This is a genomic window from Bifidobacterium sp. W8103 (assembly GCF_016100775.1).
GTDB classification, from domain to species: domain Bacteria; phylum Actinomycetota; class Actinomycetes; order Actinomycetales; family Bifidobacteriaceae; genus Bombiscardovia; species Bombiscardovia choladohabitans.
Genome location: NZ_JACFRV010000001.1, coordinates 679,020 through 909,705 on the forward strand (window position 1 = coordinate 679,020; position 230,686 = coordinate 909,705).

Below are 230,686 nucleotides of genomic sequence, written 5' to 3' on the forward strand. Positions count from 1 at the left end.
CTCCACCTGGCGACGGGTCAGCCCCACCCCGGTGTGGTTGCGGGCGAACTGAGCCACCGACTCGTCCACCCCGGCATCCAGCAGCAGACGATAACCCTCCAGGCCGTGCTCGATGTACCGCTCGCCCTGGAAGGTCAGCGGCCGGCCCTGGGAGCCGTCATCCTTGAGGATCCGGTAGGTGCCGATGTCGTGCAGCAGGGCACCTGTGCGTACCAGGTCACGATTCAGGGGCCGCTCGGGCAGGATCCCGTCAGGGTCGTCACCACGCAGCAGGCGTTCGTTGACCTGGTCGGCCATACGCACCGCAAGGGCGGCGATGATCTGGCAGTGGGTGTGTATCAGTTCATAGGCGGCTCGGGAGGGCGCGTACTGACGATGCAGGGCCTCGGCCATGGGAACATTGGGAATCATACCGACCATTCTAGGGATCCCTGCCGCAAATGTGACCTTTGCGACGCTATGCACACTTCAGCGGACAACGAACCCCTCCCCTCTGCTGCCGACAGTAGACTGGGAGCCACAGTATTTCACGAGGAGCACTATGGACACTTCACCACTTGTGCGCTCCGCCGACCAAACCGCTCCCCCCGACAAGGACGGCGGTCGACAGGCGCCTTGGCACAACCCCCTGCTGGACCCGCGCGATCTGCGCATGCCGCGCATCGCGGGCCCCAGCTCATTGGTCATCTTCGGCGTCACCGGCGATCTGGCCAAGAAAAAGCTCTTGCCGGCCGTCTATGACCTGGCCAACCGGGGACTGCTGCCAGCCAGCTTCGGGCTGATTGGTTTCGGGCGGCGCGACTGGAGCGACCAACAGTTCGTCGCCTTTGCAGAGGAGAACGTCCGCGCCCACTGCCGCACCCCCTTCAACGAGTCCACCTGGCGACATCTGAGCCAGGGCATGCGCTTCGTCACGGGCAGCTTCGACGATGCCGAGGCCTTCCGCCGCCTGTCGGCCACCGTCTCGGAGCTGGACCGGGTCCGGGGCACCCGTGGCAACCATGCCTTCTACATGTCGGTGCCGCCCAAGGCCTTCCCCCAGGTTGCCCGTCAGCTGGCCGAGTCGGGACTTTCCCACTCCACTGAAGGGGCCTGGCGCCGCGTCATCATCGAGAAGCCCTTCGGTCACGACCTGGCCTCTGCCAAGGAACTTGACCGGGTGGTCTCCGAGGTCTTCGAACCGGATTCGGTCTTCCGCATCGACCACTACCTGGGCAAGGAGACCGTGCAGAACATCCTGGCCCTGCGCTTCGCCAACATGATGTTCGAGCCGGTCTGGAACTCCAACTACGTCTCCCACGTGCAGATCACCATGGCCGAGGACATGGGCATCGGCGGCAGGGCCGGCTACTACGACGGAATCGGAGCAGCCCGGGATGTCATCCAGAACCACCTGCTGCAGCTGATGGCCCTGACGGCCATGGAAGAGCCTGTCTCCTTCTCGGCATCAGATTTGACTGCTGAGAAGACCAAGATCCTCTCCGCCGTCCGTCTTCCCAAGGATCTGGCGGCCCACACCGCCCGGGGCCAGTACACGGCAGGCTGGCAAGGCTCCCAGCATGTGGTCGGTTACCTGGATGAAGACGGGATCGACCCCTCCTCCACCACCGAGACCTATGCGGCCATCAGGCTGGATGTGGACACCCGCCGCTGGGCCGGCGTCCCCTTCTACCTGCGCACGGGCAAGCGCCTGGGCAAGCGGGTCAGCGAGATCGCCATCGTCTTCAAGCGTGCCCCCCACCTGCCCTTCGAGGCCACGGCCACCCGGGAACTGGGCGCCAATGCAGTGGTCATCCGCGTGCAGCCCGACGAGGGTGTGACCCTGCGTTTCGGGGCCAAGACCCCTGGATCGGCCATGGAGGTGCGTGACGTCAACATGGACTTCTCCTACGGGCGTTCTTTCACCGAGGCCTCCCCCGAGGCCTATGAGCGGCTGATCCTGGACGTACTCCTGGGAGACCCGCCCCTCTTCCCCACCACCGAGGAAGTCAATCTCTCCTGGAAGATCCTGGACCCCATCGAGGAGTTCTGGGCCGGACAGGGCCAGCCCCAGCCCTACCGCGCCGGCACCTGGGGTCCGCGGGAGGCTGATCTGATGCTGGCCCGCGACGGATACCACTGGAGGATGCCATGATCGTCAGACTGAACAACACCACCACCTCCGCCATCGCCCGGGAGATCGACGAGCTCCACGTTGAACGCGGAGAGGCCGCCCAGGGAAGGGTGCTGACCCTGGTCATCGTCACCGAACAAGCCCATCTGGAGACGGCCCTGGAGACCGTAAACGCCGCAAGTCGTGAACACCCCTGCCGGGTCATCGTCATAGTGACCAATGCCGAAGACCATCAGGCCGGGCAGGAGACGGACCAGCGGACCGCTACGGCACAGTCCTCTGAAGACTGCGTCTCCTACAAGGACACCAACCATGACGGTGACCGCACACTGGATGCCGAAATCCGCTTCGGCTCGGATGCCGGTGCCGGTGAGGTGGTGGTCCTGCGACCAGTGGCGGCTCTGCTGGACCATTCCGATGCTCTGGTCATCCCCCTCCTGGTGCCGGATGCCCCCCTGGTGGTCTGGTGGCCCACCAATCCGCCCCTGTATCCCTCGCAGGATCCCATCGGGACCATGGCCGCCAGCAGAATCACCGATGCCATGGAGGCCGACGATCGCCAGGCCACCTTCGCCGGGCTGCTGGCCCATTCGCGCGATCAGGACGTGGACCTGTCCTGGACCAGGGTCACCATCTGGCGAGCGCTGCTGACCTCCATGGTGCAGCAGCCGCCCCACCTGCCCATCCGTTCAGTCAAGGTGACCGGCCAGGCCCACTACCTGCCATTGGAGCTGCTGGCCTCATGGCTGGCCTTGAAATTGAAGGTGCCGGTCACTGTCGAACGTGACCCGAAGGCCCAGGCCGTCACCGGTGTCTACTTCGAACGCCCGGACGGGATCATGAGCATGGAGCGCCACCATGACGACCAGGCCCGGATCAACCAACCCGACCAAGCCCCACAGACCATCTCCATGCCCCTGCGCACTGCTGTGGACTGCATGAGCGAGGAACTGGGTCGGTTGGATCCTGACGAGGTCTATCAGGAGGTCATCCACACCGGCTGGGGAATGGTCGACCATCAGTAAGCGCCCCGCAGCGACTCAATTCATATGCAAACGCCCGGGTGTAGGCTGAGGCCAGCATCACCTGCATGCAAGGAGGATCAGATGACCGATCGTCGTACCGTGACCTATGCCACAACCAAGTTGCTCAACCAGGCTACAGCAGCCCGCATCCTGCTGGAGCTGGGAGACCTCCTGGCCCGTCAGGATCGGGCCGACCTGGCGCTGACGGGCGGGCGGGACGCGGCGGATGTCTATGCCCTGATGGGCGCTGATCCCCTGAGCCAGAGCGTGGACTGGAGTCGGGTCCACCTCTGGTGGAGCGATGAGCGGTTCGTGGGCCTAGAAGACCCGGACCGCAACGACGAGCAGGCACGACGGGCCTGGTTCGGCGGGCTGATCGACCAAGGGCTGTTGCCGCAGGCCAACGTGCATTCCATGCCCGTGGACACCCGCAGCCCAGCCCAGGTTGAGGCCGCTGACCAGGAGGAGAACGAACGGGCTCTGACCCAGGCGGCAGCCGCCTATCAGCAGGAGATCATCGACCAGCTGGGCCCTGAGGGTCGGATGGATCTGGCTGTCTTTGGCGTGGGGCCCGACGGCCACTATGCCTCCCTCTTCCCCGACCGACCCGAGGTCAGATTGCAGGACGACGATCCGCTGGTGACGGGTGTCAGCAACTCCCCAAAGCTGCCCCCGCTCAGGGTCACCATGACCACGCCGTTCATCCGCCGGACCCCCAAGGTCTGGCTCTTCACCTCAACCGCTGAGAAAGCCTCAGCCGTGGCTGCTGCCCTGGGAACTACAGACGATCCCCATGTCCCCTCCTCCTATGCCAGGGGCACCCTGGAGACCCTCTGGCTCCTGGACGCTGATGCCGCCTCGAAACTGCACTGAGCCTTCCGCAACACGAGCCTCTACGGATCTCAGGACTCCGAAGATTCCTTACCCACAGCAGGGTCGGAATCTTCGGAGTCCTTTCTTGTCATTTGCTCGACAGCCCGATCGGATTCGTCGACGATCCACTCCATGGCGTGCCGTGCCCCCTCCGCATCGCCCCGGCGTATCAGCGCCGCCACGTCGCCGTGCAGCCGCAGAGCCTTCTCATCGGCCTTCCTGGGCATAAGCTCATGCCGGGTCCGCCCAGACAGCACTGAGGCAATCACATCGCCTAGCGCCGCGAACATGGCGTTGCCCGATGCCTCAAGCAGGGTTCGATGGAAGGTTTCGTCAGCCCGAAGATAGTCCGGCCCGTCGGCGCGGTCAGCGTTGGCCACCATGTCTATAGCGGCCCGCGTCAGCTTCGCCCATTGATCATGATCAGCGTGGCTGGCCGCCAGCTGGGCAGCCATGGGCTCCACGCATGCCCTGAGCTCGGACAGCTCATGCAGGGTCCGCCCCCGGTCAGGTCCGCGCAGCCTCCACTCGATCACCCGCGGGTCATAGATATTCCAGAGCTGGCAGGGGTTGACCGTGGCACCGACCTTGCGTTTGACAGTGACCAGACCCATGGCCTCAAGAACCCTGGTGACCTCCCGGGTCACTGTGCGCGAAGGCCTCTGGCTATCCAGGTCCGGGGCAGGCAGCCTGTCACCCGGTGCGATGGTGCCGTCGACGATGGCCGCCCCCCACTGGTCCAGCAGCCGGTCATGCAGGGTGCCTTCTGTAGCCGTTTCGTCATCAGGCTTGCTCGCGCTTTCCACGAATTCCACTCTAGCAACCGGACTCGCGCCCAGAGCGATCAGACGATTCTGCAGACAAGCAGAGGCTCAATCCTGCCCTCAGCATGCCATCTTCCAATCCGTCCCAGGTTCGTGTAAGATATTGTCTGTTAAGGCATACTTAATATCACGCTGTCGATATTAAGTAATGCAAAAATAAGAGCCGGAAAGCTGATCAGGCCGGACGGTTCACATCCTCAGAGAAGAGGCAGCCATGCTTTTAGCGTCGCAGCCGACAGCCGACGGGTATCTGACCCTGGCGGCGAGTCAGGCCGTTTCCCTGAACACCACCCAACTGGGCATCAGTCTGGTGCTCAGCCTGGCGGTGCTCATTTTCCTGGTCACTGTCGTCAAGCTTCATCCCTTTGTCTCCCTGCTGGGTGCCGCCCTGGTGGTGGGCATCGGTTCCGGCTACGGTCCCGTGGCCACCCTGACCAGCTTTACCGGTGAGTTCGGCTCCACCATGGGCTCCGTAGGCATTCTGATCGGCCTGGGAGCCATGATCGGCAAGGTTCTCATGGACACCGGAGCCACCGACCAGGTGGTCAACACCCTGGTGGCCAAGTCCAAGCCCGCCACCATCCCCTGGATCATGGCCCTGATCGGCGCCCTGATCGGCCTGCCCATGTTCTTCGAGGTCGGCCTGGTCATTCTGGTCCCGGTCATCATTCTGGTGGCCCGCCGCACCAAGCTCCCCCTGATGCGGGTGGCCATCCCCACCCTGGCAGGACTGTCCATCATGCACGCCTGTGTGCCTCCCCACCCCGGTCCCCTGGCCGCCCTGAGCCAGTTCAAGCAGACCGGCAATGTGGGACTGACCATGATGTTCGGCATCCCCTTCGCCCTGATCACCCTGGTCGTCGTGGGCCCGGCCTTCTCCCGGCTGGCTTCCCGCTGGGTGCCCATCCAGGCACCGGCCGATTTCGTGGCCAAGAGCGAGCAGGCGGGCAAGGAGGAGACCCGGCTGCCCTCCTTCGGCCTCTCGGTCTGCTGCATCCTGCTGCCGGCAGTCCTCATGCTGCTGACCTCCATCTTCGAAATCGCTGTTCCGGGGTTCAAGGATCGCACGGACGGCCTGGCACAGACCATCAACTTCATCGGCAACCCGGTCATGGCCCTGGCCATAGCGCTGATCGTCTCCATGCTGGTCCTCAAGGCCGCCTCGGGCATCTCCTGGAAGACCGTCAATGACTCCCTGGGAGCCTCGCTGCCCGCTGTGGCAGGCATCCTGCTGATTGTGGGCGCGGGCGGTGGCTTCAAGGGCGTTCTGGTCTCCACCGGCATCGGCAAGATCATCGGCACCTTTGTGGAGCACTCCAACATCTCCATCTTCCTGCTGGGCTGGGTCATCGCCGTCTTCGTGCGCATCGCCACAGGCTCGGCCACCGTCTCCATCCTGACCACGGCCGGCATCCTCAGCAACGCCATGACCATGATGCATGCAGGCTCCACGGCCACCACCCTCCTGGTCATCGCCATCGGCGCCGGGTCCATATTCCTCTCCCACCTCAACGACGCTGGCTTCTGGCTGATCAAGGAGTACTTCGGTCTGAGTGTCGGCGAGACCCTGAAGACCTGGTCGGTTCTGGAATGCCTGCTGTCGGTAGTGGTCCTGGTCCTGGTCATGATCGCCAGCATCTTTGTGCCCATCACCGCCTGAGCATCATTGCCGGATTACTTTTCAGAAAGGTTGCACATGGTCGACACATCGTTGAAGAATTCCGACGCGCTGAGCGCAGAAGACCACCCGGAACCCCAGGTGCCCTCAGCAGTGGACAACACGGTTCCCCCGGACTACTTCCAAGGCCGCACCCCTGTTCTGGTCATCATGGGGGTCGCCGGCTGCGGCAAGACCACCATGAACGAGCACCTGGGCAACAAGCTGGGTTGGGACATGGCCGAGGCCGACGACTTCCACCCCCAGGCCAACATCGACAAGATGGCCCGCGGCATCCCCCTGAACGACCAGGACCGTTGGCCCTGGCTGGACAGCATCCACGATTGGATCGAGGACCACATGCGCCGTGGAGTGCCCGGAACCGTCACCTGCTCGGCCCTGAAGCGGATCTATCGTGACCGGCTGCGGATGCCGGGCGTGGTCTTCATTCACCTGAGCGGGGACTACGACTCCATCATGGAACGGCTCTCCAAGCGGAAGGGCCACTTCATGAAGCCGCAGATGCTGCGCTCCCAGTTCGATGACCTGGAGCCCCTGGGACCGGACGAGGTTCACCTGACCATCGACGTGGGTCTGCGCATGTCTCCTGAGATCGAGGCCGAAGAGGTCATCGACACCCTGGGCCTGCAGTGCGACGTCAAGGCGCACACCGCCCAGGTCCAGGCCGAGCGCGCCCGGCAGGTAGCCCGCCAGTAGCACCGACAAATCGGCCCGACCGCGGCCGACCACCAACCATCGCGGTCAACTTCACACTGTTGCAGTCAATGGAGAGGAACTGACACTATGAAGATTGGCATGATCGGCCTGGGACGCATGGGCAAGAACATGGCGGACCGCCTGCGCACCGGCGGCCACCAGGTGGTCGGCTACGACATCGCACCGGACTCGGGCAGGGATGTGGACAGCCTTGGGGCCCTGGTCCAGGCCCTGGAGGCCCCCAGGGTGATCTGGGTCATGGTCCCGGCCGGCAAGCCCATAGAGTCCACTCTTGATCAGTTGGGCGAGCTGATGGAGCGCGGCGACCTGGTTGTGGATGGAGGCAACACCCGCTTCACCCAGGACCAGGAGCACGCCCAAGCCCTGGCCGCCAAGGGCATAGGCCTGGTGGACGTGGGCACCTCCAACGGCATCTGGGGCAAGGAGAAGGGCTATGCCCTGATGGTCGGCGGATCGGACCAGGACGTGGCCCGGATCCAGCCCGTTCTGGACACCCTGAAGCCCGAGGGCGACTATGGTCTGGTCCACGCAGGAGGCACCGGTGCAGGCCACTATGCCAAGATGGTCCACAACGGCATCGAGTACGGAATGATGCAGGCCTTGGCCGAGGGGTATGCGGTCCTGGAGGCCTCCGACCTGATCAAGGAGCCGGGCGAAGTGGTGGAGTCCTGGCGCAAGGGCTCGGTCATCCAGTCCTGGCTGCTGGACCTGCTGGCCCAGGCTCTGAAGGAGGACCCGCACCTGAGCGGAATCGCCGGCAAAGCCGATGAGACCGGCGAGACCAAGTGGATGATTGCGGATGCCCTGGAACTGGGAGTACCCACACCGGCCATCACCTCGGCCCTCTACGCCCGCCAGTCCTCCAAGATCGAGGATCCCATGACCATGAAGGTGGTCTCCGCCCTGCGCAGCGCCTTCGGCGGCCACCCCATCGTCAGGGAGTGACCGTATTCCGGGCCGGATACCAGTAGGATCCCACCTGCGGACGGACCTGGACCAGGGCGCCGTCATCAGTGAAGTCCAGGGGGGCAAAGACGATTTCGCGATGGCAACCGTCACCCTGGCCGTTCCTGGCGAATCTGTGGTAGGCCACAATCCAGTCGTCCCGGCCCGGCACACGGGTGATGCAGTGGTGCCCAGTAGCCAGAATCCCCTTGGCACGATCGGCCTTTATCAGAATCTGAGGCGCGGTCCAGGGCCCATCCAGCGATGGCGCACTGGACCAGCGGATCCGGTAGCCCGGATCCCTGGTGTCGTTCTCCGACCAGGAGGCATAGTAGGTGTCCCCACGTCGGCAGATGGTGACGGCCTCGCGGAAGTTGTCAGGCACGGCGGAGCGCACTGAGCCATCTTCCAGACGCAGGCCGTCCGGGCTCAGCCGCGCCATGTAGGCACGGCCATTGCCCCAGAGCAGATAGGGCACATCGCCGTCATCCACAAAGACCGATGGATCGATGGGCAGGCAGTCGTAGTCCCCCCGGGCGATGAATGGCTCCTGGGCCGCCCGGAAGGGACCGGTTGGCGCAGGAGCGACGGCCTGGCCTATCTGCCCGTCGGCCACAAAATACAGGATGCAGCGTCCCCGGCGCACCAACAGGCAGGGAGCCCAGGCACCCTGTCCCCCATGCCACCAGGGAACCTGGTCCAGGTCCAGGATTTTTCTGCGGGTCCAGTGGCACAGGTCCCCTGATTCATAGACGTAGAAGGCATGCGAGGACCATTCAGGCAGACCATCCTCGGTGCAATAGAGGTACCAGCGGTCCCCGATCATGACCAGATCCGGGTCCGCGCAGTAGCGATGCAGGGGGTTGCTCGCCAATCCCGTCCCCTCCGACCCTTGATGTGTGCTTGCGAATTCCTCCATGGATTTTGACTCCGATCCTTCATGAATGCGGCGGCCGGAACCTCCGACCGCCGCCATTGACTACGACCTTCCGATGGGCCGCCTTACCCCTTGACCGCACCGGCAACCAGTCCGGAGACGATCCACTTCTGGCAGAAGATGAAGAAGACGAAGACCGGAATCAGGGCCAGGACCGTAATGGTCATGAAGCTAGGCCAATCTGTGGTGAACTGGCCGACTGCGTTATAGACCTGCAGAACGATGGTGCGCAGGTTGGAGCTGCTGATGAAGACGTTGGCCGTCATGAAGTCGTTCCAGGTCGACATGGTCTGGAAGACCACCACCGTGGTCAGGATGGGCCTGATCAGGGGCAGCACGATGCTCCAGAAGATCCTTAGGGGGCCGGCCCCGTCGATCCTGGCGGCCTCGATGACCTCGAAGGGCAGGGACTGCATGTAGCCCACGATCAGGAAGTAGCAGAAGACCGCCCCGCCCAGGTACATGATGATCAAACCCAGGAGCGTGTTGACCAGCCCCACGCTGGACTCCATCCGGTAGAGGGGAATCAGGGTGGACTGGGTGGGAATGACGAAGGCGATCATGAGGATCACCCCGATGACCGAGGTGAAGATCGACTTGCGCAGAATCATCCCGTAGGCAGCCAGAGCTCCGATCAGCACCTGGAAGAGAACGCCGAAGAAGGTGACGATCAGGGTGTTGACCAGGCTGCGGACGATGGGCACCGTGGCGAAGGCCCGCGTGTAGTTGCGCAGCGTCCACTGCTTGGGCAGACCCAGTGGATTCGTGGCCATATCGGGCACGGTCTTGAAGGTGTTGATCAGGATGTACCAGAGGGGCACGGCGCAGATCAGGGCAATGATCAGGACCACCACGCTCCTGATCACCGAACGCCGCCGTTCCCGCTGGCTCAGAGTCAGGGTCGAGCTCTTGCTGCTGCTCATTGGAACCTCCTGGAAATCAGGCTGGCGGCGCCCATCTGAGCAAAGACCACCAGGGCCGTGGCCACGGTGAACAGGACCGCCAGGGCCGAGCCCAGCCCGTACTGGGACTGGCCGATGCCCTGCTGAATGATGGACTGGGTCACCGTATAGGTGGAGTACCCGGGGCCGCCCTTGGTCATGGTGTAGGGCAGGTCGTAGACCTTGAGGCCTCCTGACATAAGCAGGAAGCTGGAGGTGACGATGCCTGGGATCAGCTGGGGCAGGGTGATGTGGACGAACTGCTGGCGGCTGCTTGCCCCGTCCACCGTGGCCTGCTCATAGAGGTCTCCGGGAATGGACTGCAGGAAGGCCAGGTAGAGTGTGGCATGCCAGCCGATCTGCGCCCAGACTGCGATGAAGATGACGCAGCACCGGGCCAGGGTCGAATTGGACAGCCAGGGCACCGGTCCCAGGCCGAAGACGCCCAGGATGGTGTTGAAGACACCTGACTTCATGGGCGAGAAGATGTACTTCCAGACCATGCCCATGATGGCCAGCGAAGGCACACTGAAGAAGAAGAACAGGGAACGGGCGAAGTTGCGGCCCCAGAACTTCCGGTTCAGGGTGACGGCCAGGGGGATGGCGAAGATGGTCACCAGGACCGTCTGGGCCACGGCATACAGGATGGTGAACACCAGACCCTGCATGGTCGAGGAATCGGTGAACACGCTGTGATAGTTCTTCCAGCCCACATAGTGCATGTTCAGGCTGTAGCCGTTGAAGTCGGTCACCGAGTAGATGATGGTCTGCACCAGCGGCACCGCGAAGAGGATGACGAAGACGGCCAGGATGGGCAGGAGGAACCAGAAAGAGGTCAGATCCTGCCGCAGGCCGACCATGCGCCGCCGATGGGCATTGGCCTGCTCTGCCGCAGATTGGGAAGCCATGTTCCAGCCCTTCCTACTTGACCGAGGACATCTTGTCGTCGATGGCCTTGGCCCACTGATCCAGATTGATGGACCCCTGCACCAGCTGCTGGGTCTCGGACTGGCGGACCGTGGTCAGCACATCAGGCTTGGCATAGAAGTTCATCAACAGAAAGTAATGGCCCGGCTGCACGTTGGCCCGATAGACCTGCTCGTACTCGGGCTTGACCTTGGCCTTGAACCCCTGGACGGTGATGGCATCCCCGTTGTCGGCCGAACGCTGCAGGGCCCAGTGGCTGTCCATGAAGGTCAGGAACTTCCGGGCGGCCTTGAGCTTGTCGCCCTTGAGATGGGAGTAGATGGCGTAGGCGGGCGATGGCGATCCCTGGGCATAGTTGACCATGCCCTTCTCCATGAGCGGCATGGGGGCCATGCCATACTTGAGCCCGGCCTGGCCGATGGATGGCAGGTCCCAGGGGCCGGTGCAGATCATGGCCACCTGGCCATTGATGAACTGGGTCTTCATGTCGTCGCCGCTGATGCCGACCGTGTCCCGGGTGACCAGGCCCTGGTCATAGAGCTTCATCCAGGCCGCAGCCGCCTCGCGTTGGTCACTGCCGGGCTTTTGAGGGCGGCGGTCGATCAGACCGGTCACATCGACCTTGTCCCTGTCGAACTGCGAGCCCATGAAGGCATCGGGAATCCTGCTGGGGCCATCGGCGATGGTCTCCAGGAAGGGCGTGACCCCGGCGGCCTTGAGCTTCTTGCACAGCTGCAGGAACCCGTCCCAGGTCTCCGGAACCTCCTTGGCGCCAGCCTTGGCCAGCAGGTCCTTGTTGTAGACGATGCCGGAGGCCCAAGAGGACACGGACATACCGTAGACCTTGCCCTCATGACTGACGAAGTCCTTGTTGGCCTGGGAGATGTTGCGCATGAAGGGCTCGTTGGTCAGGTCCCGCACGTAGCCGTTCTTGATCAGGTCAGCCTTGTTCTCGGAGGTGATGATGAACACATCCGGGGCCTGGTTGCCGACCAGTCGGGTCTGCAGGGTCTGGATGTACTCGGGGGTCGGCGGCGAGTAGCTGAAGTCCACCTTGATCCCCGGGTTCTGTTGCTCGAATTGGTCGATGTATGGCCTCATGACCTGTTCGTTGTTCCATGACAGGAAGGTCAGCGTGGTCTTGGACCCGTCAGCGCCACCAGCCCCGCAGGCACCCATGGCCGACACCAACACGCCGACCCCCAACGCCGCAGCTATGCCCTTCCATGCTCGCTTCAGCTTCATGACTCCTCCTTGCAATCAATCCTCTGAACATCCGTCCGGGCTGTTCAACGTCGAGACCCGGGAATTGACACGATTCAACTGCTGTCACAATATGGTATAGCACGTTGGTTGAATCGTGTCAATTATATGCCGACAAGGCCCCTGAGTGCCTAAGATGATGGCTGAACCCCGTGAAAGGTGCGAGATGGTGACGATGAGCGATGTGGCCAAGGAGGCGCAGGTCTCTCGGGCCACTGCCTCCTATGCCCTTCGAGGCGATAGACGCATAGCGGATGACACCAGGCGCAGGGTCCTGCTTGCCGCCCACAAGCTCCGCTACTCGGCCAACCTGTCGGCCAGAAGCCTGCGCTCAGGCAAGAGCGGCATCATCGGCGTGGCCATCTTCGAGCTGGACAAGCCTTACCCTTCGCAGATGAGCGCGGCCATCTCCCGGCAGATCAATGCCCACGGCATGCAGGCCATCATCCAGCAGACCTCCAACTCCAAACAGGACGAGGTCTCCATCCTCCGGCATGTGACCAGCCAACTCTGCGACGGCACCATCTTCAGCCCAGGCAGCATCACCAATGAGGAGATGCAGGAGCTGGCCGATGGCAAGCCTCTGGTCCTGCTGGACGACCCCTCAGCCGAGCCGGTCTTCGATTCGGTCATGACGGCCGGATTCGAGGGAGCCGCCATGGCCGTGCGGCACCTGTTGGACTGCGGATGCCGACGGATAGGCGTGGTGGGTGCCGACATGGCGGACAGCACCGATCCGGTCCAACGGCACTCGGTCCGTGGCCGCAGGGTGGCCGGCTGCCTGAAGACCCTGAAAGCCGCCGGAATCAAGGCCCAATCTAAGGATTTTCTGTCCCTGGACCGCTGGGACGGGGAAATGGCCCGCGACCTGGGCCATCATCTGACGGACACGTCCGACCTGCCCTTTGACGGCATCTTCTGCATGACCGACTCCCTGGCCCTGGGCCTGATCCGAGGACTGCACGAATGCGGCGTGGAGGTTCCCCGGGACTTGGCCGTTGTGGGATTCGACGGCATCCAGGAGGGAGAGTCCTATATCCCTTCGCTGACCACCATCAGCACCGACAAGGAGGACCTGGCCCGCAAGGCTGTGGATGCCCTCCTGGCCCGTCTGCAGGGCGAGGATGATGATCGTCCTCCCACTCGGACGACTGCCGCATGCCGGCTGGTGGTCCGGGAATCCACAGCCAGGATCCGCTGACAGGATGGCAAAAGGGTCCGCACTGCCGTTTCAGCGGCTGTACGGACCCTTGCGATTCCGGCGAGAAGCTCAGTCCTGCTTGATCTCGGACTTGTCCTCGGCCCAGAGGGTGTGGAAGGCGCCTGGCTGATCCACGCGCCCATAGGTGTGGGCGCCGAAGAGGTCGCGCTGCCCCTGGATCAGGGCGGCGGGGAGCCTATCGGAACGCAGCCCGTCGTAGTAGGACAGCGAGCTGGCGAAGACGGGGATGGGGATGCCGGCCTGGGTGGCGCGGGCCACGACACGCCGCCAGGAATCCTGGGCCTGCTCAACCGCCTGTTTGAAGAAGGGGTCGAAGAGCAGTGAGCCCGGCTCACGGCCAGAGGCGTAAGCGTCGGAAATCCGGTTCAGGAACTTGGCCCGGATGATGCAGCCGCCACGCCAGATGCGGGCGATGGCCCCCATGTCCAGCTTCCAGCCATAGACCTGGGCGCCCTCCTGCATCTCGTTGAATCCCTGGGCATAGGCCACGATCTTGGATGCGTAGAGAGCCTGGCGGATGTCCTCGATGAAGGACTTGCGGGCCTCGGAATCGGCGGCCAGGTCGGCCATGACGGCCTTGGGCTGCGGACCCTTCAGGCCCTCCTGGGCAGCCTGGCTGCGCAGCTCGGGCGAGGAGGACAGCCCCCGTGCGAAGACGGCCTCGCCGATGCCGGTCACGGGCACGGCCAAATCCAGCGCGGTCTGCACGGTCCAGGTGCCGGTGCCCTTCATGCCGGCCTGGTCGGTGACGATGTCGATGAAGGGCTTGCCGGTGGCGGCATCGGTGTGGTGGAGCACCTCGGCGGTGATCTGCACCAGGTAGGAGTTCAAATCCCCCTGGTTCCACTCCTCGAAGACCTGGGCGATGGCCTCGGGCTCCATGCCCAGGCCCCTACGCATCAGGTCATAGGACTCGGCGATAACCTGCATATCGGCGTATTCGATGCCATTGTGGACCATCTTGACGAAGTGGCCCGCCCCATCGGTGCCGATGTGGGTGACGCAGGGTTCGCCATCGACCTTGGCGGCGATGGATTCCAGGATGGGTCCCAGGGTCTTCCAGGACTCATCGGTCCCGCCGGGCATCATGGAGGGCCCCAGGAGGGCGCCCTGCTCGCCTCCGGAGACTCCGCAGCCCACGAAGTGCAGCCCACGGGCCCTGATGGCCTTCTCACGGCGGATGGTGTCCTTGAAGTAGGCATTGCCGGCATCGACGATGATGTCTCCCGGCTCCATCAGGTCGGCCAGGTCGTTGATCATCTGGTCGGTGGGGTCCCCGGCCTTGACCATGATGATGGCCGTACGGGGCTTGGTCAGCGAGGCCACGAACTCCTGCAGGGTCTTGGCCGGGACGAAACGGCCTTCCTGGCCATGATCGTGGATCAGGGTCTCGGTACGCGAATAGTGGCGGTTGTAGACCGCTACGGTATTGCCGTGCCGTGCCAGGTTCCTGGACAGGCTGGCACCCATGGCGGCCAGACCCACGACTCCGATATTGGCTTGAGCTTGTGTCATCACATCACCTTTCGACGGTAGCCCGGAAAGGCCGGGCACCAGGTTCCATGCCGTCAATTCTATGGCCCGGACCCGATTTGGGCCAGGCTGGATAGGGTGAGATTCCACTCACTCAGCCCTTGTGATGCTTGCCGCCTTTGATCTTGCGGGATGGCAGGACCACGCGCGTCAGCTTGGGAACCGCCCGCGTGGAGACGAACAGTGGCTGCACCTCCACGATGGGGTTGTAGGGAGCCAGGCCGAACCACTTGATCGGCGAGCCAGCCACCTTGCGGATGGCGTACTTGACCTTCAGTGAGAATGCGCCGCGGGAGTCGATCTTGGACTCGGGCATCAGGGCCTTGTGGACCAGCACATAGGTGACTGTGCCGATCTGTGGGTCCTCGTCCACCTTGGGGTAGATGGAGGGCTGCTTGGGCAGTTCGCCGCTGTCGATCAGCTCGTGCATGATCTGGTGCAGGTAGGTGGCCACATTCTGGTCCACCTTGAAGCCCAGCCTCATGCGCACGCGGAAGAGGTAATTGGTGCCGAAGTTCTCCACCGAGTACTTGCGGGTGTAGGGGGCGTCCGTGGTCTGGACCGAGACCGCCCACCAGGCCCGGGCCCGCTTGGGTCGGTTGGCGAAGATGGAGAAGAAGATGTCGGTGTCCAGCCGCCGCATCTCCGCGTCCGAGGTCAGATAGACCAGGTTGTCCGCATAGTAGGGGACGCGGAAGTCGTTGTGGAGCATCTCCAGGGCGGGCAGGCACTCCTTGGCCGTCATATGCCGCCGCTGCGAGCGCTCCACCTTGGTGCCCACGTCCCAGGTGTACATGATGTAGAGGATGGCCGCGGTCAGCAGCATGGTGAACCAGCCACCGTGCATGAACTTGGCCATGGAGGCCATGAAGAAGAGAATCTGGATGGCCAGGAAGACCAGGGCGAAGAGCAGGGAGAGCGCCCTCTTGCCGTCGTGCCAGATGTAGTCGGCCAGCAGGACGGTTGTGGTGATCATGGTCACCGTCAGGGCCAGTCCGTAGGCGGCCGAGATATGTTCGGAATCCTTGAAGATGGCCAGCACAGTCAGCGTGGCCACGCACAGGACCCAGTTGATGGTGGGGATGTAGAGCTGGCCGCGGGTACGCGCCGGGTAGCGCACCTGCAGGTGGGGCATCCAGTTGAGTCCGGTGGCCTCCGAGACCATGGTGAAGGCGCCCGTGATGAGGGCCTGCGAGGCGATGACACCGGCCGTCACCGACAGGAGGACCGCCACGTAACGCACGGTGGTGGGCATCATCTGGAAGAAGGGGTTGAGCCCGTCCACACCCTGCAGGGCCTTATTGTCGCTGTTGCGCAGGATCCAGGCCCCCTGGCCGAAGTAATTGAAGACCAGGGCGACGTTGATGAAGGGCCAGGTGGCGTAGATGTTGCCGCGGCCTACGTGGCCCATATCGGAATAGAGAGCCTCGGCTCCCGTGGTCGACAGGAAGACCGTGCCCATGATGGTCAGGCCCACCGGGTTCTGCGGACTGAAGAGGAAGCGGATTCCATAGACCGGATTCAGGGCCTCGAAGATGGACCAGTCGTTGCCGATGCAGTAGATGCCGATCAGGGCCAGGAAGGCGAACCAGACCATGACCACGCTGCCGAAGACCTTGCCGATCCGCTCGGTTCCACGCGACTGGACCGCAAACAGGATCAGGATGATCACGAAGGTGATGACCATGGTCAGATTTCCGTTTTCACGGAAGATCGGAGTCAGCACGGGGATGGTCTTGAGGCCCTCCACTGCCGAGGATATGGAGACCGCGGGGGTCAGCACCGAGTCAGCCAGGAAGGCTGCGCCGCCGACCATGGCAGGGATGGCCAGCCATTTGCCATAGTGCCGGACCAGGGTGTACAGGGCAAAGATGCCGCCCTCGCCCTTGTTGTCGATGCGCATGGCCACCAGAACGTATTTGACCGTGGTGATCAGCGTGATGGACCAGAAGACCAGGGAGAGCATGCCAAGCACTGCGGCCCTGTCCACACGGGCCATGCCGCCCTGCCCGGCCACGAAGGCCTGCATGGTGTACAGGGGCGAGGTGCCGATGTCGCCGTAGACCACGCCCAGGGCCACGATGCACATGCCCAGGCTGATCCTGTCCGGCGAGGACTGCACCCGCCGCCACCAGCGGCCCAGAGGGCCCTTCGGCGGGGTACGGCGACGCTGGGCCGCCCTCTGGGCTTCGCGCCGGACCCGCTTGAGCTCGTTCTCCTCCTCGCGCGTGCGGGACTTGGCTGAGATCTTGGGAGCCTTGGTAAAGCTCTCCGGGGGAAGTATCGATTCTTTCGTCAGCCGACCCTTACGAGAGGCCGCCGTCGGCTTCGCCGCTTTTTCACCGGATAACCGGGGTGGTTCGTCAGCGCCCCTGCCATCATCCTGAGCCGCCAACTCATGCCGCTCATCCGCCATAGAGCCCTCCATCGGCCAATGCCTTCACTCATCTACTTCCGGGTGCCGTATGTTGCTGTTTGCGCACACGTGCGACGACAACCGTAGCACTCTCCCCCCACACTTGGCAGGGGCGATTCAGACCGCGACACACCATTAGCTTAATCCCGGTCCGGCACCGTCCGTCCAGCATCCCTCACAGGCCGTAAACCCGGCGCGTGGTGGCTGCCGTCGCTTTGGCCACCTGTTCCAGGGGGCAGTCCAAGGCATCGGCCATGGCACGCAGGGTGTAGGGAATCATGTAGGGGGAGTTGGTGCGTCCCCGGTAGGGCATGGGACTCAGGTAAGGTGCATCGGTCTCCACCATGATGTGGTCCATGCCGACCACGGACAGGGCCTGCCGGATTCCCTCGTTGCCCTTATAGGAGACCGTCCCCGAGAAACTCAGATACCAGCCATGCTCGGCAGCCACCTGGGCCATCCGTGCATCCCCCGAATAGGAGTGGAAGATTGTGCGCCCGGGAGCGCCGTCCTCCAGCAGGGTCTCAATGACCTGGCGGTGGGCGTCGCGGTCGTGGATCTGCATGGGCAGGTCCAGCTCCTTGGCCAGGGCGATGTGATCGCGGAAGGCCTGCCGTTGGATCTCTTCGGCCCCCTGACCGGTTCGGAAGAGGTCCATGCCCGTCTCCCCGATGGCCACCACCTGATCGGGATATGCGCGAGCCAGGCGGGCGACCTCCTCAAGCGCCTGCTCGAAGGTGACCTCATGCCAGGGCTGATATTTCAGTGGCAGACCGTCCGGTCCCGGCACCCCCCGATGGCCTTGAAGAACGGCCTCATTGGGGTGGATGGCCAGGGCCGCGTGGACCACTCCGGGATGGGCCAGGGCCAGGTCCACAGCCGTCTGCAGGTGGGGCAGCTCGCAGCCCACGTCGATGGCCCCTATCACGCCCACAGCCCGGGCCCTTTCCAACTGCTGGTCGACCGTGCGGACGGGGACCGGATCCTGCCCGCGCTCCCTGGCCTGCCGATCCATCTCCTGGGCGAAGGGGACCACGGAGGCCATGTGGGTGTGATCGTCAATGACTCCAATGCCTTCGGGCAGCGGCTCGGGGTCGGGAGCCCAGCTGCGGTCGCGATGATGCCTGCTCATGGTCCACAGTCTAGGAACCCGTGCGGCCCAAACCACGACCCGCCCGGACGGCCGCTCCGCCAAAGGGAGGGTCGGCAGCTAGAATCGCCCATGACGGCCCCGGAACGGCCGGAACGGAAGAGCGAAGAAGCGCCCGTCGTCCGTCCCGCCAGTCCCCCGCCGCCTCGGTACCGTTGCCGTAAGCAGGAAAGGTGAAACATGTCTACGGATTGGCAACCCTCGTTGGAGGCGACAAGCGCCTACCTCTTCGTCCACTTCACCGGCCACGAACAGGCTGAGACGGACGAGCAGCTCTACTTCGCCCTCAGCCGCGATGGCCTGCATTGGCATGACCTGCGGGCCCTGGGAGACCCGGTGCTGACCTGGAGCGAGGGCGAGGGCGGCGTGCGCGACCCCTATGTCGTCCGGGGACCAGACGGCCTCTTCCACATCATCGCCACCGATCTGTCCGTCTACCACAGGGGCGGCTGGCAGGAGGGCCGGGCCACAGTGAACGGATCCACCGGCCTGGTCATCTGGGATTCGCCTGACCTGGCCCACTGGGGCAGGCCCCGCCTGGTGGATGTGGCCTCGGCCATTCCCAGGGCCGGCATGGCCTGGGCACCGGAGGCCTGCTGGGATGCCGACAGGGAGCAATGGATAGTCTTCTGGGCCACGGCGGCGGCCGACAGCGCCGAAGGTCCGGCTGCAGCCGATCTGGCCAACGAGCTGGGCGACGGCATCAACATGTACTACGCCACCAGCACCGATCTGATCACCTTCTCCCGCCCGGTCAAGTGGATCGACCGCAGCGACGGGATCATCGACACGACCATGCTCAAGGCGCCCGACGGCTGGTGGTACCGGGCCTCCAAGGATGACCAGATCACCCTGGAACGCACGCACAACCCCTATGCGGTCACCCATGAACTGGTGCGCACGGACGACGATCAGGCCTGGTCATATCTGTCCAACCTGACCGACATCTTCGGCCAGGGACGCTACTCCTCACGCTATCTGGAGGGCCCCGAGCTCTTCCTCTACAACGATGCCGATGCCGCTGGACCTGACGGACAGGCCATGCCCTTCGGCCTGATCTGCGACCAGTTCGCGGAGGGCCGGGGCTACCTGCCCTTCCGCTCGGCGGATTTGTCATCCAGGCGGCGACAGGACTGGGCCTTGGTCACGGACATGGACTTCGGTCGGTTGACCAAGCGCCACGGCTCCATCATGCCCATCACTCAGAGCGAGTATCGGGTTTTGAAGCGGACCCTGACCCGCTGAACGGCTTCTCGGCAGGTTCGGGCACGCGTGAGTCCGTGCCTGTCAGTCGTGCCCACATGGGCGTGACGGCAATCCCCTCTCCATCCCATGCAGGTATATGAATAAATACTCGCCGACTCAGCCGAAGTCCATGTAGTCGACGAAGGCCCGGATGTAGGATACGGTGTCGGCTACGTTGCTCAGCCCCAGGATGGCATGATCGGGTAGCCCGGGCACCTGCCTCCAGCGTGATGATCGGGAGAGATCCAGACCCATGGCATGGGACGGATTCGATACCTGCCGGCCCTTGGAATCCACCAGAACGCCCTGGCCAGCCAATCGCCGCAGGTCGCCGTCCTTCAATCCTTGCGAGAGCTTAGCCACCAGCCCGCGCTCACACAGGGTCGGAAAGAGGTCCGTGGGGGCGATCACCATGTTGATCTGACCCGCAGTGACCTGGGTCAGGGCCTTGGCCGAATCGTCGTAGCCCTGGCCATTCAGGGTCAGGGTCGCCTCCATGTCGACCAGCCGACCATCCTTGATTCCCCGGTCGCGCATGAATCCCTGTTTGAGCCGGTCGAACCCCTCCTCCTGGGTGCTCATGTTGAAGCCCTGGACTGAAATAAGCGGGTCCGGCGGCCTGGTCAGTCTGGTGACGACCAGGCTGACCAGAAGGGCCAGTACCAGACCAGCGGTCAGAATACCCGGAAGGAAGTGCTGGGCGAAGTAGGGCCAACGCTTGGCCGGCGGCAATTGCCTGAAGATGGTCCACTTGGACTGACCGGCGTGGGGATCCGCCGATGCCAGAACCCCCAGGGCATCCTCCTGGTCGGAGCTCAGCCCATACTGATCATTCTGACGCTCATCCATGCCTGACCTCCCCGTCCACGACGCTCACCAGCCCAGTTTAGATTCGGAACAAACAAGGGGCCGACGGAGGGTGGTCATCCCCCGTCGGCCCCTTAGGCATCAAGCACAGCGACCCATCCCTCAACGGGCCCTGTACCTGGTGCCGATGATGTCTGCCTCGTCGCTCACTTGATGCCCGTCATGGCGATGCCCTGCACGAAGCTCTTCTGAATGAAGAAGAAGACGATCAGCAGAGGCAGCGCCGAGATCAGGGCGCCTGCCATGACCACGCCGTAAGGCGTGACCGATGAGCCATGACCGGTCAGCATGGCCAGACCGGCGGTGATGGTCCTGGTCTCCGGGCGGCTGGTCATGATCAATGGCCAGAGCAGGTCGTTCCAGTTGCCCATGAAGTTGAACATGGTCACCACCAGCACCGCGGACTTGGCGTTGGGCAGGATAATCTGCCAGAAGATGCGGAACTCACCGGCACCGTCGATGCGGGCCGCGTTGTCCAGATCCTTGGGCAGGGAGATGAAGAACTGCCGCAGCAGGAAGATGCCGCCCACATCAGCCAGCCTGGGGATGATGATGCCCCAGTAGGAGTTGACCAGACCCATGCTTGCCAGCAGCTTGTAGACCGGGATCAGCAGGGCCATGCCAGGAATCATCATGGTGGCGATCAGGATTCCCAGCAGGAAGCCGCGCCCCTTGAAGTCGATCCTGGAGAGCCCGTAGGCGGCCAGGGAGTCGAAGAAGACCGAGAAGACCGTCACTGCCCCGGCGAAGATCACTGTGTTCATCAGCTGCTTGCCAATGGGCATCCGCTGGAAGAGCGAGGTGTAGTTGTCCAGGGTGAACGAGGAGGGAATCACCTTGGGCGGCCAGGTCTGGGTCAGCTTGTTGGGCGTGAAGGAGGTGATCAGCACAATCAACAAGGGGAAGATGATGATCACCGTCATCAGGATCAGCAGGAAGTAGGTCAGGACCCTGGCCACCATGTGCCTGGCATGGGCCCTCCTGAGCAGCTTATCGTGCTCGATTGCGGTAGGAGTCGACTGGCTCATCCGATTTCCTCCTTCTCATGCTTGTTGTTCCAGACCAGCTGGATGACGCCGATGATCAGCGTCATGATCAGCAGGACATAGGACAGGGCCGATGCATAGCCCATCTTGCCGTTGCCGAAGGCCTCGGTGTAGATACGGTAGACGATGGTCTCCGTGGCGCGGTCGGGGCCTCCGGAGGTCAGGATGAAGACCTGGTCGAAGACCTGGAAGGATCCGATCAGTCCGAAGATGACCACGTAGTTGAAGGTGGGCAGCAGACCGGGCAGGGTGATGTGCAGGAAGCGCTGCCAGGCGTTGGCCCCATCCAGGGAGGCCGCCTCGTACAGGTCCGGGTTGATCCCCTGCAGACCGGCCAGGAAGATGACCATGAAATAGCCGAAGTTCTTCCAGACGGTGATGAAGATGATGGTGGCCAAGGCCGTGGACTTGGTTCCCAGCAGATCCATATGCTGGATGCCGAAGAGCACCTTGCCCCAGTAAGGTATAAGACCCAGGGAGGGCGAGAGGATGAAGCTCCAGGCTATGGAGGCCACAGTCAGCGAGATGATGTAGGGCATGAACAGGCAGGTGCGGAAGAAGCCGACCCCCTTGATGTCCTTGCGGTTGAGCAACAGGGCGAAAGCCAGGGCCACGATGACCACCAGCGGTGCGTAGGCGACCGCGTAGATGACCGTGTTGCGGAAGTCGGTCCAGAAGTCCGCGTTCGTGAAAAGCTCGGCATAGTTGTGCAGACCGACGAAGATGCCCTTGCGGTTGATGCGGTCTGTAGTCAGCGAGGTGAAGAAGGTCTTGATGGTCGGGTAAAAGACGAAGACCGACAGGACGATCAGGGCCGGGGCTATAAAGCTCAACCCGATCCGGATATTGCGCCTTGAAAGGGTTTTCTTGTTGTCCTTGATGACCGCGTCGGCGCCCTGCGCGGGTGGGATCCCAGTGGTAGTGGACATAAGTACTCCAAAGTGCCGCCCGGACGCCGGGCCCGGGCGACGGTCAGCCATGAGGGGACCGGCCGGCGGCACTACTGGCCGCCAGACCGGCTCCTCAGGGGTGGATGGTCAATCAGTCCTCAGCCTTGTACTCGTCCAGATACTTCTGGATCTTGTTGGAGGCTTTGGACAGCGAGGCGGAAATGTCATCGTCGGTACGGGCGGTGTTCTGGGTCACCGAATCCAGGGTGGCCGAGATATCCCCGAAGCCGCCCTTGAGGCCGGCGATGCCGATGTAGGAGTTGTCCGTGTTCTCGGAGACCTTGGCGATCAGAGGGCGCTTGGAGAGCTCTTCGGTGGTCACGGTCTTGTTGTTCGGCGGATAGGCGGAGCCCAGGGACCACATGACCTGATTGTCATGGTTGTTGTAGTACTTGAAGAAGGCGTAGATGCCCTTCTTCTTGGCCTCGTCCTTGACCTGCGAGGTGACCCACCAATACAGGCCGGTTGAACCGGTGTTGGAGCCCTTCCTGCCGTCAGGGTAGACATAGGTGCCGTCTCCGTTGGGCACGGGGAACAGATCGTGATTGATGCCCTTGTCGGTGGCTGCCTGGTCCTCCCAGGGGCCGACGATGACCATGGCGGACTGGCCGGACTCGAAGGACTCGCGTGCAGCGGTGTCATCCATGCCGGTCTTGGAGTAACCGCCCTTGTAGAACTCGCGCATCTTCTGCAGGAAGGCCTTGTTCTGCTCGGAGTTGATGGTGACCTTGCCCTTGGTGTCGTAAAGACCGGTGCCGTTGCCCTTCATGAAGGCCGCCCATCCGGAGTCGGACAGGGCCATGCCGTACTGGGAACCGTCACCCTTGGTCAGCTTCTTGGCCACATCCAGGAGCTGGTCCCATGTCTTGGGATAGTCCTGATCGGTCAGACCGGCAGCCTTCCACATATCGGTGTTGTACCAGACGGTGGTGGGCGCGTAACCCATGGGGACCGCGCACTGCTGCTTCTTGCCATCAATGGTGAACTCGGTCTGCTTGGTCACGTTGGGCAAGTAGTTCTTGGTCTCGTTGGAGGGATCGTCATAGAAGTCCTGCACGCACTGGAAGGTGCCGTCGATGGACCAACCCTGGCCGTTGTCGGCGCCGGTGGTGACGAAGTCGGGGCCGTCGCCCGAGGTGACCTTGGTGACCATGGTCTCGCCGATGGTGCTCCAGGGCTGCAGCTGGGCGTCGATGTGGTACTTCTTCTGCGACTTGTTGAAGTTCTCGACGATCTTCTTCAGAGTCTTGCCATCGGCCTCGGAGAATCCGTGCCACATGACGATGTTGGTGACGCCGTCCTTGCCCTTGGCATCCTTGCCACCACTGCCGGAACCGCAGGCCGAGAGCCCCACGGTGCTGAGCGTGGCGAGCGCGATTGCGGCTACCGCAGCCTTTCTGATTGCCTTCATTGTCTCTGTCCTTTCGACATCAAGCAACGGTTACAAAGGAACCGATGACGACCGGAACAACCATGTCCTGCCCATCTGGTCCAATGGCTTGCATCGCCTGGTCACGCTCCCAGATACGTGAACGTAGCCCACGCCTTTGTAAACCGACATCTTTCTAACGTTGCAAATTATATAATACTCACTTCTCCAACGATGTACAAGCGTGTCGGGCATGGCCCGGCAATGCCCTCAATGACTGCCATCGGGAGGCAGGATCTGGCGGCTCGTCGGGGTCCACCGATCGTCAGGCAGAGGCCGTCCGAAGTCCGGGCCATGGTCGGTCCAGGTGACCAGTCCCACCCTGGCATGGCGGTTGGGATCGAAGAGTGGGTCCCCTTCGATATGCGTGTAGTTGCGGGCATGGTAGATCATCAGGTCCTGGCTGCCGTCCTCGCTGACCGTGAAGCAATTGTGGCCGGGCCCATACTGGTGGTTCTCCTCAGCCGTTTTGAAGACGGGATGATCGCTCTTGGTCCAGGAGGCCGGATCCAGCAGGTCGGCATCCTCACGGGCGGTCAGCATGCCCACTGCGTAGGGGACCCCGGTGCCCGAGGCTGAGTAGGTCAGGTAGATCATGCCCTGGTGAAGCAGAACGGCCGGCCCCTCGTTGACCTTGAAATCGATGCATTCCCAGTCATATTCGGGTTTGGAGAGCAGGACAGGATCGGTGGCCAGCGTCCAGGGATCGGCCATGCGGGCGATGTAGAGATTGGAATTGCCTTCGATGGCCGGATCCTTCTGGGCCCAGATCAGGTACTGACTGCCCCCGATCACCGTTGTGGTGGCATCCAGGGAGAAGGAATCGATCGGGGTATGGATCTGCCCCTTCTCGGTCCACTCGCCATCCATGGGGTCTTCGCCGGTATTCTCCAGTACGTACATGCGGTGGGTGGGCAGATCGGCAGAGCCGAAGTCCTCCTCTGCAGCCGCAAAGTAGATGTACCAGGCCCCATTGATCCGGTGGAGTTCGGGCGCCCAGATGTACCTGCTCATGGGACCGGACTCGTGCTTGCGCCAGATGGTGCGCTCAGGGGCGGCCTGCAGGTCGTCCAGCCTGGCGGCGGCGCGCAGGATGATCCTGTCGTAGGCCGGGTAGGAGGCGGTGAAATAGTAGAGGTCCCTGTGCTTGATGACCCAGGGATCGGCCCGCTGGAGTACCAGGGGATTGTGGTATGCGCTCATCATGTGTTCCTATCACGAAGACAGAGGTACTGGTCTGTATGACCAATATACAACGTTGAATATTAACGGGCCGCCACCCTCCGCCGGGCGAACGAAGTTGAAGGCGGAGGGTGGCTTGTGCAGCGGGCCCGTTCGGGTTCAGCCCCGGGCTCGGCGAATGGCGGTGAACACCAGTGCGCCCAGCCCCAGGACAAGGGCCGCAGATGCGGCAGCGACGGGAGCCGACAGGGCCGATCCGGTCAAGGGCAGGCGACCGGCCTTGCCTTCCTTGCCGGACCGACCTGCGGGTGCAGGAGTGGGGTCCGCGGCGGGAACAGTCGCATGATTGGCATCGCCATCGGCCTCCTCTTGAACCTTGGCATCGGTCAGGGGACGCGAACCCCAGATTGCCGCGGCACCTGCTGCCCTGGAGACATCGGCACCGGCATCGGTGAAGACATCGCCGCCCAGCCCTGAGAAGAAGACGACCGGATGGCCCTGCTCGTCAAGCTGTCGGCCCAGCCTGGCCCGATAGACGCCGTGCAACAGGGTGCCCGGATCCGCCGAGTCCACCTTGATGGTCAGATTGCCGGCGGTCGCCTTCCAGGAGCCCTGCACCTGGCCGCCCAGCCGACCGCCGGCCAGCAGGCTCACTGACACCGACCGGTAGATGGCCGGGCTGGACAGACCGGACCCCGCATAGTAACGGACCGGATCATGGACCACCACCTGGTAGTCGCCGACCACCTGGCTGGCGGAGACCCTGCCCACCGAATCCCGGTATTCGAAGGGCGTCATGACCAGCCATCCGTCAGGGGTCTGCACCATCTGCTTGACCCGGACCTGATGTTCTTCCAGGTTGCCCTCGGCACGCACGAAGCGTGTGTGGTAAACGTTAAAGACACGATCGTCGTCAAACAACAACGCGTTGCCCCCCTGGGAGGTCAGCACCTGGTCCTGTCCGGGCTGGGCGAAGGAGGAGTCGATCCGCAGGCCCCGGTTGGCATCCAGATCATTCATTGCACGCCCATAGACGGCCGGCTTGCCGTTCTGGTCCAGGTAGGGGCCGGTGATGGAACGGGAACGGAATTCACGCATCTGGTAACCCCCGGTCTGCCCGAGTCCGCCATAAGAAAGCATCAGATACCACCAGTCGCCCTGATGGACCAAGGCGGTGCCTTCGCCTGAGTTGCCGAAGCCTCCGGCGAGTTTGTGCCCGTAGTAGGCGTCGGACTGGTTGGCCTGGGTGGGGTAGGTGGTGGAGTAGTCGCGCAGCCCGGTCCTGGGGTCCAGGCGGATCATCCAGATACCGCCGAACCAGGAGCCGAAGCTCATCCACAGGCCCCCCTGCCCGTCATCCTTGACACAGGCATCAATCGCATTGATACCCGTATCCGTGAGGCTGGCATAGCGCGACAGATCGGCATGGGGCCCCAGCACCTTGGGCACGTCGGTGGCCGCCACGTTGGACTTCTGGAAGCCGGAGTAGACCACCGGTCCCACCAGGCTCCAGTCCCCCTCGATGTCGTCGGCGGTCAGCAGGACGATGACCGACTTCTGGAAGGGGAATCCTCCCCCGTTCAGGCTCAGGTACATGCACCACTTCTTCATGGTGGCGTTGTAGTAGACCTCGGGCGCCCACATGTTGCCTGTCACGTCCGGATTGGAGGACTGCTTGGGCCAGTCCTTCCAGATGGGATCCAGAATGCGCTGGTAATCCCGGCTCAGATTGTTGGTGAACGGCTCCCAATGCTTGAGGTCGGTGCTGCGGGCCCAGGCCCGGTGGGAGCCGAAGACGTAGTAGCGCCCTCCGGCCTTGACCACGGAGGGGTCATGTACGGAGACGCGCGAGTAGGCGTTCTGACCGTCCTTGGAGGTGCCCCTGACAACAAGCCGGTAGTCCTGCTGGATGGCTTTGGCCTTCAGGGAGGACCTCGAGGCCCTGTTCGCCTGCAGCCGGGCCGTCAGCGTAACGGGGACATCACGCTTGCCGGGGACCACATGCGCCCTGCCCGTGGCCGCATTGACGCTGACCGTTCCGGGAGCCGAAGAGTTCCACCTTACCGATGCGACACTAGTTGAGACCGGCAGGTTGAAATCACCGTCCACAGCTGCAGGGACCGCCAGTGATGTGGCCTGCTGGTCGATCAGATCCCCCAGGTCCTCCGAGGGCAGGGTGGCGACGATCTGGTCGGCATCCAGGGCCTGCGGATAGACGGCGAATGACTGCACTGCGCCATGGAAGAGCGCGTCGTCTATGCCGGGGTATCGGGACTGGCCGATTACGTTGTGGCGGTGGTCGCCGAAGGCGGCGGGATTGACCGTGGCCTTGCCCTCAGCCACCTGCAGGCCGTTGATGTAGAGCCGGACCATGTTGTTCCTGCCATCGATGGTGGCAGTCAAGGTGGAGAAGCGGTCATCGGGCAGGTTCTTGGATGCCGGCAGATAGGTCTCGCCCTGGCCGTTGGCCTTGGAAGTGATGGAGGTGTACAGGGAGGTGTGGGTGGAGACGGTCCAGGAGCCGACGGCCTGCTGGCCTGTCCCCCCCAGCGACCAGAGGTAGGTCCAGGGGCCTGAGGCGTTGAAACGGTCGTTGCGCACGCGGATGGACACCGTGGCGTTGGCGCGTCCGCTCAGTATGTCATCAGGAAGTTTGACATAGGTGGTTCCATCGAACAGGAGCGCATCGTCGGTCTTGACTGCCCCTGTCGGCCGACCATCGGCGTCCAGGATGCGGGCCGGGCCGAAGGATGAGCCTGAGACGGTATTTTCTGCCTCCTTGGCTCCTGGAGCGAGGGCCGAAAAATCGTAGCCGAGCAGGGGCTGGGGCTGACTGGCCGACATCCTGGTTGTGGCGCTGCCGTCGGCTTGGGACTGATCCGCCCAGGCTGGGGATGCGACTGTGCCGCCCGCCAGTATCATGCCCATGAGGGCCGCCGCTGCAACCCCTCCTCGACCTCGTCGTCCTGCGTCTGATGACGATTGATGACGCATGTTCACACCTTTCCATATAGGCATCGGAGCGACTGCGCTCCGACCGGCAGGCCTCCATGGTCAGCCGATGCCGCCTCAAATCATTCGAGAACGTCTTCAGTATATTACAACGTTAGAAATCAAGAAACCAGGAACACTCGAGAAAGAACATCAGCAATCAGACGGCGATTTCGTTTCCGGGCAGGGCACGGGTTGAATTGCGGACCACCAGCGAGGAGGATACCTTGCGGAAAACGTGCTCGCCTTCCTTGGTAGTCAGCGGCTGCACCCCGTTGATCCTGTCCTTGAGAACACGGACCGAGAGCCTGGCCACGGCCTTGAGCCCGGGCGAGATGCTGGTCAACGAGGGCGACAGATACTGGGAATCGTCCGAATTGTCGAAGCCGATGACCGAGATGTCGTCCGGCACCGACATACCGTGCATTTGTATGGAATGCAGGACCCCTGCCGCCAGCATGTCGTTCAGGGCCACCACACCGTCGGGGACGATGCCCTGGTCCAGTAGGGAGTTCATGGCATTGACCCCGTCGATGCGGTGCCACATGCGCGATGGGGCCACCAGCCGGGGATCGTAGTCCAGGCCGGCCTCCTCCAGACCCTGTCTGTACCCCTCCAGGCGAAGGGCGGCCGAACCCAGCTTCTCGCCGGGGTGGGTGCCGATGACCGCCACCCGACGGCAGCCTGTGCTGATCAGATAGGCGGTGGCGTGCTTGGCTCCCTCCACGTTCTCCGTGGCCACATGATCAAACTGATCACTGAAGATGCGCTCACCCACGACCACCAGGGGGTAATCCACCCGCAGCTGGTCCAGGTCGTCCATGCCCAGCTCCAGGGGGCTGTAGATGAGGCCGTCGATCATGGATCGCTGGGAACCGTGCAGGGCCTCGATTTCACCCTCGCGCGAGTAGAGGGTGGGCTCCACCAGCACCCTCATGCCCAGTTTCTTGGCCTCCTCGATGACCAGGGAGGAGAGCTGAGCAAAGTAGGGCATGGCCAGATCCGGTATGGCCAGGGAGATCATTCCCGTGTAGCCCAACCGCAGGTTTCTGGCCGGCACGTTGACCCGGTAGCCCAACTCCTCTATGGCCTTGTTGACCTTGCCTCTGGTGGCCTCGGAGACGAATTCGTAGTCATTGACCACGTTGGAGACGGTCTTGACCGACACTCCTGCAGCCTGGGCCACATCCTTCATGGTCGGGGTGGAACCACGTCCTGTGCCGGGGGAAGCGGCTAAACTCATAAGACCCTGACCTCCAAGGTTACCGTGGCGCGGGTGGGGTCGAGCTCCTCATCCGTCTGCATATCCAATACGGGCATCCCCTCAGCAGACCAATGTACCCGCCTTACCTGACTGTCGCGGCCAAGGTAGCGGTCCTGGTCATGCTCGGCATTATGGAAGACGTAGATCATGGTGCCGTCCTCGTCCTGGGACCACATACCGTGGCCGGTGCCCAGCTGCCAATGGCCATTGTACTTCCCGGACTTCTGCAATGGGTAGTCCAGCTTCTTCCACACGCCGGGATCGCATAGATCGGCCCCGACTCCGGCCGGTGCGGTCACCAGTCCGGTGGTGTAGTCGATGCCCACCAGGGAGCCGGAATAGATCAGGAAGATCCGGCCATCGTGGACCACGGCGTTGGGCCCTTCGGCAATCATGTTGTCCCAGGCGAACTCGGGGACGATGATCTGCCGTGGCGTGCTGGTCAGACGGTCGGGGCGGGCCGGGTCGAAGGCGGCGATCCAGACCGATCCCAACTGCTGCCAGGCGTAATACCAGCGGCCGGTATCGTGCAGGACCGTCATGTCCAGGCTGATGCGCTGGATGGGATTGAGAGGGGTGCCGTCAGCCCGCAGGATGGGTCGGGGGCTGTCCCAGTTCTCAGGCCGGCGAGGGTCCAGATCCCGGCCCTGGTCGTCGCGGCGCAGCTGCATGATGTGGCAGCAGCCCGTCCACATGTCCGGCTTTCCGGCCCGATCATTGGCGGTCCCGTCCGGGTTGGTCCGCGGACCATCGAAGCAAGGCATGAAGAGGATGGAGAGCCTGCCGCCTATCAGGTGGATCTCCGGGGCCCAGAAGCAGCCGGTCATGACCCGGCCCTCGCTGTTGCGATCGCCCCTGCGCAGCAGGTCCACCTCTTTTTCATGGCCGCCGGCCTGATCGCTCAGGCCCTCGATGGTGTCGGCCACCCGCAGGGGCATGTGCGTGTGCCCGTTCAAGGGGTCGACGCAGTTGCCATCCGCATCCTCGGTGGCGATGAACATGAACAGGCGCCGGCCCCTCCAGGACCAGCGGAAAATGGAGGGATCGGCACGCTGCCGGGCGAAGGGGACCGGGTAAGCCGTCTGCCGGATCCGTCCGCCGATCAGCCTGGTATCTCCAGGATTCAGGCGACCCTGGGCCAGGTCGCTGGTCAGACGGTCCAACTGGCTCTGGTCCCAATCCACCCCGCGCAGGGCGGTGGACCCGTCGCTGTAGAGGAGCCGTGCCTGGGCCTGACGGACCGACTCCAGACCGTCGCCCCGGGACACCTGAACCGGGTCCACCTTCACGCCGGTGTTATAGATGCGGCCAAACCGTTCCAGCAGGCCACGCTCGCAGTCGGCGCTGACCAGCACGACATTGCCGGCCAGGATGCCCTTCATACCGCAGTCCTCCTCCAGGGCCCGCCGCCGATCCAGGGGCAGGGGGTCGCCCTGGGCCAGGGAATCATCATCCTCCAGGACCTTCATGCCGGTCACCATGCCCATCCGTGCCGGATCGTCCACCGTTGCCGTGCACAGCCGCCCGCGGTCGTCGTCCCAGTAGAGCCGGCAGCCCTGGCCATCGTCCAGAAGCCGCGCCCTGGGCCGGTGGACCCCATGAGCTCCCAGGATGTGGACCTGCGGCAGCCGTCGGTAGGTCAGCAGGTCCGGTGAAAGAGCCGTCAGGATGGAGTCGGCCTGGGATCCATCAGACCGGCCGCCCCTGGCCGTCCTGGTGGCCAGGATGACGAAGGTGCCGTCCCTCAGGGGCAGCAGGAAGGGGTCGATCAGACTCTTCAGAATCAGATCCTGCCCTGGGACCACCGCCAGTTCCTGGGCCGCCTGCGATGCCTGGTGAGCGTCCAGTCCAGGGTTGTGCCCGCCCTCTTGCGGCGCCGCCTCGCCAGGTAGGGCGGCCCCTGCCGTGCAGGCGCCACGGGCGCTATCCGGCACAGCCTTGGTGGGCACAGCCGCAGCGAAGAAGATGCCGTAGTCGCCGTTCAGGGGCTCCCAACGGCCGGTCGCCCGCGATCGCAGCGCCAGGTGCATGCTCAGGGCGACATCCTCATTGTTGGCCTCCTGCCGATCAGTGGGATGCCGGGTGTAGCACATGAGTGCAACCCCATCCCCAGATTCTCGTCCACCGTCCAGAGCATCCTCACCCATGACGATTCCTTCCATCCGGCTTGCCGGCTTCAACGCCGGCGACTATCGTTTCTAACGATAGAAATTATACATGGAGGCCAGTCCCCCAACGCCCGATGCCCGCATGGATGAGGCCGGGTTGTTCGCTCATCCGAACCGACTCGGCAAGGTCGGCCATGCGCCACGGGTCGTCATCGATGTCGATCGGGCTGCCTTCACGGAAAGCGAGGAACCATGAGAAGACCCAAACGCACCGGACGGGCCATGAAGGCCCTGACTGCCCTGACGGCGGGTCTGGCGATGCTGTTGTCGGGGGCCTTGGCCGCCTGCTCGAACCAGCAGCCATCAGCCAGCGGCACAAAAACCTCCACCACCCAGGAACCCAAGCGCGTCTCGGTCCACGACCCCTCCGTGGTTCGCTCCGGCAAGAGCTACTACGTCTTCGGCTCGCACCGGGCCTATGCCCGCAGCACGGATCTGGTCAACTGGACCCCCTTCACCAATAACCTGAGCCGCGATTACAAGAAGATTTTTGCGCAGATCTGGAAGGCATGGCCCAAGCAGTCCTCCAATCCGGACGTGACAGGCAATATGTGGGCGCCTGACGTCTACTACAACGCCACCATGAAGAAGTGGTGCATGTACCTGAGCCTGAACGGGGCCGAGCATCGTTCGGTCATCGTCCTGCTGACCGCCGACCGGGTGGACGGCGACTGGACTTATGTGGGACCGGTGGTCTACTCCGGCTTCACCCGGGCCAACTACGTGAGCACCGACGTTCCCAAGGTGCTGGGCTCGGACCCGGAGCTGGACCGCTATCAGTCCTACACGGATACGGGTATCAATGCGATTGACGCCTGTGTCAAGGATGACGGGCAGGGGGGCCTGTGGATGAGCTTCGGCTCCTGGTTCGGCGGTATCTGGATGATCCGCCTGGACCCCAAGACCGGGCTGCGCGACTACTCCACCACCTACCCCACCCAGGCCAACCAGTCCGACGCCTACTACGGGCACAAACTCGCCGGAGGCTTCGGCAACTCAGGCGAAGGATCGGCGCTGCTGCACACCAACGGCCACTGGTACCTCTTCCTCTCCTACGGCAAGCTGGTGCAGACCGGGGGCTACCAGATGCGGATGTTCCGCTCGGACTCCATCACCGGCCCTTACCTGGACCAGCGGGGCAACCCGGCCATCGCCACCAGCGGCGAGGCCGACAACTGGACCAGCGAGACAGGCATCCGCCTGATGGGCTCCTACCAGTGGAGCGGGGACAAGAAAGGCGACATCGAGGTCTCGCAGGGTGGGAACACGGCCCTGCACGACAAGGACGGCCGGGACTACGTGGTCTATCACACCAGGTTCTCCGACCGCAAGGAGGAGCATCAGATCCGTGTCCGGCAGCTGATGCCCACGGCAGACGGGTGGCTGGTGGCTGCCCCCTATGAGTATCTGGGCACCAAGGCCGGCGGCCCTTACAACGCCAAGGACGAGGCCGGCACCTATGAGCTGGTGGAGCATGATCCGACCATCTTCTTCAAGGGACCGCGCAAGGTGACCGACACTCACAGCACCCGATACCGGGGCGTGGTCAAGGCCGTGGACATCCGTCTGGAGCCCGGCGGCCAGGTGACCGGAGCGCGCCAGGGCCACTGGCAGGTCGACGACCGGGGACGGTTGTCCATGGACCTCCAGGAAGAGGACGGGACCGTGACCTACCAGGGCGTCTTCGCCCGGTTGCCCAGGGACAAGGACCACCGCAAGGTCATGACCTTCAGCGCCCTGGGCAACAACGTCTGCATCTGGGGCTCCAAGCGCTGATCGCCTCAGCGGGGATCCAGAGCCACCCAGACCACGCCGTGTGCAGGCACCAGGGCCACCAGATCCCGGTCGGCACCCTGTCCTTCCAGGCTGACCTGGGCGGACTCAGTGGCCCGGCCCCGCCACAGGTCGACCGGGGTCCAGGCCCTATCCGCCCTATCCAGACCCACCAGGGAGGATAGGGCCGTCCTGACCCGCCGGGGGCGATCCCCGGTCCAGAAGACAGCCGCATAGACCCCGCCGGCATGGGCCGAGGGGGTTCCGTCGGCCCAGTCGCTGGCCAGGGCCCTCCAGACGATCTCCTCGCCTAAGGTCTTCGTGCCTTGTTCATCCCCGCCCTCGACCGGCTCCCGGATGATCTCACCGTTGTCGGCCGAACCGGCGGTGACCTCCTCCAGGGCCGGGTTGTCCAGCAGCGACAGGGTGTCCTCATCGCTGCTGGGAAGGTCGCCACCCACCATCAACGGCGAGCGCCCCATGGCCCAAAGGGTCAGCATGGTGCGCTGCTCGTCGGCTGTCAGGAGGCTGGACCGGTCCCCGCCCCGCTCGGCCCGCAGCCCGATATGCCCCAGTGGCAGCATGTCCGCATCAGCCCAGTGGCCTGTGCTCTGCAGAGGAGCCCAGCGGGCCAGACGGGCGAACTGGGCGTAAAGGTCCTGCCAGCGATCCCAGAGGTCGTCCGAAATACGCCAGAGCTGGGCGTGATCCCGCAGGAAACCAAGGTGGGTGGTGGGCACCCGGGTGCCCGGGGACAGGGAGAGGGTCATGGAATGCCCATGGGCCTGCTCGGCCTTGTGGATGGCCCGGGCGTAGGCGTCGATCTCCCGGTCCATGAAGGGGGCCTGCATATCGTCCACCTTCAGGTAGTCCACCCCCCAACGGGCGAACTGGTCAACCTGGGCGTCGTACCAGGCCTGGGCTCCCGGATGGGACTGGTCCAGACCGTAATTGTCGGGATTCCACGCACAGACATGGGTGGTGTCGGCAACCTGGGCGGCTGTATAGGAGGTGCCGAGGACGGGCAGGTCCCGCTCGACCGCCAGCCTGGGGATGCCCCGCATGACGTGGATGCCGAAGCGCAATCCCAGATCGTGGATCCGCGCGGCCAGCGGGGCGAACCCCTGGCCGTCGGCCGCCGACGGGAACCGGACCGGGTCGGGCAGCTGCCGACCATAGTCATCCAGGACCAGAGGCGCCTTGGCGTTGTAGCCATGGGCCCTGGCGGTCGGGTCATACCAGGCGATGTCTATGACGACCGTGTCCCAGCCCACCGGGAGCAGCCTGTCGCGCATGACCTGCGCATTGTCAAGCACCTCCTGCTCGGTGACGGTGGTCCCGTAGCTGTCCCAGCTGTTCCACCCCATTGGTGGTCTCCAGGCCTTGTCCATGTCGTGCTCCTTTCTCAGTGCTTTGTTTCAGTCCTGCTGCGCCAGAGGACGCAGACGTACGTATTCCTGCCGGGTCAGGGACAGGACCCCTCCGTGCTTGGTATGGGGGCGCAGGTGGAAGTCCTGCTCCCGGGCGTAGTCGAACCCGGCGTCCGGATCATCGCTGACCATGGGCCTATAGCCCACCGAAGGAATCACATCCACCAGCAGGTACCAACGGTTACGGGCATGGTCGGCGTAGAGGGCCGGCCCCTCCACGCCCGAGGGGTTGCCGTCGGCGCACCAGTTGGCGCCGATCCGCTCCTGGATGGTGGACCACCGGGCCTGTGGCAGCCACCATCGGGGATCGTCGGTGCTGTCCAGCCAGATGCCCCGGCCAAAGCCGTTGTCCTTGGTGGCCCGGTAGGTGCGCAGGCCGCCCCCAGGCAGAGGACGCTGGACCATGGTGGTGTCGATGGCATTGCGACCGGTATCGATAAGGACTCCGCCATAGCGGAAGTGCTCCTGGGTGAAGTCGGTGGTCGACCCCCAGAGCACCCGGTCGTAGGCGGACGGATCGGCATGGTCAGGATCATCCTGGTCAAAGAGCCTGGATGACCAGTAGAGGACGAAGGCCCCCTGTCCCGGCCCCTCATAGTCGGGCACCCATAGGCACTCCGGCGCCCAGGCCATGCCCAACGGGCCCCTGCTGCCGTCCTGGTGCAAGGACACATCCAGTGGCCAGGGGCCCGACCAATGAACCAGGTCGTCGGTGGACCAGATCATCAGCTTGGTGCTGCCATGGCGGGACCAGTGATCCCAGCCGCTGCCCTGCGACTGATCGCCGCCGAACACCCGTAGATCGGTGGCCATGACATAGACCCGGCCGTTGCGCGGGTCACGTACCATGTAGGGATCCCGCAGACCGGTGGTGCCCAGGTGCGAGGTCAGCAGCGGCCTGCCCCCGTACAGCGGATCCCAGCTCAGAGGGTCATCGCCTCGCGACAGGTCGAAGTAGAGGCGCTCGGCATACCCCTGGGGGTCTTCGATGAAGTGCACCATCAGATACCCGTAAGGGTCGGTTCCCTCGACGTCCTTGTGAACCTTGTCGCTCAACATCTGCTCCTTTGCCCTAGTTGCCGATCCTGTCGGCCTTGACTTGTCACTCGCTATTTTACAACGATGTAATACTGCTGGTCGGGACCATCGGTGACGCATGGGTCAGTCTGCTATCGCGCAGAGGCGGCCGGATCCTGCCGAACCTGGCTGCCCTGTTCCGCATCATCGCCGGGCTGTGTCGATTGGGCCTGGTCGCCGTTGGCCGTGCGGATCATGGCGTACTGGGACTCGTGCAGCCGGTAGTAGGCGCCTCGCTTGGCCAGGAGCTCCTGGTGGGTGCCGTGCTCCACGATCTGCCCATGATCTATATAGAAGATCTGGTCCGCATTCTCGATAGTGGACAACCGGTGGGCGATGACGAAGGAGGTCCGCCCCTTGAGCAGGTGGGCCAGTCCGGCCTGGAGGGCCTCCTCGGTGCGGGTGTCGATGCTGCTGGTCGCCTCGTCCAGGATCAGGATGCGGGGGTCGGCCAGCAGAACCCTGGCAAAGGCGATCAGCTGCCGTTGACCTGCGGAGAGGGTGGATCCGCGCTCCTCGACCTTGGTGTCGTAGCCGTCGGGCAGCTCCATGATGAACTCATGGGCGTGGACGGCCTTGGCGGCCTCCTCGATCTGCTGGTCGGTGGCGTCCAGGCGGCCGTAGCGGATGTTCTCGCGCACGTTGCCGGTGAAGATGAAGGTGTCCTGAAGCATGACCCCCATCTGCCGGCGCAGGGAGGCCAGGGTCACGTCGCGCACGTCATGCCCGTCCACGCAGACGCTGCCCTCGGTCACGTCGTAGAAGCGCGAGAGAAGGTTGACGATGGTGGTCTTGCCGGCACCCGTGGGACCGACCAAGGCGACCGTGCTGCCTGCCGGCACATGGAAGTCCACCAGGTTGAGGATGTTGCGGCCTCCGGGCTCGTACTTGAATACCACGTCGTTGAAGTCCACCCTGCCCTCGACCGGCGGCAGCTCCATGGCCCCCGGGCGGTCCTCGATCTCCGGGTGGACGTCCAGGGTCTCGAAGATGCGCTCCAGGTAGGCCGAGCAGGTGATCAGCTGGTTGTAGAAGTTGCCGATGTTGATGATGGGGTTCCAGAAGTTGTTGGCATAGCCGACGAAGGCGATCAGCATACCCGTGGTCACCTGCACGCCGCCCAGGCCGGTGATCCCCAGATAGTAGATCAGTGCGATGGTGATGGTGGAGATGTTCTGCACTCCCGGCCACATCAGGTACTGGATGTGCACGGCCCGCATCCAGGAGCTGCGAACCTGCCCCTGCTGCTCCTGGAAGGTGTGGAACTGCTCGCGCTCCCTGACGAAGGTCTGCGTGGTCTTGACCCCTGCGATGGACTCATGGATGTAGGCGTTCAGATTGCTCTGCTTGTTGGACAGGCGCTGGTAGGCCCGCCGCTGGAAGCGCTGGAGCACCAGCACATAGAGCACCAGCAGGGGCATGAGGACCAGGGACCAGAGGGTCAGCCTCCAGTCGATGACGAACATGACCACCAGGGTCAGCAGGAAGGTGAAGATGTCCGCGATCACGTTGATCAGACCCGAGCTCAGGGTATCCGAGAGGGTGTTGACATAGTTGACCACCCTGATCAGGATCTTGCCGTGGGGTCTGGAATCGAAGTAGGAGAAGGGCAGGGTCTGGATGTGGGTGAAGAGGTCCCGGCGCATGTCCTTGAGCATGAGCTGGCCCACCTGGGTGATGGCCACGGTCCGGTACCGCAGGAGGAGCTCGTAGACCACGATGGCCAGCAGGAAGACCGCGCCCAGGGTGAAGAGCCGGACCGGGTCCTTGGAGGGGATGACCGTATCGATCATGGTCTTGGTCATGTAGGGAATGGCCACGGCGATGGCGCTCATGGACAGGACCGCCGCAAGGATGATCACCCCCTGGCGCAGATAGGGCTTCAGATAGGCCCCTATACGCTTGATGTCACCGAAGTCGATCTGCTCCTCCAGGTCCTCGTCCTCGCGGAAGGTGTTCCTGCGCGCGGTGCCCGCCGAACGTTGCTTTTGCTGCTTCATCGTCTCACCTTGCCATGCCTGCCGTTGTGTCAGAATCCCGCCGACTGCCCGGATTGCAGCCCAAGCTGCTTGCGGTAGATCCGGTAGTAGCGGCCGTGGGCGTGAACCAGATCATCATGGGACCCGCGTTCTACGATCCTGCCGTGATCCAGGACCAGAATCAGGTCGGAATCCTTGATGGAGGAGATCCTGTGAGCGATGGTGACCATGGTCCTGGTGCCCTCCATCTCCTGCAGATGCCGCTGGATGGTGGCCTCGGTCTCCATGTCGACGGCCGATGTGGTGTCGTCCATGATTAGGATGGCCGGGTCGTCAGCCAGGGCCCGGGCCAGGCTGAGCCGCTGCTTCTGGCCGCCCGACAGGCCCACGCCACGTTCGCCCACCACGGTGTCGTAGCCCTCGGGCATCCGGTTGATGAAGGAGTCGGCTCCGGCCATGGAGGCCATGGTCCTGACGTACTGCTCGTCGTCGCGCTGGGCTCCGAAGGCGATGTTGTCGCCGATGGTGTCCGAGAAGAGGAAGGTGTCCTGGGCCACGATGTTGACCTGCCGCCGCAGCAGGTCCAGGGGCCACTGCCTGGCGTCGATCCCGTCGATGAGCACATGGCCCACGGTTGGGTCGTAGAAGCGGGCCACCAGGCTGACCAGGGTGGACTTGCCCGAGCCGGTCTCCCCCAATATGCCCAGCCGGGTGCCGGCCGCCACGTGGAAGTCGATGTCCTTGAGGATGGGGGTCTCCGGATCGTCGGGGAAGGCGAAACTGACGTGGTCGAAGCGGATGTCTCCGCGGATCCTGACCGGGTCCTCGGTCTGCTCGCCGTTGACCTTGGCACGGACCGTGGCCGCCTGGACCACGCCGGCCTGGGCGTTCTTGCGCTCGACGATCCTGGGTTCGGCCGTCAGCAGCCGACGGATCTTGACGCAGGAGGCGTTGAAGCGCTCCACGTCGTTGATCAGCCAGCCGGACTGGCGCACCGGGCCGTCGATCATCCACAGGAAGCTGTTGAAGGAGACCAGGGCTCCCAGTGTCATCTGCTGGCGGATGACCAGCCAACCGCCCAGGATCAGGGTGATCAGCTGGAGCATGTAGGAGCAGCCGTCCAGCCAGGGCATGTAGGTGCGGCTGTTGCGGGCGGAGTCCATGTTGCGCTGCATGTAGTCATCGTTGTGCCGATCGAACTTCTCGGTCTCATAAGGCTCGCGGACGAAGGCCTTGACCACCCGGTTGCCCTCGATGTTCTCCTCGACCATGGAGTTGAGGGATGCCAGTGAGTTGCGGATGGCGTAGAAGAGCGGGTGGGCGTGCTTGGAAAGCTGCCAGGTGAAGTAGAAGAGGAATGGGGTCACCGCCAGCAGGGCCAGGGCCAGCCGCCATTCGATGGTGAACATGACGGCCAAGGACCCGGCGAAGAGGCAGACGGCATCCAGGATGTTGTAGGAGACCCAGGAGACGAAGTGGCGAATGGCATCGGTGTCCGAGGTCATCCGGCTCATGATGTCGCCGTTACGGGTGTGGTTGAAGTAGGTGAAGTCCATGTCGTGGAGCTTCTCGTACTCGTCGCTGACCAGCCGATAGATGGTGTTCTGGCCGAATCGCTCCATGAACATCTGGTAGCCATAGCGGCAGACGCTGCGCCCAAGGGTGACGGCTATCATGGCGAAACAGAGCCTGGGCAACCGATCCTCATGCCCCTGGCCAATGACCTGGTCCACGATCATGCCCGCCAAAATGGGCATAAGCATGACCAGGACCTTGTCCGCCGCAAAGAGCAGGAGAGCGGCGGCGATTCTACCGGCGTCCGGCCTGCAGTAGGGGAGGATCCATCGAAGGTTGCTGCTGTGCTGATTCTTTGCAGAATCGACGTACATTGGAGGACACCCTCACGTTCCCTGTTGAACTTCTCTGATCTGGTCTCTTCTCATTGCCATGACCGTCCGGGAGAGTGACTGACCTATGGTGACGCCCGGCTATGTTCCTCGCCTCTGCAACGCCGCGCGTGTCCGCCCTGGATTCGTCAAGCGTTGCCTATTCTATTGGAGCCTCAACCAGATGCAACCCCGGATCCCGGCGTGTCTAGGCCCGGAATCCAGAGGTCATATGTGGCGTGGATGCCCCTGGACCAGAAGGTCCAGCTCGGGTCCTGACAAGCGCTTCAGATCGACACCGTCTGTTGTTACGGCAACCCGGAACCTGGTACCCCGCACCTCCAGCTCGTAGGTCAGCGAGCGCCAGGCTGAAGGCAGATGGGGGTCGATGCTCAGCCCGGTTCCGCCGGTGTCACGCAGGCCCCCGAAGCCGCAGACCAGGCTGGACCAGACGCCTCCGCAGGCGGCCAGGTGGATGCCGTCGGTCGTATTGGCATGCAGGTCGTCCACGTCCGTAAACAAGGACCGACGGAAGTACTGCATGGCCAGCTGGTCATGCCCCACCTCGGCGGCGAGGATGGACTGGGAGGCTGCAGACAGGGTCGAATCCCCGGTGGTCAGCGGATCGTAATAGTCGAAGTCAGCCAGCTTCTGCTCCGGAGTGAACCAGGAGCTGAGCAGGTAGAGGGCCATGACCACGTCGGTCTGCTTGAGCACCTTGTGCCGGTAAATGACCAGCGGGTGGTAGTGCAGCAGCAGGGGCCTGGCCGTGAACTGGTCGAAGTGCCAGCGGGGGCGTTGCATGAACTGGGCATCCTGGGCATGGACCCCCTCCTGATCGTCGAAGGGGACGAACATGGCCTCGGCCGCACGAGACCACTTGGCGGCCTCCTCATCGTCGAAGTGCAGCCTTTGACGGATGGCGCCGATCAGATCCGGGTGCTTCTCACACAGGTGTTGGTAGGCCTTGTAAGCGGCCAGGAGGTTGAACCGGGCCATCTGGTTGGTGTAGAGGTTGTCGTCAACCAGGACCGTGTACTCGTCAGGGCCGGTCACGCAGTGGATGTGGAAGCGGCCGTCCTCCTTGTAGCGCCCCAGGCCCATCCAGAGACGGGCCGTCTCCACCAGGATGTCCACACCCTCAGCCTGCAGGAAGTCTTCATCGCCGGTGACCTGCACATACTGGGCCACCGCGTAGGCGATGTCGGCATCGATGTGGTATTGGGCCGTACCCGTGGGGAAGTAGGCGGAGGCCTCCTCGCCGTCAATGGTCCTCCAGGGGAAGAGGGCGCCGTTCAGGTTGAGTGCGCAGGCCCTGCGCCTGGCGGCAGGCAGCATCAGGTAGCGGTAGTGAAGGACGGCTCTTGCCCGGGCAGGTGCCGAATAGATCAGGAAGGGGAGAATGTAGATTTCAGTGTCCCAGAAGTAGTGGCCGCTGTAGCCGGATCCGCTCAGGCCCTTGGCACCCACGCCGTTCTCAATCTGGGCCGTGGACTGGGCCAGCTGGAAGAGTTCCCAACGCACCATCTGCTGGGTGCGACCGCCATCCTCGGCCTGGATGCGGATATCCTGCCGCTCCCAGAACCGGTCCAACCATTCGCGCTGATGTCGCTCCAGCTCATCCAGGGAAAGGGTGCTGACCTCCTCCAGCCGATCGCGGCAGTCCTCGACCAGATTCCTGGTACCCTCGCCCCGGGTCTGCACGACCAGACCGTTGCCGCTGGTGCCGGCCGGAAGAATGGGGTGGCTGCGGTAGACGGCGTAACGAACCAGTCTGGTGGAACCGCCCTTGGGCACATCCATGCGCCAGCCGGAGCCTTCAACAGGGCGTCCGTCCCTGAACTGCCTGACGCCCAAGGCCAGGCTGAGCCGTGAATTATTGCAGCGGAAGACCCTGCAATCCGCACTCAGCTCGCCATAGACCGCATTGTCCAATACCTCGTGGATTCCGCAGCCGTCCACAAAGGTCGACTTGCGGGGGTCGCTGGAGTTGACATGGCGGGGGTTGTCGGCGTTGACCGGCCCCTCGACCACCACAGCCATGTCCCGGTCAGGCGACTCGACAGTCAGCGTGCAGACGCTCAGGCTGCGGTCATACAGGCAGACCATGCGGGTGAGCACGGTCTTCAGGTGGATGCCGTGGCCCAGATCGTACAGATTGGTGGTGGTCGCGATTCCTGTTCGGAAGTCCAGACGCTGCGTGGTCTTCTCCGGCCGACCCAGGGGCAGCCCCTCCACCTTGAGGGTGAAGTCCGAGGCATCAGGCACCCCCTGGATCAGCTGGCCCACCTTGGCATATCCGTAGGCACTTTCGGGATGGGCTATCCGGAAGGTGTCATGGAAGCCGCTTAAGAAAGTACCGTTGCCCAGGCAACGTTCCCCGCCGCCTTCACCTCTGACACCGACAGAACCGTTGGTGACCGAAAAGACCGTGGCGCTGACCGCGTCGGGCCGACCGACCTCGCTGAGCCCCCAGTCCTCCACAGGGAAGCGATCCTCATCCAGACCGGGGTCCTCCCCCTGCCCGCGCTCGCTGGCATCGTCGTCGATCAGCTCAATCAGCTGGTCCACCACCAGGTCCGCACCCGCCTTGAGCAGCTGCTCGCGACCGGCGCCCCTGTCCACGCCCACAACCAGGCCGAACCTGCCCGCGTGACCGGCGGCTACACCAGAGATGGCATCCTCGACCACAACAGCATCCTCATTGCGCAGTCCGAGCACCTTGGCCGCATAGGCGTAGGTATCCGGGGCAGGTTTGCCCTGCAGACCCATCTCGTCCTTGAGATTGCCGTCCACCACAGTGTCGAAGTATCCGGCGATCCCGGCAGCCTGGAGGACCTGGGCCGTGTTGCGCGAACTGGACACCACAGCCAGACGCTTCTTGTCGGTGCGCAGGTGCCTGAGCAGATCCACCGTGTCCGGGTAGGGATCGATGCCCTTCTGCTTCAGCATGCGCTCAAAGGTCATGTTCTTGCGATTGCCGTATCCGCAGACGGTGTCCAGCTGTGGATCGTCATCAGGGTTGCCCCAGTCCAGCTCAATGCCCCTGCTGCGCAGCAGGGCGTCGACACCGTCATAACGGGGCCGGCCATCCACATAGGCGTAATAGTCCTGCTCCGTGTAGGCCGGGACGTTCGCGGGCAGGACCTGATCGAACAACGCCTTCCAGGCGGCCTTGTGCAGGATGGTCGTGGGCACCAGCACCCCGTCCAGATCGAAGAGCACACAGGCGAATTGGGCAACCTTCATGGTTACACATCCTATGAGTCTTCCATGACGAAAGAACCCGGCGGTTCGAAGAACCGCCGGGCGAGAAGAGAGAGAAGAAGGGGTTCAGTTATCGGGGCCGCATGACCCCCATCGGCCAGTACTTCAACCGACAGAACAAATATAACCAGCGCTACCTTGGAGGAAGTGCCCGAAAACCTCAAAGTTCTCTGTGAATCATGAACTGGGGCCCGAGCTCACATTCGGGCGCGTCGGCCGCTACTTGCCCTGGTCGCCCAGCTTGGCCTGCTCAGCCTCGAACCTGGCGCGCTCCCTGGCCTTGCGACGGTCAAGCTGCTCCTGGAAGCGGTCCAGCTCCTCCTGCACGGCTTCCTTGGGGATGCGCGGGAAGATGGGTGTGGGCCGATCAATCGGCGTACCGTCCCTGAGGGGCTCGCGCGCCCAAGGATGGACCGTCTCCCCCAGCCGGTAGTCGCCGGTGATGATGGGATAGTGGAAATCGGACCGATCCAGGTCGTCAACCTCCTCGACACGGGGCAGGGGCGAGAAGATGCCCTTGCCACCCATGGTCTCCCAGACCCGCTGAGAGGCATGAGGCAGGAAGGGGGCCAGCATGGTATTGGCATCCAGCACGGCCTGGGCTGCGGTATGCAGGACGGCAGCCAGTCGGTTCTGGTCATCCTTGATTTTCCAGGGCTCCTGGGCAGAGATGTACTTGTTGATGTCTCCCACCAGAGCCATGGCCTCGACCAGGGCGGCCTTCTGGCGATGATTCTCGATCAGGGAGCCCACAGTATCGAAGGCCTGCAGGCTGCGGTCCAGCAGGGCATTGTCCTCCTCGGTCAGCCAGTCCTCCTCGATGCGGGGGATGCTGCCGAAGTCCTTGTTGAGCAGGTTGGCCACGCGGTTGACCAGGTTGCCCCAGGAGGCGGCCAGCTCCTCGTTGTTGTGCCGGACGAACTCAGCCCAAGTGAAGTCCGAGTCCGAAGTCTCCGGCCCGGCGATGGAAATGTAGTAGCGGACTGCATCGACCGGATAACGTGCCAGGATGTCCTTGACGTAGATGACGATGCCCCTGGAGGAGCTGAACTTCTTGCCCTCCATGGTCATGAACTCACTGGCCACCACCTGCTCGGGCAGGTTGAGTTCGCCGTAGGATCCCGGCTGCCCGCCCTTGGACCCCTGGCCGTTGTAGGCCAGAATCTCCGAGGGCCAGATCTGCGAGTGGAAGGTGATGTTGTCCTTGCCCATGAAGTAGTAGCCCAGGGCCTTGGGGTCATTCCACCACTTGCGCCAGGCCTCGGGGTCCCCCTGACGGCGGGCCCATTCGATGGATGCCGACAGGTAGCCGATGACGGCATCGAACCAGACATAGAGCTTCTTGTTGGGGTCGTCGACCCAGCCGTCCACAGGCACGGGAATCCCCCAGTCGATGTCGCGCGTGATGGCCCGCGGCTTGACCTCCTTGAACAGCCCCAAGGAGAAGTTGAGCACGTTGCTGCGCCAGCCCTTCCGGGTCTTCAGCCAGGCCAGGTTGGCCTCGGCCAGAGCGGGCAGATCCAGGAAGAAGTGCCTGGACTCCTCGAAGCGGGGGGTCTCCCCATTGATCTTGGACACAGGGTTGATCAGCTCATCCGGATCCAGCTCGTTGCCGCAGTTGTCGCACTGGTCGCCGCGAGCGCCATCAGCGCCACAGATAGGGCAGGTCCCCTCAATATAGCGGTCCGGCAGGGTCCGGCCGGTGGAAGGAGAGATGGCCACCTTCTGCTGTCCCTCATAGATGTAGCCATTGGCCCGGCACTGGCGGAAAAGCTCCTGCACCACCTTCTCATGATTGCCGGTCGTGGTCCTGGTGAAGAGGTCATAGCTGAGCCCCAGATCGCACAGATCCTTGACGATGACCCGATTATAACGGTCGGCGATCTCCTGAGGTCCCACACCTTCGGCGTCGGCCTCCACCAGGATGGGAGTGCCGTGCTCGTCAGTCCCCGAAACCATAAGGACATCATTGCCCTTCATGCGTTCGTAGCGTGCATAGACGTCCGAGGGGACGCCGAACCCAGCGACGTGGCCGATGTGACGGGGCCCATTCGCGTAGGGCCAGGCGACGGAAACAAGGATATGACTCATACCAGCAAGATTATCGGCTCAGCCCTACAATCCCCCTGCTCGTCCACAGGACTGCCACCAAGCAAGCGAATTATCCACAAATGCACAAATTCGGCCCTCTCCCAGGCAAATCCGGGCAGGACCATTTACAGTCGAACCATGAATCGAGAACACGCGCTCGGGGGAGCGCCGTGGACGCCTACCACTGCCGTTGGCGCCAGCCACCCCCCTAGAGCTACCACCAAGCCGCCAAGTCGACCGCTACAAGCCGGTGGAGCGCCGACGCATACCCGCAGCCGTCCTTCCACGGCCGAATTTGGGGTCCCGATCCCCGAACCCGAACCGCTGCCCAGTCTGATTCGAACCGAGGATCTGCCCGGTCCACTCAGCCTCAGTCTGCTGGTCAAGGAGGGAATCGTGACTTGTCTGGACCAATCCTGCTGCTACCTGAACGAACAGGCTGAGGGACTCTACGGTCGCGCATCCATCGTCACGCCCATGGTTCCTTACGGCGCAGCGGCATGCGGCGGTCTGGCGGTCTGGATATGGATCAACGGCCAATTCCCCGATGCGCTGGACATCATCTCCAACTCCCATTTCCGCACGCCGGTTCACGGCAGGCCCCTACGGCCCCACCAGCGACAGCTGGATGCCCGCTACCTGATGAAGCTCGGGAAGCTCTGGGTGACTTCGCCGCTCTGGACGGCCTGTGATCTGGCCTGCGATTCCTCGGGCCAATGCAACGGAGAGGAGATTACGGCGGTCTTGCATGAACTCATGGAACGGTACCAGGTCAGTTGCGGATCCTGCGAGGAGCTCCTGTCCTCCAACCCGCGCTGGCCTGGCCACGCTCAAGGATTGGAGACCATAAGACGACTCAAGGCGATCCTATGAATCTGCCGATGAGAAGTAGCCGACGCAGGCATGGCCATCATCGGAATCGGGATCAGGGCCGTCGTGGATTCTCCGCCGCTGAACGCATGGCCCGGCTCATGACTGCCGTCAGCAGCCGGTCGCACCCCTGGGCGGAAGACGATTCGAACCGAGACGATTGCGATGGCTTGGAACCAATGGCCGAGGTGCGCGCCCCACCGCCAGAGCCTCCCCTGGTACCAACGGCCCTGATGGCCACAGACCCCGAGACCGACCCGAGCATCCTCTGGGCCATCGCACGGGAAGAGCCACAGCTGCGTCGATGGTTGGTAGCCAATCCCGCCGCTTCGCCAGCCCTGCTGGAGGCCGTTTCCCAGCTGGGTGGGCCCGGTGTGCGCAGGGCGCTGGAGGTGCTGCTGGACGAAGGGAACGGGAATCAGTCCTCCTCATCCTCTTCAACAGCCAAGGTATAGATCCTTTTCCGATTGGGCAGGCTGCCATCGGCCAGGGGATGCTCGGCAGCCACCCGGGCGATGGCCTCCTTGAGGCGCAGGCCCTCGGATCGGGCCAGATCCCGTGCCAGAGCGGCCAGCTGCCGGTCATCCATGGCCTCAGGATCGTTGCGCCTGGCCTCCAGGGCGGAGGCACCTGCCACGACCAGGACCATCTCTCCCCGGGGAGGGTCCTCCTGAAGGGAGCGCACAACGTCCCCGATGGTGCCCCGCCGGATCTGCTCATGCTCCTTGGTCAGCTCCCGACAGAGGGCCATGAGCCTGTCGGGGCCGAAGACCTCCTGAAGGTCTTGCATAGCCTGATCAATGCGGTGGGGGGTCTCGTAGAAGACCATGGTCCGCTCCTCGCTGCGCAGGGTGCGCAGATGTCGCAGCCGTTCCTGGTGCCGGCGGGGAAGAAATCCCTCGTAGCAGAAGCGGTCGGTCGGCAGGCCGGAGAGGGCCAGGGCATCCAGCACCGCGCTTGGACCGGGAGCGCAGGTGACCGGTATGCCTCGCTCGATGGCCCGCCTGACGATGGCCATACCCGGATCGTTGATGGTGGGCATGCCCGCATCCGAGACCACCAATGCGCAAGCTCCGTCACGAACCTGATCCAGGATGGGATCGGCCATCCGCCGTTCATTGTGATCGTGATAAGCCATAACCCTGCCGCCTACGCGCACTCCCAGGCGGTTGGCCAAGTCGTAGAGCCTCCGCGTGTCCTCCGCCGCCACCAGGTCCGCCGACTGCAGGAGCTTCACCAATCGCGTCGAGGCATCGGCGACATTGCCGATAGGCGTGGCCGCCAGCACCAACGTTCCACGTGAAACACTGGATGAAATCGGCTCCTCATGACTTTCTCCGCCCTGTGTATGTCCATCGCTCCGGCCATTCATGCTGCTCATGCCTTTAGTATGGCCTAATCTAGGGGTGATGACATCTTTGGCAGGGCTTTCTTCGCAGCATCGCTCCTCCAGACACGGCAGGCACGCAGCCCACCGGTCCGGTCGCCCTGTCATGCTGTCCATCTTCAGCAAGCCAAAGGGTCAGCATACCAAGCGAGGAATCAACCGGATTCCCCGGCTCTCCCATCGGCAGAGTGGCTGGCTGGCCTGCATACTCATGGCTCTTCTGGGAGGGCTCCTGCGGTTTGCGCGGCTGGGCAGCCCCCGGGCCATCGTCTTCGACGAGACATATTACGTCAAAGACGCCTGGACCATGCTGATGACCGGCGAGCCACGCAACTGGCCGAAAACAGCCGGTCCGCTGGACCTTCCCATCGACCAGATCTTCGCCCAGGGGCACACCAGCGGCTGGCTGCCCCAGGCCGAGTACGTAGTCCACCCTCCGGTGGGCAAGTGGTGCATCGCCCTGGGTCTCAAGCTCTTCGGAGGAGCCGGCAACCCCTTCGCCTGGCGAGCGGCCACTGCCCTGGCCGGCACCATCGCCATCCTGCTGCTTTGCCGTGTAGCTCTGCGCCTTTTCCACAACCTGCCTATCGCCCTGACGGCAGGCTTCCTCATGGCCATAGACGGTCTGGGCATCGTCATGAGCCGTACCGGCCTGCTGGACAACTTCGTCATGGTCTTCGTCCTGGGAGCCTGGCTGTGTCTGATGGGCCATCGGGACTGGGCTCGGGCAAGGCTGCGACAATCCTGGGCCAAGGACCAGGCTGACTTCCGTCTGCATTACCGGGTGAAGGTCATTCAGTCACAGGGAGATCAAGGGCAGAACAACCGTATCGAACTGCCCGTGGCCACCACCGGCCCCTTCATCGCCTGGTCCTGGTGGCGGACCGGAGCCGCCCTGTTACTGGGCCTGGCCACCGGCACCAAGTGGTCTGGTGCATATTTCTTTGCCGTCTTCGCGCTGATCTCGGTGCTCTGGGACGGCTGGGAGCGCCATCAGGCAGGGTATGGATCCTGGTTGCAGAGCGCCGTGTTCAGGGACGGGCTCCCGGCGGCCTTGCTTATGATTCCCGTCTGGGCGGGCACCTATCTGGCCTCCTGGACGGGATGGTTCCTGCACGGCGATTCATTCATGCACAATTGGGCGGCCCAGCACCCTGGCCAGGGGCTGACCTGGCTGCCGGAGGGGCTGCGGTCCCTGGCTGAATACCACCGGCAGATGTGGCACTTCCACACCACCCTGCATACCCGTCACCCATACATGGCCAACCCCCTGACCTGGCCCCTTCAGGTCAGACCCACCAGCTTTTACTGGCAGAAGCTCACGGGCTTCCCCGGTCTGTGCGGACTGGCCAAGGACTCACCCTGCGTGGCCGCCGTTACCTCCCTGGGCAATCCCCTGACCTGGTGGCTGGGCAGCATCTGCGTGATTCTGGCCATCGTCATCGCCGTCGTGGTCAAGCACGGAGATTGGCGGATCTGGGGGGTACTGGCAGGCATGCTGGCCGGCTGGCTGCCCTGGATTCAATACATGAATCGGACCACCTTCACCTTCTACTCCATCGTCATCCTGCCCTGGATGATCCTGGCAATCTGTTACGTGGCCAACTGGCTCCGGCAGAACTCGGACAGCGTCCTCTACCGGCAGACCATGATCATGGGCCTGACCCTGCTGGGCCTGACCTCGGTCTTCTTCTATCCGCTGTGGACCGCCATGCCCATCCCCTACGATTTCTGGCGCATGCACATGTGGCTGTCCAGTTGGATCTAAGACAGGGAGACGGTCGGACAGCGATGCCCGACCGTCTCACGGACGCGTTTATAAGCCGTCGTGCTCAGACTGCCCGACTGCGGATGATCTGCGCGTACCGCAGACCGGAATCCTTCCAGATCCGCTTCTGGGTGTCATAGTCGACCCTGATCAGCCCAAAGTTCGATGGACGCCGGTCCTGATCCTGATGAAAAGGTCATGGCTGAGCCCCAAATCACACAAAACGCCGGCATTCGACCGGTTATAACGGTCACCTTCCGAACTTTGGCGGTTTGAGGACCCTCCTATGATCTGGCCCAAGGCTGCGGCGACCCGGCAGGCTCATTCCAAGTGAGGGCACCGGTGTCCAACAAAACACCCTGGGAGGGGCCGAAACCGGTCATGCTCACCCCGGCAGGAAACGGAGGCAGCCGACCACAATGGTGCAAGAGGGCAACCCACCGGGAGAAGGCAAGAGCCCGGCAGGTAGCCCTCCCGTTCCGTGAATCCGACAGCACTCTGGGGGGGGGGGGGAAGAGAGGGATGCCATGCCCTCAGGCTGACTCGGACGGGGAAGTGTCCACCCGGAGGGGAACCGGAGAACTCTGTCGAAAGACCGTGCCGAGCATCCCCCTCCACCCTCCGAACCCGGACCATTGACGACCTTGGACCCGCCCACAGAAACGGCCGAGCTCTGATGGAGCCAGTCGCCAACCCGGCCGCCTCATCGGCCTTCCCAGACAACGTCTCGTGGGGTGGGCGAGCCCGAGGCCCGACGGACCCTGGATGCCCTCCGTGAATCACTGGAGGGCCCCAGGGCACATCTGCATCCCTCAGTTCTTGGAGTAGTACTGGTCGTAGGCCTTCTGCACCAGCTTGATGTTCTGATCCAAATTGGCCTTTTTCAGGGTCTGCACATAGTTGTCCCAATCCTGGTCCACACCACCCTTGGTCACCCACTGGGCGAACTTGGTCATAGCGGTGTTCATCAGGGTTGTGTTGTTGTTCTGCATGGTGGTCTGGTCCTCGGAGGAATACTTGAGGGCACCCGGAATGACATCCAACTTGGGATCCACATGGGCCAGAGCCGGCTCAAGAGGCTGCTCCTGGCCCTTGACCTCCTCGAGATCCGCCGGCAGCTCGATCTTGAGATTCGGACGTATCCAGTAGGGAGAGTCATCAGCCAGGGTCTCCGTCCACTTCCAGGTGGAGGGGTCCTTGGTGGAGTCAGCAGGCGGCAGGACCTTATAGGAGTCCGGCCCTGTCTTCTGCACATCCGTGCCCAGATCACCCCAGAGCATCTGCAGGGACATGTCCTGCCCGTAGAAGGCATTAGCCACCTTGATGGCGGTCTCCTTGTTCTTGCTCTTGGCCGAGACCACCAGTGCGAACTCGCTGTAGTCCAACCGGTCCCCCTGGGTGTCGTAGACCAGCTCATCCGGGTTCTGATCGGCCTTGGCCTTCAGCTGGGGCATGGCCACATACTGACTGGCCAACTTGTCACCAAAGCGGTCGGAGGCCGTCCACCCCCAGGTGAAACCGATCTTGGCCTTGTCGCCCTGTCCTCGCGCGGTGGACTGGGACTTGGAGTAGTCGTGGGTGAAAGCGTCCTTGGCGATCAACCCCTCCCCCCAGAGCCTGTTGAGGTACTGGATCAGCTCCTTGTAACGGTCATCGGTCAGGAAGGACTTGACCTTGCCCTTGTCGGCATAGAAGCCCTGGCCGCCACCTACCGACGTCACGATGCCCAGGCTCCCCAGCAGGAGGGTGGGCTGATAGTCACCGAAGCCGCCAGTACCGGGAGACTGGAAGTCAAAGGGGATTTCGTCGGCCTGTCCGTTCCCATTGGGGTCCTTGGTCTTGAAGGCCTTGAGCACCTCCTCAAGCTCATCCCAGGTGGTCGGCACCTTCAGGCCCAGCGTGTCCAGCCACTGCTTGTTGATGTACATGTGGCTGACGGCCTTGGGCCAGATACCCTTCTTGACGGCGGGCAGGATGTAGATCTTCCCGTCAGGCATGGAGACCACCTGCTTGGCCGTGGGGTCGGTCTTGAACATCTTCTTGACATTCGGCATCTTGTCCAGGTCCTGGCTCAGATCCTCGAAGAGGGTGCTATAAGTGGCTATGTCCGCCAGGTTGATCCCCTTGAGAATGAGGTCGGGCACATCGCCGGCCGCCAGCATGGCCTGCTTCTTCTGGTCCCAGTCCGAGCTCGCCTCCTGCCAATGGATTTCGCAGCCACACTCCTTCTCCAGCTGCTTGGGCCACTTCATCTTGGATATCTTCTTGGTCAGAGGGTGCTTGGCTACGGCTATCGTGATGATCGGCTGGCCCTGGGCATTGGTGGTGGGCTCCTTGGAACCGCCGCAACCGGCCAGCATCATCGACATGGCCATCGTCATGGCCCCTATGGCCACCAGACGGTTCCTGAACCTGTGTTTCCCGAACGAACTCATGATTCGCTCCTCCTGTTCGACAGTGAACTTCTCTGCTTACCCCGGGCCCATGCGCCGATCGCACCGGTCCAGGCGGTGTACTTAATGACGGATCCGTCACTCTCCTTTCGTTGCCATCTCGCCCTGCGCGCCCCGGCGCATCCGGACGGAAAAACCGTCGAGCCTGCCGTAGAACCAGACCGCCGACGACGACAGGAGGCAGGGCAGGGCAGGCCCGAAGACTACGGCCAGGCCGGGCCAGGACCAGCAGGCAAAGGCCATAAGGGCCAGACCGAAAGCCAGGACCACACTCATCCAGGGACGCGCCAGAACCATCTGGACCGACCTGACCAGAATCCAACCGACCCCCTGGTCGTAGAGGGCGAATAGGACCCAGGACAGGGCAGTGGCCAGAATCATGAAGACCATGAGGCAGAAGAGGATGCCGGAGACGAAAACCCCGACCCTACCGGTCCGATGAAAGTTGACGATCCAATAATCCCCCAGCAGGAGGGCCCAGATGGCCGCCTGTGCCCAGCCGAAAATGTTGGCCCCCCTGAGCTCCTTCTTCCACAGACGATGGAAGGTCCGCCAGGTCTGAGCGATCCCCCACTCCCTGTCCTCATCTGTCAGCCATCTTCTGAAAACCCCGCAGGTCGCTGCCAGGGAGGGGAAGAAGCCTACCAGGACAAGCCCCATGATGGTGTGTGCCAGCAGGGCCAGGTTGGCGATGAAGGCCACCAGGACCAAGCGGGCCGCCTGCTCGTATCCGAGGGCGAATCTTTGCATGCTTCCTCCTTTCCCGGGTACAGCCATGGCTGTCCGGCCCATACGTCTTGTCTTTGTTCCCCGTCAGTAGGACGGTCCGGTGCAATCAGCCCTTGATTGCCCCGATCATGACACCTTTGTTGAAGTACTTCTGTATGAAGGGGTAGATGACCAGGAGAGGGAGGGTGGAGACGATGATCACCCCGTATTTGATCTGGTCAGCGAACTCCTGCCCGTATCCGGCACCGGCCGTCGAGCCCGACCCCCCCTGGAAAGCCTGGTTGGACAGGAGGATGTCACGCAGGACGATCTGCAGGGGTTGCTTGTCGTAGGTGCGTATGTAGACCAAGCCGGTGAAGAAGTCATTCCAGTGCTGCACCAGGTAATACAGGCCGATGACGGCGATGATGGCGGAACTCAGGGGGATGACGATCCGCGTAAAGTAGCGGAAGTACCCCACCCCGTCGATCTGAGCGGCATCGTGGAGGTCCTCGGGGATGGAGCTCTCGAAGAAGGACCGGGCGATGATCAGGTTGTAGACATTCAGGGCCTGGGGAATGACGAAGACCGCCCAGGAGTCCAGGAGACCAAGCTGTTTGTAGAGGAGGTAGGTCGGGATCAGACCGCCGTTGACGAACATGGTAATCGTGAAGAAGAGCATGATCAGGCGGCGCCATTTGAACTCGGGCCGGGAGAGGGCGAAGGCCGCCGGCATGGTGACCACCAGGTTCAAGACGGTGCCTGCCACAGTGTAGATCAACGTATTCCGGTAGCCGTTCCAGATCCTGTCATCCCCGAGAATCTGCTGGAAGCCGTAGGCCGAAATGCCCTTGGGAATCCAGGTGACCTGGCCTGTGTTGACCAGGGTCTGATCAGAGACCGAAGCGATGATGATGAACCAGATTGGGTAGAGGATGGAGGCCACTATCAGCAGCAGGATGAGGACGATGATCAGGTCAGCCAGCCAGTCTCCCAGCGTCTTCCCCCCGATAAGCCGTCTGACCCTGCGGGCCCCGGCGCGTGCCATGTCTTGCGTGTTTTCCATTTTGTTGTCTTCCTCCCCCTCAGAAGATGCCGGTGTGAGACACCCTCCTGGAGATCTGATTGGCGATGACCAGGAAGACGAAGTTGATGAGCATGTTGAACAGGCCGATGGCTGTGGAATACGAGAATTGATTCTGCAGGATGCCGATCTTGTAGGTGTAGGTCGATATGACCTCGGAGGCTGGCAGGTTCAGGGTGTTCTGCATGAGGAAGACCTTTTCGAAACCTACGTTGAGCACACCGCCCATGTTCAGGATCAGGAGGACGCCGGCCGTGGGCATGATGGCGGGTATATCGATGTAACGAATAAGCTGAAAACGGCCTGCCCCGTCCATCTTGGCTGCCTCGTAGAGGGCCACGTCGACCGAACTGAGGGCGGCCAGGTAGATAATCGAGTTCCAGCCCATATGCTGCCAGACCTCGCTGATCCAGTAGATGGGCGTAAAGGTGCTGGGATTGCCCATGAAGTTGGCGTTGTCGACGTGGAGGAAGGAGAGGAAACGGGTGAGCAGACCTGTGGAGGGGGTCAGGAAGAGGTTGATCATGGCCACAATCACCACCGTAGATATGAAGTGCGGCATGTAGGTGATGGTCTGTACGAAGCTCTTGACCTTGGTGGAATGGATCTGGTTGATCAGGAGAGCCAGGATGATGGGGGCGATGAAGCCCATGACCAGAGTCCACAGACTGATCCTGATCGTGTTGACCATGAGGGGCTTGAACATAGGTGAGGCGAAGAACTGCTTGAAATACTGGAAGCCCACCCAGTCGCCTCCGGTGAGGCCCTTGGTAAAATCATACTTCCTGAACGCCAGTTGAATGCCGTACATAGGGCCGTAGTTGAATACGGCCACGAACAGCATGGCTGGAAGCACCATGACCCATAAGGGCCAACAGCGCTTTAGGGAAGATTTATACCCCCCCCCCCCGCGACGAAAGGACCTTATGTGCCTTGGCGGGTTTGGAGGAGGCGAGGCGCGCGGTTTTACCGGAAGTCTTGACCTGACGGTCGACTTCTGCATCGGTTCCGTTCATGCTCAGCCCTTCTATGACTAGTTTCGCTCCCATCCGGCTCAATCCTTGAACCTGGGGGAATCCACAGCCGGCAACTATGCCGTCATGACAACACAAGTTTATCTATCGTTGTAAAAAATGTCAATGCAGTCCAACCCGCCCGTCGACGCTGGTGCACGATCATCCTGGGGCTCATCGTCCCGGTCTCCCTCTCTTGTCTTCCTCTGTGGACAGCCCTTCCGATTCATTGCGGGCTCCGATGAATTCACATGTGGCAACCAAGCTGGATATGAGGGGTTCGGAAATCAGGAAACTTCAATCATGCCGGCGGGGAGAGTCACCCCCTCCCCTGCCTGCATGATCAACCTGATTAAATGTTCAGGATCGGTTGTGCGGCCCACAGATCGCATGCGGAGCCGTTGCCGACCGCAGACCAATCGGTATCAGAGCCCTCTCAGATGGCATTGGCCTGAACAATCCGGGAGTAGCGCCTTCCTGAATCTTTCCAGATCCGCTCCTGGGTGTCATAATCGACCCTGATCAGCCCAAAGCGCTTGGTGTAGCCCAGGGCCCATTCAAAGTTGTCCAACAGGGACCAGGCGAAGTAGCCGGTCACCCGGGACCCGGCCTGGATGGCCCTGGCCACGGCTTTGACATGCTCTTCCAGATAGGCCACCCGCTTGGGGTCGTGAACGATCTTCCCGCCGGGTGCGTCCGGATCCTGACTGACCTGGTCATCCCAGGCGGAGCCGTTCTCGGTCACCATGAGTTCCATGTCAGGGAAACGTCGGCCCAGCTCGACCAGCACATCGGTCAAGCCCTGGGGCTCCTGGTTCCAGCCCATTCCCGTCAGCTCTCCCTGCGGGGCCTGCCCTTCCACGCCCTCCTGGGCCGGCATGGCGTTGGCATGGCGATCGACCAGCTTGCCCTCAGGGCCGACCGAGGCATCGGCGGATTCGTCATCAGCCCTCCTGGCCTTTACATAGGTGGTGGCGTAGTAGTTCAATCCCAGGACGTCAAGGGGCTGATGGATGGTCTCCAGGTCACCGTCCCGCACGAAACGCCAGTCGGTATCCTCCCCCGCCGCCTGACTGACACCTTCCGGATAAGCACCCTCCAGCATGGGGGCCAGGAAGACCTCGTTGGCGAAGAGGTCGGCCCTCTTCTTGGCGGCACGGTCCTCCTGGCTGTCCGAGGCCGCCCGGGTAACCTGAAGGTTGAGGGTGACCGAAAGCCGGGCATACTGCCCGACCTGGGCCCTGATGGCCTGGCAGGCCAGTCCATGGGCCAGGTTCAGATGGTGGACGGCGGCCAGGGCCTGGTCGTAGTCCTTGATCCCGGGGGCGTGGGCACCGTTCCCATAACCCAAATAGGCCGCGCACCAGGGCTCATTCAAGGTGGTCCAGGTATCCACCCGGTCGCCGAAGGAAGCGGCCAAGGCGGAGGCGTAGTCGCCGAAGCGGAGGGCTGTGTCCCTGCTGGGCCAGCCACCTGCATCCTGTAGGTACTGGGGAAGGTCCCAGTGGTATAGGGTGACGATGGGCCTGATCTCATTGTCGCGCAGCATATCAAGGACCCTCAGGTAGTGGTCCAGCCCGGCCTGGTTCACCGGACCACCGGCCATGGGGAAAATGCGGGACCAGGATATGGACATGCGGTAGGCGCCAACACCCATCTGCTTCATCAGGGCTATGTCCTCCGGATAGCGGTGATACTGATCGCAGGCCACATCACCGTTGGACCCGTCGACGACCACGCCCGGTTGGGCACAATATGTGTCCCAGATGGAATCCGTCCTGCCGTCCTCATGTGCCGCCCCTTCCACCTGGAAGGCAGCCGTGGCAGTCCCCCAGGTGAAATCGGAGGGGAAGATGAACTTACTCTCTTGGCCCATGCCAATCCTCTCTTTCGTTGCTTCCATGTCCATGGCGCTTTACGCGCTTGCGGTCATTTGCTGTCTTCCGGCCGGTGGACGCCCCCGGTAGCCGTTGTCCCATCACAGGGGTCGTCTGACCGAGGCTGCCGGTCCTGAACCGCCTGCTCCCCACCCGTGATAAGGCCGTAGGAAGCCAGGCAGACTTCGGAATCCGGATCGATGTCACTAGGGTCCATGAACCCATGCCACTTCTCCTGGGGGAAAAGCTCGTCGGAGAAGGCGAGCCACTCGGCCACCAGGTCGGCTGACCCGTCAGCCAGCCAGCGGTATTGCAGGCCATCCATGGCGGACATGCACAGCATCCACATGTGGTGGAAGCGGTCCAGGTCGTACCCTCTGGGCAGGCACCAGTTCAGCGACTTGATGGTCTGCCAGAACTTCTGGTTGCGGCCTATGAAATAGCGGTGGGCCGGGTGCGAGGGGCTCAGGGCCTCCCCGTTCAGGATGGAGAAGAGCTTGACCATCTCCGGCCTGCGGGCATTGAAAATGACGTTGTTGGCGCAGAATCGAGGGAAGAAGAGGAGGTTGTGTCCATCCGCATCCGTCCCGGTACAGGTCTTGTAGATGAATTCGTCGGCCTCAGGGGAGTCATAGGCCTGCTCCATGACCATGCTGAACAGGTCGTTCTTGGAGTCGATGTAATGGTAGAGGGCGGCCTCGGTGATGCCCACCTGATCGGCCACGTCCTGCAGGGACATCCCCCAAAAGCCCTTGGCGGCAATCACCTTGACGGCTGCCTTGACAATCTGGTCCCTGCGTTCATTGGCGGTCATCCGCTTACGCCGGGTGAAGCCCTTGCCGGTAAAGACCTGACGGGCACGCGGGTTCTCAGAGAAAGTGGACCCGCCCATCGGACCGGATCCGGTGACCTTCCTGCCGGCCCGGTACTGGTTCCAATCATCTACGCCAGTCATGAACCCCCTTTACTCAGGCACCTGGCGGGCGATGGGACCCTGTCCCTGGAGTTGCCACCCGCCCTTGCGGGTCCCCATCATGACTGCAGGCGGCTCCGACGTGCCCAATCTTCGGAGTTCGGGCCTGTTGGTCGCCGCATGAATTCAACCATTATAGGAAATCCGCACACGCTTATCTATAGGTTTATCAATGAATGCTATCATCTTAGTCAAACGATAATACAAACGCGGGTCGCAAGCCTTGGCTGTCCTTCCCGGAGCGGGGTACGATTCCGGCAGCTATTCCGGCAGGACACTGCTGCTTTCAAGGGGTTGTGACGCCCCTGGACAGTCCTGAAGGGTCGCCTACGGCCTGCCCACCTGGCCCCAACCCGACGAGGCTGGGCCAAGGTCGCATTGAGGATAGGGAGAACATGCAATACGGTCATTTTGACGACGCAGCCAGAGAGTATGTCATCGACACACCCGCCACCCCGTTGCCCTGGATCAACTATCTGGGCAACCAGGACTTCTTCTCCCTCATCTCCAACACAGGCGGCGGTTATTCCTTCTATAAGGACGCCAAGCTCCAGAGGATAACCCGCTACCGCTACAACGGGGTACCAGCCGACAACGGCAGCCGCAACTACTACCTGAGCCTTATGGATCGGGACAACCCAGAGTCCGCCCCCCTGGCCACCTGGTCGCCCACCTTCCTGCCCTCAAGGACTCCCCTGGACCGGTACAGCTGCCGCCAGGGGACCGGATACACCATCTTCGAATCCTCCTACAAGGGGATCGATACGGTCATGACCGCCTTCGTTCCCGTGGATGCCGATGCCGAAATCAACCGTCTAAAAATCAGGAACACCACCGACTCCCCCATCCTCCTGGATGTGACCGGCTGCGTGGAGTGGTGCCTGTGGAACGCCGTGGACGACTCCAGCAACTTCCAGCGCAATCTGTCTACAGGCGAAGTGGAGGTAGAGCAGGGCCCGGAAGCCACCATTGTCTATCACAAGACCGAGTACAAGGAACGCCGGGACCATTACGCCTTCTTCGGGGTCAACCGGCCCACCTGCGGGTTCGACACCAGCAGGGACGAGTTCCTGGGTAAGTTCAACGGCTGGGACACCCCAGAAGCCATCACCGAGGGCAGGGCCCGCAACTCCGTGGCACACGGTTGGTTCCCTATAGCCGCCAACAGGGTCAGGCTGTCCCTGGATCCCGGCCAGGAGGAGAGCCTGGTATTCATCCTGGGCTATGTCCAGCTGCCCAAGGAAGACAAGTGGGAGGACCCCGATGACCCTTCCAAGGTGGGAATCATCAACAAGAGGCCAGCGCACGCCCTCTTCGACCGCTTCAGGAGGGACGACCAGGTCGACCAGGCCTTCGCCGACCTCAAGGCCTACTGGACCGCCATCCTGGGCCGGTTCACCCTGGACAGTGGCGACCCTCGCCTGGATCGAATGGTCAACATCTGGCACCAGTACCAGTGCATGGTCACCTTCAACCTCTCGCGCTCGGCCTCCTATTTCGAGTCAGGCACGGGGAGGGGAATGGGCTTCCGCGACTCCAACCAGGACCTCCTGGGCTTTGTCCACCTGATCCCCGACCGCGCCCGTCAGCGCATCATCGACATCGCCTCAACCCAGCTGGAGGATGGGTCGGCCTGGCACCAGTACCAGCCCCTGACCAAGAGGGGGAACGCCGACATCGGCGGCGGCTTCAACGACGACCCCCTCTGGCTGGTGGCCGGCACCTACGCCTACCTGGCCGAGACCGGGGATTCCTCCATCCTGGAGGAGCCCGTCCCCTTCAACAATGTGGAGGGGACCGAGAAACCCCTCCTGGAGCACCTGCGCCGGTCGATCGGGTTCACGATGAACCACCTGGGCCCGCATGACCTCCCCCTGATCGGACGGGCCGACTGGAACGACTGCCTTGACCTCAACTGCTTCTCCGATACACCGGGAGAGAGTTTCCAGACCGTAGAAAACAATGACACAGGTGTGGCCGAGTCGGTCCTAATCGGAGGCATGTTCGTCCTATACGCCGGCCACTATGCCGACATCCTGGACCATTACGGGACGGATTGCGGGATGGACAGGGATGCTGTGGACCAGGAAACCGCCTCGGTCCGCCAGGCCATCGAAAAGATGATCCATGCCGTGGAGGAGGCCGGCTGGGACGGCCAGTGGTTCCTCAGGGCCTACGACGCTTACTCCCGTCCTGTCGGTTCCCACGCCGACACCGAGGGACAGATCTACATCGAACCCCAGGGGATGTGTGTGATGGCCGGTATCGGTCTCGATGACGGCAAGGCCCGACGGGCCCTGACCTCGGTCAAGGAGAGGCTGACCTCCTCCTGGGGTACGGCCATCCTGGCCCCCGCCTATTCCACCTACCGGATCGAACTGGGCGAGATCTCCTCCTATCCCAGGGGATACAAGGAGAACGGCGGCATCTTCTGCCACGTCAACCCCTGGATCTCCATAGCCAACGCCATGGTCGGCGATGACGAAGAGGCCTTCGCGGTCTACAGGCGTACCTGCCCGGCCTACCTGGAGGAGAAGTCCGACATCCGCAAGGTGGAGCCCTACGTCTACTGCCAGATGATGGCCGGTCCTGAGTCCCCCACCCCCGGCGAAGGAAAGAACTCCTGGCTGACAGGCACGGCCGCCTGGTCTTTCGTGGATGTCTCCCAGTACCTGCTGGGGGTCAGGCCCACCTTGGACGGACTGGTCATCGAACCCCACCTGCCCGCCGAATTCAATGACCTGACCGTCGGCAGGACCTGGAGGGGGGTCACCTATCGGATCTCCATGAAACGGACCGGAAGGCGTTCGGTCAGCCTGGACGGCCACGAACTGAGTGGCGGGATGGTACCACCCCAGACCAGCGAAAATCCGGTGGACGTGACCGTGACCTTCTGAGGTGACACTGGGTCATCCGGTGATTTACAATGAGCCACGGCCTGCGGGCCCCAACTATCGAAGAGGATGAGAGCAGATGCAGTATTTTGAACAGGAGATTGAGGGGATTGACGGAAGCCGGGCCAAGTTCGTCGGCTACAGCCTGGACAACAGCCAGGAGGTAGTGCCGGACCGGGTCCGCCCATCGGTCCTGATCATTCCCGGAGGCGGCTATGAGATGACCTCCGACAGGGAGGCCGAGCCCATCGCCACACAGTTCCTGGCGGCTGGCTGCAATGCCTTCATCCTGCGCTATTCCTGCTGGCCCTCCGTGTACCCGACGGCCCTGGTCGAGGCGGCCGAAGCCATGAAGCGCATCCGTGAGCACGCCGACCAGTGGCACGTGGACCCCAAAGCCATCAGCATCATGGGCTTCTCAGCCGGTGGCCACCTGGCGGCCAACCTGGCCACGACCGCCGGAGACCAGGACCTCCGGGCCCATGGCTATGACCCCGACGCCGTCCGCCCCGACGGCCTCATGCTGGGTTATCCGGTCATCACCTCCGGCCCCCTCGCACACCGGGGGAGCATCGACCACCTCCTGGGCGACAAGAAGGAGGACCCTGCAGCCCTGGAAGCGGTTTCCATCGAGAAGCACATAGACAGCAAGACCCCGCCCGTATTCGTCTGGCACACCATGGAGGATGGCCTGGTCCCTCCGGAGAACACCCTCATGCTGGTAGAAGCATGCAAGCAGGCTGGGGTCAGCGTGGAAGCCCACCTCTTCCCCCACGGAGGCCACGGTCTGGGCCTGGGGACTGAAGAGACCGCCTGGCAGGGCACCAATGGAATCGAACCCTGCGTGCAGATCTGGCCCCGTCTCGCGGCCGCCTGGATCAAGCGGACCTTCAGGGACCAGGAAGGTCCGACCGCCTGACTCCCGCCCACACCCCTAGCTCCATCCTGGCCCGGATCTCCTTGATGCCGGCCATGACAGGACCCGGATACTCAGGTTCACCGTTGGCCGGTCAGGCCAGTGCGACCAGAGCCACCCCGTAGGGCGGCATATCCAGTGGGCCAGACACCCGGCCGCCGGCCAGGAGGTCCTCACCGCCCTTCAGGAGGGGGAGGTCGGCGGTAATTGGTGAACGGGCCGAGTTGATCACGATGGCATACCGGGTCCCATCATCCGATTGGCGGAGGGAAAGGCTGACGTCCTTGGGAGTGTCGACCGCAGGGAGCCCCAGGCTGTCAATGATGGGATCCATGAAGGCATCCATGCCGGCCTCGTCCAAGGGAGTGCCAACGAAGTAGGCCCTTCCCCCGCCGAAACCGTTCACCGTCAGGGCCGGGCTGCCGGCGTAGAAGTCGCCGCCCCCGTAGGAGGCAAGGGGCTTGGCTCCCTCGCAATGAATCAGGCAGGCCACGATCTGACCGGCAGGATGGCCGTCGACAGCTGCCAGACCTTCCACCGGCATGGTTTCATCAGGCGCCAGGGCATCGATCTCCTCGACCCAGACACCGGTCAGCTTCCTTAGAGCACCCGGATACCCGCCTGGAACCACCAGGTCGCGTTCGTCGTGGATACCGGCCATATAGCCGGTGACGAAAGTGCCCCCATCGGATACATAGGACTCCAGGTGGTCTGCCACACCAGGCAATAGGGAGATCAGGGCCGGGGCCAGGATCAGGTCGTACTTCTTCAGGGTCTCGACCGGGGCCGTGCTCGGGATGAAGTCCACGGCCAGGTTGCGGCGGTAGAGGGGCCGGTAGAAGCGATGGACCTCCTTGGGGTAGGAGAATCCTGCCGTGGGGCCCACACAACCTTCCAGGGACCAGTAGCTCTGCCAGTCGAACATGATGGCCGCCCTGGCCACCACTCGGCTACCCATGAGGCGGGCCCCCACCCGGTCCAGTTCGGCCCCCAGGGCGGCGGTCTCTTTGAAGACTCGGGATTCCTCACTCCCGCTGTGGTCTATGACAGCCCCGTGGAAGCGCTCGCAGCCACCCAGGGACTGTTTCATCTGGAAGAACTGCACCGTGTCGGCCCCATGGGCCACGGCCTGCCAACTGAGCTTGCGGACCTCGCCGGGCCGCTTGACCTTGCAGAAGGGGAACCAGTTCTGCTGATTGGGTGTCTGCTCCATCAGCATGAAGGGACGGCCTCCGCCGACCCCCCGCATGAGGTCGTGGGACATTGCCGTGAAGCTGGATGGGGTGTCCATGCCCGGATAGTTGTCCCAGCTGACCAGGTCCATCTGCTGGGCCCACTCGAAGTAGTCCAGGTCCTTGAAAGTCCCCATCAGGTTGGTGGTGATTGGCGTGGACCCGTCGTGGCGGCGGATGGCGTCACGCTCATTGGTAAAGCAGGCCAGCTGTGCCTGCTCCTGGAAGCGGCGGTAATCCATCTGCAGGCCGGAGATCACGCACTTGTTCTCACCGATCCCATCCCCGTAGGTTACAGGTGGAACCACGTCATCCCAGTCGTAGATGGTGTGGCTCCAGAAATTGGCGTACCAGGCCTGGTTGAGGGCCTGGACCGTGCCGTACTTTTCCTTCAGCCAGACCCGGAAGGCCCGGGCACAGCCCTCGCAGTAACACAGGCCACCGCCACCGCCGTACTCGTTGCCCACATGCCAGGCCACCAGACCCGGGGTGTCGGCGTAGCGCTCGGCCAGATGGCCTGCCAGAGCCCCGGAGGCCTGTCGGAAGTATTCACTGGTGGGGCAGAAGTTGTGCCGCCCACCGGAAACGCGATGCCTGCCCTCCTGGTCGGTCCGGATCACCTCTGGGTGGGTTCTGACCATCCAGGCGGGCAGGGCCGCCGTCCCCGTAGCCATGACGATGTTGAACCGGTGCTTGACCAGGAGGGCCACAATCTTATCCAGCATGGAGAAGTCATATCTTTCTTCCGAAGGCTGCAGAAGGGCCCAGGAGAAGACGTTGATGGTGGCCTCGTTGATGTGGGCGTCCTCGAGCTTCTCGATGTCCTGTTCCCAGGTGTCCTCCGGCCACTGTTCCGGATTCCAATCGCCCCCGAACAGGAAGCTGCTGAATGTCGGTTTCATGATCGATCTCCTTCAAGTCGTCCGACGGGCACTAGATGGCACCATAGCGGGCGACTTCTCTTGTTGTTTTTTGCGAACGAACAGATTGCTCAGACCCGGTAGGTCACCGGATCGAAGGTAACTCGTCCGGAACCGTGGGCGTAGACCCCCAGAAGGATTCCGGTGAAGCCACCGGCATTGGTGAAGCTGAGGACCTTGCCCGGGGCATGACCCAGGTCGTGATCCCCGTCCCGACCCACAGCACGGAAGGCGTAACCCATCTCGTCCCCCCTGATCTCAAGGCCTATGGGTGCCCCGGCAGGCAGGTCCGCGGACCCCACCAGGCTGACCAGGCCGGCGTTGTGTACCTGGACCCGGACGTGCACCAGACCATTCCGCGCAGGTTCCACCGCCAGATCCATGTAATGGCCGGCATTGGCATAGACGGCCAATCCGGCCTGACCATAAGTCAACTGGGCCGGATCGGGGAGGGTGGCCTTGAGGGTGCAACGAAAGTCGGTCTGCCGGGTCCCGATCATAGGCGCCCCGTCGTCCAGGCCGAAGTCATGACCGGCGGCCTCCACGCGTATGCGGGCCGCCGTCGGGTCACCCGAACCGGTCACGCTGAAACGACCTGCCCTGTCCAGGGAGGGGGTGATCCAGTCAATCCGATCCTCAAGGGCCTCCCCCTCGCCCAGAAGAGGGACATCGTAGGACTGGTCGGCCAGGGTGGGCCATCCATCCTTCCAATCGAACCAGACCTCATAGGACTCCCTGCCCAGCCAACCCTGGGCGGGATACTCATGGTTGTTCCGGGTTCCATGGAAGACCATCAGGGTACGGTCCTCATCGAATCCGGCACAGTCGCAGTGGCCGATGGCCTGAAGGGTCAGATGGGTGCTCCGGTTGGTGATCAGGGGGTTGCCCGGGCACATCTCGTAAGGGCCTGTAGGCGAGGCGGAACGGGCCATGTTCTCCATGTGGCCAGCCTCGGTGCCTCCCTCGGCCCACATCAGATAGTAGAGCCCATCCCTCTTGTACATGTGGGGCCCCTCAGGATTTGCACCGGTGGTCCCCCCGCAGATCCTCTCCCTCTGAGACAGGACTGTCCCAGTGCCCACATCCAGACGGGACAGATAGATACCGGGGACCTCCCTATTGCCTTCCTGGTCAACCTGGTCGCTTTCATTGCCGCAGATGTAGACGGTTCCATCATCATCGAAGAGGAGGGTGGGGTCGATACCGGGCCACCCCTTGACCCACAGAGGATCGGACCATCCTTGATGGGGGTCCGGCGTGGTCATGATCATGGTCCCCTTGTTGACGTTGGTGACGATCAGGTAGAACAGGCCGTCATGCCAGCGCAGGGTGGGAGCATAGATGCCCCCGCTGTTGCCCATACCCTCGCAGGGGAACTGGGAAGGTCGGTCCATGGCGTTCCCTATCAAGGCCCAATGCTTCCCGTCGCCACTCTCGTATACGGGAAGGCCCGGGAAATACTCGAAAGAGCTGTTGACCAGGAAGTAGCGGCCCGAAGGGGCACGGCAGATGGTCGGGTCCGGGTGGAATCCTGAGGCGATCCGGCGGGCGGGTTTGCAGTTGAACAGGGTCATCGCGGCACCTCCCTACTGGCGGTCCGCCCTGGCCTGGGCGAATAAGGAGGCCATGTCGGGGTCGAAGAAGCGGCCGGTGGTCCGGTCCAGGAAACACATCTCCTTGGTGGAGGTATCCCAGAGGACCGGGCAGGATCCGTTCTCGCGGCAGCAGTTCAGAACGGTCGATATCCACTTGAGGTTACTGGCATGGTCCTTCCCATCCACGGCCTCGGTCAACAGACCGTATTCTCCGATGATTACGGGGATACCGGCATCGACAAAGCGGCGGCGCTGGGCGGCGAAATCCGCCTCCACTGCCTTGATGTCCGCCTCACTGCCCCACTCCTGCCTGGGTTTGCACCATGTGGTGTCGTGTGTGGCCAGGGCGAAATCGGCCGGTGAGTAATAGTGGATGGATACGATCAGCCGGTCCGCCGTGCTGTCTTTGGGCAGGTGGTAACGGGAGTCACAGGTCATGGCCGTGTCGGTGTTGTAACCGGGAATCAGCAGGAAGCGGTCGGCGTTGTGCGATCCACTCGCCCTGACCGTGTCGACGAAGATCTGGTTGAGCCTCTCCAGGAGGACATAGGCCTGGTCCCGGTCCATGTCATCGAAACCGATCTCGTTGCCACCCTCCAGGATGAGGTCCTGCCCGTAATCCTTGAACGTGTCGGCGATCTCACGCCAGAGACCGGCGAATCGCCTGCAGACCCCATCCGGGTCCTTGTCCGCCTTGCGGATCCAGGGGAGGTCGCCCTCACCACCATCATGATGGACGTTGACGATCACCTTGAGCCCTGCATCCAGACTCCAGTCGACGGCCCGGCGGACCGCGTTCATCCAGATGGAGTCCACGTGGCCCTCCCCGTCAATCCACTCCACCCAGGTGACCGGGATGCGGATGGTGTCGAACCCGGCCTGCCTGACCAGGCGGGCGCACCCAGGGGTGAAAGGCTGGTTGAACCAGAGCTTCTCCTGATCCTCCGGGGTCCAGGTCCGACCCTCTTTCACAGCCCTCGCATGCTCTCCTTGGAGGGGAAAAGCATCGAAGGTATTGCCCAGGTTCCAGCCCAGGCCCAACTGTCTGACGAATTCAAGGGCGGTCGTCATGAACCATCCACTTCCTTCTGCCGATAAGGCTGTATCGATAGGGGATGCACCACCTGACGGCAGGGTCTCCAATCGGTGGGAAGCCTACGGGCACATGCATCCATTGGCGTTTTCATTTATGCAATCCAGGTCCTCCCCGACCTGCCGGTCCGGGGAGGACCGCACGTGGCAGCAGATTCCGGCTCACACGTGGAGGGGGTCTGTGCCTGGTCTGACCAGGACCGGCAGGGTGTGGTAGTCGTAGGTCTCCTGGTACCAGCGTCCGGGCTCATAGGTCTTTCCTGTCAGCATGTTGGCCCAGGGTCGGCCCGTGCCCTCATCAGGCACGTAGAAGCGGGCGGTCCCGTCCTCGTTGAAGATTGGGGCCACCAGGATGTCGTCACCCAACATGTACTGAGTGTCGATGTCCTCGCAGGTCGGGTCGCTGGGGAATTCCAGGACCATGGCCCTCATCATGGGCAGGCCCGTCTCATGGGTCTCATGCGACATCTTGATCAGATAGGGCACAAGACGCTGCTTGAGCTTGGCGAACTCACGGGTGACCTCGACGGCCTCATCCCCGTATAGCCAAGGAACCTTATACGCGGTGGACCCGTGGTAGCGGGAGTGCGAGGAAAGGAGGCCGAACTGGGTCCAGCGCTTGTAGATGTCGGGGGTGGGCTGATCCTCGAAGCCGGCGATGTCATGGCTCCAGTAACCGAATCCGCTCATACCGAAGGAGAGGCCGGCCCTCAGACTTTCAGCCATGGAGGGGTAGTTGGAGGTGCAGTCCCCGCCCCAGTGGACCGGATAGCACTGTCCGCCCACCGTCGCCGAGCGGGCGAAGAGGATGGCCTGGTCGGCCCCCTTCACCTCGACCAGGAGGTCATAGACGGCCTTGTTGTACAGGAGGGTGTAATAGTTGTGCATCTTGACCGGATCGGAACCGTCGTAATAGACGACGCCCTCGGTGGGGATGCGCTCGCCGAAGTCGGTCTTGAAGCAGTCCACGCCCTGGTCCAGCAGGTGCCTGAGCTTACTCTGGTACCAGGCCGTCGCCTCGGGGTTGGTGAAGTCGACGATGGCCATGCCTGCCTGCCACTTGTCCCACTGCCAGACCTGGCCGTCGGTGCGCTTGATGAAGTACCCCTTCTCGGCCCCTTCCTTGAAGAGTTTGGATTTTTGGGCAATGTAGGGGTTGATCCAGGCACAGACCTTGAGGCCCTTCTGGTGGAGGCGGGCCAGCATCCCTTCGGGGTCCGGGAAGGCGGAGTGTTTCCACTCGAAGTTGCACCATTCCAGGTCGTCCATCCAGCGACAGTCGAAGTGGAAGACCGACAGGGGGATGTCCCGCTCCGCCATGCCGTCGACGAACTCGTTGACGGTCTTCTCGTCATAGTCGGTGGTAAAGGAGGTCGACAGCCACAAACCGAAGCTCCAGTCGGGGACCAGTGGGGGTTTGCCTGTCAGATCGGTATAGGTGTTGAGCACCCCTTTGAGGTCCTGGCCGCCAATCACCGAATATGTCAGCTCCTGGCCGGGGACGGAGAACTGGACCTTGGAGACCTCGTCGGAACCGATCTCGAACTCCACCTTGTCAGTGGAATCCACGAAGACCCCATACCCCCGATTGCTCATATAGAAGGGGACGTTCTTGTAGGCCTGGGCCGTGCCTGTGCCACCATCCTGATTCCAGATGGTGACCGTCTGCCCATTCTTGACGAAGTTGGTGAAGCGCTCGCCCAGGCCGTAGATCTTCTCTCCTACGCCCAGGTTGAGGGACTCGACCACGTGTGGCTTGCCATCGTCATCGGTCACAAGGGCCTTGCCCCTCCACGCCGACTTGGTCAGCGGACGGCCCTCATACTCATACTCGAAGTCGATGGCGTCACCCTTGGCGATCTTCAGGGCCAGCCTGCCACTGGTGAAGGTCCATCCCCTCTCATCCTCCTCGATCCTCACCGGGGGATCAGTCCGGTTCAGCGTGAATTGGGGGTCATGGCTGTGGTCCTGCCTGTAGTTGATGATCCGGGTGGTGATGATGTCGGGACGGGGGGAGGTGACTTCGATGGTGAGCAGTCCTCCGTCCAGGGTCATGCCGGGATTCCTGATCACCTGGAAGGGGGCGTAGAGGGTCAGTCTCTTCTCTTCGACGTCCGCGCTGTAGATATTGGCCGCATATTTGACGTCGAAACCGTCGCGCACAAGCCATTCTCCGTTGAGGAACTTCATATCTTCCTATCTTTCCTTGTTGTTGTCGGTCACTAAGTCCTCGGGCCGCTGACAGAAATCCCGCAGGGGCCGAATCTCACTCCACGTCGATCCGGATGCCCAGTGGCAGGCCGCTGGCCGTGGTTCCAACGGGGTCCTTGAGGCCCTGAACCGCCAGTCCCCGGTCCGTCAGCTCGTAGCTGACCGGTCCTGCACCCAACTGGCTGACCTGGCGGACAATCCCCTGAAAGACAGACCCTTCCTTGCCAAGTGGGGCAAAGGCCTTGATAAGGGCCCGTCCATCTGCGGCCGGCTTGAGCTGGTAGGCGTAGATGGCGCCTGATGCCGAGGTGAACCGGAAATCCTCGGGGGTGAAGACGGCCTCGGTCTGGTCCGCGAAGGACCCCGCTGCCGGGTGGGTGGGACCCTCCTGGGCGACCCACCAGGGGCGGGATCCATAGATCCCCTCCCCATTCACATCCATCCACCGACCGATGGATTCCAACATCCCCTCCTCCTCGGGGTCGATGGACCCGTCGGCGCAAGGGCCCACGTTGAGCATGAGATTGCCGTTCTTGCTGACCGCGTCAAGGAGGGCGGCCAGGATTTCAGCCACCGACTTGTGGTCCAGGGTGGTCGTGTGGCACCAGGAGTTGCGGGCGATGGCAGTGTCCGTCTGCCAGACGAAGGGTGTGGGGTTGGCGAAGCCGCCGCGCTCCACGTCCACGATGCCCGAGCCCCAGGCCATGCCGTCCATCTTGTAACAGATGGCGGTCGGAATCCCCCACTCGACTGACCGGTCGTAGTAGTAAGCAGCCAGGCGCTGTAAATAAGGCTTGAAGGCCTCGTGCTGGACCCACCAGTCGAAGTAGAGGAGTTCGGGCCGGTAGGCGTCGATCACCTCGCAGACCCGCAGGAGCCAGTCATCCAGGTACTCCTTGGTGGGATAGGGCTTGCTGAAGAGGTCCTGGTTGTCGGGCTCGGGCATGGCGGGCCAGTAGAAGTCACCCCTCTTCATGGGCTGATGCACGTCGCTGTCGAACTCCTGCCCGTGGCCCATGAACCACCAGTGCTCAGCCCGGTGGTCGGACAGAGCGAAGTGAAGCCCCTCATCCAGAGTGGCCCGCCGCAGCTCACCGATCAGGTCGCGATGGGGCCCCTTGTCGAAGGCGTTCCATTCCGACAGGTCGCTGCGGTACATCTGGAATCCATCGTGGTGCTCGGCCACGGGCATGTAGTAGCGGGCACCGGCCCGGCGGAAGAGGTCCAGCCACTGGTCGGGGTTGAAACGCTCCGCCTTGAACATGGGGATGAAGTCCTTGTAACCGAACTCCTTCTGGGGTCCGTAGGTCTTCACGTGGTGGTCGAACTCCGGGTATCCCTTGATGTACATGTTGCGCGAGTACCACTCGTTACGGTAAGCAGGCACGCTGTACAGGCCCCAGTGGGTGAAAATGCCAAACTTGGCATCGGCGAACCAGGTGGGGGGCTCCATGGCGCACAGGGAGGCCCAATCGGCCTTGAAGGCACCCCGGCTGATCTCGGCATCCACCCGCGAAAGGTCGTCGGCCCCGACCACGTCTTCACGCAGGGGACGGGGTTCCTGTTCACTTTTCGTCATCGAATGTGGTCCTTCCCCAGTCGAAGCCGACGGCTTGGAGCCAGGTCCTGGCCACCAGCATATGCCCCTCGATCCCGGGGTGACAACGGTCCATGCTGAGTATGTAGCTGCTCTGTTTCTCGAGGAAGTGATCCATGGCAGCCTGGACGTCCACGTAGATGGCCTTATGTCGGTCCGCCACCTTCCTGGCCACTTCGGCATAACGGTCGACCATGGCCCTCATCGGGTCCTCCCTGTTGGGCTCCATCATGAAGGGGCTCATGACAATCAGACCTTTGACACGGGGCTCGGTCCTGCCCATCAGATCCTCGTAGGTGTGTTCGAATTCATCCAGGGAGACCAGGTCCGCCTGGCGGAAGGGACCGTCAAAGTGACGCCAGACGTCGTTGATCCCTATCATGACGGAGACATAGTCGGGCTTCATGTCGAGCACGTCCCTGTCCCACCGGGCTGCCATCAACTTGATGTCGTCCCCGCTGACTCCCTCATTCATGATCATGAGTTCCCGGTCGGGGTAGACGGCGGTAAGAAGGGCGTGGACCAAGTTGACATAGCCATCGCCGAAGGAGCCCCAGCCGGCAGGAATGGCCTTGTAATCACGGTTGACATCGGTGACCGAGTCCCCACAAAAGACGATCCTTGAGTTCTTTTCAAATGGGAGCATGTAGCTCTCGCACCTCGTTTTCCTTTTCTGTCTTTTCTGTCATTAGCGGCACGGCCCCCTGATTGGAGGAAAGGCCGCATTCGTAGCCGGTGGCCGGAAACGCATCAACCGTGCCACCGGCATGGCAAGGGGAGCGCAACGGAGGAGGGTGGTTGACCACCCTCCCGGCTAACGCTCCCCACCGGTGCATGCCTGACGGCAGGCAGGGTCACCAGAGCTCCCCCGCCTTACCGTCCGGTGCGGAATCAGTTGCCTTCCGCCTTCTCGCGGTTGGCGAACTGCTTCTTGATGTTGACGCGGGCCGTGTTCTGGTCCTTGGCGTTCTTCATGTCCACATCCAGAACCTGCTTGAAGCCCAGTCCGTCGACCTTGGAACGCATCTCGTCCATCAGGCTGTTGAACTCGTTGTCGTCCTTGGCGAAGACCGCCTTCCAAGAGGTGTTGACGATCTCGGTCTTCACCTGACCGCGCAGGGTGGAGATCTGGGAGGACTCATCGGGCTGGATGAAGCTGGAACCGGGGGCGATCATGAGCTTGTTCGCCTTCTCCAGGTACTGCATGGAGGTCTTGGCCCCGTCCATATGCTCGGACCAATCCTTGTCCAGGGCGGAGTTGCTGAACTGGTCGATGGTGGATTGCCACATGCTGGAGTCATAGGGCTCCTTGGTGTCGGGATCGATGTCGGTGGCCAGCTCGGTGGCAAAGTTCAGGGCGGATACACCGTCGGAGTAAGAGCCGCCACCGAACTGGGCGGAGACCTTGGAGGACTTGTTGCTCTGGAGCTTCTTGCCGAAGTCGGTCAGCTCGGGCTTGCCGTCCTTGATGTCGAAGTTCATGCCCTTGACGTTGCCGGCCATGGCATAGACGCCCTCCCTGGAGTAGAGCCAGTCGATGAAGTTGACCAGGCGCTGCTTGTTCTTGGCCTTGGACCCGACGGCAATGATGGAGGCGCCGCCATTGGGGGTGGCTCCGTAGGAGAAGATCTTCATGTCACCCATGGGGGCCAGCATATAGCCCTTGCCCTGGGCCTTGTTTTCCGTGGTGTTGTAAGCGGCAGGCCCCAGATAGCTCCAGAAGGAGAAGAGAATCTTGCCCTGCTGGTACTTGGCCGACATGGTGTCGTAGTTCTGGGTGGAGGACTCGGGGTCGACCAGGCCCATCTGGTTGGCCTTGTTGAAGAACTGGAGGGCCTTCTCGTACATCCCGCCCTTCTGGGTGACCGACTGGTAGTCGGAGCCGTCGGCCTTGGCCAGGACGAAGCCCATCTCGTCATAACCGAAGTAGGTCGTGGGCTGCTTGGCATTGTTCATCATGTTGCCGTCCCAGTCCTTGAACAGGGAGAAGGCGTAGACGTTCTTGTCGCCGGTCTCGGCCCGAGCCTTGTCCTGCATCTGCTTGAGCACCTGCAGGAAGTCATCCAGGTTGTTGAACTTCGGGTAGCCAATCTCACGGTAGTAGTCCCAGCGGATGTAGGGGCCGAAGACGGGCTCGTTGCCCTCGGAAGGGTCGGTCGGGCTCTTGGTGGAGACACTCTGCGGCACCCCCCAGACCCCGCTGCTCTGGCCCGACAACTTGTTGAGGGCGTCGGTGGCGGTCTTGTACTTCTTGATGTTCTTGGCATTCTTCAGGTACGGCGTCATATCCTCGATCAGGTGTGCCTTGATCAACTTGGTCAGTCTGCCGTTGCCGGCCCCGGTGATGACCAAATCACCCAGGTTCCCGGCCGCCGAACGGGTATCGAAGAGGGTGCTGCCACCACCGGCCACATTGGGCGAGATCATGTTCAACTGAATGTTGAACTTGTCCTTGACCATCTTGGCGAACCAGCCCTTCTGGATGCCTTGATAGTTGGCCAGGTCGTCATAGACATCCACCTTCATCAGGGAGCCGTCGTCCTTCTCGTTGGCGGAGTTGCCTCCGCCGCCGCCACAGCCGGCCAGGGCCAGCGAGGCTGACAGCACCGCTGCCGTCACCACTGCGAGTTTGCTCTTCTTCATGGTTTCCTTGTTACCTTTCTCTGTCATAGTCTGGTTTTCAGACTCCCCGGTCGGCCCGTGCGGTCGCCCGACACGGGCCGACCGGAGTGTGCAAATCTTGATGTGAGGTCCGGGTCCCCCGGGGACTCCGACGAGGGCCGGACGCTCATCCTCCGGTTTACTTCCTGTTTTCGAACTGCTTCTTGATGTCCACCCGGGCCGTGTTCTGATCCTTGGCGTCCTTCATGTCCACATCGAGAACCTGCTTGTAGCCCATCCCGTCAACCTTGGAGCGCATCTCATCAAGGAGGGCATTGAACTCGTTGTCGTCCTTGGCGAAGGAGGCCTTCCAGGAGGCGTTGACGATCTCGGTCTTCACCTGGCCGCGGAGGGTCTTTATCTGGGAGGACTCGTCCGGGGTCACGTAGCTGGAACCGGGGGCCACCATGATCTTGTCGTTCTTCTTCAGATATTCCATGGTGGTCTTGGCCCCGCCCATGTGGGCGGACCAATCGGTGCTCAGCGGGTCCGTGTTCTTGGCCAGCTGCGAGGGCCACATGCTGGCGTTGTAGGGGTAGCCTGTGGAGGGATCCTTGTCCTGGACGATCACAGTCGGGTAGTTCAAGGCCGAGACCCCGTCCTTGTAGGTGCCGCCGCCCCAATCGGCCGGTACATTGGCACCGTTGCCGAAGAGGACCTTCTCGCCGAAATCGGTCAGCTCGGGCTTGCCGTCCTTGACCGTCCAGTTCAGGTTCTTGGGGCCAGCGGACCCGCCGGTCTGGGCACCGGAGGCGTAGACTCCCTCAGGCGAGTAGAGCCAGTCGATGAAGTTGACCAGGCGTTGCTTGTTCTTGGCCTTGGAACCCAAGGCGATGAAGGTGCTCCCCCCGTCAGGTGTGGCGCCGTAGGAGAAGATCTTCATGTCCTCCAGAGGCGCAATCATGAAGCCTTTGCCCTGGGCCTTGTTGTCCGTGGTGTTGTAGGCTGCCTGCCCCAGCCAGGGCCAGAAGGAAAAGAGAATCTTGCCCTGCTGGTACTTGGCGTACATGGTGTCGTAGTTCTGGGTGGTCGACTCGGGATCGACCAGGCCGGCCTGTGATGCCTTGTTGAAGAACTGGAGGGCCTTCTCGTACATCCCGCCCTTCTGGGTAACCGACTGGTAGTCGGAGCCGTCGGCCTTGGCCAGGACGAAGCCCATCTCGTCGTAACCGTAGTAACAGGTGGGCTGTTTGGCGTTGTTCATCATGTTGCCGTCCCAGTCCTTGAAGAGGGACATGGCGTAGATGTTCTTGTCGCCGGTCTCGGCCCGGGCCTTGTCCTGCATCTGCTTGAGAACGGTGATCAGGTCATCCAGGTTGGCGATCCTGGGGTATCCGACCTCCTTGTAGATGTCCCACCGCACGTAAGGGCCGAAGGTGGGCTCCAGCCCCTCGGAGGGTTCCGTAGGCGGCAGGGACGTGACCGAACCGGGCAGGCCCCAGACCCCGCTGGTCTGCCCAGCCACCTTGTTGAAGGCTTCAGTGGCGGACTTGTACTTCTTGATGTTCTTGGCATTCTTCAGGTAGGGCGTCATGTCGTCAATCAGATGGGCCTTGACCAACTTGGCCGCCTGTCCGGAGCCGGAACCGGTGATGACGATGTCGCCCAGATTCCCGGCTGCCGAACGGGTATCGAAGAGGGTGTTGCCCCCGCCCGCCACATTGGGGGCCACGATGTTCAACTTAAGGTTGAACTTATCCTTGACCATCTTGGCGAACCAGCCCTTCTGGATGCCTTGGTAGTTGGCCAGGCCATCGAAGACATCCACCTGCATGAGCGACCCGTCGTCCTTCTCGTTGGCGGAGTTGCCGCCGCCACAGCCCGCCAAGGCCATGGACACAGTTATGACAGCGGCAGCCACCGCCGTCAGCTTCTTGGCTTGCATGTTTCCCCTTTCCAGACACCGTCCGGCTCCTGGGCCCGTCCTGTCACCTTCGGCAGGTCGGCGGACCGCAGGTCATCGGGAGGGTTCTGACTTCCGCTTACATCCTTGTGGCTCATAAGACTGTCTCAACGGCCTGCGGGGCCTTCCTCGGTCGATACGCCCGGCTTCAGACCCCTGCCAACCGCCGACGACTCCGTGAGCGGTGATGGTCAACCCGGTGGTTGATCTCCTTCGGACCGGCGGGGCCACTGCCGGCCTTGCATCTCTCATCGATTTGTCCTCCTTGATGAATCGACATGGACGCTTCCTGGCCGCCGCGCAGGACAGGCCCACACAGCGGCGAGGTTGCATCTCCTCCCGATCAGCCCTTGACGGCGCCGAGCATCATGCCCTTGACGAAGTAACGCTGGAAGAGCGGGTAAATAAATAGGATGGGCAGGACCACGATGACCGAGACGGTCATCCTGATCGACGACGGGGTCTGCTGGGTGGCCAGGGCCGCCATGTTCAAGGCGCCGCCCGCGCTGGCCTTGACTGCACTGGCCAGGGAGCTTGCCTGGTTGATGTACTGATAGAGCAGGTACTGCAGGGAGTAGAGCTTGGAATCAGTCATGTAGATCAAGGTGTCCTGGAAGGAGTTCCACTGGCCGACGGCCGAGAAGATGGCCACCGTGGCCAGAATCGGCGTGCACATGGGCAGGACGATTTTGAAGAAGACCGTCAGGGTGCCGGCACCGTCCACCTCGGCCGCCTCCTGGAGGGACTTGGGAATGGACTCGATGTAGGTCTTCACCAGGATGATGTTGAAGGGCTGCACGATGGCCGGCAGGATGTACACCCAGAAGTTGTTGGTCAGCCCCAGGTTCTTCATCGTGATGAACATGGGAATCAAGCCAGCATTGAAGTACATGGTCACGATGATGAAGCGGTACCAGAACTTGCGGTGCCACATGCCCTGCTGGGTGAAGAGAAAGCCCAGGAAGGCACTGGCCAGTACGGTCAGGGTCGCGCCGATCACGGTACGTCCCAGGGAGACCATGGCGGCTGTGCCCAGACCCTCCAGCTTGAAGACCTCCACATAGTTGCTCCAGTGGACCCCCTTGGGCAGGACGGTGATCTTGCCGGCGGCACTCAAGGTGTTGTCGGAGATGCTGTTGATGATCAGATAATAGAACGGGTAGACGCAGATGAAGGCGAAGAGGATGAAGAAGGCGATGTTGAAGACATTGAACACCTTCTCGCCCTTGGTCCGCTGCAGGAGGGGGGAGACACCCTTCGATTCGATTGCCATGCTGTCACTCATGATTGTTTTCCCCTCACGCTCAGATAATTGACTCGCCACGGGTCCGCTTCGAGGCCCAATTGACCAGGAACAGGAGGACCACACTGACCAGGGATTTCAGCATCGATATGGCCGTAGCCAGAGAGAGGCTGTTCTGGCCCATGCCCACGTTGTAGACGTACAGGTCAAGCACCTGGATGTGCTTGAGATTGAAGGCGTTCTGGAAGACGAAGTACTGATCCATCCCGTTGTTCAGGAAGTTGGAGACGCTCAGCATCAGCATGACCAGGTAGGTGGGCATGAGCTGCGGGACCGTGACATGGATGATCTGCTGGAAGCGGTTTGCCCCATCCACCTGTGCGGCCTCATAGAGTTCGGGATCGATGCCGGATATGCCGGCCAGATAGAGGATGGACCCCCAGCCCAGCCCCTTCCACAGGCTCCACAGGAGCATCTTGAAATAGGTCCCGCTGTCGGAATCCAGGAAGTGGATGGGCTGTGAGATCAGGTGGATGTTCTGCAGGAGCTCATTGACCATGCCGGTGGAGGAGAACATGGCGAATGCCACGGCGTAGACCAGGACCCAGCTGATGAAGTTGGGCAGGGTGGTCAGGGTCTGAATGACGTTCTTGAAGTGCTTGTTGCGAATCTCATTGAGGCCGATGGCGAAGAACAGCGGGAAGAACGAGGTAAGAATGCCCAAGCCACTCATAACGAAGGTGTTGATCAGGACCTGGCCGACCGTGTGCAGCTGGGCCGGGTTCTGGACAATCATCTTGAACCACTGGAAGCCGACGAACTCGCTCTCCGACAGGGGGATGGGGGGCTGGTAGTCATAGAAGGCATATACCCAGCCGAGCAGGGGATAGTAACTGAAAAGGACAACCAGTATCAGAAAGGGGACGGTCAAAAGGAAGAGGTTGATACTGTGCTTCTTCTTGCCGCTTATGCCCCCTTGGCGTTTAGGCTTACCCCGCCGGGTGGCCTTTAAAGGAATGTCGCCAGTTGACATCCTGCCCTCCTGTCTTTCCCTATAAGCCCGCTCCCTTGCGTTGCCAGCCATGCGCCGTATGCTTCCACTACTTTTCGGCGCCGTGTAGACCGTAGTAGGCTTATTTATATGTTTGTAAATAGATTAGTACACCGATTTAACTTAGCTGTCAAGCCACGGTATGCTGCAAGGCATGTCACCACGTAAGACAGGACCGAACCGTCGCCCGTCAATCCAACAGATTGTCCAGGTTGGGCAGGTCCGGGCACCCTCCTGACAGGCCGGTCCGGCAAATGGCCCTGCAGCCGCGGTGCAGCAGACAGACACAACGTCACGGAATGCCGGCCCCACTCTCCTGCCTGCGTGCCACCGCCCCTGCCGGGAAGATCGGCGGGTAGAGTCGAAGAGAGGAAAGGCGGATCATGCACTTCAACCTCGAAAGCCCCTTCTGGCAGTTCGTGAACACCCTGCTCAGATTCACAGCCCTGAACCTGCTCTTCGTCGTCACCTGCATACCCCTGGTCACGATAGGACCCGCCCGCAGCGCCCTGTATGGAACGGTCTTCGCCTATGACGACCACGAGGACATACCCCTCTGCCGACAGTACCTGCAACGCTTCATCCGGGAGTTCAAGCAGTCCATCATCGCCTTCATCATCCACGTGGCGCTGGGTGCCATCGTCATTTACTCACTGGCCTTCTGGCTGAATATGAAGGGGGCGATGACCTATCTCGCCCTCATTATCCTTATCATCGGAACCGTCCTGCTGGTCCTCTCATATGAGTTCTTCTACCCCCTGCAATCCCGCTACACCAATACAGTCTGGGGTTTCTTCAAACTCTCCGTCGGTGTTCCCATGGGGATCCCCCTCTACGCCGTCTGCCTCCTGGCCATCGACGTGGCCTTCGCCTTCCTCGTCTACTATGTGCCCTTCCTGCGGGTCCTGGTCATCATCTTCGGTTTCTCCTGGCTGGCATACGCCAAGTCACTGATCTATCTGCGGGCCTTCGACCGTTTCGAACGCGGAACCAAGGGCGACACCAAGACTACCTACAAGAACGGTTCACTGTGAGGCCGTGAAGAAGTAGGCTTCTGGCTGACACCCCTTCGAGACGGAATACGCACAGGGCACGGTCGGGACGGTGCCATCACACCGCCACCCGACCCTCCAAACGGCGGGGCACACTTCATATGGATTGTCCGCGCATAGGCCGAGATGCGCAACGGTTGTGTCTTCCTCGCAAGGGTCTGGCGAAGACCAACCTGCTGTGGTCCAGGCTTGCTACAGTTTGGAACGGTTCGTGCTCCAACATAACAGGACGGTCTTTGGCATATGGGATTCATACACTGGCTCATCAACCTACTCAAGGATCCGCGCAGCGCCATCGCAGGGTGGATTGCCATGGGACTGGTGCCCACATATGCATTCATCTTCCTGATCATCTTCATCGAGACGGGCGTGGTCTTCATGCCCTTTCTGCCCGGCGACTCCCTCCTGTTCGCAGCCGGCGTCTTCGCACACGACCCCACCAGCGGGATGACATTGGACATCCTCCTGCCGGTCGTCTGCCTGGCTCCGATCCTTGGTGACCAGAGCAACTACTTCATAGGGCACTTTTTCGGACGGGCCATCATCAGGTCAGGCAGGGTGAAGGCCTTGACCCCGGAGCGGCTGGCCAAAACCGAGGGAATGATAGACAAGTGGGGGCCCTTGGCGGTATTCCTGGGCCGTTTCTTCCCCTTCATCAGGACCTTCATGCCCTTCATCTCGGGAATCTCGGGGATGAAGTGGAGCCGGTTCACCCCCTTCAGTGTTCTGGGGGGCCTGGTCTGGTCCACCCTCTTCACCCTCCTGGGTTACTTCTTCGGCGGCATTCCGGCCGTCCAGGAGCATTTCGAGCTGGTCATCATCCTTATTCTGCTCATATCCGTCATGCCGACCGTCATCGGACTGATCAAGGCCAGGGCAGGCAAGGGCAAAAAGGCCCAATCCGCGCAGACTGCCGCTGACCGGGACGATCTCGGGGAAAGCAAGCAGGGCGGGAACCCCAGCGACTGAATACGACAACCCATCCGGCAGCCGCGGAAACCGAGCCATGGGTTTGTAACACGGAGCCATGGCACAGACCGTCCAGATTGCGTTTGTGCCCACCCTGCGATACAGTACAGTCTGTTGTTCGGCTACGGTCGGGCAACGAATGGGGCTGTAGCTCAGTTGGTAGAGCGCTTCGTTCGCATCGAAGAGGTCGGGGTTTCGACTACCCTCAGCTCCACTTTTCACCATTAATTCCGGGCATGCATGCCTGGCCCGTCAGTCGGCTCGGCCTCCGCTATTTATTCTAATGATTGAACTATAATATCTGTATGAGATTCTGCCACAGTTGGCGGGCTCACTAAGGCGACATAATACGGATTGTGCCGCGCAGCTGCATACTCAGCGCACCACACAGGCAACATCCGGCAGGTCCTGTCCTGCAGGCAGAGCCTGCCCAGTCATGGAACAGGGGATTGAATTGACGATGAAGCGATTCAGATCATTTATCACGAAGACATGCAAGACGGGAACGACAGGGTGGGGTCCGGCCCTGACCGCGGCCACAACGGCCCTGACCGCCATGGGGCTGGTCCTGGCACCTGCGGCGAGCGCGGACACACAAACCCGCACCGAATCAGACCCAGAGAACATCACGGCCTCGACTACCATCCTGCCGAAGACCGGGCTGACGCCTTCTCTCCAGTTCGCCAAGGAGATGGGCAGGGGATGGAACCTGGGCAATTCCTTCGATGCGGTGGACACCAACTGGTCCTCCCCCGATCAGGGCGAACAGGCCTGGGGGAATCCCAAGGTGACCCCCGACCTGCTCAAGGCCGTCAAGGACAAGGGCTACACCAGCATCCGGATTCCCATGACCGTCTACCGGCGATACCAGGACCTGGGCTCGGCCAACAAGGACGGCTACCGTTACCTGATCAATAAGGATTGGCTCAATCGGTATCGCCAGGTGGTCGACCAGGCGACCGGACTGGGAATGCACGTCCTGGTCAACATCCACCATGACTCCTGGATCTGGCTGAAGCAGTGGAATGGGCAGGTCGGGGCCAAGGAGGAGGTCATGTTCTCGGATTTCTGGAAACAGCTGGCCAGAACCTTCGCCGACGAGTCGGACAAGGTGGCCTTCGAGACCATCAACGAACCCCAGTTCAACACCTGGGACTACCCGTCCGCCCAGGAGAAGTTGGACAGATTGAACACGGAGGCGCGCTCCATCATCCGCTCCGTGCCCGGCAACGAGCACCGCATGATCGTCATGCCCACCCCTTCCACCACCCCTTCCGACGAGTACACCAGGCATCTGGCCTCCCTGATCAAGGGCTTCAACGATCCATACCTCGCTGCCACGGTTCACTACTACAGTGAGTGGCTCTACAGCGCCAACCTGGGGATCACCGGCTTCGACGAGAGGATCGGCACCGACAACCAGGGCCGCCCGACCACGGCCAGGACCTCGGCCGCCGCCACCTTCAGGACCATCCAGGACAACCTGACCAGCCAAGGCATCGGCACGGTGATTGGCGAGTACGGCCTCCTGGGCTATGACACGGGCAGCGACGTGCTCCAGGAAGGGGAGGAACTCAAGTACTACGACTACATGAACCAGATGGCCCGCCAGGGCGGAATTGGGCTCATGCTCTGGGACAACGGCTCCATGATTTCACGTCAGGCCCCATATGGGTGGAAGAGCGCTCGGATCGGCTCCGAACTCCAGGCGGCCATGGGCGCCATCTCTTCCTATGCCACGGGTCCCGACACTGTTTATCTTGCCTCCAAGGCTCAATCGGGACTGACCATTCCCCTGACCCTGAACGGGAACTCCTTCAACTCGATCAAGGGCCTCAAGGCCGGTTCCGACTACACCTACGACGCTTTCTCCCAGACGGTGACCCTGACCGCCTCCTACCTGAACCGGATCCTGTCTGCCCCTAAGGCACCGTCCTACGGTCAGCTGGCCGATCTGACCCTCACATTCACCGCCGGCGCCGACTGGCATGAGTATCTGGTTCGAGCAGGGCAGGCCACCTCCTCGCCCGCCGTGGGCCAGCGCAGCGGAATCACACTCCCCATGGACTATGAGGGAAACGCCGTCCGCAGGGTCTCCGCCAAGGAATACGGGCGGGCCGTCGGCCCCAACTCCTCCTGGTGGTCCTATCTCCAAGCCGGTTCAGCCTTCTCCAGTGACAGGAGGGCCGGCACCTTCACCCTGAATGGGAACTTCTTCTCCGACCCCAGCGTGACTGATGGAACCGTAGAAGTGACCATCGAGTTCTTCAACGGCTCCTCGATCATCATCCCGATGACCATTTCATCCGGCTCCGTACAGGCAGGGGCATCGCGCCCGGCAGACCAGTAGGCACAAGAGCGGTATGTGGTAGCGTCCGGCCCCGGACCGATACGAAGTCGGTTCGGGGCCGAACGTTGGCGCTCATGCCTGTATTAGCCTCGGGGATGGGCGAGGATGCCGGAACGGGCCACCTGACCCAGCCAAGCCAGGGAGAGCTTGGGATGACGCTCGAAGGTCTCGTGGTCCACGGATACCAGGCCGAAGGTGGGTTTGTAGGACCCCCACTCGTAGTTGTCCAGGAGTGACCAGTGTAGGTAACCCTCCACGCGCACACCCTCATCCATGACCTGATGAAGGCCGGCCAGGGCGTCAAAGGTATAGTCGATCCTCCGAGTGTCATCGGCTGTGGCGATTCCATTCTCGGTGACCACGATGGGGATGTGCCCGGCGGTCCGCCAAGTGTGGCGCACGGCCTCCCCCAGGGCGGCAGGGTAATACTCCCAGCCGGTCAGGGTCTTCTCCGCATCCTCCGGGACCGGTCGGGGGCCGTCGTGGCCGATGAAAGTACGCAGGTAAGCCTGCACCCCTATGAAGTCGTCGCCTCGTGCGGCCTGGGTGAAAAAGTCCTCACGAGGGTAGCGGTACTCCTCCATGTCCTGCTCACAGCCCGGCAGGGCCTGGAAATCCTGACAGGCAATGGTCCAACCGGACTTGATTCCCGGTCGGCGGGAAAGGACTGCCCGAGCCCTCCTGTGGGCCTTGACCAGGGATTCGGAGATGCCCGGATCGGGGGTGGGTAGGGAGGCGGCAGCCATGTCGCTGCCCTCCTGCCCCCCTTGGGTCAGAGCCACCATATTGGGCTCGTTGATCGTGCAGACCCAGGTGACACCTTCCAGAATAGGAATGAGGTGCTCCACGTACCGGCCGAAGAGGTCTGCGGAGGCAGGATTACGCCAGCCCCCCCGCCTGGCCAGCCAGCGGGGCAGGGTCATGTGGTTCAGGGTGACCATGGGGGTCACCCCGGCCTGGAGGCAGGCTTCGATCATGGCCCGGTAGTGTAGGAGCTGGGCCTGGGAGAAGAACCCCTCCTCAGGCTCCACCCTGGCCCACTCCACTGAGAAGCGGTAGGTGTTCAATCCGCTGTCGGCCAGGAGGGATATGTCTTCCGCGTAACGGTTGTAGCTGTCGTCAGCATCCCCCGAAGGCTCGCTGAGGTCGCTGTCCGGCCGGTGCTCACGCTCCCACCAGTCGGCATTGATATTGTTGCCCTCTATCTGGTGGGCAGCCGTGGCCGCCCCCCAGAGGAAGTCCTGTGGAAACGTGTATGTAGGCCTTGGCATGTTATGTACCTTCCTTGTTGGATTTGGCGGGCTGACCCTGCCTGCACCTTCCAGATAGCTGGATTCCCTTACGCGATTCGATTGCCGGTAGGTGCACGACGCCGCGAAGATAGCGACACCGACTTCCCCGCAAATCGCAGACTGTCGCTCTGCGTACACAGACACCCTGCCCACTTGGCCGAGAAAGGCAGGCGGACGACCTGCTGCCGAACAGCTGACCGCCCAGCCACCTCCCTTGTAGACATGGGTGTCGGCACTTACTTTACGGTCTGTCCGTCGACTGTGAGGTAGATGTCGATATGGTCAGCTCCGGCCAACTGGCCCTGCGTCACAACCAATCCGCCCTTGCGGTAAGGCAGATCCAGGATCCGGCCCTCAAGCCTGTGTCCATCGGCCTCAACCCTCAAGCGGTCCGAACCTGTACCCTCTGAGCCGGTGTCCCCTGGTCCAGCGATCGGCCCACCAGCCACATGGTAGCGGATGGTACGCGGCTGGCCGAATAGGGTCATGGTCACCTCCAGTCCGTCATCTTCCTGGGACAGGACCGGGTCGAAGACAACCAGCCCATCGTGCAGCTGGAGGCCGAAGAGGTGCTGGACCACTTGTCGGCAGTAGATGCCGGGGCCGGAGGAATAAATCCTCCATCCTCCCCTCACACCTACGGGGTCCTTGGCCCCCTCCTTGAGCCTCGACCATTGGGAGGCGGCCGTGTATCGGTCGGGGAAGTCGGCATCCGACGAAGCGAAATAGCAGTTGCGTTGCCTGGGCTCGCTTGTAGGCAGGCGGCGGAATTGGCCCACCGGGCTGATTCTTAGGAGTTCCCGACCCAGGCGTGTCCTGCCCAGTAGGCCCAGGGCCTCCGTGTAACGCACATGGGCGTGCGTATACATCAGGCCGATCTCCCGGCCCACGTTGGCGGCCTGTTCGGCCCTCTTGAAAACCCTGGTCACTCCGTCATGGAAGGAGGCCGGGCAATCCATGAGCCTGACTCCGTCCGGATAATGAAGATTGCCTTCGATGATTCTCTCATGGTCCGCCTCCTGGTCAGGTGTGAGCAGGCCAGCGATGATGGAGCGAGTCATAGGAATCAACCTGTACCGTATCTTGGTCCTGGTATCCGAGGGGTGTATGACCGGGCGGGGTTGCCCATCGACGAAATTGACGTATCCGGCCAGGACCCCTTGGAATATAAAGTTATCGGCGAAGTCGTCCTTGATTCTGCCGGCCTCCCCGGCAAAGCGGGAGGCCAGGTCGGTCCGGCCGGCGGCCTCAAGGAGCGGTTGCAGTCCGCAGCAGGCCTGGTAGAGGAGGGCGATGGTCCATGTGGAGGCCATCTGTCTTTTCATGGACTCCTGGGCCGGTTGCAGGGTATCGTCCCAATCCCCCTCGCCATAACAGAAGAGGTCGGTGTCCGGGACCCTATGCGACTGGATATAGTCCAGCGTCCGGGCAAGATGGTCGGCCACCGTGGGCAGGCCGGAAGAGGGGCTACCTTGACTGACCGGGCTTGCATCTCCAACTGGTCCCACTGATGCGCAGGGGTGGGTGGCATCATCCCGCCAGAAAGCCACGGGCTCATCCAGGATGTCCAACCTACCGCCTGCTTCGACGTACTCAGCCAGCGCCAGCAGGGGCCAGACGGGGATGTCCCCGTGGGAATCGTGCTGGTAGAAGTCCGCATACTGGTCGAACATGAACCACTGCGGCAGGGAGCCGTCGGGGTTCTGGTGGGCGAAGACCTTGAGGAGGATGGTCCGGGCCAGATCGGTATGACCGAAGGTCAGGGCCAGTTCAAGAGGCCCCTGGCAGACATCCCGTGTACCCCAGGCGGCGCCCCCATACTGTTCTAGCCCGTGGGGTGACAGAAAATGAACCAGGGCGTTCTGCACCAGCCAGGGCAGGAGGTCGTTGAATTCGGCGAATCTTCCCTCCCCTGCCACATGCAGTCCCTGCATGAAAGAGGTCATGGCCAGGTAATGGGCATGGAGGAGCTCCCGTTCGGAGGGGGCGGGGGCCGTATCGGGTGTGCTCTCCTCGCTTGCGCCACCATTCATGGATCCGGCGATGGTGACGGACAGGGCCTGGCCCCCGTCCGACAGGAAGGTGACCATGGCCGGATCGGTGGCGTGGACCCCTGCGCCCGGCTCGAAGAGGGGACCGTCATCCCCGGCCCTTGCATCGGGCGATGAGATGACATAGCTCAGTCCCGGACAACGTTCAGCCGCCAGGCTGCCCGGTGCAGGGGTAAGGGAAATGGACCCCACCATCCCCCGGGCGACATCGGCAGGAGAGAACCTCCGGATCCAGGTGGATGGATCGTCCAGGCTGACGGTCAACAGAGCCCGGATCGGACCGTCGGCCTCCAAATGGATGTCGATGGCGGCCCTGTCCAGGTGGGCGATGGTGGACACCGTCAGGGTCCTGCCTTCCAGACGGTAGACCCAGCGGGATCCGCCCAAATCCATGATGTAGGCCGAAGGAACACCCAGGAGGCGCCAGGTCCCATCCACCTGGACCAGGATGCGGACCCCCCGGGAGCGAAGGAGGCCCAGACCGGTCTTCTGGACGGAAACCAGCAGGTTCATGTTGGTGTTGCCCAGGACCACCTGGGAAGCGAAGACACCCCCGGCGTAGGTGGTGGCGGCCATGGTGGGCCGTGACGGGTCGGTATCCGGGTTGCCGGACAGGAGAATCTGCCCGTGGGAGCGGTCCACCTCCAGTTCCTTGCGTGCACTTACCACATGGCAGACATCATCTCCGAAGTAAGAGAGCAGATGACCTGTCTGGTCCGCCTCCGGCTGGCGGACGGGCCCTCCGCCCAGTTGGCTGAACTCATCCTCAGGCAGAGAGTCGCCATTCAGCAGTGCGGAAGAGACCAGGAATGAGGTTGCCGACTCAGCCTGCGGGGCAACGGGAGAGGCAGGTAAGGTGTCGTGGGAGCCGGTGGACGGACCGTCATCGGCCTCGGTCTTGTCTGCACGACTCCGACTTTGCTCAAAGGCCTCTGCACAGACGGCGCAGGCCTTGCCCAGGTCACCCCTGTAATCGGACAGTGCCGTGTTCCACACCTGCCAGGTGAGGCCTCCCCGGGTCAACGGCGCCCTGGGAGAGAGGAGGCAGGCCATGGCGAACTCATACTGGTCTACGCCCCCCCGGTCCCAGTCGGCATCGCCGAGGGCCGCGGGCTGACCGTCCAGACGCGCACCAAGCCCGTAGAAGTCGTAACCGTCAGTCATGAATGCCCTGCACCCCTGTGAGATTCCCGTGACGTACAGGGGGAGCCGAGGGGCGCAACCCATCGTCTGCCGGGCTGACAGGACGTTGCCAGAATCGGGGACGTCCTGCACATGGTAGGCGATGTACTGGGAGATGTAGGACTCGGCGCCGGCAGCCATGGACGGCTCCACCAAGGCCAGGTCCTGGGCGGAAACCAGGTCCCACAGATCGTCAGGCAAGACGGCGTCATCACATTCCTGCCTCTCAATACCGGAAGTCGAGTCACCCTGGTCGATCGTGACCGACACCTCCCAGGCCCAGGACGCCCCCCTGCCAGTCCCGCCGCCTTCGCCACCTGATGGAAGAGCCAGGGAAAGCGCAGGCGATATGGCGCTTGGAACAAGTCGAACCCGCCAACGGACGCCCATGTCCCTCCCCTCCCAGACTGGGCTGCCGGCTGCTGGATCGAAGGAGGCCCGGGAACTTGATCCGGTCAGTTGGATGGAATCGATCCGCCCCTCCCGATGGCGGCGGAGCCAGAGACCGGCAAGGGGACGGTCATGGATGCCTGGCCTGAACTGGGTGACCTGGATGCCCCCCGCATTGATCAGTGTCAGGTCCCCGTTGAAGTTGAACGAAGCCGAGAAGTCCCCTCTCTCGACGGTCATGCCTTGGGGCCGCCGCATCCGGTCCCCGTCTCCCTCGCCGTCACCTGCGCCCCGATCGGGAGACTTGCCGCGTGGAGTCTCTGTGTTCATCTTCCCCGCTTTCATTGCTGATGGGCTTGTTCCTGCTGAAATTCACCGTTCGCTCTGTGCAGAAGTCCAGAAGTCGTCCAGGAGGGCCGCCGTCTCCTCAGGCCTGTCGATGTTGGGACAGTGGCCGGCACCCGCAACCACCTCGTAGCGCGCGCCCAGCAGGCGGGCCATCCTGGCCTGCCAGTCCTGGGGCCAGGAGAAGTCGTCGTGCTCGCCATGGAAAACCATCATGGGCAGGCCGGTGGCAGCCAGCTGTTCGGTTCTGTCATGCAGATCGGCCAGCTGGTCTATGGTCCCGATGAGCTGGTCCCGGCTGGTCCGCTCTGCCCGAAGACGCTGGAATCTGTCTTGCGGATTCAGCTCCTCGTCCGGCAGGCTGGCCCTGTCCGGGTTATCCAGCCTCCACAGATCCCCACCAGGGTGGTCCAGGAGTCGCTGGCGCAGGTCCGCCTTCCGGCCCGGCCAACCGTGGGGGCCGGACGACATGAGGGTAAAGCTGGCAAAGAGGTCAGGGTCGGCCAGGAGGGCCGCCTGGGCCACCACCCCGCCGAAGCTGTGTCCCAGGAGGTGGACCCGTTTGGCCCCGGTGTGCTCGATCAGGATACGGGCTACATCCAAGGCATCACCGGCCGTGGCCCCCCTGTCATAGGCCTTCCTCCCTTCAGGGGCCACCGAGTCTGCCTGCCCCCTCTGCGAGTAGGACCAGACATCCCAACCATCCTCTCCCAGGATGGAACTGATCTGGTAGAAGTCCTCCTTGGAACCTGTGAAGCCGGGAATCATCATGGCCACTCCCCGCACCCCCCTTACCCCCTTGGGGGCATGGAGGGCAGTCAGGTCGCCCACGGGGGCATGTATGACCATGGGCTCGATGTTCTCCGGCAGGGGTAGGTCGCCAAAGGGCACACCCCTGTCCACGACATGGTGGGATATCATTGTTTCTCCTGTGGCTTTCTGCCCTCAGGCCTGCGTGCGCAGGCTGGGGATGGCATCGAGCAGTTTGATCGTGTAGTCGTTTTCAGGATGCTGAAGAACCTGGGCCGTCCGTCCCCGCTCCACCACCGTGCCCTTGTTGAGGACCATGATCGAATCGGTGATCAGTCGGGCCGACAGGAGGTCGTGGGTGATGTAGAGCATGCTCACGTTCAACCGGACCCTCAGGTCGTCAAGGAGGGCCAGGATTCCGGCCCTCAGGGTCATGTCCAGCATGGAGACCGGTTCATCGGCCACCAGGACGTGGGGGTTGCTGGCCAGCGCCCGGGCTATGACCACCCTTTGGCGTTGCCCTCCCGACAGCTGGTGGGGGAGTTTGGCGGCATACTGTTCCACAGGGGTCAAGCCCACCGTGTCCAGCAGTTCCAACATCCGCCTGCGCGCATCGTCCCCCCTCAGGTCCGTGTAATTGAGGATGGGCCTGGTCAGCGTGTACTCCACCGTGTGGAGGGGGTTGAGGGCCGAATAGGGATCCTGGAAGATCATCTGAATGTCGGAACGCAGGGACCTCAGATCCTTGCGCCGCTTCATCTGATCAACCCGCCTGCCGCCCAGGGTGATGTTGCCTGAGGTCGGCCTTTCCACCCCGGTGAGCATTTTGGCTATGGTGGACTTGCCGGATCCGGATGCCCCGACCAGGGCCAAGGACTGACCCGGGGAGAGGGTGAAGGAGACATTGTCGACGGCGGTCACCGAATCCTCACCCCGCTTGCGGGAGGGGTAGATTTTGGAGACGCCGGTCACCGTGACCGTCATATCTTCCTCATCGTCGGTCTGCGAAGTGGTTCCACCAACCGAGCCTGAGGCCTCGGCCTCATCGCGAGGCTTCAAGCCGGGCACTGAAACGTGTTCGGCTCTGGGATCACCATAATGGCTGAGGAGCATCTTGGTGTAGTCGTCCTGGGGATCGGTCAGGATCCGCTCGCTGGGGGCATCCTCCACAATCCGTCCGTTGTGCATGACCAGGACCCTTTGGGTGGACTCAAGGACCACACCGAGGTCGTGGCTGATCAGGATGGCGGTGAAGCCCTCCTGTTTCTGCAGCTCCCGGATGGTCCCCATCACCTCGTGCTGGACCAGGACGTCCAGGGCGGTGGTCGGCTCGTCGAAGACCATGAGCTTGGGCTCCAAGGCCAGGGCCAGGGATATGGAGACCCTCTGCCTCATGCCGCCCGACAGTTCACCCGGGTAGGCGTCAAGCACGGAGTCCTGCAGACCTACCTTCTCTACGAGCTGCCTGGAATGCGCCTCGTAATCCTTCTTCTCCACGTTCCCGTGGGCCTTGTAGATGTCCACGAAGTGCTTGCGTACGGTCCGCACCGGGTTCAAGGCGTTCATGCCCGACTGGAGGACCATGGCGAATCCGCCGCACCGCTGTCTGCGGAGCTCCTCCTGGCTGAGAGTGGTGATGTCCTTGCCCCCGAAGAGCACACGCCCCTTGCTAATCCGGGCCGGCGGCTTTGAGAGTCGTGTGACGGCGAAGCCCAGGGTGGACTTGCCCGACCCCGACTCACCGACCAGGCCCACGAATTCACCCTGGTCCAGCGAAAAACTCACGTCCTCGACCGCCTTGACCGGTTCCTGGTCGGGGCTGTCATATTCGACGGACAGGTTCTCGACACGTAGCAGTTCCATCATGCCTTCCCTTCACGCAGACGGGGGTTGCTCAGGCGGTCCACACCGAAGTTGATGAAGGTCATGGAGACCGCCAGGAGGGCGACCATGAGACCTGGCGCCAGCAGGAGCGCCCACTGGCCGGTCAGGATCACATTGTTGTTCTGGGCCCAGTAGAGCATGGTGCCCCAGCTGACCGTGGTCGAGTCGCCCAGGCCCAGGAATTCCAGGCCTGCTTCCGACAGAGCGCCGGAGGTGGCCGCACCGAAGAAGTTGTTGATGATCAGGGAGAGCATGTTGGGGAAGATCTCATGGAAGATGATCCGCCAAGAGCTGTCCCCGCTGAAGGCCGCTGCAGTGACGAAGTCCCTGGAACGCAGGGACTGGGTCTGCGAGCGCAGGACCCGGGACCCCCAGGCCCAACCGGTCAGGACGATGACCAGTATGATCACGCTCATGCCTCCGTTCTGGAGGTAGGCGGCGATGATGATCATCAGTGGGAGGGAGGGGATGACCAGGAATAGGTTGACGATGAAACCGACGAATTCCCCGGCGAAGGAGCGGATGTAGCCCCAGCTCAGGCCCACCAACACGGCGATGCAGGTGGATAGGAGACCGGAGACCATGGCCACCATGACAGAGACCCTCCCGCCCCACAGGAGCTGGGAGAGGACGTCCTGCCCGTTGCTGGTGGTACCCAGCCAGTGCTGGGCGCTGGGTCCGATGCTGGCCTCGAAATCGCCGGCCTTTGGGTCATAGGGGCTGAGCCAAGGGGCGAACAGGGCCGAAAGGACGATCAGGGCCAACAGGACCAGGCCGAACCTGGCCTTGGGCACCTCCCAGACCGTCCCGAACCCCTTGCCTATCACCTCCAGGGCCCGGAGGACGGGATTCCGGTCCCTGGCGGTACGGGCCTGCGGCCCTTGGGGGTCATTCCCATCCCCTTGTGCGGAAGTCTGCATCCCTGTGCTGACGATGCTGTTCGTCATCGCCCTCACCTCCTCGTCCTCGGGTCAAGGACCCCGTAAAGAATGTCCACGATGAAGTTGGCCACAAGCACGCTGATGGTGATCATCAGGAAGATGGCCTGCATCAGGGGGTAGTCCTGGTTGGTCACGGCCTGATAGAGCAGGAGGCCGACCCCCGGATAGTTGAAGACCTGCTCGACCAGGAGGGAACCGCCGACCACGCCGCCCAGGACCAGACCAAAGGAGGTCAGGTTGGGAAGGAGGGCGTTCCTGGCCGCGTACTTGAGCATGACCGTCCGCTGGCGCAGGCCGTTGGCTTCGGCAAAGGTGACGTAATCATCACCCAATGTGTTGATCATGGTGTTGCGCATGCCCATCACATAGCTGCCCAGGGAGGTCAGCAGGATGGTCAGTGCCGGCAGTATGGAGTGCTCCACGGCGTCAGATATGAAGTCCATCGAGAAGTTGGGTATCGCGGTGGACGAGTAGGCGCCGGAGGTCGGGAAGATGCCGGCCCTGTAACCGAGGAAGAAGAGGAGCATGAGGGCCAGCCAGAAGGAGGGGAAGGCCGAGAGGAAGGAGCTGGAAATCGTACCGGTCACATCCACGGCGGTCCCCCGCTTCCAGGCCATGAGGGCCCCGAGTGCAGTCCCGATGATGAAGGAGACGATCGTGACCAGCCCCACCAGTGTCAGGGTCCAAGGAAGGGCAGCCCCCACCAGGTCCGATACATTCTGCGGGAAGTTGCTGTATGAGACGCCGAAGTTCAGGTGGACCACATCCCCCAGATACTGCCAGTACTGGCTGAGCAGGTTGCCCTTGGGCATGCCCAGCTGGGCTTCTATGGAAGCCCTGACCTCAGGGGTGACCGGCCCGTTCTGGGACAACTTGGCTATGGCCGCGTCGGCAGGTGATCCAGGCATCATCCTGGGCAGTAGGAAGTTGACGGTTATGGCCGCCCAGAGGGTAACGAAGAATAGACCAATTTTCCCGAAAAAATATCGCACGTGACGACCTTTCATCCGTCAGGGGCGGGGGGCGGCCCAGTAGGCAGACAAGGAGGGACCGGCCGTCCCGACGGCCCGGCAGGACCGCCACCGAACCAGCCCGCTCCTCTTCTGCCCTGATGGGCCCGGCCTCTCAGGCCTTCTTGATATGGGTTACCACCATGAGAACCGACTGGGTCCAGGTGCTGGGTGAGGTGTAGGGGTCGTCCTCACTGGGCCAACCCGTGTAGTTCCGTGTACTGAACAGGCCCCAGAGACCGCCGTAGAAGAGACCGATCACCGGCACATCGTCGTAGACGATCTGCTGGAGCTGGTCGACTATGGCCTTCTGGGACTTCTCATCGGCCGCCTGCTTGAGCTGGGCCAGGAGTTCATCGGCCTTGGGGTTCTTGTAACGCTCGAAGTTGGCGTTGGCTGACTGACCCACGGGAACCGCGAACTCACTGTTGAGCAGGCCGTTGTAGTCCTGGAAGACGCTGCCGGTGCCTCCGAAGGAGGAGATCAGGAGATCATAGTCGCCGTTGTTCTGCGCCTGCGTGTATGCGGCCGGCTGGGGCTGGGTGAGCTTGACGGCTATACCCAGCTTGGTCAACTGGCCCTGCATGGTCTGCACCCCGCGCAGCCAGTCGGTGTAGCCGCTGGGCACGGTGATGTTGACCTCGAGCTGCTTGCCGTTGGAGTCCACCAACTGGTCGCCCTGCTTCTTGTAGCCGGCCTTGGCGAAGTACTCGAGGGACTGGGCCTCGTCCTGGGAGACCTTTCCCTTGTTGGGAATGGAATCGTTGACCCACTTGTCATGGTTGGGCAGGATGAGGCCGGTCTGGGTGGCACCATCCACATAGCCTTCCTCAGCGTCCTTGGCGATCTTGTCGCGATCAAGGGCATAGCTGAGGCCCTTGCGGAAGTTCACGTCGCTGAAGGGGGCTTTGGTCAGGTTCGGGTAAAGGGAGACCGTGCCCCCCGGGGGGAACCAGTAGTGGTTGTGCTGCTTGTCGGCGCCCACCCAGGTCTTGTCCACGTTGTTGATGAAGGAGTAGGCCCAGTCATACTTCTTGTTGACCAGGTCCAACTGCTTGTTGGAGGCGGGAAGGACGATGGTGTCGGCCGCAACCTTTCCGGCCTGCCAGTAGTCCTTGTTCTTCGCCAGGGTGTACTGATTGGGCTTGAAGGTGCCCAACTTATACGGGCCAGTCCCGACGGGGTTCTCATTGGTCCACTTGAGGGGATCCTTCACATCCTTCCAGATGTGCTCCGGGACGATGTTCTGCTGGCTGACAATCGACACCGCAGGCACATCGTTGTCCTTGAACTGGAAGGTCACTTTGGACCCTGAGGCCTCAAGGGAGGAGATATGCTGCCAGACCCCCAGGGAGTCCATGGCCGCATCCTTCTTGACCAGATTGAAGGTGAAGACCACATCCTGCGCCGAGAAGGGCTTGCCGTCGCTCCACTTGACCCCGTCACGAATCTGGAACTCCACCGTCTTGGGGTCCACGATCTTGTGCCCGCTGGCCAGGAAGGGGGTTGAGGTCCCGTCGAGGCTGTTGACTACTTCGAGGGGTTCGTAGATGAAGTTGATGCCTATCCTCTTGCTGGTCGAGAATGGGTTGAAATTACGGGTGAAAGTTGGACTGCCACTGTCACCGCCGAAGAGGATCTGATTGCCTGCGGCAGCCTCCTGCGTTGCTTCGGACTTACTTCCGCATGCCCCCAGTCCCAGGAGGGTGGCCCCTGCAACCAATGTTGCGAGGATCCTCACCGCCACTGTTTTCCGTCTCATATGTCTCCTTTGTCTGCATTGACATTCACGGGCCAAATCCGTCCTCTGCTATCGGGGTGTAGTCGGCACGCGCATGCACGGGTGGGTTCCCGGACCTGCACGGCATCCTCTGACCGGACCGGATCAACCATCGTGCTCTCTACTGTATGCGCTTACATTTAAATGTGCAAATCATTCCAATCGGAAGTTTTTAAGCGTGGGGATTCCTTCATTTACTTATATAGTTACCTATATTCCCAGATAAGGAGCATTAATGTTAGCGCTATCAAATCTTGCAATCAACTGCACGTTTCGATGATATGCTGTATGGGATGTATGAAAGAAAGGAAAGAGGATGGCAAGGAAACCGACCGTGTACGATGTCGCCCGCGAGGCCGGCGTATCCATAGCCACCGTCTCCAGGGTCCTGCGCACACCGGAGATGGTGAGGCCCGAGACCAGACAGACTGTGCTCAAAGCCATAAACCTCCTGGGCTACCTCCCCAGCGGCAGCGCACGGAGCCTGGCCGCCCGGCGGACCAACACCATAGGCCTTTTTCTGCCGAACATCGATCAATTGGACCAGATCAGCGACTTCGAACTGGTCAGCGAGGATGCCGCCGACATCGTCGTCGATCCACCCCACGATCAGAAAGACAATACGGATTCCCTCTACTTCGACGAGGTGTTAAGGGGGTGCGAACTGGAGTCCTGGCGGCAGGGCCTCAGCCTCATGGTCAGCATCGGCCTCAGGGGGAAGGGTGACGACATCCCCCAGCTGATCAGCACCATGTCGGAAAAGGTGGATGGTCTGATTGTCCTGGCAAGGTCCGTGCCTGACAGCGTCCTGGCCTTCCTGCGCAAACGCCTGCCCGTTGTCATGATCGCCAATGCTCCATTCAACCAGGAAAGCGAATTCGATCTGGTCCGCGTGAGCAACCGCAAGGGCATGTACACCCTGGTCAGGCACCTGTTCGAGAAACACCGGGTACAGCGGATGGCTTACATGGCGGGCATGGATGATTCCCCAGACAATGGCAAACGCTACGAAGGGTTCTGTGAGGGTCTGAGGTCAGAGGGGTTGGAACCCTCGGCCGCGCCGATCTACAGAGGGCAATTCTCGCAGTCCGTCGCCTATCAGATCGCTGCCAGCCTGGTCAGGCAGGGCACCCTCCCCCAGGCCCTGGTGTGCGCCAACGACCAGATGGGGCTTGGGGTACTGAGGGCCCTGTCTGATGCGGGCGTAAGCGTTCCCGACCAGGTCATCGTCACCGGGTTCGACGGAATCAAGGAGGCCTCCGTCTCCCAGCCCCGCCTGACCACGGTCCGACAGCCCATGGTCGAACTGGGCCGGGCCGCCGTCTCCACACTGGTCAGGCGTCTGAACTCACCGGAGGAACCGCCCATTTCCACCGAACTCCCCGTGAAGGTCCAACTCCGGGAGAGCTGCGAGGGAACCATGGCCTGACCCATGCAGACGGTCTTTGGCATATGGGATTCATACACTGGCTCATCAACCTACTCAAGGATCCGCGCAGCGCCATCGCAGGGTGGATTGCCATGGGACTGGTGCCCACATATGCATTCATCTTCCTGATCATCTTCATCGAGACGGGCGTGGTCTTCATGCCCTTTCTGCCCGGCGACTCCCTCCTGTTCGCAGCCGGCGTCTTCGCACACGACCCCACCAGCGGGATGGCATTGGACATCCTCCTGCCGGTCGTCATCGGGCTGATCAAGGCCAGGGCAGGCAAGGGCAAAAAGGCCCAATCCGCGCAGACTGCCGCTGACCGGGACAATCTCGGGGAAAGCAAGCAGGACGGGAACCCCAGCGACTGAATACGACAACCCATCCGGCAGCCGCGGAAACCGAGCCATGGGTTTGTAACACGGAGCCATGGCACAGACCGTCCAGATTGCGTTTGTGCCCACCCTGCGATACAGTACAGTCTGTTGTTCGGCTACGGTCGGGCAACGAATGGGGCTGTAGCTCAGTTGGTAGAGCGCTTCGTTCGCATCGAAGAGGTCGGGGTTTCGACTACCCTCAGCTCAACCCTTGAGGTAAATCCGCAGCAGTCAATCTGCAATCTGCATTCCGAATGCATTAGCATATGTCCCGTGTAACTTCTGTGACGGAAGCAGATGCTTGCCTAGTTCACATCAACCGAATCCCGGATAGAAAGACATACTTCTTCTCCTCTGCTAGGCATACAGACAAGTCATATAAACCGATTCGTTCTTCAATTTAGGGAAACAAGCCCGCTCTCTATCTGCGTGGATCCGATAGGCTTATCAATGCCTAGTTTCCGGCTTTATTACGCGCAACCCCCCCTCCCCCAAGATTAACAATAACCAGATGACTCACGACTAGACTCAGGCGATCTGCCTTTGGCAGTTATCCGAAGTAACCTTTACCCTATCAACCGTTGTTTGAACTAGGGGTAAATCCCTACTGAAATAGGGGGGGGGTATACTATCATTCCTGCGTCTGATAGAGCGGATGTTGAAGACTAAATCTAGTTTGGCCCCATAAAAGCACTGACAAAATTACAAAACTTGCCAAATAAGAAGTCACCACCACAGGGATATTAATTCCTACTATCCCTGCGTCGTATCCTTTTGAAGCAGCCAATATTTGAGTAAAACCTATAGTTAATCCCATCGGTATCAGCGAAAGGACAACGATGATGACTTCAAGTACAAGTGTTTCGCAAAAAGTAATTTTATAAGAGTCAGATGGTATCAGACCTGCTAATTGGTCTGCACTAGTATCGTGTCTTTGCTCTTGATTTGTCAAAACTACAATGGCGAGAATACCAACTAATACCACCACTGCTGTGGGTAGGAAAACGATCAAAAACTGACCTATCGAGTCAGGCTTATGAGGGCATTCATAAATGGTGCAAACATTTTTCTGTGTAGAATTGCTCATCAACAACAAGAAGAGCAGCGTAAATCCAATAGCCAAGGGCATAGCAGCTGCCGAAGAGGTCGACAGTCTTCGCTCCGCCTGCCTGGTGGCAACCATCCACCACCTGGAAGCAGGGTGTTCAAATGAAGACGCCAAATGCAACAGCCGGATGATCCATGTATTCCAAATTGGCCCACCAGCGACAAGCAAAATAATAAACGGCAAGGTCAGCAGCGCAGGTACAAAAGTAAAGGCAGACCATATATCAGCCATCATGTCACCACTGCGGCTGGTCAAGCTAGCAAACAAGGGGACGGCATCATGAACCATTTTATAGGCCGACCAAGCAGCGCCGAGCAAAAGGGCAAAACTCAGCACTGTTATAATCTTCCGAAGAGGCCCTGTTGTTTTCCCCTCAGCTTGAGCTTGTGCCAAAAATTCAATTGGCAGAGTGCCGGCGAATTTTCGCGTAGTTATCCAGGCACTCATAAATGTTTGTATAAGAATAAGGACCGCGGATAGCAATAGTTCCATAGCACCGAAGTGATATTGTATACGCCCGCCGCCGAGGTATAGGGATGTCTTGGACATAACAAAAGGCGAACACACTGCCCAAACGAGTAAGCTTGCAATATAACCGGCGATCGCAACGATGACGATTTGCCAACGGAAAACTGAACCCATCTGCTTAGGCGTCGCCCCGGTCAAAAAGATAGCAGCTTGTCGAGGGCGCAAACGCGCTATCACAGCCTTATTCACAATAACAGTGATGGCTATTGCCGGTATCATATAGATAATTAAGGAAACTTCCCCAAGTCCCGAGAATTTTTCGAGTGTCGACAGCGAAACCGCATTGGTGTTTTTCGCACGTGCTTGACTGGGGAAAAATATGAACGACAAGGAAGACAAGATCAAAAGACCTGATACAAAAGACAGGCACAAAGAGGCGAGCCAGGTGTGAGAGGTTGCTTTTGCCTCTTGCAAAGCCAAATGAGCAATAAAACGTTTCATCGCTTATTCCTCCCTACCAAGGCAAAGAGCTCTTCCTCTGTCGGTTTCACAATCTGATGAGTCAAACGGCCATCATGGATCACCAATGAAAAATCGGAAGCACTTGCATCCTCCAGACTGTGTGTCACCATTACTACAGCAGAACCCCGATCGGCCAGAAATCGCAGTTGCTGAATGACAAATGAAGCATTAGCCGAATCAAGAGCTCCAGTCGGTTCATCAGCAAAGACAATTTTTGGCTGGAGGTAGAGCACACGCGCTACAGCAATCCTCTGCTGTTGCCCTCCAGACAAATTGAGAACATAGTCATGAATATAATTAGCCAGTCCCATCGCTTGCAGAATAGATTCAGCTCGCTTCACGTCTATTTCCAAACCGGCAAACTGAGCAGAAATGAGAACGTTCTCGAGTACAGTCAGTGACGATACAAGATTTAAGGCCTGAAAAATAAAACCAACATTGCCTTGGCGAAGTTTGGCATTCTGAGAAGGCGTTCCATTTACAATGTCATGTCCGAATAATTCTATCTGTCCCTTATCAACCGGCATCAACCCTGAAAGACAGTAGAGCAACGTTGATTTTCCTGAACCTGAGGGTCCGACTATCGAAGTCATAGTCCCATCATTGAATTCGAGTGAAACATCATCGACTGCGACCGTAGGCTGGCCATGCTCACTGTCGAATTCTTTCCAGAGATGCTCGGCTTTTAACACAATCATCTTTGACTCCTTATAAATGCAACTGCGAACTCCCCCCGCATACGAGTTATTGCACTTAATTAACTCTTATACTATGATTCTCCAAAATGATGGTCTTATCAAATAACGCGGCGGTTCTGTCGCGATGGGTGACCATCAGGATCGTGCTTTTAGGACAAATCGTCTCGATAGCCCGTAGAACAGCTCTTTATATATGGGTCCCAGACACGACTTAGCAGAATACAGATTACTGTAGTTAGTGAACCCTTAGCAGTTCCAAGACCATCCAGAGATCCAGGTGCAGTGAACGCTTACAACACTAACCCACCGAGGCGTTACTTCCTCATTATCAAGAGACTGCATTCCCAATACATCATTGTTCATGATTCGACCTTTCAGTCTTTACATCAACTACTTCGTTGTATGAACTCTGACAGGTTTTAGAATAAGGGCAAATCTTCAAAAGTCAACCCAGCCATCCAAAAGCAAATTGAATAAGGCATTAACTACAAATACCCGATATTCTAACTCTTAATAAGTAATACTATAATTATCCACATTTTAGCTCAACTTATATATTTTAAGCATACTAATATAACTCATGCCCATTTAAGTCCAAGTGTTTAGTCAACTTTATCTATCACAGTTCTAACTCGGGCTTTGCCTCATTCTTCACTCCTTGAACTGTCAAAACACCTGGCATCCACGTGTTAGGCATTTGATAGATTCTCAGGTTCTCGACTTTCGGATCCGACTTGGAATATGTTGAACAAAGAATTTGAAATGACTGTTCATTACAATCTTCCAAGAGCAACCACATTAATGACTTTGAAAGTCAGAAAAGCAGCATAGGAGCTGCATAACTCCGAATGTTAACGTTTAAAATCGCTAGGTTATAATCTAGATAAGATTGGACATCTAATTAAATAAGATGCCATCTTAGGCCAGCTACAATCGATACCATGGCAAAGATATCCGCAGTGGCACAGGTAAAGAGAATGAATGTTCCAAGGTGTAAGCCGTCATGGATATGAAGACTTAAATCAATCATTTACAACTTTGACGGTCTGTATTGGGCTATACCCTATCTGAGGACCCAGCCAGCTATAGCAATGCCGAAACAGTAGTACCCGTTGCTATGCATACTTGAGAACTCTGACTTGAATCCTAATAACAACCCACTCATAATCAGTATTAGACTGTGCGGCACGATGTTTTTATCCCGAACCAGCACCATACATATTCGGAAAAATGACATAGTTTAATCGGCTATTGCCGGGTCGTTTACTATCTTGTTGCTGTCCTTAACGAACTCACATCAGGGTCAGTGTTCGGACGAAACGTTTGCTCCAGCAAAATCTGCCTCGCTCATTCACTGAGCTACCAGTGATTAGAGAGCTCCAGAAAGCCAAGAAGCGACCCTGGTAGGTGGGCAAATAACAATAGCGGGGTAATTGCCGTTGCCTGAATCCATCTAGAAACCCGAAATACAGTACGTGAATAAACGTTGGAACGACCCATCGGATCAACGACTGGAAGCGTAGCGGAAGGGGTTGTTGTCACGACGATGGCGGCGACGACCGCGACGGAGGTCACGACGGTCTGTATCAAGACGCGATCCGGCGCGATTCCTGCCATGGCCATGGTCGCATTCGTCGGTATGGTCACTGCTACCGGCGTGACGACGGCTTCTGGTTCGGCCATCCAGGGGACCAACCTCACGATCGAACACCGACCGATCCTCGGAGGGTCGCTGGGACCAGGAAGCCTGACGACCACGTCCCCGGCCTTTATGCCTTTCCTGGCCGCCACGGCCGAAGCGCCGGTCTGTTTGTGAGCGACCTCGATACCCGCTGCGTCCACCACGCCTGCTACGGGCAGGCCGCTCACCGGAAGCCTGCGGCTGCTCCGTCTGCAGGGACCAGCCGCGAATCGGCTTGGCCACGGGCCCTACGAGCTCGGTAACTTCGGGCGAATCGGCAGTCACCTGAACCGGCTTGGCATCAATATGAGCCATGCGCAGCATCCGCCTGGTGTCGCGCCACTGATCTGGAAGAACCAGAGTGACCACGTCGCCGGAACGGCCGGCCCGGGCCGTGCGCCCTGATCGATGCAAGAAGGACTTGGGATCGGCTGGCGGATCCACCTGGACCACCAAGTCCACATCACTGATGTCCACGCCTCGGGCGGCCACGTCGGTAGCCACTAGGACTTTCACTTCGCCCCTGGAGAAAGCCCCCAGGTTGCGGTCGCGCTGGTTTTGGGAAAGGTTGCCGTGCAGCTGTGCAGCCGGAATGCCATTGTCGATCAGGTTCTTGGCCAGCTTCTTGGCCTGGAACTTGGTCCGGGTGAAGAGGATACGCCGGCCAGTGCCCGAGGCCAGCTTACGTACGAGATCGTGCTTGGCTGCCTGAGTGGTGCGGAAGATGTGGTGGGTCATCAGATCCACATGCTGGGTGGCGGAATCCACCTCGTGAATCTTGGGATCCTTGAGGAAACGCTTGACCACGGCATCCACTCCATGATCAAGGGTGGCTGAGAAGAGCATGCGCTGACCGCCCGGACGAACCTGGGCCAAAATTCGCTCCACGGCGGGAAGGAAGCCCATGTCGGCCATCTCGTCGGCCTCGTCCAGCACGGCGATCTCCACGTCCTCCAGGCTGAGCTTGTGCTGGCGGAGCAGATCCTCCAGGCGACCCGGGCAGGCCACCACGATCTTGGCACCGCGCCGAAGCGCATCGACCTGACGGCCCTGGCCTACCCCGCCATAGACAGTGCAGGTCCGCATGCCGTAGGCCTGGGCCAGCGGATTGAGAACCTCATCGATCTGATTGGCCAGCTCGCGGGTGGGAGCCAGGACAAGACCGCGCGGGCGTGGCAGACTGCCTGATCCGGCGGCTCCACCGCGACCATGGGTGGCCCGTCCTTCCTGATCGGCGGCAAGTCTAGCCACCAGAGGGATGCTGAAAGCCAGGGTCTTGCCGGAACCGGTCCGGCCCCGGCCCAGGATGTCACGGCCAGCCAGGGCATCGGGCAAGGTATCCCGCTGGATGGGGAAGGCGCTGGTCTTGCCGTCCTTGCGCAGGACGCGGACCAAGGGTTCTGGCACCCCCAGCTGGTCGAAGGTCACAGGCTCCGCGGCGGGTTGGCCGGAATTGGATGAATTGGAATCGGGCATGGATGAAGCAGTCACAATGACCTTTCACAACAGGGAAGAAAACGGTACTGTCGGTCGACAGTTCGCAGGCCGCGTGCAAAGCAGAGAATGACGAATTTCGCGCAAGCGGTTTCCCCGTACTCAAAGCATTCAGGCGACAGTCAGCCGCAGCTCTTGGGCGAGCGGCCAACCTGTACACCATAGCACAGGCCCCTCACCTGTCTCAGGAGCGTACGCTCCAGACGATCAGCGATTTGGAATCAGTCGGATCAGCCTCGTCATGCGTCGTATCCTGCCGCCAGAGCCGGGCCCTGCTGGACCGCCTGACTTCGACAACCCGACCGTCGGCAGCGGCTGCGAACATACTGGACCCCTGTGACTGGTGGGAGCGCCGCAGCTGGCGCCTCAGCTGGCGATTCTCCTCTGCCAGGGCCAGGATCCTGGTCACACCGGCCAGGTTGATGGACTCGTCCTGACTCAGATGCTGGGCCTGGCCCAGCCGGTCCAGATCCCGCAGGGAGTATCGGCGCGCACCCCCCTCGGTCCGTTCCGGCACAATCAGACCCAGCCGGTCGTATTGGCGCAGGGTCTGCGGATGGATGTTGGCCAACTGCCCGACCTGGCCGACGGTGAAGACCGGCAACTCGATGTCCAAGCCGGCATCGTCGGCAGCATCCAGGCTGATGTGCCCAGCCACCAGGCCGCGAGCGCAGGCCAGATAAATCCGCCTGGTCTCGGGATCCACCCTGACCATGATCATCACTCCTCCCCGCTGTTCGTTCCGACTTAATCCGGCACCCGGATTGTCATATCTTCATGCGCTCCCCGGCGATCTGCTCTTCGAAGTCACCGCTGGACTTGGCAAAGTCACGCATGGCCTTCTTCTGGGCCATGCCCAACCGACCGGGCATGCGGATCTCAAGCCGCCCCACCAGGTCGCCCTTGCCGCGCCGGTCCTGAACCCCCTTGCCGGCGATGCGGATCTCGTCGCCGCTGGAGGAGCCGGCCGGGATCTTGAAGGTGACGATCTGGTCATCGATGTCCCGGGCCTGGACCTTGGCCCCCAGGGCCGCCTCAGCTACCGTCACCGGCAGGATCATGACCAAATCCCTGTCCTTCATGGTGAACCGTTGGCTGGGCTGGACGCTGATCTGCAGGTAGAGGTCGCCATTGGCGCCCCCGTCCCTGCCGGGCCGACCCTTGCCAGCCAGCCTGATCCGCTGGCCGTTGCGCACCCCGGCGGGGATATGCGTCTTGAAGCGCTTACCGCCCACGCTCAGGGAGACCGTGGCCCCCTTGACCGCCTGACGGAAGGACAGGCCGATTTTCGAATTGCGATCCTCGCCCTTGACAGGCCTGGGCCTGCTCTCCTGGTAGGCGGTCCGACCGCCACCGCCGGCACCTCCACCGAAGGAGGAGAAGATATCAGCGAAGTCCGGCTGCCCCGAACCGTCGCCGAAACGGATGCGGGTGCCTCCAGGCGCCCCGGCCCCGCCGAACATGGAGCCGAAGATGTCCGAGAACGCATCGGTATTGAAGCCGCCCTGGCCGGAACCCCCGGCGAACCGGGCTCCCCCCATGCCGAACTGGCGGATGGCATCGTACTTCTGACGCTGCTCCTTGTTGCTGAGCACGTCGTAGGCCTCGGAGATGTCCTTGAACTTCTCCTCGGCCTCCTTGGTCTTATTGAGATCGGGATGGTATTTGCGGGCAAGCTTGCGGTAGGCCTTGGTGATCTCCGCTTCGCTGGCGTCCTTGGAGACACCAAGGACCTTGTAATAGTCCTTGCTCAGCCATTCATTCTCAGCCATCCATGTCTCCTTTCCTCATAAGCTACGAATATATCGAATTGGAATCCGCCCTTTCGCGTGCGGCGGCGGGCGGGACTATGACCCACCCAGCCGCCGCATGCGAAGGCGTCGATTCAGCCTGCGGAAGGTCCGCAATCACCGTCCCTGCTACTGACCGGGCGAAGTCACCACTACTCTTGCAGCCCGGATCACCCGGTCGCCGATCCGATAGCCTGCCTCAACGACCGTGTCAACGGTCTCTTTCTTGGCGTCGGGGTCCGGCTTGTGCAGGATGGCCTCATGCTTGGTGGGGTCGAAGTCCTCGCCTTTTTCACCGAACTTCTCGACGCCGAATTTCTCGAAGGTCTTGTCGATCTTCTTGGCCACGGCCTGGAAGGAATCATCCATCTGCCCGTGCTCCTTGATCCTGTCAATGTCATCAAGGGCCGGAAGAAGGGCGGTCAGTACATCCACGATGCCGTGCTGGCGAAAGATGTCCTGCTCCTTCTTGGCGCGGTTGCGGAAGTTGACGAACTCGGCTCGCTCACGCTGGAGGGCCTCCAGATAATCGGCGGCCTCCTTCTTGGCCTGGCCCAGAGGAGTCAGCCCATCTGATCCCTTGTCGGCACCGTCCTCCTTGGCCGAGTCAGCATCAGTCTTGTCATCAGCTTGAGTATCCGCTGGCGACCCGTCCTTGGGGGAGGAATCCGACGAAGTTTGGCCGGCCGCCTGGCCCTCGTCTGCTGCGCTCTTGTCGGCGTGATGTCCGCGAGCCGCTTCCTGCTCTGGTGTCGAGGCGGCGTCAGAGGCCTTGGCCTCGTTCCCGTCCGGTTCGCCGGCGGCGGCCGGGTCGCCCTTCAGCGGCCCGGCATCATCCTTGTCGAAGGCCGACATGTCACTCGCCGTCCTTCTTCTTGTCGTCGTCGTCCACGACCTCGGCATCCACCACGTCGTCATCGGCGGACGAGGAGGAGCCCGCACCCGAGGCAGCACCGGCGGCACCTGCAGCGCCCTGGGCGCCCGCAGCATCCCCGGAGCCCTGCTGGGCGTAGAGGGCCTGGCCAATCTTCTGGGCGGAGGTCATCAGCTCGCTCTGGGCGTTCTTAATCTTGTCCATGTCCTCGCCCTTCAGAGCCTCTTTCAGAGCGTTGACCTTGTCGGTGACCTCCTTGGCCACCTCGTCGGAAATCTTGTCCTTGTTGTCGTTGACCAGCTTCTCGGTCTGGTAGGCGGCGGACTCGGCGGCATTGCGGGTGTCGGCGTCCTCACGGCGCTGCTTGTCCTCGGCTTCGTGGGCCTCGGCCTCCTTGACCATGCGGTCGATCTCGTCCTTGGGCAGGGCGGAACCGCCGGTGATGGTCATAGACTGCTCCTTGCCGGTGCCCTTGTCCTTGGCGGAGACGTGCACGATGCCGTTGGCGTCGATGTCGAAGGTGACCTCGATCTGAGGAACGCCACGCGGAGCCGGAGCGATGCCTGTCAACTCAAAGGTCCCCAGGGGCTTGTTGTCACGGGCGAACTCACGCTCGCCCTGATAGACCTGGATCAGCACGGAGGGCTGGTTGTCCTCGGCGGTCGAGAAGACCTCGGACCGCTTGGTGGGGATGGCGGTGTTGCGGTCGATCAGCTTGGTCATGATGCCGCCCTTGGTCTCGATGCCCAGGGAGAGCGGGGTCACGTCGATCAGCAGCACGTCCTTGCGGTCGCCCTTGATGACGCCGGACTGCACGGCAGCGCCGACGGCCACAACCTCATCGGGGTTGACAGTCTGGTTGGCTTCCTTGCCGCCAGTCAGTTCCTTGACCAGGTCCTTGACGGCGGGCATACGGGTGGAGCCGCCGACCAGCACCACATGATCGATGTCCTGAACCGAAATGCCGGCATCGTGCAGCACGTTGTTGAAGGGCGTGCGGCAGCGGCCCAGCAGGTCGGAGGTCATCTCTTCGAAGTGCGCCCGGGTCAGGGTCTCGTCCAGGTGGACCGGGGTCCCGTCGGGGGTCATGGCCAGGTACTGCATGGAAATGCTGGTGGACGAGGAGGAGCTCAGCTCCTTCTTGGCCTGCTCAGCAGCTTCCTTGAGCCGCTGCAGGGCGATCTTGTCCTTGGACAGATCCACGTTGTACTTGTTCTTGACCTCGCTGACCAGCCAGTCGATGATCTTCTGATCCCAGTCATCGCCGCCCAGCTTGTTGTCGCCGTTGGTGGCCTGAACCTGGATGGTGGAGAAGCCATCGTCATCCTTGCCGATCTCCAGCAGGGAGACATCGAAGGTGCCGCCGCCCAGATCGAAGACCAGGATGCGCTCGTCCTCCTTGCCCTTCTCCAGACCGTAGGCCAGAGCTGCAGCGGTGGGCTCGTTGATGATACGCAGGACGTTCAGACCGGCGATCTTGCCGGCATCCTTGGTGGCCTGGCGCTGAGCGTCGTTGAAGTATGCAGGGCAGGTGATGACCGCGTCAGTGACGGGTTCGCCCAGGTAGGACTCGGCGTCCCTCTTGAGCTTCATGAGGATCTGGGCCGAAATCTCCTGCGGGGTCCACTTCTTGCCGTCGATCTCGACGGACCAGTCGGTGCCCATGTGGCGCTTGACCGAGCTGATGGTCCGGTCCACGTTGGTGACCGCCTGGCGCTTGGCCACTTCGCCGACCAGAATCTCGCCGGACTTGCTGAATGCCACCACCGACGGCGTGGTCCGCGCGCCCTCAGCGTTGACGATTACCGTGGGCTCGCCGCCCTCAAGGGTTGCAATGCAGGAATTGGTGGTTCCCAGATCGATGCCAACTGCACGTGCCATACTCGTTACCTCCTGATGAAATGGGGCGTAGGGTCTGACCCCGCACCTCGACGTTCACGTTCTCCGCTCGCGCTTCGTTCGTGGTCCCGATGGCCGACTTCCGTCGACCCGGACAAGCAGCCATCATGACCACTCCGAAACTTGAGCCTACATCACTCAACTTCTTCTGGCAAATATTATTCCCATTATCAAGAACGCTACTGAAAAACGAGCAAATACCGGGATGGCAGGAGTCCGGCTCACCCTTTCTGCATAATCCCGGCAAGTGCGCGGACACGGGCCATATCGAACACCTTGTCAGCACTCACTGCTTGCCCATGTTCATCAGCCAATGGAACGCGCCAATTAGGGTATTCATCGACTGTGCCAGGCTGATTCTGCGAACGAGCCTCGCCCACTCCATCAACCAACGCGGCGACCTTGAGCAGACAGGGGGACTCGGCAATGGCACGGTGCATAGCCTGCACGATTTCCTGCATATGGCCGTCCTCATCACTGGCAGCTGCCTTATCCAACCAGCCATGGTCCTGCAGAAAGCGCAGCATGGCCGCATGCTCCTGCTTGGCGGCATGTTCAAAACTGGCGGGCGACGTGTTCAGCAGGTGCAGCTTCTCTCTGAGTCGCACATGTTCATAACGAAGATATCCAGCCGTGGGAGGCAGATCATGCGTAGTCACGGCCGCCAATGCACACTGACGGTACTGTGCCGGATCTGTAAACCGTCCATCTTGCTGCTCAAACCACTCAATGACGGTGCCCAGAATGCCACGTTCAGCCAGAGCCTGCGAAGCGTAACGGGGGACGACACCCAGATCCTCCCCGATGACCATCCCCCCGGAACGAGTCGCTTCAATGGCCCAGACCGCCAGCATGGCATCCTGATCATAGGACACGTAGGCTCCCTGGCTCGCAGGCAACCCGTCAGGAATCCACCAAAGTCGGAACAAGCCCAAGGCATGATCGATGCGGACGGCCCCGCAATGAGCGAACATGGCATGGACCAATTGCCTATAGGCCAGAAACCCGGTTCGCTGCAAGCTCATCGGGTCAAGCGGCGGCTGCATCCAATTCTGCCCCTGCTGATTGAAATCATCTGGCGGGGCGCCCACCGTGGCACCGGATGCATAAGATTCCGGATGGGTCCAGACATCGGCTCCAAGAGGATTGACACCAACAGCCATGTCTTCCATCAGACCAATAGCCATGCCAGCATCCCGGGCAGCCCTCTGCGCCCGTTCCAGCTGCTGATCAGCAACCCATTGCATCCAGACATAGAAATCGAAGTCGTCATGATGCTCCTGCAGCAGGTTACTGACGGCGACAGAATCCGGGCCGAGTCTATGAAACCATGAGTCGGGTCCGGACTCAGGTCTGCCCCAGCATTGGTATGCCAGGCACCACAAGGCGAAGTCCCTGAGCTCAGCACCACCGGAATCAATGAACTGTTCCAGCTGTCCAGCACGTTCCTGACTCAGCTCACCCTTGTCATAGATGATCCGCAAGGCTGCCTCTTTGCACTTCCAGCTATGATCCCTGTCAATTACGTCAGGATCGGCATCATCCATAGATACCTGCTTCAGGAGCGTGTGGATACGTTGCTTATCCCCTGCCGACATTTTCTGGTATTCGTCGATCAGCTCAGGTCGAATATAGAGGGGATTGATAAACACACGAGAGGCCGGGAAATACGGCGAAGGCGTCATTGGAGGCACTGGCTCGGCGGCATGGATGGGATTTATCAGCATGAAATCAGCCTTGGTCTTATCAGCAGCATCCACAAGAAGCCTACGTAGATCCCCGAAATCGCCGACACCCCAGGATTGCGGCGAGCGCACCGAATACAGCTGAACCATCCAGCCCCATCGTGGATGCTTGGCAACCGCAGCCGGCAGATCAATATGTCCCGGCGCAGCAATCACCGTCGACACTGCGCTCCGCATGCCGTCCGATACGGTGAGCTCGTGGTACCCAATCGGAATCCTGCCGTCCAAAACCAGAAAGAGGGATCGACCGTCATCCGGGCCGCCTCCCGACGTGATGACCAGCGACGATGATTGATCTGTTCCGTCCTCGAGCTTCAACGAAGCTCGCACGGAACCTGCAGCTGCACGAAGCGGTACCCTGACATCATTGCCCACGGTCTGCACGATGGTCGGCGGACACAGCTGTTCATTCCGGTCACGAAGTATGCGCTTCAGCGATAGACCGATCTGCGCATCGTCCTTGGCTGGAACACCCATTGCCCCCAGCACTCTGACGAGCACATCGTCATCTATATGCTGCAATTCGCCTTGCTGATCCTCATATTCAGCAGCAACACCGCACAAAGCGGCAAGACGTGCCAATGCGCTTGTAGTGTCAGGCAATGACTGCACTGCTTTCGTACTCATAATTCGACCTCATTCCACCCTGCGCAACGTGTACCTTCCTGGCGTCCCAATGGCATTACCCCCGGACCGTCGCCCCGTGACATAGTTGATCTCCTTTGCTTACTTTGGCAGCAGGTCGAATACCGGGAGCAATCGCACGAGGTTCAACGGCCACCAAGATTGTTCTTGCAATCGTTGTCATTCCTTAATTGGCTTTGCATCGCCTTTTCATTTACATCCGAGTCAATTTGATGGAATCGTATACATGTTTATGTATACAGGTATTTCACGGCCATCAGGATTGCGAATTGCCGGTCCGATACCTGTCAAGGGTGGGTTTCTGGATCGGCGTATGGAGCATGACAAGTGTTCCATACCCTAGAACCACGAGAAGAAAAAGCCCCTGGGGAAGACGAAGCCAGCAGACGGCCAAAAGCAGTAAATACGCCAAGTCCATGACGACCAAAGCCGCTGTGCGCGGCCAATTGACAACGCCGATTACCAGTGCATTCAGCATGGTCCTCAGGACAGTATTTTCAAAACCGGCTTGCAGCGACCAGACCCATTCGAAGACGATGGCCCATAGCAGCCCCAGGGCGAATCCAGGTATCAGCAAGAGGGGTACGCGCACCAGGAGCCATCCGCATATCAGCAGGCAACCGATCGGACCCAATATCAGCCATATGCACGTGGACTGCATAAATTCCACTCGAAAGGCATGGAAAAAATCGGCAGTTACATGGCCTCGCCCCTGAAGGGACCTTCGAGCAGCATAATGTCCTGCCGACAAAGCCGCACCAATGGTAACCAAGGGCAGACCCGTAACCAGCATGAGCATGTTGATCCAGATGGCATCCGCCAGATCCGACAATCCGCGCATAAACCCTGAATCGGGAGAAAGAAAACCCATCAAACCTCCATGCAATGATGATCGGCACAGGAGCCCGCCCGAGGGAGGAACGGCCGGGCAGGCCCCCATGTCTGAAACATCGGCCTACCCCTTCACTGCTCCGGCAAGCACACCTTTGATGATGTACTTCTGGCAAATCAGGTAGAAGATAACGATCGGGATGATTGCCAGCACCAGGCATCCCATCATGGCGCCCATATCCACACTGCCATAACCGCCTTTAAGGTACTGGATGGCTATGCTCATCGTTTTGAACCTGCGCATGTCCAAGGTCAAATATGGCAAGAGGAAGTCATTCCATATCCACATAGCCTCGAGAATGGCGACTGAAACGATCGAGGGCCGCATGATTGGCACCACGATTCCAAAGAAAGTACGTGGAATACTTGCTCCATCAATCATGGCTGACTCCTCCAGCTCCCGGGGAATGCCCTTGATGACGCCAGTGAAAATGAAAACGGCCAGACCAGCACCGAATCCAAGATAGACAAGGCACAATCCCCAAGGTGTATTAAGCCCCAGCATGTCCGCCAGCTTGGACAGCGTAAACATGACCATCTGGAAGGGCACGACCATGTTGAACAGGAACAGGACATACAAGGTTCTGGCCGCCCAATTATCGACGCGGACGATCCACCATGCACACATGGAGGTGCAGATCAGAATCAACAGCACCGATCCAACCGTAATGAGCACCGTCCATCCAAAGCTGGCAATCAAGTCGGTCCGTTCGATGCCACGCCGGTAATTCTCCAAACCAACGAATGCCCTGCCTACAGGTATCGAGAAGGCATTGCGCGATATATATGCCTTGTTTTTGAAGGAATTGACCAGCACCAGCACCAGAGGAAACACCCACAGTATGGATACCAGAGTGAAAAAGATGCTCCATAACCCGGATCTTTTCGTTTTCTCACTCATGCCGTTACCTCCTTGCTGGTGGTAAGCCGGTTCTGTATCAGCGCAATCAGCGCCACGATAACGAAGAACACCACCGCCTTCGCCTGCCCGACGCCCTCAAACCCGGTCCTGCCATAAAACGTCCGGTAAATGTTCAACGCCAGGAGCTCAGAGGTGTTCGAAGGCGCGCCATTGGTCAATGCCAGGTTCTGATCGAACATCTTGAACCCGTTGGTCACTGTCAGGAAGGTGCACACAGTTATCGACGGCATCATCAGGGGTAGCGTAATCAACATCAGCCGTTGCCGACTATTGGCACCATCGACCGAGGCGGCTTCCAGCACATCACCGGGAAGAGCCTGCAGACCGGCAATATAGATGATCATCATGTATCCGATTTGCTGCCAGCAGTACAGGAGCACCATTCCCCAGAATCCGTACATTCCCGAGTAGGTGATGGATCGACCCCATCGGGAGAGCACGCCGTTGAGCAGCAGCAGCCAAATGTATCCAAGAACGATGCCGCCGATCAGGTTCGGCATGAAGAAGACAGAGCGGAACACATTCGCCCCTCGAATCGCCTTTGTCAGCATGTAGGCCACCGCGAATCCAGCTACGTTGACAACAACAGTCGTCACTATGGTGAAAGCGACGGTATAGACCAAAGCGTGCCAGAATTCCCCGTCAGCCAGCGCTGCACGGTAATTGGTCAACCCGATGAATCGTGCATCAGTCACCGTAGTAAAACGACACAGGCTCAACCACACACCCATAAGAAAGGGGACAATAAATCCGACTATGAAGGCCACTACTGTGGGCACGGTAAAAAGGACCCACCAACGCCGTATCGATCTGACTACCATGGGTCGTCCATTCCTTCCCCGACTCCATCCAAGCCCGCCATGACCATTCCTCAGAAATTCGGACAAGTCTATGACGGGCAGCTGCTCATTTCAGCAAGCGAATGGAAGAGCCGACGCTCTATATATCAGGCCTGACGATTGGCCTGATACTCCTTGGCCCAATTGTCTACGAACGCCGACTTGACCTTATCCCAGTTGCCGGTGCCCTGAGCGTACTCCAGAAGGGCGTTGCCCAGGTCATTCTTCCACTGCTCGGAGGGCATCATGGTGAAGTTCCAGCTAACCTGGGTCTTGCCGGACTTGGAGTCTTCGACTGCCTCCTGAACCAGAGGATTGTCGGATTTTACATCATCAAAGCTCTTGAAGGGGGTGGTAAAGCCCATGTCGCTGCTCATGGCTTTCTTGCCCTTTTCGGAGGTTATCATCCAAGCCAGGAATTTCTCCGTCGCCTGCTGATCATCCTTGGAGGCCTTCTTGTTGATGCACCAGTAATTCTCCGAACCTGTCGCCAGACCCTGATCCTTCTCGCCGGGAGCGCCGATGTAGATGGGCATCATGCCGATCTGATCCTTGGACATACCTGCTTTCTCCAAATCAGTCCATGCCCAGGTTCCGTTCTGATATAGAGCGGCCTCTCCAAGAGCAAATTCCGAATTGGCGTCATCACCGGTCTTGGAGCTCAGCTGCTTGGGATCAGTGGTGGAATCCTTCAGATAAAGATCGAAGATTTGCTTGAACTGAGGCAGATAAGTTCCCTTGACGGATTCTGGCTGAGTGGTGATCTTATCTTCCTTGAGTTCGTAATAGAGAGGAATATTGGCCAAATGCGTCTTGAAGCGCCAATCGGAGCTAGAGTCGAACCCTGCCGAGGTAAAGGCACCCTTGACGCCAAGCTCATCCTTGTGCTGCTGAATGCCATCAGCAACCGCCTTGAGCTTGTCAAATGAATTTATCTCCTTCACGGACTTGACCTTGGCATCAGACAACTTCATGTACTTGCCCATGATGTCTTTGTTGTAAATCAGCCCATAGGTCTCCATGGCATAAGGAACTCCCAGGACCTGCTGACCGTCATCCGACTTGAGCGCCAAGTCTTGATTGGTCAGCTGGCGATACACTTCGCTTTTGGACATGTCTGCCGTATAAGACTTCCAACTGGCTAGGCCCACGGGCCCATTCACCTGGAATAAGGTCGGAGCCTGTGATTTGGCCATCTCCGACTTCAACGTCTGCTCGTATGTATTGGAAGCCGCCGTTTGCACATCAACCTTGACGCCGGTTTCCTTGGTATATTCTTCTGCGATCGCTTTCCACTGATCTGCTGCTTCTGGTTTGAAATTCAGGAAGAAGACCTTTCCAGCGGCTGTCTTACCACCATCAGCCGATTGAGTCGATCCGCAGGCGCCCAAGGCTCCGACAGACAAAGTCAGAGCCGCCAATAGACCAATTCCCTTGGTTATCGTGTGATTCATCATCGAACCTTTCTTTCTTGTTCAGTCGAATTCCTCGCTGTCACTTGTGTCCTGCCAGCGACTCGTGCCGAACCGAAACTCGACCTATCTTCCATTGTCCACAAAAAACGGAAAAATGCAAACGATAGCAATCAGGGATGGCAGAATGCGGTTCACCAAGTCATTCCATCAAAATCTTCGTCCAATGATTCGGCTCAACATGAATCTTTTGAGCCAACAAGACGCAGCATTCTCTATAATTCAACCGTTGTCATCTACGCGCCACCTTTTCATACGGTGGCATCAACAGCGTTCGTGCGATCGATTCCAAAAGTGGTATAAAGATTGCAAACTCGCTATTTCCCAGATATCACATCTATGACAGATTAGATCTGCGTCCTGGGTTCTATAATAAAGATGAAGTAGATGAAGAAGGAAATTGCTATCGTTATCTATAAGGTAAGAGGGCAAGCTCCGTCACATCGAACTGGATCATGGAGGAGGATTCGAATGAGGTGCTGCACCATAACGGCATCCCCAGCGGACGCCTCCTCTTCGGCAATCGGAGGCGCCCAGTGAAATCCACCATCCAGGACGTTGCCAGGAAAGCTGGCGTATCAGTCTCCACCGTATCCCGATCTTTCACTCGTCCACAGCTGGTTTCCGCGAAAACCCGCGCAAAAGTCCTTAAAATCGCCAGCCAGTTGGACTTTAGCATATCAAGATCGGCAGCAGCGCTGAAGTCAGGACAATCCATGCGCATTGCCATGCTCATAAGCGACAGTGTGACCAAATGGTTCAACAGCCTTGTCTTCGCGGGCCTCAATGACGTTCTTCAACAATCGGGCTACGATATCTCCATTTACACAATGAATACATTTGAAGCACGCAGCCGATTTTTCTCCGATTTGCCGGTTCGTCGGAACGCGGATGCAGTAGTGGTTTGTTCATTCAACATAGAACCGGATGAAATCGCCAGGCTGGGAAACATGGATGTGCCTATCGTAGGCATCAACATCCCGGCCATCAAGGAATTTGACGCAGCCGTTTATATCGACGATCACGACTCCATGCGTCTGGCTGTCAACCATCTGATAGGCCTAGGTCATCGACGAATAGCATTCATTAGGGCAGGGCACGGTTCGCCCTTCCGCTATAGGGCTGACGAGCGGCTTGAAGGCTTTATGGATGCCTGTCGCAGGGCGGACATTCAGGATGAAGCCACGGCCATACAATGTCCTCTCGGGCAGGATGTCTACAACTCAGCCTTGTCCCAACTCCTGGCGCTGGAACCAGCGCCGACAGCTGTATGCTTCCAAACTGATGAATTGGCTATACCAATTCTCTACCGTCTTCATCGCTATGGCCGAGAAGTTCCTGACGATCTATCCGTTATCGGTTTTGACGACAGCACCTACAGCGACGCAATCGGACTGACCACCATACAACAGGATCCTTACGCCATGGGCCGGGCGGCAGCAGACAAGATACTCAGCCTGATCACCGGAAAGGACGCTGGGGAACTTTACCAAATGTTCCCCACGCACCTGATCCTCAGGGATACAACCAAACCTCCCCGGTGACCTTCCTGCAATCGTCAGGCCCCGCTTATCTGCGTGTCCCTGGCATCCAAATCCGGGTCAGATAATCCTCCACTGCCCGATCGGAACTGAAAGAGCCACATCGGGCGATATTGAGTATGGCTTTGCGAGCCCACTGATCGGGCTGTCTGTATGCTTGGTCAATCCTGCGCTGAGCATCCATGTAGGCTCCGAAGTCAGCCATGACCATGAATTGATCGTGCTTCAGCCAATCCTGGACAAGCTTGCGATAAGTATCACGATCACCATGCGAAAAGGCTCCTGATGCCACCATATCAATAGCAGCTCTCAGACGAGCATCCTTGTCATAATATGCCATAGGAGCATATCCCTCAGCATCCAAAGCATGCACCTGATCCACGTTCAGCCCGAAAGCAAAGAAGTTCTCTGCACCCACCTTCTCGCGTATCTCCACATTTGCCCCGTCCAAAGTTCCGACAGTCAGAGCCCCATTGAGCGCGAATTTCATGTTGCTTGTCCCACTGGCCTCCTTGCCGGCCTGCGAAATCTGCTCATCAAGGTCAGTGGCGGGAATCAGGTGTTCTGCCATGCTGATGTTGTAGTTTGCCGGGAAATACACCTTAAGCAGTCCATCGGTCCTTGGATCCGCATTGATGACTCTGGCCACATTGTTGATCAGCTGGATGGTCAGCTTGGCCATGGCGTAACCAGGAGCTGCTTTTGCACCGAAAATAACCGTTCTTGGTTGCACCCGATCATTGTCGGATCTTCCGGCGATCATATCGGCGTAATCAGCAATAACGGCCAGTATTTTCAACGACTGCCGCTTGTACTCATGCAGGCGCTTGACCATGACATCGAACATGGTTGAGGGGTCGGGGCTGAAGCCATACCGTCGTTGAGCGTAGAGAGCAAAATCCCTTTTATTGTCATCCTTGACGCGTATGAAGCGCGCCACGAAGTCGTCATCATCGGCCAGCGGTTCCAAACCAGACAGCTTGGAAAGGTCGGCAACCCAAGAATCAGTTCCCAAACCTTCCGTAATCAGATCCGAGAGCCGCGGATTGGCCAATCGCATGAAGCGTCTAGGAGTCACTCCATTGGTTACGTTGGTGAATTTGCCGGGATAAACTGTGTGAAAGTCCCTGAGCGTGACCTCTTGCAGAAGTCGGGAATGCAGTTGTGCAACACCGTTGACCTTGGTGGATCCAACCGTAGCCAGATAGGCCATGCGGATTGTAGGATCCTCACCTTGCGTGATGATACGCATGGCATCAATCCGCTCCTGATCAACCTGTTCGTCCCTCAAATATTTGACAAAATCAGCATCGATGCGCTCGATGATCTCCATATGCCTGGGCAACAATTCCGCAAGAAGCGAGCGCGGCCACTCCTCCAAAGCCTCTGGCAAGAGGGTATGACAAGTATAGTTGAAAGTCCTCTGTGTGATTTCCCACGCCTGCGTCCATTCATAGCCGAAGTCATCCAAAAGGATGCGCATCAGTTCGGCGATGCCAATGACTGGATGCGTATCGTTCAACTGGAAGCAAATATGATCAGGCAGAGTGCTCAGATCAGGATGATCCTGACCATGGTAGAAGGTCGCTATGGCATCGCCCAAGGATGCAGCGACAAAGAAATACTGCTGCTCCAATCTGAGACGCTTGCCGTCCGCAGTGGAATCCTCGGGATAAAGGATCGCGCTGATGGTATTCGCTCGCACCTGAGCCTGTACCGCGCCATCGTAGTCCGACTGGTTGAAGCGTTGCAGATCAAAGCCGTCATATGCTTCAGACTGCCAGAGACGAAGCGTATTTATACGCCCGGATGCATAACCAGGGATCGGATAGTCATAGGGAACCGCCTGAACCGACCAGGCCGGGCGCCAAACCCTGTGGCCATCCTGCCCCGTAACCTGTCCTCCAAAAGCAACCCGTTGCGCTCTCTCCACCTGTCGATATCCCCAGGCATCGCCGGCAGACAACCAGTTATCGGGCTTTTCCAACTGTCTGCCATCCGCATCGAAGACCTGCTCGAATATGCCATAGCGGTACCGAATACCATACCCGATGGCCGGCAGATCAAGCGAGGCCAAAGAATCCATAAAGCAGGCTGCCAGTCTGCCCAATCCGCCGTTGCCCAAACCGGGCTCATGCTCTGCTTCGATGACGTCATCGGGGTCAAAACCCAATTCCCGCATGGCTTCATTAAATTGATCAGTCATCCCTGCGTCCAGAAGAGCATTGGGCAATTGCCGCCCCAGCAGATACTCTGCGCTCAAGTAGCCCACAGTCCTGGTCGTGCCTTCGGCCATGCGTCGATTGCTGCACTTCCAAGATGTTGCCATACGATCGCGTACCAGCTGAGAAGCTGCTTGATAAATCTGAACCGGCGATGCTGCAGCCTCATCGACTCCCCAGCGTTGAACCAGTCGTTTGCGAACCCCCTCAGCAAACTCGGCTGCTGATATTGATGCTCTTGGCTCAGTCAATTCCGTCATTGGGCAGTTCCTCCATTCTCGCCATTGATGCCAAACCTCGCCTCGGCCCGGTCTGCTTTGACAGTGGCCTTCCCCGTCCTTGCCCGGAAAGGCCATTACCAACACCGAATCGCCATCAATGACATAGCGCCAAGCGACTACTTGTATTGCACACGTTATCATAATAAGAAACTTGTCTGCCTGCAAATCATTACTCAGCCTTTACGATCACTGGAGAAACAGCAACTATCCTTCAATCTGCGGCAAGTCTTAGAGACGAAGAGATGACATATATTAATGACACCGTTTGCAATTCAAAATCAGCTCTACTGTCACAAAATCCTCCGATGATGCAGACAGGCAGACTGAGGCTCCTGCTCAGCACATACCGTCCGCGGTATTGCAACCAGGCTAGCCAAACAGCCTGTCGGAGGAATGAAAATGGTCCCCGGGCCTAAGAAAGCAGCCCAGGGACCATGGAGGAATTGCAGTTTCAGCCCTTTACAGCACCAGCCAATACTCCACTGATGATGTACTTCTGACAGATTACATAAAAAATGACTATGGGAATGATAGCCATGACAAGACATCCCATCATCGCTCCCATATCGACAGTCCCGTAACCGCCTTTGAGATATTGCACTGCAATGCTGATGGTCCGATATTTTCGCAGATCCAAAGTCAAGTAGGGCAGCAGGAAGTCATTCCAGATTCCCATGGCTTCCAGAATCGCCACTGACACTATGGAGGGTTTCATGATGGGCACAACAATCTCAAAAAAGGTCCTGGGGACACTCGCCCCGTCAATCATGGCCGACTCCTCCAGCTCTTGGGGGATTCCCTTGACCACTCCGGTGAATATGAACACCGGAAGTCCGGAGCCGAACCCAAGATATATGATCCACAGGCCCCAAGGCGTGTTGAGCCCTATAATGTCGGCCATCTTGGACAGGGTGAACATCACCATCTGGAAGGGAACGATCATGTTGAAGAGGAAGACCAGATAAAGCGATTTTGCCGTACGATTGTTCACCCGGACGATCCACCAGGCACACATCGAGGTGCATAGCAGAATCAGTGCGACAGATCCTACCGTTACCACTACCGTCCATCCAAAACTGGCAAAGAAGTTGGTCTGTTCAATGCCCTTTCGGTAATTGTCGAGGCCCGCGAACATGTCGCCCAGCGGAATAGAGAAGGCATCATGAGTGATATAGACTTTGTCCTTGAAGGAATTGATACCAACCAGCACGATCGGAAATACCCACAGTAGGCACACCAGTGTGAAGAACAGTGTCCACCAGCCTGAATGTTTGGCTTTGGCACTCATGCGGTTACCTCCTTGCGAGCGGTAAGCCTGTTCTGCAGGATAGCGACAAGGGCCACGATGACGAAGAAGATAACCGCCTTGGCCTGGCCTGCTCCCTCGAACCCAGCCCGTCCGTAAAATGTCCTATAAATGTTCAACGCAACCAGTTCTGAAGAATTGGACGGTGCTCCATTGGTCAGAGCCAAATTCTGATCGAACATTTTAAAGCCATTGGTGATCGACAAAAACGTACAAACGGTTATTGATGGCATCATCAGCGGAATGGTGATATGGAACAAGGTCTGGGCGCCGCTTGCTCCATCAACCGATGCAGCTTCGATGACATCACCGGGCAGGGTCTGCAACCCGGCGATGTAGATAATCATCATGTAACCGATCTGCTGCCAGCACATCAGCAATACCATTCCCCAGAATCCGTACGTACCTGAAAAGGTGATGGACTTACCCCAATGCTGGAGGACACCGTTGAGCAACAGCATCCAGATATAGCCGAGCACGATGCCACCTATCAGATTGGGCATGAAGAAGATCGACCGGAAAAGATTCGCTCCCCTTATCGCCTTCGTTAGCAGACTGGCGATCGCGAAGGCACACACATTGACGATTACCGTAGTGACCACCGTAAACAAGGCCGTGTACCACAAAGCATGCCAGAATTCAGGATCCGATATGGCTGCAGCGTAGTTTTTCGTTCCTATGAAATTGGCATCTGCAATAGTCGTGAAACGACATAGACTCAGCCAAATCCCCAATATGAAGGGGATGACGAATCCAATCACGAATGCCACAAACGTAGGCAAGACGAACAAGGCCCACCAACGGGAAATCGTCTTGCCGGCCATCGATATCATTATCAACCTCCGAGACAGAATCCAATGATTCATCCATACCGGTGCGCATCCCGCCGAACAGACATCCCGTGTTCGCGCGGCATGCGTACCGTGTATATCCTTTACTCATGCACAACCGCGCCGGTTCCACTCCGATTACAGCGCAGTAAAACTTCTCTCATGACTTGTGAACCGTGTTGTACTCGGATGTCCACCCATCGACGAAGGACGATTCAACCTTGGACCATGGCCCAGTCCCCTGTGCGTATTCCAACATCGCATCGGCCATGGTCAAAGCCCATTGAGCCGTGGGAAGCGGGCGGATGACCAAGTCATAACAGTTCCGCTTGGCATAAACATCATTGGCACGCAGTATGGGATTCTTCGTTTTGAAACCCGCCTTGGCATAGGATTTGAAAGGAGTCTCGAAGCCCATGGTGTCAGTGACGATTTTTCTGGCTCCATCGTTATCGAGCATCCAGTCCAGAAACTTCTTGGTAGCGTCTTTGTCTTTTTGCGAGGCTTTGCTGTTAATGGCGAAATAGTTGGAGCTGATCGTTAACCCGGAGTTTTCCTCACCCGGGATTCCCATATACAGCGGAAAAACTCCCATATCCTTATCCGAGACTTTCTTGCCGCGCAGCTGTGGATACGCCCACGACCCCATCTCGATGAAAGCCGCATCACCAAGCGCAAATTCCGAAATAGCATCGTCCAGGGTCGCGCCTGAAAGCTGTGTTGGCGCAACCGTCTCGTTCTTGATCATCAAATCGAATATCTTCTTGAGATTAGGCACATACTTGCCCGATACCTTTGAAGGAATCACCGTCGTGTTCTGATCTCGATATTCGTAAAACACCGGTATATGCGGCAGCATGTCGCCGTACCTAGGCCGTGAACTGGCCTCGAATCCAGCAGAGGTGAATGCTCCTTTGATGCCTAGATCGCTTTTATGAGCCTGAATCTCTTCGACCATTTTTTTGAGAGCATCAAATCCTCGGACTTCCTGTTCGGAGTGAATGCTCGCCCAGTCTGCGGCGAAATATTTTTTCAGAATCGCACGATTGTAGATAATGCCATACCGGTCAAGCACAAAAGGAATGGCCTTGACTGTATCGCCATCTTTGAGCACATAATCACGGTTCTGCAGATCCTTGTACATGCGCGTCCCGGAAAGATCATCGCAATAATCCACCCAGTTGGGAAAGTCATTGTTGTCCAGGCCAATAAGCGTCGGTGCATTTGTCTTGGCGAGTTCGCTTTTCAGGGTTTGTTCATAATTGCCTGGGGAAGCGGTCGTAATATCGAATGGTATGCCTGTATCCTTAGTGAACAGCTTTCCTAGCTGGACAAACTGTTCATTGTTTTCGCCTTTCTGATTCATGTAGTAGACCCGACCTTGCGAGCTGCTACTGGATCCTGTTCCTCCACAACCCGAGAGAACGCCCATTGTGAGTACCGCGGCTGCGATTACGGCCGTCGTTTTCCTGACTGTATTCATGCCTTCCTCCATTGGAAGCCTTGACTCATCATCACATCCTGTGTGCATGCTTAGCATAAGCGCTTAAGCAATTGTTATCAGCCTCAACGATGTTCCCCGTCATCGCATACACCTTTACCGTTCCACAACCATCATCTCCTTACCGTATTTGATATCCAAGCATTCGAGAGTTTGAGAGAACCGTCGGTTACGAACATACCGACGGACCCACCGCTGGACCGGTACATTCTGGTGCTCAAGGCCACCCCGTCAATATATAAGGTGGCAATCGTATCGTCCACAACGACTTGCAAGTGATGGGTGCTGCCTGCATCCAGGCGCACAGGTCTGGTCAGGCCTATATTCATGGTGTTAAACCAGGGAAAGTTCGGACTTCCCTCAAACGTGCATCGGTTCTCGTCAACCTTGCACAGGAACTGATAGCCTGCTTCGGTATCCGGATTCTCCTCCAAGACGATCCCGAAGGAGCGAGTGGAAGGGGCGAATCTGACATCGGCTTCAAAGGCGAAGGGGCTACCTAGATGGTCGGCGATCCTATGTTGCACCCTTCCATCGTTACCTTGCATGGCAAAGTCATCGATGGGCTTCCGATCGACAAAACCGTCCCAGAGTGTAGTGACTGGCTTAACGCCTAAAGTATGGTCCGGCCGCTGGAAGATCTCATGAGGCACGAATGCGCCACCCCACTCATAGTTGCCAATGTCCTGATCACCTTCCTTGGTCCCAACCCAACCGAACAGGATACGGTGGCCGTTCAAGGCGAAGGTTCGTGCGGCATAATATGCGCTTCCTTCCAGACCGTCGTCCGGCGGCTGCAGCCAAGGCCCATTCAAGCTCCTTGACATCCTATAGGTCATCCCGTGTCTGTCGCTGTACTCGGTGACTATGTGATACCACCAGTCTCCCATTTTGAACAGGTCCGGCATCTCGTGCATCGTATACAAGTCCGGGGCCCAAAAATCGCCCTCGAATTTCCAATTCATGAAATCCGGTGATGAAAAGCAGACTGTCCTGCCGGTTCGTCTTGTTTTCGGACCGGGCTGTCGAGCGCCCAGCAAGACCAGATACCGGTCTTGCTCATCGTCCCTGACCACCCAAGGATCTCTCCAGTCAGAAGGGTCATACCCATCTTGAGGCAGGAAGGGCAATGGCTCGCCCACCTTTTGCCAGTGATACAGGTCGCTGCTGACAGCATGCATCGGAACCTGAGAAAGCCCTCCTTCGTTCTCGATATTTCTGTTGTAGCCGGTGTAAATGATGTGGTAGCGATCATCGATTTTGCAAACAGAGCCGGCATAAATGAACTGATCCTGATCACGCTCACCACCGTGTGGAATTACCACGCCATGGTCTTCGTAATGGATGAAGTCCTTTGTCGTAACCAGGGACCACCCGAATGGCTTTCCAAGCGGCTCTGGATCCCTATCGTCGCGTTGGTGGAAGATGTAAAAGGTGTCGCCCTCGCCGAAAGGCATACAATCCCCCACCCAATACCCCGGGGCTTGATAGTATAGCGTGTTCACTAAGTCAGTCCAATCTATTCTTGTCGTTTCGATCAGCCGTGATCGATGAATTTGCGATCATTCTCCCTTGTTTAATCGCTTAAGCACTATCCAGAATAGCTGCTTCCCTGTTTTTGTCAAATCACGGTCCAGCCTGTCGCAGGCGGATGTGTTGCTGAGTACAACACCTACTTATTAAGTAAAACCGTCAGCGCGCCGGCATGGCAATAGAGTGCCTGACCACCGAAGGGCAAGAAACACGCACTGGCTGATATTCCCGCAAATCCTCGGGTCCTGGTCTTACGGCAAGGGCACTTTCCACATCCTTTGAATGCTTCCTGTCCGACGGCGACCCGAGCAGCATGCGCACTCCAAGTACACCGAGATCATATTGGGGAAGAGCCACGGTTGTCAGACCAGGATGAAGATGTGCCGCAATCACTTCCTGGTTGTCGAACCCAACGACCGAAAGATGATCGGGAACACGCACTCCACGCTCCCTCAAAGCGTCGTACAGGCCCATGGCCGTTCTATCGTTATGGCAGAATACCGCAGTAGCCCCTGTCTTCATCAGCGCGTCCACCGCTCCATACCCACCCTCTTGATCGGCCTTGGCAAGAATCACCAAGGAGGGGTCGAAGGAAATCTGCGCCTGTTCCAATGCCTGACGATATCCCCGCAAACGCCCAACCGAAGCAGGTGAAGATTCCGACTGATTGATGAACGCTATCCGTTTATGACCCGCAGCAATGAGCAGATTGGTTGCGGTCAAACCACCCTGTACCTCATCTGGCACGACTGCCGGGTATGTACTGTCACGGTCATAGCAATTTACCAGAACCGAATTGACCTGCCTTAATTCTTTAGGAGGGACTACTTCGTGATGCACCCAACTGGAATAGACGATGCCTTCAACCTGCCTCTCCAGCATGAATGAAAGCGCGCTGTGCTCTATACGCGAATCGCCGTTGGTATCGACCACCAACAGTATTTTGCCATTGCGCCAAGCCTCATCCTGAGCACCACGGATGACCTGACCTGCAAACGGAGAAGTAGCAACCCCGTCACTGATGAATCCGATTGAGTCGGACCGCCCACGCGCCAAGCCGCTTGCCAGGGCGTTTCTTCTGTACCCCATGCTCTTCGCTATACGCCTTACGCGCTTCTTGGTCTCCTCAGGAATTCTGACATCCTTATTGTCATTGACAGCCCACGAAGCGGTCGCGATCGACACCCCTGCCGCGTGTGCGACATCTTGCAATGTAACCATCCCAGTCCATCCTAATGATCCTGTGCGGTCATAGGGCTTAATCGTCACAACAACCGAAACATCAGTGGATGCATCAGCATCTCATATCATTGAATTGTTGAAGTTGCAATGATACCGGTCGATAGCGGCGTCCGACCTGTCTTTCGTCCCCGTCCATCGATGACATGCCCTCGCACTAACAAGCTTATCGGGTTCTGTGCACACCGCATCTATCTGGACAACAGACTAGAAGCATCAAATATTCGAGAGAGTCCCATTCGGATGATGACTCACACGTTCCACTGCCTGAGCACGCGTTCTCCCTGGTAGATGCCAAGAACACCGTAACGCGCCGTATTCATCCTGAACAACTGGGCCTTGCTTGGGTCCAGGGCCAACCACTGCGTGGTCAGGATGCGCAGGATATGGGCGTGCGCCACCAGGAGCACATGCCGCCCCGCGTATACCTGGGGTTCAAGCCATTTGACTATCTCTCGCGCACGAGCGGCCACCTGATCCAGACTTTCACCGCGGGTCACGTGCACTGGAACACGATTGCCTGAAGGCAGAACGACCACTCGGTCACCAGTCAGTTCGTTGATGCCCAAGGCCTGCGGGCCGTCGACCCACAGTTTCCAGTCACGGCCGAGACTAGCCACCACATCTTGAGGACGATGCCCTTCGGCCGGACCATAATCCCACTCCAGAATCTCGTCCATCGGTGTCGGATCAGGAAAGCCGGCCAGTTCGGCTGTCTGCCTGGCACGTTGCAGGGGGCTTGAAAAGACACAACCAGCATCAAAGCCCTTGGGGAAGGCTTTGGCCAGCCTCCGACCAGCCTCTCTAGCTTGCTCACACCCTTGGTCAGTCAAGGGAATATCAGTGCGTCCCGTATACTGTCCTGTTTTGCTCCAAATAGTCTGACCATGCCGTAACAGCACGGCGTAGCCCTCACTCTCAGCCGAGGCATCATTGCCCGCCGCGTTTTTCACAGTATCCATGCATGGTATTTTAACCCCATGCGTGTGGGATAATGGACCTATGACGGACTCAGGACGGGAACCTGGCGGGATGGCCGACCAAGTGGTCGGCATGCTTCATCAGGTGGACGGCAAGGTGAATGACATGCGCAACTCTATTGAATCGGATCCGGACTCGCTGACAGACAAGCTGGTCAAGTTCGCGCTTCCCGGCATCGCCGCACTACTGGCGGGCAAGCTCTTCCAATCCTTCTGGAGCGGGTTGGTCCGCAAGCGCAACGGAGGCGTGGACAACCCCGAAGAGGAACAGGAGAGCGCTACCGCCGGCCTACTCTTCGGCGTTCTGTCGGCAGCCGTCACCGCGCTGGTCTCCGGCCTGTTCGAGCGGGGTTCCCAGGCTCTGATCGACCGTCGTCACCAGCGCTGAAAGCAAGGGACGCTGACTGATAACCAGACCGGTCCAGATAACGCTGATTGCGTGATTTTGACGACAAGGTCTTGCATTGGAAGGCATTGACGGTCAGAATGTCAAAATGACCTTAGCGAATTCACAGAAAACCTCGGCCACGAGTCCGGCCGATAATCCCACCATACGGACCTTGCTTGAGCGGCGCTCCATCCGCGGATTCACTGAAGAACCCGTTGACGACCAGACCGTCGCCTTGCTGGAGCAGGCGGCCCAACATGCTGCGACCAGCCGCTACTTCCACGAATGGTCGGCCATCAGGGTCACGGATCATGATGAGGCACTTGCCATTGCCGATATGGCCCATCAGCGCTATGTCGCCGAAGCCCCGTTGCTCTACATCTTCCTGGCAGACCAGCGCCGCAATGCCGACCTGGTCCGGCGATTCGCCGATGATCTGGACCCGGATACCACCCTGCTCAACACCGGTTATGTCTTCCTGCAATCGCAGAACGATGCTGTCCTGGCCCTGCACGCCATGGAGACCGCCGCCAACGCGCTGGGCCTGGGCGGAGTCATTCTGGGCAGCGTCATCAATGACACAAACAAATTGATCGATTTGCTGAAACTACCCAAACTGGTCTATCCGGTGCTGGGTCTTGCCATCGGACACCCGGCCCAGGATCCGGATCCCAAGCCAAGGATGCCTCGTCAGGCGCAAATCTTTACCAACACCTATCAGCGGGCCGATGATGATGCAGACATGAAGGATGCCCTGGCAGACTTCGACCAGACGGTCACCCGCTATTATCGCGACATCCGGCACATGGACGATCCCCACCGCTCATTCAGCGCCATGATGGCCGACAAGGTTCGTAACCCTGCCTCCGGCCATGAACCCATGCTGGATTCAATCCGCCGACAGGGCTTCGACCCGGCCTGCTAGGCAACGAAATCCCTGCCAGCCGCACAGGCGTATGGCCCACCCAACAAGCTCACCGGCCTGGTTGGTGGAGGGATAAAGTCCGATCGGCCCCGAGCAGCGAAATCAGCGGAATCCAATCTTGCTGCTCGGGGCCGGCGGAATCAATCAGAATCAACCAGAATCAGCTTGGTAATCACCAGGAATGCATGGGCTGCAGGGCAATGACTGCCTCACCTGCGACGAGGCTTGTACCCACGTTTGCGGCTGTGCGGTTTCGAAGCTCGCGAGACCGCCCTCATGCGCTGGTAGGAGCCCGGCTCGTGGCTGGTCAGATGCCAGCTACCGCAGTAGTCACAGCGGTAGACCCATAGAAGAACGTCGCGTTCGACCATGCTGCGGTCGGCGGCCTGCTGGGCCTTGACCCGATCGTGATACATGATCTTGGACGTAGCAGCGCAACGTCGTGGGGTGAAATAATGCATGACAGCGTACGACTACCTCGAAACCGATCCGACTATCCTTCTGTGCATCTTTTGTACTCACGGCGCCCGATACCCAGCCAGGCAAGCCCTGCCAGATGACGCAAGAAAATCAATGCAAGATCAGACTGGCAGGGCACAATCCTTCATAACATGAAACGGTAAACCCAGGCAGAACCCGGGCGGACGTGAGCGACCATGCAAGGGGATCAGGGCAGATCGTGACCGGCGCTCAGGTAGAGGTCGTACCATTCCTGGGCTGTCAGATCCACATCCGCACCAGCGGCCATCTGGGTGATGCGCTCAGGGTTCATGGATCCCAGGAGCACCTGTATGCCGGCGGGATGCCGCAGGATCCAGGCCACAGCAATAGCGCTCTTGGCCACTCCATGCTGCTTGGCCAGTTTGTCCAGCTCGGCGTTGAGTTCGGGATAGTGGGGATTGTCCAGGAAGACACCGTCGAAGTATCCGGTCTGGAAGGGGCTCCAGGCCTGAATGGTCATGGACTTGAGCCGCGAATAGGCCAGAAGACCGCCATCATGGTCCAGGCTGGGGTCGTCGCCCATATTGACGTGAATCTCCTGGTCGACCATGCCGGTATGTCCCAGACCGAACTGCAGCTGGTTGACCTCCAGCCGCTGACTTACAGCGCTCTGCAGCAGCTCCACCTGCATGGGGTTGACATTGCTGACACCGAAGTGTCGAACCTTCCCGCTGGACTGCAGTTCATTAAAAGCCTCAGCCAGATCATCCAAGTCGACCAGAGTGTCGGGCCGGTGCAGGAGCACGAAGTCGACGTGGTCGGTCTGCAGGTTGACCAGCTCCTCATCCAGGGCCTTCAGCAGATGATCCTTGGAGAAGTCATAGCGGGTGATCTGGTCGCTGTCCGGGTTGCGGAAGATGCCGAACTTGGTCTGGATGCCCACGCTGTCCCGGTCTACGCTCAGATCCTTCAGAGCCTGCCCCAGAGCCCGGCTGCTGGCCCCGGCATGGTAGCAGTCTGCAGTGTCGAAGAAGTCAACGCCCGCATTCATGGCCGTCTCCACAATGGTCCGCGCTTCCTCGCGGCTCTTCTGATCGATCCGCATGACCCCCAGGGCCACACGGGAGGCCCGGAATCCTGACCGTCCTAAATTCATGTATCGCACAATGTCCTCCTCGTAATAGACGTCTAGGCTCGAGTCTACCCGTCCCAGCCAGCTCAAGCCCTGTGTGGTTATTCCAGCAGGTTGCTGCGCAGGGCCTCCACCTGGTCGGGTCCGAACCCTAGAGCCTGCTGGGCGTAGGCGAAGACATCCCCGTATGCCTCGAGCATGGTCTGTTGGGCATGAGCCAGGTATTCTTTCTTGACGCAGAGCGCAATCTGCAGTGCGTCCAGTGAATCCTGGTCGAAGCCCTTGGCGCGGAACTGGTCCAGCAATTGATTGTTGGACGCGACCCTCTCCTGGTTGGTCTTCAGATAGTCCGCGAATATCCGGTCGTCGTCCACCTCCAGCAGCCAGAGCACCAGGGCCGCGGCGAACCCGGTCCTGTCCTTGCCGGCAAAGCAGTGGAAGAGCGTGGCCCCCTGGGTGTTGCCCACGACAATGCGCAGGAACTTCCCATACCCCTGCTGGGCCGCAGAATTCATGACTAGGTCATGGTAGACATTCAGCATGTGGCCGTTGACCTGATCCGCTAAACCCAGCGAGGCGAAATCGTCCAAGCTAGCGCCGTTGGTACCACTTTGCTCCAGCAGATCAATGTTGGTAAAGGTCACACCATCGATTCTGTCGTCAGGGCTCTCCTGTATCTCGAAGGGCCTTCGGAAGTCCACGACCTGCGTCACCCGGTAGCGGTCGACCAGTTCCCTCTTCGTATCTGCATCCAGACCCACCAGCTGTCCTGATCGGATGAACTTATAGGGACGGACCCGGCGGCCGTGAATGGTCCGAATGCCTCCCAAATCGCGAAAATTGGTGATGTTCATTAACGACCTCCTTCGGTTGCGCCCAGTCCCCACGCCAACCCCACCTTCATAAAGGTCACTGGGATGCAGTCCGCCAGCGCGCGATCAACAGCAAGAACCAACAAGCAATGCAACCAAGGTACCATCACCGTTGCTGTACAGACACGCCATAGTCTCGCGGCAAAAGCTTCTTGTGGGGGCTTGGTCGGTTGGTGTTGTCACTGCTCTGCGGTCAGGGCCTGTTTGATTGGTGTGCCTCCCCCAATGATGTTGTAGATCCTGCCTGTGGTCTGGGGAAGGTCGACGCAGTCGGCCAGGCATTGTGCGACATCCGCGATCGGTATGGGTCCGGGGCCGTCCGGCTCGACCTGGATGGTTCCTGTGCCGTCCTGTTCGGTCAGGCTGCCTGGCTCGATGATGGTGTAATCCAGTCCTGAGCCGATCAGGTACTGGTCGGCCATGTTCTTGGTCACGTAGTAGTCGGCGAGGGCGTCGATGGCGGGCTTGACCTGGGGCTGCTCCCAGCGCAGCCAGTCGGCTGCGTACATGGCCCCCAGCATGACGTACCTGGTGATGCCGACCGCCTTGGCGGCCTCTATGGTCTTCATGGCTCCCAAAGCGTCGATCTGGTTGATGTCCTTGCCGCGTGAGCCTGCAGTGAAGACAACGGCATCCGCATGCGTCTTGCCGAATGCGTCGGTTACCTGGGAGAGCGGGTCATGCAGATCCAAGGTCACGGGCTCCACCTGCTGCCTGGCGTGAATCTTCGAGGTCCCTCGTGCGCAAGCGACCACTTCGTGGCCGGCCTTGACCAGGTCCTCGCAGGTCAATGCACCTACTCTGCCCGTGGCCCCTACAAGAATGATTCTTTTGCCCATGCTCATCCGCTTTCTTCGTATCCGTATTTATGCGCCTGATTCGGCTGCTTTTCATTCTAGATGTCCTGAACCAGAAACGACAGGCGGCAAAGTAGGCGACGGTTTTGACATCAGTGCTCTCTAGGTTCAAATCGCAGACAGCGCAAGTGAAAGGCGACCTTTGGTATTCAGCCCAACTGCGTTTGATTGTTTCCCTCACGGCTTTGTGCAGGAAGACAGGAACAGCCAAGCATTGGTCTGAGCCGAATATGAACAAGGGAGGCATCTCCAAGGATATTGTCCTGGAGATGCCTCCCTTAATCATGTGTAATGGCGGCGGTGTGCTACTCTCCCACACTCTTCCGGGTGCAGTACCATTGCCGTGCTGGGTCTTAGCTTCCGGGTTCGGAATGGGACCGGGCGTCTCCCCCAGGCCATGACCGCCGCGAATCTTCAATTCTTCCAACCCCGTGTGAGGGGGATGGGGTCTTCTGGTGGTTCGGGGACCGGATGGTGGACGCGTGTTCCGTTGTCGATCGCCTGTGCGTGTTCGTGTTCATTGCCGCAGGCATGTGTTTCGCAGTCGGGTTGATGCCGCCACCCCTCCAGGGGGGTGGGTGTTGTGTTGTCCTCGACCATTAGTGCCGGTCGGCTCCGCCCCTTGCGGGGTGTCCACGTCCGGTCTATCGACCATGTGTTCTGCATGGGGTCTTCAGAAGCCCGGAGGCTTCATGGAATCCTTATCTTGGAGGGGGCTTCCCGCTTAGATGCTTTCAGCGGTTATCCCATCCGAACGTAGCCAACCGGCCGTGCCGCTGGCGCGACAACCGGCATACCAGAGGTTCGTCCACCCAGGTCCTCTCGTACTATGGGCAGGGCTCCTCAAGATTCCAACGAGCGCAGAGGATAGAGACCAAACTGTCTCACGACGTTCTGAACCCAGCTCGCGTGCCGCTTTAATCGGCGAACGGCCGAACCCTTGGGACCTGCTCCAGCCCCAGGATGCGACGAGCCGACATCGAGGTGCCAAACCATCCCGTCGATATGGACTCTTGGGGATGATCAGCCTGTTATCCCCGGGGTACCTTTTATCCGTTGAGCGATGCCGCGTCCGTACGCCGGCACCGGATCACTATCTCCGACTTTCGTCCCTGCTCGACCCGTCGGTCTCGCAGTCAAGCTCCCTTGTGCGATTGCACTCGACACCCGATTGCCAACCGGGCTGAGGGAACCCTTGGGCGCCTCCGTTACTCTTTGGGAGGCAACCGCCCCAGTTAAACTACCCGCCAGGCACTGTCCCTGGCCGGGATGACCGGCCGAGGTTAGAGGCCAGATGAGGACAGAGCGGTATTTCACATTACGGCTCCACGGATGCTGGCGCACCCGCTTCGAAGCCTCCCGCCTATGCTACACAGTCCGCACCTAACGCCAATACCAAGGTATAGTAAAGGTCCCGGGGTCTTTTCGTCCTTCTGCGCTTAACGAGCATCTTTACTCGTACTGCAATTTCGCCGAGCTCCTGGTCGAGACAGTGGGGAAGTCGTTACGCCATTCGTGCAGGTCGGAACTTACCCGACAAGGAATTTCGCTACCTTAGGATGGTTATAGTTACCACCGCCGTTTACCGGGGCTTGAATTCACCGCTGCCCCCTCCGAAGAGGGATGACGGATCCTCTTAACCTTCCGGCACCGGGCAGGCGTCAGTGCATATACAGCGACTTACGTCTTCGCATGCACCTGTGTTTTTGGTAAACAGTCGCTACCCCCTGGTCTGTGCCGCCCCAGCCGGCTCCGCGCGCAAAGGCGCCTCACCGGCCGGGGCCTCCCTTATACCGAAGGCACGGGAGTGATTTGCCGAGTTCCTTGACCAGGATTCGCTCGATCGCTTTGGTATACTCTACCTGACCACCAGTGTCGGTTTGGGGTACGGGCGGCGCCACTCCTCACGCCGAAGCTTTTCTCGACGGAACGGCACACCGGATTCGGGGCACAAGACCCCCCATCATCACACCTCGCGCTCATGCCGGGCGGATTTGCCTGCCCGACGCGCCGCATGCTTGACCACGGATAACCACCACCGCGGCCCGGCTCCCGTTCCGTGTCACTCCCGCGCTACCCGCCACGCATCCACACGCCGGTCCCATGCCATCGGACGGTCCGAAGACCACCACCCGACACAGGTAAGGGCATGCTTCCACGTCTTGGATTGGACGGCTTGACGCCGGTAGGAGAATATCGACTCCTTCATCCATTCGACTACGCCTGTCGGCCTCGCCTTAGGACCCGACTCACCCGGGGACGACGAACGTGGCCCCGGAACCCTTGGTCATCCAGCGGACGGGATTCTCACCCGCCTCTCGCTACTCATGTCTGCATTCTCACTTCCACGCGGTCCACGGCCGGCTCACGCCGCCGCTTCGCCCCACGCGGAACGCTCTCCTACCCAGCACAGCGAACTGCGCTGCCGCGTCTTCGGTGGCGTGCTTGAGCCCCGCTACATTATCGGCGCGGAACCACTAGACCAGTGAGCTGTTACGCACTCTTTCAAGGATGGCTGCTTCTGAGCCAACCTCCTGGCTGTCTATGCGACTCCACATCCTTTCCCACTTAGCACGCGCTTGGGGACCTTAGACGACGATCTGGGCTGTCTCCCTCTCGACGACGGAGCTTATCCCCCGCCGACTCACTGCCGCGATACACCTCACATGTATTCGGAGTTTGGCTGCTGTCGGTACCCGATACGGGCCCTCAAGCATCCAGTAGCTCTACCCCATGGAGGCACTCACGCGACGCTGCACCGAAATGCATTTCGGAGAGAACCAGCTATCACGGAATTTGATTGGCCTTTCACCCCTAGCCCCAGGTCATCGGCCCGGTTTTCAACCCAGGTCCGTTCGGTCCTCCACGCGGTCTTACCCGCGCTTCAACCTGCCCAGGGCTAGATCATCCCGCTTCGGGTCCAGGACACGCGACTGGAAACGCCCTTATCGGACTCGCTTTCGCTACGGCTGCCCCACACGGGTTAGCCTCGCCACGCACCACTGACTCGCAGACTCATTTTTCGATAGGCACGCCGTCACCCCGAAGGGCTCCGACGGATTGTAGGCACACGGTTTCAGAAACTCTTTCACTCCCCTCCCGGGGTGCTTTTCACCTTTCCCTCACGGTACTCGTACGCTATCGGTCAGACAGGAATATTCAGGCTTACCCCACGGTCGGGGCGGATTCACACGGGATTCCACGAGTCCCGCGCTACTTGGGAACAAGAACCGGCAGGCGGCGCGCCTTCGGCTACGGGGCCATCACCCTCTACGGCCGGGAATTCAATCCCGTTCGCCTCACACGCCGCTTTATCACTGCCGCCGGGCCCGTCGGAGCCCGGACGCCAAGTCCCACAACACCCATGCCGCAACCCCCGACGGGTATCACACGGCACCGGTTTGGCCATCATCCGCTTTCGCTCGCCACTACTCACGGAATATCCTTTCCTGCAGGTACTGAGATGTTTCACTTCCCTGCGTACCCCCCGCACGAATGCGGTGCCGGCCCATCACGGCCGGCGGGTTACCCCATTCGGACACCCTCGGATCAAAGCCCTGTCGGCGGCTCCCCGAGGCCTATCGCGGCCCCACGCGTCCTTCATCGGTCCTGTCTGCCAAGGCATCCACCATGCGCCCTTGCCGACAACACGACCACAGGCCATGCCACGACAACAACAACTGCGAACTGCCAGACGACAAATCATCACACTAAACGATCACAAAACGATCGACCCGAACCCACTCAAAAAAATAGGCTCGGACGAAACAATACAGCAGACAGCCAGCCCGAAAAGCCGGCCATCCGCTCGCGTCCACTATCCAGTTCTCAAACCACCAGCACACCGACAGGACCCGACGCGGGACAAACCCCACGCAGGAACCCGACGGGCGACGGGAACACCACCCACAAAGGTGGCGGTCCGGGAACCCAACAGCGCATCCATGCCACAGCCTCAAGACCGTTCCACGCCAGCACGCCCACACCATCCGGCCATCCGGCCGGACCCGCAGGCACGACCCCCACGCAGACCGCGCAGGGGATTTCCATAATCTCCGTAGAAAGGAGGTGATCCAGCCGCACCTTCCGGTACGGCTACCTTGTTACGACTTAGTCCCAATCGCGGACCTCACCTTAGACGGCTCCCCCCCAAAAGGGTTGGGCCACCGGCTTCGGGTGCTGCCCACTTTCATGACTTGACGGGCGGTGTGTACAAGGCCCGGGAACGCATTCACCGCGGCGTTGCTGATCCGCGATTACTAGCGACTCCGCCTTCACGGAGCCGGGTTGCAGGCTCCGATCCGAACTGAGACCGGTTTTCAGGGATCCGCTCCATGTCACCATGTCGCATCCCGTTGTACCGGCCATTGTAGCATGCGTGAAGCCCTGGACGTAAGGGGCATGATGATCTGACGTCATCCCCACCTTCCTCCGGGTTAACCCCGGCGGTCCCCCGTGAGTTCCCGGCACGACCCGCTGGCAACACGAGGCGAGGGTTGCGCTCGTTGCGGGACTTGACCCAACATCTCACGACACGAGCTGACGACGACCATGCACCACCTGTGAACCGGCCCCGAAGGGAAGCCACGTCTCCGCGGCCGTCCGGCACATGTCAAGCCCAGGTAAGGTTCTTCGCGTTGCATCGAATTAATCCGCATGCTCCGCCGCTTGTGCGGGCCCCCGTCAATTTCTTTGAGTTTTAGCCTTGCGGCCGTACTCCCCAGGCGGGATGCTTAACGCGTTAGCTCCGACACGGAACCCGTGGAACGGGCCCCACATCCAGCATCCACCGTTTACGGCGTGGACTACCAGGGTATCTAATCCTGTTCGCTCCCCACGCTTTCGCTCCTCAGCGTCAGTGACGGCCCAGAGACCTGCCTTCGCCATCGGTGTTCTTCCCGATATCTACACATTCCACCGTTACACCGGGAATTCCAGTCTCCCCTACCGCACTCCAGTCCGCCCGTACCCGGCGCCGATCCACCGTTAAGCGATGGACTTTCACACCAGACGCGACGAACCGCCTACGAGCTCTTTACGCCCAATAAATCCGGATAACGCTTGCACCCTACGTATTACCGCGGCTGCTGGCACGTAGTTAGCCGGTGCTTATTCGAAAGGTACACTCACTCTCGCTTGCTCCCAATCAAAAGCGGTTTACAACCCGAAGGCCGTCATCCCGCACGCGGCGTCGCTGCATCAGGCTTTCGCCCATTGTGCAATATTCCCCACTGCTGCCTCCCGTAGGAGTCTGGGCCGTATCTCAGTCCCAATGTGGCCGGTCGCCCTCTCAGGCCGGCTACCCGTCGAAGCCTTGGCAGGCCATCACCCCGCCAACAAGCTGATAGGACGCGACCCCATCCCATGCCGGTAAACCCTTTCCCACACCATCATGCGACAGTGCGGAGCATCCGGCATTACCACCCGTTTCCAGGAGCTATTCCGAAGCATGGGGCAGGTTGGTCACGCATTACTCACCCGTTCGCCACTCTCACCAGGCAGCAAGCTGCCCGGATCCCGTTCGACTTGCATGTGTTAAGCACGCCGCCAGCGTTCATCCTGAGCCAGAATCAAACCCTCCACAAAAAAACATCATGAAGAAGCCGAAACGACTCACATCAATAATTGACGGGCCGGCTTCCATAAGGAGGAAACCAACCCACGAAAAACCCCGACACCCCTCACAACGCTCCCACGTACCCGACAACAGTCGGGCGGGCATCGGACTGGCAATCAAAAAGCTATAAGTAGCACAAACACGCTCTTGAGTTCTCAAACCACCACCACACCAACAAGCCATTCAACTTCCTCCCGGAAGAAGAACCGCCGTGTTGAGCAGCAAGAGATAAACTTACCACGAGCCTGCCAAAACGCAACTCGGCCCTTCCATAAACGCCCTCAAAACCAGCAATAACAAGCCCTCAAACGGCGTGTCGTTTCATGCTCCTTTCTAACTTTGAGTCTCGCGAAGATGGGCCTTCAGCCCACGGTCCCTGCTTCATGTACACATTTTATTCACAAGGCAATAATCAGGCCACAGCTGGGTCGGCGTGTCAGCATAGCCCCTTCGTGGTCGTTCTGAATTCTGGCCATAGGCAGCCATGTCCAGTGCGCGTTTCTCTTTCTGCCCTCAAATGCCACTCATCCACAACTCACAGACGTCAATGTTGATATAGGTGCATATTCGCGCACCATGTCGATCTTCGACTCATAGAGTCTATTAACAGATGGTAAGACGGGTATATGAGCACAACAATTGCAGTACTGACCGGGGCGGGAATCTCGACTTCCGCCGGCATACCGGATTTTCGCGGGCCTGACGGGGTTTGGACCAAACACCCTGATCAGATGAACGTCTATGACTTGGACCTGTTCATGAGTGACCGGAAGCAGCGGGAGTATTCATGGCGGTGGCAGAAGGAGTCACCAGTCTGGAAGGCCCAGCCCGGAGTAGCGCACAAGGCACTGGCCAGGCTGGAGCAGGCAGGCATGCTGAACCTGCTGGCTACGCAGAACTTCGATGCCCTCCACGAGAAAGCCGGCAACTCCGAGGACGTCATCGTCAACCTTCACGGAACCATCGGCAGCTCCCATTGCATGAAGTGCGGCCAGGCATATCGGACTGCCGACATCATGGCCAAGCTTGATCAGGAGCCCGATCCACACTGCCACAAGCCCATGCCCTACCAGGGCAACATGCCATGCAATGGCATCATCAAGACTGATGTGGTCTACTTCGGTCAGGCCCTGCCCGAGGGAGCCATGGAAAAGAGCATGAGACTAGCCAGCCAGGCTGATCAATTCTGGGTGATCGGTTCGACCTTGGAGGTGTATCCGGCGGCCTCACTGGTGCCGGTGGCAGCCCAAGCAGGTGTGCCAATCACCATCATGAACATGGGTTCGACCCAGTATGATTCTCTGGCAACCCGACTCATCCACGAACCCATCGAAGAGGCACTGCCCAAACTCGTCGACAAAACCATCGCCGGACAGGGTTGATTCACTGACTGCCCTGCGCAATTGCTGGAACAGATCTGCGATCTGCAGATTTCTGATGGATCCTGCAAGAACCTGCGGGGCCCGCTATGGCAATCCTTGCGCCGTCTTCCGTCTCACTACAGACAGACTCCGCCTGTACCGGTCCCCTGTCAGCGTCGTTTTGGAACACCGGCACCCCTAACACGCGGATACTCTGCATCAGGTAGCGAACCCCTGCCCCAGAAGAAGGACAGCGAATCGACTCCGGAAGCCGAAGTCTTCCCGCCCGAGCAAAGCTCTGATGCCCTGGACATGCCCTTATCAGCACCGACGAGGACTGGGACCGGATACCAATAGGGCCCATGAAAGTGGAACAGGAATAACCGCGCTCCCCCCGCCCCTCTGCATCCAACTCGCCCCCGTCCCATCTCCCCACCTATTTGCAGCACCGATAGAGTCGATTCTTTGCTCCAAAACACCCATAGCCACGCCACAATGATCAGCAGGCACCCCACTGGCTTCCAGCCATACATCCCAGCGGAGCCTCTTCATGCCCGATAGCATACTTTTAGTAGAGCCATAAGCCTAAAACGCCTTGCCCAAACAGAGCTCCGACGCTTCCGACATAGAATCTGGCTCTCAGATAGTCACCAAGTAGATTAAACGTGTATTAGCCGAGCTCAAACTCGCCTGAAAGACATGATCACGAGTCCAAATTCATCGGGAAAAGAAACGGCCGCTTAATGGTGACCGCATCCGGCGAACTAGCTGGGCCATCATGACGCACCAGGCAGGGCAAAACTTCCTCTGACCGTAGACAATCAAGCCGGGGAGTGCCGAATATCCTGGAATGTCCTCATGCGTGGTCACCGTGGTCTGGCTGGTTCGGTTTCAGGCGTGAAGGAGGCTCGCTCTATACGCTATCGAGATGATTGTGGCGAGGCGTGCGGATGGCTTTCTGCATGCATTCCACGCCATCCCCGTCACCGACAGGTGGAGGCATTTGCTACATCGCAGATGATGGCGGTTTGCTGAATGACCCGCCATACCCGACTGTTTGGCCTGGGGATGATGGTCCCCCGATAAAAAGAAAGGGAAACGCAGGTGAGCTATACAAGCGAGGGGCTTGATGCGATGGCTGACCGGGGCGAGCTGAAGCCCGAGCCGGGGACTACGGTGTACAGGGATCCCGGTGCTCCGGCCCTGACGGATAAGGATTTGATGGGCATCTTCGCCGGCCGGCCCGCGAAGAGGAGCACCGATCCGCCAACGTGGAACTATGCGTGAAAGTCACGCGACCATGAAGGCCGCCCTGACCCGCATCGCTCGGGAGGAGAACCTGCATACCTCCTCGGCGCTGGTTCGCCCCGTCCTGGCGGACTCCATCCAGAAGCGGGCAGGAACAGGTAAAGAGGTTCAATCTTCCCGTTGCTGAGATTGATCTGCTTCCGGATGACATTGTCTTAAAGCACAAGGAACCTATAAAACGACCCGATTATCAATAAGTAATAACAGGCAGTGTGTTATGAGTTGGTGGACATTGGTTGTGCTGCAGTGATGGTCAGGTTCGCACCGAGTTCTCGTATAGCACTAAGCACAGTACGGAAAGAGGGGTTTGGGGGACTTTGAATGCACAAAACCCTCTTAGCCTACTCGCAGTATGGCTAACGAGGGGTCTCCTATATACCTGTGCTAGAAAACTTGAATTTATGATTTTGATTTTGACGGTGGATGACTTCGCTTCGCGGTCATTGGGGAGACGCTCATTGAGAAGCTGCGCGAACAGTTTAAGAGCGTGGCCGGAGAACTGCAATCGCTGCTGGACGAAACGAGGAGACATGGACAAGAACCCGAACCAGAGCAACGAGGAGGACCTGAGTGCACGACTGTGCGAGACGAGGCAGGTGCTCGAGGAGCTCAGGAACTACCAGGGCGCGCAGATACAGCTCGTCACCAGCCGCCAGGTGAACCTCAGGGAGTAGTTGGAGACGATAACCTCCACGATGGAACAGGTCAACCAGATGCTGTTGACCAGCTTGCAGCGATTAGAGGACTCAGGCAACAGGCAGAGCGAAGCCTCAAGGAAGGTCATCCTCTTTGGCTACAAGGCGTTCGAGGAGAACGTGGAGCAAACGGCGAGCAGGAACGAAACACAGCTCAGAAAGATGCACGACGAGCAGCGGCAGCGGTACGTGAACGAGGGACTCTTGAGGCTGCAGAGCAAGCAGAACAGCGGGCTCGACTCGCTCGCCCACGACGTCACACGACACCTCGACGAGGCACTGGTCTCACTCGATAGACAGGCCAGCGAGCAGATCAGACGGATGAGCAACCGGCTCGGCTGACATCAGACCCGCAACTGGCTGACCGCCACCATCCCCACCAGTGTCATCACCAGCGACATTCTCTACATGATTCCGCACTGCATCCACTAAACATCCCATGCTCATGGTGTGAGTGTAACCAAGCAAACTGGTCTTTTATGTGTTGTCCGAATTCCGGCAGGGGTATTGTTCCAGGAGTGGTGGCGTCATCGTACCAGTTCGGATTTCCACATCGGTGTCAGTGACATGAGAGCAGTCTCAATGTGTGAGAGGCCGGAATGAGTTAGCTGTGTTTATGGAGTAGAATAGTCAGCGGTAGAACGTTTTCGCCTCATATTTGCTTTCAAAGGAGAAGACTATGAGGAAGTTTGGGAAAGTTGTTGCTTCATGAATGGCAGCTCCTGCCTTGTCGGCCGGCATGTGTCTGCTCTTTGTTTTGGGTGGGTGAGGTGATTTGCGAATTCACTGGATTCAACGGTTGACGATTTGGGCTTCCTTGATTCTCACCATGGTGGTGACATTCGAGATGCTTATCACTATCGACCAGGAGCTTCCTGCGGGTACTGGTACCTCTTTCACCGTCGAGAGGGTTGATACCGCGACGAAGGCGGATGCCGTGCGTGCGATTGCTCAAGCTTCAAGAAATTTAGGGATCAATGTTTTCAAGATCCAACCTTCATTTCGTGATTCAATGAAGTCTCGTGTTCTCGTGGCCTTTGTGGGTGACCAAAAGTCTTTTCAACGAAATGGAGGGTACGATTATCCTTCCTTTTCAACGCGTGACCAGTCAACGAAAGTAGTTTCTTATAAAGAGATTACAACCCAGGACTTGCGCGGAAGCTATGCGACCAATGCGGATAGGTCGCATATGGAACAGCTCGCCAAGGCTTTGTCACGTTCCCGGATAGTGGTTGACGAATCACAAAGCCTCTGGTCACGAGGCCTCTGGATAGGTGCGACGATATATGCGTTAGGGAGGGGTGGCCTTTGGGCGGGAGTCGCCATCATCGCCATCACGTTGGTGGTTTCCACCGCGTATTCCCTGTCCAGGAACAGGAAGATACATGCGATCAAGGCGATGCACGGTTATACCAGCGGAAGGATACTCGTCGGCGAGCTGGTTTCACTGCTCGCCACGCTCGTCGTGGGATTGATGACGATTGCCTTGGTGGGATTGCCTTTCCTCTGGCTTATCAATAACTTCCACCAGATTTGGCGACTCCTTCGAGGGCTGTTTATCGCCGTGGCTGTATTGACAGCATATCTTGTCTTCCTAACGTTGGTTTTAGGCGGTGCCAGTACATTCCGCAATCGAATACCCGCCGTTCTCAACGGAGAGGGTAACGAACTCCGTGATGGCATCATCGCGGGTTTTGCCCAGTTCATGGTGGTGGCTGTTCTCTTTGGCACCATCAGTGGGTCTCTGAATAGAATCAGCGCAATACAGAGCACCAGCCGGTCCTTGGCACAATGGTCTCGCATCTCGGATCAATATGTCCTCAGATTGTCAGTCAACACCAACACCCCACACGAGGATGAGCTCCGGGCAGCGCCTCCCCTGATGAAAGTAATCGAGGATCTTGACAGCAGAGGGAAGGCGATGTTGGTCGGGTATAATAAATTTGGCTCCGATTATTACGATGATCCTTACGAACCGGACGGATCCGATTCGATGATAGTGAGCCCGAACTATCTAGACAAACAACCAATTGTCGGGCTTGATGGGAAACCGGTTAGAGTGGTTGGAAAAGATATCGGCGCTTTCACACTCCTAGTGCCTTCATCATATAAAGGGGACCCCAGGGCTTTGTTGAAGAAATACGCCGAACATTTCAAGGGAATGTGCCAAGAGGATGTTACCCAGAAACAGAAACCAAATTCCTGCAACCCCCACGGCGTCTTGGTCCGCACACGTTCGGGCCAAGACATATCCCTCTTCTCGGGAACGCAGTTCATGCCTGCGGAAGATCAGCAGAGGCTGTCTTTGAAAGATCCAGTGGTAGCCGTCACATCCCCATCGTCGAGGTTGATCAGCCCCATGGGATACCTATCATACACATCAATGGATTGCGTATTGTTCTCTGATCCGGAACTCCTGCAAAGTAGGCTGGACCATTATGGAATCTCCGGATACTTCCAGGGTATTGACAACGCCAAGGACTCGGTGGCATATACGTTGTCATTATCCCGCAACGAGCAACGTGGGGACATCATAGCCATATCGTTCGGTCTGGCAGCTTTCATGATGGCCATCCTTGTGTGCTCGGCCGCGTATTGTGCAAGACGACGCAGACTCTCCTTCGTTCAATTCATCCATGGATACGGGTTTTTCAGAAGACATGGAAGCTTTCTTATCATGCAGAATATCGGGATGCTGCTGACCCTCATGGCAGTCGGCATTATCGGCTCGATGAACAAGGTTGCGGATCTGGTGGCTGGAACATTGCTCTTCGCTGTATCCAGCCTCATCATGGCCATTACCGTATCGGTATACGAATCAAGGTTCCGTGCCGACGACATCAAACGCCCGTGAATCCACGGTGCGGAGGGAGATGCATATGACAGACGCAGGCAGGCAGCCGACATTGAAAGTCGAAGGACTTACCAAGAAATTTGCGGAACACACGTTATGGTCGAGACTGTCCTTCGACGCTGGTCCTGGTTCCATAATCGCAGTGAGCGGGCCGTCCGGTGCAGGCAAGACGACCCTGCTCAACTGCATCGGCTTGTTGGAGGACTTCAATGAAGGATCGGTCACTTACAGCGAACGGACATTCCGCTCCGGTTATTTGCATAAGAGCCGGAAGGGGCAGCGAGTGTGTCTTCGCGAAAACATAGGATTTCTATTCCAGAACTATGGTCTTGTCGAACAGTGGAACGTGTCGCATAACCTGCAGATTCCCCTCAAAATGAAGAAGCGCGAGCATCGCAAGGAACGGGACGAACGAATCGGCAGAGTACTTGACATCGTCGGAATGAATGGCTCGCAGAAGAAAAAGATTTACACCCTATCGGGCGGGGAACAACAGAGAATCGCCCTCGCGAGGCTCCTGCTCAAACAGCCGAATGTCATTCTTGCAGACGAACCGACCTCTGCGCTGGATCAGGACAACGCCAACGTCGTAATACGCATACTGTGCGAACTTGCCCAACAAGGCGCTGCCGTCATCATCTCAACACACAATGAGGAAATAAAGCAAATCTGTACGTCGATCATCGAAATAGGCTGATATACCCACACCCTCCACCCGCAGACCGTGGCGACTCCGGGGAAGGGACTCCGCCTGTGATAAGACGCAAGCCAGCACAAGAATCGCCATAGAATGGCCCTTTAAGAACCAGCAAGTCTCATCAGCCAAGCCCAGCAAAGGCATCGGCGATTCCGACTGTTCTCTCGGCGATAATCATTGTCCATCATTGTCCCCGAACATCGGATGCCAGGCACAGGCACCGGATCCAATCGGGACATAGTGCTCAGTAGTTCTGATGGACCTGGAAGCCTCGACTGCGCAAGGTATCCAGAATCTGGGTGATGTGATCGGGGCCGTTGGTCTCCACAGTCACCTCCAAGAGCACGCCGTTGTCATAGTGGCCGGAGGATTTGAACTGATCGTGGTTGAGCTCGATCACATTGGCACGCAGGTCGGCCAGGACCGTAGCCACCTTGACCAGCTGGCCAGGTACGTCGGGCAACTCCACGCCGAACTGCATGATGCGCCCGCGGGAGATCATCCCCCGCTGGATGACGGCACCCATGGTGACCGTATCAATGTTGCCGCCCGAGATGATGGGGACAATCACATGCGGCCCGGGAGCCGACCGGAAGACATCGGACTGCAGATCCAACTGGCCCAGGGCGGCCAGGGAGACGGCGCCAGCTGCTTCGACCACCAGTTTGTGCTTCTCCAGCATGAATAGGATCATCTCGGAGATGTCGCTTTCGGTCACCTGGACCAGATCATCCATATAGCGGCTGAGCAGGGCGTAGTTCAGATCGCCGGGACGCCTGACGGCCACGCCCTCGGCGGCCGTACGCATCTGATCCGCCGCGACCACATGACCAGCTGTCAGAGATTCACGCCAGGCCGGAGATCCGACCGGGGTGGCTCCGATGACTCTGACGTCTGGCTTGAAGGTCTTTACGGCGAGCGCCACTCCGGCGCCCAGCCCGCCCCCACCCAGGGGAACCACGATATCGGTGACATCGGGCACGTCCTGAAGAATCTCCATGGCGATGGTCCCCTGGCCGCAGACGACCTCGTAGTCGTCAAAGGGCGGAACGAAGGTCATGCCGCGGTCACGTGCCAGGCCCAGGGCGTATTCGGAACTTTCATCGAAGACCTCGCCCTGCAGGACAACCTCGGCACCATAGGCCCGAGTGGCATCGACCTTGAGCGGCGGCGTGATCCGAGGCATGACGATGGTGGCCTTCGCGCCCCGGCTGCGTGCGGCAAAAGCCACCCCCTGGGCATGATTGCCAGCGGAAGCGGTGACGATGCCGCGGTCCAGCTCGTCCTGATTCAGCGAGGCCACCTTGTTGTAAGCTCCGCGAATCTTGAAGGATCCGGTCAGCTGCAGATTCTCCGGCTTGAGCAGAACGCGATGGCCTATCCGAGCACCCAGGTCATCGGATTTCTCGATAAGAGTATGGCGGGCTACACCTTCCAGACGTTGGGCGGCTTTGCGCAGATCAGCGGCATGATCGGCCTGAAGACAGGCTGTGATTGTTGAAGTATCCATGCTCCAAGTATGGTCGGCCGGACCCGACCAATGGGGTCAGCCGTCAACATGGTGGACACCCAAACTTATCGAAAAACAAAAACATGTGGGTAATCAGACGTTTGGGCACCCGAAGACCGGACAATTATGAGAGCAAACCTGAAACAAGCAGACCGATAGCCAGGCGAAGCACCAGCCCGCCCGTGAACTTGACGGACTTCACGAACAGTCACCGGTGATGGCTGGGGTCACCGGTGATGGCTGGGGTCACCGGTGATGGCAGTGGTCGCCTGTCTTACTGGTCGTCAGCGAGCTGGGCATGCGCCTCGTCGACCACGGTATGGTCGTCGCGGAAGTCGTGGGAGGCCACAGGCTCATTGACGTCACGGGCCACACCGGCACCCAGGTCGGCCAGCAGCAGAGTGACCGCGGTCGGATCGTTGACCCGCAGCCGGGCCTTGGTCTGACCGGGCCCAACCTTGATGGTCCAGCCCTTATTGGGCATAACGGCGAACATGGTCTCGTCCGTCTCATCGTCGCCCAGGGCCATCATGAAGTCGTAGTCGCCGCTGTTGACGAAGGGCAGGATGGCCTGGCCCTTACTGGTGGCCACAGGGGTGACTTCGACGACCTTGGAATTTTCCATGATCATCAGCCCCAGGCCGACCACTACGCCGCGCAGACGACGGAGCAGATCCTGACGCTCCTGGTCGGCCACCTGGGCATCGCTCATCCGGTAGTGCCAGGCCACCGCATCGGACTTGCTCTCCACAAAGGAGTTGGGGACCCTGGTGGCCGACTCATCCATGATGGGCCGGATCACCTTCTGCCAGGTATCGGAGTCGGGCAGGCCCTTCGCCCGCTGCCACTCCTCCGAGTCGCTGCCGGGCAGGTTGCGGTTCCAGGCGCCATGCTCGGCAATCAGCCCCACCGGCAGGTCACCGAACCAGTCCTGCATGATCTGATGGCTGCGGCCGGAGACCAGCAGGAAGTCCACATCGGGGTTGCTTCCCACCTGGGTCAGCAGGCGGCGAAGGGCCTGGGTGGGCTTGGCCCGCTCAGGACGGCGAACCAGCGGGGTCAACGTCCCGTCATAGTCGCACAGGACCAGACGACGATGGGCGCCGTCCCACTGATGAACGATGGCGTTGTGGTGATCCATACGCAGCCTCCTGTCTGTCATACCCGGAGCGGACACCTGCCGCAGGGAGTCGAGGAATGAGGTGCACCAGTTGGCTGCAGTGCGCACCTTGAGCCGGGCCTGCATGCGGATATTGCGCCGCTTGGACTCCTCAGGGGTGATCTCCAGGGCATTGTGCAGGGCCTCGCAGACCATGTCGATGTCGTAGGGATTGACGATGAAGGCATCGGTCAGCTCGTCTGCCGCCCCGCACATGTCCGACAGGACCAGGGTGCCGTCGCGTCCGTCATGGCAGGCCAGGTATTCCTTGGCCACCAGGTTCATCCCGTCACGCAGGGGGGTGACCAGGGCTACATCGCCAGCCGTGTAGATGCCGCAGACCGGCTTGATGGACAGGGAGCGGGTGATGTAGTGGATGGGGGTCCAGGACAGCAGGGAGTAGCGGCCGTTGATTTCGCCCACCAGCTGGTCCACCTGGGCCTTGAGCCGCTGATAGGACTCGACGACCTCCCGCGAGGGGGTGGCCAGCAGGTAGTAGGTGACATGGCCCACCCATTCAGGGTACTTGTCCAGCATGCGGCCGAAGGCCTGAAGCCGCTCGGGCAGACCCTTGGTGTAGTCCAGACGATCCACCGAGACGATGACCTTGTTGGACCGGCTACCCACCGAGGAGGCCGCCTGCTTGGCCAGCGTGGACTCGGGGATGTCCTCCTTCATGTAGTGGCTCCACCAGTTGGCATCCGATGCGGCGGCTTCGTTGGCCGCCACCCCTTCAGCCGTCACCGATGTGCGATAGCGATGACGGGGGGACTTGCCGCAGACCTCGTCGATCCCTCGCCGCATGGCCCGAGCCAGGCTGGAGTGGGCGGTACGCCGGTAGAGGTTGTAATCGATGCCGATGGGGAAGGCGTCGATGGCTGCTCTGTGGCCGTCAGGCATCTCGACCACGCCGTCCTGGTTGACCGGCAGTTCGGGCAGCAGCCTGTGCAGCGAGGCCAGGAAGCTGGCGGAGAAGTCCACGGTATGGAAGCCGATCAGGTTGGCGCCCAGGACGCCCTCCAGGATCTCGCGGCTCCAGGGCAGGGAGCGGAAGATCTCGGCACTGGGGAAGGGCACGTGCAGGAACCAGCCGATGGAGGCATCAGGATAGCGTTCGCGCAGCATCTTGGGCAGGAGCATCAGGTGGTAATCCTGGACCCAGATGGTGTCGCCCTTGCGGATGAGCGGCTCCACCACCTGCGCGAAACGCATGTTGACCTTGCGGTACATCTCCCAGTCCTCCTGGCGGAAGACGGCCTCATGCGAGAAGTCATGGAAGAGCGGCCAGAGGGTGTTGTTGGAGAAGCCGGCGTAGTATCCGTTCAGCTCCTCCTTGCTCAGGAAGATAGGTATGCACCGGCTCTCCCGGTAGGCCTGCCGGATGCCGGCCAGTTCCTTTTCCGAGTACTTCTGAGGATCGATGCCGCTCCAGCCGATCCAGAGGCTGTCCTTATGGGAACGGTGGTAGGGGCCGATGGCTGTGGCCAGTCCGCCCACGTTCTGGCGCAAGGTGTAGGAGCCGTCATCCCGTGCCTGCAGTGACATGGGCAAACGGTTGGAGACGATGATCAGACGAGACATGCAACCCGCTTTCTTTTCCCGGCCGCGCCGGAATCGTCGGGATTGACCACGGCGCGGACCCATAGCCCCGGGACCCGGGGACCCAACCGGTCCGTACAGGCCCATCAGGGCATCGCTGACTTCCACTCTAGCCGGGAAAACTTGCCGACGGCGGGGTTTTCCTCAGAGTCGGTAGACGAAACCCTCCCAGGGGGACAGGCGGCCGGTCAGCAGGGAGCTGGCAGTCTGCTCGGGCCGGTAGGTGGATATGAGGATCCGGTCGGGGTCCACCGCTCCAAGGGCCATGGAGGTGAACCCGGTCTGGTCCAGGCCCAGAAGCGCTGCGGTTTCAGGCGGCAGTGAGGCCGGGCGGCTGCTCAGGTTGACCACAACCAGCAGGCGCTGGCAGGGCAGGGCGTCCAGAACGCTGTCAGCTTCGGGTCCCGACTTGGGCTCGGGCGCCTGGTCCAGGGAACGGGTGAATGAGTAGATCTGGTCCGCATCCGGATCCAGAAGGGTGAAGTCACCGGCCGCCACGACCGGATTGGTGTGCCGCAGGCGGATCAGCTCCCGGTAGAAGGCCAGGACCGAATCCGGATCACGCTGCTCAGTCTTGGCGTTGACCTTGTCCCTATTGGGGTTGACGGCCAGCCAGGGCTCCTTGGGGGCGTATGGAGCCGTGAAGCCGGCGAACCTGGTGGAATCCCACTGCATGGGGGTGCGGGCATTGTCGCGGCTCATATAGGCCAGGGCGGCCATCATGGACTCCGGATCCTGCTCGTGCGCCTGGTCGACACGCTGGTGGTAGAGGTTGATGGACTCCAGATCCTGGTATTGATCCAGGCTGGTGAAGCCGGCGTTGGTCATGCCCAGCTCCTCGCCCTGATAGATGTAGGGGGTCCCCCGGTGCATGTGCAAAAGGAGCCCCAGGGCCTTGGCCGAACGCGAGCGCAGCTCCTCGCTGGAGGTGTCGCCCCAACGGGAGACGATCCTGGGCTGGTCGTGGTTGTCGAAGTAGAGGCTGGCCCATCCGGCCTTGGCCACAGCCTGCTGCTGCTCGTCCATGGCCGCCTTGAGCCGGGAGACCTGGAAGGGGCGGATGTCCCACTTGCTGTCCCCCGTGTCAACCTCGGTCTGGGTGAAGAGGAAGAGCATGTCCAGCTCGTGGCTGGCGGGATCGGTGATCTGCCCGCTGCGGGCAGGTGCCAGGCTGGGAGCCTCCCCCACGGTCAGGTAGCCCTGTCGGCCTTGGAAGACCTGGCTGCGCATCTGTCTGAGGAATTCGTCCAGCCTGGGGCCGTCCACGCAGAAGGGCACCGAGGACGAGTATCCCTCGGGCCCTACAGGACCGTCAGCGATGGCCGATCCATCCTCGCCAGGCAGACGCCCCTCTGAGTCGACGGTCTTGGAGATCATGACGATCACATCCATGCGGAACCCGTCGATACCCCGGTCCATCCACCAGTTCATCATGTCGAAGACGGCCTGCCGGACCTGGGGGTTCTCCCAGTTGAGGTCGGGCTGCTTCTTGGAAAACAGGTGCAGGTAGTATTCGCCGCGCTGCGGATCGTACTGCCAGGCGGAGCCTCCGAAGTAGGACCCCCATTGGTTGGGCTCTGCGCCCGGGGTGCCGGGTTCGTGGCCGGCCTTGGCGGGACGCCACCAGTACCAGTCGGCGTGCTGGTCCTCCCTGTTGCGGGAGGCCTGGAACCAGGCGTGTTCGTCCGAGGTGTGGTTGACCACCAGGTCCATGACCACCTTGATCCCCCGACGGTGGGCCTGGTCCAGAAGCTCGTCCATATCGTCCATGGTGCCGAAGATGGGGTCGATGTCCTGGTAATCGGCGATGTCATAACCGTTGTCGTCCTGGGGGGACTTGTAGACCGGGCTCAGCCAGATCACGTCCACGCCCAGGTCGGCCAGGTAGTCCAGCCGTTGGGTGATGCCCGGCAGGTCGCCGTAGCCGTCGCCGTTGGTGTCCTGGAAGGACCGTGGATAGATCTGGTAGACCACCGCGTTGGCCCACCAGGGATTGGGGGTGGCTCCGTTGGTCCGTACCCGATCGGGCAGCTGCATGCGTTCTTTCTGGGTCATGGTCCTCCTCACGAAGATTGGATTCCTGGGACTTCCTTGTTCTGTGACCTCCACTATAGGCTGCCCTGACCGCCTGTCCTGGCGGGGCTATTTGACAGCTCCTCTCATAACGCCGCTGATGACCCACTTCTGCGCGAACAAGTAGACGATCAGGATGGGCGCCAGAGCCATCAGGTAGCTGGAGAAGGCCATCGGATAGTTGGTGGCGAACTGGGAGCTGAAGACATACTGCGCCAGAGGGATGGTCTGGCTGGTCTGATCCGTCAAGACGATCAACGGCATGAGGAAATCGTTCCAGGCCCAGAGAGCCGTGGTGATGGCGATGGTCGCATTGATCGGACCCATCAGAGGGAAGATGATGGTCCAGAATATCCTCCAGGTACCTGCGCCGTCCAGGCGGGCGGCCTCCTCAAGAGCGGTGGGGATGGATCGGATGAACCCCGTGGCGATGAAGAGATTGGTGCCCAGGCCCAACACCACGTAGAGCAGGATCAGACCGGGCACGTTGTCCAGGTGCCAGCTGCCGAACTGCTTGGCGATGGGAAGCATGACCACTGGGAAGGGGACGAACATGGCCGCGATGAAGAAGTAGTAGAGGAAGCGGAAGAAGCGCTTGTCCATATTCCTGGCTACGGCATAGGCCACGAAGGTGTTGGTCAGCAGGGTGAGTGCCACTGCGCAGACCGTGACGATGGCCGAATTCAGCGCGGCCTTGGGATAGTTGACCTTGTTCCAGGCATCGGCGAAATTGTGCCACTGCCAGGAAGAGGGCAGACTGAAGGTTCCGGCTTCCGCAGGAGTCTTCAGAGCCGTGACCACGGTGAAGTAGAGCGGCACAAGAATCGTCAGGGAGAGGACAGCCACGGTGGCCGTCAGCCACCAGTTGACCCTCTTGAGGCGCGACCCCGGGAATCCCCCATGTCGCCTTCCCCCTCTTCCTGCTGATTGTGCCGGTGTCTGCGGCTGCATAAGCGCTGTCTGTGCCATCTCAGATCTTCTCCCCTCTTCTGGAAATGCCCAGCTGGATGAACGCGATCACGGCCAGGACGATGAAGAACATGACCGCGTTCGCCGTCTGGTAGGCGTACTCCCCTCCAGTAAGGCCGCCCTTGTAGATGAGGTAGGTGACTGTTTCGGTCTTGGAATCCGGTCCCCCTGCGGTCAGGGCCACCACCTGATCGAAGGTGTTGAAGGCATTCTTCAGAGTCAGCACCAGATTGATGGTGAAGAATGGGCCGATCAGGGGGAAGGTGATCCTCCAGAATTTCTGCCACTCGTTGGCGCCATCGATGGATGCGGCCTCATAGACCTCCGAGTCGATGGTCTGCAGACCCGCCAGATATATCAGTGTTGAATAAGCCACCGCCTGCCAGACCGAGAGGAAGACGATGGGGATCCATGCATAGTGCTCGCTGGTCAGCAGGGACTGGGAGAGCCAACCGATGCCCAGGGCCTTGCCAAAAGCCGGCAGGGGCGTCATGAAGATGTATTTGAAGACATAGCCGATGACCAGAACCGAGAGCGTGTAGGGGATGAAATAGATGACCCGGAACCCGTTCTTGAAGGCGATCTTCCCATTCAGCGCCACCGAGATGAACAGGGCGATGAAGTTGACCAACAGGGTGATCAGGATGGCGATCAACAGAGTGAACAGGTAGGCGTGGCCCACGCGGCCATCACGGAAGAGGGCGCCGTAATTCTTGAAGCCGATCCACGAATAGCGCCCGTATCCCTGCGAATTCGTGAAGGAGTAGGCCACACCCTGGAGGAAGGGCACATAGAGGAAGAGCGCAAAAATCAGAGCGGCGGGGACCGCCATCCAGTAGAAGGCGCGGTCCACCTTGCGATTGGAGAACCTTGAAGGCCGCTTTCTGGCCTTGGCTGTTACGTCAGCAGTGTGAACGCCGACGGTCTTGGATTGTGCCATGTCTGAGTCCTGACCTTTCATCATTGGAAGTTCCTTGCTTGGACCTTGTCCCATTCGTTCTGCATGGAACCGATGAAGCCATCCACATCCCCCTTGGTGACCATGGTCTGCAGATAGCCGCCGATATTGATGGAAGAGGGGATGTAATGGTCGCAGAAGTCGGCCAAGCGGTTCTGTTGGAAGAAGGGAAGAACCCCGTTCAGGGCCGGATCGCCTGCCTCCACCTTTCTGGTCGGTGTGAAGGCCGTCTGGGCCTTTGCATACGTGCGCAGCTGCCGGGGCTGCATCAGATAACGGATCAGCCGCATGGCCTCCTTGGGATGCCTGGTGTTGGCGCCCATGGTCAGCATGACGTCGTCGCCAGCCGTCAGTATCTGCTGGGAGGGGGAATCATTGGCCGGCATCTGGGCGAATCCCAGGTCCACATCCGGATCGATCATCCTGATCTGCGGTATGGCGTATGTTCCCAGGGGCAGGATCGCCACCTTGCCCTTGGCCATATTCTGAGTGCCCTGCTGGTAGGTGACGCCCTTGTCACCGGTGGAATGGCTGAAGAGCTCGACCTCGCGCCGAGCCGGCTGTGTCCACAGGGTCTTGAAATCGGTTTTCCCGGCCAGAAGATCCCTGTACCTGCTCTCAGGGACCAGGGTCCCTGCCAGAGACGCCAAGGGAGCCTGGGCGGTCCAGGAATCGGAGAGAGTACCCTGCACAGGTTCGATGCCCTGATCCTTGAATCTGTCCATGACTGCCGTGAACTCCGACCAGGTACGCGGCGGATTGTCAGGGTCGACCCCCGCCTTTCGCCAAAGCGTCTTGTTGTATATGTACCCGCTGGCGTTGCCTGCAAAGGGCAGACCATACAGGCGCTTGGCCGAAGGATCCTTGGTCTGGACCAGATTCCTGGCTATCGACACCATGCCCGGATTGAGCTCCTTGACCAGGGGATCGTCAGTGAAATCATGGAAGACCCCGGATGCCGCGAACATGCCGAAGCTGATGTCACCGTTGAAGGTGATGACGTCGGGCACCCGGTTTTTAACCAGACGAGTGCGCAGATCCGTCTGGGCGTCGGCCGAATTGTTGATGTTCACCCGGATGTCAGGGTTCTGCTTCTCAAACTGTGCCACCATGGCCTTGAATTGGTCCGCAGCCTCGAACTTGAACTGGAAGAAGTCCAGGGTGACCACGCCTGAACCTGCTGAGCCGCAGCCCGCCATGGCCACGATGGTCAACAGAGCCAGGAGTGAGGCGACTCCGTTACGAATCCAGGTCGTCATTCGACCAAGCCCGAATCCTTCCCTACTGCCGATATCCTTCATATTTGGCTCCTTTACCATCCGCACGGGCAGCAATGACCTAGATGCTTCTGCGGACCAGCATAAGGGGCCGGGATATTTCATTCCCAGTCCCGGCGAGTTCCTTTCGTTAAGAAAGTAATTAGGATAGGCTGTTCAGTGTATGGGGTTTGTCCGTAAGGAGGCGCCGTGGCCGACAGAGACAACCAGAGATCCAACCACCACGAGAACACCGACCGCTCAGGAGAGGCACGGCCGTTCCCATCCTGGTTCACAGCCTCCGAATACACCCACCGCATCGCCGTTGAAATCCTCCAGCACGGCCCGATCTCCAGAGTGGCTCTGGCGCGGCGATTCAACCTGACCCAGGGTGCCGTATCGCGCATCACCAACGATCTGACACACCGCGGGGTCATCAGGGAAGCCGGCACTCTACCGCAGGCAGACGAACCAGGAAGGCAGGATGGCCGCAAGCATGGTCCCGGTAGCGTAGGAAGGCCACAGCAGGCCCTGGTCATCCGCCGGGAAGCCAAGACCTTCATCGGCATAAACCTTCACGGTGGCACCGCGCTGGCCACGGCGACGGACCTGGCCTGCCGACCCGTCGGCCGGTCCCACAGTCATCACATTCGGCAACGGAGCCCGGGCCAGGTCGTAAGGATGCTGTCAGACCTTACTCAGGATTGCGTGCGCGAAATCAGCCAGGCCGGGCTGCCCAGCCCCTCCGGCCTTGCCATCTCCCTGGGCGGGCGGGCGGAGCAGGACAGGGTCGTCACTTACGCCCCCTTCCTGCATTGGAGCGAGCCCGTTGATCTTGCCGCCCAGATGGAGGACACATGTAATCTGCCCTGTCTGGTCTTCAATGACCTCGATGCCCTGGCCCTGTACGAAGGATGGTTTGGCGAGGGCATCGGGCTGGACCGGTTCGCTCTGATCACCATGGGATCCGGCATTGGCTATGCCTTAAGCGAGCACGGCGTGCCCGTCTCCTCGCCGGATGAGGGTTTTGGGCTGATCGGCCATCAGCTGGTGGATCCGGACGGACCGGTCTGCTATCTGGGCCATCGCGGCTGCGCCCAGTGCCTGACTACAGGATCCCTGGCTGAACAGTACTCGCATGCCATCGGCCAGGCCGCCGGCCTTGACAAGTTGGTCAAAGACCTGGAGGAGGACATGCCGCAGGCGGAGACCCTGCTCAATCTGACCGGTTATCGGCTAGGGGTGCTGATCGCCCTGGTGGCCAACGTGGCCCTGCCCGAGAAGGTTCTGGTGGGCGGGGAGACCTCCTATCTGATGAAGAGGTGTACCGAATCCGTACGCAAGGGCACGGCCTCATTCCGCCACAGCCAGATGGTCGATGTCCCCGTGAAGATCATCGACGGCGACTGGCTCCGCTGGGCCCAAGCCCCCGCGGCCAGAGCAATCGCCCGGTACCTGCAGGGTCCCGAAGAGACCGATAAGCCCGAATGAGCGAGGAAGCGGCTGGACGGATTCAGATACGGCTCGCTTCAAAAATCACTGCCTCCGCCGGATGGATGACCGGTGGCCGGATTCCCTGAGCGCCCAAGGCCGCACCCGGGAGGACCACGCCTTGGGGACGCCACCAGCCCAGAGGGCTTTGTCCGTTGCCGATCCGATCCAGGTCACAGCAGACATCCAAGGGCCTGATCCGGTAGTCAGCCTTGGGGTCCAGGCCGGGAAGCGCCAAGGGCTGCGGGGGGTAATTGACCGAGGAGGTCAACTGGGTGAAGCGGTAGAGTGCCTGCGAGCCGTCAGCAGAGACCACCCCATCCAAGCGGACAGCCGGGTCTGGAGCATCGCCGTGTACTACATGACCGGTGTGCAGCATATGCCTCCACTGCTTGTAAAAATCGATCCAGCGCCTCAGCTCATCCAGCTGATCCCGGGGCACGGCAAGCAGGTTCCATTCCACGCCCATATGACCGAAGAAAGCCATGGCAGCACGCAGACCGAGCGAGGTTGCGCGGCCGGTGGAATGGGCCGGGGAATCACCCACATGCTCACCCATCATCTCCGGCGGCACCAGCAGGGATGTGTACCGCTGGATGTCGGCCCGCTCGACCGGATCAACGCAGTCCGAAACCCAGACCCTATCGGCATATTGCAATACGCCCAGATCGATGCGGGCGCCCCCTGAAGCGCAGGACTCTATCTCCAAGCCGGGATGCCTGGTTTTCAGGTCACGCATGATTCCATAGACCGCCTCGGTCTGCGCATGCACGGCAGGACGTCCTGACCGGGGAGAGCGGGCCTCGGTCACGTAGCGATTGTGATCCCATTTGATGTAGTCGATGCCCATAAGCGCAATGAGCGAGTCCATAGCCTCGAACACATAGGCAAAGGCATCGGGATTGGTCAGATCCATGACCTGCTGGTTGCGTCCTGCGACGGGCAGCCGGGAAGGCCTCGGGGACATGACCCAGTCAGGATGTTCGCGAAAGACGTTTGAGTCCGGACTGATCATCTCGGGCTCGAACCAGAGGCCGAATTCCATTCCCAGCTGATGCACCCTGGCAGCCAGGGCTTCCAGGCTCTTAGACCCCTCGGGCCATACCTGCCGATCGATGGACCAGTCCCCCAGCCCGGACTCATCCGAACGCCTGCCCTGGAACCAGCCGTCATCAACGACAAAACGCTCCACACCTATACGGGCGGCCTGTTCAGCCAGGGCAGCCAGCTTGTCATAGGACTGGTCGAAGTAGACCGCCTCCCAGGTGTTCAGAGTGACGGGTCTGGGACGCGAGGCCAACCCAGGATGCATGGACCGCAGGAAAGCATGATACCGATTGGCCGCCTGGTCCAGCCCCTTGCCACGGGAACCATAGAGCCAGGGCGTGGAATACGCCGGCTGGTCGGAATGACCGCCAGCAGGAGGAAGCGTGATCTCCCCGGCCATCAGAATCTCGCCGCCGCCCAGCGATGCGGGAGCCGAAGGAATCCTCTCGGCGCTGAGCAGACCATTGCCGCTCCAGCCCAAGTGGACTGTGTATACCTCATCATGTTCGAATCCGAACCCGGGTCGACCAGCGCACATGACCAGGGAGGAGTCAAAATCCGGCCGGCCCACCAGGCTTGGACGCTCCAGACGGCCTACGGTCAAGGGCTGACGTTGTGGACTGCGCTCGCGCAGGTGGTGACCGGTGGTGGTCAAAATCTCGGTTGCCTCGGCCGGCAAAGGAAAAGCCAGCTCCAGGCCGTTGACATCCAGATCTCTGACCCTATCCAGGTTGAACAGGTCTGCACGCTGCCTGACAAGACCGGACGGGAGCACCTGGCAATGCCAGGTCAGCCCCACGCCCTGGTCCCGATCACAGGCCCGAACCTTCAGCGTCGGAACAGCGGAGTCGTCAGGCCGGATCGGTTCTGCACCCAGATCGACTGATTCCACCTGGAAGCAGCAAAAGACCTCAACACCGCCGCGGCTGATACGCAGTCGGCGCTGTCCGGTCCAAGCCTCGGACTGGGTCGGAAGGATGCTGGGCCAGGCCGTCAGATCCAGGCCTCCCGAGACCCGCTGCGGGGCCAGAGCGTCGTAGGTTCCCAGAAGGGCCTGCGGATCGGCCACTGGATCGCCCCAGTGAACTATCCGCGGCAGACCCTTCCCCGGGAAGAGGACGGCAAGGGACAACCCGGATTGCTCCATGTAAACCAACCTGAGGGGAACCCCCGGATTCGATTTGCTCCGATAAGACCCCATCCTTGGGCCGTCGCGATGATCCTCCATGACACCTCCGCCATAAGCCCGGCGATGCCGGTCGCCGACACTGATAAATTAGGCTCCATGCTAGGGGCCCGCGGCTAACTTGTCTGGAAGTGCGTGTTTTTCTTACTTGGGAAAGTAATTCATGGAAATCTGCTCAGTAGCCCCTTGGCATCACCCCTGATCGGACTGCTCCTCATGGTGGACGCGGAAGGCCAGCTCGGCCAGGTGGACACCGTGGGTCAGGAACTCCTGGGTCCGGCAGACGTAGTCATGCTCGCGGCCCAGGCGCGCCAGGTAGCCGTTGATGTAGTCCACCTCGGTCGGACGGCCCTTGGACATGTCCTGGTACATGGAGGGGTAGTGGAGCGGGTTGCCCACGCGGCTGACGTAGTCCACCTCGTCCAGGGTCTCCTGGCGGGTCTGAATCAACTGCTTGCCGGCCCGCTCGCAGGCGTCATAGGCCTCGTCGATCAGCTGGCGGGACATGTCCTTGGCCCCCGGGTAGGAGATGAACTGGCCCATGGTGATCTGGTACATGGTGCAGATGGTGTTGACCACCGAGTTGAAGATGATCTTGGCCAGGCAGGTGCCCTCGAAGTTCTCGGTCAGGATGGGGTTGAGGTTGGCGGCCTTGAAGTCCTCGGCCATCCGGCGCTCCAGGTCGGTGGTCTGCTCGGTCATGGCACACAGGTGCATGGAACCGCCCCCGGACTTGCCGATGAAGTCCACGTCGCCCGGCCCATTGAGGACCGTGCCGATCATGGCCGTGCCGCCGTAGATGCGCTCCTTGGGGAAGTACTTGAGCAGCTTGTCGAAGTGCCCCCAGCCATTCATGGCCGAGAAGACCACCTGATGGTCGCGGAAGAGCGGTGCGCAACGCTCCAGGACCCCCTCAAGCTGCATCTGCTTGAGCATGACGATCCAGACGTCGGGGTCGCCCTTGTAGTCCTCGGGGGTGTAAATGTTGACGGGCACCAAATGCCGATTCTCATGATCGCGGGAAACATAGACGCCTCCCTGGTCATGAACCTTGTCAATATTGGGCATCCAGGTATCCACGAAATCCACCTGCAGGCCGGCCTGCTCCTGCAGCAGCACGCCCAGACGATAGCCCATGGCTCCGGCACCTATGACCGTATAACGCATCGAAACACACCCTCTTTGTTCTCTTGATTAGGCAACGCACCTCCGGGGACCGGCCCGGGGGATACCAAGCAGTATGCCGAGACGGCAGAAGGGAACCGAGGCAACGGTCGCATGGTGGACATAAGGACTGGAATACGCCCGGATTCCTGCACCTTGGAGGACTTGGCCGCATACGCGGACATCCTGTCATCCCGGAGAAAACGTCGACCTAGGCTGGAACCCATGCAGAAAGAGCAGAGCGGAGCCGGAAGGATGGACCGGCGGACCCTGGCCATCCTGGTCCTGGTGGGCGTGATCAGCGGATTCCTGTCGGGGATGTTCGGCATCGGCGGCGGATCGATCATCGTGCCGGCCCTGGTGTGGACCGGACTGCAGCAACGGCAGGCCTCGGCCACCTCACTGGCCTCCATGATCCCCATGTCGCTGGCCGGCGTGGCCTCCTACGCCCTGGGAGGACATGTGGACTGGCTGGCGGCCCTGCTGCTGGCCGTGGGCACGGTCATTGGGGCGCAGATCGGCACCTGGCTGCTGGACCGGCTTCCTGAGGTGATACTCAGGTGGCTCTACGTGGGCTTCCTGATGGCAGTCATTGCCCAGCAGTTGCTGTCCACGCCCTCCAGGGAGAGCAGCATCCGGCTGAGTCCGGCGGTGACCCTGATCATTCTGCTGGTCGGCGTCCTGATTGGAACCCTGTCAGGGTTGCTGGGCGTTGGGGGCGGAGCCATCGCAGTACCGGCCCTGGCCCTGCTGGGCGCCAGCGACCTGATCGCCAGGGGAACCTCCCTGCTGGCCATCCTGCCCAGTTCATTGTCGGGAACGTTCACCAACCTGCGCCACCATCTGGTCCACGCCGGTCAGGGGCTGCTTCTGGGAATCGTGGCCGCTCTGACCACGCCGGTGGGCACCTGGGCGGCCTCAGGGGTCAGCGCGCGAGTGGGCGCAAACCTGTTCGCCGCCTACCTCTGCCTGATCGTCCTGCGCTGCATCTGGGCGGCCCTCCAGGTCACCCCGGCCTTCCAGCGGTACAGGGCCAATCACAACCGCCGCTGAAAACGGGACTCAGTCCCGGCAGTGCCGGGCGAAGAAGCCGGCAAGGATCCCGGCGCATGCCTGTTCGCACACACCGCCCAGCACCTCGACCTTCGTTCCGGTGTGCGGGTCACGGGGCAGATCCCAGACCGACCCGCAGGCTCCCATCTTGGGGTCCCAGGCGCCGAAGACCACCCTGCTGAAGTGGCAGGCCATCAGGGCTCCTGCACACATGGGGCAGGGCTCCAGGGTGACGACCATGGTGCACCCGGCCAAGTCCCAGCCCGCGTCGGATTTCCCGATGGCCTCCATCTCGGCGTGGGCCAGGGGACGGCCCAGGGCCTGCCGCTGGTTGAAGCCCCGGCCGATGACCCGGTCCGAGGCATCCAAGACCAAGGCGCCCACGGGCACATCCCCCCGGTCTCCGGCTATGCCGGCCAGCCGCAGGGCCTCCTCCATGGGCGCCTTCCACCGTTCTTGCACGGGTTCAGTCTGACAGTCCAGCCCGACAGGTCGGTTCAGTTGATCATGCCCGCGATGCGGCGGCGCACATGGTGCAGATGGCCCTTGGGCCGCCCGGACGTGCCGATGCCACGCTTGGCCAGGAAGGCACGAACCATCTTGTCGCCCTCGCTGAAGATCAGGACCGTCAGTCCAATCACCAGGCAGATGAGCCACTGGCTTGCACTCAGCGGAGCCATGCCCAGAACGCCCGCAACCGGAGCCAGATACATGGCCCCCGCATGGATGCCCAGGGCCACGAACGAGGCCACCAGGAGGAAGGTGTTGTCCAAGGGGTTGAGCTGGAAGATCAGCCTGTTCTCGGACCGGGCCGACATGGCGACGAAGAAGTTGAAGAGGACCAGCAGGGTCAGGGCGATGGTCCGGGCGTGGGCCAGATCCATTCCCGCGTTGATGTTGAGGCGGAAGAGGACCAGGATGCAGGTGGCCATCCAGAGCCCGCAGACGGCAAGTCGCGCCCAGAGCACCCGCGAGAGCAGGCCCTCTCCGGACGAGCGTGGGGGCGACTCCAGCTCATCCCCGTTGCCAGGCTCGAATCCCAGGGCGATGTCCTGGACACCGTTGGTCACGAAGTTGATCCAGAGCATCTGCAGGGGCAGGAAGAGCAGGGGCTCCTCGGAGATCACATTGACCCCGACGGCGATCATGGCGGCTGCAGCCGTGGACAGGAGGAAGTAGGCGGATCCGCGGATGGCCTTGAAGATGACCCTCCCCTGGCGCACGGCCTGGGTGATGGTGACGAAGTTGTCGTCGGTCAGGACCACATCGCTTGCCTCCCGGGCCACGTCGGTGCCGGAACGACCCATGGCGATGCCCACCGAGGCGGCCTTCAGGGCCGGGGCGTCGTTGACGCCGTCGCCGGTCACAGCCACCACATGGCCCTCATCCTGCAAGGCCTCCACAATGCGCAGCTTGTCCTGGGGGGAAACGCGGGCGGCGATGGAGGTCTCGCGCAGACGGGCCCGGAGGACCTCGTCGCTCATCTCCAGCATCTCGCTACCGGTCAGCGCCTGGTCGGTGTGCTCAAGGCCCAGTCGGCGGCCTATGGCGGCTGCGGTCACCGGGTGGTCGCCGGTGATCATGACCACACGGATGCCGGCCCCGGCGCAGTCGGCGATGGCCTCGCGCACGCCGGGTCGAGGCGGGTCGAGCATGCCCTCAAGCCCCAGGAATGTCAGATCGTCTGGTCGACGGCGGGAAGCGGGATCCTGGTCAGGGGAAAGGACCCTGCTGGCCACGCCTATGACGCGCAGCCCCTGGGAGCCCATGGCTTCGTAGGACTTGTGGACGGCCTGGGTGTCCAGGGGAACAACCTGGCCATCCGGGTCCAGCATGGTTCGGCTCATGGCCATGACCGCGTCCGGGGCGCCCTTGACGTATTGGGTCAGGGTGCCGTCAGGGCTGCGGCGAATGGTCATGGAGTGGAGCAGCTCCGGCTCGTAGGGGGTCTCCATGACGATAGGAGCCTCCAGGTCTTCGGCGGTCACGGCCCCGGTCTGGTCGGCCAGGCGGGCCATGGCCATATCGACCGCGTCGCCGCTGTATTCGATGCCGCCTTGTTCATTCGGCTGCCGGTGGGCCTCATTGGTCAGAGCCCCGGCCCGAGCAAGTGCGGCCAGACCACGCATACGGTCGTCGTCGGATACAGCCGCTTTGCCCAGGTCCAGGCCCTCGACGGGGACGGGCTGGCCGCCGCCCAGGGTGAACTGTTCCACGGTCATACGGTTCTGGGTCAGCGTGCCGGTCTTGTCCGAGCCGATGACGGTGATGGAACCCAGGGTTTCAACGGCCGGCAGAGAGCGGACGATGGCATGGTATTCGGCCATCCTCGAAACTCCCAAGGCCATGGCCACCGTCAGCACGATGGGCAGGGCCTCTGGCATGGAGGCCACCACCAGGGAGACTGCAGACAGGAAGGCCCCCGTAGCGTCGCCATTGAGGATGGCTCCGCCGATGAAGACGAAGATGGCCACCAGAATGACGGCGACGGCGATGGCCACCTCGGTGCGGTGGATTATCCGCTGTAGGGGGGTGCGACCCTTGGCCACATGGACCAGATCGTTGATTTCGCCCAGCTCGGTGTCCGAGCCGGTGGCCACCACCAGACCTCGGCCACGGCCACTGGTGACCATGGTGCCCGAGAAGGCCATGCAGTGCCTGTCGCCCAGGGCTGCATCGCGGTCCACGGGGTCCGTATTCTTCTTGGCATCCTCGCTCTCGCCCGTCAGCATGGCCTCGTCGATGCGCAGGTGGAGGGCTTCGATCAGCCTCAGGTCGGCGGGGATGCGATCGCCGCTCTCCAGGAGGACCAGGTCGCCCGGCACCAGCTGGTCGGCGTCAATCTGCTCCATCCGGCCCTGACGCACCACCCGCGTGGTGGGGGTGGACAGGGTGGTCAGGGCCTCTACGGCCTTGTCGGCCTTGGACTCCTGCACATAGCCGATGATGGCATTGAGGAAAAGGACCAGGAAAATGGCCGCAGCGTCCACATAGTGCTGCAGAAAAATGGTGATGATGCCGCAGACCATCAGGACGGCGATCAGGGGGCCGGCGAACTGCTCCAGGAAGAGCTTCCAACGGGGTTTGGTCTGGGCCTCGGCCAGGCTGTTGGGCCCGAAGAGCTCCAGTCGGCGTGCGCTCTCCTGCGTATCCAAACCCTGGTCCCCGGTGCGCAGGGTCTCCAGCACAGCCGAGGTCTCCAGGCTATGCCAATCGGTGTCGTCGAAACGCATGTCGGACCCTGCTGCCGCTGCGTTCTGATTCTTAATGTTTGTAGATGTCATGGATGATGTCATCGGTCAACCTGGCCTTTCCAAACCGGATCGGTCATTTGTCCCCGCATGCGACCCTCTGCAGTCGTTCTTGCAATCTTCCTTCCGGACCGGGGGATGTCCAAAAGCATCGGGGAAACAATAGCGTGCACGCAAGTCCCCGGGGTCAAGAGATGGGGCTCCATGATCAACCGCCGCAAGCGGTGCACCTCTGGGAGGTTCGGAGCCTTCCCGGTCTTCACGAGTATACCGATTAAGCCGGCCTTTCATGCGCTTACGAGGGGTCCCCGGGCCGGATTTTCACAAATGTTCGCCTATCGCGAGCGCAGTCTGTCCACCATTTTGGCTTGAGGTGTCAATTTGGCGCACATTGTCCATTGATGCTGTTCCTGGATATCACCATTCCGTATAATGGACTGTGCGACGTCGATCCTCATGCGACCCTGCACTCGGAGATTCCTTCATTGGTCGAACGAACCCTGCTAGTCGGGCCTGCGGCAGCCCGCCCGGGATTGCGTGGCGGAAAGGAAGCCCGTGGAAACATTCATCCTCATTCTGTGCATACTTGCTGCCGTCCTCGTCTCTTCCTTCATCTCCAGGTTCATTCCCCGGATTTCCACCCCGCTGGTTCAAATCGTCCTGGGCGCAGTAATGGCCCTGCTGCCCATTTTCCCGCGGATGCGGCTGGACCCTGAGCTGTTCATGGTCCTGTTCATCGCGCCCCTGCTCTACTACGAGGCCCACACCATCAACAAGGTGGAGCTGCTCAAGGGACTGCGATCCTCTCTTTCCCTGGCCATCGGACTGGCCGCCCTGACCATGATCATGGTGGGGGTCATCCTGCATGCCGCCTGGCCCATGTTCCCACTGGCCGCGGCCATGGCCCTGGGCGCCGCCCTGGGGCCCACCGATGCCGTGGCCGTCTCCTCACTAGGGGAGAGCGCCGACCTCACGCCAGACGAACATTCAATCCTTGCCGGCGAATCGCTCTTCAACGATGCCACCGGTGTCATCGGCTTCCAGTTCGCCATCCTGGCTACCGTGACCGGCTCCTTCTCCCTGCCCAAGGCCCTGGGCGAGTTCCTCCTCGAATTCGTGGGTGGCATCGGCTTCGGTCTGATCATGGGCTTTGTGGTCAACTGGCTCTTTGAGTCGGCCCGCCGCCTGGGCTGGGAAACCACCACTACCCGGATCCTGCTGGAGCTCTTCCTGCCTTTCCTGATTTACATGGTCGGGCAGGACATCCTGCATGTGTCCGGAGTCCTGGCCGTGGTCTCCACCGGACTGCTGATCCGCTTCGACCACACCGGAGTGGGCCCCAATACCTCCAAGGCCAACATCGTCTCGTCCAGCGTGTGGAAGGTGCTCTCCTTCAGCCTCAACGGCGCAGTCTTCGTCCTTCTGGGCATGCTGTTGCCGGCGGCCATGGGCACCAGCTGGCGAGACCGGCGGGTCAGCAACTGGATGCTGGTGGCCACCATCGCCTTGGTCTGCCTGACCGTGATCGTGCTGCGCTTCCTCTGGACAGCCAGCGTCCTGATCTTCACCAAGGATCGTGGAACCGGCAGCAGACCACGGGTCACGTCCAAGCTCCTCAGGTCGGCTGCCGTCATGACCTTCGGCGGCCCCAAGGGAACCATCACCCTCTCCCTGGCCCTGACCATCCCCTATATGACCGACGACGGTTCCGCCTTCCCCATGCGCAGCGAGCTGATCTTCGTGGCCGCCGGGGTCATCATCGTCACCCTGGTGCTGGCCAACTTCGCCCTGCCCCTGCTGGCTCCCTCACAGAACAGCGAGGTGCCGGCCCAACAGGTCGAAAAATCCATCAAGGTGCTCAGGGGCACAGTCCGGGAACTCTCCAGCAGGATCACTGACGAGAACCGGCTGGCCATCCAGCAGGTGATCAAGCAGTACAACCACCGCATCGCCAAGCTCAAGTCGCAGATCGGCCAGTACTCCCCCAAGGACTTCCAGGACCTGCAGGTGCAGACCATGGAGTGGGAGCAGGACTACATGGAGGAGCGGCTCAGCCGGATCGAAGAGGCCCAGGATCAGCTGGAGGAGCGGCTCAGGAACGAGGACGCGGGCATAGAACAGGCACCTGCATCAACGCAGTCTGCCACCGGGGACGAGACCGAGGCCGGGACCAGCACCGAGGCCGAGACCAGCACCGAGGCCGAGACCGTAGCCGACAGGGATGCCGACGCCCAGCTGATCGACCGGCGCAGCGAGCGCGGAGACGACCAGGACGAATTGCTGAATCTGCGCAGCCAGGAACAGGCCGCCCGCAGGATCCTATCCACCATATCCGGATCCCTCTTCCACCTGGACAGGGGCGGTGAGCTCCGCTGGAGGGCCTACACGGCTCGCAGACGACTCAGGGGCCTGCTGCACAGCCAGTTCCACCGACTGAAGCACCTGACCCAGCCGATAGACAAGGACCGGGTCTACGTGGCAGGACGCCATCTGCAGGCGGAGATGAACCACTTCTTGATCGAAAAGCTCTACTCCGAGCTGGGCAAGGGCCGCTTCAAGACCGAAGACCTGCTGAACACCATCATCAACCACCAGATGATTGAATCCTCGGCGGAGGGAAAGACCGAATACGCGGGGATACCTGCCGTCAGGGATCAGGTGGAGGAGGCCAAGCGCGAGGGCTACGCCATCGAGCTGAGCCAGATCCAGGACATGGTCGAATCCGGGGAGATTTCACGCACGACGGCCAGGAAGATGCGCCGCAACGTCTACGTCATGCAAGTCGACGCCGACTCGGCCCTCTGATCCGATCTACATAAGGCCCGAGGTCACGTCGATCTCGCCCAGCCACTGACGAAGGTCGTTCATCTCGCGCATGTCGACGGCATGTTCCAGGTGGTCATACTCGGTGGTGTGCAGCCATACGTGCTCATCCAGCCAGGCGGCCAGGGCGCGGAATTCGTACTTGGGCACCGTGGTGTCATCCGAGCCGAACCCCAGAAAGACCGGCTTGTTCAAGCCAGCCAGGCGTTCATCCGCCGGAGCGGTGCCGGGCACCAGGCCCGGGGCCAGGAACCCGGACAGGCATATGGAGGCCCGGTAGCGCTCTGGGTTGACCCGAAGCAGATGAACAGCCAGCATGGCTCCCTGGGAGAAGCCCATGGCCACCACAGGTCGGTCCTCGGGGATGTTGGCTGAAACCCAAGCATCCACAGCGCGAGCCGCTGCGTAACCATCCCGATCCAGGTCCTCCTGCTCGGGACGCATATCATGAAACCAGGTGTAGCCAGGGCCGAACATGCCGCGCTCGCTACCAGGCACCACCATGGGCGCCCGCAGGGATGCGTAGTCGTTGTAAGGGGCCACATAACGCATCAGGTCGGCCATGTCCTCCTCGTTGGAGCCCCAGCCGTGCATGAGTACAAAAATGGGCCGCGAGGGGTTGCCCGTGCCCTGCTTGCGGGACCAACGGACCTTCTCGACCTTGAGCTCCTGCCCAAAACGTCCGGGCACCACCGTAGAGGGCCGACCCACCAATCCGCCGTCATCCTTCTGTGCTTGATCCATAACTGCCACGATAGTCGACCGGCCCGGTCATTCAATGCTGGCCCATGAGCGGCTCGGCCTGGCCACCCCACTGGCTCTGCAGTCCGGTCACCTGGGCCTTGCTACCCACCACCATCCAACGCTTGCCGGTCAGCAGCCATAGATCCTGAGGCTGCAACCCGCCTCCGTAGCGGGAGAGCAGGTCGGGCACGCTGGCGCGGATAGGCCCCTTGGCCAGGGAAGCAGCCGAATCGTTGTCGAAGACCACGTAGGCCATGGTCGTATCCGTGCAATACCGGGCTTGGGAGATGCCTACATACCCGCCCGGGCTGATGTCATGCCAACCCGAAGCGCACTGGCCAGCAGACTTGTCGATACCGCCGGTCATGGCCTGGGGCGAGCTGGTGGGCGCTTCGTCACGCGCAGGAGCCTTGATGATGCCCTTGGGGGAAGAGTTGGCAATGAGCAGGCCTGCCAGGGTCAAGAGCATCCCGCAGATCAGAAGGATAATGCCCGCCGAACCCACCGATGGCCGGTTCGGGACTGGTCCGGAGTGACGGGCTATGATGACCAAAATTATGGTCAACAGGGCAAAGGCCACGGAGACACCCACCCAAGCCGAGATGCCCACCTGACCTATGACCCCCAGCCTGGAGGGGGCTATGGCATGGGCCATTAAGGCCGCGCCCGCCAAGGCCGAGACCAGTCCCGTGACCGCGGCAAACCGACTCCAGATGTTGGCATGCGCTATCTGAATGGGACGCTCATCAATATCCGGGCGAGGAGGATAGGAGGCTGGCAGACCCTCGTCATACCCGCTGTCCGCCAGCCGCTGATCCAGCTGGTTGAATCCATCGGCCATCGACCTCGCCACCTTTCACGGTTGGTTTCAGTCTATGGGGGCGGACACATACAGACCAGCGACGGCGGCCAATGCTTCACCATCCCAACATCCTGCCGGGATGATGGATGGGCATAGTCAGGCATAGTTGCTCATCGCCGCAGCATTCGGCACGTGCACAGGTCCGATGACGGCGAAAGGTCCCAAATCTCAGTTGGAGCTCAGCCCTTGATGTCTCGAGGATCCTTCTTGCCTATAGTCCGCTTGTCGCGGATTTTGTTGCCGCCCTTGTTATGGATGTTGACCTCGCCGCCGCCGGACCGGTCTGCAAATACCCTGGCCTGCTTGGTGGCCTCCGCCTTGGTGGCGAAGGTGCGGGAGACGCGTGAGGCCCCGGCCCGCTTGACTGTCCAAAGATCGCGATCCCCGTCATATTGCACGTGATAATCAGCCATGATGGCCGTCCTTTCCATACTTCCCTGTACCCCCTCATCTTCCACTGCCCGGCCTGAGGCACCGTGCTTCGACACACCAGAACTTCCAAGAATATTGTTCATCAATGATGGCGCTAAGAGAGGCTTTCCGCACTGTTGCCGGGCTTGCAACTTTTAGGTCAGGTATCGAAGATTCGATTATGGGCAAGAGAATAAAAATGACCAGAGCAAATTACTATGAGGTGATTTAAGTGGAATGAAACTACGGATGTTGAGTTACCTACTTGGATACAGGATCTGGGTTGGATGCATATTCAGGCAATGTGGACACATCTCCATTAACCTTGAGATTCTAGAGGTTTGAGCAGAGTCCTGTTTGCAACCATAGGCGCGATTGGTTCGCCGATGCGGAAAGCAGCGTGCCCAGAAGCCACCAAGTGTTGGTAATAGCTTCGAGGAAGCGCTCCATCAGCTGGTCAGCAGGCGTCACGTCGGCATAGTCGCGGATTGAGTTGACAGGCACCACATCCTTAATCTCATGCCAACAAGCCAAGCTGCGATATAACTTCCTCACATTGGATGTGGCGAGCAAAAGCCCACGCATACGCCTCAATCAGACGTGGAAACACAAACAAGGCCACGCCATGATTCGTACCGTCTTTTGCTATAGTCGCCCACCTTGCAGATCGCACGGTTAAACCTTTCACAGATGAGAAACTCTTCAGTGAAAACTGGTGGTCAAGCGGAACAGGATTAACAGGGAATGTGAGGAAGCGTCTGCAAGCGGCTCTTCATACCTACAGATGCTGTAGCCTTGCGGCTATGGCATGCAGGGGACGGAAATCAGATAAAACAGGCGAGGATACGGAGAAGACCGACCTTCGCCGCACGATCCACGTACCCGCTCATGCCGACCTTGTCCTATGGTTTCTAGGCCTGGCTCTGTTGCTGCCAATGAGCTGGGGCTGGTATAGCAAAATTCCTATTCAGTTCTTTATGGCATTCCCGTATGCCGTTGATTTTGCTTCGGACACTTGGGTGAACAGGATAATTGCGACCACCATTGTGGGGCTTGTCTGCTGGCTGATAAGCGGCATTGTCCATATAGTTGCCTTGTATAAAGGGAAGTCGCGAAAAGCCCGGAAATGGTGGAACGTCGTCGCAAAAATCCTGCTTGTTTTAGTGACGTTGATCGTCTTGCTGCATAGTCTGACTGGGGTACTGTTCCTCTCGATAGACGTCAGCGATATTCCCCTGTGAGTAAACGCCGATACCGACGCTTCCTCACCGACTATAGGTCAATCAGCTTCATCAAACGTCTAACGATCTGGATTCGCAAGGAACGCAGCATACGCTCGAGCGAGAGCCTCTGCTTCATCCCTGGCAGGAGGCCGATCAGCTCCAGATGCGCTCAAAAGCTTATCTTTGTCAAAGTTGAAAACTTCCCAAACCCACATGTCAATGCTGATGACGATTTTCCAGAAAAGAGAGCGGGCGACGGGAATCGGACCCGCCTCTGAAGCTTGGGAAGCTTCCATTCTACCAATGAACTACGCCCGCAAATCCGGCTACCGGGGTCGAACCTCGGCCAACCGCATGCGAGTCACCATGGTAGCAGGTCTCGGCGATGTGCGCGAATCACCAACTCCGGGCACGGTTGCGAAACAGGACTTCAATCCACTTTCAGACGGTGCCGTCAGGCTCGATCAGGTCAGCCACCACTGTGGAGCATGCCCCAAGCAAGGCGGCATCCTCACCCAGGGCCGAACGGTCCACCACAAGGGGGCGGCGGAAATCGGTGGCCAGGGCATCGTTCATGGTCTTCTCCATGGCGCTCAGGAAGATGCGGTTGACCACCCTGGAGTCCCCCAGGACAGCCACGCGAGGAATGTCCATGAGGCCGGCCGACATGGTCAGAACACGGCCCAGCAGTTCGCCGGCCCGCTGCAGAATGCTGGCCAGATTGTCGGGGTCCCGGTCCATCGCAGCAGTCAGCTTGGGAACGCTGATCAGCGATTCCAGGCAGCCGCGCTTGCCGCATCGACACTGAGGACCGGTGGGGTCCACCACCACATGACCGATCTCGCCGGCCGCGCGATTGCAACCGGTCACCAACTCGCCGGAAACCAGCAACCCTGCCCCAACTCCGTTGCCCAGATGGACCAGCAGCAGGTCGGACTGTCCTGAGCCGAACTGCTGCTCGGCCAGGACCTCGTTGTTGGCATCGTTGTTGACCGTCACCTCCAGGCCTGTCTTCTCATGCAGGTAGCCACGCAGGTCGGTCTGAACCCAGCCCAGGTTGGTGGCATCATCCACCACGCCTTCGGCACTGACGATGCCGGGACTGGATACGCCGATGCCCATGATGGGGTGGGTTGCCCGCTGCATCAATGAATCGGTCAACTCCCCCACCAAGTCCAGGGGGACCTTGCCGTCAGCGGTCAGAGGGATCTCCTCACGCGCCACCACCTGTCCGGTCAGGTTGAGCACTGCCCCCCTGAAAACGTAGGGGGTGGAAAGGTCCAGGGCCAGGATGCTGCGCCCGTCGGGATTGATGCGCAACAGCCGTCCCCGCTTGCCAGGCCCAGTGGATTTGCTATAACCCACTTCCATGAGCAGATGCTCGCCCAGCAGCTCGGCCACGATGTCCGATATGGCGACCCTGGTCAGCCCTGAGGCGCGGGCCAGATCAGCCCTGGTCATACTGGCATCGGGGTAGAGCAGCCTGAGCAGAATGGCTCGGTTATGGTGCCGCACAGACTTGGGCAGCGCCTTGGACAGGTTGCCGGTATTGCTGGTCATGATTCACCTGACGATAGATAATGCGGGGACGGGGACCCGCCATGGGGATTGGGCCTTGAACCCCGTGATCACGCCCATCCATGCTTGCACCTTATATTGTAAACTTCCTTGCCCGGGCAGATCCATACCTCGCGATTGCGGCACTGAAGCTGCTGGTTTTCAGGACAGCGCACTAGCATCGTGAGCAAGACCACGGGGACAGCCAATAAAAAGTTCAGTTTCCTAACAATTAAGTGTTAGGCTGTTAACAGATACCAGAAACAGCTGCATCCCCTCGCTGAGCAAAGGAGCGATCGCCATGACCACGACACCGAACCATTCGGGAGTCTCATCGTCCGCCATAAATCCCCGATACCTGCTGGGCAACGAAGCCAACCGCATCTTCATGGCCTCGCAGACCTACGGCTTCCTGGACTTCGGACGAGGGTTCCCCACCGAGCAAGGCGGCGCCGGCTGGCTCAATGACGACGGCAGCATCGACCCAGACCGGGGAATCCAGACCTGGATCACCTGCAGGATGACCCACGTCTACGCCATCGGCAGCCTCCTGGGCTACCCGGGAGCATCAGAGCTGGTCCATCGTGGTGTTCAGGCCCTTCAAGGCAACCTGCACGACGACGAACACGGCGGCTGGTACCCCTCGGTCTCCTGGCAGGGCCAGCCCGAGAGCGGCAAGTCCTGCTACACCCATGCCTTCGTGGTCCTGGCCGCCTCCTCGGCCATGCTGGCCGGCGACCCCGATGGGCAGGCCTTGCTGGACCAGGCGCTGGAGATCTTCAACCGCTACTTCTGGGATGACGACAAGGGCCTTGCCGTCGACACCTGGAACAGCGAGTTCACCCGGCTGGACCCCTACCGGGGGCTTAACGCCAACATGCACAGCACCGAGGCCTTCCTGGCAGTGGCCGATGCCACCGGCAATGAGGACTACCGCGAACGCGCCGGACGCATCATCGACCAGGTCATCAGCTGGGCTGAGAACAACCAGTGGCGCATCCCCGAGCATTTCAACAGCGACTGGCAGGCCGACCTGGACTACAACCAGAACAACAAGGCCGACCAGTTCAAGCCTTACGGGGCAACGCCGGGCCACGGGATTGAATGGGCCAGGCTGATCACTCAGTACGCACTAAGCAGGTTCGATCAGGATGCCGACCGTCGCCACTACATCGAGGCAGCCGAGCACCTGTTCGCCAGGGCTGTGGAGGATGGCTGGGCCGCTGACGGAGCCGAGGGCCTGGTCTACACCACGGACTGGCAGGGCCGCCCGGTGGTCCACGACCGCATGCACTGGACCCTGGCCGAGGCCCTGAACACCTCGTCCACTCTTTACGCAGCCACCGGCAAGTCCACCTACGCCGATTGGTACGCCACCTTCTGCAGCTACGTAGACCACTACCTGATTGACCACCAGGGCGGGTCCTGGTGGCATCAGCTGGATGCCGACAACCACGTGATTGGCACGGTCTGGCCCGGCAAGTCCGACCTCTACCATGCCTTCCAGTCCACCCTGATTCCCTACAACGACCCAACGATCTCCATCGCCACGGCCATCAAGAAGGCCTGCGGACAGGGACCTACAGACCAGAATCAGGCCCGCTGAAATCCATGGCAGCATCGACCCCGCATCCCGAGGCGGATACAGATAGCGTCCAGGCTGGCCCGATCAGCCTGGGAATTGACATCGGCGGCACCAAGATCGAGGGCGTGGCCATGGACGGCGACAAGCGTCTGCTGGCCTGCCATCGAATCCCCACGCGCGAGGGTAACCAAGCGGTTCATGACGACACGGTGACACTTATCCACCACCTTCTGGATCCGGTGGGCCCAAATCGGGGTCCTGTCACCGTAGGCCTGGGCATCCCGGGGCGCGTGGATTCCAACCGTGGAATAGTGGACGACGCAGTCAACCTGGGCATCCGCCACATGGCTCTGGGCCCAGCCGTTACCAAGACGACCGGCCTGCCCGTCCGCGTCGAAAACGATGTCAACATCGCTGCCCTGGGAGCCGCCTCGCAGACCGGCGACTCCCTGATGGCCTCTGGAACCACACCCCACTCCGAGGCTGCCCGGGTCCAGGCCCGCCGCTCCGCATCAGTGCCCGGGCGTGACGGTCCCAGGGCCCTGCCCGACCATGACGACCATGTTGTGGTCTTCATCAACCTAGGTACCGGCCTGGCAGCGGGCATCATCCGCGGGGGCCGGATCGAGCACGGAGCCAGCGGGGCAATCGGCGAAATCGGCCACATCCCGGTGGACGCCCACCAGTTTCCCTGCAAGTGCGGCCAGCACGGCTGTCTGGAAACCGTGGCCTCAGGCTCGGCAGTGGAAGCCCTTTGGCCGGGAATCGCCCACCCACTGCCTGACCTGATTGCCCAGGCAAGCCAGGGGAACCAGCGCGCTCAGGAAGTCCAGGACATCATCGGCCATGGCATCGCCCTGGCTGTACAAATCGTGGCGCTGACCATCGATCCCGGAGTCATCATCCTGGGCGGCGGCATGAGCAAAACCGGTCAGCCCCTGCTGGATCTGGTCACCGAGCATCTGAATAGGAGCGCGGCCTGCAGCCATTTCATCGCCTCGCTGAAGCTGCCCGACCGGTTGCGCCTGGCTCCAGCCGACCTGCCCGTCGCAGCCATCGGCGCCGCCCTGGCAGGACGCATGGCCGTCGACAGTCGCCCATCTGACATTATTGGAAAGGAAATCTCATCATGACCGAAATCATCATCGTCAAGTCCCAGGAGGAAGCCGGCCAAATCTATGCCCGCTGCACGGCCGACCTGATCCGGCGCAAGCCCGACTGCGTGCTGGGTCTGGCCACGGGGTCCAGCCCTCTGGCGGCATACCAGGCCCTTGCCGACCTGGTCCACAAGGAGGGAATCGACGTCTCCCAGGTGCGCGGCTTCGCCCTGGACGAGTATGCGGGCCTGGATCCGGCCCACCCCCAGTCCTACCGGTCAACCATCGACCGGACCGTGGTCAAGCCTCTGGGCCTGGACCCCGCCAAGGTGAGGGTGCCCAATGGGAACCTGAACACCATCAAGGACGCTGGCCGCGTATACGACCAGGCAATCGAGGATGCCGGCGGGGTCGACCTGCAGATCCTGGGCATCGGCACCGACGGACACATCGGCTTCAACGAGCCTGGATCCTCCCTGGCCTCGGGCACCCGCATCAAGACCCTGACCGAGCAGACACGCATCGACAACGCCCGCTTCTTCGACAATGACATGGACCAGGTGCCCACCCACTGCATCACCCAGGGAATCGGAACCATCCTCAAGGCACGCCAGCTGGTCCTTCTGGCCTTCGGCGCCGGGAAGGCGGAAGCCGTGGCCGAGAGCGTAGAGGGCGGCATATCGTCCTTCTGCCCAGCCTCGGCCCTCCAGATGCATCCCCACGCCACCGTGATCGTGGACGAGGCCGCCGCCTCCCGCCTGCGCAACCGCGACTACTACAAGTGGGCATATGCCAACAAGCCTGACTGGCAGTCCATCTAGAAGGCAAACCAAACATGTCCAAGGAAGCATACGAGTCGGCGGGGCTCGCGGTCGAGTCATCCCTGAATGGACTGGCCCATCCCCTTGTCCTGACCGGAGCAAGATTGATAGACGCCCGAGGAATCAGGGAAGACAGCTGGATTTTGGCCCTGGAGGGCAGGATTGAACAGGTCGGGCAAGGCAGGGAGCGCCTGGAATCCGCCCTGAGGGCCGCTGGTCTGCCCAGCCTACCGCCCTCCCTCCAGCCTGGATCAGATAGCCATGACGTGAATGCAGACGGTGTGGAGTTCATCGACGCAACCGGCTTCATCCTCACCCCTGGGTTCATCGACATCCACTCCCACGGCGGCTGGGTCCACTCCTTCGATGACGGCGACGAGGCCATTCGCACAGCCAGAGCCTGCCATATGGTCCATGGAACCACCAGGCAGGTGCTCAGCCTGATCACCAATCCGGTCGCCACGATGTGCACCAATCTGCGCTCGGTCAAGCGGGTCATGGACTCCAGACCCGATGTGCTGGGGGCCCACTTGGAAGGGCCCTTCATCGCCCTCTCCCGTAAGGGGGCGCACGACCCCAAGTGCCTGCGCGACCCTGAACCCGCGGTTCTCGACAGTCTCCTGGAGGCTGCCGACGGTTGCATACGCCAGGTGACCCTGGCCCCTGAGCGCGACCATGGCTACGAGGCCATTTCCCGCCTGGCCGGGTCCGGTGTGGTGCCTGCGGTTGGCCATTGCGATGCCGACTATGACCAGACCCGCCGCGCATTCGATGCCGGCGCCCGTATACTCACTCATGTTTTCAACGCCATGAACGGCATCCACCACCGTCAGCCGGGTCCCATTCCAGCCGCCGTGGAGGACCGCCGGGTTACGGCCGAGCTGATCAACGACGGTTTCCATGTGCAGGACCCCTGCGTCGACCTGGCCTTCAGGCTCTTCCCCCATCGGATAGCCCTGGTCACCGACGCCATGGAGGCCACCGGCTGCGAGGACGGCGCCTACAAGCTGGGTTCCCTGGATGTAACAGTGAAGGGCGGCCACGCCCGTCTGACCTCCAACGGGGCCATCGCCGGCTCAACCCTGACCCTGGATGTGGCAGTCGGCAGAGCTATCCAGGCCATCGGCCTGCCAGCCCCCCAGGCCGTGGAAGCCGCCACGCTGACACCTGCCCGGGCCCTGGGACTGGACCGCCCCAACCCGATCACCGGTGCCCCGCTGGGTCTGCTGGCACCCGGCTATGCGGCCGACCTCCTCCTACTGAACCCGGCTGACTGGTCCGTCAAAACCGTGGTCTGTAACGGGCACAGAATTCAGCTTTGAATCGACCTCAGCGGCTCCTCCTACTCCGACCCGGACAGAAGGAGCCGCTCTATATCATCTTGATCCATATGGGGATAGGAACCGCAAATCCTCCCATCCTGCATATACAGAATTCTGTCGGCCCTGGAAGCCACCCTGGCATCATGAGTAACCAGAAGGCTGGCCTTGAGTCCCGCACTCATGGCTGCTTGGATGGCATCAAGGGTGTCCTCACGGGCTCTGGGATCCAGATTGCCGGTGGGCTCATCCGCGAAGAGAACCTGCGCATCCATGATCATGGCCCGAGCGATGGCCACCCGCTGCTGTTGACCTCCTGACAGCTCGCCCACCTTTCGCCTCATTACACCGGTCGGCAGGTCCACACAGGCCAGAGCCCGACGTACAGCACCATCATCGGTGGCTGAACCATTCAAGGACCGCGGCAGGATGATATTCTCGGCGACCGTCAAAGAATCGACCAGCATGTAATCCTGAAAAATGAAGGCGAATTCGGTCCTGCGAAGCCTTGCCCGGCGAAAATCCGGCTGCCGAGCAATATCCCGATGCTCATACCAGATCTGACCTCGCAAGGGGGTCAGGATGCCGGCAAGCAGCTTGAGCACAGTGGACTTCCCGCATCCCGAGGGTCCAATCAGGGCCGTAATACAGCCATCTTGCAGTTCTATATTGACTGGCCCGATTTGAGGTGCCGGCCCATTCCTGTCATACGACTTTCCCAGCAGACGATGCCTGCGTCGTCCATTTTCCGAGTAGTCGTAGCAAACGGACCTGGCCCGCAAGACCGTACCGCCACCATCCGGGCCCACACCCTGGGCAGTTACCTGAGATTTTCTTGCATCCCATCCATCATGTCCTGTTTCCATACATCCCTCCTTCTCACGCCCAGCCTTCTTACACGCAATTTTCAAAACATCCGCTCACAACCGCCGAATGTAAGACTCCGTCTCATTTCATGGCGCTCTCACTTATTTCCAGTCCACCACAGGCTGCTTTGCTCATCCCTGACAGGCCAGACGAACATAGGAAACCATGTGGGCGACCAGGGCCACCAGCCCCATCGCCAGGAGCACCGCCAGGAGCAGGCCCAGCTGCCCAGCGGGACAGTAAAAGGAGATGCCTCCATAGAGTTCGACTGACTGCGGGTGAGAGCATAGGTTGACGACCAGGAGCGAACCGGCACAGGCCAGCAGGAAGGCCGGCAAGACTTCGCTCAGGTAGCTTAACGTCCCACTGCATCCGTACCGCCAGACTCCCAAATCAAGGAGGACAGCCACGGCCCTGGTCCTACGCCTCTCCTCAACCATGGTGAAGATCAACGACAGGACGCCCACGGCACATATGACCAAGACCGGGTAGACGATGACGGCCATTTCCCTCATCCCCTCCCCTCCGGTCTGTGCATAGATCTTGCCAGTCGGCAGATTCGCCACCCATGCTTCAGCCGTCTGGTCAGCGACCCCTGTCGGCACCTCCCGGCCACCCACCTGTGACGAAACCAGAGCCAGGGGAGTGCGCCCGCCCCAACGTTCATATCCGGTCTTCCATGCATTTCGGGAGGTAGAAGTAGATAGATGCGAGGGGATGAAGTACTGACCCATTCCACCCGGCAGGTCAGCTATAGCCGCAATCCGACTCCGTCGAGCTGGTCCGTTCCCATCATCAATACAGACCGGCGCGCCGAGGGACAGACCCGCACCCACCTCCGGACTGGAAGCCACCACCCCATCGAGCCCGTCCAATCCTGTACTATCCCGCGCAGGATGCAGGGCTGCGGACGGAAAAATCCGACTCAGATCGCCATCTATTTGAAGGCGTGAGGCACCACGATAGTAGGAGGCGGCCCGGCGTATTTGCCGGTCGCATTCCGCACCGTCCTTTGCCATAGGCACTACGGTGGCAGGAGCCAGAATAAGAGGATCAGCATCGCGCGACCGAACATAGGCGGCCCAATGATCCAGGGCCCCTCGGTCACTGCCGACCGGGCTGATCACAGACCCTCCTGCCAGAGCCGTGGTCAGAGAGGCGCGCGCATTGGCATCGCTGTATCCCAAGAAGCCGAAAAGTCCGCAGGCGACTGCAGTGGCGACGACCACCATCGTGAAGAGCGAGGCCGCCCTAGTGGTCTCCTGATTGCGCAAAGCCAAGGTAACCACAGGACCTTTTGGGTAACCCGCCATGATGACCCCCGCTGCTCGGTTCAATAGGGGTCTGCCCACTCTTATCAAGGCCCATGCCAAGAGAGGAATCAAAAAGATGCCCATACCACCGGCGGCCGCTCCAGTCCCCTTTAGGTAGATCATCAAGCAAGTCGCAAGGACCACCAGGAGCATGACCGCAGTAGACAGGGCGCGGTGCCGTCTCCCGGAAGAGCGGGGCATGGACTGCAAATCGGGCCGAGCTCGGATGACCCTCACTGCAGCCAATATGGCGCCCAAACATTGGCACAGGACGGAAAGCAGGACCGTCATAAGAATGGAGGAGAGGTTTGGCAGGATGCCATGCTCCGGCAAAAGCATGTCCAGCCGTGCCATGGCAGGCCTTGCCAGAGGCTTCATCAGCTCGCCCAGAGCCACGCCAATGAGGCCTGAGAAGGCAGCCATGAGACCTTGGACGGCCAGTATCGAGCCCAGGAGCCGACAGGGGGAGGCGCCCAGCAGACGGATGCGCATGAGTCTGTCCCATTGAGCAGTGAAGGCATGGTCGCTGATGGTCTTGGAAATGGAAGCTGAAGACGTCAGAAAGATGGCTACCATGACTACCGGAGTGGTCGAATCGGCACCCTCTCCTCCCCGGACCATAGCCTCAAGAACCAGGAGAATCAAGGCCATGGGACAGGCTCCAGCCAGGATGTTCAGGATTTGCAGGCCGCGGTTTCCCCTCCACAAGGAATTCACCAGGCGGATGTACCCGATCCTAATACTCCGCCCCTCAGCCCCTTCCGTTCCGGGTCCTTTCCTTTCACCGCCTATTGCTGCCCATTGCATATGGCCAAGCTATATCGACGGATAGTGGAGATGCTACCGACAGATGTCACCATCAGGAGGACAAATGTCACTGCGTCCGCTGCACTGCAGAAGTTACCTGCAAGAATCCGCGGTCAATGGAAGGGAGAGTATTACCCGGGTACCTCGGGAAGACTCCGCTGTCTCTGCCGGTCCTACCTGCAAGGAGCCGCCCAAGTCCTTTACCCTCTGCTCAAGGGAGGACAGGCCGAAGCCCGGCACAAACCGACCAGACCCTTTGCGAGGACCCACCCCGTCGTCCGTCACACACAGGCGAAGGGTTCTCGGTGCCAGATCAATAACAATCGAGGCGGAGGAGGCATGGGCGTGACGGACCACGTTGGTCAAAGTCTCCTGCAAGGCCCGGTAGATAAGGACCTTATTCTGCGATGACAGGCCCTCCAGGCTCCCATTCACCGTAGCGGTCACATGCAGACCTGTGGATTCAAAGGAGTCTGCCAGACCGACAATCGACTCCTTGGTCAGCTCCCCGCCAAAGGCAGCCGGGTTCAAAGCCCTGGCCTGCTGACGTACCTGAGCCAGTGCCTTCTTATCGATGTCTTCGGCCTTGATCACATGGGTGAGGGCCCGGTCGATGGATGAACCCTTGTGCAGGATCCTTTGCGCCGCCTCAAGCTCCATGTGCATGGCCGATAGGTACTGACCAATCGAATCATGCATCTGCGAGGCCATCTCTGCCCGCTCCTTAGCTAGGGCCAGGCTCTCTATTGTGAGCGACTGCCTGGCGAGCTGCCGGTTCTTTTCAATGAGCATACGACTGGCCCGTGCGTAAAAGAGGAAAGCCACCGCGAAGAAGACGATCAGAGCCAGGTTCAGGACCGTATCGCCCCAGGAGGCCCGTCGCCATTCTCCCCTCCATGCCATATGCAGAATGTAGACCCCTATTTCCCCTCCCACTGCGACCCAGGTCCAGATCTCCGGAAAGGCGAAGAGAACATCCAAGGTCACGATGGTGGTGAGAAACATCTGCGGCGGATTGTCGAAGAGAGTGGCTGCCAGACAAACCGCGATGAGAAGGCCCCCACAAATGAGGGCAGGAATACGTCGCCGAATCAGCCTATAACCCAGCCAGGCCGACACCATGACCGTCTGGAAGAGGAAGAAGTTGAGAGGATTGCCATATTTTGACCACAGGAAGGAGCAGCAGAACGAAGCGACCTCCACCAGGCCCACGTATGGGAGGGACCCTGGTTTCCGCTCCTGAGACGACTCAGTTTCTGACGGGCTCATGACCGCCTTGAGGTCATGGCCAACTCGGTGCGATTGCGCACGCCGGTTTTGTCGAAAATGCTACTGACGCGGTTTCTGACCGTGCCCAGGGACAGGCAGAGATGATCGGCAATCTCCCTGTTGGTTGAGCCAGCCACAATCATGTCGATGATCTGACGGTCAGTCCGATCGAAGTCGTCGGCTACGTCGACTCCTCCCGCTGCTTTGACAGGCTGCGACGGTTCGCCTTCCCTGCTGATGAGGTCCATCAGCCTACCCGACTCTGCAGTCCCGAGGACGCGTTCACCCCTATAGACCCTATGCACGGTGCCGATGATCTCCTCTGCATCGGCGTCTTTGAGCAGGTGCCCATATGCTCCAGCCTTGATGCTTCCCACAAGGTTCTCATCCTCGTCGAATGCCGTCAGTGCGATGCATCGGGCTTTCAGTCCTCTCTTAAGCAAGATGTCGATGAGGCGAATCCCGTCAATGTCAGGCATCCGGCAGTCAACTAGGGCCACATCGACATCTCTCAGATGAGGATGCGCCAGAAGCTGCCGGGCACTGGCTGCATCCGCGACAATCTTGATATCGTCTTCATCAGCCAGTATCGAGACCAGTCCTGCTCTGACCAGTTCCTGATCGTCGACGATGGCCAGATTGATGGTCTCCGTCATCCCAGGCATCATCTCCTATCGACAGGGGGCGTAAAGCTACTCGGCCTCTCAGTACCCCACCTGGGCTCCATGCCCGGAATTCACCTGGGTCTGCCCCATCTCCTGGCTCATCTGCATCAGGCGGGCTATGCGCTCATCGGTGGGCGGATGGGTGGAGAAGAGCCTGCTGAACCCTTTGACCGAGAAAGGGTTCTCGATCATCATGGCAGCGGCGCTCTGAGTGCCGGCGGTCTGCGGCATGGGCACGGCCTGAGACCCGTAGGATATTTTGTTCAGCGCCGATGCCAGAGCCGCCGGGTCCCCGGTCAGTCGACTGCCGTCCTCGTCGGCGTCATACTCACGGGTGCGCGAAATAGCCATCTGAATCAGGGAGGCGCCCAGGGGGGCCAGAATCGAGCTGATCAGCACGCCCAGAAGGCCAAAGACGCCGGAATCGTTATCCCTGTCCCGGCTGTCGCCGCCGAAATACATGAGGGAGTATCCCAGGTAGGTGATGACCGTGGCCATGGCCGAAGCTACAGCAGAGGTCAGGATGTCATGGTTATAGACGTGCATGAGCTCGTGGCCCAGCACCCCGCGAATTTCCCGCTCGTTGAGGATGCGCAGAATCCCCTGGGTGCAGCAGACGGCGGCATGGCGCTCGTTGCGGCCTGTGGCAAAAGCGTTGGGCGAATCTGTGGGGGCGATGTAGATGCGGGGCATGGGCTTGCCGGCCCTCCCCGACAGTTCCCGGACGATCCGGTAGAGGTCGGGAGCTTCCTGCTCGCTGACCGGCCGGGCATGCATGGAGGCGATCGCCACCTTGTCGGAGAACCAGTAGGACCCGAAAGTGGTGGCCAGGCCTATGAGGATATAGATGCCCAGCGTGCCCTGGCGACCGCCGGTCAGCCACCAGATGAGCATGATAACGGCCCACATGAGGGCGAACAAAAGCGTCGTTTTCAGGCCGTTGAAATGTCCGTGAACCTTCAGCTTGCCATTCATGGGTTCCATGGTAGACAATACCGCTGAATTTTTGCTGAACGGGCGCTGAAAAGATGAGACTGGCGATGTCCCCTCTCCATTTCAGAACAATACGATTGGATCTCCGCTCTTCTTGTCACGAGGCCTGGGAACATACCGGGCTTTCTTCAACCTCCCGTTTTCATCGAAGAATCGACGCAGGCTCATGGTCTTTACCCCAAAATGGTCTGCGATGTTAGGGATCTTGGGCTCTTTCTTCATGTGCTGCCCCTGTTGCAGCGGAACCCGCTCCTCGTCCGTCACGATGACTGCTCCCTCGACCTTGGCCACGGCGATCAGCCAGGGATCCGCCTTGCTCTCTGACTCCCAGTATTGGCGCGACTCTTCCGTATACTGCCCGCAGGTGACCAGATAATCCTGGATTTGCGCATAGACCTGCGCATATCTGTCGTCCTTATGACTTATTTGGCGGCCTTTGAACACTGCACGCACCCAAAGATCCAGCATATCGGGATCAGCGGCTTGCTCGTTGACCAGCTCGTCGTAGACAACATCCACCATGGCAATCGCCTTGTCCTCAGCCAGCTTTTCCATCCATCGCCAGAAGGGATGGAACTCCTTGTAGTCGAAAGGATGGTTGAGCCGGTAGGAGGCGATGAAGATGTTGGAATCAGGCAGGTAGAGGGTAGCGGTCATATCAGCTTCTTTTCACGAATCAATCCCTGATAAGACTGCGGGGAGCGCACCCCCACCAGGTCGAAGCCCTCAGTCGGAGCCAGTCTGCCCCCGTCCATGGCGGCATTGACCAGGCGGACGAAGCCGGTGTCAACCCTGGAGGCATTGGTCCTGTTGCCATTACCATGGGTTTCCCGCTCCTGATGATGAGCGGCTTTGCCCTGAAGCTGCCGCTCCATTCGTGCCCGCAGCTCCTCGAGCGTATCCTCGCCAGTCAAGCCGAACTGATGGGCTTGTATCCCCATGGCCAAGGCACTCAGATGGAAGTCGTCAGCTATAGACTCCGCAGCGTCCGCCGGCACCTTGCCCGCGTCCAACTTCTCCTGCCAGAGCCGCCGGAAGCGCTCATCGTCAATCACGGCCTTTACCACTGCGCGGTTTATCGCGCGCTCCGTGGCCTTGCGATCCCCTTGGCCGCCAATGCCGTCGAAGAGCTCATGAGTGCCCAGCAGTACGTGCCCCACCTCGTGAATCAAGGTGAAGATCATGCCGTCAAAGGAATCGTTTCTGTTGATGAACACCAGCGGAGCCATATCGTCGATCAGCACGAATCCACGGAATTCCTGAAGATCCAGTTTTCGAGAACTCACGGAACCCACCTGGGAATTGAGCATGATCATGATGCCCGCATTGGATGACCGTTCCTTGAGCTGACGGAAACGGTCGCTGGAATCGCCGCCCTCCCAAGCAGAGCGCCCATCCAACCCAAGGGTGGAGCGGAGCGCATCAGCCAGGGCATCGCCCTGCTCGGCATCGCGCACCGAACCGACCAGTGGGTTGGCATCCAGGCCGGACTCAAGCAATTCAGCCCTGGCCCACTCCTGCCTGAATCGCATCTGGTCGATGGTGTCCTGCAGGTTTTTGCTGGGCTGCACAGACGTATTGCCTACGGTACGGTACCGGACCAGAGGCTCAAGGCGACGCTGGGGCACGACCGACCTGACCAAGGCACCGAAAGGAACATGCAGGGCCCTGCTGAGCTGCTCAACCTTGTTGAAGGATACGGACACGGGTTCCTTGGATTCCAGCCAATCCGGCAACTGGCCAAGCCCCCGGCGCCGAGACAGGGCCACCGGATCGGCATCACTCTCCTCAACGGCCCACTGCAGGGTGGCCGGATAGAGAGTCAGATTAGCCATGCCACGCTCCTTCGATTCCGTGAAGGGCTCTAACGACAATGATAGCTGGGCCGGATCTATCCGCCTACTGTGAGCACCCGGTAATGCTAGTGCAGATCAAGAAAACAGGGCCTGGATGAGGATTTTTCATGAAACCTCATCCAGGCCCTGCCACTGCCGACCTAAGGCCGATCACCTACTCGCCGTGTGCAAGCTTACGGAGCTGGTCGGGGTCGATGACCTTGATATGCTCGCGGCCGGCCTTGGCGCCCTCGGCACGCTCGTAGGCATCCACCCGCTTCCAGCCGGCGAAGTCGATGGGCTGGATGCCCTTCTCCGCCAGGAAGCGATCGATCGAATCGTCGTCGCGGTCCTTGGCGAAGCGGCCACGAGTCGGGCTGGCGGCCAGGTCATCCAGCATGTTGCCGATGGTCTCCAGGGCATCGGATTTGGTGGATCCGATCAGACCCACAGGCCCTCGCTTGGCCCAACCCGTGGCGTAGAGACGATCGATGGGTCGGCCGTCCTGCCCCTCGGGAGCAGTGGTCACGCGACCGTGGATGTTGGAGAGGGTGTAGCCGGCGAAATCGTAGGGAATGCCGGGAACCTCGGCAGGCTTGTAGCCGATGGCGTGGTAGACGGCCTGAACCGGGTACTCCTCGTACCGGCTGGTCTCCTCCATGGCGCCCTCGGGCGTGACCTTGGTCTTCTCCACCCGAATGCCGGTCACCCTGCCGTCCTGGCCGATGATTGCGGCAGGCATCCGGTAGAAGTGCATATAGAAACGACGGTCGGCGGGGTTGCCTTCGAAGTCGACGCCGCCGTCCTCAGCCATATCCTCGGCCATCTCCCTGATGGTGAAGAGCTCCTCCAGCATCTGCCGGGTCAGCTTGTCGGCACCGGCCCGGTCGATGGTCTCCTGATCCAGGTCGAAGTCCTCCTCGTCGATGACGATTTGCACCCCGGGCAGCTTCTCCAGCTCGCGCAGCTCCTGGACCGAGAACTTGGCCTGGGCTGGTCCGCGACGGATGAACATGTGCAGTTCACGGGCCTGGTTGCCCTGAATCCCCTGGTAGACATTGTCAGGGATGTCGGTGCCCAGCAGGTCGTCGGCCCGCCGCATCAGGATTCTGGAGACATCCATGGCCACGTTCCCGCCTCCGATGACGGCCACCTGCCTGGCATCCAGGGGCCAGTCCTGGTCAGCGTCGGGATAGCCGTCATACCATTCGACGAAGTGGGCGGCCCCGTGAACGCCATCAAGCTCATGCCCGGCGATCTCCAGAGGACGATCGTCCACAGCGCCGGTGGCGAAGAGCACCACATCGTAGCGCTCAAGCAGGTCATCCAGGTTGACATCCTTGCCGAACTCCACATCCGCGTAGAGATGGATCTCGGGGTTGTCCAGCGTCTTCTCCAAGGCGCCTGCGATGTACTTGATGCTGGGATGATCCGGGGCCACGCCGTAACGGACCAGACCGAAGGGGACGGGCAGCTTCTCGAACAAATCGATCCGGGCCCGGTCGCCCAGACCCAGGTCTGTCCCCTTTTCCCGAAGCTGCCGCAGCAGGATGTCAGAGGCGTAGACCCCTGCAGGCCCCGCGCCTATGACGGCCACGCGCAGAGGTGAGCCAGCTTCCTCGCCGCGGGCCGGTGCGGGCATGGTGGAATCATTGACATTAATATCGCTCATGCTTGTCAGCCTAACGCAAAGCGACGGTCGGAAACAGAGCTAGTCGGGCTCCATCCCCGGGACTTTCACCAAGCGTCGTGAATGGCCTCAGTCCCGGTCCATCAGTGCAGTCAGGGCCCAGAGAATGGAAACCACATCGATGGCCTCCTGCGTAAAGGCGCCGACAACCACCGGAATCAGGTCGAAGGCGGCGCAGAGCATGCCCACTGTGGCCAGGGTCAGCCCCAGCATGACCGCCTGGAGCATGACCCTCTTGGTCCTGCGGGCGATGGCGATCGACCTGGGCAGACAGGCGATGTCGTCATTCATGATCACGGCCTGGGCGGACTCGGAGGCGGCCGTGGTGGTTCCGTCGGTGATGGCCATGCCCACGTCGGCGGCAGCCAGGACCGGAGCATCGTTGACCCCGTCCCCCACCATCAGGGTGATGGATTTGGTCACTGACTCACCAAGGAATTTGGACAGCCAGATGTCCCAGAATGGCTGCCGATTGGGCTCCTCCCTGGAAGCCTTGGCGATCAGATTGGTCTTGTCCTCGGGGAAGAGGCCGGCATGCACGTCGGTGATGCCCACCTGGTCGGCGATGATCCGGGCCGAGTCCTCCTTGTCGCCGGTGACCATGGATAGACGGGTGATGCCCAACTCCCGCAGCTGGGTAATGGTCTGGGCGGCATCCGACCTGGGCACGTCCTTCATGACGACCCTGGCGGCCAAGACCCCATCAATCGAGACGTAGGAGGCCATCTCGTCAGGCGCCAGGGGGCCGAACAGATCGCTCGAATGCCCGTCAGCCACGAACTGGGCCCTGCCCACCTTGACCTGGTGGCCGTCGACCTGGCCCTGGACCCCGTTGCCGGAGTCCTCCCGAACCTCCCGCGCGTGCAGATGGGTCTGGCCCTTGCTCCGTGCCCGCAACCGCTCCTGGGCAGCGGCCCCTGCCTCGGCTATTCCGTTGGCCAGGATGTGGACCGAATAGGACTCCACAGCGCCCGCCATGGCCAGAATCCGGTCTGTATCGACCTTCTGCTCCCTACCCTCAGGCAGGTCGATCTTGGCTACTTGGGGACGTTTTACGGTCAACGTGCCGGTTTTATCGAAGAAGATGTGCGAGACCCGGCCCAGATTCTCGATCACGTCCTGGGTCTTGATCAGCAGCCCCGCCTTGGCCAGCCTCCCGGTCCCGGCCATGTAGGCCACGGGGGCGGCGATCAGCAAAGGGCAGGGGGTTGCCAGGACCAGAACCTGGGCGAACCGGGTCGGCACACCGGAGATGATCCAGGCCACACAGGCGATGATGAAGGCCACCACGGTGAAGGGGACCGCCATCAGGTCGGCTGTTCTGACGACTGCAGCCCGGGAGTTCTGGGCGGAGCGCACCAGGTTGAGGATTCGCTGGTACTGGGAGTCCCGGGCCAGCTGGCGGGCCCGCATCAGGAAGGTACCCGAACCATTGACCGCTCCGGACATGACCTGGGCGTCCTGGTAGAGCCTGCGGGGCATTGGCTCCCCGTTGATGGTGGACATATCCAAGGTGGCGGTAGGGCTGATCAGCTCGCCATCAACAGGCACGGTCTCGCCGGGCTTGACCACCAGGAGGTCGTTCAGACGGACCTTATCGACATCCACCGTGCTCCAGTCGCTCTCCTTGGGAAGGGCATGCTCCCCCACCGGCAGGTCCGCCTGGACCACGTGGGCCACCTGGGGGGCGGCCTGGACCAATACGGTCAGGTTGTTCTGCGCCTTGTTCCCTGCGTACTGCTCGATGGCATCGCCCGAGTAGAGCATGAGGACCACGGCCCAACTGGCCCAGTACTGCTGGACGGCGAGGGTGGAAAGGATGGCGACCACGGCCAGGATGTCCACGCCCACGTGGCCCTGGCGCACGTCATCGATCATCCCCTTGAGGGTATCGACCAGCGAGACGGCCACCAGGACGGCGACCAGCCATTGGGCGGCCTGGCGATAGGGGTGCCAGAGCAGGCCCATGACCAGTCCGCAGACCAGAACCACCCAAAGCATGGGGACCTTCTTGGCGAAACCCAGGATTTTTGACATGACCACTTCCCCGATCCAGACTTGTCTATCTGACAGCCGTAGCCGGATCACGGCTCTCTTCTGCTCTTGACATATCAAGCCTATACCGCGCCGGGGCCAGCGATGGACGGCGAGTATGACAAGGGGGCCGCACCCGTCAAAGTGACGGATGCGGCCCCTGGGTTCAGTCCCGGATCACTGCCCGAAGAAGAAGCGGAAGGGATCCATGGGGTCATCGTCGTCGCCCGAACCGCCCTGGTCGGAGTCGCCGTCCTGGCCACTGCCGTCCGAGTTCCTCCTGTTGGTCCTGGGCTTGCCCTGCACGGTCTGCTCCTCGCTATCCAAGGTGGCGTTCACCTCGGCGGTCTTGCCGTCGCGCACCACAGTGATCTTGACCGAGTCGCCGAAGGCGGCAGCTCGGACGAAGCCCAGCAGGGAGTAGTTGTTGTTGACTGCATGGCCATTGAAGGCCACGATGGTGTCTCCGACCTTGATGCCGGCCTTGTCAGCCGGGGAGCCCGAGACCACATTGGTGACCTTGGCACCACCGCGGGTGACGCCGTCGGCCTGGGCCGTGCTGCTCTGGATGGTGACACCCAGGGAGACGTGCTTGGCCTTACCGTCCTTGATGATCTCATCGGCAATCCGCTTGACCAGATTGGACGGGATGGCGAATCCGATGCCGATTGACCCTGCCTCAGACTTGGAGGAAGCCATGGAGGCGATGGAGGAGTTGATTCCGATGACCTCGCCGGCCGCGTTGAAGGTGGGGCCGCCCGAGTTGCCGGGGTTGATGGCCGCATCCAGCTGGACCGCATTGGTCACGATGGGGTTGTTGTTACTCTCGTCCATGACCGAGACCGGGCGATTCAGAGCCGAGACGATGCCGGTGGTGGCCGTGTTCTCGTAGCCCAGGGGGTTGCCGATGGCCATGACGTTCTCGCCTACGGCCAGCTTTTCGGAGTCGGCGAACTTCACAGGCTTCAAGTCGGAGGGCGCCTGGTCCAGGCTGAGGATGGCCAGATCGGCAGTGGTGTCGGTACCGACCACCTTGGCCGTGTACATCTGCCCGTTGGAGAGGGTGACGTGGATCTCCTGGGCGCCATCGACCACGTGGTTGTTGGTGACCACATGGCCCTGGGTGTCGAAGACCGCGCCTGATCCGGCACCCACCCCGCTCTTGGTCTGCACCTGGATGGAGACCACGGACTCGGAGACCTGCTTGCTGATGCCCTGCCAGTCAGGAGCCTGCCCGCCCTCGACCTTGGCCGTGCCCTGGCCCGAGGAGTTGGAGGAGACCCCGCTCAGCGAGGAGGACGAGGGCAGGGTGATCCATCCGTTGGACAGGGCCGCCCAACCCAGACCCAGCATAAGAGCTGCGGCCACCAGGGCGGCCACCACGGCGGTGAAGACGTACTTGCCCGTGCCGCTCATGTTGCTGCCGGCGTTGTTGACAGGACCAGGCCGACCGTTGGGGCCGGCGGATCCGAAGGGTGCATAGGGACCCTGGCCGGAGGGCCGGCCACCCTGGGGGTTCTGACCGGCATTCGGGCGAGGCTGGTCGGGCTGGCCATTCTGACCGAACCGGCCTGGCTGTCCGTATTGTCCGAAGAAGTCCTGCTGAGGACCGGAGCCGTATCCCTGATTGGGCTGCCGGTTGGGCTGCTGCTGACCCTGATTGTTGGCAGGCGGACGCGAGCCAGCGGGAGCATAAGCACCATACTCGGGCGCAGGCCGATAGTAGGGCTGCTGCTGCGTCGGCGCATCCTGCCCTGTGGTCGAGCCACTGGAAGCAGGGGCTGGAGTCCCGGTGCCGCTATCGCCATTCGACCCGTTTTCCGTAGTCGCAGTCCGTGCATCGCCACCAGGCATGGCAATAGGGGTCGTGGGCCTCTGATCCCAGGCCTGAGTCTGCTGGTCCCCTTCTTTTGGCGTGGGGACTTGAGCAGAGTCGGTCTGGTCCGCGGAAGATCCCGTCTCCTGCTCATGTTCGGCGGCCCCGCGCTCGATGTGGCTTGGCTGCCAGGACTGACCGTCATCGCCGCCCTTCCAAGGGTCGGCCTTGTGCTCTTCAGCCATTTCTGCTCCTTCGGATCGATGCCGCTGCCTGCTATTCGGTCACGCTTGTCAATCTACCCCGTCGCCCGCGCTTTTTGCTGTTTCCGGCTGACAGACGAAGCGGGTCCTCGCATGCATTGCTACCAAGTCTAGAGCCGAAATACTGAATGTTGTCTGGACATTGCATGAAAGTCACATCGACTGTACACAGGGCGGCAGCGGGACGGTTGGATGTCTTGGATACAGTGGAGCCATGAGCCTGATCACCAACCCGCTGGGAGCCACGCCGGGCCGGCCCGGCGATCGCACCGCTTTCTCATTCGAGACCCTGAACCGCCTGCCTGACAGCCAGAACGGCCTGGGACTCGGTGGCCGCCGCTATGGCCGCACCGGCATCATCCACACTCCGCACGGAGACATACACACCCCCGCATTCATTCCCGTGGCCACCCAGGCGGCCATGAAGGCCGTCCTGCCCGAGCAGATGCAGCAGCTGGGTGCCCAGGTCCTTCTGGCCAACGCCTTCCACCTGTTCGAACGTCCTGGTCCCGACATTCTGGACCAAGCCGGAGGACTGGCCCGGTTCATGAACTGGGACGGCCCCACCTACACCGACTCAGGCGGCTTCCAGGTCCTCTCGCTGGGGGCGGGATTCAAGAAGACCCTGGCCATGGACGTGACCGGCATGAAGTCGGACCAGGTGATCGCCGAAGGCAAGGAGCGCCTGGCCTTCGTGGACGAGGACGGGGTCACCTTCAAGTCCCCGCTCAACGGCGACCGGCACCGCTTCTCGGCTGAAATCTCCATGGGCATCCAGCACCGCATCGGCGCCGACATCATGTTCTCCTTTGACGAGCTGACCACCCTGATGAACACCCGCACCTACCAGGAGCAGTCAGTGGAGCGCACCTTCCGTTGGGCCAAACGCTGCGTGGAGGAGCACCACAGGCTGACCCGGGCGCGGACCGGCAAGCCCTACCAGGCCCTGTTCGGCGTGGTGCAGGGGGCCAACTACGAGGATCTGCGCAGACGCGCCGCCCGCCAGATCGCCTCCCTGGACTTCGACGGCGTGGGCATCGGAGGCGCCATAGAGAAACGGCTGCTGGGGCAGACCTGCGCCTGGATCTGCGACGAAATGCCCGAATCCCGACCCAGGCATGTGCTGGGCATCGCCGCTGTGGACGACATCTTCGCAGGCGTGGAGAACGGAGGAGACACCTTCGACTGCGTATCCCCGGCCCGCTGCGGCCGCAACGGAGCAGTCTTCACCCGTGACGGCCGCTGGAACATCAAGCGCGCCCAGTTCAAGGCTGATTTCAGACCCATAGAAGAGGACTGTGACTGCTACACCTGCACCCACTACTCCCGGGCATACATCGACCATCTGCTTCGCGCCCATGAGCTCAACGGCTACACCCTGGCCACCATCCACAACGAACGCTTCTTCGTGAGGCTGCTGGACGAAATCCGCCAGTCCATCGATGGCGGCTACTTCGACGAGTACAAGAAGGAGACCCTGGCCAGGTTCTACGCCCACGGATCCAAGGGCTGAGCCAACACGCCCTTATTGCGCCGTGCAGACAACCGTGCTAACCTTTCCAGTTGTCTGCGAACGTGGCGGAATGGTAGACGCGCTGTCTTCAGGTGGCAGTGAGCTGATGCTCGTGAGGGTTCAACTCCCTCCGTTCGCACAAAGCAATGTCTTCGGCTGATTGATGTCAGTCGAAGACATTTTTTTATTGCTCCGATGGCGGTCGAGGCTGTTCAGGTTATTTGGCCTTACGGCCACTGCAGATCGGGCCAGTCTGATTCATCCTCTTGTCGCCTGCCACCCGACCGTGCAGTTTTGATGACTTGGAACGATCATTCGATGTCCTGGTCGTCGAAGACCTTGCGGCCCTTGTAGAGGTCGAGGTCCAGCTCGTTCTCGGTCCTGGCCACGATGACTGCCGTATTGGCGGCACCAGCCACGTTCACGAGCGTGCGGCCCATATCCACAATCTGGGAAATAGGCTGCATGATAGCGATGAAGGGTACGGGCAGGCCAGCCGCCGTGAAGAGGGAGGTGGCGGTGATCGTGGCTGTGCCGGGCACGCCCACCGTCCCCACGGAAACCACCAGGGCAAAGACGATCAGGAGGGCGAAACGCAGGGGGGAGTAAGGAATCCCCTGGGCATTGATGGCGAAGACCGCCAGAAGGACGGGCCAGAGCCCGGCGCATCCGGGCATGCCCAGATTGGCTCCCAGGCTGGCCACGAACGAAGCTGTCTCTTCGGGAACGCCGGCAGAACGCAATTGACGGACCGTGACAGGAATGGTGCCGATGCTGCTCTCGGAGGTGAAGGCCACCACGCCCGCCGGCCAAAGGGAGCGGAAGAAGGGCAGAGGATTGACCCGGCCGACCAGGGCCAGAATCAGGGGTTGAACCAGGAAGAGCTGAATGGCCAGACCCAGGTAGGCCACCAAGAGAACCGCCAACAGGGGCAGAAGGCTCTTCAGGTTGCTACGACCGATGGCGGCGGCGATCAGGGAAAGGACCGCATAGGGGGTGAAACCGACCACGATCTGGGTGGCCTTGGACAGGACCACATTGCCGGCTTCCACGAAAGCCTTGAAGGGGGCCACGCTCTGCTCGCCGCGCGGGGTAGAGGCGGCCTTGTTCAGAGAGACTGCCAGGAGGATGGCGAAGATCACGACGGGAATGACCTGGTTCTGGGCCCAGTTTTCCGCCAGATTCGAAGGGAAGAGGCCGATCAGGGTATCGAGCACTCCCGGCACCTCGTGAGGCTTGGCCCCCTTGGGCAGGGCCTGGTTGAACCCCTTGCCGACCTGGAAGAGCAGCCCCAGAACCAGGGCGATCACGGCGGCTGTGAAGGTGTTGACCATGAGCAGAACGATGGTCTTCACACTGATGTTCTTCAACCGACCAGACCCCCCGATGCGGCTGATGCTGGCGATGATGCTGAAGAGCAGGAGGGGTACCACCAGGGCCGAAATGACCTCGGACCAGACGTTGCCGAATGCCCCCACATAGGTCGTGTGACCGGAGAAGCCCACACCCACCAGGATTCCCAACACCGTCGCTATGATGACCCGCCAACTGAAGTTGACCTTGGTCTTCCTGCTCAGCAGGGCCAGTCCCGCAAAGAGAATGACGACCACTATCAGGGCCGCCCAATCCCAACTTGTTTCCGACATTGCCTCTCCCTCATCGATCCGTTCTCCCCAGGACCGAACGGCCCGGGGTTGGGGTTCAATCTAACAGGAAAGAAGCGGAAGTCCAGCGATTCCCGGAAGAACGCCTATACCCGCTGCTTATGGACTGCTATTCCAGGGCGGATTGAGCCTGTCTGACGAGGGCCGCTAGGAGCGGACCAGGCGGGCGATGGCCTCGGAAGCCTCCTGCATCTTCTCGTCGGCCTCCTCGCCTCCCTTTTCGGCGGCCTCGCGGACGCAATGGTCCATATGGTCGTCCAGCAGGGTCAGAGCCACTGACTTCAGGGCACTGGTCGAGGCGGCGATCTGGGTGAGGATGTCGATGCAGTAGGTGTCTGACTCGACCATCTGCTCGATGGCCCTGACCTGACCCTCGACACGCCGGAGTCTGGTGATGGTCCGCTTTTTGTCCTTGGCATATCCGGGCACGATTCACTCCATTTCTGGTCGACCCATGGCCTTCATGGCGGAGCCAGGGCTGACTCGAATTCATGAAACCCATCTCGAAATTCACCATCAGTATACCCCTGGGGGGTATAGTGGGCCACATGAGCAGCATCCTGGTCCTTATCGCGGCCCTGGCCATCACGGCGGGCATCATCTGGTACTTCTTCGCGCCCAGAAAGGCCACCCAAGCCAAGGATGAGGGCGGCGTCCAGACCGTCCACATCACGGTCAAGGGCGGATACAGCCCCCAGCTGATCCAGGTCCAGGCCGGGCGGCCGGTCAAGCTGGTCTTCGACCGCCAGGAGAGCGGAGAGTGCTCCTCGCATGTGGTCTTCAACGACTTCAACATCGACAAGACCCTGCCCGCCTTCCAGACCTCAACCGTCCAGCTGACCCCGCCCAAGGCCGGCGACTACCCCTTCGCCTGCGGAATGAACATGCTTCACGGGATGCTCCGGGCCACCGACGGACCCACGACCGGCAGTACCGAAGCACAATCCGAACAGGCACAAGGCAGCCAGCCACAAAGCGAGCGCCCACAAGCCGAACCCACCGAACCCGCCAAGCCTGCCCAGACCAACGGCGGCAACGACCAGGACGAGGCGGATCAAGAGCGCTCGGCAGAAATCCACGACCTGACCAGGCGATTCATCGTGGCCCTGGTCTTCACGCTCCCGGTTTTCATCCCGGCCATGTTCGGCATGTTCCTGCCCATGCCCCACATCCTGATGAACCCCTGGGTCCAGCTGGTCCTGATCCTGCCGGTTATGTTCTACTCGGGCTGGCCCATCCACCGCACAGGATGGCTGGCCCTGGCACACCGGGCTCCGGAGATGAACTCCCTGGTCGCCCTGGGCACTGCCACGGCCTTCCTCTACTCGCTGGTGGTCACCGTGGCCCCGCAGCTCCTGCCTGAGGGAAGCCGTGAACCCTACTACGAGGCCGTGGGCACCATCATCACCCTGATGATTCTCGGCCAGATCCTGGAGGCACGGGCCCGGCGCGGCACCGGCGATGCCATCCGCGCCCTTGTCGGGCTCAGGCCCAAGACCGCCACCGTGGTGAGGACCGGCCAGGACGGCAGGGAGACCACCCAGGAGATCGCCGTCGACGATGTGACCGTCGGAGACGTGATTCAGGTCCATCCAGGCGAGAAGTTGCCGGTGGACGGCCAGGTCATATCCGGGTCATCCTCAGTGGACGAATCCATGGTGACCGGCGAGCCCATGCCCGTCCTCAAGCAGGAGGGCGATTCTCTGGTCGGAGCCACCGTCAACGGCACGGGCTCCCTGCGCTACAAGGCCACCCAGGTAGGGCAGGACACAGTCCTGGCACAGATCATCCGGCTGGTCAAGACGGCTCAAACCTCTAAAGCGCCCATTCAGAAACTGGCCGACCGAATATCGTCAATCTTCATCCCCGGAGTCATCCTGGTAGCGCTCTGGACCTTCGTAGCCTGGTGGGTGTTCGGCCCCATGCCCCGCGGAGTATACGGAATCGTGGCGGCGGTCTCCGTCCTGGTCATCGCCTGCCCCTGCGCTTTGGGCCTGGCCACCCCCCTGTCCGTGACGATCGGCACCGGACGTGGCGCCCGTGCCGGCGTACTCTACCGGTCGGCGGAGGCCCTACAGGGAGTACATGACGTCGACACCATCGTCCTTGACAAGACCGGCACCATCACTCAGGGCCGGCCTGAACTGGCCGACGCTCTGAGCGTGCGGCGGCTGGATAAGGACCTGCTAATAAGAGCGGCCGCGAGCGCCGAGAGCAATTCCGAGCACCCCCTGGCCCAGGCCATCGTCCAGGCCGCCAAGGACCGCAATCTGGAGCTGGTCCCAGCCGAGGACTTCGACTCGGTCACCGGCGCCGGCATCGATGCGACCTTCCCCTCCGGCTCCTTCGACGGAAGCAAGGGCACCTCGCATGTTCTTGTCGGCAACCGCAGGCTGCTTGAGGGCAAGGGAATCGAGCTAGGGAACGAAATGGCGGACCAAGCCGGCCCGCAATCCCTCTTCGACACCGCTCGCAGCTGGGAGGATCAGGGCCGCACGACCATCTTCGTAGCCATCGACGGCAGGCTTGCCGGGGTCCTTGCCGTGACCGACCAGGTCAAGTCCGGCTCCAAGCAGGCCATCCACGACATGAACGAGCGCGGCATCCAGACCATCATGCTGACCGGCGACAACCAAGGCACCGCCGAGCAGGTCGGCAGTCAGGTCGGTGTCACCCGGGTGGTGGCACAGATCCATCCCGAGGACAAGGCGAGCATCGTCAAGGCCCTCCAGGCCCAGGGGCACAAGGTGGCCATGATCGGCGACGGCATCAACGACGCCCCGGCCCTGGCCCAGGCCGACCTGGGCATGGCCATCGGCACCGGAACGGACGTGGCCATCGAGTCCGCCGACGTGACCCTGGTCTCGGGTGATCTGAACGCGGCCGTCAAGGCCATTGACCTCTCAGCAGCGACCATGCGCAACATTCACCAGAACCTCTGGTTCGCCTTCGGATACAACGGCCTGGGCATCCCCATCGCCGCCGGCGTGCTCTACCCCTTCATCGGCCTCCTGCTCAACCCCATGATCGCTGGCGCAGCCATGGCCTTCTCCTCCCTGTCTGTGGTGCTCAATGCCAACCGGCTGCGGCACACGCCCCTGAAGGCCAGGCCGATCAAGGTGGCCAGGCCAATCGACATGGATGCCCTGACCAGGGACCTCAGTATTTCCACCCACCAAGAACACAACCAAGAGAAAGGAAACGAGATGGGACTCTTCCATCATCATGACGACATGCAGCAGGATCAGGCAACAACAGGCAAGGTCACCGACCCGGTCTGTGGCATGACCATCGACCCCAACACAGCCGCAGCCAAGCGCGACTACCAGGGCAAGACCTACTACTTCTGCTCGCAGAACTGCGTCAATACCTTCGATGCCGATCCTCGGAAGGTGCTCAACAAGTAGGATTGTGCGTTCTTCGTCCGATCAGCTATCGTCAGCAAGCTGCCAGGGCTGGTCGAAAAAGTCGAAGATGCGCTCCAAGTAAGGCCCCAGGACCTTGTCGGGCATCTGGTAGAGCTCGTGCATGCTGCCCGGGATGCGGACCAGCGTGGCCTGGCAGCCACCCTGCTGGACCTGGTCGACAAAACGGTTCTGGGGCATCGGCAGCACAAACCGGTCGGGCTGAGCCTGGAAAAGCAGCAGAGGGGTCTCCACCCGGCTGCACCGGTCGGGACGCAGTATGGCCCTGCTCATCTCCAGGCTTTCCCTGACCCAGCCAAAGGTGGCGGCGCTGGTCTGGTAGTGCAGTTCCTTGGCCCGTAACTTATGGGTCCAGGCCACCCGCGCCTGGCTGCCATTGGGGTACTTGCCCATGTCCAGCTCGGGGCGGAATGGGCCGAACCCCGGAGCCATGCTGCGCGAGCGGCCCATCATGCAGGCGGCGTTTGTTGCCGTCCAGGCCACCGAGGGCATGAACCCGGTCCGCGGCGCAATCATGGGTGATGACAGGACCGCCTTATCGATCAGGGAGGGGAAGGTTTCCAGCATCCGCGCAGCCACGCCGCCGCCCATGGAGTGGGCATAGAGCATCATGGGATTGTCCTGGGCATACTGCTGGCCCACCTGGGAGCAGAAGGCGGCCAGATCCGCCACATACCGCTGCCAATGATCCACCCAGATCAGGCTGGGATCGTTCACACCACGGCCGGAGAAACCGTGCCCCCAATGCTCGGGAATGCAGACGGAGTACCCCTGCATCAGGAAGTACCAGGCCATCTCCTGATACTTGTCAGCGAATTCCGAAAAACCGAAGGAGATGATTACGGCCCCGCGCACACGAGCCGAGCCGGACTCCACCGCACCTTGGCGAAACAGCGTCCTGTCATAACAGACGTAATGCAAGAGCCGGGAGGGGTCCACGCCGCCGAGATGGGCCTTGTCCAACAAGGTTCCCCCGTCCTCGCCGCCATCATGGGAGATCATCCATCCATCACTGCGACAGGAGGCCAGCTCAGGAAGGACGCGCTCCTTCATGATCCAGTCGTAGCGGCGCTCCTCAACCAGTTGGACGCTCATGCTCTCACCCTATACCACCTGCTATCAGACTCGGCCCTACATGAGCCGGGTGCTCTCCAGGTTTCTGACAATCCAGTCATTGAAGCGGATGACAGGCTTGCGCAGCACCAGCCCCAGCAGCAGCGAAGGCACCAGGAAGAGGGCCAGGGTAGCCATCTCCCGCCAGAACTCCATGCCATAGGCTCCGGCAACGGCCGACTGCATGGCTCCGATGGCGTGGACGAAGGGCAGGAAGGGATAGACCCCCTGGAAGAAGCCGGGCAGGGTTTCCATGGGGAAGGTGCCGCCCGAGCCGGCCACCTGCATGACCAGGAGGATGACGGCGATGGCCTTGCCGATGTCACCGAAGGAGACGACGAGGGTATAGATCAGATTCATGAAGACGAAGGAGGCGAAGACCGCCACCAGCACGAACATCAGCGGATGGACGCATTGGACCTTCAGGTAGAAGAGGTCTCCCAGGGCTATCAGGCAACCCTGGAGGATGGCCATCAGGGCGAAGACCGCGAATCTGCCGAAGTACTCCTGGTAGAGCTGAAGGCCGAAGCGGCGGGCGTTGCCTGGTGACTCCGGACGGAAGGCTCCCCAGGAGCGGCGGCCCTCGGGATCCTCATCCAGGTCGTCGGCCCTCTTCCAGGCATCCTGCAGGGAGTCCAGGTGCAGGACGAAGGCCTTCTTCTTGTCGGACAGGGCCACCTTCATCATGGCCGCCAGAATGGTGGCACCCACCCAGATGGAGAGAATGGTGTAGAAGGGGGTCATGGCCGACCCGTAATTCATGACAGGGAAGACCGCATGTCGATGGATGCCGACCGGCGAGGACAGAAGTGCGGCCAGGGTTTCGGAATCCCCGCCCAGCAGGGATTTGACCTCCTGCGTATCCTTGCCCTGAGAAGCCTGGGTCAGGTGTCCCCCCAGGTCGGTCAGCCGCTTGGAGGCCTGGTCCAGACGCTGAGAGATCTCCCCTAGTTGGTCCTTGGCCTGGCCGATGTCATTGGTCATAGGGCCCGTCAGCCCGGAGGCGCCCTTGACGGTTCCATCCAGACCCGTCAGCAGCCGGTCGGTCGAGGTGACCACGGTGTCCATGGAGGAGGCCAGGTCGTCCAGGCGGGGCTTCAGATCCTTGCGGTACTGGGTGCGGACCTGGTCCACCGAGGCGCGGGCCTGGGCAATCCTGTTCTTCAGATCCTGGCGCTGACCGCCCAGCTTGTCCTTGCCCTCCTTGGCTGTCTGGGAGGCCTGGCTAATCCGGTCGGCCAGGTCGCGCTGAGAGGCTTGGGCCGCGCGCATTCCAGCCTGGGCCTGATCGATGGCGGTCAGAAGAGCCTGGCGCTGGTCAGCTGTCAGATTGGCATCGGATTCCACAGTGCTGCGCAGATTTTCCAGGCTGGCGATTATCCCGTCGTAGTCGGCTGCCGAGTCTCTGATCCGTTGGCTCAGATCGTTCAACTGGCTACTGACTGCATCGCTCTGCTGGCCCACCTTGTCGAAAGCGTCGTCGATCTTGGAGCCGATGGTGTCATAGGCGCCCGAAGCCTGGTCAAGGGCGGCGTCGACCGCCTGGGCCGACCCGGAGAGGGACTTGCCCAGATCCTTGGACCCCCTGGTTCCCTGATTCAGGGCCTTCCTGGCATCGGCCATGGCGGAGTCGGACCGGCCCAGAATCCTGCCGGTGGAGTCGATCATCCTTCCGGAGGAGTCCAGAAGGCCCGCATAGGCATTCACCTGGCTGGAGGCAGTGGTCAATCGCTGTGACATCTGATCGATGTGGCTGGTCGTCCTGGTCAGATAATCCTGGACCTGGGGGCTCTGGGAGTAGGTGAAAACCTGGCTGGCCAGGTCGATCCCCACCTGCCCCACGGTCTTGACGAAGGTCTTGTCGATGGTCGTGGCCACGGTGTCGGCCCCCTGCTCGGTGACATGGGGGGCGATGGCGTTCTTCTTCTCGTTCAGGTAGTACTCGAGGTTGGCGTGCTTCACATCCTGCGAGAAGAGGGTCATCATGTCCGCGCTGAAATCCTTGGGGATGACGATGGCGGCATAGTACTCGCCCGAGCGCACCCCCTCCAGGGCCTGGTCACGGTTGACGAACCTCCAGTCCAGCTGGTCGTTGGCCCGCAGCGTGCTGGTGACCGTCTCCCCCACGTTGATCCTGACCGGAATCAGGTCGGACTTGTACCCCTTGTCGGTGTTGGCCACGGCCACCTTGATGGCCTTGGTGTTCTTGTAGGGGTCCCAGCTGGCGGCGATGTTGAACCAGGCATAGAGGGCCGGGACGATGATCAGGCCCATCAGGACGATGATGGCGATGACGTTGCTGGTGGCATCGGCCAGGTCCTTGCGCAGGATCCTCCAAATGTTCCTCATCAGCGGTCACCGTCCTCGTGAGCGTCTTCCTCATCGTGGTTCATGACTGATTCGCGCACGGCCGTGGTCAGCCTGGTCATGGCCGAGGGACCCTGCCGACGCGGGCGGATCAGGGTGTGAAAGTCCATGCCGGGACGCTCGGCCAGACCCAGCTGCTGAACATAGCTGTCACAGATGTACTCGACGATGATCAGGTAGGCGTCTATCAGGACAATGGAGGCGATGCAGGCGATCAGCATGACGATCTTGGCCTCGGTGCTGAACAGCAGGATAAGGAAGAGCACCGGCAGCAGGACCAGGACCAGACCAGCCCGGATCAGCGTTGGATAGAGGGCCAGGAAGCGATGCGCCCGCCGCCTTATGACGGCACGGTAGTCGCCCTCGCCCAGGATGGAGCGGGCCAGGCTGCCCAGGCTCAGACGACGGTCGGCAGAATGGTTCTGCTCGGTCAGCATCAGGTCGGTGGCGCCCAGCCGACGATCGAAGAGGGCATTCAGGTTGAGCAGGTACCGCCGCACCACCAGTCCGATCAGCAGGGCCACCGGAAGGTACCAGAAGACGTGGAGCATATCCTGCCAGTAGTGGTTGCCATACATACCGCCGATGGTCTCGCGCATGGCATTGATCCCGTAGGTGAAGGGCAGCCAGGGGTTCAGATTGCGGAAGAAGTCAGGCATCATCTCGATGGGATACATGCCCGATGAGCCAGGTATCTGCAGGATGACCAGAACCACAGCCAGGGCCTTGCCGATATGCCTGAAGGAGGCAGCCAGGGCATAGATGATGTTGATGTAGACGAAGGAGGCGAAGACCCCGGCCAGGACGAACAGGGCCGGCTGTTGGCATTGGATGCCCAGCATCAGGTCGCCCACTGTAGCGATCAGCGCCTGGAAGAAGCCGACGAAGACCAGCAGAAGCCAGCGGCCCAGGTAGGCCTGGGTGGCGGTGCACTTGCGGATGCCCTCCTTGTCGACCTCCAGCTTGTAGATGGCTATCAGGATGAACCCGCCCACCCAGAGGGCCAGATTGGTATAGAAGGGCGCCACGGATGATCCGTAGTTGCTTACCGGGTAGACCGTGTGCGAGGCCAGCTCAACCGGCGAGGCCATGGCCTTCCCGAAGGAGTCCGGGCTCAACCCCAGGGTCTGGGACATCCGGTTCCAGGCGGCCGAGGACCCTAAAGCGGCCACATCGGTGCGAACCCCCTCCAGGTCGGACCTGACCGAAGCCAGGGAGGTCCTGGTGGTGGACAGGGTCGACTGGGCCTGACCGATGGTGGAGTCCAGCTGGTCCAGCAGGGCGTCGGTCTGGGCGGCCGTAGTGGACAGGCTGCTCAGGGCGCCCTGAAGCGAGCCGTTGGAGGCATTGAGGTTGTCCAGGCCGGTAAGGAGGTTGGGCATGGTGGTCCCCGTCAGGCTCTGGCTGGCCGCAGTCAGGGCCTTGATGCCGGAGTCGCCGGTGTCGGTCATGGCCGAGCTCAGATCCGATGCGGCCCGCTTACCCGAGTCCAGAGCCGTGGAGGAGTTCTTCTTGAAGGCATCCAGGGATGCCTTCTGCTGCTGGTTGGTCTTTTTCAGATCATCGATCTGCCGTTGGATGCTCTCGTAGGCCGGATCCCCAGGATGCAGTCCGGACTGGTCCAGACCCGACTGGAGCCGGTCCACGGCCTTCCCGTTGGCATCGACCAGCTGGCTCAGGCCGGAATTGACCCGGTCCACCTTGTCTTGGGTGGCGTTCAGGTCGGAGGTAATCCCGCCTGCCACTGTATTCACATCAGTGACCGCGCTGGACAGCCGCACCGACCCGTCCGCCAGGGCCTGGTTCAGGGCGGAGGAGAAGCGAAGACTGTCATCGCGGGTCCTGGTCATGTGGTCCTGGGCCTTGCTCAGGGTGGCCTGGGTGGCCGATATCTGACTCTGCAGGTTCTTGATGTCGTTTCTGGAGCCGGCCACGGTCTGCCGGGCCTGGCCCATGGTGGAACCAATCCGGTCAAGCTGGCCGTCCATCCGGTCAAGCTGGCCGATGATGTCCCCCAGGTCGCCCACCACCTGGCTGCGGCTCTGCTCGGCCGCGCCCTGGGCATCGCCGGCGGTCTGCAGGACCTTCCCGGCCAGGGCATCGCTGACAGCCGAGACGAAGACCGTGTTGATCTCCTGATCGATGGTGGAGGCGCCGGTGTCGGTCACCTTGGGGGCGATGGCGTTCTTCTTCTCATTGACGTAATAGTTCAGGGCAGGTCTGTTTCCGGTCCCCTCGACTATGCCGACCAGGTCGGCACTGAACCGTTCGGGGATGATAATGGCCGCATAGCACTGGCCCGAGTGGACCTCGTCGATGGCTCTCTGGTCATCGTCCATAAACTTCCAACCCAGGCTTTTGTTGCCGCGCAGTTCCTGAATGACTGATCTACCGGCGTTGATCCTGCCGGTTTCCGCGGATTGCGCCCCTCGGTCCATGCTGACAACCGCCACAGGGAGGTTCTTGACATTGCTGTAGGGGTCCCAGAGGGCCATGATGTTGAACCAGGCATAGAGGGAGGGCAGCACGGCCACGCCGATGGTCACGACCAGGGCCACGGGGTTGCGCAGTATCCGCCAGAGATCTCGCCTGAAGATGGCCAACACGGTCTTCACCGCCAGGCACCTCCTTCTTGTCTGTCAGGGGGATCACGGCACTGGCCTGCTCCACTCGGATTGGCTGCATCCTCCCGGGACTTACGTCCGGCCTGAGTATAGCCACCCTTCCTTACTGGCCCAGACCGGTCAGCTGATTGTGAATGCCCACGCAAGGCCGGAGGCGGCAGGGTAGACATGCGACCAGTGGTGGTTTCATCGTATATGAATAAGGACGGAATCTTTCGGCATCACGCAAGGCCGGAGCATCAGGGCGACAAGGGCTCCCGACAACGGTTTATGCCTTGGCCACGAACAGACGTGAGACCGCCATCGACAGGGCCACAGCCAGGCCCATGGGCATGAAGGCCATGACCGGCAGGTGGCAGACCTCCATCAGCATGGCCATGGCCATGAGCGGAGCCTGTTGGGAGGCGGCCAGCAGGGAGGCGGCGCCAATGACGGCACACTGCCAGACCGGCAGTCCGGGCACAAGACAAGCAAACAACAGACCCAGAACAGCGCCCATGGCGGATCCCAGGGCTATGGAAGGCGTCAGGGTGCCGCCGAAAGCCCCGGCACGGATGGTGGCTGTGGTCAGCAGGGCCTTGGCCAGCGCAAAGAGGGCCAGGAGGGCAAGCGACTGCGCCAACTGGAGCCCGGAGAACCCGGCAGACAGCCGCTGATCCATGCCCATCTGTGCCAGAGCCCGGCCGTTGCCCATGACCTGGGGGACGGCCAGGGCCACCAGACCGGTCAACAGAGCAACCCCTGTCAGCTGCCAGATAGCCGCGGGACCATTGGTCCTATGAGCTTCGGCCCAGGAGGTCATCCGCCGGAATCCGGCCCCCAACAGTCCCATGACCGGTCCGATCAGGAGGACCACTGCCATGAGCCAGGGCTGGAAGGGCTCGGAGCCGACCTTGTAGTAAGGGGCGAACCCCTTGATGGATCCGCCGACCAGGGTGGCCAGGGCCGACATGGCCAGATTGACCGTCACCACTTCGGCATCCACCCGCCGCAGCAGCACCTCGATGCCGAAGAAGGCGCCGGTCAGAGGCGCAATGTAAATACCGGCGAATCCCGCACCCGCAGCCGAGGCAACCAGCAGCGGACCGTCCTGATCACGCAGCCCCAGCCGTCGGCCCATCCTGGTCCAGAAACCGCCCAGAAGGGCCCCAGCCTCGCGAGGGGCCACCTCCCTGCCTATGGAGCCGCCGGCAGCCACAAAGAAAATCTGGGTGAGCACATGAACCACGGTCCGCCCCGGAGGCATGGGTGCACCCTTGACGGCCTGACCGACCGAGGGAACCAGCCTGGTCCTCGTCCGAAGCCAGGCCCAGACCAGACCGGCCACCAGTCCGGCCAGGGTCACCGAGGCCAGCCTCCTGATCGGGGGCACCGCCTCAGCCGTGGGAGCCTCCGGAGTCTCAGCGAAACCCAACAGGCCGACCTGGGTCAGCTCGAAGAACCTTGCCAGCAGGCCCGAGGAAAGTCCGACCAACAGGCCCAGGCAGAGCACCGAGACCGCCAGGCCCCAGCTGCGGGGAAGCCGGAATCCGCGATTGGGTCCTGGAGTCTGGTCAGGCTTTCGTTGGGTATGCACAACCCCAATCTAGCGGAAGCAACCGCCAGCAGAGCGTCAGCCCAAGCAGCCTTTCTGTCAGTCCGTCTTGTTCTTGAGGGCCTCCCGCAGGAAGTCCCGCTGCAGAATAAGCAGGTTCTCGGCCACAGTCTCGTCATTGGTCATGTGGGTGATGCCAGTCAGCGGCAGGACCGTATGGGGACGGCCGGCCGCCATCAGAGCGCCGGAGAGCCTCAGGGTGTTGGCCACCGAAACGTTATCGTCCGCAAACCCATGGATCAGCATCAGCGGGCGACGCAGCGAGGGGGCGTCATCAATAATCCCGTTGCGGCGGTAGACGGCCGGGTCCAGACCCAGATAGCGTTCGGTGTAGTGAGTGTCGTAAAGAGTCCAGTCCGTGGGCGGGGCGCCAGCGCAGGCCGCATGGATTCGGTCGGGAGCCCGCAAAACCGACAGGGCCGACAGGAAGCCGCCATATGACCAGCCAATCATGGCCACATGCCCCAGGTCGGCCTCGGGAGCGAAGTCCGGCAGGGCCTCCAGAGCCTCAAGCTGGTCATCCAGAGTCACCTGGGCCATGTCCTCGAAGATGGCCCGATCCCAGGCAGGACCACGACCAGGCGTGCCCCGGCCGTCGGCGGTCAGGACCAGGAAGCCCTGATCAGCCCACCACTGGGACTCCCAGTAGTAGGACTGGTTGAAGACCACCTGCTGGGCACCTGGCCCGCCATAGGGTTTGAGCAGGACGGGCAGGTTGTCGGCGCTGGCGTAGGGGCTGGATTCGGACGGCCTGACAATGGCTGCGAACAGCTCGTGCTGGCCCATGCGCACGAAGTCCACGTTGGGGGTGAACCCGGGATCGCTGCTGGTGTCGGCCAGGACGGCGCTCATGGCTCCCTGGCTATTGATATGACCGGCGTCCACGGCCCGGCGATCAGGGCGATCCTGATGCTCCGGCCGCACAGGTTCGCCTGTCTGCCTAGCACTGCTGTCGGGGCGGGCTTCGCCCACCAGCCCCAGCCCTTCGGCACCCAGGCGGTCCAGATCCCCGTCAGCCCCCAGGTAGCAGTGGCGCACCTGTCTCTGCGCCGAAGCCATGGTCCGGCCGCTGACCACGATGCCATGGCCGGCTCGCGAGGCGGACCACACTCCAGGCAGACGGTTGAGCACATGGATGGAGCCGTCATAGCTCAGACGCATCAGGTCGAAGCTGCGGGGGTCGGTGGAGACTACCGCCAGCACATCGCGGTCCCCCACGGACAGCACCTGCCGAATCTGGCAGCCAGCCGGGGAGAATACCCTCCCGTCCAAACGTAGCCGCGTGGTGTCGGCTTCAGTATCGATGAAGGCGTCCACCAACCCACCCTGGGGCCGGTAGGCCGGCAACCCGGGCACCAGGTCGATCCACTGGTCGTTGCCATGCTCCTGCAGCACCCTGGTGGCCACCTTGGGCGCCACCTCGGGATCAAGCAGGGTCATATTCTGTCCCGGCTCCAAGCCCTGACGGGTATCCGGCACCTGCACATCCAGGATCCTGTCCTCGGTCTGGCGGCGGTTCTGAACCAGCAGCAGGGGCCGATGCCCGTCCTGCCAGCGGACCACAGCCAGGTACTCGAAGGCCTGATGGTCCCAGTCCACCTCACCCACCCAGGGGTCGGCATTATCCTGGCCCAAGAGGACCAGGCTCAGTCCGACGCGGGCGTTGGCGGTCAGAGCCTGGGGATACCGCCGGGCGCGCGGCCCGACCTGGGGATTGGCCGGATCGCTGATGTACCAGATCGGCTCATCGGAGGAATCAGTGTGCTCGACCAGCAGTGCCTTGGAATCCGGCGACCACCAGAACCCCTGGTAGCGGTCCATCTCCTCGCCGGCCACGAACTCGGCCAGCCCCAGCCGCATCCGATCATCGGTGCCTGGGCGCAGGGCCAGGACAGCCCTTTCTCGATCCTGCCCGGCATCCTGCCCAATGGTGACCACCATCAGGCGGTCGCCAGTGGTATAGGCCACCATGCTGCCGTCCGGGCTGATGGCAGGATTGAGCACAGCCGAATCGCTGTCTTCCAAGCTCAGGGCCCGTGTAGAGGCGGTGAGACCATCAGGGGCTATCAGCGAGAGCCAGAGCCGACCGCCCAAGGCAAAGACCACGCGATCCCCGGCATCATCCACGCTGTAATCGACAATGCCCTCACCGCCCTCTCGCGAGCGCTCCCTGCGGGCCAGCTCGGCGGCCGGCACCTGTTCCTGGTCCGCATCCTCCAGCAGGGCCCTTGGGTCAGCCAGGAACACCTCATGGTGGCGGCCTTCCTGGTCAAAGACGGACAGCCAGAGCCCGATCACCAGGTCTTCAGGTCCGTCGGAGCGCAGGAATACGGCCCGCGAACCGTCCCCCACCGCCAGGGCCGACCGTGGCGCACCCAACGTAAACCGCAGGGTCCGGGCCTTGGCCCGCGGATATGCCTCCATCGCCCGATCCACCTCTTCGGCCATGCTCGCTCCTCGAATATCTCTGACATGATCCCCATGACCATGCGTCTGCCACGATGATAAGCGCCCAGATGCCAAAGGGGAATTCCAAGAGCTCAACTGCGAGGCGCCACCCTGCCTTCAGCAGACGTTAATCGTTCTACATGAGAAACTTTTATCGTCAGATAAGACATATTTTCGAACTACGACCGGCCGATGACCATTCCCTGCGTTAGAATTGTAGCGTGTTATCGCCAAAGACTGGTCGATGATGCCTGTTTCCCAGGGGTAGGGGTGTCAAGGCAGGACACCCCCATGAACGTATCTGGGGAGCAACCGACAATAGAGAAAATAGAGGTAACCAATGAATATCATGGTTCGTTTCAAACGCGCATGCGCAGTACTCGCTGCCGGCGCCACCCTGGCTGGCGGCTTAGCACTGCTGCCCACCGTGGCCCAGGCTGTGGAGAGCAAGAATGTCCAGACCAAAGCCGCTCCTTACACAATCACATTCATCAGCGATTTGACCTCGACTACAGGAGAGACACGACAGACCGACTCAACCGGCAAGCTGGATCCCGAGTCACTTCCCAAGGCTGTGCTGCCTGACTACATGAAAGATTCGCAGACAAAAGATAAGCCTTGGCAAGCTGACGGATGGACCTATTCTGCTATGGGCTTCGACAAAGTGGACTTCAGCCAACCTTTCACCGCCGACACCACCGTCTATGCGAAATGGGATCAGCCGAACATAATCTATTTCAACAGTCAGGATCCGCGTGACGATTCGAGTGAGCTCGTTCAACAGTCCCTGATTACAAAAGAGGGCCACAAGCTGGCTGAGCTGCCCAAGAACCCTCCCAGCTACCCCGGGTACACTTTCGATGGATGGTTCTCTGCTGAAAACGGCAAAGCTTTTGACCCCACGGCCACCTTCTCTGAAGACACTAATTTCACAGCCCGGTACACCAAGGTGACCACTCCCAACCAACCTGACGAGCCTGGTCAGACCACTCCCAACGAGCCTAACAAGCCTGGTCAGACCGCTCCGGTTGACAACAACACCAAGCAGCCCGCCAAGGACAACAACAAGGCTCCAGCCAAGGATCCGGCTAAGAAGGACGCCAAGAACAACAACAATCTGGCCAAGACCGGCGCCGACGCCACGGCTCCTCTGGCCATCGCCGCTGGCCTCTGCCTGGCTGCCGGCATCACCCTGGGTCTGCGTCGCAAGCTGGCTCTGTGAGTCCGCAGGCTTCGGCCTGACCTATGATGATTGAAGTTCAAAGGCCCCTGGTCCATTGTGGCCATGGGGCCTTATCCATACCCGGCAGCCGCGGTCGTTCGAACCTGTTCATTGAAGAAATTGCAAGCATCCGACCGCCCATTACCCCCTTCCGGCAGGGTCACGTACTATGAAAGGGTTATATGGAAAGGGATGACTATGAGCGTTCTCGATCGTTTCGAGAAGAGCGTGGAAGGCGCCGTTAACGGTGTCTTCTCGAAGTTCGGCTCCAAGGACCTACAGCCCGTCGACCTGTCGAGCGCCCTCGAGCGTGAGATAGACTCACAGGCCATGCCCGTCGGTCGCGACCGTACCGTGGCGCCCAACGAGTATCGATTCAGACTATCCACCCCAGACTTCGACCGCATCGAGCAGTGGGGCTCGGAGGCTCTGGCCAACGAGCTGGCAGACAACCTGACCAAGTACGCCGAAAGCCAGCACTATGCCTTCGTCGGCCCGGTCGTGGTCATCTTCGAGGAGGACCTCAACCTGAACAAGGGCGACTTCCACCTGTCTGCCGAATCGGTCCAGGGCAACGCGGCACCCGTCACCACACCCGAAGAGTCCAAGGACTGCCCGGTGTTGGAGATCAACGGTCGCCAGTACCTGCTGACCGCCCCCATCACCACCATCGGCCGTGGATCCTCCTGCGACATCGTCATCGACGACGCAGGCATCTCCCGCCGACACCTGCAGATCGAGATCACCGACAAGGGCGTGGTAGCCCGCGATCTGGGGTCCACCAACGGCACCTATGTAGAGGGACATCAGGTTCCCGCAGCCACCCTGCTGGACGGCAATACCATCACCATCGGTCGTACCCGCATCCTCTACTGGGCATCGTCGCAGGAACAGGATTCGTAAGTCGCCCAGACCTTGAAGTAAGGTCGAATCATTATGCTGACTGAACTGACATTCGCCATCCTCAAATACGGATTCCTGGCTCTGTTATGGGTATTCGTATGGCTGGCCATCCGTTCACTCCGCAAAGACATCGAAACCTTCAGCCCCAAGACTTCTCATACCCGCCGACGCAGTGAACGCGCAGCCCAGCGCAAGCTGCCCGCAGCCGCCAGATCCGTGCCTATCGCCCCGGTCAGCAAAACAGAGCCTGCAAGCGATGAGCCCTCCCTGCTGGTGGTCATCGACGGACCTCTGGCTGGCTCCTCCACGCCGCTGTCCGGACGACCCATCACCCTGGGCCGCTCCTCCTCGAACACCCTGGTGCTGGACGACGAGTTCGTCTCCGGCCATCATGCGCGGGTCTACCAGGATCCCGCATCGGGCCGATGGGCCATCGAGGATCTGGGGTCCACCAACGGCACCGTCGTCTCGGGACAGAAAATCACGGCGCCGACAATCCTACCGGCGGAGGTTCCCGTGCGCATCGGAGCCACCACCTTCGAGTTGAGGTAGCCGCCCATGACCAGGAACGATGCGAGCCAAAAGCTGTTCCTCTATTCCACGGCGGTTTCAGACGTGGGGTACGTGCGCAGCAACAACCAGGATTCCGCCTTCGCCGGTGAGCGCCTTGTGGCCATGTGCGACGGCATGGGCGGCCACGCAGGCGGGGATACGGCCTCGACCATAGCCATCCGATCCCTGGCCCACATCGAACGCGACGACCGGGAGCAGGACGTGCAGTCCCTGGCCCGGATGATGGAGACCTCGGTCATCGCGGCCCATGACGCCATCGTGGGCAAGGCCAAGCGCGAACACCGCCTGTCGGGCATGGGCACCACGGTCACGGCCCTGGCTCTGGCCGACGACTCCTGGGTACTGGCCCATATCGGCGACTCCCGGGCCTACCTCCTGCGGGAGGGCAAGCTGATCCGGATGACCCAGGACCACTCCTACGTGCAGCATCTGATCGACACCGGCCGCATCTCCCCGGCCGAGGCCCGCAACCACCCTCAGCGCAACGTGGTCATGCGGGTCCTGGGGGACTTCGACATCGACCCCCGCCCAGACATCTCCATCTCCAAGGCCCTGCCCGCAGACCGTTGGATGATCTGCTCGGACGGCCTCTGCGGCGTTCTTGAGGACTCGACCATCGCCGAGGTGCTGTCCTCGGTCTCGGACCAGGCGGAGTGCGCCCAGCAACTGGTCACCTTCGCCCTGAAGGCCGGCAGCACCGACAACGTGACCGTGGTCATCGCCGATGCCACGCTGGCCCTGGATGCCGATGCCTTCGATCTGCCCCATCAGACCCCTCTGGTCGGCGGCGCAGCCAGCTCCAACCTGGAGGCCCTGGCCGACATCCTGGATGAGCCCGTAGCGGCCGCACCGCGCCTGCGCGACGAGTCCCGGGAGTCCCCCGCCAAGCGGGCCGCCGACCTGACCCAGGACCGGGATGCCGACAAACAGGAGGACGAGGATGACGAAGGCCGCACCGCCCAACCCTCGGCTGCCCGCGAGGAGAGCGGCGAACGGCATGTGCCCGATACCAGCGAAATCCCCATAGTCCACAAGAAGGACGGCTCGGACTCAGCCGACCCTTACGACCCGGACGTGGCCGACGCCATCCACAAGGAGCACCTGGAGCAACGCAAGCGCCAGCGCTCACGGCACCGGCGGATTCGGCTGATCCTGGCTGGCATCATCGCCCTGGTGATCCTGGTCCTGGCCGGAGGTACGGCGGCGGCCTACCGCTGGAGCCAGGAACAGTACTACCTGGGCACGGACCAGGGCCGGGTGGCCATCTACCAGGGCGTGCCCACCAAGGCCTTCGCCCTCTCGCTGTCCCACCCGGTGCAGACCACGGACATCGCCGTCAAGGGGCTTCCCCAGTCCTGGCGTGACCAGCTGGAAGAGGGCATCACCGTCTCCAGCATGGACGATGCCAAGGAGCACGCCCGTCTGATCCGCAAGGAGGCCGGCGACCTCAAACGCGAGCAGGCCAAGGAGACCAAGGACGAGTCCGACCAGGCGTCGACTTCTCCTTCAGCCTCGCCCTCACCGTCGGAAACCGACCAGAGCGGGCGGCAGTAGTCATGTTCATCACCCGTCTGCGCCGCATAGGCCTTCTGCTCTTCTCCCTGCTGGTGGGGTTCATCGGCTTCTTCCAGATGTTCGCCCGTGCGGCGGGCCGCTTCCCCGGGGATTACGCCGCCCTACTGGCAGTCACCGCCGCCCTCTTCATCGCCCTCTGGGTCCTGCTGGAGATTTTCCAGCCTTACGGCAGCCAGGCCATCCTGCCCAGCATCGTCATCCTGAGCTCACTGGGTATCACCCTGATCACCCGCATAGATCTGCGCAACGCCCGGATCGGCCAGCCCACACGAGTGGGCTTCACCCAGCTGATCTGGCTGTGTCTGGCCCTGGTCCTGTGCGGACTGCTGGTGGTGCTGCTCCGGGACTACAGGCTGCTGCGACGCTTCTCCTATGTGAGCATGGTGGTGGGCCTGGTCCTGCTCCTGTCGCCCATGCTGCCCGGCATCGGCCGCGAAATCGGCGGCGCCCGCATCTGGATAGGCGTGGGGTCGCACACCCTGCAGCCCGGCGAATTCGCCAAGCTCTTCCTGGCCTTTTTCTTCGCCGCCTATCTGTTCGACCACCGGGACCAGCTGGCCGTGGGCGGCAAGAAGTTCCTGGGCATGCGGATGCCCCGAATCAAGGACTTTGGCCCCATCATCATCGTCTGGCTTATTTCGCTGGCCGTCCTGGTCATCCAGCATGATCTGGGTACCTCGCTGATGTACTTCGCCATGTTCGTCTCCATGCTCTATGTGGCCACCGGCCGCACCAGCTGGATCGCCATTGGCTCGGTCTTCTTCGTCATCGGAGCCGTGGCAGCGTCCATGATCTTCGCCCATGTGGGTGCCCGAGTGGACGCCTGGCTGCACCCCTTCAGCGACGCTGAGTTCGGCAAAGCCTTCGGCGGGTCCGGCCAGCTGGTGCGCGGCATCTTCGGCCTGGCCGCCGGCGGGCTGACAGGCACCGGCCTGGGCCAGGGACGCCCCTGGATCACCCCCCTGGCCAACTCCGACTTCATCTACACGTCGGTGGGTGAGGAGCTGGGGCTGAGCGGTCTGCTGGTGGTTCTGGCCCTCTACCTGGTCATCGTGGCCTCGGGCATGATCACGGCCATGAAGATCAAGGACGGTTTCGGCAAGCTCCTGGCCTCCGGTCTGGTCTTCACCATGGCCTTCCAGGTCTTCACCGTGGTGGGCGGCATCACCCTGGTCATCCCCCTGACCGGCCTGACCATGCCCTACATGGCGGCGGGCGGCTCCAGCCTGGTGGCCAACTGCATCCTGGCCGTCCTGCTCATCATCATCTCCAACGCAGCGAACAAGCCAGCGCCGGAGGTCAGCTCGGACACCTTCAAGTACGAGGCCCTGGCCGTGCTGCGTCAGCAGGAGACCAGCAAGCGCAGTGGACAGGACGACTCGAACTCTGAATCGGACTCTGAATCGAACCCCGACGACCAAGAGTCCCGCGGTCGTCATGCCGGGCCGACCGAGCCGACCGACCAGGATGAGGAAACCGACCTGCCAGCCACCGGCCGCATCCCCGTCCGCCAGGTGCGAGGAGGTGGACAGTGAACAAGGCCCTGCGTCAACTCTTTAACGCCGTCATCATCCTCTTCGTCATCCTGGGGCTTTCCAGCTCCATCATCATGGTGATCCGGGCGGGCAACCTTAACTCGGACCCCCGCAATCTGCGCGCCCTCTATCACGAGTATGCGGCGCCCAGGGGGGCCATACTGACATCGGACGGCGCCGTCATGGCCCAGTCCGACCCCATCAACGACTCCTTCCAGTACCAGCGGCACTACCACAAGGGAGCCGTCTACTCGCCCATCACCGGCTACTACTCCATCACCAGCCCGGCAGACCGGGGAATCGAGGCCTCGCGCGACCGCCTGCTGAGCGGCCAGTCCGACAGCCTGTGGATGGACCGGCTCAAGTCCCTCTTCACCGGCACCCAGAACAAGGGCGCCTCCATCGAGACCTCCATCAATCCCAAGATGCAGGAGGCCGCCTACGCCATGCTGGGCAACTTGTCCGGTTCCGTAGTGGCCATCGAGCCCTCCACAGGCCGCATCCTGACCATGGTCAGCACACCGAGCTACAACCCCGAAGACCTGACCGCCCACGACAGCGGGGATGCCTCCCAGGCCTACCAGAAGCTGGCCTCCCGTTCCGACAACCCCATGCTCAACCGGGCCACCTCGCAGCTGTATCCGCCAGGGTCCACCTTCAAGGTGGTTGTGGCCGCCGCCGCCCTGGAGTCCGGCCAGTATCACCCCGACAGCCAACTGCCGGCCGGGGCCTCATACACCCTGCCTGGCACCAACTACAATCTGACCAACTCCACTTCCGCGGCCAACGGATCCAACGGCAAGATAAGCCTGGAAAACGCCCTGGCCTACTCATCCAACACAGCCTTCTCCCAGCTGGGGGTCGCCCTGGGTGACAAGACGCTGGCAGCACAGGCCCGTAAGTTCGGCTACGGCTCCACCATCACCCTGGACGGGACCAACTCCACAGGACGGCCCATGAAGGCCGTGGCCTCCAAGTTCCCCGAGGACCAGTCCCAGGATCGGCTCGCCTTGGCCTCCATCGGCCAGGGGGACACCCTGTCCACACCGCTGCAGGCTGCCATGACGGCCGCTGCCGTGGCCAACGGAGGCAAGCTCATGCAGCCGACCCTGGTGGATCGGGTGCGCTCCAGCGACCTGAGCGTCATCAGCGAGACAACGCCCTCGGTCTACTCACAGGCCTTCTCACCGGACACCGCCAAGGCCCTGACCACCATGATGGAGGCAGTGACCACCAAGAGCTACCCGAATCTGGCCATCCCCGGCATGCAGGTGGCCGCCAAGTCCGGCACGGCTCAGATCGGTGCAGGCAATACGGCAAATGACGGGTGGATGATAGGATTCGCTCCGGCCGACAAGCCCAAGGTAGCCGTAGCCGTTGTGGTGCATGGAATCTCCACCTACGGCATAGATGCCGCCGGGCCGATCATGAAACGCGTCATGCAGGAGGCTGCCAAGTGAAACTGATACAAGGACAGCTCATCCATCGACGGTACCGTCTGGACCGCCGCCTGGCCCAGGGGGGCATGGGCGAAGTCTGGAAGGGCTACGACATAGAATTGGGCCGCGTGGTGGCCATCAAGGCCCTGCGCGAGGATCTGACCAACGAGGAGTCCAAGCTGCTGCGGCTGCGGGCTGAGGCGCACAATTCCGCCAACTTGGCCCACCCCAACATCGCCGCCCTCTTCGAGTACTACGAGCACGACGGCATCGGATTCCTGATCATGGAGTACGTGCCCAGCCAATCCCTGGCAGACATCTACCGGGACCGGGGCGCCCTGGACCCCATCGAGCTGCTGCCCATCCTGATACAGACGGCCCGAGGGCTCTACGTGGCCCACTCCCACGGGGTCATCCACCGGGACGTCAAGCCGGCCAACATCATGGTCTCCGACACCGGCGAGGTCAAGATCACCGATTTCGGCGTCTCCTACTCCACCAACCAGGGACAGATCACCCAGGACGGCATGGTGGTGGGCACGGCCCAGTACATCTCGCCCGAGCAGGCCCAGGGCCTCCAGGCCACACCCCAGTCCGACATCTACTCCCTGGGCGTGGTGGCCTACGAGGGGCTCTGCGGGCACCGACCCTTTACCGGCGCCACCCCGGTGGACATCGCCGCGGCACACGTCAACGACCCTGTGCCGCCACTGCCCGACTCGGTGGACAACCAACTCATGAACTTCGTCATGTCCATGCTGGCCAAGGACCCGCGAGACCGCCCGGCGAATGCCCTGGTGGTCTCGCACACGCTGGCCAGGATCGAACAGCGGCTGCTGGATCAGCAGCTGGGCGAGACGGAGGTCATCGATCCGCGCGCACCCATGCCTCGACGCATTGTGAGCAGGCCACACGCGGCAAAAGACATCTTCAGGCCCTTCTGGGGGCACTATGGAGAAGGAAGCGCACAGCGCGGCCTTGAAGCGACGAACGGAGGGGATACCCTATGAGCATCACACTGCCGCCGTCCCTAGCGGACGGACGCTACCGTCTGGGACAGCTGATCGGACGCGGTGGCATGGCCGAGGTCCACAAGGCTGTGGACACGCGTTTGGGAAGGACGGTCGCGGTCAAGATCATGCGTTCCGATCTGGCCAACGACGAGGTCTTCCTATCGCGGTTCCGCCGGGAGGCCCACTCGGTCGCGCTGCTCAACAACCCCAACATCGTCTCCATCTACGACTCTGGCGAGGAGATACTGACCGACGACCAGGGCAACCATGAGCGGGTGCCCTACCTGGTCATGGAGTACGTCAAGGGCCAGACCCTGCGGTCCATCCTCAAGGAGAACGGGGCCCTGAGCCAGCGCGACAGCGAGCAGGTCATGCTGGGCATGCTGAGCGCCCTGGACTACTCCCACCACATGGGCGTCATCCACCGGGACATCAAGCCCGGCAACATCATGATCTCGGAGCAGGGCATCGTCAAGGTCATGGACTTCGGCATCGCTCGGGCCATGGACGATTCGGCCGCCACAATGACCCAGTCCCAGGGCGTGGTGGGCACGGCCCAGTACCTGAGCCCCGAGCAGGCCCGCGGCGAGAGCGTGGACATGCGCTCCGACCTCTACTCGGCCGGCTGCGTCCTCTACGAGATGCTGACCGGGCGGCCGCCCTTCAACGGGGATTCGGCCGTGGCCATCGCCTACCAGCACGTCACCGAGGTGGCCACCCCGCCCAGCACCATCGTGCCCGGTCTGCCGAAGATGTGGGATTCCATCTGCGCCAAGGCCATGGCCAAGGACCGCCAGAACCGGTACGCCACAGCCGCCGCCTTCAAGAGCGACATCCTTGCCTTCATGAACGGCGGGACCCCGGTGGCTGCCGCCTTCAACCCGCTGACCGACCTGGCCAACGTCAAGGCCCGCAAGGATGCCGAGCAGGGCACCGAAACGGCCACCATGCCGCTGACCGAAGAGGAGACGGCCGCCACCCAGGCCTTCAACCCTGTTCAGGACCCGCTCAATCCGGCCGCTGCCACCGATGTCGCAACGGCTGAGCGCACGGCCACCAAGGCGGCCCAGAAGAAGTCCAAACGACGCAAGAAGATCATCATCGGCGCCATCGTGGCGGCTTTGGTCCTGGTGCTCGCCGGCCTGGGCGCTTGGAATGTGCTAAGCCGAAACCGCCATCCGATGGCCGAGGTGCCTACCATCAACGCGCAGATGTCGCGTATCCTTGCCCGTGAGAAGGTCACCGCCGCAGGCTTCCACTACCAGGAGAAGGAAGACAACGACTCGGCCGAACCCAAGGGGACCTTCACCAAGCAGAGCCCCAAGGGCGGAAGCATGGCTCCCAAGGGCTCCACAGTGACCGTCTGGTTCTCCTCCGGACCCAAGGACACGGCCATCCCCGATGTCAAGGGCATGACCCAGCAGGAGGCCCGCAGTGCCCTGGAGAAGGCCGGATTCAAGGTCTCCCCCGCCGCCTCCGTGGAAGACAGCCAGGACGTACCCAAGGACCACGTGACCCGCACGGATCCTGCCGCAGGCCAGAGCGTGGCCAAGGGGACCAGCATCCTGGTCTACATCTCCTCGGGCATGACCAAGGTGCCCGATCTGTCCGGCAAGACCAAGGACGACGCGACCAAGACTCTGCAGAGCCTGCACTTCAACATCACCATCCGCGAGCAGGCCTCCAACACCGTGGCCAAGGACATGGTCATCAGCACCGATCCGGCTGCCGGGTCCTCCATCCAGCAGGGAGCCATGATCACGGTCACCGTGAGCAACGGCATGCAGCTGGGCAACTACGTCGGCATGACCCTGGGCGAGGCCAAACGCAACCTGGGCCAGGGTGTCAACATCACGGTCAACGGCCCCAACAACGACAACGCCGTGGTCACCGGCCAGGATCCCACATCAGGTTCCTCCTTCGACAAGTCCAAGGACACCATCACCCTGACCACGGCCATCAGCGTCCCGCCCTTCTCCCAGGGCGAGACCTTGGGCAGCTATCGGCAGAAGCTGACCAACAGCGGTGTCAGCGCCGACAGGATCACTTCCGTCGGCAAGGATACGGACAAGGTGACCGCTGTAAGTCCCGGAGCCGGGAGCAGGGTGGACGACAACACCCCCATCACGGTGACCACCGTCAGCTCCACCAACTGACCCTATGGCCCGGCGGTCAAAGTCTTGCCGCCGGGCCATATCGTTGGTCATACAGCCGGACAGAGCAAATACGGGGTGAGCATAGCGGCACCTACCGGACTGTGTCATCAGGACCATGACCACAGAGCATGGCTACCGGGGTGCCTTAGATAACCTTGGGCAATCACTTCTGGCAGTCGGCAATGCATGACATCAATAGGCGGCGGGGCCGCAGAATCACGTTGGATCCTGCGGCCCCGCCGCTCTTCCATGCCACCCAGGTCAGAAGGTGGAGTAGTTAGACATCTGTCTGAGCATGGGCACGTTGCTGGCCAGCCACGGGAAGCCCCATTCCATCAAGGCACAGGCCAGAGCCAGCAGGAGCAGAATCAGCAGAAGCCAGCGAATCGGAGCTATGCCGGACTGGTGCCGCAGCAGCCAGCCATAGAGGCTGATCATGGGCTGAGGCTTCTCGCCCTTGCGAATCTGCCGCAGCAGGGGGTAACGCCAGGCTGTCAGCGCCGCCAGGTAGATGATCAGATAGGCTGCTGCCAAGACCAGGAAGACCGGCTGCAGAGAACCCAGCCTGGCCATGACCGAGCCCTTGTCGTCTGCGAAGGCCACGTTGCTGCCGCGGTCGCCCAGCAGTTCCTTGGGCACTCCGTCGGACACCTTGGCCCAGTAGTCGAATTCGCCCCAGCTGATCCAGCGGTGGGTGGCTGTGGTGTACTTGGGCTCGCAGGTGGTCAGGGTGATCATGCGCCGATCAGGAGCCTGGTTGGGCGAATAGGGGTTGGGAGCGATAACGCTGACCTCGTTGGCTGCGACGATCTTGTAGCGGGTGTAGTGGTAGACATACCAGTAATCCTTGGTGCGCAGAACGATGGCATCGCCCACTCGCAGCTCGTCCACATGTCCCAGCGGCTCACCATAGCCGGCTCGGTGTCCGGCAATGGCCACATTGCCCATCTCGCCCGGCATCTGCGTATTGGGGTAGTGCCCCAGCCCTGCGTAGGCCAGCTCTCGGGGCGACGTGCCCTGAACCACGTTGCGCTCCCAATGCTGTCCAAAACGGGGAATGTAGGCCTGGGCCATCAGTTCACCCTCGGAGGCCTGCTTGGGCTGCACCGGCGGATCCCCCTTCTGAGGCTTGGCCACCTTGCGGGTGTCGCCCGATCCCGGGTTGCTCCAGGAGGTCGAGGCCCGGGCCTCCAACTGCTGATGCTCGGACTGCACGCCGGTCCACCAGAGCTGCCAGACCACGTAGAGTGCGCAGACGACTGCCAGAGTGATCAGCAGCTCCCCTACGATTTCTGCAATGCCCACCAGCCAGGTTCGCCGCTTATCCGCCGGTTTGTCGACCGACGTTTTGTCGTTCTCCGAGTCCTCTGTCGTCATTTACCGTGCCTTCTCATCTAGCGATGCGTACTGGAGTGGCTGCAGGACAGCCGTCGTCTCAGGGAATCTCAGATTATCCGAAGATTCGACATTCCAACCCAGACCTACCGTATTCACATACTCCTTGTAAATCCGGATGGATGGCGAAGCATTCAGGGACTTGGTCATCCGGTCGACTGGCCCTATGGCTGAAATCTTATATGGCGGCGAGTACTTTCGGCCATGCAACAGCAACACATTGCCCACGCATCGCACGGCCGTGGTGGGCAGAACCCGCTGATCCTGGATCCGCATGGACTCGGCTCCCCCGGCCCAAAGCGCGTTGACCACGCTCTCCACATCCTGCTGATGGATCACGTAATCGTTGATGTTGGCCGTCGACCCGTCGGAGCCCACCTTCTGCTGCCAGAGCGGGGAATCATTGAGGGTCACCGTCAGTCCCGGCCCCTGGACGGCCTTGAGCACCGTGCCCGAGCCGGGGTCCTCGCGAGCCTGGTCCGAGCCGCCCTTGTCGTCATCGGTCAGGGTCTTCAGCGCGTTGATCTGCGAGCTCATGTCATTGATGTCCTTGCGCAGCTCGGCAGCCTTGTTCTCGCGCTCCTCCACAAGCCCGGCCGTGTCCGAAGTGACCGTGACCGTCCTGTTGACCTGGATGTTGGTGGTCAGCATGAACCCGACCAGGGCCAGCACCACAGCCACAGACACCGTGCCGACCAGGGACCTGCGCGCACCGTGCCGTCCCGTTCGTCTGGCCATAGGCATACCTTCATCCTCGTCTGCGATAGTATTACGTTCGAGTCTAACCGCTACTATGGCTTAGTAGATCTACTGAAGGAGAATAACCTCATGGCAGAGCATCAACTCCATGATGACGAAGACCAGGCGGTGGACAAGGCCAAGACCGCCGACACTGGCGAGGATGCCGAGGACGAGGAGTACGGCCTGTCCATGGACAAGGTGGAGGCCGTGCTCAACCAGAGCGTTGACAAAAAGCACATGACTCCGCAGATGCGCCGCATCGTGGAGCGTCAGGAGGAGAACACCCGCCGCGTGGAGGACACCATCAAGAGCACCAAGGCCAATCCGCGCTGGTTCGTGCCCCTCTTCGTCACGCTGATGGTGGTGGGCCTGATCTGGATCGTGGTCTACTACATCTCCTCCGCCAGAGGCAGCGTCTTCCCCATCCCCGGCATCGGCAACTGGAACCTTGCCGTGGGCTTTGGCATTCTGCTGGTCGGCTTCCTCATGACCATGTGGTGGCACTGATCCAGCCGCATTGTTCTTCAGGAACCCCGCAACCGTCCAGGCACGGCTGTGGGGTTCTTCGTATACCCATCCACACCTGAGCGTCAGGCTTGTGTGGATTCAAATCCACCGTTTCGAGACCGGAGCCAAAGTTATCCACAATCGCCTGAATTCCTCGTGGACAGTCTGAGGCACTCGTCCACAACCCTACTGCTAATTGGGTTCTGTCTTCACTTATCCACTTTTTACAGGCATATATGCACCAGTTCTGAATACTTATTCCCAGGTTATCCACACGATTGTCAACAAATGTGGATAGATGACATCCATGTCATTTACCAGAGGAGGCGGGTACTGATTTTCAGCGCATGGGATTGAACATGTTGCAGCCCAGAGCCAGCAGGACCAGAGCCGCCAGGAAGATCAGCGTGGGCAGCAGCCAGGAGAGCAGACCATGCACCCGCGAGCCGGGCCGGCCCATGTGCAGCAGGGCCAGCATGAAGAGGCCGCCGACGATGAACCCGCCAACGTGGTCCTGCCAGGCGATGCCGGGCACGAACAGGGGCATGCAGAAGTTGATGCCCATCCAGACCACCAAGGAAAGGATGTCAATCCCCAGACGGCGGTAGACCACCAGGATGGCGGCGAAGAGTCCGAAGAGCGCGCCCGAGGCCCCGATGGCCGACGTACCCCATCCATTGGGCGCCAGGACAGCATAGACCATCAGACCCAGGTCTCCGCCCAGCCCGCTGATCATGTAAAGGGCCAGGAAACGCCCGTGTCCTATCAGATTTTCAAGCACCGGCCCCACAACCCAGAGGGTGATCATGTTGAAGAGGATGTGCGAGACATTGGTGGCGTGCAGAAAAATGTTGGTCACAAACATCCAGGGCTCATGAATGGCCGCAATCGGCACGAAGGCCCAATAGCCCAGCAAAAGCCGCTGATAGCGAAGGGGCGCCAGCAGGTACAGGGCCATCTGGATGACCCAGGCCGCTATGCAGATCAGGGTGATGGCTATGGTCACCACCGGAGCATGGTCACCCCAGTACCGCCGGATCCATCCCAGCGGCCCCCGACCGTTTCCTCCGCCTTTGAAACTGGTGCCCATGCCATTGACCATGAATCATACCTTACCTGACCGTCCGGCCGGGGTGTGCGGTTTCCGTGCCGCAATGGCACCGATGCGCCCCATAGTTCGCCGCTTTCTACTAGGATGATGACTAGGTCGGTCGAAGTGGGCAGGACCGACGAAAGTCGTCGAAAGGAGCCAAACATGGAGAATTCATCTTCAAACGGCTGGAAGTTCTTTGCACTGCTCTTCGGCACGCTGCTGGCCGGCGTTGTCGCTCTGTTCGTATACAAGCAGCAGAACCCGGATTACGATCCCTGGGAGGAGCCCTGGGAGAACAGCTCATCGCCAGTCGACCTGGGCCTGGCCAAGGATGAGGAGGACAAGGGATCCGAGGATCCCGAGACCCCTCTGCAAGCGGGCGCACAGGCCTGACCGTTCCGGTCGGGAAGGAATCCGACCCAGCGTCAAGGACGTGAGGGCAACGGATTCCTTTTTTCATGCCTTAATTCGGCCCGGCTGCAACCTGCTGGACACGCCTGTTGGGGCGGCGCGTCACAATGGAGCCATGAGTGCCATACGGGAAGCAGACATTGAAGAAGGCCGCCGGGATTTTCTGGCCTGGCGCGATGCGGCCAAGGAGGCCGTGAATAATCTGGGCCCAGGGGGCGACCGCCTGTCAGTAGCCCCGCAGACAGATAGACGCAGCAAGGCCATGGCTGTCCGCTATTCCCTGCACATGCTGGAGATCAAGGCCCCCGGCCCCGGCATAGAGGTCAGGGTGGCCCCTTGGGGAGCAGTCAAGATTCTGGATGGGCCGGCATCAGACCCGCATAACCTGACCCCGCCCGACGTAATCGAGCTGGACCCGGATGTCTGGCTGCGTCTGGCCGCCGGCATCACCAGCTGGAGTGAGGAAACCGCCGCCGGACACATCAGCGCCGTAGGCGAGCGAGACGATCTGCACGAGCTGCTGCCCCTGGTATGAGGCCGGTTACTTGCTCGACGATCCCTTGGCTGCGGTCTTCTTATCCTTGTGGTGTTTGAGCGCGCTGGGCACGGGGATGGGTATGCGCTTGTGCGGCTTGGGCGTGGCCGGCATCTCCCCGGAGGTGGCCTTTGCAGCAGCCTCGGCGGCCCACCGGGCGTAATCGTCCAGATCATCGTCCGGGGAATCCTCGGGGTCCTGGCCCCCCGATTTGCGAGAATCCGGTTTGGAGTATTCCTCTTCAACCATTTTGAAGGGATCTTTGCCCCTGGTTCCGGGTTCCTTGCTGCTGAGCTCTTTGGCCAGCTCGTCGTAATCCGTGTCCGTTGTCAGATATTTGAGCTTCCGGGCTATTTTCGTCTGCTTAGCCTTCTGACGTCCGCGGCCCATCCGACCCCCTTCGCCAGGTAACGTGCACTTAGGCAACTTGAATGTGAATTTGCATCATTTATGAGAGTACCACCTGAGCATCTTGTCGGCTCGGACTTTTACCATAAAAGCAATTCCCAGAACGACATTCGGCACAACGGCAAGGGTGGGACCATGCAGGAAGACGTCACAGCGGCAGGCAACGAGATCAGCGACAGTTTCAGAGCCGCCAAGCATCGGTCCGACCAGGTGCTGGCCGAGCTGGACAAGAATCCGAGCCGCTACACCATGCTGACCGGCGACCGCCCGACCGGCAGGCTCCATCTGGGCCATTACTTCGGTTCCATCCGCGAACGCGTCCAGATGCAGAATCGCGGCGTGCACACCAACATCGTCATCGCCGACTACCAGGTCATCACCGACCGGGACACCACCGAGCACATCCGCGACAACGTGCTCAACCTGGTGCTGGACTATCTGGCTGCGGGCATCGACCCCAGGAAGACCATGATCTTCACCCATTCGTCCACCCCGGCAGAGAACCAGCTGCTGCTGCCCTTCCTCTCCCTGGTGACCGAGGCCGAGCTTCACCGCAATCCCACCGTCAAGGCCGAGATGGAGGCCAGCGGCCACGCCCTGACCGGCCTGCTGCTGACCTACCCGGTCCACCAGGCCTGCGACATACTCTTCTGCAAGGCCAACGTCGTGCCCATCGGCAAGGACAACCTGCCGCATGTGGAGCTGACCCGGACCATCGCCCGCCGCTTCGACGAGCGCTACCCCGGCGAAGCCCCGGTCTTCCCCGAGCCTGATGCCATCCTGTCCGACACCCCTGAGATTCCGGGTCTGGACGGCCGCAAGATGAGCAAGTCCTACGGCAACTCCATCATGCTGGGCGCCACCGCCGAGGAGACGGCCAAGCTGATCCGCAAGTCCCCCACCGACTCCGAGCGCAAGATCACCTTCGATCCTGTGAACCGCCCCCAGGTCTCCGCCCTGCTGACCACGGCCGGCCTGGTGACCGACCGGAGGCCCGAGGAGATCGCCGAGGAGATCGGCGATGCCGGCTCAGGGGCCCTCAAGGCCTACGTGACCAAGTCGGTCAACGAATTCCTGGCACCCCACCGGGAGCGCCGGGCCGAGCTGGCCAAGGACATGGACACCGTGCGCGACATCCTGGTCGAGGGCAACAAGCGCGCCAACCAGATAGCCGAGGAGACCCTCGATCAGGTCCGCTCGGCCATGGGCATGCGCTACTAGACGTCGTACCGCCAGGAGCGGTCGGTCAGCACACGGGCCGTTACCAGACCGATGGGCAGGCAGATGATGACCATGAAGGCCCGGAAGGCCCAGTCCAGGGCGTTGAGCGTATTGAACTGCCCTAAGTAGAACATGGCCCGGTACATATACAGACCGGGCACCATGATGACGATTGAGGGCACGGTCAGGCTGATTCTCGGGTAGCCCAGGTCGGGCGGCAGCAGGCCGTGACGGACCGAGGAGCGCCAGACCGTGGCCAGCATACCGGCCAGGAAAGCGCCCAGGAAGGCGGCCATCTCCGGAGGGACATGGAGCATGTCCTGCATCTCCAGGCGCATGGTGTCGGTCAGAGCGCCGATGACGGCGGCCACCAGGGCCATGCGCTGGGGTGAGTTGAAGAGGACCGAGAAGCCCCAGACCCCGCAGAAGGCTGCAATCATGCGAAGACCGGCCATCAGCCAGGGGCTCAGGTTCATGGGTTCGAAGCCCTGGGGGTTGAGCATGACCATCCGCGCCACGGCCCATCCGCCCAGTGTGGCCACCAGGATGATCGAGAAGGCGTAGGTGATGCGCTGCACCCCCGAGGGGAAGTCCAGCTTGGCGATGTCCAGGCCGCCGGTGACCAGTGGGAAGCCGGGAATGACGAAGAGGATGGCACCGATGTAAGCCGTGTCGTGCCTGAGGGCCACCGGGTCGAAGATACCCACCAGCCTCAACGTGCCGACGCAGGCCAGGGCGGCGATGATGACCGCCACCCCAGTGGCGAAGAACTGGTTGATCCGCCTACCCAGCATCTGACGACGCACCCACTGGCCTATACCAGCGCCGACGAAGGCTCCGGCCATGTCGTAGGGGCCGCCGCCCAGCAGGAAGACGAAGGCTGCGCAGGCCACGGCCGAGGCGAAGCCCGAGAAGAGGGGCGAATAGAGGGGCTTGCGTCGCTCGATTAGGTCCAGGCGTTCATGCGCCTGCCGGACCGTGATGCCACCCCTGGCCTGTGGCTTTGGGGACGCGGGCTTGTCAGAGGAGGCAGGCCGCCCAGCCGCAGAATCGCGCCCCCGGCTGGTTGCAGAAGATTCAGTGGCTGCAGAACCGGCGGCACTCGAATCTGAATTCTCAACCGCATCGGCAACAGAAACGGAAGCAGACCTGGAATCTTCGGAACCATCCGAGGCCGTGGTGGTCGGCATGGCCTCCGAACGAGGCGTGGAGCCTACAGTGCCCAGACCGGCGGCCGTCCTGGTGTCCATGGCCGCCGCATCGATCCGGTTCTGGCTGATCTCGTCCTCGTTGTGTACGGCGGTGGCCACCGCATCCTTGAGCGCCTCGGCAGCATCCTGGTCCTGGGCCAGCACCTCCTTGACAGCCTTGCGGGCCGCCGCGTAGACGTTCGGCTCGTCCAGGTTGTCCACCAGCTCCCGGGAGACCACCGTCATGGCGTGGTAGGTCCCCGCCTGCCCGCACTTGACGCTGAGCCAGTCCGCGAAGTGCTCCAGCAGCCAGATCCGCTCGGTGTTGACCCCGGTGGTGGGCAGGTCCACCACCTCGGTGATGCGGGACACACCATCCGTGCAAGTAGCCTCGATGTCGGTCAGGTTCACGTCGGCCCGCACATGCACGCCCATGGGGTAGGCAATCCTGTGCATCATCTCGCGCACGCGGAAGCTTCCCGTGCCGGCCCCCAGCTCCAGCATGCCCACCCGCACAATCAGGCTGGTCTTGGCCGCTATGCAGGCCTCGACGATGGGCTTGTCGTAATCGCGTTCAATGTCCTCCATGTCCAGCGGAATGGAGTGGGTGTGGTACTTGCTGACCCGTCTGACCTCGGCTGCGGTCCTGCCGCGATAGCCGTCCTTGGAACTCCTGCTCTTGAATTTCACACCCACATTCATACTCCACCCGGGTCACGTGCCCTTGCACCGGCGCATGGGACCATGAAACGTATTCGACCCGAAAGCGTCCTAGAATGGGCCGCGAGCCATCGAACCGAAGGCTGTGGGCCTGCAACGCCGACCACCAATAACCGCGGAGGAGCCGTGGAATGGTCGAAGACCGGGCAACCTGCGATTCGACAAGGAGGACTGATGACAGATAGTAATCAGCAAATCACGGCTGCCGATGCGACCCTGGTCACGTCCGGCACCGGGACCAAGGGGCCGGAGGAACGCAAGCTGCCTCAATCGTTGGATGAGGACATGGCCTTGTGCCTGCGGCTGCTCAGGGATGTGTTGGGGGAATTCGATCAACAGCTGCTCAAGCGGTTCGACTCCCTGCGCGAGGACGTGATGACGGCCAGCGCCGAGCACTTCAACCGCCACCCCTCGGACCCCGTGCCCGACGAGGACGGCCTGTCCAAGGCCGTGGCCCTGATCGACGACACCTCAATCAAGGATTCCCAGCTGCTGGCCCGCGCCCTGACCACCTACTTCCACCTGGCCAACCTCTGCGAGGAGAACTACCGGGTGAAGGTCCTGCATGAGCGCGAGGGCAAGGTGGACCTGAAGGTCAAGGGCACCGACCCCATCAACGAGATGACCAGCGCCTACAGCCAGCTCCTTCAGGAGATGGGCCCGGCCAAGGCCTCGGAGCTGCTGGAGAAGCTGGAGTTCCACCCCGTCTTCACCGCCCACCCCACCGAGGCGCGGCGCAAGGCCGTGGAGGGCAAGATCCGGCGCATCGCCAACCTGCTGGCCGTTCGCCGCGGCCTGGGCGGTTCCGAGCTGGAGGAGAACGAGCGTCTGCTGCACAACGAGATCGACGCCCTCTTCCGCACCTCGCCCATCGCAGCCAAGAAGCCGACACCCGTCGAAGAGGCCAACACCATTCTGGACATCTTCGACGCCACGCTCTTCGAGACCATTCCCAAGGTCTACCGCCGCTTCGACGACTGGATGCTGGGCAAGAAGGCCGGCATGGTCAAGCCCGTCTGCCCCGCCTTCTTCCACCCGGGCAGCTGGATCGGCTCCGACCGTGACGGCAACCCCAATGTGACCGCCAAGGTCTCGCGCAAGGTGGCCCGCAAGTTCTCCGACCACATGCTTGAGGCGCTGGTCAAGGCCACCACCACCGTGGGCCGCAACATGACCATGGAGGTGACCACCACGCCGCCCAGCCCCGAGCTGAGGAGCCTGTGGAGCCACCAGAAGGAGATGAGCGAGCGCCTGACCGATCGGGCCACCACCATCTCGCACAACGAGCTGCACCGGGCCGTGGTCCTGGTCATCGCCGACCGTCTGCAGGCCACCATCCAGCGTGACGCCGACCTTATGTATGCCGACTGCGACGACTTCATCGCCGACCTGCGCGTGGTCCAGGACTCCCTGGCCAAGGCGGGCGCGGTCCGTCAGGCCTACGGCCCCCTGCAGGATCTGATCTGGCAGGCCCAGACCTTCGGCTTCCACATGGTCGAGATGGAATTCCGCCAGCACTCCCTGGTCCACGCCCGCGCCCTGGAGGACATCCGCGAGCACGGCCTGCACGGCGAGCGCGGCGAGCTGCAGCCCATGACCCACGAGGTGCTCGACACTTTCCGGGCCCTGGGAGCCATCCAGAAGCGCAACGGCCAGAAGGCCGCACGCCGCTACATCATCTCCTTCACCAAGTCGGCGCAGAACGTCAAGGACGTCTACGAGCTCAACCGGCTGGCCTTCGAGCATGCCGAGGACGTGCCGGTCATCGACGTGATCCCCCTGTTCGAACAGCTGGAGGACCTGCAGAACTCGGTGGACGTGCTGGAGGAGATCATCAAGATCCCCGAGGTCCAGGCCCGGCTCAAGGAGACCGGTAACAAGATGGAGGTCATGCTGGGCTACTCCGACTCCTCCAAGGACGCCGGCCCCGTCTCGGCGACCCTGGCCCTGCACTCCGCCCAGGAGCGCATCGCCAAGTGGGCCGAGAGCCATGACATCGACCTGACCCTCTTCCACGGACGCGGCGGCGCCGTAGGCCGTGGCGGCGGCCCCGCCAACCGGGCCGTGCTGGCCCAGCCTGTGGGCTCGGTCAACTGCCGGTTCAAGCTGACCGAACAGGGCGAGGTCATCTTCGCCCGCTACGGCAACCCGGTCCTGGCCATCCGCCACATCGAGTCCGTGGCTGCAGCCACCCTGCTCCAGTCCGCGCCCAGCGTGGAGGAGCGCAACACCACCATGACCGAGAAGTACGCGGACATGGCCGACAAGCTGGACCAGGCCGCCCACGAGCGCTTCCTGGACCTGCTGCACACGCCGGACTTCGCCCCCTGGTTCTCCATCGTGACGCCCCTGAACGAAATCGGCCTGCTGCCCATCGGCTCCCGGCCCGCCAAGCGCGGCCTGGGCGCCAAGTCCCTGGACGATCTGCGGACCATACCCTGGGTCTTCTCCTGGGCGCAGGCCCGCATCAACCTGGCCGCCTGGTACGGCCTGGGCACCGCCTGCGAGAAGTTCGGCGACCTGGAGACCATGCGTCAGGCCTACGAGGAGTGGCCCCTCTTCAGCACCTTCATCGACAACATCGAGATGAGCCTGGCCAAGACCGACGAGCGCATCGCCAAGATGTACCTCTCCCTGGGCGACCGGGACGACCTGAGCCAGAAGGTCCTCTCGGAGATGGAGCTGACCCGCAAGTGGGTCCTGCAGATCGTGGGCGACGAGTGGCCCCTGCAGCACCGCCACGTGCTGGGCCAGGCCATCCGGATCCGCTCTCCATATGTGGACGCCCTGTCGGTGACTCAGGTGCGCGCCCTGCGGGCCCTGCGTCGTCGCAACGACAAGGAGGAGCTCAGCAAGAGCCAACAGGCCGACTTCATCTACCTGATCCTCTGCACCGTTTCGGGAGTCGCCGCCGGCCTGCAGAACACCGGCTGATCCCCGCTTGATGGTTCAAGGATGAGGCCCCGTTCTCTTGCAGATAGCAGGAGGCGGGGCCTCGCCATATCCAAGGGCCCCTGATGTGGTCGTGTGTTGTTTGCGGATCGAATGGTAGAGTGAAAAGTAGGGACGTCGAGAAGGTGGCTGGTTTTCGTCTTGGTTTCTGCAATGTAATGTAGAGCTGGCGCTGAGCAAAGGGTGGCTTTCCGACAAGAAGAACTTTTTTAGGCAGGCGGTATTGATACCGCTTGATGTTTGGTGAGGGGGTTTGGTTTCATGCATCTGGTTTCCCGCCTGCGTCGCATTCTGGCGATGATGACCGTCCTGATCAGCCTGCTGGCAGGCTTGGGTGTCGCATCCGCCCAAGCGGATGCTCCCATACTCACCGGGGGGGGGGGGGTCGTCAGACCCCTCGCGTAGCTGAGCAAACCCCCGGCACTCTCCCCAGCAACACAACCAGCACCCCACTGCCCACACCATCGCCGATACAAGCCACCACACCATTAAACCCAACGACGGGCACCCCGTCATCGACGACGGGCGATCAGGATAAGACAGAACCCGCTCCAACTAAGCCATCCGATACCAGCGATCAGGCCGCGCACACGGTGCGCTTCGACCCTGCCGACGGCAGCAAGCCAACACAGTCAACCGTGAAGACCGGCACCCTCGCCGCTCCCCCACAACAGAATCCTGTACGCGAAGGCTTCCGGTTCGACGGGTGGACGCTTGACGGCGAGCCTTTCGACTTCCAGACTCCCATCCTCCAGGACACGACCCTGAAAGCACAATGGTCGAGGATCACGGACTGGACGCTGAGCCCGGACCACGGGCCCGCCGCCGGCGCCCGGCTGACCATCAGCCCGCCCAGCCTGCAGGAGCCCTACTACGTCAACGTCCAGGCCGCAGGCGAGCAGACAGTCGGCCTGACCGGCGACGGGCGAATCCACACCTGGACGCAGGAGGGCGCGCCCAAGCGGGTCCCCTTCCCCGCCCAGGCTCCCGACGGGTTCCGCTGGCTGCAGGCCGCGGCAGGCGGCCGGCTGCAGGCCGCGCTCGGATCCGACCAGCGGATCTACGCCTGGGCCAACGGACAATCGACACCCACCATCCTCGATGCCAACCAGGACACCCGATTCACCGGCATCAGCATGGACGGCGACCTTCTGCTGGCGGTGGACCGGCAGGGACAGGTCCACGCCTACCAGGCCAGCCGGAAAGACGGTCAAAACACGAACCCGAAATTCCTGGAGCAGGCCACGACCGGCCTGCCCGGACAGGCGCGGGCCGTCACCGCCGCCGCCTCCGGCGGCCGGGCCCTCGTCCTGGACACGGACGGGCAGGCCTGGGCCTGGGACGCGAGCAAGACCGGCAACGTCAAGCCCGCACGCATCAGGCAGGACACACAAATCCGTATCGTCCAGGCCCAGGCCCTCAACCAGGGGTTCCTCCTCCTGGACGCGGACGGGCAGGCCTGGCACCAGGCCGACGGCACGACCAGCCTTACGGCCGCCGGCCTGCCGGAAAACCTGAAGGCCAGCCGAATCACCACCGGCAATGACCAGGCCGTCATCACCAGCAGGGACGGCCGCGTCTGGGCCTGGAAGCCCGGCGAAGCGCCCGCCCGGGCGGACGACGGGAACCGGGCCTACACGCAGGCCGTCCTTGCAGGCGGCAGGATCACCGCCACCAGCAGGCAGGGCGGCCTATACCAGTGGAGCCTGGACGGGCAGGGCCGGCCCGGCCAGCCGGCCCGGCTCGGCACCGCCACAGCGCCCACCCTGGAAACAGCCGGCATGGACGGCCAGCCGCTCAAACTCAGCAGGACCGGCGACGCCTGGCAGACGGACATCCCCGCCCGCCAGCCCGGCCCGGCCGCCATCACCATCACCGGCAGGCAGGACGACCAGCCCTTCACCAGAAGCCTTACGTACACCGTCGACCAGACCCTGACCAGAGACCTCCGCCAGGGCTCCGCCTACACGGTCCGCTTCGACACAGGCGGAGGAAACCCGCCCCCACAGGACCAGAGCATCCAGCCGGTCTACGGCAGAGTCCAGCGCCCCTCCCCCGACCCGACGCGCCCAGGCTACCAGTTCGACGGATGGTTCACCGGGCAGGTCGCCTACGACTTCAGCAAACCCGTCACCCAAAACCTCACCCTCACCGCCCACTGGACCTTCAAAGACCCCGACAGCACATGGAGCATCAGCCCCGACAAGGGCAGCCAGTTCGGCAAGGAAACCACCACCATCACCCCGCCGGACACCAGCCGAGGCATCAGGTTCAACCAGGTCAGCGCATCATACTCTTATCATTCCTTGGCTGTGGGCAGCGACGGCAACGCCTACGCATGGGGAATCAACGGCAATGGCCAACTCGGCGACGGGACAACCACCACCCGGACTATGCCGGCTAAAGTGAGCAAGCCTGCAGGCACGTCCACGGACTTCACCTACCTGCAGGTCAGCGCCGGACAATTTCATTCGCTGGCCCTGGGCAGCGACGGCAACGCCTACGCCTGGGGACGCAACGACTACGGCCAGCTCGGCGACGGGACAAAGACCACTCAAAAGATTACGCCGGTCAAAGTACGCAAGCCTGCAGACACGCCCACGGACTTCACCTTCCTGCAGGTCAGCGCCGGATACTATCATTCGCTGGCCCTGGGCAGCGACGGCAACGCCTACGCCTGGGGATACGACGACTATGGCCAGCTCGGCGACGGGACAACCGCCACTCAAAAGATTACGCCGGTCAAAGTAGACAAGCCTGCAGACACGCCCGCGGACTTCACCTACCTGCAAGTCAGCGCCGGAAACGCTCATTCGCTGGCCCTGGGCAGCGACGGCAACGCCTACGCATGGGGAAACAACAGCTACGGCCAGCTCGGCGACGGGGCAACCACGATCACCGATACCTCCAAGCAGACTTCGCCGGTCAAAGTATACAAGCCTGCAGGCACGCCCACAGACTTCACCTTCCTGCAGGTCAGCGCCGGAACCGATCATTCGCTGGCCGTGGGCAGCGACGGCAACGCCTACGCCTGGGGAAACAACGACTATGGCCTCGGCGACGGGACAAAGACCACTCAAAAGACTTCGCCGGTCAAAGTAGGCAAGCCTGCAGGCACGCCCACGGACTTCACCTACCTGCAGGTCAGCGACGGATACCTTCATTCGCTGGCCCTGGGCAGCGACGGCAACGCCTACGCCTGGGGATACAACATGTATGGCAGGCTCGGCGACGGGACGCAAACCGACCGGCCTACGCCGGTCAAAGTGGGCAAGCCTGCAGGCACGCCCACGGACTTCACCTACCTGCAGGTCAGCGCCGGAAACACTCATTCACTGGCCCTGGGCAGCGACGGCAACGCCTACGCCTGGGGAAACAACTTCTTTGGCTCGCTCAGCAATCCTGATGTAAAAGGCTACAGTGTTGTTCCTGTTCCGGTGGTATTCAAGCTGGTGATCACCGGCGTCAGATTCGACCAGACCGCCGCAACAGGCCTGATGCGCGGTGATGGCAGCAGCGTCAGCGTGCTCACGCCTGCACACGCGCCGGGCACGGTCACGGTCAGCGTGGACTACACGCTGGGCGGCACACCCCAGCAGCCGGACACTTCTCTCCGTTACACGTACCTGCCTGCAGTGCTCCCCCGGGCGGGCGGGGAGGGCATCCTGCTCGCCCTGGCCACGGGCATGACCGGCATGGGCGGGGTGCTGGCATCTCGCCGCCACCGGCGGGAAACACGCCAACTATCACATGCTTCGTATGAGTAAGAGCGGCCGGGGGCGGCGTAACAATCCCCCCGCCCCCGGCCCATACAGGGGGAGCAGGGAGGAAAAGTGTCACTGAAGGCTCAAACCCCAAGGGAGCCGACACTCCCTCCCGCGCCCCCACCACACTTCCGCAGGCAGAAGCCGAGGATAGGCATGCACGCCCCCGCCTCCGCCTGGGAGAGAGGGTAACACGGCCAGGCCGGCCACGGGCACACAACCCCAGTCAGCCTGGCCGCTGTTTACAGATTCCGCCAGCCTTGAGTTCCGCCGACACTGGATCCGGCTGTCATAGTCATTGCGCGATGATAGGGTTGTATCACTGTACAAAGATGCAGAAACGAATGACATGCACCGTCTGTTGGGGAGACAGTCGGCAGAGTTCTTGGGAGGCTCTGTAAATGTCGTTATCGAATATTCCCCGCTGTGCTTCGCACGAGTAAGGCCGGATTCCCATCACTGCAATCCGGCGAACAGGCGGCTGTGCCCATCCCAACCGAGCACGGCCGCCATCTACTTCTAGACGGCGGAAAGATACCCGTCGTAGCGCTCGGGCATGTCCGCGAACTCCAGGCCAGCCGGCTCATACCAGGAGTATCGGCGAGCGCCGTCGTCGTCAGTCCAAATTTCAGGGCAGTCGTTGATCAGCCAGTCCGAAGGGATTGCATGGGCGCCGCCGGTCGAGGCCAGGGCCAAGGCCTGTCTGAGCTGGCCCTCCTGGTCGGCGGTCAGACCGCCGGGACGGGCTGAGAAGAAGAGCGGGGTGCCGGTCCGCGCCAGCAGGTCCATCCACTGACGGTTGAGCTCCCAGTCGATTGAGTCAGATATGCCCACGCAGTCGGCGTCGGTGGCGTAGAAGCTCCCGTTCTGGGGCAAGCGGAAGGCCAGGGTGTTGACCCCGATCTGCCTGGTCCGCTCCCACTGCAGGCCGCTGGTCAGGCTCCGATCCTAGAAGTGCCAGCCGTCCTGGCTGGGCGATGTCCTGGCGAATCTAGTCCAGGGCCTGCGGGCGCAGTCTCCCTGTCGGCATTGGTGGTCAGCGTGATCCAGTCCGGCTCTCCCAGGCTAAGGCTGGTTGGGTTCATGATTCAGTGCTCCTCCATCCCTGTGGTGTGACTGATGGCGGCGGGTCAGACCCGGACCAGGTCGATCAGACGGATGGTCTCGGGCTGGCAGCGGGGCATGCGGATGCCCACGCGCTCCAGATAGGTGCCGGTGACCTCGGCGGTGCCCAGCGGACCGGTCGGATCCAAGTGCTCCAGCGAGGCCCTGGGCTTGGCAGGATCGGTCCAGGTCGGGAATACGTAGATAAACACCACGATTATGCAGGGATTCGTCCAACTGGACGTGGACCAGGATGGCACGGCTGCGGCCGGGGGCCATTACGCCATGAGCCAGGACCGAAAGGAGTGGTCTGGGTCGGAGGATTGGTCAGGATGTAGCAGGATAGAGCGTAATCATTCCATATTGTCGAGCCGATCATGATGACGACGGTCACCGCTTGCACCACGAAGGCGGCGGACTGTGTAGACCGTGGATAGCATCAGCAATTTTCCATCAACGTAATTCAGAGGCTTACACCAGAAAAGGCACCGACATCATCGCCACAAAGGCATTGACGTCAGCGCCTTCTCAGAATCTGTTCAGGCTCAGACCCAGGGTCAGGCTCCGATCAGATCCAGCATTTCAGGAACGGACTTCTTGCCGAACTCCACGGTCTCCTGGCCGTCCTTGCGGATGACGATGCAGGGGACGCTCATGACCTGGTACTGGTCCTTCAGCTCGGGGAAGTGGGCCAGATCGTAGGCCTCGGCGCGCACCTTGCCGTTCTGGGCCGCCACCCGCTGGGCGGACAGGACCGTGGTCGGGCACATGGTGCAGGTCAGGGAGACCAGCATCATCACATCCACCTGGTCCTTGATGGCATCGATCCGGTCCGAGGTGGGCTGATCCACCTGCTGGCCGGGGCCCGCCGCATTGTAGAGGGCCAGGACGAAGGAGTTGAACTCGTGGCCGCTGGGCACGCCGTGGAAGGCCAGCCCGGTCGGCTGGGAGACACCCTGGTCATCCACGCGGCAGATGCGCACGCTGGGCCGGGCATCGGGCAGGTCGCCGGCGGGATCGTAGTCCTTGCTGTCTTCCTCCGTGCGGGAGTCGACCCTGGAGGTCAGCTTGCCATCGGAGAGCCCGACCAGCTCGTCCACGAAGGCTTCCAGCTCCTTGGAGACCTGGCTGCCGTCCAGATCCAGGGCCAACTCCAGCTTTCCGGTCATCTTGCCGAAGACCATGTCCAGCTGCTTGCGGATGTCCGGCCCGAAGAAGCCGGAGGTCTTGGCCGGGGCCTGGTCGTGCTCCTGGGCCACAGGCGCGGGCGAGGTGCCCGAGGCCAGGGCGGAGTTCTCGGCCTGCCGCTCGGAGCGGGCGTAGGGGGAATCCTCGGGACGCGGCGGCACCAGGCCGGTCTTGTCCGACATGTTGGAGGCGTAGCGCTCCAGCTCCACGGCGGCCACAGCACCATCGGCGGTGGCGGTGATGACCTGGCGCAGGTTCTTGACCCGCAGATCCCCGGCGGCGTAGATGCCGGGCACCGAGGTCTCCAGGTAGCCATGGGTCAGCACGTAGCCGTGGTCGTCCAGATCCACCACGCCCTTGAGCATGCCGGTCTGGGGCACGTAGCCAGCGAAGACGAAGACGCCGAAGGTGCCGCCGTCCTGGGGCTTCCAGGTGGTGGTCTGCCCGCTCTTGCGGTCCAAAATGGTGGCCTCGACCAGCCCGCCGGGGCCTGCGGAGACACCCTTGAGCTCTGTGGAGTAGTGAATCTCGATCTTGTCGTTGTCCCGGGCCTCGTCAGCCACGGCAGCGTCACAGGTGAAGTCCTCCTCGCGCACCAGCAGGGTCACCTTGGTGGCGTACTTGGTCAGGAAGACCGACTCCTCGGCTGCCGCGAACCCGCCGCCGACCACCAGGACCTCACGCCCGGTGAAGAACTCGCCGTCGCAGGTGGCGCAGTAGGCCACACCGCGGCCCGCGTACTCCTGCTCGCCCTGGAAGCCTATCTTGCGGGGGCTGGCGCCGGTGGCGATCAGGATGCCGAAGGTGCGCAGGTCGCCCCGGGAGGTGTGGACCACCTTGATGTCGCCCTGAGCCTCGATGCCGGTGGCCTCGGCGCTCATGAACTCGGCTCCGAAGTTCTGGGCCTGCTGGCGCATGGTCTCGGTCAGCTTGCGGCCGTCGGTGCTGGCCACGCCCGGGTAGTTGACCACGTCGGCCGTGATGGTGATCTGGCCGCCGAAGTCATCCTTCTCCAGGATCAGGGTGCGATACCGCGCCCGGGCCAGATAGAGTCCTGCGCTCAGGCCTGCAGGGCCGCCGCCGATGACGACCACGTCATAAAGATTCTTGTCTTCCGTCATGAATGCCTCTTCCGAAGGAATGCACGGATGTGCTGGTTTTGGATGCTGGTCGTGAATACAGAAAAGGGAACCCGCCCTGGTCGCTTCCGATCGGCGAGTTCCCGATGTTGGCAGCTGCGGATCAGAGCTGGCCGACCAGATCCAGGCTGGGCTCGATGGTGTCCTCGCCCGGCTCCCACTTGGCAGGGCAGACCTGATCGCCGTGCTCGTAGACGAACTGGGAGGCCTGGACGCGGCGCAGCAGCTCGTCGGCGTTGCGGCCCACGTTGGAGGAGATGACCTCGTAGGCCACGACCTTGCCTTCAGGGGTCAGAATGAAGTCGCCGCGCTCGGCCTTGCCCTCGGCCTCGTTGTAGGTCTGCAGGTCCTTGGCCA

162 protein-coding genes, 4 tRNA genes, 3 rRNA genes and 2 pseudogenes (2 of these 171 only partly in view) are annotated in these 230,686 nt (G+C 61.0%); 57 read left to right on the forward strand and 114 right to left on the reverse strand.

Annotated features, from left to right (window positions below):
- A protein-coding gene (locus H3U90_RS02580; RefSeq protein ID WP_198176919.1) for an HD domain-containing protein crosses the window boundary here: on the reverse strand, nt 1-420 show its 5' portion. The gene continues 246 nt to the left of window position 1, outside the view; only the first 420 of its 666 coding nucleotides appear in the window; the start codon lies at nt 418-420; its stop codon lies off the left edge, out of view.
- 232 nt (nt 421-652) lie between these two features.
- On the opposite strand from H3U90_RS02580, the gene zwf reads away from it, so the two are divergent.
- From zwf to pgl, 3 genes are all read left to right on the forward strand, one after another.
- Nucleotides 653-2,134, forward strand: coding sequence for a glucose-6-phosphate dehydrogenase (gene zwf, locus H3U90_RS02585; protein ID WP_232340616.1), 1,482 nt, complete (start codon nt 653-655; stop codon nt 2,132-2,134).
- Nucleotides 2,131-3,138, forward strand: coding sequence for a glucose-6-phosphate dehydrogenase assembly protein OpcA (locus H3U90_RS02590; protein ID WP_198176920.1), 1,008 nt, complete (start codon nt 2,131-2,133; stop codon nt 3,136-3,138). The genes zwf and H3U90_RS02590 overlap by 4 nt, the downstream gene beginning before the upstream one ends.
- Nucleotides 3,139-3,219: 81 nt before the next feature.
- Nucleotides 3,220-4,011, forward strand: a complete 792-nt coding sequence (gene pgl, locus H3U90_RS02595; protein ID WP_198176921.1) for a 6-phosphogluconolactonase — start codon at nt 3,220-3,222, stop codon at nt 4,009-4,011.
- Nucleotides 4,012-4,040: 29 nt separating this feature from the next.
- On the opposite strand, the gene H3U90_RS08270 is transcribed toward pgl, so the two are convergent.
- Nucleotides 4,041-4,817 carry a FadR/GntR family transcriptional regulator gene (locus H3U90_RS08270; RefSeq protein ID WP_198176922.1) on the reverse strand — a complete coding sequence of 259 codons (777 nt, stop codon included), beginning with the start codon at nt 4,815-4,817 and terminating at the stop codon, nt 4,041-4,043.
- Between the two features lie 232 nt (nt 4,818-5,049).
- Between H3U90_RS08270 and H3U90_RS02605 the strand changes: the two genes are divergently transcribed.
- From H3U90_RS02605 to gnd, 3 genes are read left to right on the forward strand one after another with little or no spacing between them, the layout of a single operon-like run.
- Nucleotides 5,050-6,495, forward strand: coding sequence for a GntP family permease (locus H3U90_RS02605; protein WP_198176923.1), 1,446 nt, complete (start codon nt 5,050-5,052; stop codon nt 6,493-6,495).
- A 36-nt stretch (nt 6,496-6,531) separates the two neighbouring features.
- A complete protein-coding gene (locus H3U90_RS02610; protein WP_232340506.1) occupies nt 6,532-7,209 on the forward strand; it encodes a gluconokinase in 678 nt (225 codons plus the stop codon).
- A 9-nt stretch (nt 7,210-7,218) separates the two neighbouring features.
- Nucleotides 7,219-8,175: a phosphogluconate dehydrogenase (NAD(+)-dependent, decarboxylating) gene (gene gnd / locus H3U90_RS02615; protein ID WP_332460527.1), complete on the forward strand. Its 957-nt coding sequence runs from the start codon at nt 7,219-7,221 to the stop codon at nt 8,173-8,175.
- On the opposite strand, the gene H3U90_RS02620 is transcribed toward gnd, so the two are convergent.
- The 4 genes from H3U90_RS02620 to H3U90_RS02635 all read right to left on the reverse strand — a co-directional run bounded on the left by H3U90_RS02620 (nt 8,165) and on the right by H3U90_RS02635 (nt 12,225).
- The gene (locus H3U90_RS02620; RefSeq protein WP_198176925.1) at nt 8,165-9,094 is read right to left on the reverse strand and encodes a family 43 glycosylhydrolase; all 930 of its coding nucleotides are present in this window, start codon (nt 9,092-9,094) and stop codon (nt 8,165-8,167) included. The genes gnd and H3U90_RS02620 overlap by 11 nt on opposite strands.
- Before the next feature lie 83 nt (nt 9,095-9,177).
- The gene (locus H3U90_RS02625; RefSeq protein ID WP_198176926.1) at nt 9,178-10,035 is read right to left on the reverse strand and encodes a carbohydrate ABC transporter permease; all 858 of its coding nucleotides are present in this window, start codon (nt 10,033-10,035) and stop codon (nt 9,178-9,180) included.
- Nucleotides 10,032-10,961 (reverse strand): carbohydrate ABC transporter permease, encoded by a 930-nt coding sequence (locus H3U90_RS02630; protein ID WP_198176927.1) that lies wholly within the window; start codon nt 10,959-10,961, stop codon nt 10,032-10,034. The genes H3U90_RS02625 and H3U90_RS02630 overlap by 4 nt, the downstream gene beginning before the upstream one ends.
- Before the next feature lie 13 nt (nt 10,962-10,974).
- On the reverse strand, nt 10,975-12,225 hold the full coding sequence (locus H3U90_RS02635) for an ABC transporter substrate-binding protein (protein WP_198176928.1): 1,251 nt from the start codon (nt 12,223-12,225) through the stop codon (nt 10,975-10,977).
- Nucleotides 12,226-12,409: 184 nt separating this feature from the next.
- Here H3U90_RS02635 and H3U90_RS02640 point away from each other — a divergent pair, with 184 nt between their 5' ends.
- On the forward strand, nt 12,410-13,444 hold the full coding sequence (locus H3U90_RS02640) for a LacI family DNA-binding transcriptional regulator (protein WP_198176929.1): 1,035 nt from the start codon (nt 12,410-12,412) through the stop codon (nt 13,442-13,444).
- A gap of 69 nt (nt 13,445-13,513) precedes the next feature.
- Here H3U90_RS02640 and gndA read toward each other — a convergent pair whose 3' ends face one another.
- The 3 genes from gndA to H3U90_RS02655 form a co-directional block, all read right to left on the reverse strand.
- Entirely contained in the window at nt 13,514-14,980 is a 1,467-nt protein-coding gene (gndA, locus tag H3U90_RS02645; RefSeq protein WP_198176930.1) for an NADP-dependent phosphogluconate dehydrogenase, read from the reverse strand.
- A 112-nt stretch (nt 14,981-15,092) separates the two neighbouring features.
- On the reverse strand, nt 15,093-17,414 hold the full coding sequence (locus tag H3U90_RS02650; RefSeq protein ID WP_198176931.1) for a KUP/HAK/KT family potassium transporter: 2,322 nt from the start codon (nt 17,412-17,414) through the stop codon (nt 15,093-15,095).
- Nucleotides 17,415-17,589: 175 nt separating this feature from the next.
- The gene (locus H3U90_RS02655; protein ID WP_198176932.1) at nt 17,590-18,546 is read right to left on the reverse strand and encodes a TatD family hydrolase; all 957 of its coding nucleotides are present in this window, start codon (nt 18,544-18,546) and stop codon (nt 17,590-17,592) included.
- A gap of 198 nt (nt 18,547-18,744) precedes the next feature.
- Between H3U90_RS02655 and H3U90_RS02660 the strand changes: the two genes are divergently transcribed.
- Nucleotides 18,745-19,809 (forward strand): glycoside hydrolase family 43 protein, encoded by a 1,065-nt coding sequence (locus H3U90_RS02660; protein ID WP_198176933.1) that lies wholly within the window; start codon nt 18,745-18,747, stop codon nt 19,807-19,809.
- A 117-nt stretch (nt 19,810-19,926) separates the two neighbouring features.
- On the opposite strand, the gene H3U90_RS02665 is transcribed toward H3U90_RS02660, so the two are convergent.
- The 8 genes from H3U90_RS02665 to H3U90_RS02700 form a co-directional block, all read right to left on the reverse strand.
- The gene (locus H3U90_RS02665) at nt 19,927-20,658 is read right to left on the reverse strand and encodes a hypothetical protein (protein WP_198176934.1); all 732 of its coding nucleotides are present in this window, start codon (nt 20,656-20,658) and stop codon (nt 19,927-19,929) included.
- Nucleotides 20,659-20,822: 164 nt separating this feature from the next.
- The gene (locus H3U90_RS02670) at nt 20,823-21,704 is read right to left on the reverse strand and encodes a carbohydrate ABC transporter permease (RefSeq protein ID WP_198176935.1); all 882 of its coding nucleotides are present in this window, start codon (nt 21,702-21,704) and stop codon (nt 20,823-20,825) included.
- Nucleotides 21,701-22,651 (reverse strand): carbohydrate ABC transporter permease, encoded by a 951-nt coding sequence (locus tag H3U90_RS02675; RefSeq protein ID WP_045934946.1) that lies wholly within the window; start codon nt 22,649-22,651, stop codon nt 21,701-21,703. The genes H3U90_RS02670 and H3U90_RS02675 overlap by 4 nt, the downstream gene beginning before the upstream one ends.
- A 112-nt stretch (nt 22,652-22,763) precedes the next feature.
- On the reverse strand, nt 22,764-24,083 hold the full coding sequence (locus tag H3U90_RS02680) for an ABC transporter substrate-binding protein (RefSeq protein WP_045934945.1): 1,320 nt from the start codon (nt 24,081-24,083) through the stop codon (nt 22,764-22,766).
- 228 nt (nt 24,084-24,311) lie between these two features.
- A complete protein-coding gene (locus H3U90_RS02685; protein WP_045935977.1) occupies nt 24,312-25,304 on the reverse strand; it encodes a glycoside hydrolase family 43 protein in 993 nt (330 codons plus the stop codon).
- 138 nt (nt 25,305-25,442) lie between these two features.
- Nucleotides 25,443-28,277: a family 43 glycosylhydrolase gene (locus H3U90_RS02690; protein ID WP_198176936.1), complete on the reverse strand. Its 2,835-nt coding sequence runs from the start codon at nt 28,275-28,277 to the stop codon at nt 25,443-25,445.
- A gap of 157 nt (nt 28,278-28,434) precedes the next feature.
- Nucleotides 28,435-29,517, reverse strand: coding sequence for a LacI family DNA-binding transcriptional regulator (locus H3U90_RS02695; protein ID WP_198176937.1), 1,083 nt, complete (start codon nt 29,515-29,517; stop codon nt 28,435-28,437).
- A complete protein-coding gene (locus tag H3U90_RS02700; RefSeq protein WP_198176938.1) occupies nt 29,514-31,685 on the reverse strand; it encodes a family 43 glycosylhydrolase in 2,172 nt (723 codons plus the stop codon). Before H3U90_RS02700 ends, H3U90_RS02695 begins: the two co-directional genes overlap by 4 nt.
- 70 nt (nt 31,686-31,755) lie before the next feature.
- On the opposite strand from H3U90_RS02700, the gene H3U90_RS02705 reads away from it, so the two are divergent.
- Both H3U90_RS02705 and H3U90_RS02710 read left to right on the forward strand, forming a co-directional pair.
- Complete coding sequence (locus H3U90_RS02705; RefSeq protein ID WP_198176939.1) at nt 31,756-31,902, forward strand: hypothetical protein; 147 nt, start codon at nt 31,756-31,758, stop codon at nt 31,900-31,902.
- A complete protein-coding gene (locus H3U90_RS02710; protein ID WP_198176940.1) occupies nt 31,899-33,482 on the forward strand; it encodes a glycoside hydrolase family 43 protein in 1,584 nt (527 codons plus the stop codon). The genes H3U90_RS02705 and H3U90_RS02710 overlap by 4 nt, the downstream gene beginning before the upstream one ends.
- 5 nt (nt 33,483-33,487) lie before the next feature.
- On the opposite strand, the gene H3U90_RS02715 is transcribed toward H3U90_RS02710, so the two are convergent.
- From H3U90_RS02715 to metG, 6 genes are all read right to left on the reverse strand, one after another.
- The gene (locus H3U90_RS02715; protein WP_198177589.1) at nt 33,488-34,846 is read right to left on the reverse strand and encodes a glycoside hydrolase family 27 protein; all 1,359 of its coding nucleotides are present in this window, start codon (nt 34,844-34,846) and stop codon (nt 33,488-33,490) included.
- A gap of 51 nt (nt 34,847-34,897) precedes the next feature.
- Nucleotides 34,898-35,968 (reverse strand): glycoside hydrolase family 43 protein, encoded by a 1,071-nt coding sequence (locus tag H3U90_RS02720; protein WP_198176941.1) that lies wholly within the window; start codon nt 35,966-35,968, stop codon nt 34,898-34,900.
- A gap of 110 nt (nt 35,969-36,078) precedes the next feature.
- Nucleotides 36,079-37,986, reverse strand: coding sequence for an ABC transporter ATP-binding protein (locus H3U90_RS02725; RefSeq protein ID WP_198176942.1), 1,908 nt, complete (start codon nt 37,984-37,986; stop codon nt 36,079-36,081).
- Between the two features lie 29 nt (nt 37,987-38,015).
- Complete coding sequence (locus H3U90_RS02730; RefSeq protein ID WP_198176943.1) at nt 38,016-39,854, reverse strand: ABC transporter ATP-binding protein; 1,839 nt, start codon at nt 39,852-39,854, stop codon at nt 38,016-38,018.
- A 225-nt stretch (nt 39,855-40,079) separates the two neighbouring features.
- Nucleotides 40,080-43,100, reverse strand: coding sequence for an HAD-IA family hydrolase (locus H3U90_RS02735; RefSeq protein ID WP_198176944.1), 3,021 nt, complete (start codon nt 43,098-43,100; stop codon nt 40,080-40,082).
- 237 nt (nt 43,101-43,337) lie between these two features.
- Complete coding sequence (metG, locus tag H3U90_RS02740; RefSeq protein WP_198176945.1) at nt 43,338-45,209, reverse strand: methionine--tRNA ligase; 1,872 nt, start codon at nt 45,207-45,209, stop codon at nt 43,338-43,340.
- Nucleotides 45,210-45,605: 396 nt separating this feature from the next.
- Here metG and H3U90_RS02745 point away from each other — a divergent pair, with 396 nt between their 5' ends.
- Nucleotides 45,606-46,082: a hypothetical protein gene (locus tag H3U90_RS02745; RefSeq protein WP_198176946.1), complete on the forward strand. Its 477-nt coding sequence runs from the start codon at nt 45,606-45,608 to the stop codon at nt 46,080-46,082.
- The gene (locus H3U90_RS08275; protein WP_232340504.1) at nt 46,079-46,534 is read left to right on the forward strand and encodes a variant leucine-rich repeat-containing protein; all 456 of its coding nucleotides are present in this window, start codon (nt 46,079-46,081) and stop codon (nt 46,532-46,534) included. Before H3U90_RS02745 ends, H3U90_RS08275 begins: the two co-directional genes overlap by 4 nt.
- Here the strand turns inward: H3U90_RS08275 and rsmI are convergent.
- Entirely contained in the window at nt 46,498-47,451 is a 954-nt protein-coding gene (rsmI, locus tag H3U90_RS02755; RefSeq protein ID WP_198177591.1) for a 16S rRNA (cytidine(1402)-2'-O)-methyltransferase, read from the reverse strand. The two genes, H3U90_RS08275 and rsmI, sit on opposite strands and share 37 nt — an antisense overlap.
- Nucleotides 47,452-47,572: 121 nt before the next feature.
- Here rsmI and H3U90_RS02760 point away from each other — a divergent pair, with 121 nt between their 5' ends.
- Nucleotides 47,573-49,234, forward strand: a complete 1,662-nt coding sequence (locus tag H3U90_RS02760) for a dolichyl-phosphate-mannose--protein mannosyltransferase (protein WP_415873753.1) — start codon at nt 47,573-47,575, stop codon at nt 49,232-49,234.
- An 812-nt stretch (nt 49,235-50,046) separates the two neighbouring features.
- On the opposite strand, the gene H3U90_RS02765 is transcribed toward H3U90_RS02760, so the two are convergent.
- The 6 genes from H3U90_RS02765 to H3U90_RS02790 form a co-directional block, all read right to left on the reverse strand.
- Nucleotides 50,047-51,669, reverse strand: a complete 1,623-nt coding sequence (locus H3U90_RS02765; protein ID WP_198176947.1) for an extracellular solute-binding protein — start codon at nt 51,667-51,669, stop codon at nt 50,047-50,049.
- 96 nt (nt 51,670-51,765) lie between these two features.
- Entirely contained in the window at nt 51,766-52,437 is a 672-nt protein-coding gene (locus tag H3U90_RS02770; RefSeq protein ID WP_198176948.1) for a YesL family protein, read from the reverse strand.
- A gap of 85 nt (nt 52,438-52,522) precedes the next feature.
- Nucleotides 52,523-53,443, reverse strand: a complete 921-nt coding sequence (locus H3U90_RS02775) for a carbohydrate ABC transporter permease (RefSeq protein ID WP_232340503.1) — start codon at nt 53,441-53,443, stop codon at nt 52,523-52,525.
- A 37-nt stretch (nt 53,444-53,480) separates the two neighbouring features.
- Nucleotides 53,481-54,482, reverse strand: a complete 1,002-nt coding sequence (locus H3U90_RS02780) for an ABC transporter permease (RefSeq protein WP_198176950.1) — start codon at nt 54,480-54,482, stop codon at nt 53,481-53,483.
- Between the two features lie 446 nt (nt 54,483-54,928).
- On the reverse strand, nt 54,929-56,368 hold the full coding sequence (locus H3U90_RS02785; RefSeq protein WP_198176951.1) for a glycoside hydrolase family 1 protein: 1,440 nt from the start codon (nt 56,366-56,368) through the stop codon (nt 54,929-54,931).
- Between the two features lie 53 nt (nt 56,369-56,421).
- Nucleotides 56,422-57,324 (reverse strand): TetR/AcrR family transcriptional regulator, encoded by a 903-nt coding sequence (locus H3U90_RS02790; RefSeq protein ID WP_198176952.1) that lies wholly within the window; start codon nt 57,322-57,324, stop codon nt 56,422-56,424.
- A 413-nt stretch (nt 57,325-57,737) separates the two neighbouring features.
- Here H3U90_RS02790 and H3U90_RS02795 point away from each other — a divergent pair, with 413 nt between their 5' ends.
- The gene (locus H3U90_RS02795; protein ID WP_198176953.1) at nt 57,738-60,239 is read left to right on the forward strand and encodes a GH36-type glycosyl hydrolase domain-containing protein; all 2,502 of its coding nucleotides are present in this window, start codon (nt 57,738-57,740) and stop codon (nt 60,237-60,239) included.
- A gap of 76 nt (nt 60,240-60,315) precedes the next feature.
- Nucleotides 60,316-61,155: an alpha/beta hydrolase gene (locus H3U90_RS02800; RefSeq protein ID WP_198176954.1), complete on the forward strand. Its 840-nt coding sequence runs from the start codon at nt 60,316-60,318 to the stop codon at nt 61,153-61,155.
- 91 nt (nt 61,156-61,246) lie between these two features.
- On the opposite strand, the gene H3U90_RS02805 is transcribed toward H3U90_RS02800, so the two are convergent.
- The 10 genes from H3U90_RS02805 to H3U90_RS02850 all read right to left on the reverse strand — a co-directional run bounded on the left by H3U90_RS02805 (nt 61,247) and on the right by H3U90_RS02850 (nt 76,690).
- The gene (locus tag H3U90_RS02805; protein ID WP_198176955.1) at nt 61,247-63,286 is read right to left on the reverse strand and encodes a beta-galactosidase; all 2,040 of its coding nucleotides are present in this window, start codon (nt 63,284-63,286) and stop codon (nt 61,247-61,249) included.
- Nucleotides 63,287-63,375: 89 nt separating this feature from the next.
- On the reverse strand, nt 63,376-64,878 hold the full coding sequence (locus H3U90_RS02810; RefSeq protein ID WP_198176956.1) for a glycoside hydrolase family 43 protein: 1,503 nt from the start codon (nt 64,876-64,878) through the stop codon (nt 63,376-63,378).
- 12 nt (nt 64,879-64,890) lie between these two features.
- A complete protein-coding gene (locus tag H3U90_RS02815) occupies nt 64,891-65,970 on the reverse strand; it encodes a glycoside hydrolase family 5 protein (RefSeq protein WP_198176957.1) in 1,080 nt (359 codons plus the stop codon).
- A gap of 183 nt (nt 65,971-66,153) precedes the next feature.
- Complete coding sequence (yicI, locus tag H3U90_RS02820; protein WP_198176958.1) at nt 66,154-68,181, reverse strand: alpha-xylosidase; 2,028 nt, start codon at nt 68,179-68,181, stop codon at nt 66,154-66,156.
- Between the two features lie 76 nt (nt 68,182-68,257).
- Nucleotides 68,258-69,781: an alpha-L-fucosidase gene (locus H3U90_RS02825; protein WP_198176959.1), complete on the reverse strand. Its 1,524-nt coding sequence runs from the start codon at nt 69,779-69,781 to the stop codon at nt 68,258-68,260.
- Nucleotides 69,768-70,445, reverse strand: a complete 678-nt coding sequence (locus tag H3U90_RS02830; RefSeq protein WP_198176960.1) for an SGNH/GDSL hydrolase family protein — start codon at nt 70,443-70,445, stop codon at nt 69,768-69,770. The genes H3U90_RS02825 and H3U90_RS02830 overlap by 14 nt, the downstream gene beginning before the upstream one ends.
- 245 nt (nt 70,446-70,690) lie before the next feature.
- Nucleotides 70,691-72,442 carry an ABC transporter substrate-binding protein gene (locus tag H3U90_RS02835; protein WP_198176961.1) on the reverse strand — a complete coding sequence of 584 codons (1,752 nt, stop codon included), beginning with the start codon at nt 72,440-72,442 and terminating at the stop codon, nt 70,691-70,693.
- A 157-nt stretch (nt 72,443-72,599) separates the two neighbouring features.
- Nucleotides 72,600-74,345 carry an ABC transporter substrate-binding protein gene (locus H3U90_RS02840; RefSeq protein WP_198176962.1) on the reverse strand — a complete coding sequence of 582 codons (1,746 nt, stop codon included), beginning with the start codon at nt 74,343-74,345 and terminating at the stop codon, nt 72,600-72,602.
- Between the two features lie 361 nt (nt 74,346-74,706).
- Nucleotides 74,707-75,636 (reverse strand): carbohydrate ABC transporter permease, encoded by a 930-nt coding sequence (locus H3U90_RS02845; RefSeq protein ID WP_198176963.1) that lies wholly within the window; start codon nt 75,634-75,636, stop codon nt 74,707-74,709.
- A 31-nt stretch (nt 75,637-75,667) separates the two neighbouring features.
- Nucleotides 75,668-76,690, reverse strand: a complete 1,023-nt coding sequence (locus H3U90_RS02850; protein ID WP_198176964.1) for an ABC transporter permease — start codon at nt 76,688-76,690, stop codon at nt 75,668-75,670.
- 350 nt (nt 76,691-77,040) lie between these two features.
- On the opposite strand from H3U90_RS02850, the gene H3U90_RS02855 reads away from it, so the two are divergent.
- The 4 genes from H3U90_RS02855 to H3U90_RS02870 all read left to right on the forward strand — a co-directional run bounded on the left by H3U90_RS02855 (nt 77,041) and on the right by H3U90_RS02870 (nt 81,028).
- The gene (locus tag H3U90_RS02855) at nt 77,041-77,691 is read left to right on the forward strand and encodes a YesL family protein (RefSeq protein ID WP_198176965.1); all 651 of its coding nucleotides are present in this window, start codon (nt 77,041-77,043) and stop codon (nt 77,689-77,691) included.
- A gap of 261 nt (nt 77,692-77,952) precedes the next feature.
- Complete coding sequence (locus H3U90_RS02860; RefSeq protein ID WP_198176966.1) at nt 77,953-78,678, forward strand: DedA family protein; 726 nt, start codon at nt 77,953-77,955, stop codon at nt 78,676-78,678.
- A gap of 141 nt (nt 78,679-78,819) precedes the next feature.
- Nucleotides 78,820-78,892: transfer RNA gene (locus tag H3U90_RS02865), tRNA-Ala, on the forward strand.
- Nucleotides 78,893-79,138: 246 nt separating this feature from the next.
- Entirely contained in the window at nt 79,139-81,028 is a 1,890-nt protein-coding gene (locus tag H3U90_RS02870) for a cellulase family glycosylhydrolase (protein ID WP_198176967.1), read from the forward strand.
- Nucleotides 81,029-81,111: 83 nt separating this feature from the next.
- On the opposite strand, the gene H3U90_RS02875 is transcribed toward H3U90_RS02870, so the two are convergent.
- From H3U90_RS02875 to H3U90_RS02905, 7 genes are all read right to left on the reverse strand, one after another.
- The gene (locus H3U90_RS02875; protein ID WP_198176968.1) at nt 81,112-82,299 is read right to left on the reverse strand and encodes a glycoside hydrolase family 1 protein; all 1,188 of its coding nucleotides are present in this window, start codon (nt 82,297-82,299) and stop codon (nt 81,112-81,114) included.
- Nucleotides 82,300-82,556: 257 nt separating this feature from the next.
- A complete protein-coding gene (locus H3U90_RS02880; protein ID WP_198176969.1) occupies nt 82,557-86,273 on the reverse strand; it encodes a hypothetical protein in 3,717 nt (1,238 codons plus the stop codon).
- A gap of 42 nt (nt 86,274-86,315) precedes the next feature.
- Nucleotides 86,316-87,209, reverse strand: a complete 894-nt coding sequence (locus H3U90_RS02885) for an alpha/beta fold hydrolase (protein WP_198176970.1) — start codon at nt 87,207-87,209, stop codon at nt 86,316-86,318.
- Between the two features lie 24 nt (nt 87,210-87,233).
- Nucleotides 87,234-88,904: an ABC transporter ATP-binding protein gene (locus tag H3U90_RS02890; RefSeq protein ID WP_198176971.1), complete on the reverse strand. Its 1,671-nt coding sequence runs from the start codon at nt 88,902-88,904 to the stop codon at nt 87,234-87,236.
- Nucleotides 88,901-89,869 (reverse strand): ABC transporter permease, encoded by a 969-nt coding sequence (locus H3U90_RS02895; protein ID WP_198176972.1) that lies wholly within the window; start codon nt 89,867-89,869, stop codon nt 88,901-88,903. The genes H3U90_RS02890 and H3U90_RS02895 overlap by 4 nt, the downstream gene beginning before the upstream one ends.
- A 5-nt stretch (nt 89,870-89,874) precedes the next feature.
- Nucleotides 89,875-90,774 (reverse strand): ABC transporter permease, encoded by a 900-nt coding sequence (locus tag H3U90_RS02900; protein ID WP_232341294.1) that lies wholly within the window; start codon nt 90,772-90,774, stop codon nt 89,875-89,877.
- Nucleotides 90,775-90,988: 214 nt separating this feature from the next.
- Nucleotides 90,989-92,635, reverse strand: coding sequence for an ABC transporter substrate-binding protein (locus H3U90_RS02905; RefSeq protein WP_198176974.1), 1,647 nt, complete (start codon nt 92,633-92,635; stop codon nt 90,989-90,991).
- 334 nt (nt 92,636-92,969) lie between these two features.
- On the opposite strand from H3U90_RS02905, the gene H3U90_RS02910 reads away from it, so the two are divergent.
- The 3 genes and pseudogenes from H3U90_RS02910 (at nt 92,970) to H3U90_RS02920 (ending at nt 94,667) form a co-directional block, all read left to right on the forward strand.
- On the forward strand, nt 92,970-94,082 hold the full coding sequence (locus H3U90_RS02910; protein WP_198201706.1) for a LacI family DNA-binding transcriptional regulator: 1,113 nt from the start codon (nt 92,970-92,972) through the stop codon (nt 94,080-94,082).
- Nucleotides 94,083-94,105: 23 nt separating this feature from the next.
- Nucleotides 94,106-94,339, forward strand: a pseudogene (locus tag H3U90_RS02915) (DedA family protein); the annotation flags it as partial.
- A gap of 254 nt (nt 94,340-94,593) precedes the next feature.
- Nucleotides 94,594-94,667 (forward strand) — tRNA-Ala (locus H3U90_RS02920).
- Nucleotides 94,668-95,090: 423 nt separating this feature from the next.
- Here the strand turns inward: H3U90_RS02920 and H3U90_RS02925 are convergent.
- The 12 genes and pseudogenes from H3U90_RS02925 to H3U90_RS02980 form a co-directional block, all read right to left on the reverse strand.
- Nucleotides 95,091-96,536 carry an FtsX-like permease family protein gene (locus H3U90_RS02925; protein WP_198176975.1) on the reverse strand — a complete coding sequence of 482 codons (1,446 nt, stop codon included), beginning with the start codon at nt 96,534-96,536 and terminating at the stop codon, nt 95,091-95,093.
- Complete coding sequence (locus H3U90_RS02930; protein WP_198176976.1) at nt 96,533-97,255, reverse strand: ABC transporter ATP-binding protein; 723 nt, start codon at nt 97,253-97,255, stop codon at nt 96,533-96,535. Before H3U90_RS02930 ends, H3U90_RS02925 begins: the two co-directional genes overlap by 4 nt.
- Nucleotides 97,256-98,840: 1,585 nt before the next feature.
- Nucleotides 98,841-100,412 (reverse strand): annotated as a pseudogene (locus H3U90_RS02935) (DEAD/DEAH box helicase); the annotation flags it as partial.
- Nucleotides 100,413-100,614: 202 nt separating this feature from the next.
- A complete protein-coding gene (locus tag H3U90_RS02940; protein ID WP_198176978.1) occupies nt 100,615-101,145 on the reverse strand; it encodes a heat shock protein transcriptional repressor HspR in 531 nt (176 codons plus the stop codon).
- A 52-nt stretch (nt 101,146-101,197) separates the two neighbouring features.
- Entirely contained in the window at nt 101,198-102,202 is a 1,005-nt protein-coding gene (locus tag H3U90_RS02945) for a DnaJ C-terminal domain-containing protein (RefSeq protein WP_198176979.1), read from the reverse strand.
- Nucleotides 102,203-102,349: 147 nt separating this feature from the next.
- A complete protein-coding gene (gene grpE / locus H3U90_RS02950) occupies nt 102,350-103,075 on the reverse strand; it encodes a nucleotide exchange factor GrpE (protein ID WP_198176980.1) in 726 nt (241 codons plus the stop codon).
- 1 nt (nt 103,076) lies between these two features.
- Nucleotides 103,077-104,975: a molecular chaperone DnaK gene (gene dnaK / locus H3U90_RS02955; RefSeq protein ID WP_015021196.1), complete on the reverse strand. Its 1,899-nt coding sequence runs from the start codon at nt 104,973-104,975 to the stop codon at nt 103,077-103,079.
- Nucleotides 104,976-105,214: 239 nt separating this feature from the next.
- Nucleotides 105,215-107,365 (reverse strand): 4-alpha-glucanotransferase, encoded by a 2,151-nt coding sequence (gene malQ, locus H3U90_RS02960; protein ID WP_198176981.1) that lies wholly within the window; start codon nt 107,363-107,365, stop codon nt 105,215-105,217.
- Nucleotides 107,366-107,639: 274 nt separating this feature from the next.
- Nucleotides 107,640-108,254: a YesL family protein gene (locus tag H3U90_RS02965; RefSeq protein WP_198176982.1), complete on the reverse strand. Its 615-nt coding sequence runs from the start codon at nt 108,252-108,254 to the stop codon at nt 107,640-107,642.
- A gap of 84 nt (nt 108,255-108,338) precedes the next feature.
- On the reverse strand, nt 108,339-109,175 hold the full coding sequence (locus H3U90_RS02970) for a carbohydrate ABC transporter permease (RefSeq protein WP_198176983.1): 837 nt from the start codon (nt 109,173-109,175) through the stop codon (nt 108,339-108,341).
- The gene (locus tag H3U90_RS02975) at nt 109,172-110,017 is read right to left on the reverse strand and encodes a carbohydrate ABC transporter permease (RefSeq protein ID WP_198176984.1); all 846 of its coding nucleotides are present in this window, start codon (nt 110,015-110,017) and stop codon (nt 109,172-109,174) included. The genes H3U90_RS02970 and H3U90_RS02975 overlap by 4 nt, the downstream gene beginning before the upstream one ends.
- A 125-nt stretch (nt 110,018-110,142) precedes the next feature.
- The gene (locus tag H3U90_RS02980) at nt 110,143-111,492 is read right to left on the reverse strand and encodes an ABC transporter substrate-binding protein (RefSeq protein ID WP_198176985.1); all 1,350 of its coding nucleotides are present in this window, start codon (nt 111,490-111,492) and stop codon (nt 110,143-110,145) included.
- 470 nt (nt 111,493-111,962) lie between these two features.
- Between H3U90_RS02980 and H3U90_RS02985 the strand changes: the two genes are divergently transcribed.
- A complete protein-coding gene (locus H3U90_RS02985; RefSeq protein ID WP_198176986.1) occupies nt 111,963-113,051 on the forward strand; it encodes a LacI family DNA-binding transcriptional regulator in 1,089 nt (362 codons plus the stop codon).
- A gap of 25 nt (nt 113,052-113,076) precedes the next feature.
- Here H3U90_RS02985 and H3U90_RS02990 read toward each other — a convergent pair whose 3' ends face one another.
- The 7 genes from H3U90_RS02990 to H3U90_RS03020 form a co-directional block, all read right to left on the reverse strand.
- Nucleotides 113,077-115,530, reverse strand: coding sequence for a glycogen/starch/alpha-glucan phosphorylase (locus H3U90_RS02990; RefSeq protein WP_198176987.1), 2,454 nt, complete (start codon nt 115,528-115,530; stop codon nt 113,077-113,079).
- 472 nt (nt 115,531-116,002) lie between these two features.
- Nucleotides 116,003-116,839 (reverse strand): carbohydrate ABC transporter permease, encoded by an 837-nt coding sequence (locus H3U90_RS02995; protein ID WP_045934905.1) that lies wholly within the window; start codon nt 116,837-116,839, stop codon nt 116,003-116,005.
- Nucleotides 116,836-117,690, reverse strand: a complete 855-nt coding sequence (locus H3U90_RS03000; protein WP_045934904.1) for a carbohydrate ABC transporter permease — start codon at nt 117,688-117,690, stop codon at nt 116,836-116,838. The genes H3U90_RS02995 and H3U90_RS03000 overlap by 4 nt, the downstream gene beginning before the upstream one ends.
- A 157-nt stretch (nt 117,691-117,847) precedes the next feature.
- Nucleotides 117,848-119,182, reverse strand: coding sequence for an ABC transporter substrate-binding protein (locus tag H3U90_RS03005; protein ID WP_232340500.1), 1,335 nt, complete (start codon nt 119,180-119,182; stop codon nt 117,848-117,850).
- 119 nt (nt 119,183-119,301) lie between these two features.
- Entirely contained in the window at nt 119,302-120,645 is a 1,344-nt protein-coding gene (locus H3U90_RS03010) for a glycosyl hydrolase family 32 (RefSeq protein WP_232340499.1), read from the reverse strand.
- A gap of 235 nt (nt 120,646-120,880) precedes the next feature.
- Nucleotides 120,881-121,942 carry a LacI family DNA-binding transcriptional regulator gene (locus tag H3U90_RS03015; RefSeq protein WP_198176989.1) on the reverse strand — a complete coding sequence of 354 codons (1,062 nt, stop codon included), beginning with the start codon at nt 121,940-121,942 and terminating at the stop codon, nt 120,881-120,883.
- A 269-nt stretch (nt 121,943-122,211) separates the two neighbouring features.
- A complete protein-coding gene (locus tag H3U90_RS03020) occupies nt 122,212-122,922 on the reverse strand; it encodes a histidine phosphatase family protein (RefSeq protein ID WP_198176990.1) in 711 nt (236 codons plus the stop codon).
- Nucleotides 122,923-122,962: 40 nt separating this feature from the next.
- On the opposite strand from H3U90_RS03020, the gene H3U90_RS03025 reads away from it, so the two are divergent.
- Nucleotides 122,963-123,328: a DUF4235 domain-containing protein gene (locus tag H3U90_RS03025; protein WP_198176991.1), complete on the forward strand. Its 366-nt coding sequence runs from the start codon at nt 122,963-122,965 to the stop codon at nt 123,326-123,328.
- Between the two features lie 106 nt (nt 123,329-123,434).
- Nucleotides 123,435-124,253 (forward strand): nitroreductase family protein, encoded by an 819-nt coding sequence (locus H3U90_RS03030; protein WP_198176992.1) that lies wholly within the window; start codon nt 123,435-123,437, stop codon nt 124,251-124,253.
- 209 nt (nt 124,254-124,462) lie between these two features.
- Here H3U90_RS03030 and H3U90_RS03035 read toward each other — a convergent pair whose 3' ends face one another.
- The 7 genes from H3U90_RS03035 to H3U90_RS03065 all read right to left on the reverse strand — a co-directional run bounded on the left by H3U90_RS03035 (nt 124,463) and on the right by H3U90_RS03065 (nt 133,141).
- Nucleotides 124,463-124,714, reverse strand: a complete 252-nt coding sequence (locus tag H3U90_RS03035) for a hypothetical protein (RefSeq protein WP_198176993.1) — start codon at nt 124,712-124,714, stop codon at nt 124,463-124,465.
- 206 nt (nt 124,715-124,920) lie between these two features.
- Nucleotides 124,921-125,859, reverse strand: a complete 939-nt coding sequence (locus H3U90_RS03040; RefSeq protein ID WP_198176994.1) for an aldo/keto reductase — start codon at nt 125,857-125,859, stop codon at nt 124,921-124,923.
- Nucleotides 125,860-125,927: 68 nt separating this feature from the next.
- On the reverse strand, nt 125,928-126,680 hold the full coding sequence (locus H3U90_RS03045; RefSeq protein WP_198176995.1) for a tyrosine-protein phosphatase: 753 nt from the start codon (nt 126,678-126,680) through the stop codon (nt 125,928-125,930).
- 197 nt (nt 126,681-126,877) lie between these two features.
- Nucleotides 126,878-127,543 (reverse strand): SDR family oxidoreductase, encoded by a 666-nt coding sequence (locus H3U90_RS03050; RefSeq protein WP_198176996.1) that lies wholly within the window; start codon nt 127,541-127,543, stop codon nt 126,878-126,880.
- A gap of 304 nt (nt 127,544-127,847) precedes the next feature.
- Nucleotides 127,848-127,964, reverse strand: a 5S ribosomal RNA gene (gene rrf / locus H3U90_RS03055).
- A gap of 171 nt (nt 127,965-128,135) precedes the next feature.
- Nucleotides 128,136-131,207 (reverse strand): 23S ribosomal RNA (locus H3U90_RS03060).
- 409 nt (nt 131,208-131,616) lie between these two features.
- Nucleotides 131,617-133,141 (reverse strand): 16S ribosomal RNA (locus H3U90_RS03065).
- The 16S, 23S and 5S rRNA genes sit together here, the layout of an rRNA operon.
- 657 nt (nt 133,142-133,798) lie before the next feature.
- On the opposite strand from H3U90_RS03065, the gene H3U90_RS03070 reads away from it, so the two are divergent.
- From H3U90_RS03070 to H3U90_RS03100, 7 genes are all read left to right on the forward strand, one after another.
- The gene (locus tag H3U90_RS03070) at nt 133,799-134,554 is read left to right on the forward strand and encodes a Sir2 family NAD-dependent protein deacetylase (RefSeq protein WP_046322234.1); all 756 of its coding nucleotides are present in this window, start codon (nt 133,799-133,801) and stop codon (nt 134,552-134,554) included.
- A 1,083-nt stretch (nt 134,555-135,637) separates the two neighbouring features.
- Entirely contained in the window at nt 135,638-135,820 is a 183-nt protein-coding gene (locus tag H3U90_RS03075; protein WP_198176997.1) for a hypothetical protein, read from the forward strand.
- On the forward strand, nt 135,813-135,968 hold the full coding sequence (locus tag H3U90_RS03080) for a hypothetical protein (protein ID WP_198176998.1): 156 nt from the start codon (nt 135,813-135,815) through the stop codon (nt 135,966-135,968). The genes H3U90_RS03075 and H3U90_RS03080 overlap by 8 nt, the downstream gene beginning before the upstream one ends.
- 403 nt (nt 135,969-136,371) lie before the next feature.
- Nucleotides 136,372-136,515, forward strand: coding sequence for a hypothetical protein (locus tag H3U90_RS03085; protein WP_015021173.1), 144 nt, complete (start codon nt 136,372-136,374; stop codon nt 136,513-136,515).
- Nucleotides 136,516-136,878 carry a hypothetical protein gene (locus H3U90_RS03090; RefSeq protein WP_198176999.1) on the forward strand — a complete coding sequence of 121 codons (363 nt, stop codon included), beginning with the start codon at nt 136,516-136,518 and terminating at the stop codon, nt 136,876-136,878.
- A 487-nt stretch (nt 136,879-137,365) separates the two neighbouring features.
- Nucleotides 137,366-139,390, forward strand: coding sequence for a bacteriocin-associated integral membrane family protein (locus H3U90_RS03095; protein WP_198177000.1), 2,025 nt, complete (start codon nt 137,366-137,368; stop codon nt 139,388-139,390).
- A gap of 25 nt (nt 139,391-139,415) precedes the next feature.
- Nucleotides 139,416-140,087 (forward strand): ATP-binding cassette domain-containing protein, encoded by a 672-nt coding sequence (locus H3U90_RS03100; RefSeq protein WP_198177001.1) that lies wholly within the window; start codon nt 139,416-139,418, stop codon nt 140,085-140,087.
- Between the two features lie 244 nt (nt 140,088-140,331).
- On the opposite strand, the gene ilvA is transcribed toward H3U90_RS03100, so the two are convergent.
- The 6 genes from ilvA to H3U90_RS03130 form a co-directional block, all read right to left on the reverse strand.
- A complete protein-coding gene (gene ilvA, locus H3U90_RS03105; protein ID WP_198177002.1) occupies nt 140,332-141,597 on the reverse strand; it encodes a threonine ammonia-lyase in 1,266 nt (421 codons plus the stop codon).
- A gap of 274 nt (nt 141,598-141,871) precedes the next feature.
- A complete protein-coding gene (otsB, locus tag H3U90_RS03110; protein ID WP_198177003.1) occupies nt 141,872-144,337 on the reverse strand; it encodes a trehalose-phosphatase in 2,466 nt (821 codons plus the stop codon).
- Between the two features lie 162 nt (nt 144,338-144,499).
- Nucleotides 144,500-146,410, reverse strand: coding sequence for a glycoside hydrolase family 13 protein (locus tag H3U90_RS03115; protein ID WP_198177004.1), 1,911 nt, complete (start codon nt 146,408-146,410; stop codon nt 144,500-144,502).
- An 87-nt stretch (nt 146,411-146,497) separates the two neighbouring features.
- Nucleotides 146,498-147,397, reverse strand: coding sequence for a carbohydrate ABC transporter permease (locus H3U90_RS03120; RefSeq protein ID WP_232340497.1), 900 nt, complete (start codon nt 147,395-147,397; stop codon nt 146,498-146,500).
- A gap of 1 nt (nt 147,398) precedes the next feature.
- Nucleotides 147,399-148,337: a carbohydrate ABC transporter permease gene (locus H3U90_RS03125; RefSeq protein WP_198177005.1), complete on the reverse strand. Its 939-nt coding sequence runs from the start codon at nt 148,335-148,337 to the stop codon at nt 147,399-147,401.
- A 20-nt stretch (nt 148,338-148,357) separates the two neighbouring features.
- The gene (locus H3U90_RS03130) at nt 148,358-149,614 is read right to left on the reverse strand and encodes an ABC transporter substrate-binding protein (protein ID WP_198177596.1); all 1,257 of its coding nucleotides are present in this window, start codon (nt 149,612-149,614) and stop codon (nt 148,358-148,360) included.
- A 207-nt stretch (nt 149,615-149,821) separates the two neighbouring features.
- Here H3U90_RS03130 and H3U90_RS08280 point away from each other — a divergent pair, with 207 nt between their 5' ends.
- A complete protein-coding gene (locus tag H3U90_RS08280) occupies nt 149,822-151,102 on the forward strand; it encodes an ROK family transcriptional regulator (protein WP_198177006.1) in 1,281 nt (426 codons plus the stop codon).
- 22 nt (nt 151,103-151,124) lie between these two features.
- Here H3U90_RS08280 and H3U90_RS03140 read toward each other — a convergent pair whose 3' ends face one another.
- Together H3U90_RS03140 and H3U90_RS03145 are read right to left on the reverse strand one after the other, a co-directional pair.
- A complete protein-coding gene (locus tag H3U90_RS03140) occupies nt 151,125-153,350 on the reverse strand; it encodes an alpha-galactosidase (protein WP_198177597.1) in 2,226 nt (741 codons plus the stop codon).
- 177 nt (nt 153,351-153,527) lie between these two features.
- Nucleotides 153,528-154,502: a ketopantoate reductase family protein gene (locus H3U90_RS03145; RefSeq protein WP_198177007.1), complete on the reverse strand. Its 975-nt coding sequence runs from the start codon at nt 154,500-154,502 to the stop codon at nt 153,528-153,530.
- A gap of 111 nt (nt 154,503-154,613) precedes the next feature.
- On the opposite strand from H3U90_RS03145, the gene H3U90_RS03150 reads away from it, so the two are divergent.
- A complete protein-coding gene (locus H3U90_RS03150; protein ID WP_269748676.1) occupies nt 154,614-155,552 on the forward strand; it encodes a sulfite exporter TauE/SafE family protein in 939 nt (312 codons plus the stop codon).
- A gap of 9 nt (nt 155,553-155,561) precedes the next feature.
- On the opposite strand, the gene H3U90_RS03155 is transcribed toward H3U90_RS03150, so the two are convergent.
- A complete protein-coding gene (locus H3U90_RS03155) occupies nt 155,562-155,990 on the reverse strand; it encodes a nucleoside deaminase (RefSeq protein WP_198177598.1) in 429 nt (142 codons plus the stop codon).
- 59 nt (nt 155,991-156,049) lie between these two features.
- Nucleotides 156,050-158,836 carry a cation-translocating P-type ATPase gene (locus H3U90_RS03160; protein WP_232340495.1) on the reverse strand — a complete coding sequence of 929 codons (2,787 nt, stop codon included), beginning with the start codon at nt 158,834-158,836 and terminating at the stop codon, nt 156,050-156,052.
- A 522-nt stretch (nt 158,837-159,358) separates the two neighbouring features.
- Between H3U90_RS03160 and H3U90_RS03165 the strand changes: the two genes are divergently transcribed.
- Complete coding sequence (locus H3U90_RS03165) at nt 159,359-161,608, forward strand: cation:proton antiporter domain-containing protein (protein ID WP_198177010.1); 2,250 nt, start codon at nt 159,359-159,361, stop codon at nt 161,606-161,608.
- Between the two features lie 6 nt (nt 161,609-161,614).
- Here H3U90_RS03165 and H3U90_RS03170 read toward each other — a convergent pair whose 3' ends face one another.
- The 3 genes from H3U90_RS03170 to H3U90_RS03180 form a co-directional block, all read right to left on the reverse strand.
- On the reverse strand, nt 161,615-162,370 hold the full coding sequence (locus tag H3U90_RS03170; protein ID WP_154313710.1) for an alpha/beta hydrolase: 756 nt from the start codon (nt 162,368-162,370) through the stop codon (nt 161,615-161,617).
- 31 nt (nt 162,371-162,401) lie between these two features.
- Nucleotides 162,402-163,211 carry a hypothetical protein gene (locus tag H3U90_RS03175; RefSeq protein WP_198177011.1) on the reverse strand — a complete coding sequence of 270 codons (810 nt, stop codon included), beginning with the start codon at nt 163,209-163,211 and terminating at the stop codon, nt 162,402-162,404.
- Between the two features lie 200 nt (nt 163,212-163,411).
- Entirely contained in the window at nt 163,412-163,645 is a 234-nt protein-coding gene (locus tag H3U90_RS03180) for a DUF2188 domain-containing protein (protein ID WP_198177012.1), read from the reverse strand.
- Nucleotides 163,646-164,446: 801 nt separating this feature from the next.
- On the opposite strand from H3U90_RS03180, the gene H3U90_RS03185 reads away from it, so the two are divergent.
- Nucleotides 164,447-164,884: a hypothetical protein gene (locus H3U90_RS03185; RefSeq protein ID WP_198177013.1), complete on the forward strand. Its 438-nt coding sequence runs from the start codon at nt 164,447-164,449 to the stop codon at nt 164,882-164,884.
- Between the two features lie 229 nt (nt 164,885-165,113).
- On the opposite strand, the gene H3U90_RS03190 is transcribed toward H3U90_RS03185, so the two are convergent.
- Together H3U90_RS03190 and H3U90_RS03195 are read right to left on the reverse strand one after the other, a co-directional pair.
- Nucleotides 165,114-165,184: transfer RNA gene (locus tag H3U90_RS03190), tRNA-Gly, on the reverse strand.
- Between the two features lie 123 nt (nt 165,185-165,307).
- A complete protein-coding gene (locus H3U90_RS03195) occupies nt 165,308-166,426 on the reverse strand; it encodes an ROK family protein (protein WP_198177014.1) in 1,119 nt (372 codons plus the stop codon).
- 298 nt (nt 166,427-166,724) lie between these two features.
- Between H3U90_RS03195 and H3U90_RS03200 the strand changes: the two genes are divergently transcribed.
- The 4 genes from H3U90_RS03200 to nagA are packed head-to-tail and all read left to right on the forward strand — an operon-like array spanning nt 166,725 to nt 171,248.
- A complete protein-coding gene (locus H3U90_RS03200) occupies nt 166,725-168,029 on the forward strand; it encodes an AGE family epimerase/isomerase (RefSeq protein ID WP_198177015.1) in 1,305 nt (434 codons plus the stop codon).
- A 5-nt stretch (nt 168,030-168,034) separates the two neighbouring features.
- Nucleotides 168,035-169,141, forward strand: coding sequence for an ROK family protein (locus tag H3U90_RS03205; RefSeq protein WP_198177016.1), 1,107 nt, complete (start codon nt 168,035-168,037; stop codon nt 169,139-169,141).
- Nucleotides 169,138-169,926: a glucosamine-6-phosphate deaminase gene (nagB, locus tag H3U90_RS03210; RefSeq protein WP_198177017.1), complete on the forward strand. Its 789-nt coding sequence runs from the start codon at nt 169,138-169,140 to the stop codon at nt 169,924-169,926. Before H3U90_RS03205 ends, nagB begins: the two co-directional genes overlap by 4 nt.
- 14 nt (nt 169,927-169,940) lie before the next feature.
- On the forward strand, nt 169,941-171,248 hold the full coding sequence (nagA, locus tag H3U90_RS03215; protein WP_198177018.1) for an N-acetylglucosamine-6-phosphate deacetylase: 1,308 nt from the start codon (nt 169,941-169,943) through the stop codon (nt 171,246-171,248).
- A 20-nt stretch (nt 171,249-171,268) separates the two neighbouring features.
- Here nagA and H3U90_RS03220 read toward each other — a convergent pair whose 3' ends face one another.
- The 10 genes from H3U90_RS03220 to H3U90_RS03265 all read right to left on the reverse strand — a co-directional run bounded on the left by H3U90_RS03220 (nt 171,269) and on the right by H3U90_RS03265 (nt 184,779).
- A complete protein-coding gene (locus tag H3U90_RS03220) occupies nt 171,269-172,111 on the reverse strand; it encodes an ABC transporter ATP-binding protein (RefSeq protein WP_198177019.1) in 843 nt (280 codons plus the stop codon).
- A gap of 132 nt (nt 172,112-172,243) precedes the next feature.
- On the reverse strand, nt 172,244-174,076 hold the full coding sequence (locus H3U90_RS03225) for a hypothetical protein (protein ID WP_198177020.1): 1,833 nt from the start codon (nt 174,074-174,076) through the stop codon (nt 172,244-172,246).
- 249 nt (nt 174,077-174,325) lie between these two features.
- Entirely contained in the window at nt 174,326-175,501 is a 1,176-nt protein-coding gene (locus tag H3U90_RS03230; protein ID WP_198177021.1) for a sensor histidine kinase, read from the reverse strand.
- On the reverse strand, nt 175,498-176,157 hold the full coding sequence (locus H3U90_RS03235) for a response regulator (RefSeq protein WP_198177022.1): 660 nt from the start codon (nt 176,155-176,157) through the stop codon (nt 175,498-175,500). The genes H3U90_RS03230 and H3U90_RS03235 overlap by 4 nt, the downstream gene beginning before the upstream one ends.
- Before the next feature lie 48 nt (nt 176,158-176,205).
- On the reverse strand, nt 176,206-177,141 hold the full coding sequence (gene htpX / locus H3U90_RS03240; RefSeq protein WP_198177023.1) for a zinc metalloprotease HtpX: 936 nt from the start codon (nt 177,139-177,141) through the stop codon (nt 176,206-176,208).
- Between the two features lie 81 nt (nt 177,142-177,222).
- A complete protein-coding gene (locus tag H3U90_RS03245) occupies nt 177,223-177,816 on the reverse strand; it encodes a DUF4411 family protein (RefSeq protein ID WP_198177024.1) in 594 nt (197 codons plus the stop codon).
- Entirely contained in the window at nt 177,813-178,994 is a 1,182-nt protein-coding gene (locus H3U90_RS03250; RefSeq protein WP_198177025.1) for an ImmA/IrrE family metallo-endopeptidase, read from the reverse strand. The genes H3U90_RS03245 and H3U90_RS03250 overlap by 4 nt, the downstream gene beginning before the upstream one ends.
- Before the next feature lie 175 nt (nt 178,995-179,169).
- Entirely contained in the window at nt 179,170-180,636 is a 1,467-nt protein-coding gene (locus tag H3U90_RS03255) for an FAD-dependent oxidoreductase (RefSeq protein WP_198177599.1), read from the reverse strand.
- A gap of 117 nt (nt 180,637-180,753) precedes the next feature.
- The gene (locus H3U90_RS03260) at nt 180,754-182,721 is read right to left on the reverse strand and encodes a heavy metal translocating P-type ATPase (RefSeq protein ID WP_198177026.1); all 1,968 of its coding nucleotides are present in this window, start codon (nt 182,719-182,721) and stop codon (nt 180,754-180,756) included.
- 174 nt (nt 182,722-182,895) lie between these two features.
- Nucleotides 182,896-184,779 carry a S1C family serine protease gene (locus tag H3U90_RS03265; RefSeq protein WP_198177027.1) on the reverse strand — a complete coding sequence of 628 codons (1,884 nt, stop codon included), beginning with the start codon at nt 184,777-184,779 and terminating at the stop codon, nt 182,896-182,898.
- Between the two features lie 232 nt (nt 184,780-185,011).
- Here H3U90_RS03265 and tgt point away from each other — a divergent pair, with 232 nt between their 5' ends.
- Both tgt and H3U90_RS03275 read left to right on the forward strand, forming a co-directional pair.
- Nucleotides 185,012-186,310, forward strand: coding sequence for a tRNA guanosine(34) transglycosylase Tgt (gene tgt, locus H3U90_RS03270; protein ID WP_198177028.1), 1,299 nt, complete (start codon nt 185,012-185,014; stop codon nt 186,308-186,310).
- Nucleotides 186,311-186,366: 56 nt separating this feature from the next.
- Nucleotides 186,367-186,449: transfer RNA gene (locus tag H3U90_RS03275), tRNA-Leu, on the forward strand.
- Nucleotides 186,450-186,621: 172 nt separating this feature from the next.
- On the opposite strand, the gene H3U90_RS03280 is transcribed toward H3U90_RS03275, so the two are convergent.
- Together H3U90_RS03280 and H3U90_RS03285 are read right to left on the reverse strand one after the other, a co-directional pair.
- A complete protein-coding gene (locus H3U90_RS03280; protein WP_198177029.1) occupies nt 186,622-187,956 on the reverse strand; it encodes a dicarboxylate/amino acid:cation symporter in 1,335 nt (444 codons plus the stop codon).
- A gap of 165 nt (nt 187,957-188,121) precedes the next feature.
- On the reverse strand, nt 188,122-188,403 hold the full coding sequence (locus H3U90_RS03285; RefSeq protein ID WP_029679038.1) for a metal-sensitive transcriptional regulator: 282 nt from the start codon (nt 188,401-188,403) through the stop codon (nt 188,122-188,124).
- 119 nt (nt 188,404-188,522) lie between these two features.
- Here H3U90_RS03285 and H3U90_RS03290 point away from each other — a divergent pair, with 119 nt between their 5' ends.
- The gene (locus H3U90_RS03290; protein WP_198177030.1) at nt 188,523-191,381 is read left to right on the forward strand and encodes a heavy metal translocating P-type ATPase; all 2,859 of its coding nucleotides are present in this window, start codon (nt 188,523-188,525) and stop codon (nt 191,379-191,381) included.
- 21 nt (nt 191,382-191,402) lie between these two features.
- On the opposite strand, the gene H3U90_RS03295 is transcribed toward H3U90_RS03290, so the two are convergent.
- From H3U90_RS03295 to H3U90_RS03315, 5 genes are all read right to left on the reverse strand, one after another.
- A complete protein-coding gene (locus tag H3U90_RS03295; RefSeq protein ID WP_198177031.1) occupies nt 191,403-192,494 on the reverse strand; it encodes an alpha/beta fold hydrolase in 1,092 nt (363 codons plus the stop codon).
- 36 nt (nt 192,495-192,530) lie between these two features.
- A complete protein-coding gene (locus tag H3U90_RS03300; RefSeq protein ID WP_198177032.1) occupies nt 192,531-194,861 on the reverse strand; it encodes a YhgE/Pip domain-containing protein in 2,331 nt (776 codons plus the stop codon).
- Nucleotides 194,861-197,494: a YhgE/Pip family protein gene (locus tag H3U90_RS03305; RefSeq protein WP_198177033.1), complete on the reverse strand. Its 2,634-nt coding sequence runs from the start codon at nt 197,492-197,494 to the stop codon at nt 194,861-194,863. The genes H3U90_RS03300 and H3U90_RS03305 overlap by 1 nt, the downstream gene beginning before the upstream one ends.
- A 277-nt stretch (nt 197,495-197,771) precedes the next feature.
- Nucleotides 197,772-199,079 carry a chloride channel protein gene (locus tag H3U90_RS03310; protein ID WP_198177034.1) on the reverse strand — a complete coding sequence of 436 codons (1,308 nt, stop codon included), beginning with the start codon at nt 199,077-199,079 and terminating at the stop codon, nt 197,772-197,774.
- 57 nt (nt 199,080-199,136) lie between these two features.
- Nucleotides 199,137-201,545: a S9 family peptidase gene (locus tag H3U90_RS03315; RefSeq protein WP_198177035.1), complete on the reverse strand. Its 2,409-nt coding sequence runs from the start codon at nt 201,543-201,545 to the stop codon at nt 199,137-199,139.
- A gap of 349 nt (nt 201,546-201,894) precedes the next feature.
- On the opposite strand from H3U90_RS03315, the gene H3U90_RS03320 reads away from it, so the two are divergent.
- The 8 genes from H3U90_RS03320 (at nt 201,895) to pknB (ending at nt 211,961) form a co-directional block, all read left to right on the forward strand.
- Nucleotides 201,895-202,767 (forward strand): InlB B-repeat-containing protein, encoded by an 873-nt coding sequence (locus H3U90_RS03320; RefSeq protein ID WP_198177036.1) that lies wholly within the window; start codon nt 201,895-201,897, stop codon nt 202,765-202,767.
- A 198-nt stretch (nt 202,768-202,965) separates the two neighbouring features.
- Entirely contained in the window at nt 202,966-203,670 is a 705-nt protein-coding gene (locus H3U90_RS03325) for an FhaA domain-containing protein (RefSeq protein ID WP_015021121.1), read from the forward strand.
- Nucleotides 203,671-203,706: 36 nt separating this feature from the next.
- Nucleotides 203,707-204,222: an FHA domain-containing protein FhaB/FipA gene (locus H3U90_RS03330; RefSeq protein WP_373564724.1), complete on the forward strand. Its 516-nt coding sequence runs from the start codon at nt 203,707-203,709 to the stop codon at nt 204,220-204,222.
- A gap of 6 nt (nt 204,223-204,228) precedes the next feature.
- On the forward strand, nt 204,229-205,797 hold the full coding sequence (locus H3U90_RS03335) for a BofC C-terminal domain-containing protein (RefSeq protein ID WP_198177037.1): 1,569 nt from the start codon (nt 204,229-204,231) through the stop codon (nt 205,795-205,797).
- Nucleotides 205,798-205,799: 2 nt separating this feature from the next.
- Nucleotides 205,800-207,353 carry an FtsW/RodA/SpoVE family cell cycle protein gene (locus H3U90_RS03340; RefSeq protein ID WP_198177038.1) on the forward strand — a complete coding sequence of 518 codons (1,554 nt, stop codon included), beginning with the start codon at nt 205,800-205,802 and terminating at the stop codon, nt 207,351-207,353.
- Entirely contained in the window at nt 207,350-208,813 is a 1,464-nt protein-coding gene (locus H3U90_RS03345; protein WP_198177039.1) for a peptidoglycan D,D-transpeptidase FtsI family protein, read from the forward strand. The genes H3U90_RS03340 and H3U90_RS03345 overlap by 4 nt, the downstream gene beginning before the upstream one ends.
- Nucleotides 208,810-209,802: a serine/threonine-protein kinase gene (locus H3U90_RS03350; RefSeq protein ID WP_045934838.1), complete on the forward strand. Its 993-nt coding sequence runs from the start codon at nt 208,810-208,812 to the stop codon at nt 209,800-209,802. The genes H3U90_RS03345 and H3U90_RS03350 overlap by 4 nt, the downstream gene beginning before the upstream one ends.
- Entirely contained in the window at nt 209,799-211,961 is a 2,163-nt protein-coding gene (gene pknB / locus H3U90_RS03355; RefSeq protein ID WP_198177040.1) for a Stk1 family PASTA domain-containing Ser/Thr kinase, read from the forward strand. Before H3U90_RS03350 ends, pknB begins: the two co-directional genes overlap by 4 nt.
- Before the next feature lie 261 nt (nt 211,962-212,222).
- Here the strand turns inward: pknB and H3U90_RS03360 are convergent, their stop codons facing one another.
- Nucleotides 212,223-213,338, reverse strand: a complete 1,116-nt coding sequence (locus H3U90_RS03360) for a class E sortase (protein ID WP_198177041.1) — start codon at nt 213,336-213,338, stop codon at nt 212,223-212,225.
- Nucleotides 213,339-214,094 carry a DUF881 domain-containing protein gene (locus tag H3U90_RS03365; protein WP_198177042.1) on the reverse strand — a complete coding sequence of 252 codons (756 nt, stop codon included), beginning with the start codon at nt 214,092-214,094 and terminating at the stop codon, nt 213,339-213,341.
- Nucleotides 214,095-214,184: 90 nt separating this feature from the next.
- Between H3U90_RS03365 and crgA the strand changes: the two genes are divergently transcribed.
- Nucleotides 214,185-214,604 carry a cell division protein CrgA gene (gene crgA / locus H3U90_RS03370; RefSeq protein ID WP_198177043.1) on the forward strand — a complete coding sequence of 140 codons (420 nt, stop codon included), beginning with the start codon at nt 214,185-214,187 and terminating at the stop codon, nt 214,602-214,604.
- 340 nt (nt 214,605-214,944) lie between these two features.
- Here crgA and H3U90_RS03375 read toward each other — a convergent pair whose 3' ends face one another.
- A complete protein-coding gene (locus tag H3U90_RS03375) occupies nt 214,945-215,706 on the reverse strand; it encodes a rhomboid family intramembrane serine protease (protein ID WP_198177044.1) in 762 nt (253 codons plus the stop codon).
- Nucleotides 215,707-215,859: 153 nt separating this feature from the next.
- On the opposite strand from H3U90_RS03375, the gene H3U90_RS03380 reads away from it, so the two are divergent.
- The gene (locus tag H3U90_RS03380; RefSeq protein ID WP_015021110.1) at nt 215,860-216,090 is read left to right on the forward strand and encodes a hypothetical protein; all 231 of its coding nucleotides are present in this window, start codon (nt 215,860-215,862) and stop codon (nt 216,088-216,090) included.
- 133 nt (nt 216,091-216,223) lie between these two features.
- Entirely contained in the window at nt 216,224-216,643 is a 420-nt protein-coding gene (locus H3U90_RS03385) for a sterol carrier family protein (RefSeq protein WP_198177045.1), read from the forward strand.
- Nucleotides 216,644-216,649: 6 nt separating this feature from the next.
- Here H3U90_RS03385 and H3U90_RS03390 read toward each other — a convergent pair whose 3' ends face one another.
- On the reverse strand, nt 216,650-217,033 hold the full coding sequence (locus tag H3U90_RS03390) for a DUF3073 domain-containing protein (protein ID WP_045934832.1): 384 nt from the start codon (nt 217,031-217,033) through the stop codon (nt 216,650-216,652).
- Between the two features lie 153 nt (nt 217,034-217,186).
- Here H3U90_RS03390 and trpS point away from each other — a divergent pair, with 153 nt between their 5' ends.
- On the forward strand, nt 217,187-218,272 hold the full coding sequence (gene trpS, locus H3U90_RS03395; RefSeq protein WP_198177046.1) for a tryptophan--tRNA ligase: 1,086 nt from the start codon (nt 217,187-217,189) through the stop codon (nt 218,270-218,272).
- Here the strand turns inward: trpS and H3U90_RS03400 are convergent.
- Entirely contained in the window at nt 218,269-220,050 is a 1,782-nt protein-coding gene (locus tag H3U90_RS03400) for a threonine/serine ThrE exporter family protein (RefSeq protein WP_232340608.1), read from the reverse strand. The genes trpS and H3U90_RS03400 overlap by 4 nt on opposite strands.
- A gap of 306 nt (nt 220,051-220,356) precedes the next feature.
- On the opposite strand from H3U90_RS03400, the gene H3U90_RS03405 reads away from it, so the two are divergent.
- On the forward strand, nt 220,357-223,116 hold the full coding sequence (locus H3U90_RS03405) for a phosphoenolpyruvate carboxylase (RefSeq protein ID WP_198177048.1): 2,760 nt from the start codon (nt 220,357-220,359) through the stop codon (nt 223,114-223,116).
- Nucleotides 223,117-223,772: 656 nt separating this feature from the next.
- Nucleotides 223,773-226,901, forward strand: a complete 3,129-nt coding sequence (locus tag H3U90_RS03410; RefSeq protein WP_332460575.1) for an RCC1 domain-containing protein — start codon at nt 223,773-223,775, stop codon at nt 226,899-226,901.
- A 516-nt stretch (nt 226,902-227,417) separates the two neighbouring features.
- Here the strand turns inward: H3U90_RS03410 and H3U90_RS03415 are convergent.
- The 4 genes from H3U90_RS03415 to H3U90_RS03430 all read right to left on the reverse strand — a co-directional run.
- A complete protein-coding gene (locus tag H3U90_RS03415; RefSeq protein ID WP_198177049.1) occupies nt 227,418-227,774 on the reverse strand; it encodes a hypothetical protein in 357 nt (118 codons plus the stop codon).
- 254 nt (nt 227,775-228,028) lie between these two features.
- Nucleotides 228,029-228,214, reverse strand: coding sequence for a hypothetical protein (locus tag H3U90_RS03420; protein ID WP_198177050.1), 186 nt, complete (start codon nt 228,212-228,214; stop codon nt 228,029-228,031).
- Nucleotides 228,215-228,559: 345 nt separating this feature from the next.
- Complete coding sequence (locus tag H3U90_RS03425) at nt 228,560-230,311, reverse strand: FAD-dependent oxidoreductase (protein ID WP_198177051.1); 1,752 nt, start codon at nt 230,309-230,311, stop codon at nt 228,560-228,562.
- Between the two features lie 121 nt (nt 230,312-230,432).
- Nucleotides 230,433-230,686: the 3' portion of a peroxiredoxin gene (locus H3U90_RS03430; RefSeq protein ID WP_015021096.1), read on the reverse strand. It continues 310 nt past the right edge of the window; the window shows 254 of its 564 coding nt (coding positions 311-564); the start codon falls outside the window, past its right edge; it ends in the stop codon at nt 230,433-230,435.

Bases quoted from the DNA above. Each gene is read 5' to 3' on its own strand.
- H3U90_RS03365 (WP_198177042.1), bottom strand. From the start codon at position 214,094: ATGGCCAGACGAACGGGACGGCACGGTGCGCGCAGGTCCCTGGTCGGC.
- H3U90_RS02630 (WP_198176927.1), bottom strand. From the start codon at position 10,961: ATGGCTTCCCAATCTGCGGCAGAGCAGGCCAATGCCCATCGGCGGCGC.
- H3U90_RS02965 (WP_198176982.1), bottom strand. From the start codon at position 108,254: ATGGGTTTTCTTTCTCCCGATTCAGGGTTTATGCGCGGATTGTCGGAT.
- H3U90_RS02675 (WP_045934946.1), bottom strand. From the start codon at position 22,651: ATGTCCACTACCACTGGGATCCCACCCGCGCAGGGCGCCGACGCGGTC.
- H3U90_RS02730 (WP_198176943.1), bottom strand. From the start codon at position 39,854: ATGTACGTCGATTCTGCAAAGAATCAGCACAGCAGCAACCTTCGATGG.
- H3U90_RS02930 (WP_198176976.1), bottom strand. From the start codon at position 97,255: ATGATTGTGTTAAAAGCCGAGCATCTCTGGAAAGAATTCGACAGTGAG.
- H3U90_RS03045 (WP_198176995.1), bottom strand. From the start codon at position 126,680: ATGAACATCACCAATTTTCGCGATTTGGGAGGCATTCGGACCATTCAC.
- H3U90_RS02625 (WP_198176926.1), bottom strand. From the start codon at position 10,035: ATGAGCAGCAGCAAGAGCTCGACCCTGACTCTGAGCCAGCGGGAACGG.
- H3U90_RS03220 (WP_198177019.1), bottom strand. From the start codon at position 172,111: ATGGAAACAGGACATGATGGATGGGATGCAAGAAAATCTCAGGTAACT.
- H3U90_RS02990 (WP_198176987.1), bottom strand. From the start codon at position 115,530: ATGACGGAATTGACTGAGCCAAGAGCATCAATATCAGCAGCCGAGTTT.
- H3U90_RS02720 (WP_198176941.1), bottom strand. From the start codon at position 35,968: ATGTTGAGCGACAAGGTTCACAAGGACGTCGAGGGAACCGACCCTTAC.
- H3U90_RS03315 (WP_198177035.1), bottom strand. From the start codon at position 201,545: ATGGCCGAAGAGGTGGATCGGGCGATGGAGGCATATCCGCGGGCCAAG.
- H3U90_RS03325 (WP_015021121.1), top strand. From the start codon at position 202,966: ATGAGCGTTCTCGATCGTTTCGAGAAGAGCGTGGAAGGCGCCGTTAAC.
- H3U90_RS03375 (WP_198177044.1), bottom strand. From the start codon at position 215,706: ATGGTCAATGGCATGGGCACCAGTTTCAAAGGCGGAGGAAACGGTCGG.
- H3U90_RS02825 (WP_198176959.1), bottom strand. From the start codon at position 69,781: ATGACGAAAAGTGAACAGGAACCCCGTCCCCTGCGTGAAGACGTGGTC.
- H3U90_RS02735 (WP_198176944.1), bottom strand. From the start codon at position 43,100: ATGAAGGTTGCCCAATTCGCCTGTGTGCTCTTCGATCTGGACGGGGTG.
- H3U90_RS03140 (WP_198177597.1), bottom strand. From the start codon at position 153,350: ATGGGGTCTTATCGGAGCAAATCGAATCCGGGGGTTCCCCTCAGGTTG.
- H3U90_RS03150 (WP_269748676.1), top strand. From the start codon at position 154,614: ATGGTGGACATAAGGACTGGAATACGCCCGGATTCCTGCACCTTGGAG.
- H3U90_RS03170 (WP_154313710.1), bottom strand. From the start codon at position 162,370: ATGGATCAAGCACAGAAGGATGACGGCGGATTGGTGGGTCGGCCCTCT.
- H3U90_RS03340 (WP_198177038.1), top strand. From the start codon at position 205,800: ATGTTCATCACCCGTCTGCGCCGCATAGGCCTTCTGCTCTTCTCCCTG.
- H3U90_RS02800 (WP_198176954.1), top strand. From the start codon at position 60,316: ATGCAGTATTTTGAACAGGAGATTGAGGGGATTGACGGAAGCCGGGCC.
- H3U90_RS02760 (WP_415873753.1), top strand. From the start codon at position 47,573: ATGCTGTCCATCTTCAGCAAGCCAAAGGGTCAGCATACCAAGCGAGGA.
- H3U90_RS02765 (WP_198176947.1), bottom strand. From the start codon at position 51,669: ATGAGTTCGTTCGGGAAACACAGGTTCAGGAACCGTCTGGTGGCCATA.
- H3U90_RS02650 (WP_198176931.1), bottom strand. From the start codon at position 17,414: ATGGCGGATGAGCGGCATGAGTTGGCGGCTCAGGATGATGGCAGGGGC.
- H3U90_RS02655 (WP_198176932.1), bottom strand. From the start codon at position 18,546: ATGAGCAGGCATCATCGCGACCGCAGCTGGGCTCCCGACCCCGAGCCG.
- H3U90_RS02590 (WP_198176920.1), top strand. From the start codon at position 2,131: ATGATCGTCAGACTGAACAACACCACCACCTCCGCCATCGCCCGGGAG.
- H3U90_RS03360 (WP_198177041.1), bottom strand. From the start codon at position 213,338: ATGACGACAGAGGACTCGGAGAACGACAAAACGTCGGTCGACAAACCG.
- H3U90_RS03050 (WP_198176996.1), bottom strand. From the start codon at position 127,543: ATGAGCATGGGCAAAAGAATCATTCTTGTAGGGGCCACGGGCAGAGTA.
- H3U90_RS02770 (WP_198176948.1), bottom strand. From the start codon at position 52,437: ATGCAAAGATTCGCCCTCGGATACGAGCAGGCGGCCCGCTTGGTCCTG.
- H3U90_RS02670 (WP_198176935.1), bottom strand. From the start codon at position 21,704: ATGAGCCAGTCGACTCCTACCGCAATCGAGCACGATAAGCTGCTCAGG.
- H3U90_RS03380 (WP_015021110.1), top strand. From the start codon at position 215,860: ATGGAGAATTCATCTTCAAACGGCTGGAAGTTCTTTGCACTGCTCTTC.
- H3U90_RS03295 (WP_198177031.1), bottom strand. From the start codon at position 192,494: ATGAGCGTCCAACTGGTTGAGGAGCGCCGCTACGACTGGATCATGAAG.
- H3U90_RS02895 (WP_198176972.1), bottom strand. From the start codon at position 89,869: ATGACGAACAGCATCGTCAGCACAGGGATGCAGACTTCCGCACAAGGG.
- H3U90_RS02725 (WP_198176942.1), bottom strand. From the start codon at position 37,986: ATGAAGCAGCAAAAGCAACGTTCGGCGGGCACCGCGCGCAGGAACACC.
- H3U90_RS03260 (WP_198177026.1), bottom strand. From the start codon at position 182,721: ATGTCAAAAATCCTGGGTTTCGCCAAGAAGGTCCCCATGCTTTGGGTG.
- H3U90_RS02815 (WP_198176957.1), bottom strand. From the start codon at position 65,970: ATGACGACCGCCCTTGAATTCGTCAGACAGTTGGGCCTGGGCTGGAAC.
- H3U90_RS02610 (WP_232340506.1), top strand. From the start codon at position 6,532: ATGGTCGACACATCGTTGAAGAATTCCGACGCGCTGAGCGCAGAAGAC.
- H3U90_RS03100 (WP_198177001.1), top strand. From the start codon at position 139,416: ATGACAGACGCAGGCAGGCAGCCGACATTGAAAGTCGAAGGACTTACC.
- H3U90_RS03255 (WP_198177599.1), bottom strand. From the start codon at position 180,636: ATGCCCGCACCGGCCCGCGGCGAGGAAGCTGGCTCACCTCTGCGCGTG.
- yicI (WP_198176958.1), bottom strand. From the start codon at position 68,181: ATGAAGTTCCTCAACGGAGAATGGCTTGTGCGCGACGGTTTCGACGTC.
- H3U90_RS03235 (WP_198177022.1), bottom strand. From the start codon at position 176,157: ATGACGGAGACCATCAATCTGGCCATCGTCGACGATCAGGAACTGGTC.
- H3U90_RS03300 (WP_198177032.1), bottom strand. From the start codon at position 194,861: ATGAGGAACATTTGGAGGATCCTGCGCAAGGACCTGGCCGATGCCACC.
- H3U90_RS03230 (WP_198177021.1), bottom strand. From the start codon at position 175,501: ATGAGCCCGTCAGAAACTGAGTCGTCTCAGGAGCGGAAACCAGGGTCC.
- H3U90_RS02660 (WP_198176933.1), top strand. From the start codon at position 18,745: ATGTCTACGGATTGGCAACCCTCGTTGGAGGCGACAAGCGCCTACCTC.
- H3U90_RS03185 (WP_198177013.1), top strand. From the start codon at position 164,447: ATGGCATGCAGGGGACGGAAATCAGATAAAACAGGCGAGGATACGGAG.
- H3U90_RS03265 (WP_198177027.1), bottom strand. From the start codon at position 184,779: ATGGCTGAAGAGCACAAGGCCGACCCTTGGAAGGGCGGCGATGACGGT.
- H3U90_RS03400 (WP_232340608.1), bottom strand. From the start codon at position 220,050: ATGGAGGACATTGAACGCGATTACGACAAGCCCATCGTCGAGGCCTGC.
- H3U90_RS02710 (WP_198176940.1), top strand. From the start codon at position 31,899: ATGAGAAGACCCAAACGCACCGGACGGGCCATGAAGGCCCTGACTGCC.
- metG (WP_198176945.1), bottom strand. From the start codon at position 45,209: ATGAGTCATATCCTTGTTTCCGTCGCCTGGCCCTACGCGAATGGGCCC.
- nagA (WP_198177018.1), top strand. From the start codon at position 169,941: ATGTCCAAGGAAGCATACGAGTCGGCGGGGCTCGCGGTCGAGTCATCC.
- H3U90_RS02605 (WP_198176923.1), top strand. From the start codon at position 5,050: ATGCTTTTAGCGTCGCAGCCGACAGCCGACGGGTATCTGACCCTGGCG.
- H3U90_RS02905 (WP_198176974.1), bottom strand. From the start codon at position 92,635: ATGAGACGGAAAACAGTGGCGGTGAGGATCCTCGCAACATTGGTTGCA.
- H3U90_RS02890 (WP_198176971.1), bottom strand. From the start codon at position 88,904: ATGATGGAACTGCTACGTGTCGAGAACCTGTCCGTCGAATATGACAGC.
- H3U90_RS03200 (WP_198177015.1), top strand. From the start codon at position 166,725: ATGACCACGACACCGAACCATTCGGGAGTCTCATCGTCCGCCATAAAT.
- H3U90_RS03030 (WP_198176992.1), top strand. From the start codon at position 123,435: ATGACCTTAGCGAATTCACAGAAAACCTCGGCCACGAGTCCGGCCGAT.
- H3U90_RS02805 (WP_198176955.1), bottom strand. From the start codon at position 63,286: ATGAAACCGACATTCAGCAGCTTCCTGTTCGGGGGCGATTGGAATCCG.
- H3U90_RS03020 (WP_198176990.1), bottom strand. From the start codon at position 122,922: ATGGATACTGTGAAAAACGCGGCGGGCAATGATGCCTCGGCTGAGAGT.
- H3U90_RS03280 (WP_198177029.1), bottom strand. From the start codon at position 187,956: ATGTCGGAAACAAGTTGGGATTGGGCGGCCCTGATAGTGGTCGTCATT.
- H3U90_RS02835 (WP_198176961.1), bottom strand. From the start codon at position 72,442: ATGAAGAAGAGCAAACTCGCAGTGGTGACGGCAGCGGTGCTGTCAGCC.
- H3U90_RS03035 (WP_198176993.1), bottom strand. From the start codon at position 124,714: ATGCATTATTTCACCCCACGACGTTGCGCTGCTACGTCCAAGATCATG.
- H3U90_RS03245 (WP_198177024.1), bottom strand. From the start codon at position 177,816: ATGACCGCTACCCTCTACCTGCCTGATTCCAACATCTTCATCGCCTCC.
- H3U90_RS03010 (WP_232340499.1), bottom strand. From the start codon at position 120,645: ATGCCTTTCGGCGAGGGCGACACCTTTTACATCTTCCACCAACGCGAC.
- H3U90_RS03025 (WP_198176991.1), top strand. From the start codon at position 122,963: ATGACGGACTCAGGACGGGAACCTGGCGGGATGGCCGACCAAGTGGTC.
- H3U90_RS03070 (WP_046322234.1), top strand. From the start codon at position 133,799: ATGAGCACAACAATTGCAGTACTGACCGGGGCGGGAATCTCGACTTCC.
- H3U90_RS02900 (WP_232341294.1), bottom strand. From the start codon at position 90,774: ATGATGCCTGGATCACCTGCCGACGCGGCCATAGCCAAGTTGTCCCAG.
- H3U90_RS02695 (WP_198176937.1), bottom strand. From the start codon at position 29,517: ATGAGTTTAGCCGCTTCCCCCGGCACAGGACGTGGTTCCACCCCGACC.
- H3U90_RS08275 (WP_232340504.1), top strand. From the start codon at position 46,079: ATGAATCTGCCGATGAGAAGTAGCCGACGCAGGCATGGCCATCATCGG.
- H3U90_RS02795 (WP_198176953.1), top strand. From the start codon at position 57,738: ATGCAATACGGTCATTTTGACGACGCAGCCAGAGAGTATGTCATCGAC.
- H3U90_RS02940 (WP_198176978.1), bottom strand. From the start codon at position 101,145: ATGGTCAGGGTGGATCCCGAGACCAGGCGGATTTATCTGGCCTGCGCT.
- H3U90_RS03015 (WP_198176989.1), bottom strand. From the start codon at position 121,942: ATGGTTACATTGCAAGATGTCGCACACGCGGCAGGGGTGTCGATCGCG.
- H3U90_RS02970 (WP_198176983.1), bottom strand. From the start codon at position 109,175: ATGAGTGAGAAAACGAAAAGATCCGGGTTATGGAGCATCTTTTTCACT.
- H3U90_RS02875 (WP_198176968.1), bottom strand. From the start codon at position 82,299: ATGCCAAGGCCTACATACACGTTTCCACAGGACTTCCTCTGGGGGGCG.
- H3U90_RS03335 (WP_198177037.1), top strand. From the start codon at position 204,229: ATGACCAGGAACGATGCGAGCCAAAAGCTGTTCCTCTATTCCACGGCG.
- grpE (WP_198176980.1), bottom strand. From the start codon at position 103,075: ATGTCGGCCTTCGACAAGGATGATGCCGGGCCGCTGAAGGGCGACCCG.
- zwf (WP_232340616.1), top strand. From the start codon at position 653: ATGCCGCGCATCGCGGGCCCCAGCTCATTGGTCATCTTCGGCGTCACC.
- pgl (WP_198176921.1), top strand. From the start codon at position 3,220: ATGACCGATCGTCGTACCGTGACCTATGCCACAACCAAGTTGCTCAAC.
- H3U90_RS02860 (WP_198176966.1), top strand. From the start codon at position 77,953: ATGGGATTCATACACTGGCTCATCAACCTACTCAAGGATCCGCGCAGC.
- H3U90_RS02975 (WP_198176984.1), bottom strand. From the start codon at position 110,017: ATGGTAGTCAGATCGATACGGCGTTGGTGGGTCCTTTTTACCGTGCCC.
- dnaK (WP_015021196.1), bottom strand. From the start codon at position 104,975: ATGGCACGTGCAGTTGGCATCGATCTGGGAACCACCAATTCCTGCATT.
- H3U90_RS03120 (WP_232340497.1), bottom strand. From the start codon at position 147,397: ATGGCACAGACAGCGCTTATGCAGCCGCAGACACCGGCACAATCAGCA.
- H3U90_RS03115 (WP_198177004.1), bottom strand. From the start codon at position 146,410: ATGACCCAGAAAGAACGCATGCAGCTGCCCGATCGGGTACGGACCAAC.
- H3U90_RS03005 (WP_232340500.1), bottom strand. From the start codon at position 119,182: ATGGAGGAAGGCATGAATACAGTCAGGAAAACGACGGCCGTAATCGCA.
- H3U90_RS02985 (WP_198176986.1), top strand. From the start codon at position 111,963: ATGGAGGAGGATTCGAATGAGGTGCTGCACCATAACGGCATCCCCAGC.
- nagB (WP_198177017.1), top strand. From the start codon at position 169,138: ATGACCGAAATCATCATCGTCAAGTCCCAGGAGGAAGCCGGCCAAATC.
- H3U90_RS02945 (WP_198176979.1), bottom strand. From the start codon at position 102,202: ATGGCTGAGAATGAATGGCTGAGCAAGGACTATTACAAGGTCCTTGGT.
- H3U90_RS03160 (WP_232340495.1), bottom strand. From the start codon at position 158,836: ATGACATCTACAAACATTAAGAATCAGAACGCAGCGGCAGCAGGGTCC.
- H3U90_RS03425 (WP_198177051.1), bottom strand. From the start codon at position 230,311: ATGACGGAAGACAAGAATCTTTATGACGTGGTCGTCATCGGCGGCGGC.
- H3U90_RS02620 (WP_198176925.1), bottom strand. From the start codon at position 9,094: ATGGAGGAATTCGCAAGCACACATCAAGGGTCGGAGGGGACGGGATTG.
- H3U90_RS03085 (WP_015021173.1), top strand. From the start codon at position 136,372: ATGGACAAGAACCCGAACCAGAGCAACGAGGAGGACCTGAGTGCACGA.
- H3U90_RS02810 (WP_198176956.1), bottom strand. From the start codon at position 64,878: ATGACCCTGTTCAACTGCAAACCCGCCCGCCGGATCGCCTCAGGATTC.
- H3U90_RS02665 (WP_198176934.1), bottom strand. From the start codon at position 20,658: ATGGATGAGCGTCAGAATGATCAGTATGGGCTGAGCTCCGACCAGGAG.
- H3U90_RS03405 (WP_198177048.1), top strand. From the start codon at position 220,357: ATGACAGATAGTAATCAGCAAATCACGGCTGCCGATGCGACCCTGGTC.
- H3U90_RS03155 (WP_198177598.1), bottom strand. From the start codon at position 155,990: ATGGAGGAGGCCCTGCGGCTGGCCGGCATAGCCGGAGACCGGGGGGAT.
- gndA (WP_198176930.1), bottom strand. From the start codon at position 14,980: ATGACACAAGCTCAAGCCAATATCGGAGTCGTGGGTCTGGCCGCCATG.
- H3U90_RS03145 (WP_198177007.1), bottom strand. From the start codon at position 154,502: ATGCGTTATACGGTCATAGGTGCCGGAGCCATGGGCTATCGTCTGGGC.
- rsmI (WP_198177591.1), bottom strand. From the start codon at position 47,451: ATGAATGGCCGGAGCGATGGACATACACAGGGCGGAGAAAGTCATGAG.
- H3U90_RS02850 (WP_198176964.1), bottom strand. From the start codon at position 76,690: ATGGCTGGCAACGCAAGGGAGCGGGCTTATAGGGAAAGACAGGAGGGC.
- H3U90_RS03130 (WP_198177596.1), bottom strand. From the start codon at position 149,614: ATGACGACCTGGATTCGTAACGGAGTCGCCTCACTCCTGGCTCTGTTG.
- H3U90_RS03095 (WP_198177000.1), top strand. From the start codon at position 137,366: ATGGTGGTGACATTCGAGATGCTTATCACTATCGACCAGGAGCTTCCT.
- H3U90_RS03195 (WP_198177014.1), bottom strand. From the start codon at position 166,426: ATGACCAGCAATACCGGCAACCTGTCCAAGGCGCTGCCCAAGTCTGTG.
- trpS (WP_198177046.1), top strand. From the start codon at position 217,187: ATGCAGGAAGACGTCACAGCGGCAGGCAACGAGATCAGCGACAGTTTC.
- H3U90_RS02685 (WP_045935977.1), bottom strand. From the start codon at position 25,304: ATGAGCGCATACCACAATCCCCTGGTACTCCAGCGGGCCGATCCCTGG.
- H3U90_RS02700 (WP_198176938.1), bottom strand. From the start codon at position 31,685: ATGGGTGAGGATGCTCTGGACGGTGGACGAGAATCTGGGGATGGGGTT.
- H3U90_RS02780 (WP_198176950.1), bottom strand. From the start codon at position 54,482: ATGCAGAAGTCGACCGTCAGGTCAAGACTTCCGGTAAAACCGCGCGCC.
- H3U90_RS02980 (WP_198176985.1), bottom strand. From the start codon at position 111,492: ATGATGAATCACACGATAACCAAGGGAATTGGTCTATTGGCGGCTCTG.
- H3U90_RS02775 (WP_232340503.1), bottom strand. From the start codon at position 53,443: ATGGCACGCGCCGGGGCCCGCAGGGTCAGACGGCTTATCGGGGGGAAG.
- H3U90_RS03320 (WP_198177036.1), top strand. From the start codon at position 201,895: ATGGTTCGTTTCAAACGCGCATGCGCAGTACTCGCTGCCGGCGCCACC.
- H3U90_RS02635 (WP_198176928.1), bottom strand. From the start codon at position 12,225: ATGAAGCTGAAGCGAGCATGGAAGGGCATAGCTGCGGCGTTGGGGGTC.
- H3U90_RS03250 (WP_198177025.1), bottom strand. From the start codon at position 178,994: ATGGCTAATCTGACTCTCTATCCGGCCACCCTGCAGTGGGCCGTTGAG.
- H3U90_RS03180 (WP_198177012.1), bottom strand. From the start codon at position 163,645: ATGGCTGATTATCACGTGCAATATGACGGGGATCGCGATCTTTGGACA.
- H3U90_RS03205 (WP_198177016.1), top strand. From the start codon at position 168,035: ATGGCAGCATCGACCCCGCATCCCGAGGCGGATACAGATAGCGTCCAG.
- H3U90_RS03225 (WP_198177020.1), bottom strand. From the start codon at position 174,076: ATGGCCTTGATTCTCCTGGTTCTTGAGGCTATGGTCCGGGGAGGAGAG.
- H3U90_RS02705 (WP_198176939.1), top strand. From the start codon at position 31,756: ATGGAGGCCAGTCCCCCAACGCCCGATGCCCGCATGGATGAGGCCGGG.
- H3U90_RS02845 (WP_198176963.1), bottom strand. From the start codon at position 75,636: ATGGCAATCGAATCGAAGGGTGTCTCCCCCCTCCTGCAGCGGACCAAG.
- H3U90_RS02885 (WP_198176970.1), bottom strand. From the start codon at position 87,209: ATGATATCCCACCATGTCGTGGACAGGGGTGTGCCCTTTGGCGACCTA.
- malQ (WP_198176981.1), bottom strand. From the start codon at position 107,365: ATGAGTACGAAAGCAGTGCAGTCATTGCCTGACACTACAAGCGCATTG.
- H3U90_RS02715 (WP_198177589.1), bottom strand. From the start codon at position 34,846: ATGGGGTGGAACAGCTGGGACAGCTACGGGACCACCGTCACCGAGCAG.
- H3U90_RS03125 (WP_198177005.1), bottom strand. From the start codon at position 148,337: ATGGCACAATCCAAGACCGTCGGCGTTCACACTGCTGACGTAACAGCC.
- otsB (WP_198177003.1), bottom strand. From the start codon at position 144,337: ATGTCTCGTCTGATCATCGTCTCCAACCGTTTGCCCATGTCACTGCAG.
- H3U90_RS02690 (WP_198176936.1), bottom strand. From the start codon at position 28,277: ATGCGTCATCAATCGTCATCAGACGCAGGACGACGAGGTCGAGGAGGG.
- H3U90_RS02785 (WP_198176951.1), bottom strand. From the start codon at position 56,368: ATGGGCCAAGAGAGTAAGTTCATCTTCCCCTCCGATTTCACCTGGGGG.
- htpX (WP_198177023.1), bottom strand. From the start codon at position 177,141: ATGAATGGCAAGCTGAAGGTTCACGGACATTTCAACGGCCTGAAAACG.
- H3U90_RS02790 (WP_198176952.1), bottom strand. From the start codon at position 57,324: ATGACTGGCGTAGATGATTGGAACCAGTACCGGGCCGGCAGGAAGGTC.
- H3U90_RS03175 (WP_198177011.1), bottom strand. From the start codon at position 163,211: ATGGCCGATGGATTCAACCAGCTGGATCAGCGGCTGGCGGACAGCGGG.
- H3U90_RS02640 (WP_198176929.1), top strand. From the start codon at position 12,410: ATGGTGACGATGAGCGATGTGGCCAAGGAGGCGCAGGTCTCTCGGGCC.
- H3U90_RS03290 (WP_198177030.1), top strand. From the start codon at position 188,523: ATGAGCAGCATCCTGGTCCTTATCGCGGCCCTGGCCATCACGGCGGGC.
- H3U90_RS03390 (WP_045934832.1), bottom strand. From the start codon at position 217,033: ATGGGCCGCGGACGTCAGAAGGCTAAGCAGACGAAAATAGCCCGGAAG.
- H3U90_RS02910 (WP_198201706.1), top strand. From the start codon at position 92,970: ATGGCAAGGAAACCGACCGTGTACGATGTCGCCCGCGAGGCCGGCGTA.
- H3U90_RS02855 (WP_198176965.1), top strand. From the start codon at position 77,041: ATGCACTTCAACCTCGAAAGCCCCTTCTGGCAGTTCGTGAACACCCTG.
- H3U90_RS02840 (WP_198176962.1), bottom strand. From the start codon at position 74,345: ATGCAAGCCAAGAAGCTGACGGCGGTGGCTGCCGCTGTCATAACTGTG.
- H3U90_RS02995 (WP_045934905.1), bottom strand. From the start codon at position 116,839: ATGAGTGCCAAAGCCAAACATTCAGGCTGGTGGACACTGTTCTTCACA.
- crgA (WP_198177043.1), top strand. From the start codon at position 214,185: ATGGCAGAGCATCAACTCCATGATGACGAAGACCAGGCGGTGGACAAG.
- H3U90_RS03080 (WP_198176998.1), top strand. From the start codon at position 135,813: ATGCGTGAAAGTCACGCGACCATGAAGGCCGCCCTGACCCGCATCGCT.
- ilvA (WP_198177002.1), bottom strand. From the start codon at position 141,597: ATGGATACTTCAACAATCACAGCCTGTCTTCAGGCCGATCATGCCGCT.
- tgt (WP_198177028.1), top strand. From the start codon at position 185,012: ATGAGCCTGATCACCAACCCGCTGGGAGCCACGCCGGGCCGGCCCGGC.
- pknB (WP_198177040.1), top strand. From the start codon at position 209,799: ATGAGCATCACACTGCCGCCGTCCCTAGCGGACGGACGCTACCGTCTG.
- H3U90_RS02925 (WP_198176975.1), bottom strand. From the start codon at position 96,536: ATGAAACGTTTTATTGCTCATTTGGCTTTGCAAGAGGCAAAAGCAACC.
- H3U90_RS02830 (WP_198176960.1), bottom strand. From the start codon at position 70,445: ATGCTCCCATTTGAAAAGAACTCAAGGATCGTCTTTTGTGGGGACTCG.
- H3U90_RS02680 (WP_045934945.1), bottom strand. From the start codon at position 24,083: ATGAAGGCAATCAGAAAGGCTGCGGTAGCCGCAATCGCGCTCGCCACG.
- H3U90_RS03000 (WP_045934904.1), bottom strand. From the start codon at position 117,690: ATGATATCGATGGCCGGCAAGACGATTTCCCGTTGGTGGGCCTTGTTC.
- H3U90_RS03385 (WP_198177045.1), top strand. From the start codon at position 216,224: ATGAGTGCCATACGGGAAGCAGACATTGAAGAAGGCCGCCGGGATTTT.
- H3U90_RS02880 (WP_198176969.1), bottom strand. From the start codon at position 86,273: ATGAACACAGAGACTCCACGCGGCAAGTCTCCCGATCGGGGCGCAGGT.
- H3U90_RS02870 (WP_198176967.1), top strand. From the start codon at position 79,139: ATGAAGCGATTCAGATCATTTATCACGAAGACATGCAAGACGGGAACG.